The sequence below is a fragment of the Mesobacillus sp. ABV4_180 genome, from assembly GCF_056158485.1.
The window spans coordinates 495685-726370 of the sequence record NZ_JBSWTJ010000001.1 but is presented as its reverse complement, the minus strand read 5'-3'; the positions used below and the strand labels follow the sequence as shown (position 1 = coordinate 726370).

General features: G+C 41.3%; 192 protein-coding genes, 3 pseudogenes and 1 riboswitch (1 of these 196 cut by a window edge). Of the genes and pseudogenes, 38 read left to right on the top strand and 157 right to left on the bottom strand.

Annotated features, from left to right (window positions below; translation table 11 throughout):
• From ACXAEA_RS03560 to ACXAEA_RS03485, 16 genes are all read right to left on the bottom strand, one after another.
• Positions 1-1124: the 5' portion of an O-antigen ligase family protein gene (locus ACXAEA_RS03560; protein WP_475094562.1), read on the bottom strand. The gene continues 379 nt to the left of window position 1, outside the view; only the first 1124 of its 1503 coding nucleotides appear in the window; it begins with the start codon at positions 1122-1124; the stop codon falls past the left edge of the window.
• 82 nt (positions 1125-1206) lie between these two features.
• A complete protein-coding gene (locus tag ACXAEA_RS03555) occupies positions 1207-1917 on the bottom strand; it encodes an acyltransferase (RefSeq protein ID WP_475094561.1) in 711 nt (236 codons plus the stop codon).
• Positions 1918-1935: 18 nt separating this feature from the next.
• Positions 1936-3045, bottom strand: coding sequence for a DegT/DnrJ/EryC1/StrS family aminotransferase (locus ACXAEA_RS03550; RefSeq protein ID WP_475094560.1), 1110 nt, complete (start codon positions 3043-3045; stop codon positions 1936-1938).
• Between the two features lie 17 nt (positions 3046-3062).
• Positions 3063-4196: a glycosyltransferase family 4 protein gene (locus tag ACXAEA_RS03545; RefSeq protein ID WP_475094559.1), complete on the bottom strand. Its 1134-nt coding sequence runs from the start codon at positions 4194-4196 to the stop codon at positions 3063-3065.
• A gap of 23 nt (positions 4197-4219) precedes the next feature.
• Complete coding sequence (locus tag ACXAEA_RS03540; RefSeq protein WP_475094558.1) at positions 4220-5437, bottom strand: glycosyltransferase family 4 protein; 1218 nt, start codon at positions 5435-5437, stop codon at positions 4220-4222.
• 5 nt (positions 5438-5442) lie between these two features.
• Positions 5443-6504 (bottom strand): non-hydrolyzing UDP-N-acetylglucosamine 2-epimerase, encoded by a 1062-nt coding sequence (wecB, locus tag ACXAEA_RS03535; protein WP_475094557.1) that lies wholly within the window; start codon positions 6502-6504, stop codon positions 5443-5445.
• 74 nt (positions 6505-6578) lie between these two features.
• Complete coding sequence (locus ACXAEA_RS03530) at positions 6579-7871, bottom strand: nucleotide sugar dehydrogenase (protein WP_475098050.1); 1293 nt, start codon at positions 7869-7871, stop codon at positions 6579-6581.
• 64 nt (positions 7872-7935) lie between these two features.
• Positions 7936-8952: a Gfo/Idh/MocA family protein gene (locus ACXAEA_RS03525; protein WP_475094556.1), complete on the bottom strand. Its 1017-nt coding sequence runs from the start codon at positions 8950-8952 to the stop codon at positions 7936-7938.
• 56 nt (positions 8953-9008) lie between these two features.
• A complete protein-coding gene (locus tag ACXAEA_RS03520; protein ID WP_475094555.1) occupies positions 9009-10349 on the bottom strand; it encodes a flippase in 1341 nt (446 codons plus the stop codon).
• Entirely contained in the window at positions 10346-11587 is a 1242-nt protein-coding gene (locus ACXAEA_RS03515) for a glycosyltransferase (RefSeq protein WP_475094554.1), read from the bottom strand. Before ACXAEA_RS03515 ends, ACXAEA_RS03520 begins: the two co-directional genes overlap by 4 nt.
• 70 nt (positions 11588-11657) lie before the next feature.
• Positions 11658-12716, bottom strand: coding sequence for a glycosyltransferase family 4 protein (locus ACXAEA_RS03510; protein WP_475094553.1), 1059 nt, complete (start codon positions 12714-12716; stop codon positions 11658-11660).
• A gap of 291 nt (positions 12717-13007) precedes the next feature.
• Positions 13008-14519 carry a cell wall-binding repeat-containing protein gene (locus ACXAEA_RS03505; RefSeq protein WP_475094552.1) on the bottom strand — a complete coding sequence of 504 codons (1512 nt, stop codon included), beginning with the start codon at positions 14517-14519 and terminating at the stop codon, positions 13008-13010.
• A 173-nt stretch (positions 14520-14692) separates the two neighbouring features.
• Positions 14693-16897: a N,N-dimethylformamidase beta subunit family domain-containing protein gene (locus ACXAEA_RS03500; RefSeq protein WP_475094551.1), complete on the bottom strand. Its 2205-nt coding sequence runs from the start codon at positions 16895-16897 to the stop codon at positions 14693-14695.
• A 91-nt stretch (positions 16898-16988) separates the two neighbouring features.
• A complete protein-coding gene (locus ACXAEA_RS03495; protein WP_475094550.1) occupies positions 16989-19232 on the bottom strand; it encodes a cell wall-binding repeat-containing protein in 2244 nt (747 codons plus the stop codon).
• 286 nt (positions 19233-19518) lie between these two features.
• A complete protein-coding gene (locus tag ACXAEA_RS03490; RefSeq protein ID WP_475094549.1) occupies positions 19519-21231 on the bottom strand; it encodes a cell wall-binding repeat-containing protein in 1713 nt (570 codons plus the stop codon).
• 117 nt (positions 21232-21348) lie between these two features.
• A complete protein-coding gene (locus tag ACXAEA_RS03485) occupies positions 21349-23028 on the bottom strand; it encodes a cell wall-binding repeat-containing protein (protein WP_475094548.1) in 1680 nt (559 codons plus the stop codon).
• 277 nt (positions 23029-23305) lie between these two features.
• On the opposite strand from ACXAEA_RS03485, the gene tagU reads away from it, so the two are divergent.
• The 10 genes and pseudogenes from tagU to ACXAEA_RS03435 all read left to right on the top strand — a co-directional run.
• Positions 23306-24244 carry a polyisoprenyl-teichoic acid--peptidoglycan teichoic acid transferase TagU gene (gene tagU, locus ACXAEA_RS03480; RefSeq protein ID WP_475094547.1) on the top strand — a complete coding sequence of 313 codons (939 nt, stop codon included), beginning with the start codon at positions 23306-23308 and terminating at the stop codon, positions 24242-24244.
• 487 nt (positions 24245-24731) lie between these two features.
• Complete coding sequence (locus ACXAEA_RS03475; RefSeq protein ID WP_475094546.1) at positions 24732-25442, top strand: hypothetical protein; 711 nt, start codon at positions 24732-24734, stop codon at positions 25440-25442.
• 4 nt (positions 25443-25446) lie between these two features.
• Positions 25447-25779, top strand: coding sequence for a hypothetical protein (locus ACXAEA_RS03470; protein ID WP_475094545.1), 333 nt, complete (start codon positions 25447-25449; stop codon positions 25777-25779).
• Complete coding sequence (locus ACXAEA_RS03465; RefSeq protein WP_475094544.1) at positions 25769-26023, top strand: hypothetical protein; 255 nt, start codon at positions 25769-25771, stop codon at positions 26021-26023. The genes ACXAEA_RS03470 and ACXAEA_RS03465 overlap by 11 nt, the downstream gene beginning before the upstream one ends.
• A 2-nt stretch (positions 26024-26025) precedes the next feature.
• On the top strand, positions 26026-26301 hold the full coding sequence (locus ACXAEA_RS03460) for a hypothetical protein (RefSeq protein WP_475094543.1): 276 nt from the start codon (positions 26026-26028) through the stop codon (positions 26299-26301).
• Positions 26302-26499: an XkdX family protein gene (locus ACXAEA_RS03455; protein WP_475094542.1), complete on the top strand. Its 198-nt coding sequence runs from the start codon at positions 26302-26304 to the stop codon at positions 26497-26499. It abuts the gene before it with no gap.
• A gap of 17 nt (positions 26500-26516) precedes the next feature.
• A complete protein-coding gene (locus ACXAEA_RS03450; RefSeq protein WP_475094541.1) occupies positions 26517-27527 on the top strand; it encodes an acyltransferase in 1011 nt (336 codons plus the stop codon).
• A gap of 28 nt (positions 27528-27555) precedes the next feature.
• Positions 27556-27762, top strand: coding sequence for a hypothetical protein (locus tag ACXAEA_RS03445; protein WP_475094540.1), 207 nt, complete (start codon positions 27556-27558; stop codon positions 27760-27762).
• Between the two features lie 235 nt (positions 27763-27997).
• Positions 27998-28582, top strand: coding sequence for a hypothetical protein (locus ACXAEA_RS03440; protein ID WP_475094539.1), 585 nt, complete (start codon positions 27998-28000; stop codon positions 28580-28582).
• A gap of 91 nt (positions 28583-28673) precedes the next feature.
• Positions 28674-29189, top strand: a pseudogene (locus ACXAEA_RS03435) (VgrG-related protein); the annotation flags it as partial.
• Between the two features lie 513 nt (positions 29190-29702).
• On the opposite strand, the gene ACXAEA_RS03430 reads toward ACXAEA_RS03435, so the two are convergent.
• From ACXAEA_RS03430 to gmd, 8 genes are all read right to left on the bottom strand, one after another.
• Entirely contained in the window at positions 29703-31082 is a 1380-nt protein-coding gene (locus ACXAEA_RS03430) for a sugar phosphate nucleotidyltransferase (protein WP_475094538.1), read from the bottom strand.
• 17 nt (positions 31083-31099) lie between these two features.
• The gene (locus ACXAEA_RS03425; protein ID WP_475094537.1) at positions 31100-32356 is read right to left on the bottom strand and encodes an oligosaccharide flippase family protein; all 1257 of its coding nucleotides are present in this window, start codon (positions 32354-32356) and stop codon (positions 31100-31102) included.
• A 73-nt stretch (positions 32357-32429) separates the two neighbouring features.
• Positions 32430-33536 carry a glycosyltransferase family 4 protein gene (locus ACXAEA_RS03420; RefSeq protein WP_475094536.1) on the bottom strand — a complete coding sequence of 369 codons (1107 nt, stop codon included), beginning with the start codon at positions 33534-33536 and terminating at the stop codon, positions 32430-32432.
• Complete coding sequence (locus ACXAEA_RS03415; protein WP_475094535.1) at positions 33536-36022, bottom strand: glycosyltransferase; 2487 nt, start codon at positions 36020-36022, stop codon at positions 33536-33538. The genes ACXAEA_RS03420 and ACXAEA_RS03415 overlap by 1 nt, the downstream gene beginning before the upstream one ends.
• A 9-nt stretch (positions 36023-36031) precedes the next feature.
• Positions 36032-36784: a WecB/TagA/CpsF family glycosyltransferase gene (locus ACXAEA_RS03410; protein WP_475094534.1), complete on the bottom strand. Its 753-nt coding sequence runs from the start codon at positions 36782-36784 to the stop codon at positions 36032-36034.
• A 23-nt stretch (positions 36785-36807) separates the two neighbouring features.
• Complete coding sequence (locus tag ACXAEA_RS03405; protein ID WP_475094533.1) at positions 36808-37482, bottom strand: sugar transferase; 675 nt, start codon at positions 37480-37482, stop codon at positions 36808-36810.
• A 607-nt stretch (positions 37483-38089) separates the two neighbouring features.
• Complete coding sequence (locus ACXAEA_RS03400) at positions 38090-39028, bottom strand: GDP-mannose 4,6-dehydratase (RefSeq protein ID WP_475094532.1); 939 nt, start codon at positions 39026-39028, stop codon at positions 38090-38092.
• Positions 39029-39042: 14 nt separating this feature from the next.
• Positions 39043-40020 (bottom strand): GDP-mannose 4,6-dehydratase, encoded by a 978-nt coding sequence (gene gmd / locus ACXAEA_RS03395; RefSeq protein WP_475094531.1) that lies wholly within the window; start codon positions 40018-40020, stop codon positions 39043-39045.
• Positions 40021-40398: 378 nt separating this feature from the next.
• Here gmd and galU point away from each other — a divergent pair, with 378 nt between their 5' ends.
• The gene (gene galU, locus ACXAEA_RS03390; RefSeq protein WP_475094530.1) at positions 40399-41274 is read left to right on the top strand and encodes a UTP--glucose-1-phosphate uridylyltransferase GalU; all 876 of its coding nucleotides are present in this window, start codon (positions 40399-40401) and stop codon (positions 41272-41274) included.
• A 105-nt stretch (positions 41275-41379) separates the two neighbouring features.
• The gene (locus ACXAEA_RS03385) at positions 41380-43356 is read left to right on the top strand and encodes a S8 family serine peptidase (RefSeq protein ID WP_475094529.1); all 1977 of its coding nucleotides are present in this window, start codon (positions 41380-41382) and stop codon (positions 43354-43356) included.
• A 36-nt stretch (positions 43357-43392) separates the two neighbouring features.
• On the opposite strand, the gene ACXAEA_RS03380 is transcribed toward ACXAEA_RS03385, so the two are convergent.
• The 4 genes from ACXAEA_RS03380 to galE (ACXAEA_RS03365) all read right to left on the bottom strand — a co-directional run bounded on the left by ACXAEA_RS03380 (position 43393) and on the right by galE (ACXAEA_RS03365) (position 47846).
• Positions 43393-44391 (bottom strand): glycosyltransferase family 2 protein, encoded by a 999-nt coding sequence (locus ACXAEA_RS03380; protein ID WP_475094528.1) that lies wholly within the window; start codon positions 44389-44391, stop codon positions 43393-43395.
• 33 nt (positions 44392-44424) lie between these two features.
• Positions 44425-44790, bottom strand: a complete 366-nt coding sequence (locus ACXAEA_RS03375) for a GtrA family protein (RefSeq protein WP_475094527.1) — start codon at positions 44788-44790, stop codon at positions 44425-44427.
• 51 nt (positions 44791-44841) lie between these two features.
• On the bottom strand, positions 44842-46302 hold the full coding sequence (locus ACXAEA_RS03370) for an ArnT family glycosyltransferase (RefSeq protein ID WP_475094526.1): 1461 nt from the start codon (positions 46300-46302) through the stop codon (positions 44842-44844).
• Between the two features lie 530 nt (positions 46303-46832).
• Positions 46833-47846 (bottom strand): UDP-glucose 4-epimerase GalE, encoded by a 1014-nt coding sequence (galE, locus tag ACXAEA_RS03365; RefSeq protein WP_475094525.1) that lies wholly within the window; start codon positions 47844-47846, stop codon positions 46833-46835.
• A 939-nt stretch (positions 47847-48785) separates the two neighbouring features.
• Here galE (ACXAEA_RS03365) and ACXAEA_RS03360 point away from each other — a divergent pair.
• Complete coding sequence (locus tag ACXAEA_RS03360) at positions 48786-48914, top strand: hypothetical protein (RefSeq protein ID WP_475094524.1); 129 nt, start codon at positions 48786-48788, stop codon at positions 48912-48914.
• Between the two features lie 32 nt (positions 48915-48946).
• Here ACXAEA_RS03360 and ACXAEA_RS03355 read toward each other — a convergent pair whose 3' ends face one another.
• The 4 genes from ACXAEA_RS03355 to ACXAEA_RS03340 form a co-directional block, all read right to left on the bottom strand.
• Positions 48947-49108, bottom strand: coding sequence for a hypothetical protein (locus tag ACXAEA_RS03355; RefSeq protein WP_475094523.1), 162 nt, complete (start codon positions 49106-49108; stop codon positions 48947-48949).
• A 49-nt stretch (positions 49109-49157) separates the two neighbouring features.
• Positions 49158-49248, bottom strand: a riboswitch (cyclic di-GMP riboswitch).
• Positions 49249-49468: 220 nt separating this feature from the next.
• Positions 49469-50644: a toxic anion resistance protein gene (locus tag ACXAEA_RS03350; RefSeq protein ID WP_475094522.1), complete on the bottom strand. Its 1176-nt coding sequence runs from the start codon at positions 50642-50644 to the stop codon at positions 49469-49471.
• Positions 50644-51294 (bottom strand): 5-bromo-4-chloroindolyl phosphate hydrolysis family protein, encoded by a 651-nt coding sequence (locus ACXAEA_RS03345; protein ID WP_475094521.1) that lies wholly within the window; start codon positions 51292-51294, stop codon positions 50644-50646. Before ACXAEA_RS03345 ends, ACXAEA_RS03350 begins: the two co-directional genes overlap by 1 nt.
• Positions 51295-51856: 562 nt before the next feature.
• Positions 51857-57967 carry a DUF4350 domain-containing protein gene (locus ACXAEA_RS03340; protein ID WP_475094520.1) on the bottom strand — a complete coding sequence of 2037 codons (6111 nt, stop codon included), beginning with the start codon at positions 57965-57967 and terminating at the stop codon, positions 51857-51859.
• A 259-nt stretch (positions 57968-58226) separates the two neighbouring features.
• Here ACXAEA_RS03340 and ACXAEA_RS03335 point away from each other — a divergent pair, with 259 nt between their 5' ends.
• Positions 58227-59402, top strand: coding sequence for a DUF6702 family protein (locus ACXAEA_RS03335; protein WP_475094519.1), 1176 nt, complete (start codon positions 58227-58229; stop codon positions 59400-59402).
• A 349-nt stretch (positions 59403-59751) separates the two neighbouring features.
• Entirely contained in the window at positions 59752-60450 is a 699-nt protein-coding gene (locus ACXAEA_RS03330; protein WP_475094518.1) for a C40 family peptidase, read from the top strand.
• Positions 60451-60694: 244 nt separating this feature from the next.
• On the opposite strand, the gene glpK is transcribed toward ACXAEA_RS03330, so the two are convergent.
• The 4 genes from glpK to ACXAEA_RS03310 form a co-directional block, all read right to left on the bottom strand.
• Positions 60695-62185, bottom strand: coding sequence for a glycerol kinase GlpK (glpK, locus tag ACXAEA_RS03325; protein ID WP_475094517.1), 1491 nt, complete (start codon positions 62183-62185; stop codon positions 60695-60697).
• A gap of 703 nt (positions 62186-62888) precedes the next feature.
• A complete protein-coding gene (locus tag ACXAEA_RS03320) occupies positions 62889-63692 on the bottom strand; it encodes a carbohydrate ABC transporter permease (RefSeq protein ID WP_475098049.1) in 804 nt (267 codons plus the stop codon).
• Positions 63693-63771: 79 nt separating this feature from the next.
• Positions 63772-64659, bottom strand: a complete 888-nt coding sequence (locus ACXAEA_RS03315) for a carbohydrate ABC transporter permease (protein ID WP_475094516.1) — start codon at positions 64657-64659, stop codon at positions 63772-63774.
• Between the two features lie 87 nt (positions 64660-64746).
• Positions 64747-66012, bottom strand: coding sequence for a sugar ABC transporter substrate-binding protein (locus tag ACXAEA_RS03310; protein ID WP_475094515.1), 1266 nt, complete (start codon positions 66010-66012; stop codon positions 64747-64749).
• A gap of 465 nt (positions 66013-66477) precedes the next feature.
• Between ACXAEA_RS03310 and bglX the strand changes: the two genes are divergently transcribed.
• The 4 genes from bglX (at position 66478) to ACXAEA_RS03290 (ending at position 74933) form a co-directional block, all read left to right on the top strand.
• Positions 66478-68649, top strand: a complete 2172-nt coding sequence (bglX, locus tag ACXAEA_RS03305; RefSeq protein ID WP_475094514.1) for a beta-glucosidase BglX — start codon at positions 66478-66480, stop codon at positions 68647-68649.
• A 233-nt stretch (positions 68650-68882) separates the two neighbouring features.
• On the top strand, positions 68883-72242 hold the full coding sequence (locus tag ACXAEA_RS03300) for a GH36-type glycosyl hydrolase domain-containing protein (protein ID WP_475094513.1): 3360 nt from the start codon (positions 68883-68885) through the stop codon (positions 72240-72242).
• A gap of 53 nt (positions 72243-72295) precedes the next feature.
• Complete coding sequence (locus ACXAEA_RS03295) at positions 72296-73900, top strand: glycoside hydrolase family 13 protein (RefSeq protein WP_475094512.1); 1605 nt, start codon at positions 72296-72298, stop codon at positions 73898-73900.
• A 67-nt stretch (positions 73901-73967) separates the two neighbouring features.
• Positions 73968-74933 (top strand): LacI family DNA-binding transcriptional regulator, encoded by a 966-nt coding sequence (locus tag ACXAEA_RS03290; protein ID WP_475094511.1) that lies wholly within the window; start codon positions 73968-73970, stop codon positions 74931-74933.
• An 86-nt stretch (positions 74934-75019) separates the two neighbouring features.
• Here ACXAEA_RS03290 and galE (ACXAEA_RS03285) read toward each other — a convergent pair whose 3' ends face one another.
• The 7 genes from galE (ACXAEA_RS03285) to ACXAEA_RS03255 all read right to left on the bottom strand — a co-directional run bounded on the left by galE (ACXAEA_RS03285) (position 75020) and on the right by ACXAEA_RS03255 (position 82128).
• Entirely contained in the window at positions 75020-75988 is a 969-nt protein-coding gene (galE, locus tag ACXAEA_RS03285) for a UDP-glucose 4-epimerase GalE (RefSeq protein WP_475098048.1), read from the bottom strand.
• Between the two features lie 136 nt (positions 75989-76124).
• Positions 76125-77051 (bottom strand): AEC family transporter, encoded by a 927-nt coding sequence (locus tag ACXAEA_RS03280; protein ID WP_475094510.1) that lies wholly within the window; start codon positions 77049-77051, stop codon positions 76125-76127.
• Between the two features lie 72 nt (positions 77052-77123).
• Positions 77124-78464, bottom strand: a complete 1341-nt coding sequence (locus ACXAEA_RS03275) for an MmgE/PrpD family protein (RefSeq protein WP_475094509.1) — start codon at positions 78462-78464, stop codon at positions 77124-77126.
• The gene (locus tag ACXAEA_RS03270) at positions 78461-79120 is read right to left on the bottom strand and encodes a GntR family transcriptional regulator (RefSeq protein WP_475094508.1); all 660 of its coding nucleotides are present in this window, start codon (positions 79118-79120) and stop codon (positions 78461-78463) included. The genes ACXAEA_RS03275 and ACXAEA_RS03270 overlap by 4 nt, the downstream gene beginning before the upstream one ends.
• Before the next feature lie 3 nt (positions 79121-79123).
• Positions 79124-80626: a tripartite tricarboxylate transporter permease gene (locus tag ACXAEA_RS03265; protein ID WP_475094507.1), complete on the bottom strand. Its 1503-nt coding sequence runs from the start codon at positions 80624-80626 to the stop codon at positions 79124-79126.
• A gap of 15 nt (positions 80627-80641) precedes the next feature.
• On the bottom strand, positions 80642-81076 hold the full coding sequence (locus ACXAEA_RS03260) for a tripartite tricarboxylate transporter TctB family protein (protein ID WP_475098047.1): 435 nt from the start codon (positions 81074-81076) through the stop codon (positions 80642-80644).
• 32 nt (positions 81077-81108) lie between these two features.
• Entirely contained in the window at positions 81109-82128 is a 1020-nt protein-coding gene (locus ACXAEA_RS03255; protein WP_475094506.1) for a tripartite tricarboxylate transporter substrate binding protein, read from the bottom strand.
• Positions 82129-82465: 337 nt separating this feature from the next.
• Here ACXAEA_RS03255 and ACXAEA_RS03250 point away from each other — a divergent pair, with 337 nt between their 5' ends.
• Positions 82466-84106 (top strand): bifunctional metallophosphatase/5'-nucleotidase, encoded by a 1641-nt coding sequence (locus ACXAEA_RS03250; RefSeq protein WP_475094505.1) that lies wholly within the window; start codon positions 82466-82468, stop codon positions 84104-84106.
• Between the two features lie 72 nt (positions 84107-84178).
• Here ACXAEA_RS03250 and ACXAEA_RS03245 read toward each other — a convergent pair whose 3' ends face one another.
• Positions 84179-84727 carry a competence protein ComK gene (locus tag ACXAEA_RS03245; RefSeq protein WP_475094504.1) on the bottom strand — a complete coding sequence of 183 codons (549 nt, stop codon included), beginning with the start codon at positions 84725-84727 and terminating at the stop codon, positions 84179-84181.
• 640 nt (positions 84728-85367) lie between these two features.
• Between ACXAEA_RS03245 and ACXAEA_RS03240 the strand changes: the two genes are divergently transcribed.
• Positions 85368-85859, top strand: a complete 492-nt coding sequence (locus tag ACXAEA_RS03240) for a sigma-70 family RNA polymerase sigma factor (RefSeq protein ID WP_475094503.1) — start codon at positions 85368-85370, stop codon at positions 85857-85859.
• Between the two features lie 70 nt (positions 85860-85929).
• On the opposite strand, the gene ACXAEA_RS03235 is transcribed toward ACXAEA_RS03240, so the two are convergent.
• The 31 genes and pseudogenes from ACXAEA_RS03235 to ACXAEA_RS03085 all read right to left on the bottom strand — a co-directional run bounded on the left by ACXAEA_RS03235 (position 85930) and on the right by ACXAEA_RS03085 (position 123852).
• Complete coding sequence (locus tag ACXAEA_RS03235) at positions 85930-86196, bottom strand: IDEAL domain-containing protein (RefSeq protein ID WP_475094502.1); 267 nt, start codon at positions 86194-86196, stop codon at positions 85930-85932.
• 322 nt (positions 86197-86518) lie between these two features.
• Entirely contained in the window at positions 86519-87355 is an 837-nt protein-coding gene (locus tag ACXAEA_RS03230) for an SDR family oxidoreductase (RefSeq protein WP_475094501.1), read from the bottom strand.
• 10 nt (positions 87356-87365) lie between these two features.
• Positions 87366-88427 carry a mannonate dehydratase gene (gene uxuA, locus ACXAEA_RS03225; protein WP_475094500.1) on the bottom strand — a complete coding sequence of 354 codons (1062 nt, stop codon included), beginning with the start codon at positions 88425-88427 and terminating at the stop codon, positions 87366-87368.
• Positions 88424-89059 (bottom strand): bifunctional 2-keto-4-hydroxyglutarate aldolase/2-keto-3-deoxy-6-phosphogluconate aldolase, encoded by a 636-nt coding sequence (locus ACXAEA_RS03220; RefSeq protein ID WP_475094499.1) that lies wholly within the window; start codon positions 89057-89059, stop codon positions 88424-88426. The genes uxuA and ACXAEA_RS03220 overlap by 4 nt, the downstream gene beginning before the upstream one ends.
• An 11-nt stretch (positions 89060-89070) precedes the next feature.
• Positions 89071-90090 carry a zinc-binding alcohol dehydrogenase family protein gene (locus ACXAEA_RS03215; protein WP_475094498.1) on the bottom strand — a complete coding sequence of 340 codons (1020 nt, stop codon included), beginning with the start codon at positions 90088-90090 and terminating at the stop codon, positions 89071-89073.
• 11 nt (positions 90091-90101) lie between these two features.
• On the bottom strand, positions 90102-91373 hold the full coding sequence (locus ACXAEA_RS03210) for a TRAP transporter large permease (RefSeq protein WP_475094497.1): 1272 nt from the start codon (positions 91371-91373) through the stop codon (positions 90102-90104).
• A complete protein-coding gene (locus tag ACXAEA_RS03205; protein WP_475094496.1) occupies positions 91373-91864 on the bottom strand; it encodes a TRAP transporter small permease in 492 nt (163 codons plus the stop codon). Before ACXAEA_RS03205 ends, ACXAEA_RS03210 begins: the two co-directional genes overlap by 1 nt.
• A 66-nt stretch (positions 91865-91930) precedes the next feature.
• Complete coding sequence (locus ACXAEA_RS03200) at positions 91931-92929, bottom strand: TRAP transporter substrate-binding protein (RefSeq protein WP_475094495.1); 999 nt, start codon at positions 92927-92929, stop codon at positions 91931-91933.
• 30 nt (positions 92930-92959) lie between these two features.
• Positions 92960-93970 carry an ureidoglycolate dehydrogenase gene (gene allD / locus ACXAEA_RS03195; protein WP_475094494.1) on the bottom strand — a complete coding sequence of 337 codons (1011 nt, stop codon included), beginning with the start codon at positions 93968-93970 and terminating at the stop codon, positions 92960-92962.
• A gap of 11 nt (positions 93971-93981) precedes the next feature.
• Positions 93982-94527: a 6-phospho-3-hexuloisomerase gene (hxlB, locus tag ACXAEA_RS03190; RefSeq protein ID WP_475094493.1), complete on the bottom strand. Its 546-nt coding sequence runs from the start codon at positions 94525-94527 to the stop codon at positions 93982-93984.
• A gap of 13 nt (positions 94528-94540) precedes the next feature.
• Complete coding sequence (locus tag ACXAEA_RS03185; RefSeq protein WP_475094492.1) at positions 94541-95497, bottom strand: sugar kinase; 957 nt, start codon at positions 95495-95497, stop codon at positions 94541-94543.
• Positions 95487-96521, bottom strand: coding sequence for a LacI family DNA-binding transcriptional regulator (locus tag ACXAEA_RS03180; protein ID WP_475094491.1), 1035 nt, complete (start codon positions 96519-96521; stop codon positions 95487-95489). The genes ACXAEA_RS03185 and ACXAEA_RS03180 overlap by 11 nt, the downstream gene beginning before the upstream one ends.
• A gap of 259 nt (positions 96522-96780) precedes the next feature.
• A complete protein-coding gene (locus tag ACXAEA_RS03175; protein WP_475094490.1) occupies positions 96781-97152 on the bottom strand; it encodes a hypothetical protein in 372 nt (123 codons plus the stop codon).
• A 152-nt stretch (positions 97153-97304) separates the two neighbouring features.
• Complete coding sequence (locus ACXAEA_RS03170) at positions 97305-97991, bottom strand: N-acetylmuramoyl-L-alanine amidase (protein ID WP_475094489.1); 687 nt, start codon at positions 97989-97991, stop codon at positions 97305-97307.
• 290 nt (positions 97992-98281) lie between these two features.
• On the bottom strand, positions 98282-100708 hold the full coding sequence (locus ACXAEA_RS03165; RefSeq protein WP_475094488.1) for a hypothetical protein: 2427 nt from the start codon (positions 100706-100708) through the stop codon (positions 98282-98284).
• Between the two features lie 94 nt (positions 100709-100802).
• Positions 100803-103640 (bottom strand): ATP-binding protein, encoded by a 2838-nt coding sequence (locus ACXAEA_RS03160; RefSeq protein ID WP_475094487.1) that lies wholly within the window; start codon positions 103638-103640, stop codon positions 100803-100805.
• A 58-nt stretch (positions 103641-103698) separates the two neighbouring features.
• Positions 103699-104184: a hypothetical protein gene (locus ACXAEA_RS03155; protein ID WP_475094486.1), complete on the bottom strand. Its 486-nt coding sequence runs from the start codon at positions 104182-104184 to the stop codon at positions 103699-103701.
• 327 nt (positions 104185-104511) lie between these two features.
• Positions 104512-105456 carry a mannose-6-phosphate isomerase, class I gene (gene manA / locus ACXAEA_RS03150; RefSeq protein WP_475094485.1) on the bottom strand — a complete coding sequence of 315 codons (945 nt, stop codon included), beginning with the start codon at positions 105454-105456 and terminating at the stop codon, positions 104512-104514.
• A 90-nt stretch (positions 105457-105546) separates the two neighbouring features.
• Positions 105547-106413, bottom strand: coding sequence for an ROK family protein (locus tag ACXAEA_RS03145; RefSeq protein ID WP_475094484.1), 867 nt, complete (start codon positions 106411-106413; stop codon positions 105547-105549).
• 792 nt (positions 106414-107205) lie between these two features.
• A complete protein-coding gene (locus ACXAEA_RS03140) occupies positions 107206-108063 on the bottom strand; it encodes an aldose epimerase family protein (protein WP_475094483.1) in 858 nt (285 codons plus the stop codon).
• Between the two features lie 241 nt (positions 108064-108304).
• Positions 108305-108958 (bottom strand): fructose-6-phosphate aldolase, encoded by a 654-nt coding sequence (locus tag ACXAEA_RS03135; protein WP_475094482.1) that lies wholly within the window; start codon positions 108956-108958, stop codon positions 108305-108307.
• Between the two features lie 70 nt (positions 108959-109028).
• The gene (locus ACXAEA_RS03130) at positions 109029-109982 is read right to left on the bottom strand and encodes a transketolase family protein (RefSeq protein WP_475094481.1); all 954 of its coding nucleotides are present in this window, start codon (positions 109980-109982) and stop codon (positions 109029-109031) included.
• Positions 109979-110827 (bottom strand): transketolase, encoded by an 849-nt coding sequence (locus ACXAEA_RS03125; RefSeq protein ID WP_475094480.1) that lies wholly within the window; start codon positions 110825-110827, stop codon positions 109979-109981. The genes ACXAEA_RS03130 and ACXAEA_RS03125 overlap by 4 nt, the downstream gene beginning before the upstream one ends.
• An 11-nt stretch (positions 110828-110838) precedes the next feature.
• Positions 110839-112212: a PTS ascorbate transporter subunit IIC gene (locus ACXAEA_RS03120; protein ID WP_475094479.1), complete on the bottom strand. Its 1374-nt coding sequence runs from the start codon at positions 112210-112212 to the stop codon at positions 110839-110841.
• Positions 112213-112249: 37 nt separating this feature from the next.
• Complete coding sequence (locus tag ACXAEA_RS03115; protein WP_475094478.1) at positions 112250-112531, bottom strand: PTS sugar transporter subunit IIB; 282 nt, start codon at positions 112529-112531, stop codon at positions 112250-112252.
• Between the two features lie 26 nt (positions 112532-112557).
• Positions 112558-114609, bottom strand: coding sequence for a BglG family transcription antiterminator (locus ACXAEA_RS03110; protein ID WP_475094477.1), 2052 nt, complete (start codon positions 114607-114609; stop codon positions 112558-112560).
• A gap of 199 nt (positions 114610-114808) precedes the next feature.
• The gene (locus ACXAEA_RS03105; protein ID WP_475094476.1) at positions 114809-116548 is read right to left on the bottom strand and encodes a phospho-sugar mutase; all 1740 of its coding nucleotides are present in this window, start codon (positions 116546-116548) and stop codon (positions 114809-114811) included.
• A gap of 867 nt (positions 116549-117415) precedes the next feature.
• The gene (locus ACXAEA_RS03100; RefSeq protein ID WP_475094475.1) at positions 117416-119995 is read right to left on the bottom strand and encodes an LPXTG cell wall anchor domain-containing protein; all 2580 of its coding nucleotides are present in this window, start codon (positions 119993-119995) and stop codon (positions 117416-117418) included.
• A 319-nt stretch (positions 119996-120314) separates the two neighbouring features.
• A pseudogene (locus ACXAEA_RS03095) lies at positions 120315-120545 on the bottom strand (DUF6241 domain-containing protein).
• Between the two features lie 314 nt (positions 120546-120859).
• On the bottom strand, positions 120860-123298 hold the full coding sequence (locus tag ACXAEA_RS03090; RefSeq protein ID WP_475094474.1) for a hypothetical protein: 2439 nt from the start codon (positions 123296-123298) through the stop codon (positions 120860-120862).
• Positions 123298-123852 (bottom strand): hypothetical protein, encoded by a 555-nt coding sequence (locus ACXAEA_RS03085; RefSeq protein WP_475094473.1) that lies wholly within the window; start codon positions 123850-123852, stop codon positions 123298-123300. The genes ACXAEA_RS03090 and ACXAEA_RS03085 overlap by 1 nt, the downstream gene beginning before the upstream one ends.
• 464 nt (positions 123853-124316) lie before the next feature.
• Here ACXAEA_RS03085 and ACXAEA_RS03080 point away from each other — a divergent pair, with 464 nt between their 5' ends.
• Genes ACXAEA_RS03080 through ACXAEA_RS03065 form a run of 4 tightly spaced genes read left to right on the top strand, consistent with a single transcriptional unit; the run spans position 124317 to position 127102 of the window.
• Entirely contained in the window at positions 124317-125396 is a 1080-nt protein-coding gene (locus ACXAEA_RS03080) for a hypothetical protein (RefSeq protein ID WP_475094472.1), read from the top strand.
• 21 nt (positions 125397-125417) lie between these two features.
• Positions 125418-126167 (top strand): hypothetical protein, encoded by a 750-nt coding sequence (locus ACXAEA_RS03075; RefSeq protein ID WP_475094471.1) that lies wholly within the window; start codon positions 125418-125420, stop codon positions 126165-126167.
• Between the two features lie 13 nt (positions 126168-126180).
• The gene (locus ACXAEA_RS03070) at positions 126181-126846 is read left to right on the top strand and encodes a hypothetical protein (protein WP_475094470.1); all 666 of its coding nucleotides are present in this window, start codon (positions 126181-126183) and stop codon (positions 126844-126846) included.
• Positions 126839-127102 carry a DUF4176 domain-containing protein gene (locus ACXAEA_RS03065; RefSeq protein ID WP_475094469.1) on the top strand — a complete coding sequence of 88 codons (264 nt, stop codon included), beginning with the start codon at positions 126839-126841 and terminating at the stop codon, positions 127100-127102. Before ACXAEA_RS03070 ends, ACXAEA_RS03065 begins: the two co-directional genes overlap by 8 nt.
• Positions 127103-127651: 549 nt before the next feature.
• Here the strand turns inward: ACXAEA_RS03065 and rbsK are convergent.
• The 18 genes and pseudogenes from rbsK to ACXAEA_RS02975 form a co-directional block, all read right to left on the bottom strand.
• Complete coding sequence (gene rbsK / locus ACXAEA_RS03060) at positions 127652-128560, bottom strand: ribokinase (RefSeq protein ID WP_475094468.1); 909 nt, start codon at positions 128558-128560, stop codon at positions 127652-127654.
• Between the two features lie 19 nt (positions 128561-128579).
• A complete protein-coding gene (gene rpiB / locus ACXAEA_RS03055) occupies positions 128580-129050 on the bottom strand; it encodes a ribose 5-phosphate isomerase B (protein ID WP_475094467.1) in 471 nt (156 codons plus the stop codon).
• A gap of 13 nt (positions 129051-129063) precedes the next feature.
• Entirely contained in the window at positions 129064-131367 is a 2304-nt protein-coding gene (locus ACXAEA_RS03050) for a glycoside hydrolase family 31 protein (protein WP_475094466.1), read from the bottom strand.
• Positions 131368-131393: 26 nt separating this feature from the next.
• Complete coding sequence (locus ACXAEA_RS03045) at positions 131394-132236, bottom strand: carbohydrate ABC transporter permease (RefSeq protein WP_475094465.1); 843 nt, start codon at positions 132234-132236, stop codon at positions 131394-131396.
• Between the two features lie 9 nt (positions 132237-132245).
• Positions 132246-132971: pseudogene (locus tag ACXAEA_RS03040) on the bottom strand (carbohydrate ABC transporter permease); the annotation flags it as partial.
• A gap of 258 nt (positions 132972-133229) precedes the next feature.
• Positions 133230-134504, bottom strand: coding sequence for an ABC transporter substrate-binding protein (locus ACXAEA_RS03035; protein WP_475094464.1), 1275 nt, complete (start codon positions 134502-134504; stop codon positions 133230-133232).
• A gap of 98 nt (positions 134505-134602) precedes the next feature.
• Positions 134603-135616 carry a LacI family DNA-binding transcriptional regulator gene (locus tag ACXAEA_RS03030; protein ID WP_475094463.1) on the bottom strand — a complete coding sequence of 338 codons (1014 nt, stop codon included), beginning with the start codon at positions 135614-135616 and terminating at the stop codon, positions 134603-134605.
• Positions 135617-136145: 529 nt separating this feature from the next.
• Entirely contained in the window at positions 136146-137057 is a 912-nt protein-coding gene (locus ACXAEA_RS03025; RefSeq protein WP_475094462.1) for a fumarylacetoacetate hydrolase family protein, read from the bottom strand.
• A 34-nt stretch (positions 137058-137091) separates the two neighbouring features.
• Positions 137092-138558 carry an alpha-ketoglutaric semialdehyde dehydrogenase GucD gene (gucD, locus tag ACXAEA_RS03020; protein WP_475094461.1) on the bottom strand — a complete coding sequence of 489 codons (1467 nt, stop codon included), beginning with the start codon at positions 138556-138558 and terminating at the stop codon, positions 137092-137094.
• A 23-nt stretch (positions 138559-138581) separates the two neighbouring features.
• Positions 138582-139241, bottom strand: a complete 660-nt coding sequence (locus ACXAEA_RS03015; protein ID WP_475094460.1) for an RraA family protein — start codon at positions 139239-139241, stop codon at positions 138582-138584.
• A 10-nt stretch (positions 139242-139251) separates the two neighbouring features.
• Positions 139252-139989 carry a FadR/GntR family transcriptional regulator gene (locus tag ACXAEA_RS03010; RefSeq protein ID WP_475094459.1) on the bottom strand — a complete coding sequence of 246 codons (738 nt, stop codon included), beginning with the start codon at positions 139987-139989 and terminating at the stop codon, positions 139252-139254.
• 28 nt (positions 139990-140017) lie between these two features.
• Positions 140018-141493, bottom strand: coding sequence for a tripartite tricarboxylate transporter permease (locus tag ACXAEA_RS03005; protein WP_475094458.1), 1476 nt, complete (start codon positions 141491-141493; stop codon positions 140018-140020).
• Positions 141494-141501: 8 nt separating this feature from the next.
• The gene (locus ACXAEA_RS03000; protein ID WP_475094457.1) at positions 141502-141954 is read right to left on the bottom strand and encodes a tripartite tricarboxylate transporter TctB family protein; all 453 of its coding nucleotides are present in this window, start codon (positions 141952-141954) and stop codon (positions 141502-141504) included.
• 53 nt (positions 141955-142007) lie between these two features.
• Entirely contained in the window at positions 142008-143021 is a 1014-nt protein-coding gene (locus ACXAEA_RS02995; RefSeq protein WP_475094456.1) for a tripartite tricarboxylate transporter substrate binding protein, read from the bottom strand.
• Between the two features lie 69 nt (positions 143022-143090).
• Positions 143091-143714 (bottom strand): dihydroxyacetone kinase subunit L, encoded by a 624-nt coding sequence (locus ACXAEA_RS02990; protein WP_475094455.1) that lies wholly within the window; start codon positions 143712-143714, stop codon positions 143091-143093.
• Positions 143711-144736, bottom strand: a complete 1026-nt coding sequence (locus ACXAEA_RS02985; protein ID WP_475098046.1) for a dihydroxyacetone kinase subunit DhaK — start codon at positions 144734-144736, stop codon at positions 143711-143713. Before ACXAEA_RS02985 ends, ACXAEA_RS02990 begins: the two co-directional genes overlap by 4 nt.
• A gap of 47 nt (positions 144737-144783) precedes the next feature.
• A complete protein-coding gene (locus tag ACXAEA_RS02980) occupies positions 144784-145671 on the bottom strand; it encodes a dihydrodipicolinate synthase family protein (RefSeq protein ID WP_475094454.1) in 888 nt (295 codons plus the stop codon).
• A gap of 338 nt (positions 145672-146009) precedes the next feature.
• Positions 146010-146261 carry a magnesium chelatase domain-containing protein gene (locus ACXAEA_RS02975; RefSeq protein ID WP_475094453.1) on the bottom strand — a complete coding sequence of 84 codons (252 nt, stop codon included), beginning with the start codon at positions 146259-146261 and terminating at the stop codon, positions 146010-146012.
• Positions 146262-146842: 581 nt separating this feature from the next.
• Here ACXAEA_RS02975 and ACXAEA_RS02970 point away from each other — a divergent pair.
• Together ACXAEA_RS02970 and ACXAEA_RS02965 are read left to right on the top strand one after the other, a co-directional pair.
• On the top strand, positions 146843-147085 hold the full coding sequence (locus ACXAEA_RS02970; protein WP_475094452.1) for a hypothetical protein: 243 nt from the start codon (positions 146843-146845) through the stop codon (positions 147083-147085).
• Positions 147086-147102: 17 nt separating this feature from the next.
• A complete protein-coding gene (locus ACXAEA_RS02965) occupies positions 147103-147450 on the top strand; it encodes an SGNH/GDSL hydrolase family protein (RefSeq protein ID WP_475094451.1) in 348 nt (115 codons plus the stop codon).
• A gap of 205 nt (positions 147451-147655) precedes the next feature.
• On the opposite strand, the gene ACXAEA_RS02960 is transcribed toward ACXAEA_RS02965, so the two are convergent.
• Positions 147656-147811 (bottom strand): YwzD family small protein, encoded by a 156-nt coding sequence (locus tag ACXAEA_RS02960; protein ID WP_475094450.1) that lies wholly within the window; start codon positions 147809-147811, stop codon positions 147656-147658.
• Between the two features lie 210 nt (positions 147812-148021).
• On the opposite strand from ACXAEA_RS02960, the gene ACXAEA_RS02955 reads away from it, so the two are divergent.
• Positions 148022-149020 carry a C40 family peptidase gene (locus ACXAEA_RS02955; RefSeq protein WP_475094449.1) on the top strand — a complete coding sequence of 333 codons (999 nt, stop codon included), beginning with the start codon at positions 148022-148024 and terminating at the stop codon, positions 149018-149020.
• Positions 149021-149114: 94 nt separating this feature from the next.
• Here the strand turns inward: ACXAEA_RS02955 and ACXAEA_RS02950 are convergent, their stop codons facing one another.
• The 3 genes from ACXAEA_RS02950 to ACXAEA_RS02940 all read right to left on the bottom strand — a co-directional run bounded on the left by ACXAEA_RS02950 (position 149115) and on the right by ACXAEA_RS02940 (position 154119).
• The gene (locus ACXAEA_RS02950) at positions 149115-150797 is read right to left on the bottom strand and encodes a cell wall-binding repeat-containing protein (protein WP_475094448.1); all 1683 of its coding nucleotides are present in this window, start codon (positions 150795-150797) and stop codon (positions 149115-149117) included.
• Between the two features lie 180 nt (positions 150798-150977).
• On the bottom strand, positions 150978-151442 hold the full coding sequence (locus ACXAEA_RS02945) for an SRPBCC family protein (protein WP_475094447.1): 465 nt from the start codon (positions 151440-151442) through the stop codon (positions 150978-150980).
• 73 nt (positions 151443-151515) lie between these two features.
• The gene (locus ACXAEA_RS02940; protein ID WP_475094446.1) at positions 151516-154119 is read right to left on the bottom strand and encodes a cell wall-binding repeat-containing protein; all 2604 of its coding nucleotides are present in this window, start codon (positions 154117-154119) and stop codon (positions 151516-151518) included.
• A 174-nt stretch (positions 154120-154293) separates the two neighbouring features.
• Here ACXAEA_RS02940 and ACXAEA_RS02935 point away from each other — a divergent pair, with 174 nt between their 5' ends.
• Both ACXAEA_RS02935 and ACXAEA_RS02930 read left to right on the top strand, forming a co-directional pair.
• Entirely contained in the window at positions 154294-154860 is a 567-nt protein-coding gene (locus ACXAEA_RS02935) for a sigma-70 family RNA polymerase sigma factor (protein ID WP_475094445.1), read from the top strand.
• On the top strand, positions 154805-155860 hold the full coding sequence (locus tag ACXAEA_RS02930) for a DUF4367 domain-containing protein (RefSeq protein WP_475094444.1): 1056 nt from the start codon (positions 154805-154807) through the stop codon (positions 155858-155860). Before ACXAEA_RS02935 ends, ACXAEA_RS02930 begins: the two co-directional genes overlap by 56 nt.
• A gap of 165 nt (positions 155861-156025) precedes the next feature.
• Here ACXAEA_RS02930 and ACXAEA_RS02925 read toward each other — a convergent pair whose 3' ends face one another.
• The 4 genes from ACXAEA_RS02925 to ACXAEA_RS02910 all read right to left on the bottom strand — a co-directional run bounded on the left by ACXAEA_RS02925 (position 156026) and on the right by ACXAEA_RS02910 (position 160096).
• On the bottom strand, positions 156026-156685 hold the full coding sequence (locus ACXAEA_RS02925) for a suppressor of fused domain protein (protein ID WP_475094443.1): 660 nt from the start codon (positions 156683-156685) through the stop codon (positions 156026-156028).
• Positions 156686-156698: 13 nt separating this feature from the next.
• On the bottom strand, positions 156699-158045 hold the full coding sequence (locus ACXAEA_RS02920) for an SMI1/KNR4 family protein (protein WP_475094442.1): 1347 nt from the start codon (positions 158043-158045) through the stop codon (positions 156699-156701).
• Positions 158046-158186: 141 nt separating this feature from the next.
• Positions 158187-159419 (bottom strand): efflux RND transporter periplasmic adaptor subunit, encoded by a 1233-nt coding sequence (locus ACXAEA_RS02915; RefSeq protein WP_475094441.1) that lies wholly within the window; start codon positions 159417-159419, stop codon positions 158187-158189.
• A 14-nt stretch (positions 159420-159433) separates the two neighbouring features.
• Complete coding sequence (locus ACXAEA_RS02910; RefSeq protein WP_475094440.1) at positions 159434-160096, bottom strand: hypothetical protein; 663 nt, start codon at positions 160094-160096, stop codon at positions 159434-159436.
• 310 nt (positions 160097-160406) lie between these two features.
• On the opposite strand from ACXAEA_RS02910, the gene ACXAEA_RS02905 reads away from it, so the two are divergent.
• Together ACXAEA_RS02905 and ACXAEA_RS02900 are read left to right on the top strand one after the other, a co-directional pair.
• Complete coding sequence (locus tag ACXAEA_RS02905) at positions 160407-162035, top strand: SWIM zinc finger family protein (protein ID WP_475094439.1); 1629 nt, start codon at positions 160407-160409, stop codon at positions 162033-162035.
• Positions 162036-162127: 92 nt separating this feature from the next.
• On the top strand, positions 162128-164953 hold the full coding sequence (locus ACXAEA_RS02900; RefSeq protein WP_475094438.1) for a DEAD/DEAH box helicase: 2826 nt from the start codon (positions 162128-162130) through the stop codon (positions 164951-164953).
• 77 nt (positions 164954-165030) lie between these two features.
• Here the strand turns inward: ACXAEA_RS02900 and ACXAEA_RS02895 are convergent, their stop codons facing one another.
• From ACXAEA_RS02895 to ssb, 3 genes are all read right to left on the bottom strand, one after another.
• Positions 165031-166386 (bottom strand): glucoamylase family protein, encoded by a 1356-nt coding sequence (locus ACXAEA_RS02895; RefSeq protein ID WP_475094437.1) that lies wholly within the window; start codon positions 166384-166386, stop codon positions 165031-165033.
• 272 nt (positions 166387-166658) lie between these two features.
• On the bottom strand, positions 166659-166865 hold the full coding sequence (locus tag ACXAEA_RS02890; RefSeq protein ID WP_475094436.1) for a hypothetical protein: 207 nt from the start codon (positions 166863-166865) through the stop codon (positions 166659-166661).
• A complete protein-coding gene (gene ssb, locus ACXAEA_RS02885) occupies positions 166858-167250 on the bottom strand; it encodes a single-stranded DNA-binding protein (RefSeq protein WP_475094435.1) in 393 nt (130 codons plus the stop codon). The genes ACXAEA_RS02890 and ssb overlap by 8 nt, the downstream gene beginning before the upstream one ends.
• 259 nt (positions 167251-167509) lie before the next feature.
• On the opposite strand from ssb, the gene ACXAEA_RS02880 reads away from it, so the two are divergent.
• Complete coding sequence (locus tag ACXAEA_RS02880; RefSeq protein ID WP_475094434.1) at positions 167510-167944, top strand: YwpF family protein; 435 nt, start codon at positions 167510-167512, stop codon at positions 167942-167944.
• A gap of 111 nt (positions 167945-168055) precedes the next feature.
• Here ACXAEA_RS02880 and ACXAEA_RS02875 read toward each other — a convergent pair whose 3' ends face one another.
• From ACXAEA_RS02875 to mreB, 6 genes are all read right to left on the bottom strand, one after another.
• On the bottom strand, positions 168056-168373 hold the full coding sequence (locus ACXAEA_RS02875; protein WP_475094433.1) for a hypothetical protein: 318 nt from the start codon (positions 168371-168373) through the stop codon (positions 168056-168058).
• Positions 168374-168541: 168 nt separating this feature from the next.
• Positions 168542-168964, bottom strand: coding sequence for a 3-hydroxyacyl-ACP dehydratase FabZ (gene fabZ / locus ACXAEA_RS02870; RefSeq protein ID WP_475094432.1), 423 nt, complete (start codon positions 168962-168964; stop codon positions 168542-168544).
• Positions 168965-169058: 94 nt separating this feature from the next.
• Positions 169059-169319: a DNA-directed RNA polymerase subunit beta gene (locus ACXAEA_RS02865; RefSeq protein ID WP_475094431.1), complete on the bottom strand. Its 261-nt coding sequence runs from the start codon at positions 169317-169319 to the stop codon at positions 169059-169061.
• Positions 169320-169338: 19 nt separating this feature from the next.
• Complete coding sequence (locus ACXAEA_RS02860) at positions 169339-170187, bottom strand: flagellar hook-basal body protein (RefSeq protein ID WP_475094430.1); 849 nt, start codon at positions 170185-170187, stop codon at positions 169339-169341.
• A 64-nt stretch (positions 170188-170251) separates the two neighbouring features.
• Entirely contained in the window at positions 170252-171070 is an 819-nt protein-coding gene (locus ACXAEA_RS02855) for a flagellar hook-basal body protein (protein WP_475094429.1), read from the bottom strand.
• A gap of 213 nt (positions 171071-171283) precedes the next feature.
• Complete coding sequence (gene mreB, locus ACXAEA_RS02850) at positions 171284-172288, bottom strand: rod shape-determining protein MreB (protein WP_475094428.1); 1005 nt, start codon at positions 172286-172288, stop codon at positions 171284-171286.
• Positions 172289-172586: 298 nt separating this feature from the next.
• On the opposite strand from mreB, the gene ACXAEA_RS02845 reads away from it, so the two are divergent.
• The gene (locus tag ACXAEA_RS02845; RefSeq protein WP_475094427.1) at positions 172587-172763 is read left to right on the top strand and encodes a hypothetical protein; all 177 of its coding nucleotides are present in this window, start codon (positions 172587-172589) and stop codon (positions 172761-172763) included.
• Between the two features lie 368 nt (positions 172764-173131).
• On the opposite strand, the gene ACXAEA_RS02840 is transcribed toward ACXAEA_RS02845, so the two are convergent.
• The 13 genes from ACXAEA_RS02840 to essC all read right to left on the bottom strand — a co-directional run bounded on the left by ACXAEA_RS02840 (position 173132) and on the right by essC (position 191586).
• Positions 173132-178030, bottom strand: coding sequence for an Ig-like domain-containing protein (locus ACXAEA_RS02840; RefSeq protein ID WP_475094426.1), 4899 nt, complete (start codon positions 178028-178030; stop codon positions 173132-173134).
• 15 nt (positions 178031-178045) lie between these two features.
• Positions 178046-178735, bottom strand: coding sequence for a hypothetical protein (locus ACXAEA_RS02835; RefSeq protein ID WP_475094425.1), 690 nt, complete (start codon positions 178733-178735; stop codon positions 178046-178048).
• A 75-nt stretch (positions 178736-178810) separates the two neighbouring features.
• Positions 178811-180757: a protein kinase domain-containing protein gene (locus ACXAEA_RS02830; protein ID WP_475094424.1), complete on the bottom strand. Its 1947-nt coding sequence runs from the start codon at positions 180755-180757 to the stop codon at positions 178811-178813.
• 104 nt (positions 180758-180861) lie between these two features.
• A complete protein-coding gene (locus ACXAEA_RS02825) occupies positions 180862-181671 on the bottom strand; it encodes a PP2C family protein-serine/threonine phosphatase (protein WP_475094423.1) in 810 nt (269 codons plus the stop codon).
• A gap of 32 nt (positions 181672-181703) precedes the next feature.
• Positions 181704-183137 carry a DUF6382 domain-containing protein gene (locus tag ACXAEA_RS02820; protein WP_475094422.1) on the bottom strand — a complete coding sequence of 478 codons (1434 nt, stop codon included), beginning with the start codon at positions 183135-183137 and terminating at the stop codon, positions 181704-181706.
• Positions 183130-183414 carry a hypothetical protein gene (locus tag ACXAEA_RS02815; protein WP_475094421.1) on the bottom strand — a complete coding sequence of 95 codons (285 nt, stop codon included), beginning with the start codon at positions 183412-183414 and terminating at the stop codon, positions 183130-183132. The genes ACXAEA_RS02820 and ACXAEA_RS02815 overlap by 8 nt, the downstream gene beginning before the upstream one ends.
• A 112-nt stretch (positions 183415-183526) precedes the next feature.
• Positions 183527-183829 (bottom strand): pore-forming ESAT-6 family protein, encoded by a 303-nt coding sequence (locus ACXAEA_RS02810; protein ID WP_475094420.1) that lies wholly within the window; start codon positions 183827-183829, stop codon positions 183527-183529.
• Positions 183830-183859: 30 nt separating this feature from the next.
• Positions 183860-184162 (bottom strand): WXG100 family type VII secretion target, encoded by a 303-nt coding sequence (locus tag ACXAEA_RS02805; RefSeq protein ID WP_475094419.1) that lies wholly within the window; start codon positions 184160-184162, stop codon positions 183860-183862.
• A gap of 46 nt (positions 184163-184208) precedes the next feature.
• The gene (locus ACXAEA_RS02800) at positions 184209-184400 is read right to left on the bottom strand and encodes a hypothetical protein (protein ID WP_475094418.1); all 192 of its coding nucleotides are present in this window, start codon (positions 184398-184400) and stop codon (positions 184209-184211) included.
• A 3-nt stretch (positions 184401-184403) separates the two neighbouring features.
• Positions 184404-185897 (bottom strand): Mbeg1-like protein, encoded by a 1494-nt coding sequence (locus ACXAEA_RS02795; RefSeq protein WP_475094417.1) that lies wholly within the window; start codon positions 185895-185897, stop codon positions 184404-184406.
• Positions 185815-186555: a hypothetical protein gene (locus ACXAEA_RS02790; protein ID WP_475094416.1), complete on the bottom strand. Its 741-nt coding sequence runs from the start codon at positions 186553-186555 to the stop codon at positions 185815-185817. The genes ACXAEA_RS02795 and ACXAEA_RS02790 overlap by 83 nt, the downstream gene beginning before the upstream one ends.
• Positions 186556-186722: 167 nt before the next feature.
• Complete coding sequence (locus tag ACXAEA_RS02785) at positions 186723-186974, bottom strand: methyltransferase (protein WP_475094415.1); 252 nt, start codon at positions 186972-186974, stop codon at positions 186723-186725.
• Positions 186967-191586: a type VII secretion protein EssC gene (gene essC, locus ACXAEA_RS02780; protein WP_475094414.1), complete on the bottom strand. Its 4620-nt coding sequence runs from the start codon at positions 191584-191586 to the stop codon at positions 186967-186969. The genes ACXAEA_RS02785 and essC overlap by 8 nt, the downstream gene beginning before the upstream one ends.
• Before the next feature lie 407 nt (positions 191587-191993).
• Here essC and ACXAEA_RS02775 point away from each other — a divergent pair, with 407 nt between their 5' ends.
• Positions 191994-192332: a hypothetical protein gene (locus tag ACXAEA_RS02775; RefSeq protein WP_475094413.1), complete on the top strand. Its 339-nt coding sequence runs from the start codon at positions 191994-191996 to the stop codon at positions 192330-192332.
• Positions 192333-192564: 232 nt separating this feature from the next.
• Here ACXAEA_RS02775 and spoIIID read toward each other — a convergent pair whose 3' ends face one another.
• Positions 192565-192837, bottom strand: a complete 273-nt coding sequence (gene spoIIID / locus ACXAEA_RS02770; protein ID WP_031307660.1) for a sporulation transcriptional regulator SpoIIID — start codon at positions 192835-192837, stop codon at positions 192565-192567.
• Between the two features lie 395 nt (positions 192838-193232).
• Between spoIIID and ACXAEA_RS02765 the strand changes: the two genes are divergently transcribed.
• Positions 193233-194021: a LysM peptidoglycan-binding domain-containing protein gene (locus tag ACXAEA_RS02765; protein ID WP_475094412.1), complete on the top strand. Its 789-nt coding sequence runs from the start codon at positions 193233-193235 to the stop codon at positions 194019-194021.
• A 79-nt stretch (positions 194022-194100) separates the two neighbouring features.
• Here the strand turns inward: ACXAEA_RS02765 and ACXAEA_RS02760 are convergent, their stop codons facing one another.
• The 7 genes from ACXAEA_RS02760 to ACXAEA_RS02730 all read right to left on the bottom strand — a co-directional run bounded on the left by ACXAEA_RS02760 (position 194101) and on the right by ACXAEA_RS02730 (position 202487).
• The gene (locus ACXAEA_RS02760; protein ID WP_475094411.1) at positions 194101-194766 is read right to left on the bottom strand and encodes a 3'-5' exonuclease; all 666 of its coding nucleotides are present in this window, start codon (positions 194764-194766) and stop codon (positions 194101-194103) included.
• Positions 194767-194894: 128 nt separating this feature from the next.
• Entirely contained in the window at positions 194895-196781 is a 1887-nt protein-coding gene (locus ACXAEA_RS02755) for a DUF294 nucleotidyltransferase-like domain-containing protein (protein WP_475094410.1), read from the bottom strand.
• A complete protein-coding gene (locus ACXAEA_RS02750) occupies positions 196762-198432 on the bottom strand; it encodes a sodium:solute symporter family protein (protein WP_475094409.1) in 1671 nt (556 codons plus the stop codon). The genes ACXAEA_RS02755 and ACXAEA_RS02750 overlap by 20 nt, the downstream gene beginning before the upstream one ends.
• A gap of 41 nt (positions 198433-198473) precedes the next feature.
• Positions 198474-198776, bottom strand: a complete 303-nt coding sequence (locus ACXAEA_RS02745) for a DUF4212 domain-containing protein (RefSeq protein ID WP_475094408.1) — start codon at positions 198774-198776, stop codon at positions 198474-198476.
• 170 nt (positions 198777-198946) lie between these two features.
• On the bottom strand, positions 198947-199129 hold the full coding sequence (locus ACXAEA_RS02740; protein ID WP_475094407.1) for a hypothetical protein: 183 nt from the start codon (positions 199127-199129) through the stop codon (positions 198947-198949).
• 300 nt (positions 199130-199429) lie between these two features.
• Complete coding sequence (locus tag ACXAEA_RS02735) at positions 199430-201430, bottom strand: penicillin-binding transpeptidase domain-containing protein (RefSeq protein WP_475094406.1); 2001 nt, start codon at positions 201428-201430, stop codon at positions 199430-199432.
• A 127-nt stretch (positions 201431-201557) separates the two neighbouring features.
• On the bottom strand, positions 201558-202487 hold the full coding sequence (locus tag ACXAEA_RS02730) for a peptidoglycan DD-metalloendopeptidase family protein (RefSeq protein WP_475094405.1): 930 nt from the start codon (positions 202485-202487) through the stop codon (positions 201558-201560).
• 320 nt (positions 202488-202807) lie between these two features.
• On the opposite strand from ACXAEA_RS02730, the gene ACXAEA_RS02725 reads away from it, so the two are divergent.
• Together ACXAEA_RS02725 and ACXAEA_RS02720 are read left to right on the top strand one after the other, a co-directional pair.
• Complete coding sequence (locus ACXAEA_RS02725; RefSeq protein ID WP_475094404.1) at positions 202808-203245, top strand: VanZ family protein; 438 nt, start codon at positions 202808-202810, stop codon at positions 203243-203245.
• 361 nt (positions 203246-203606) lie between these two features.
• Entirely contained in the window at positions 203607-204539 is a 933-nt protein-coding gene (locus tag ACXAEA_RS02720; protein ID WP_475094403.1) for a nuclease-related domain-containing protein, read from the top strand.
• A gap of 67 nt (positions 204540-204606) precedes the next feature.
• Here the strand turns inward: ACXAEA_RS02720 and spoIID are convergent, their stop codons facing one another.
• The 26 genes from spoIID to ACXAEA_RS02590 all read right to left on the bottom strand — a co-directional run bounded on the left by spoIID (position 204607) and on the right by ACXAEA_RS02590 (position 230487).
• Positions 204607-205635: a stage II sporulation protein D gene (gene spoIID, locus ACXAEA_RS02715; RefSeq protein WP_475094402.1), complete on the bottom strand. Its 1029-nt coding sequence runs from the start codon at positions 205633-205635 to the stop codon at positions 204607-204609.
• A 246-nt stretch (positions 205636-205881) separates the two neighbouring features.
• Positions 205882-207189, bottom strand: coding sequence for a UDP-N-acetylglucosamine 1-carboxyvinyltransferase (gene murA / locus ACXAEA_RS02710; RefSeq protein WP_475094401.1), 1308 nt, complete (start codon positions 207187-207189; stop codon positions 205882-205884).
• Positions 207190-207221: 32 nt separating this feature from the next.
• Positions 207222-207953, bottom strand: coding sequence for a YwmB family TATA-box binding protein (locus tag ACXAEA_RS02705; RefSeq protein ID WP_475094400.1), 732 nt, complete (start codon positions 207951-207953; stop codon positions 207222-207224).
• Between the two features lie 312 nt (positions 207954-208265).
• Entirely contained in the window at positions 208266-208502 is a 237-nt protein-coding gene (locus tag ACXAEA_RS02700; RefSeq protein WP_475094399.1) for a DUF1146 family protein, read from the bottom strand.
• Between the two features lie 384 nt (positions 208503-208886).
• A complete protein-coding gene (gene nuoN / locus ACXAEA_RS02695) occupies positions 208887-210407 on the bottom strand; it encodes an NADH-quinone oxidoreductase subunit NuoN (RefSeq protein WP_475094398.1) in 1521 nt (506 codons plus the stop codon).
• Positions 210408-210413: 6 nt separating this feature from the next.
• Positions 210414-211934, bottom strand: a complete 1521-nt coding sequence (locus ACXAEA_RS02690) for an NADH-quinone oxidoreductase subunit M (protein ID WP_475094397.1) — start codon at positions 211932-211934, stop codon at positions 210414-210416.
• Entirely contained in the window at positions 211934-213796 is a 1863-nt protein-coding gene (nuoL, locus tag ACXAEA_RS02685) for an NADH-quinone oxidoreductase subunit L (protein WP_475094396.1), read from the bottom strand. Before nuoL ends, ACXAEA_RS02690 begins: the two co-directional genes overlap by 1 nt.
• Positions 213797-214037: 241 nt before the next feature.
• Positions 214038-214352 (bottom strand): NADH-quinone oxidoreductase subunit NuoK, encoded by a 315-nt coding sequence (gene nuoK / locus ACXAEA_RS02680; protein ID WP_475094395.1) that lies wholly within the window; start codon positions 214350-214352, stop codon positions 214038-214040.
• Positions 214349-214873: an NADH-quinone oxidoreductase subunit J gene (locus ACXAEA_RS02675; RefSeq protein ID WP_475094394.1), complete on the bottom strand. Its 525-nt coding sequence runs from the start codon at positions 214871-214873 to the stop codon at positions 214349-214351. Before ACXAEA_RS02675 ends, nuoK begins: the two co-directional genes overlap by 4 nt.
• Entirely contained in the window at positions 214870-215289 is a 420-nt protein-coding gene (nuoI, locus tag ACXAEA_RS02670; RefSeq protein WP_251480966.1) for an NADH-quinone oxidoreductase subunit NuoI, read from the bottom strand. Before nuoI ends, ACXAEA_RS02675 begins: the two co-directional genes overlap by 4 nt.
• A 48-nt stretch (positions 215290-215337) precedes the next feature.
• Entirely contained in the window at positions 215338-216351 is a 1014-nt protein-coding gene (gene nuoH, locus ACXAEA_RS02665) for an NADH-quinone oxidoreductase subunit NuoH (RefSeq protein ID WP_475094393.1), read from the bottom strand.
• A complete protein-coding gene (locus tag ACXAEA_RS02660; RefSeq protein WP_475094392.1) occupies positions 216351-217451 on the bottom strand; it encodes an NADH-quinone oxidoreductase subunit D in 1101 nt (366 codons plus the stop codon). The genes nuoH and ACXAEA_RS02660 overlap by 1 nt, the downstream gene beginning before the upstream one ends.
• Positions 217452-217454: 3 nt before the next feature.
• Positions 217455-218852, bottom strand: coding sequence for an NADH-quinone oxidoreductase subunit C (locus tag ACXAEA_RS02655; protein WP_475094391.1), 1398 nt, complete (start codon positions 218850-218852; stop codon positions 217455-217457).
• Positions 218853-218855: 3 nt separating this feature from the next.
• Positions 218856-219368: a NuoB/complex I 20 kDa subunit family protein gene (locus ACXAEA_RS02650; RefSeq protein ID WP_475094390.1), complete on the bottom strand. Its 513-nt coding sequence runs from the start codon at positions 219366-219368 to the stop codon at positions 218856-218858.
• Positions 219359-219736 carry an NADH-quinone oxidoreductase subunit A gene (locus ACXAEA_RS02645; protein WP_475094389.1) on the bottom strand — a complete coding sequence of 126 codons (378 nt, stop codon included), beginning with the start codon at positions 219734-219736 and terminating at the stop codon, positions 219359-219361. Before ACXAEA_RS02645 ends, ACXAEA_RS02650 begins: the two co-directional genes overlap by 10 nt.
• 806 nt (positions 219737-220542) lie before the next feature.
• The gene (locus ACXAEA_RS02640) at positions 220543-220950 is read right to left on the bottom strand and encodes a F0F1 ATP synthase subunit epsilon (RefSeq protein ID WP_475094388.1); all 408 of its coding nucleotides are present in this window, start codon (positions 220948-220950) and stop codon (positions 220543-220545) included.
• A 22-nt stretch (positions 220951-220972) separates the two neighbouring features.
• Positions 220973-222385 (bottom strand): F0F1 ATP synthase subunit beta, encoded by a 1413-nt coding sequence (gene atpD, locus ACXAEA_RS02635; RefSeq protein ID WP_475094387.1) that lies wholly within the window; start codon positions 222383-222385, stop codon positions 220973-220975.
• A gap of 113 nt (positions 222386-222498) precedes the next feature.
• Positions 222499-223359, bottom strand: coding sequence for a F0F1 ATP synthase subunit gamma (locus ACXAEA_RS02630; protein ID WP_475094386.1), 861 nt, complete (start codon positions 223357-223359; stop codon positions 222499-222501).
• A gap of 130 nt (positions 223360-223489) precedes the next feature.
• Positions 223490-224998 (bottom strand): F0F1 ATP synthase subunit alpha, encoded by a 1509-nt coding sequence (gene atpA / locus ACXAEA_RS02625; protein ID WP_475094385.1) that lies wholly within the window; start codon positions 224996-224998, stop codon positions 223490-223492.
• A gap of 24 nt (positions 224999-225022) precedes the next feature.
• A complete protein-coding gene (locus ACXAEA_RS02620; RefSeq protein ID WP_475094384.1) occupies positions 225023-225559 on the bottom strand; it encodes a F0F1 ATP synthase subunit delta in 537 nt (178 codons plus the stop codon).
• Positions 225556-226083, bottom strand: a complete 528-nt coding sequence (gene atpF / locus ACXAEA_RS02615) for a F0F1 ATP synthase subunit B (RefSeq protein WP_475094383.1) — start codon at positions 226081-226083, stop codon at positions 225556-225558. Before atpF ends, ACXAEA_RS02620 begins: the two co-directional genes overlap by 4 nt.
• A gap of 237 nt (positions 226084-226320) precedes the next feature.
• Complete coding sequence (gene atpE, locus ACXAEA_RS02610; protein ID WP_475094382.1) at positions 226321-226536, bottom strand: F0F1 ATP synthase subunit C; 216 nt, start codon at positions 226534-226536, stop codon at positions 226321-226323.
• A gap of 74 nt (positions 226537-226610) precedes the next feature.
• Positions 226611-227321, bottom strand: coding sequence for a F0F1 ATP synthase subunit A (gene atpB, locus ACXAEA_RS02605; protein WP_475094381.1), 711 nt, complete (start codon positions 227319-227321; stop codon positions 226611-226613).
• Positions 227322-227343: 22 nt separating this feature from the next.
• Positions 227344-227715 (bottom strand): ATP synthase subunit I, encoded by a 372-nt coding sequence (locus ACXAEA_RS02600; protein WP_475094380.1) that lies wholly within the window; start codon positions 227713-227715, stop codon positions 227344-227346.
• A 7-nt stretch (positions 227716-227722) separates the two neighbouring features.
• A complete protein-coding gene (locus tag ACXAEA_RS02595; RefSeq protein WP_475094379.1) occupies positions 227723-227944 on the bottom strand; it encodes an AtpZ/AtpI family protein in 222 nt (73 codons plus the stop codon).
• 257 nt (positions 227945-228201) lie between these two features.
• A complete protein-coding gene (locus tag ACXAEA_RS02590) occupies positions 228202-230487 on the bottom strand; it encodes a S8 family serine peptidase (protein ID WP_475094378.1) in 2286 nt (761 codons plus the stop codon).
• Positions 230488-230686: the final 199 nt, after the last annotated feature.

Here is a 230686-nt window from a genome sequence, read left to right as displayed (position 1 = left end):
AAGCCAAAAGAGTCTGCAATGAAAATAAATGCGTTTTTCAAAAGATTGATCCTTATATCGGTCGATGCGACGGCACTGTCTGATGCAGTAAACGCACTGATTATTTGGCTTCCTACCTTCTGAAGAATGCCATTCATTAAATCATTAAGGAATATGTAGGCCCCTGTAAACCCTGTCAATCCCAGTATAACTAAATACCTTTTTTCTTTTAGCTTCGTAAAAAACAAAAACCAGAAAACCAAGCCTAAAGATAAAGAGAGCAAATTAGCTCGTGACTCGCTGACATAGATTTGAAAGATGGCAGAGAGCACCAGAAAACCTGCAGCCAGCCTGATAAATAAAGATTTGATTCTCAGCACACCTGGTTTATACCGATGAAAAACAGCAAAAGCAAAAAAGAAACTCAGTGCCAGATAACTCGCATAATCATTTTCATTCGCGAATACCGCAGTTGGTCTGTGCTGAACATAGGCTCCCATTGTGCTTAGACGAGAAACTGGCAACTGCTGCTTGGTAAGGTAATTCCAATAACCAATAGCAAGCATAAAAGTCATGACAAGCACCCAAGTATAAAGCAAAGCGGTATAATCTTCTCTTTTATTGAAAAGAGATGTAAAAAGGAAAATAAAGAATATGCCCGAAACAAGAAAGAAGATATCCTTTACTCCATCGGATAAAGATTGGACCCATAGTAAAGATAAAACCGCAAAGGCTATCCATGTAAGCATAAAGATCAGGACAGGCCTCACAGGCTCTTTGCCGTAAAGTGATATACTTTTGCTTTTGAACCAGCTTCGCAAAAATATGAATAAAGCAACAGGCAAAAATAAACGATATGGAAATAAGGAAATGGGGCCTACTTTGAGGGATATTAGACCTGGACCAACGAAAGAAGAAATAATAAATGCATAAAGCAACAGGCGATTTAAGCCAAATCTTTTCCATAGTTTCCAGGCAACCGAGATTAGAACTGGAAGAATGAACAGGGATAAAGCAGCTGCACCCAAAATAAACAGTGAACTGGTTAATGATAAGATGGACATTATTCCCCATGCAAGTAGGATTGATATCAAAAAGGCCGCTATTAGTTGCTGCACAAGTTTAAGATTATGTATGTTCTGCATCCTTTTCACCTTTCAACCGCATTTATTTCCTATTACATTGTACAAGAGGCTGGTGTAAAACACCAACCCCCTGAATGAATTGTTATTGATTTCTAAGCAATTGGTTTTCCGGAACTTTCCGGATGACCTTCGCAGGTGTTCCTACGACAAGCTCTTCTTGTTTAACATCCTTTGTAACGATGCTTCCAGCACCGACAGCTCCATCCTCTTCAATGGTAATGCCAGGAAGAGTAGTAGTGTTCGCTCCGATACGGCCGCCGTTTTTAATCGTGATACCCTTGAATTTGTCGTATCTTTCATCAGAGCGAGCCATATAGTTATCATTCGTCGTCACCACGCCTGGAGCTACAAATACATAATCGCCAAGCTCTGAGTAGGCGGTGATATAGCAGTTTGTCTCTAACTTGCACTTTAAGCCAACTTTACAATCGTTTTCAACTGCCACACCGCGGCCAACAATTGTTTTTTCTCCAATTGTCACTCTTTCGCGGATTGTAGCAAGATCGGCAACGAATACATCATCAGCCAATTCAGCGTTTGCGTAAATGATAGAAGACGTACCAATTGTACATCCTGAACCAATGATAGTAGGCGGCAATTGCTTTACATCAGGCAAAATGGAATTCTTAGCCCTGCTTGGCTGTTTGCCAATGACTACATTATCCTGAATCAGGACATAGTCGCCAATTGTAACGCCATCATAAATAATGACATTATGTCCAATAGTGACATTTTCACCGAATGATACATTTTCTCCGATTACTACGTTATTCCCCATTTTTGGAGTATTCATATAAACGCTCCCTATCCCTTATTTTGAATAAAATTCAGCAATCTTGCTTACTACATATTCCTGTTGTTCCAGCTTTAACTCTGGGAACATCGGCAATGACAATGCTTCTGCACATGCCTTTTCTGTTTCTGGAAGATCGCCTTCTTTGTATCCTAATTCTTCAAATACAGGCTGGAGGTGCAATGGCTTTGGATAATAAATCATTGTGCTGACGCCATTTTCATTCAAGAAAGCCTGAAGCTCGTCCCTTCTTTGAACGCGAATAGTATACTGGTGGAATACATGATGGTTATGTTCTTCAATAAACGGAGTGACAATATCTTTTACACTCTCGTTCAATAATTTTGTATAGTTTTCGGCCTTCTCGCGGCGAAGATCACTCCACTCATTCAAATGAGGGAATTTAACATTAAGGATTGCTGCCTGAAGTTCATCAAGACGGCTGTTGTATCCCAGCACATGGTGGTAGTACTTTGGCTTGCTGCCATGTACACGGATGACGCGCATTTTTTCTGCAATTTCATCATCCTTTGTTACGATCATACCAGCATCTCCATATGCTCCAAGGTTTTTAGTCGGGAAGAAGCTGTAGCAAGCTGTTGTTCCCAGTTCTCCAACCTTTTTACCTTTATACAGAGATCCGATTGCCTGGGCAGCATCTTCGATTACAGCAAGATTATGCTTCTCTGCGATTTCTACAATCGCATCCATATCAGCCATTTGCCCATAAAGGTGGACAGGGACGATCGCCTTCGTTTTTTCAGTTATAGCAGCTTCAATTTTCTTTGGATCGATATTGAAGGTTTTAGGATCAATATCAACAAATACAGGAGTGCCGCCTGCTCTTGCGACTGCACCAGCCGTTGCAAAGAAGGTAAAGGATGGTACGATTACCTCATCCCCCTGTGTAACGCCGCAAGCCTGTAAAGAAATATGCAGCGCATCACTGCCGTTGGCTACTCCAATTCCGTGCTTAACTCCGCTATATTCAGCTACATCACTCTCAAGCTTTTTCACATTAGAACCAAGGATGAAATGGGATTTGGACATTACATCATCCAGCGCCTCCATAATTTCGCCTTTAAGTGTTTGATATTGTTCTGTTAAGTCAAGCATTTGTACTTTCATTTTTTTCCCTCTTTCTTTTAATATGAAGCAGCTGCACTGCCTTCAAATTTTTGATATATTCCAACGAGCTTTTTACTTTCTGCTTCCCAATTATAAATGGTTTCAACAGCATGACGGCCATTTCTTCCCATTTGAGCGGCTTCTTCCGGATTTTCTAAAATCCATTTCATTGCCTTGGCTATTTCGTTGACATTCAATGGATCAACGCATATTCCACAATTGTTGTCTTCCACTATTTCCTGCCAGATAGGGAAGTTAGAAGCGATTACTGGGACGCCAGCTGACATGTATTCAAACATTTTAATGGGCAAGGACACGATAAATCGTGGCTCAGGATGCAGCAAGACAAGTCCCATATCAGCTTCAGCTAAAGTCTTTTTTACTCCATCCCTGTCAAGAAACCCTTTAAAATCCGTGTATTTGAAACCTGTCATGTTTCTTACTTCATCCTCTAAAGCCGGTGGTGCAAATGATCCGGCGAGTACAAAGGTACAAGGGATGTCTTCATTAAGCTTTTCAACAGCTTGTACCATTTCCTTTATTCCTCTTAGAACATAGATGCCTCCAATGTAAAGAGCGGTATTTTTAGACTCTTCTACTTTGTCATTATAATCCGCAGACAGTTCATCTAAAAGAGGATAATTGTGAATGGTTATTGTATTTTCATTATAACCTTTGAATCGCTCTGCTATGGTTGGAGTTGCTGTCGAAATCGCATCGAATTTCTTTGAAGCATACTTCTCATAGCTTTTGACCATCATTGAAATCAATCTCCGCAATGGCTTCGGGATCCACTGCTTGGATAAAACCTGTTCGGGGACATCCTCATGTACATCATAAATCACTTTTTTCCCTTTTGCCTTCAGCTTCAATCCGATAGGAATCAATTCTGGATCATGAAAATGATAAACATCCGCATCAATTTCAAGGGCTTTTAAATAAACATGTTTGGTTGTATTACGCATCCTGTCAAGCTGGCCTTTTGCCGCTGACTGGATTCCGCGGATTTTAACTCCAGCCTTCTCAGAATCCTCTACATTGGGGACTACATAATAGACTTCATGGCCAGCCTTTTGCAACGACTGGCATTCTTTTATAAAAATCCGAGTATCATTGGCAGAGTGTACTGATGTTAAGTGGCATACCTTCATTTTTTCACTACCTTAATTAATGATCATCCCTGAATATTTTTTAATAAATCATCGACGATGAATTTCCAGGAATAAGACTCTTCTACAAACTTCCTTCCAGACTGTGAATAGTGCTGATACTCCCGTTCTCCCATCGCTGCACATTCAAGAATTTTACTGGCAATATCATCAGGGTTTTCAGGTTCAGCAACTATACCGCTGTTGTTACTTTCAATTAATTCAGCACTTTCTCCTGCACCGCAGTATAAAACAGGTACACCGCTTGCAAGTGCAGGAAATATCTTCGAAGGTCGAGCTCCTTTAAATAATTCTATATTCCTTAGCGAAACTACCGAAAAATCAGAAATTGAAAAGATATTCGGCATTTCAGTAACCGGGACTGATTCATGAAAAACCAGGTTAGTAAGCTTCAAATCATCTTTTAGCTTTATAAGAGTCTCTTTCTCTGGCCCATCGCCAATGATTAAAAACTTCACATCAGGGTTCTGGCCTTCAACAATTTTTGCAGCCTTCAGAACAGAATCCAGTCCCTGTGCATAACCCACCCTGCCGGCAAATGTAAACACTTTCTTGCCTTCAAATCCTAGTTTTTCTAGCCAATGTCTGTTTGGTTCTCTAGGGGCAAAGGTTTCTGTGTTAACTCCATTCGGAAGAAGGAAAACTTGTTCCCTCCTCTTCCCCTTTTTAACCATATACTCGAGGATTCCTTCAGTAGCCGTGGCAATTTTCCAAGACTTCTTGTAGAGCCAGGTTTCAAGTAATTCAGCCATCTTTATAAATGTCTTATTTTTTAATATACCCAGTTCCACAGCAGACTCAGGCCAGATATCGGCAACATTGAACACGAACTTTGCTCTTTTAAATTTTGAAGCAAAGTAGCCTGTAATCCCTAAAAACAATGGTGGAGATGTACAAATAATCACATCAGTTTTCTGTGATTTAAATACCGAATAAAAAGCGCTGAATGTAAAAGAAAAATAAGAAATCAGCCTTAGCCAAAAGCTTCCTTTTGGACTCGGATAAATCCAGCTTCGATGCACCGGAATCCCATCCAGATGCTCAAATTGATAAAACTTCCCCTTGTATTCATCAGGAATGATTCCGTCAGGATGATGAGGAAATGCTGTCAGCACTTCTACTTCATAGCCACGTTTAATCAGCTCCCTGCTAACCTCATAAAGCCTGATTTGTGGAGCCCCTGTTTCAGGAGGGAAGTTCTCACTTAAGAAAGTAATTCTCATAATGATTAAACCTCTTTGTTGAAATGCTCAACTATTTTAACTGAAGCTTGTCCATCCCCAAAATAGTCATTGTATGCAGGATGAACTTCTTTTTGGATTGCTGTCAATATTTTATCCACATCTGTACCTGTAAGGATATTAGCGTCATCCTGGAGTGTTTCAACCCATTCTGTCTGTTCACGTAAGGTGACACACGGGATTTCAAGGAAATAAGCTTCCTTTTGCATGCCTCCGGAATCAGTAATAATCTTCTTCGCATTACTTTCAAGCGAAAGGATATCAAGATAACCTACAGGATCGATTACCTGTAAATCAGGTACGGAAGCAAGGTCAATTCCCATGCCGCTTAAAATATTTCTTGTACGTGGATGAATCGGCCATATCTTTTTGCCTTCAATTTTTGAAAATGCTTCGATAATATTTTTGATATTTACAGGATCATCAGTATTTTCGGCACGATGGACAGTAATTAAATAATATCCACCTTTTTCAAGACCATTTTCGGCTAAAATTGTTGACTTTTCTTCTGAAAGATTGCGGTTATAAAGAACAGCATCATACATGACATCGCCAACATTAAAGACGTTTCTCGTTACATTTTCGTTTTGCAGATTTTGAACCGCTGTATCTGTTGGACAGAATAGGTATTCAGAAATATGGTCCGTCATGATTCGGTTAATTTCTTCAGGCATCCTTTTGTTAAAGCTTCTTAAGCCAGCTTCAATATGGATAACTGGAATATGCAATTTTGCTGCTGCCATCGCCCCAGCGATTGTAGAGTTGGTGTCACCGTATACAAGCAGGTAGTCTGGCTTTTCATCAAAAATGATATTTTCAATTCCCTCAAGCATAACAGCAGTTTGCTTTCCATGAGTGGATGAACCCACATTCAAATGATAGTCAGGTTTGGGAATGTTCAATTCATCAAAGAAAATATCACTCATATTTTTGTCATAGTGCTGTCCGGTATGGACATATATTTCTGTATGTAATTTTCTAAGCTCTCTTGATACCGGAGCAGCTTTAATAAATTGAGGCCTTGCTCCGATCACGGTCAGAAACTTCATAAAGAATCCCCTTTGTTTTAAGACATATGAAGAAGTAGCATAGAATTTCCTCTATGCTACTTATCCAATTTAGTTTATAGCTTAATGTATTTTTCTGGTTTTTGATAATTTTTCATTGCGTTTCTTGTATCGAACAGGACTTTGCTGTATTTGCCGATCATATCATAATCAAATGATGTATGATCAGTTGTTATCATAACAAGATCCGCTTCTTCAAGGACCTGCTGAGTAAGCTCCACAGTTTCTACAACCAAATCGCAAGAGCGGAATGAAGTCACGTGTGGGTCACATACCATCAGTTCTGCTCCTTCATTTCTTAGTGTTTCAATAATAGGAAGAACTGGAGATTCCCGTACATCATCAATATCCTTCTTGTATGCCACTCCAAGGATTGCAATTTTCGAACCTCTCAATGCCTTACCTTCACCATTAAGTGCATACATTGCCTTATTTACTACAAATTCAGGCATACCATTGTTGATTTCGCCAGCAAGCTCAATCAAACGAGTATGGTAGTTATACTCCCTTGCTTTCCATGTAAGATAGAATGGGTCGATAGGGATGCAGTGTCCGCCAAGACCAGGTCCTGGATAAAAAGCCATAAAGCCGTATGGCTTTGTTGCAGCAGCATCAATGACTTCCCACACATCAATGCCCATTTTGTTGCATAGGATCGCCATTTCATTAGCTAATGCAATGTTAATATGTCTGAATGTATTTTCAAGGATTTTTTCCATTTCAGCGACTGCCGGGCTAGAAACCTGGTGAACATCGCCTTCAAGCACACTTTTATACATTTCTGACGCAATTGCAGTACATGCAGGAGTAATCCCACCGACTACTTTAGGAGTATTCTTTGTATTATAATGCTTGTTGCCTGGATCAACACGTTCAGGTGAGTAAGCAAGGAAGAAATCTTCTCCACACTTCAAGCCGCTGCTTTCAAGAATCGGCTTGAGAACCTCTTCTGTAGTGCCTGGATAAGTAGTACTTTCCAGTACAATCAGCATTCCTTTATGAAGATATTTCGCGATCTCTTTACCAGAGCTTTCTACATATGAAGTATCAGGCTGCTGATAAGTATCAAGAGGAGTTGGAACGCAGATAGCTACAGCGTCAACTTCCTGTATTTTTGAGTAATCAATTGTAGCAAATAGCTTTTTGTCTTGGACAATTTCCTTTAATTCTTCGTCAACAACATCCCCAATGTAGTTGATACCTTGATTAACCATGTCCGCTCTTTTTTGCTGGACATCAAAGCCGATAACCTGGTATCCCGCCTTTGCCTTTTCTACAGCAAGAGGAAGGCCAACATATCCCAAGCCTACTACACCGATTGTAGCCGTTCTATTCGTAATTTTTTCCATAAGTTCCTGGCCGGTTTGGCTTAATTGTACTTGTTCATTCATTTTTAATCCCTCATTCTTCTCATTAATTTATTTTAACAGGTTTATTGGAATTTGCTGATTCATAAAAAGCCAGGACCAGCTCAAGTGCTTTTCTACCATCAAGCCCAGTAACGATTGGCTCTCGGTCCTCTTTGATCGCCTCTACCATATCTTCAATAATGCACAAATGTCCAGGCTTCCCTATAGGATCATTTTTTACAGTTTCTACAATATCATTCACGGCTGCATCTGTCATATCCTGAACATTCCAATGTTCAACAAGACTGGCTGTTTTGCCGCCAACCTTTATAGTCCCCGTTTCGCCGAAAACACTGATCGTTTCTTCAAGGTTAGATGGATAAATCGTAGTGGCTGCCTCTACTATACCCAAAGCGCCATTTTTAAAACGAATGACTCCAGTCGATACATCCTCAGATTCTATGTCACGAAGCCTTGTAGCTTCCATACTGTAGATCTCTTCAACATCACCCATCAGCCAAAGGATCAAATCAAGATTGTGAATGGCCTGGTTCATCAACACACCACCATCAAATTCCTTCGTGCCTCGCCAAGGAGCTTGTTTATAATATTGATCGTTACGATTCCATCTTACGGTTGCATTGGCATGGCTGAGTTTACCAAGCTTTTGTTCATCCATTGCCTTTTTAAGCTCAATCATTACTGGACGGAAACGGTTTGGGTGTACCACTGACAATTTCACATTGTTTTCTTTGCATGCATTAATAATTGCATCTGTATCCTCAAGTGTCATTGCAATTGGCTTTTCAACAACGATATGTTTCTTGGCGTTTGCTGATTCAACAGCAATATTTGCGTGGAAACCACTAGGAGTACAAATATTTATGACATCTACTTCATCATTTTTCAGCAGTTCTGAAAGCTGTGTATAACCTTTTACATTATATTGCTCGATAAATGGTTCCATTTTAGAAGGGTCTGTATCACACACAGCAACAAGGTTTGCACCTTCTGCTTTAGTGACCGCCTCCGCATGCTTATGGGCAATATGGCCACAGCCAACGATCGCGAAATTAACCATGATTATATCTCCTTCACAATTTATTTAGTCGTCAGAGGGTTTTTATCTAAAACCTGTTAACTCCTAATTAACTTTTTGAAAAATTTTTGCCTTAATAACAACTTTTTAACTAAAGAGATGTCTTCTCTTTTAAATAAGAGGAACTTTGTAAATGCTTCTCCTGTAACTTTCTTAAAAAGCACTGCCTTGATTACAAAACTCAGGCTATATGATATAGATGTAGCAATAGCTGCACCTGTTGCCTCGTACATAGGAATTAAAACAATGTTTAAAATGGTGCTGAAAATCACATTAAAAATTGAAACATACATATTGATTTCCGGCTTCCCTCTGGCTGCTATATCGTTAGATAATATCTTTTCCACAGCGAGGAACGAAATCCCCGGTAGAAGAATTTTTAAAAAGAACGGTGTCTCTTTATATTGATTCCCTAAAACCGGAGCCAAGAAATCAATTACGAAAAAAATAACCACTGAAAAAAGAAGCATGAAGATCATCGTGAACCTGCTGACAATCGATGTCAGGTGGTTCCGTTCTTCCTCTGTACCCATGGAAGCAATTCTCGGCAGTAAGACAGAAGATATAGATTGAGTAAATACTGACAGCTTTTCACCAAGGGTCAAGGCTGTAAAATAAAGGCCAACTGCTGTATTGCCAACAAAAAAACCAAGCAAATATATATTAATCCGGTAATTCATAAAGGTTACCAGGTTGCTCATATAAGATTTAAACCCGTAATGAAATGACTTTCTCAAATATGGAACATTTAATTTTAGATTATCCCTGGTCAAATTAAATCTTTTTACACTGAATACAAGAATAAATAGAAGGGTTAATGCATGACCACTTATAAAAGCAATTAAAGCCCCCATCAGTCCAAAATCGAATATAACGATTAAGATCAATACAAGTAAAAGGTTCGTAATCTGAGTTACGACCAAGATGGTATTGAATACTTTAAAATCCTGGATCCCCTGAAAAATAGTCTGAAAAAAAGTGTTCATCAACATAAAAGGAATCGCAATCAGGATAAAGTAAACGTAAGAGTGATCATCAATATCCTTAAATAACAGATCTCCAAAAAAATAAATGGCAATAAAGCCTGCAATGACCCCAATGATGCTAAGGATCACACCAATAATCAAATTATTGAAGAAGCTTTCACCCGGATCAATTTCCTGCCTGCTTACATAATAGACCGTAGAAATGTTTATCCCTAAATTAATGAACATCATCAGGATTGCGGGAAAGTTTGTTATTAACGCATACTCACCCTGTAATTCCGGCCCAAGCATCCGGGCGATTATGATGATAAGAAGCGTTCCAATCACAATGCTTGTAAACTGACGAACAAGAGTAATGAAACTATTCTTTAAAAAACTGTTTGGCTTTGTCATGAATCTATTCCACCATTATCACCTGAAATTTTCGCTGCAAATACAGAGTAATTCTTTTCCGCATTATACTTTTCATTCCATGTCTGGAAAGCAGCCTTTCGGTAGCCTTCCCTTTTATCTAATGGTAGACGAGATTGACTGTCGAGAAGTTTCGTTAGTTCATTAATTTCGAAATCATTAGGGATTAATTCACCATTTGTTTCATTCACCAGCTCACCTGTTCCGCCGACATCTGTCGCGACCGCAGGTATCCCGCAGCTAAATGCTTCCATTATTGATACAGGAATTCCTTCACTAGAGCTGACATTAATGAAAAGGTCTACAGGGTTCTTAAGATAATATGGGACAATTTCATCATTCGCCATATTTCCTGTGAACTCATACGTAATATTTTGAGGAAGTCCTTTTGCAAGACCTTCCAATTCATTTAGCCCTGGGCCCCCTCCAATATGGGTCCAGTGAATTCTCTCCTCGCACCCAGCAAGGCTTTTCACCAGGAGATCAAGCCGCTTAACTGGAACTATATAAGAACAGCTGACGATACGGAATATACCATCAGCAGAAACCTGTGAGGTTCCTTCCGGATTCAAGGTTCCCAGTCGAGCAACTTCAAGCTTTGAGCTTTCTCGGCCTGCTTGTCCTGCTAGATACTCAGCCCCATTCTGGGAAATCAAAAATAGCTTATCCAGGTTATTAATGACCGTATGCTTATAAGGCAGAAATGGAGGACTGTGACGATAATCATAAATGTCCCCCCCATGCCCCCTGGAAATCGCATAAATGTCAGGGTACCTTTCCTTTAGCAGCCCTATTCCCGGCGCAAGGGATAACCAATAGGAGTAGACCACAAATTTTGATGAATTATAGTCCTTAATTATCTTTTCTTGTATGTAATTACGAAGATGGAGCGCATTCGCTGTCCACGACATCAGTTTGCCGAAGCCCTTAATTCCAAACTTCCTTGCCCTGGTGCCTTCCTTAAGAAACCATTTTCGACCTTGTTCATCACGAACTCCGCTCATCTTAAAAGAAAAAGTATTCTTTTTTTGAAAAGACGGAATCAAATGAATTACAGCATTTGCAGGCAATTCTCTTTTTTGGGAATGGTCTGCACTGTTTACCGGGATAATATGTACTTTGAGAAACTTTTCACATAAAAAATCCAATTCGAGTTTTAAAAACTCCTCACCTGGATAAAATGGATATCGATTCGTAATTAAAATCAATTCCTTTTGCATGTCTCATCACTCAAATCACAAGAAGATTTGAAAAACCGTTTGTAAGCTGTGCCACAAACGGTTTTCCGTTTTAATGTTTTCCAGTTACTTTTCGGTACATCTTAATTAATGGTTTGTGACGCTCATTTACCAGCCCAATAAGTTCTGCGATAATCTGGAAAAGCAAGAGCAAACCGAATACAATCAGCAGAGACCCCCATAAGGTGGATGTTTCAAACATAACTGCTGCTGCACTGAAAAGAATACCTAATGCATAAATAACTAAAACTGTATTGCGATGGGAAAGCCCGATCGCCAATATGCGATGGTGCAAATGGCTCTTATCGGGAGCCCCGATTGGTTTCTTATTCACTACCCTGCGAATAATCGCGTAGGTTGTATCAAATATAGGTACACCTAATATTATTATTGGCACAATAAAGCTAAATAATGTAACACTCTTGTATAAGCCGAGCAGCGAAAGTATCCCTATTGAATATCCTAAAAACAACGCCCCGGTATCTCCCATGAATATTTTGGCCGGGTGGAAATTGTAAAAAAGAAACGCAATGGTACTTCCCAATAAAATAAGCGCAAGAGCTAATATAAGCGACTTGCCTGCGGCACCTGCCATAAATGCAACGGTCGCGATCCCGATTGAAGAGATCCCAGCAGCCAGGCCGTCCAGACCATCAATCAAGTTAATTGCATTTGTAATGGCGACAATCCAGAAAATTGTTACAGGAATCGCCCAAATCCCAAGATTAATTTTTGCCAAAAAAGGTATACTTATGAAGTCAATTGTTAATCCTGTACTTACGACAATTCCTGCAGCAACAATTTGACCCATGAGCTTTACCTTTGCTGATAGCTCATATTTATCATCCAAAATACCAAGGATGATAATTAAAACGGCACCTATAGAAATACCTGTGAGCTTTTCGTGATGCAGTCCAGCAGCAAAAAATCCGGCAACCACGCCAAGGAAAATAGCTAGCCCGCCAAGGCGAGGCATTACTTTAGCATGGACTTTTCGATGATTCGGTTTATCAGTCGCACCAATTTTGTGCGCAAATTTTATTACTAATGGTGTGAGTACCATAACGGTTAGGAACGAAACAAAAAAACCGATGATTAACTGTGCAGTCATGTAGACTTCCCCTCTGTAAAAAGGTAAATTCAAACCCTAACTAAGTGTACCATAATCCAACTATTATTCAATTTTTTATCCGTTAATTTTTGGTTACATTTATTTCAGGGCCTGTCATATCCTTGTTATTATTTTTCCTTTTTGGCATGGGACGAAACATTAATACAATCTTTATTTTTATCCTGTATGACGATAATGTCAATTATTTTTATTTTCCATATAAAAACCACTTCTAAAACGTTGTAATAAAAGGAAAACCCTATCGGATATAAAATCCAATAGGGATATTTATTATTGTTTATTGAAATAACTAATAATGCCTCTATACACTGCATCAGCAGCTTTCTGTCTGAAAGTTGGGTCTGCCAATAGGTCTGCATCACCTTTATTGGAAACAAAGGCTACTTCAACTAGAACACTCGGGATTTTCGTGTCTTTAATAACTCTAAAATCTCCATGTTTTACACCGCGATCATAAGTACCAAGAGTAGCTATAAGTTCCTTTTGTATCTCTTCTGCTAACAGCTTGCTGTCAGCAGATTCGTAAGTGCTATTCCACCATGTTTCTGTACCGTGTGGTGAAGATGTCGAATAGGAATTGACATGCATACTAACAAAAATATCAGCACCTGAACTGTTTGCCTGTGCTACCCTTTCGTTTAATGACGGGTAGGTATCCCCAGTCCTCGTCATTAAAACCTTGGACATAGTGCTTGTCAATCGGGATTGAATTCTTTTTGACATATCGAGGACTAAATCTTTTTCGACTATCTTTGTGCCATTGCTTGTAGAACCGCTTGCACCTGGATCTGATCCTCCATGGCCCGCATCAATCATGATAGTTTTCCCTACCACCGAAACTGCTAACGAATTAAATATACCATCCGAAACAGAAGCCGGACCTCCATATACAAAGAAACTTTGGTACCCATTATTGATAATGGCATTCCTCGTTTCGTTTGGAATTGAAGTTGATGTAGTAAGAAGAATCGGCTCATTACGTTTTGCGGCAAAAACCGCACCCGTTAATGCATCCGCGAATGTCATACCAGTTGCGATAGAAGATTGTGAACGTGTACTGAAATATTTATTCGCAATATTGGCAGCTACCTCAAAACGGTTCCTTCCATCTATGCGATTGGGATTAGGAACACTATTATAAACTGTGCTGGAAACACTGCCTTCTCCTCCAACAATGATTGTTTCGCTTACGCCCCATTGGTTAATGATATTTCTTGTGGAATCCGGCAGCGTATTTGTGTTGGTAAGCAATATAGGATAGCCGTTTCTTGCAGCATACGGAGCAATTGCCAGTGCATCCGGAAAATTCAATCCATAGGCAAGAACCACTTTGCTGCTTTGACCAATATGCAATGCAATATTATTAGCAACCTCAAACCGGTTAGCTCCTGCAATTCTTTCAACCTTAATACCCATATTTTGAATGTCATTTAATACATTCTCTGATATGCTTCCTGTACCCCCAACCGCAATTACGGAAGTTGCACCCAATCTAGCAATTTCTGTTTTTGTTGCTGCAGTCAATACTCCTGGCTGAGTTAATAGAATAGGCGCATTATATTTATATGCCAACGGCGCCGCAGCCAAGGCATCTGCATATGCATCATAATTAGCAATGATTACTGTATTTGCCGATGGCCACCCCTGCTTAGAAACATTTACCGCAACCTCAAACCGATCCTGTCCACCCAACCTTGTTGTGTAACCTTCTGCTGACGCCGGTAGTACAGCCATAAAGCAAAAAGCAACAGCGAACAGAAAAGTTACATAAACTTTTTTCATTTTTTTGCCTCCCTAGTTGTTATATCTCTCTTATTTTATCGGAGGGTTTCGACAAATTTCTATATTTTTTCCAAAGAAAATATAAATTGGTTAATTAGAATTATATTTTTATATCTAATACAGCACTATTCTAAACACAAAGACCCGTGGAGATAGCCACGGGCCTTTCAATTCTAGTTTTCAATTTTTAATTTTTCTAGTGCATTGATAGTCATTAATTCTATATTTTGATTATATTTCCCTTTATCCGTGTGCCCATATGGATCCAAAAACCAATTCCAGTAGAAGGTTCCTACTGAAAATACTTTTCTTCCATCCGGGTGGTTATACCAAATAATATCAGACAACCCATCTTTTCCATAAAGAACAACAGGGGATCTTGCTATATATTCTACATTCTCAGTGAAAATTGACCGGTCAACTTCTCCGCCAACTACTCCATCAATCTTGTCACCATTTTTCAATCCTGTTCCATTATAGATCCAGTGGTCTGCGTTTGTTACAACGAGCGGCATCGTTTTTTCTGGTATGCCTCTATACATGGTTCCAAATAGATATTCTTCCGCTCGGTTAACCGGTGAACTTCTGAATTGAGTCGTTACCTGTGATGGATCAATTTTATTATAAGGATCTTCAGCTGCACGATTTTTGTAAGATACCATTGTTCTTCCACCATCTTCAAGACGAACCTGCCAGTATCCAATATTTGCATTAAATAAGGCTAAATCCATGGAGGGCAGGTTTTCAATATTGTCTCTCATTTGCTTGGACCAGTATTCATCATGGCCAGCGATAATTAAATTTTTTGCATTTATATTGGTAAGAACACCATTATGAACATCCGAATCAGTTACAAATGTTAAACTATAGCCCTTTTTCTCGAGCCATCTTATAAGATTATATTCGAAAGTAAAGAACTCTCCCGCACCCCAATAGTTTTTATATGGCCTGTTAAATGATAGCTTAACAGCAGCTTCTTTATTGGTGCTATTATATCCGTAAAGGCTTTTACCGCCCCAGTTATTATAGGCATGGTAAGTGTTTGTAGCTATTAAAACCGTAAAGTCCGCTTTAGGATTTTGTTCTCTTACGGTAAATGGTATAAAACTTGCTTGCTTATTCTTTTGTACGATTTTCGCTAAGTAAAATCCACTTTCCCAATTCGATGGAATTTGATAAGTAAGTGATGGATTCCAACGTGCATTGAGAGTCACAGGATCCGGGGAATTCTTTTGAAGTTGTGCCGGTAATCCAGTTTTAGTACCTTTCAGTACTCCCCCTTTACCCTCATAGTAACCCATTCTGTAAAATTCCAGGTGATATGGCTGGTCACTATTTATATAAAAAGATAAAGACTGCCCGGGCAATACTGAGTGCGCAGAAGTATAACCTTGCAAACCATAACCCGCCCAGTTCTTCATCGTCCAATCGCCAGCTAGGTAAATGATATTGTTATTTACCGAGGCAGTACCCCCTAAAACTAAAACATCAGTTATCATTCTATCAATCAGAGCAGTTTGAGTAGTATCTGCCAATGAATTGGGCCATGTCAATAGGATTGAAGCATTCTCTTTTGCAGCTAACACTGATCCAGTTAAAGCATCGGCAAAAGTCAATCCATTTGCGATATACACTTTAGAAGTAGGATTATATTGCATAAAAATATTCTTCGCTACTTCAAAACGATCCTTTCCACCAACTCTTTTTGGTTGAGGGAGCTGATTATAAACCTTTGCACTTACACTCCCTTCCCCACCACTCACAAGCGTGCTTTGTACTGCGCGACTTTTCAGGGCTTCCTGTGTTTCAGCAGGGAGAACGTCCTTGTTTGTTAACAAAATCGGAAGACCATTTCTTGCTGCATAAGGAGCGATTGCAAGCGCATCCGGGAAGTTCATACCATAAGCAACTATAGCTCCTTTAGAAGGGTCCATTTTTCCAGCAATATTTTTCGCTACTTCAAACCGGTTTTTTCCATCTATTCTCGTTATAGTTTGTACCCCAGTTTGTTTAATCTGCTCAATCAGGCTAGGGTCAAGACTCCCTGGCCCTCCAACTAGAATGACTTCCTGTGGATTCAGCCTTTGTATTTCATTTTTGGTAGCCGTAGTCAACACTTTAGGCTGTGTCAATAAAATCGGTGCATTCTTCTGATATGCAAAAGGAGTTGCTGCTAAAGCATCAGCAAAAGCTAAATAGTTTGTAAGTATGACAGTTTCGGTTTTAGTACCTGCAGGCCAGCCCTTTTGTGAAACCTTCACAGCTACCTCAAATCGGTCTTTACCATCAAGGCGTTCGGCTGCACTTGCAAGATCATTATCCGCAAAGCCAAAGAACCAGAGAGAAACCAACACCAGTAATAATAATTTTTTAGGCAATTCTATTCCTCCGAGTAAAAAGTAATCTATTTTAATATTATTATTAATTTAAAAAAGCAGAACCCTTTTAAAGGCTTCTGCTTTTCTAGGACTAATTTAAAGGTTTTACACCTTTTGAATGAATATAGACTTCATGTCCGTTTGATTCAGAAATAATTTTATACCATAGTGTACTTTCTTCGTAGATATCTCCCTGTTTTTCACCTAAAATCACCACAGGAATATTTGCATTTGGATAAGTATAAACAATTGTAGCGTTCCAGTTTGTATCCCACCGAACCTTAAACGTTTCTGTTGTTGCCATTACCCGATACTTTCCAAACTCCCTACCGCCTAGATATTTATCAATTTTATACATATGGGCTGCAACTCTAGAACCCCAATTTGGATCAGAAGCGTATCTAACATTGATTCCGATTCCTTTGTGTCCAGGAACGCCACCATTATAGCGGTAGTCTGTAGTTTTTGTGTATCCATTGGACATATAAACATTGGCAAATTCTACTACGCTTTCAGCAAACGTATCAAATCCTTCTGCCGAACTTTCTGGATTGGAATCGTAAGCCTTTATGCCATAAAGGTTGCGTTTTGCAGTAGCAATATCACTTACTCCCCATGCACTTTCATGAATAGCTGTAGCGAGGATAAACAATGCATTAATATTGTAATCAGTTTGCGCTTTAAGCATTGCATCAATTAACTCACGTTGTCTTAAAGGACTTTGACGCCCCTCTCTAGTCTCCCAAGCTCTAATTTCAGAGTTATTATTTATATAACCTAACAAATCTTCTGACGTGTAAGATGTCTTAGTTCTTATAGGGAGGTACTGAAAATATTGCCTATATTTTCCTGCGTATTGCCCATTTGATAACGAGAAATTGTATCCATCCCAGCTGAAATAACTTGTTCCTGTGGCCATAAAGCTTGGGGCCTTCCCTACAACCGTGCTCACATTATTTACTTTGTGAATCAAATCTCCATTGCTTACATAGTAATAACTTCGATTCTTTACTGCATTCCACGGAAGCATTCTTACTTGTGATTGATAGACATAACCTTCAAAGTCAGCAACCTGAACTTTTACTCTCTCATTATCACCTGAGATATATTGCATTTCTGTATTAGGCGCAACATATGTAAGGTATCCACCTTCAGCATTGTAAATAGTTACAGTTGATTTACCAAATGAAGGCGATGCATATACCATACCATATCGCATTTTAACTATTTGATTTCCAAATACAGCTACTTCATTATTATAAGCTAATGGAATAGCATCCATAGAATTATAATTTGTGTTATTTACCATCAACGTACCATCATCATTTACAACTGCTTTCCTGTAGCTGATAAGTGAAGTTACGGTCTGGTCTGGAACTGAGGCTGGTCCACCTAATAGTGTCAAATTATACTTTGAATAATTGAAAATCGTATTTTGGATTGAAGGCATTGCCCTATCTGGATGTGATAATAATATTGGCGCGTGATTTTTTGCAGCCAATACAGATCCGGTTAATGCATCTGCAAATGTTAATCCGGTAGCAATAAACGCTTTATTGTTTGAAGTGCCATAATTAAGGGTACTAACAATATTAGCTGCTACTTCGTATCGGTCTTTCCCACCTATACGCACTGGGTTTTTGCCATTGTCCTTCAATTCATTGAAAATATTATCGCCAACACTTGCAGGACCCCCAGAAATAACAGTATTAGTGACAGCAGTATTATAAAGTGCCGGTTTAATAACATCTGGAACTTTATCAGCAGTAGTCAATAAAATTGGGTAGCCATGCTCTGCAGCATAAGGTGCTATAGCTAAAGCGTCAGGGAAATTCATGCCATAAGCAAGAATGGCTTTATTCGCAGCAGGAAACTCATCTGCAATATTTTTAGAAACCTCAAAACGGTCTCTTCCACCAAAACGTTTAATAGGAGTTACTCCTATTCGTTTTAAATCCTCTTCGACTTTGGTGTAAACACTGCCAGTACCACCAACTATAATAGCCTTTGTTGCTTTTAATCTCTTTATCTCTGTTTCGGTTTCTTTCGTAAGATAATCTTTATGGGTTAAAAGAATCGGTGCATTATACTTTATTGCTAAGGGAGTTGCAGTTAAAGCATCTGCAAAAGCACCATAATATGAAATAATGACGGTATCGGCAGTACTCCAACCAGTTTGCGAAACACCGACAGCCACTTCAAAGCGGTTTGCCCCTCCAATTCTATCAATCGTGGTAGCTCCGGAATCTGCTGCTTCTACTCTATTTAAATGCGCCGCATTAAAAAGAGATATAGATAAGACAAAACACACAAAGATGCTTAAAAATTTTCTCACTTTTTGTCCCCCAAATTTTATTCTATTTTCATGTGGCTACTAAACTCTACAACCTTTACAAATTCAGACAATATTATTAAAATACCATCTCCTTTTTTACAAGTATATTTCTAATCTATCAAAATTTTACAGAACCGTAAATGGGTTATAGGTAACTTTATCATTTTTTGTCTATTTATCTAATGAATATATTGAGAGTTTTGAGGCAAGACATAAAAATTACTTTTCCGTCCCAAAACAAAAAGGAATAAACCTTTTTCCACAAGGTTTATTCCTTACCTTTATATTAATAATGAATATTAACATATGGTATCTGCTGCAACTGGTCAAACTGACTTTTTACAGAATGATAGCCACTCCCGTAAAATCCATTCATTGGATTGAAATTTTTATAAACATTTATACCATTTAATAAACTTTGATTATCCTGTGTTTGGATTTTTTTAGTTTTAAAAGGCACTCTTGCTTTAGCAAAGCGATCTGTATATATAGATAAAAAATAGGTTGTCTTTAAGGGATGAATTTCACCTTTCTCTTCCTTCTCCTTTATTATTGCACCAATAAGAGCATGAGGAGCATGCCTGTCATACCATGACATGGTCCTGAATTCAGCTTCAGGAAATTGACTATGGTATTTTTCAATAATCCTGCTTATATTACTCTTATTGAATTCCCCTGAAGAGAGAGTTTCTAAAAATATATTTTCCTTTTTAACACCCAAAGCTTCTGAAGCAAGTTTAAAGTCATTACTTCTTATTTCTCCAAATTCATTTCGATCCAGGTGACCATGTAAAAATGATTCTTTATGAGGATCATGGTATACTCCATGCCACGTACATTTTACTGGACCAAACAGCGGATATATATGACTGGATTGTTCATCGTACAGCCCATTAATTACTTCCCTAGCGGTAGAATCTTCACCTTGGGACAAGAGGAGAACAAACACTTCTCTGTTGTTTTTTATCTGATTTATAATATCTACCCCAAATGTAAGCACTTCATCATCGGCATGTGGCACTAAATAAATTATAGGATTATCTGATTGTTTATGATATTGAATATCCGAGACTGCATCCTCGCTTACTGAGCCCGTTCCTCCTAAAATAGAATAATTTGGAATAGAAAATTCTTTGAAAATATTTAAAGTTAGTTCAGGTGTATAGTCGCTTAGTGTTAAAAGCAAAGAGGCATTTTCCTTTGCAGCAACTACTGATCCAGTCAACGCGTCAGCAAATGTTAAACCAGTCGCTATATATATTTTTTCAGTAGGAGTTTTAAGTGTTTTTACAATATTTGCAGCTACCTCAAAACGATCTTTCCCTCCAACTCTTAAAGGGGCAGGCAGGTTATGTTCAACCTGCGGGGTAACACTTGCCTCTCCACCAATAATAAATGATTGTTTAGTACCTTTTTCACGCAATAAAGTTGCTATAGGACTTGGCAATACTGAGGGTATAGTCAACAAGATAGGCATTTGCTGAGTTGCGGCGTAAGGAGAAATAGCCAGGGCATCAGGAAAATTAAGTCCGTTAGCGATGATAACTTTTTCCCATTGGTTAATCTTTAGAGCTATATTAGCAGAAACTTCAAACCTATTTTTGCCTCCTATTCTTTCAATATTAGTAATTCCCATAGAGTTAAGTTGCTCTATTACTTTATTTGAGATACTGCCTTCCCCACCAATAACGAAAACCTTTTTTGGTGATAAACGGTTAATTTCCTTAACAGTCTCATCTGTTAAACGATCCGGGAGAGCTAACAAGATGGGAGAGTTATTTTTGTATGCGAGCGGACCAGAAGATAAAGCATCAGCAAAAGCAGTATGGTTAACTATAAATACTGAGTCAGATATCGACCACTTTTGTGACAAACTGACTGCAACTTCAAAGCGGTTCTTCCCTCCAAACCTATCCGGTAAAGCATCAGCAAATGATTTCTCTGTATTTCCCAGAAACAAAAACAAAAATGCGCAAAACATTACTACTAACCTTTTCAAAATTTTCCCCCATTTTTTCTTTTTTCTTGGTTGACTGATAAATAATATGAAATGAAGTTCTAAAAAATACTAAATAATGTCTAAGAAAACCGGATTCACAAAATCCAGTTTTCTAAACTAATTTCTATAAAAATCCTCAATAGATTGCGCTAGCTTAATTGCCCTTGCCTGTTGGATATCCTGATTGGCTAATAAAGTAACTTCCTGTTGATTTGACACAAAGCCAAGTTCAATCAAAACAGAAGGCATCTTAGTCCATCTAGCAACAAAGAAATTTTGATCTATAAAACCTCTATTTGAAATTTGCGGGGTGGTAAGAGCTGCTCCAAAAAGCTGTGCTAATTTCTTAGATTCAGAGGCTGCCAAGCTTGGTGAAGTTGTATCGTAAGCAATCGTTTGTCCCATGTAGCTAATAGAACTTTGTACGCCACCATTGGAAACCACGAAGGATTTATTTGGTGTATCTTCCCTAACAAATTCATATCTTTTCCCATAAGAAATAACATATACGTCCTGTGTTTCGATTCCTGGACGATAGCTACTGTAGTGAGTGCTTAATCCTTTGGCGTTCTGATCAACACTTCCGTCATGATGCAGGCTTATGAATAAATCGACTTGAGCATTATTCGCAATATTTGCTCGATCCTCTAATGATAAATACAGGTCTTGATTAGGATTACGAGTATATTGTATGGTTGCTCCACGGTTTGTTAATTCCCTGCTTAATTTCAAAGCAAATTGACTGTTCAAATGCTTTTCGATATAACCAAAGTGACTTGCTCCTGGATCCTGGGCACCACCGTGTCCCGGATCCAGCATAATCTTTTTACCTGCCAAGGGAAGTCTACTGAACATTTGTGACACAATCGAATCAGGTACTGATGCAGGACCACCCAATATCACATAATTACTGATATTCTTTTCTTGTATTAAATTCCTGATGGATTGAGGAACTGATGCAGGGTGAGATAGCAGCAAAGGAGCCTGCTCCGTTGCAGCCAGCACAGAACCAGTTAATGCATCTGCAAAAGTTAATCCTGTAGCTATATATACTTTTTCAGTAGAGATATTAAAGGTTTTTATGATATTAGCAGATACCTCAAATCGATCCTTCCCACCAATACGCGTAGGATTGGGAAGCCCAGATTCTATTGATTGAGAAACACTTCCGGTTCCGCCAATTATGTAAGTTTTATTTTTTCCAGCTAGAGCCTGTACTGTGGGTGTTGTAAGGTCATTTTTATTACTAAGTAGTATCGGGGCCCCAACGCTTCCCGCGTAGGGTGATATAGCTAAGGCATCAGAAAAATTAAGCCCGTAAGCAATAAAGGCAGTATCCGAAGTTATAAATGAAGCGATATTCTTTGAAACCTCAAAGCGGTCTTTTCCACCGATTCTTTCTACCTCTGGAATTTTCAATTCCTGTTCAAGCTGAACTTTAACAGATGAAGAGACACTGCCTTCTCCACCAACAATAATTACTTTTTCAGGTTTTAGAAAATTCAGTTGATCTCTGGTTTTAGGTGTAAGAAACCCTGATTGAGTTAACAGTATTGGAGCCCCTAACTGTTTTGCCAGAGGACCTGCAGTCAATGCATCCGCATAAGCATCGTAATTGGATAAAACAACTGTGTGTGTACCACTCGGCCAGCCAGCTTTAGCAATATTCCCAGCTACATCAAAACGATCTGCACCAGAATACCTGATACCTTCTGCCTCAGAAGACTGTGGTAATAAAAGGGCAGATAACAAAAAAAGAGATGTAAAAACAATAATGTATAACTTGAGTTTGTTCAATAGAATACCTCCGTTAAAATAGTCTGTAATCAATCATCCTATTAACAAATAATTACCATTTATTTATACCATATTACCCACCTATTATTCTAGGTATTTTTTCAATATACAATTCTAGTTTTTGTAAAAAATATTTTTTATACCCATTGTTTATAAAGAGTTAAACGCTTATTATTAATATTTGTAAGAAACTTTCCCTTCGACAAAACGTCTAATATTTCGTCATAAGAAAATACAATAATTTATTAGGTTATTGTTCAAAATAGGAGGCAATAAAATGAGTTCAAGATTGGACAATAAGACAAAAAAGAAAAAACGGAGATGGCTTCGGGTTTTAATTTTTAGTTTTGTGTTTTTATTAACAATAATAGGTGCATATGCATTTTCAGTCTATAATTCCCTGACAGACGCTGTGGATACCATGCATTCACCCATAGAAAGAGAAAGATCTGAGAAACGTACTGAAGAAGTCTCTTTGAAAAAAGCACAGCCATTTTCAGTTCTTTTGTTAGGAGTAGATGAAAGGGAAGGTGACCGTGGTCGTTCCGATTCAATTATTACACTAACAATTAATCCAGAACAAAATTCAGTAAAAATGTTAAGTATACCACGTGATACTAGAACAGAAATAATAGGAAAAGGTACAGAAGACAAAATTAACCATGCGTATGCTTTTGGCGGTGTAGAGATGTCGCTAGCTACAGTGGAACATTTTCTTGATATACCCATTGATTATGTAGTGCAGATTAATATGGAAGGCTTTAAAGATATCGTGGATTCTGTCGGAGGAGTAACAGTTGTAAATGATTTAGATTTTACTTATGAAGGAACACATTTTCCTAAAGGAGAATTGAAGCTTTCTGGAGAGAAAGCCCTTAAGTATTCCAGAATGCGTTATGAAGATCCCCGTGGTGACTTTGGCCGACAACAGCGCCAAAGGCAAATAATACAAGCAGTAATTAATGAAGGTGCAAGTTTAGGTACATTAGCTAATTTTGGTGAAATTTTTGATGCGTTAGGTAATAATGTAAAAACAAATTTGACTTTTGATGAAATGATGACAATTCAAAGCAAATATAAGGCTGCCAGCAAATCAATTGAGCAACTGACATTAAACGGACAGGGTACAAAAATTAATGGTACCTATTATTTACAAGTACCAAACGATGAAAGGTCTAGAATACAAACAACTTTAAAACAACATTTAGAAATGTAAATAAAAGTGAATTAGAAATTGGAACTAATCCTGAATTAGGGTTACAAAAACCAGTGCCCTTTATTCTTTTTTCAATGATCTTTTATGTAATGGAAACAATAGAAAAGAAGGGACTTATGCTGCTAAAGTCCCTTTCTTTTCTATTCTTTTTTTGGAAATGATAAATGGAGCTTTATTGTTAATAAAAATAACAAAAGGAGTTACAGAAATTAGTGTAACTACAGTTAAAACGATAGGATCAATAAATGAAGGTAATTTTACACCAATGAAATATTTTAATTTATCATAGATATAAAATCCTACTGGAATATGTAAAGTAAAATAATAAGAGATTGTTGCCCAACATGTAATCTCCTTTGATTTAGATGAAGCAGGAAACGCTTCGTTCCCTTCTAAGCCGATTAATGACCAGGTGGGTGCTTACGCCACCAACTCTATACAAATCATCGAGAACAATCCTGTATGGCTTTCTAAAGATGGTGTTTATATGCTTGTAGCCTCCAATGTTAGGGACGAAAGGAACGTTGCTCATATCTCGGATAACGTAGACCCTCGCTTATTGAAGGAAATCACCCTAGAACAAGTTACTTCCGCAGATTACGACCGTAAATACTGGCTTTCCATTAACGGGAATGTATATGTCCTGGACTATACACAGAAATCAATGAACAATCCACATGGCGAATGGTGCTACTATACCAATATCTTTGCTTCCTGTTTCTTAGAAATGGGAGGTTATTTGTATTTCGGCAGCACAAAAGAAGGATTGGTTTTCAGATTCAAGAAAGAAACTTCCGATGTAAACTCTTACCTTGATGATGGACAGTCGATTGAAGCTTATTGGAAGTCCAAACCTCTCACATTCGGTTCTGATGAACACTATAAGTACGTGAATAGCTTGTATTTCGCAATGAAGCCAGCGAGCGCAACGAGTTTGAACCTTTATTATATATCAGACAGGAAAGAAATCACCTTATTAGGCGGGAAACCTGTTCAGTTTAACCCCTTTGATTTCGGGAACATAGATTTCGCCAATTTTACGTTCATTTTCTCCACTTTCCCAAAGGAAACAAAAATGAAAATCAAAGCAAAGAAGATTACACACTTCCAATTGCTTATTAAGAACGATAAGGCGCACGAAAGCCTGGCGGTTTTGTCGATGGGTATTTCATATCGCTATCAGTCCAAAGTTAGGTGATAGTATGTTCACGAAAAAAGTAGCGGATCTAGCGGATAAACCAACCTTGAATCCTAATGAATTGAAAGCTCAATTCGATGCAGCTCCAGATGAAGTGAGGCAGTATCTAAACAAGTTGATTGATGCTCTTATGAGAACCACAGCAGGAGATAGCGGAGCAAAAAACATCGGAGCTACATCCATTAATGGTTTAAACGGCAATGATTTGCAGACCATGCTTGAAAGTGTCGCGAGTGGATATGCGAAGAAACAACAGGAAAATTGGATCAGCATGGTGCTTCAAAATGGATGGTGTTTTCCCAGGGAACAACGTGCCGGCTCGATATATGAAGGATGAATTAGGCTTTGTTCATGTAGAAGGTATGATTACAGGCGGCGTTGCCACTACAGGTACCAAAATCGCTCAAATGCCAGTAGGTTATATGCCTTCCGGGAATATTTTCGGGCCAGGTAGTGCGTTCAACGGAACATCCGTTACAGGTGATGCCAGTATTACCATTACAGCTGCAGGAGAAGTGTTGCTTAATGAAAACGCAGCGAGCAATTGGTTAAAGTTTTATGCTCACTATAAGGCGGTGTAAGAATGAAACAGTACTCTAAAGTCGATTCGAACGGGGAATATATAGGGCCTTTCATTGTTGAAGGTGAATTAATACCAGCCGATTGTGTTCCTTTTAAGCCTCCAAATGGATTATTTAGAGCAAAGCTCAATGATTCTCGTACGGAGTTTATTGAAGGGGCTACAAAGGAAGAGATTGAAACCACTCGGAATCAATCGCAGCCACTTTCTGAATTGGAATTGCTAAAAAAACAACAAACGGATTTAGTATTCGAGCTAATGATGAAGGGAGTGATTTAAATGGACTGGTTTTCATACGCTCAAAACGATTGGTCCATTTATCACGACAAAACTCGAATTGCGAAATATGTTCAATACGGGAAACTTACTTCAGATCAGTATGAACAAATCACTGGTGAACCTTATGTGATTTTGTTACTATTTGTCAAAATTCCTCTTGTTGTTATATCGTTTCTGTTGTTTAATCAAGATATATGACAATAAGGAGAAATACAATGGGAAATCGCTATAGCAACTTTGAGCTTTTAAAGATTGTTTCAATTCTAATGGTGTTGGTGCTTCATTATTTCAATGGGGATATGGGCGGTGGATTGTCGAATGTGCCAGAGGGAACGATTAATCATCATGCGATGCTATTTTTAGAGAGTATGAGTATTATTGCGGTGAATTGTTTCGTTTTAGTGAGTGGTTATTTCATGTCAGGAAAGACCTATATTGTTGTCAATAAAGCTACTAATCTGGTAGGAGTTGCTGTTTTCTATGGGATGGCATTTTATACGGCAATTTCGTTAATGCAGCACGGGTTCACTCTTCAAGGGTTGGCATACTCAGCAATTCCATTTTACGGATCAAACTGGTATGTTGGTTCTTACATCGTATTATTCCTATTATCACCTTTCTTGAATACGATGATGAACCATTTAACCAAGAAACAATTCCAGCAATTAGCGGTGGTTAATATCATTTCTTTTTCAGTCTTTCCTACGTTGATGCCAGGTGTATCATACAATGATGGAGGTTATGGGGTACTGAACTTTATCATGCTTTATATTATTGGAGCGTATATCAAAACGCATGTTCAGGATCAGAACAGCAAGTGGTTGTTTTTAGGAGTATACCTGCTATCAACAACAGTCACATTTATGGAATTCAACTTAGCTTATAATACAATTTACAACCTGGTAAGTTCAGTGGCCTTGTTCATGTTCTTCTCGAAACTTAACATACAGTCGACAAAGATAAATTATCTCGCTACTTTTACATTCGCAATTTATATCATCCATACGAATCCCTACTTAAATGGGTTCCTTTACCGAACGGTATTAAAAACCCAATGGTTTTGGAATAGTCCGTGGTTCCTCCCTCACTTGGTGGTTTCGGTAATTGTTGTCTTTTATGGATGTGTAGCGATTGAAACAGCAAGAAGATACATTTTAACCTTTCTTCTCAAAAAAACGCAGAAGAGAGAAAACGTAATCATAGGTCAACCAAGCAAGAGCCTTTAAGGGCTCTTTTTTATTTGGAGGTGAAAGCATGGCACAATTTGACCGTACCTATTACGGTTCTAAGACAGATATTGAACTAGCGAAGCAATCCGGCATACAGGGAAAGTTTTACGATGTATCCTCTTATGGTGATGATTCGAAGTATAAAGACCTTTTACACGCCTATAAGACAGGCGCTAACCCTGTCATCCTTGGTGGTGCCGGAGCTGTTGGCGGTATCAATGATAACCTTTAAAAACAGCTCGTCAATTCAGGAGCAAATATTCAGCGTATTGGCGGTAAAGACCGTTACGAGGTCCAGAACAACTTCCGTAATTACACAGCCGACCTGACGAAACAGAAAAATCTCTACGACATCGAACAGACAAAGAAAAGCTTAGTGGACCAGGGAAAGAATCAGGTTAACCATCTATACGATCAAAAGAAAAACTCACAACTCAGCCAGTTAAAGGCCCAGAGAGATAAAGCGATTGGCGGTATCAACCAGCAGAGCCCCACAATTCCAGCAAGCAAGGAATCAGGCTGATGTAGTCAATCAGCAGAATGTCCAACGCTTAAGAGAATTAATGGCAGCAAACAGGCTTACAGCGACAGGCGAGAACGTATCGGCACAAGTAGCGCAGAACAATCAGCGACAAGCTTCATTGAATCAGTTGAATGTCCAGGAACAGGCTCAGATGAATGAATATGACCAGCGTATTGCAGACATCAACAACCCTGCAGAAGAACAGGCAATGATTGCAGCACTCGAAGCAGAACGTGCTAGAGCCTTGGTTGATGCTCAGAATAGGGCAGAGGATAGAGGAAACCAGCAAAGCCGTGACGCGATTATGGATGATCGTTATGCACAGGAAAAGAACTCTGAAATTGCCTGGAGACAGTACACATTCAACAATATGTCAGCGACAGAAAAAGCTCAGCTTGAATGGCGAAGTTTGCAATATGGCGAGGATGCTGCATGGAAGATGTTCGCGCTTAAGTATCAAGGTGAGTTAGATAAATCTATGGCTGGTGCTGAACTGGAATTCTATAAATCGGGTTTTCTAACACCGTAGGAGGTGGGCAACTAGGCTCATTATCGAAAAAATATGAGTCTGGTTCGTCTGGTCCAGGAACCATTGCCCGGAATAGTTCGATTGGGGCGGTGCTTCCTACGGAACCTATCAGATAGCCACAAACACAGGAACGATGAACAGCTTCATGAGTTACATAAAGGGCGCAGACCCTACAACGTATAAAGCACTTTCCCAATACAAGCCAGGTACATCTCAGTTTGATGGTGTTTGGAAGAGTATTGCATGCCATAGCGCAGAGAAGTTTAACGCGCTACAACATAATTTCATTAAACAATCACACTTTGATCCTGCAGCCAACAAGATTAAATCATCAATTGGGTTTGATGTAACGAAATATTCCCCTGCTGTTCAGAATGTCCTTTGGTCTACAGCGGTTCAGCATGGTTCTGCCGGTGCTGCTAACGTGTTCAAAGGCGTTGGTATTAAGATGGGCATGAGTGAATCAGAGATAATTCAGAGGGTATACAACGAGAGAGCAGCCAATAACGGAAAGAAATACTTCTCGAAATCGTCAGCAAGTATCCGTCAATCAGTCGTGAACCGATTCATGAACGAAATGAAAGATGCACTAAGTATGCTAGGGTAGGCGGTGGAATAATGGCCTTTAACGAAAATGAAAAAAAAAACTTGATTCTTCAGTATTGGTTTGAGAATGTGTCTTTTCTTTTCTATTTTATTTTCTTTTCCTCTCCCTTGACCACTTTTAATATACGGCAATATCCTTGGATCTTTAATCATACACCCACATACGAAAATCAAAAGGAAAGAATTTGTGGTGCCTGAAGTTTACAGAGGACGCAAAGGAGCATTTATAACCATAACCATTCTTTATTAAGGACAAAGTGACAATCAGCTTACGATTTAATCTGTAAACTATGAAGTACCTTATATTGGGGATGGTTATCCAACACTGGTAAGTATAAGCTGAGAATAGAGCGAACTTACTACTATAAACATTAATTAAAAAGTTTATATAAATTTTTATCTATCATCCCCTTAAACCACCAGTTTTTTCACTATTATTAAAGCACTCTGAGGTGAGATACTTTGAAAAAACTACCACAGAGTGCTAAAATCAATTGTTTTTATTAAATATTAATTATTTAAAATTTTTCTCGGCATAGATTTCCAGTATATTTTCCCAATCATGTTCTAATCTAATAATATCATCCTCAATCAGTTCAGATCCTCTTTGTATTTCAATAATTTCAACATCTGTTACGGCTTTAATAGAATGCTTAGTTCCTGCAGGAATTTCAATAGTGTCTCCTGTCTTTATTCTCGTGTGTTTACCATTTAGAAGGAGTTCCCCTTCCCCCATAACTACGGTCCATACCTCACTTCTTTTATCATGAATTTGGTAACTTAAGTTTTTACCTTCCAAGATATGGATTCGCTTAGTGAGAACTTCGGTTTCTTGATCATATTTTGTAAAATCCAATACCTTGTACCAACCCCAACGTCTCTCCTCGTACATTGGTCGTTGTTCAAAGTCAAGAATCATTTCTTTTAATCTAGGGCTAGCTGACTTCTCTGTAACTAAAATTCCATCAGGAGATGCAGCAACTAATAAATCTGATACCCCTAAGATAGCAATAGGTATATCAAGCTCATTAATTAGATGAGTATTAACACTATCCTCACTTATTCTTCCTTTTCCAATAGTATTGGATCCCATCTCTTCTGTTAATGTATTCCAAGTACCAAGGTCCTTCCAATAACCTTCAAACGGTAAAACTGCAATGCTTTTAGCTTTCTCCACAACTTCATAGTCAAAGCTATTCTTTGGCAGTTGATTGTAATAATGCGAAAGTTTCTCATATTCTAAGGGCAAACTCAATTCTTGGATAATATCTATAATAAAACTTAGTTTGAACGAAAAAACACCACAATTCCAAAGTGCATTTTCTTTAATCAAAGAGTTTGCTAAATCCTCCGATGGCTTTTCTTTAAAATGACTAACCTTTAAGAAGTCATTTTCACTTTCTGCATTATGAGGAACAATATATCCATATTTTGTTGATGGATAGGTAGGCTTAACACCCATTAAAACCATATCAGCGTTTGATTCTATTACGACTTTCTCTAATTTTGCTACCGTTTGAAAAAAAGCATCCTCCACATATGGATCTACAGGCAGAACAGTTACAACTTCGTTTAAATCAATTTTTTTCTCAGAATATAAGAAAGTCGCAGCAAGTGCGATGGCAGGAAAGGTATCTCTACGCTCTGGTTCAATAACAATAGGAATATTATTTCCCAGTTGACTCTGTATCATTTCCACTTGAGCTTTGCTGGTTGCAATTACAGCAGTGTTATTTAATTTTGCAGATTCAATCTGTTTATATACTCGTTGAACCATAGAAATATGATTCCCGTCTGAGTCTTCAAGTATTTTCAGAAATTGTTTCGACCGAGAATTATTCGAAAGGGGCCAAAGTCGTTTTCCGGAGCCACCTGAAAGAAGCACTAAATTCATTTTATTTCCCTCCAAAATTATTCATAATCTAAAGATTTATTTTTCGGATCATCTTTTGTTGCTCTAAACATTTTCCAAAGAATGAATCCCTCTATTAGGAAGATACTTAAAGCCATTCCAGTACTATAAAAAGAGTAGGTAGCTGGAATTGATATAGCAATAAACATAATTGATGCAAATCCATAAATCTTTTTCATTTCTTTATATTTTTTCATAGATAATAAAAAGGGATTTAGAATAACATTTACTATGTTTAAAGCTATAATAAAAGCATAAATTTTGAATAACATTACCAATTCAGGGTTGTAGCCACCAGTTAAAATTTTATCAATAAACCCTGCAGAAAAAAACATAATTAAACCAATAGTAGCACCGAATAATAAAGTAATTAGTGGAATAATCTTCTTTATTTCATTATATTTTTCCTTATCCTCATAAATTAATTTACAAATGTATGGATAGAGAACTTGTGAAAAAGGATGAGTTAAACTTACTATAATACTAGTAACCCTTTGAACGACAGAATAGTATCCTGCTGTTGTTTGGCCCAAAATAAATCCTGTAATCAGTACAGCTCCTTGTCCATAAACAGTTTGTGAAAAACTTGAAATTAAAACATTTCCACCTTCTTTTAAATACTGTTTCATTGCAGGTATATCATGGTAAAAAGTAAATCTAATCCCAAACATTTTAAATGCATAATATAGACTAAAAATCATAGCAATTATATAACCTAATGATTGTAAAAAGATAGCTTCAAAATAATCCGCTTCACTTTTAACAAAAATAAAGATACATAACGTGGTTACAACCTTTGATCCCACATTAGCAATAGTAATATACTTCATTTTTTCTAATCCTTGAAATAGCCAAACTGGAAAAATGGAGTTCCCAATCACCATTAAAAAACTTATAAGATATACAATATAGTTTTCTCTTAAACTTGGAACTGCAAATACTATGAATAACATTAAGATAAAACTAAGAATTATTAAATAAACCTTCAAAATAGTTATCAAACTAAATAACCTTGATACCTTAGCTAAGTTATTTTTATTTAGTGTAACATCTCTAGTGGCAATTAAGTTTAAACCATATTCTGCAAAAATAATAAAGTACTGGGTAAATACCGTTGCAAAGGCAACTATACCATAATTACTAGGACCGAGTATCCTTATTAAATATGGGAATGTGATAAGGGAGAGAATATGATTAAAACCTTGATTTAGGAACAAAGAGAATATATTCTCTATAAACTTTTTGTTTTTTTTCATAAAGACACCTGTTAACTAACAAAAAATATTAATATATTCATATTTTATTGTTTTCTTATTTTTCATACAGATCTCACTTAATATATTCATTGAAAATATCCCCAGCCACTTTCTCCCAAGAAAACAATTTAGCTCTTCGCAAGCCCTTCAATTTTAAATCCTCATAAAGTTCATGATTATTAACAACTTTATTCAAAGCCGCAACTAATGAGTCTTGGTCATAAGGGTCAATATATATACCAGCGTCTCCAGCAACTTCTGGTAAAGATGAGGAATTAGATATAATTACTGGTGTTCCACAGGCCATAGCTTCGAGCACTGGAAGCCCAAATCCCTCATATATTGAAGGAAAAACAAAAAAAGTTGCTAGATTATAAAGTGCATGAAGGTCATTATCTTCAAGATATCCTGTTAGTATAATTTCATCTTGTAAGTTATTCTTCTTTATTAATTCAGAAACCTCTAACGATCCCCAAGCGCTTCTTCCTGTTATTACTAATTTATATTCATTAATATTTAGCTTCTTAAATTCAGCAAAGGCTTTAATTAAAAAGATTAAATTCTTGCGAGGTTCCAAACTCCCTACAGCTAGAAAAAATTTATCCGAAAGGTTAAATTTTTCTTTTACATATGATAATCTTCCTGGTTCATCTATCATCTTAAACTCCTTGGATATTGATATTCCAAGATTTTTAATCTTATTTGAAATTTCAGGGAAGACATCAATTATTTCTTCTTTTGAAGAGTCAGATATAGTAATTAATTTATTCGCATTTCGGATTGCTCTCGAAGATAGTGGTTTCATATATAATCTGTTTTTTAAAGAAAGAGTTTCTTTATGTTTCCACATAGTTGCATCAAAAATGGTAAAGATAAATTTTCGTTTTAAAAATAATGACGGCGGAAAAGCAGGGAAGTGAATTAAATCTGGATTTATTTTTTTTGAAATATAAGGAATCCAGATTTGTTCTGTCAATAGTTGCGATTTAAAAGGACTTACAAATATTTTAGACTGTTCTATTTCACCAACTAAATAAGTTGGTATACCGTTTCTAAATAGAAAAAAAACCTCATGATTACCTTTATCCAATTTAATTAAGTTAATCACTAAATTTTTTGTATAATTTTCAATCCCAGTTATTGTTCTGGCTAAACTAGTTGCATCCACTACTATTCTCATTATTCATCCACCTGATTCAGCATTCGTTTTTCTAACGAGCTAATTACCCTTCTTGCATCATATTCTTTAATTAAGTTATTGCTGAAAGACAAAGGTGTAGCAAGAGTAGAAATTACTTTATCAGAAATATTTTTGATGAGTATTTCTTCTTTATCTTCATCTATTAGATAACCGTTATATCCATCAATTATATAATCCTTAATGCTTCCCACATTTGTAGCCACTACTGGGACCTTGCAACTTAACGATTCTATTGCAGACATACAAATCCCCTCAAAAGAAGAACAAACTAAGGATACATCAGCACAATTAATCGTTTCAATTAATTTAGCATCATGGTCTAAGTATTCAATTAAGATTACATCATTTGCTAAATCTAGAGATTCGAATCTTTTGATTAATTCATTTTTATCCTTACCAGATCCTATAATAAGCATTATAGAATCAGGATACTTTAACTTTACTTGTTTGAAAATTTCTGGTAAAAAAAAGATTCTTTTGGGATTATGTTCTAATCTACCGAAGTACAACATAACTTTACTATTTTTATTAATATTGTGCTTATCTTTAACAACATTTTTGGGTAAATCTACGAAGAATGATTGGTCTATTGGTACTGGTGTGTAAAATATTTTCTTTGAAAATTTTTCATATACCTTTTTATAATAAGGAACTCCAAAATCTTCATTATTATTTAAAACGAACACCTTCTGTGCTCTAATTACACTGAGCCTCTCTATAAAGGCATAAATTTTCGCTATCCTCTTCCCCCAGAATATTGTTGCATATCGTCCAGAACCATGTACCGCAAAGAAAACTTTTTTTCTTAGGAAAAAGTAAAAAGGTATTACATATTCCATTCTTTGTGCATAATAATAGGTAATACTTTTAACAAATTTAAAATTAAACAAAATAAACAAAAATAAATTTACCACATAAAAAAATGATAATGGTTTCCTATCAGAATAATTGATGGGGATAAAAATATAATCCTTCCCTTTAACAGCTCTAGTATATTTACGGAATAATTTTATATTTTCACTTTTGTTTTCAGTACCTAGGAGTATAACTGCGTTCTCTGATTTTAATATAAATTGTTTTACATATTCAGATACTCCACCTTGAGAAATATCTTTTAAGTTCCCTGAATGAAGTATGGCGATTCTTTTGGTCACAGAAGCCACCTTACCCTTATTTTCCAATGCTTTTTCTCCATAAAAAAATACTAAACTAGATATAAATGCAAAGTAAGTCCCTGCTATCCCACTAGATAGAACATGCCCACCAAGAGAAGAGTAAAGCATACCTATATAAAAAGAAATTATTAAAACTTTTCCCTCTATAGTGCTTTTAAATAAAACATTGGTATATTTAAATAAATTAATATAAACAAGAAAATACAATCCAAATACAATACTACCATTATAAAAAAGGATAGAGAGGGGATCAAATTCAACAAAAGCCGGATAACCTAACTTTTGGCTTAATAATTCTTGACCTTTAGTAAAAGTAGATCCTATTAATAAAAAGATCGGTTGTTCTACTAATATCTCGAACATAGGTTCAATGGATTTATTTCTACCACTGAGTAAATAAGTTAAAAATGTATTACTGTTGTTAAGAAAGTAAATCTGGTAGTTTATCCAATTCTCGAGTGAGTTCTTAAAAAAAAGAATAAAAGTAGTCAATAAGATTATTACAGAAGAAAAAACAATAATAAGTAACTTACTTTTTACTTTTATAAAGGCTGCAACCTTAGTTGGATTGAAAAATAACATAATAACAATCAAAGAGCTAGCAAATATAAAAAATAAACCGCTTTTAGTACCCAGAAGTAGCGCTGCAAACAATGTTACTAATAGATTACAACTTCGCAAGGTCCTATGATGATTTGTACTTATCAGTTTATAAACTAATATAGGGTAAACCATGGAAATAACTGCAGTGATATCGTTTTGACCAATAAAAAAACCCTTGTTCCCGACCCCCTGACCACTTTGATAAGTGTTATAACCGGTCTGAGTAAGAGCTGAGAAAATAATAACAAGGGATATAAGAGCCACTATAAACTCTAATGAATCTAATAGCATGTCTCTGGTTCTCTTTGATAGAATAGGTATCACATTTATGAAAAGAACAGTTAATAGTAAGGTAAACAAAATTCTAGCATCCCATATAAATTGTGATAGCAAAAACTCATTATAAATCACAAAATAAATCAAAAGGGTAATTAACATAGTTAGAATGGTATAACTTAAGTAAAAAAAAGATTTTTTAGATAGTAAATATACTAATATAAACGCGATAATCATAAATATCGACCTTAAAACCTGACCCGGAGAAATCAAAAAATTATTAGTTAAAATCCCATTTGCTAAATCTATAAAAGGCGTAATAATAATGATTAATACTACAAATAATATAGAAATATCCTTAAAGTCCCTTATTTTCGTGTTTTTTAAGGAAATAAAATCAAGTTTTTTCATTTTTATTACCTACTTTTTACTTTTTAAGATTTCTTTGATTAGTAATAATAGAAATTGGCTATCTTCGATAAGGTATCTTCTCCACAACCTTCTAGGTTCTTGCAAGAGACGGTACAGCCACTCCAATCCTGACTTTTGCATTGAAATGGGAGCTCTTTTCACATTACCTGCAAGAAAGTCTAATGTTGCACCTATACCTATGGATATAGGAACATCTATTTCTAAAAAATTTTTATTAATCCATTTTTCTTGTTTAGGAGCACCAACCCCTACAAATAATATATCTGGTTTGAATTCATTCAACATATTTATTATCATTCTATTTTCATCTGGCTTTTCTTCAAAACCATATGTAGGTGAATAAAATCCAATATCAGATACATTAGGGTATTTTTCTTTGAGGTTCTCTGCCGCTTTTTGTGCAACTCCTGGTGCAGCCCCTAAAAAAAACAATTTGTATTTTTTTTCAGCAAAATGGCTAATTAAAAATGGAATAATATCAGAGCCTGATATTTTCTCTTTTATTGGCTTTCTTAGTAAATGCGAGGCCCAAATAATAGGCATACCGTCTGCTATAACTAAATCTGCCTCATTGTATACTCTTTTAAATTCTTTATCTTTTTGCAACTTCATTATATGATCAACATTACAAGTTACTATATACGAATTTTTTCTATGTTGAATTTTATTGTCTATAAAAGATTTCAAATCATTAAAGTCGTAGTTATCAAAATCAATATCGAATAATTTCACTTTTGTCATTTCATCACCTGTTTAATTAATGATTAATAAGCATCTTTAGAGCCGAATAATACCCTAATAGTCTTTATTATAATTACTAAGTCAAATAGAATAGATCTTTTTTTAATGTATATTAGGTCCAGATTTACCATTTCCTCAAAACCTATAGAACTCCTTCCACTTATTTGCCATAGTCCGGTGCATCCTGGAGTTACAAGGCATCTTTGCTTATGGAAGTCGCTATATTGTTTATACTCACGAAGAAGAGGAGGGCGTGGTCCTACTAAACTCATATCCCCATTGAGGACATTCCATAATTGAGGCAACTCATCTATACTAGTTTTCCTTATGAATTTTCCAACTTTGGTAACTCGCGGATCGTTTTTCATTTTAAACATAGCGCCTGTGGTTTCATTGTGAACTATGAGCGAATCTAATATTTTTTCTGCATCAGATACCATAGATCTGAATTTATACATGTAAAAAGGTTTTCCGTCTTTACCGATCCTTTTTTGCTTAAAGAGGACGGAGCCTTTAGAATCTTCAATTTTTATACTAATAGCGACGATGATTAATAATGGCATCAAAATAGTTAATCCTATCAAACTACCAACTATATCAATGAATCTTTTAACTTTAGAATAAACCCTTTTATCAGTTATATTAACTTTATCAGTTTGATGATAACTATTTTCCACATTCATTAAAGTATCGTCCATTTCTTCTGTAATCCTCCTATTTTACCTTAAGTTCTCTTTTATTAATAAAATTTACAGTAAAATCACTTATAAATATTATCATAGCATTTCATTTATTACATTAAAATATTAAAAACTTTAATATCACTTAAACAATTGTAACATATAGAAACTGGAAATAACATTTCCAAAAATAGGCATGTTGTTTTTCTTTTTATTTTGAAATTACTATTAAACAAGCCTCCATACTTTTTCAAAATAATCGTATAACATAAAAAAGCTAGATTAATATTAGTTTGTCCGGTCAGTTTGTCGACAAAAGGATTGGATTATTTTTCGAAGCATCTTCATCTCTTCATGCGTTTTTTGCTTATTTTATTTTAGAATTTGGTATAGTTCCACGGCAATCTTTGAAGCTCGGTTGATTGGAGTGGAAGGCACTCAGACTCCTAGGGTCTCACCTGGACAGGTGAGACCCTGCAGGAGCTTGCGACGAGGAGACTCACCGCCATCCCCGCGGAAAGCGAAGCGCCTGGAACGGAAATTAATAGACTAATTATTAAAGAAAAAAAGACTGTAGGCAGGCTCGATATTCATCGAGTTTGTCTACAGTCTGGCCAGATTAAAATTAGTTAATCTGGTTTCTCCACCAATCCAGGGTATCCCGTAAGCTTATTTCTATAGAATATTCAACATTCCATCCCACAGCTTTTTTGATTTTAGTATAATCCCCTGCAAATTTTTTAACTTCACTTGCCCGAAATTTATTAGGATCGGTAATAACTTCTACATCTAGTTGCGCCAAGGATATCAACTGATTCAAAAGAGTATTTATTTCTCTAGCGTTACCTGAACTAATGTTATAAATGCCATTATCCACCTTATTTTCAAGTAATAATATATAAGCATTTATCACATCTCTAACGTCAGTAAAGTCTCTATATGTCGATATATCACCAACGTGAATTTTCGGCTCCCGTAACCCTCGTTCTATTTCTATAATTTGTGAAGCAAAGTCACTTATTACAAACCCTTGTTTTTGACCGGGTCCAAAATGATTAAAAGGCCTAGCATGCAAACTATTGATGTTATATTTTTTAGAAAGCTGGATAACCGCCTGACCTGCAGACAACTTACTAATTGCATATGGATTTTGAGGGATACACTCTGTTTCTTCTACTAAAAGCGAATGAGTTTTCGCAGATAAGCCATACTCTTCACTCGACCCCACATAAATGAATTTAATTTCCGGGTTAAACTCCCCGATTTTTTGCAATAAATTCACCGTACCTATTGTGTTTATCTGAAATGTAAGCGCCGGGTTGTCCCAAGAAACAGGAACACTGCTTTGAGCTGCTAGATGTATCACAGCATCCGGTTTGGTTATTTCCAACACCCTTTGAATTTCATCAGTATTGGAAATGTCCAAGTTAATAACATTAACAGGAATAATATAATTCCCTTTATTATTATGAACACATGGAACTACATAATGACCTCTTTCAATTAGCTTATTTACCAAATGGTGCCCAACAAATCCACCTGCTCCAGTCACTAGTACTTTCATATTAATTAACCTACTTATAATTCTTTTTTCACTCTGTTTAAATCAGCATCGACCATCATTGTAATAAGTCGTTGGAGAGAAGTTTTAGCTTCCCACCCGAGTACTTTATTTGCTTTATCAGGATTACCTAAGAGTACATCTACCTCAGCAGGTCGATAGAATTTAGGATCTATAACAACGTATTCTTCGTAATTTAAACCAACGTGTTCAAATGCAATTTTACACATATCTCTAACTGTAGTTGTTTTACCAGTAGCTACAACATAATCATCAGGCTTTTCTTGTTGAAGCATTAACCACATAGCCTCAACGTAATCACCCGCAAAACCCCAATCTCGTTTTGCATCAATATTTCCTAATCTTAATTCTTGTTGAACACCCAATTTTATTCTAGCAACAGCATCAGTTACTTTTCTAGTAACAAATTCAATACCTCTAAGGGGGGATTCATGATTAAACAAAATACCACTTGAAGCATGCATGTTGAAACTTTCTCGATAGTTTACTGTTATCCAATGTCCATATAACTTTGCTACACCATATGGACTTCTTGGATAAAACGGAGTTTTTTCTGATTGCATTTCTTCTTGTATTAATCCAAACATCTCGCTTGTCGATGCTTGATAAAATTTAATTGATGGATTAGTTAAACGAATTGCTTCTAAAATATTTACTACTCCCACTCCCGTAACGTTAGCAGTTAAGATAGGTTGCTCCCACGAAGTCCCTACAAAACTTTGAGCGGCCAAATTATATACCTCGGTGGCTTGGGATATCTGTAAAGCCCTTATTAGTGATGTGACATCAGTCATATCTCCTTCTAATAGCTCTACTTCGTTAGCAATTTCAAGAAAATTTAATCTCCAAATTGTATTTGTACTACGTCTAGCCAACAGCCCGTAAACCTTGTACCCTTTTTTTAATAACAATTGGGCTAAGTATGCACCATCCTGCCCAGTTATTCCAGTAATCAAAGCTGATTTATCTTTCATTTTAAGAACTCCTTTACGTATACATTCATTTAATTTACATTTAATCTTTCTATATTCATTAATTCAATTAAGTATTATAACATCAAAATTTAATTTTTTGTCATTTTTTTAACAAAAAGAAGTTTATATCATTATTAATGAATTTCTAACCTTCAAAAAATATGTAAAAAATAACTCTTAATGTGTATATTAGATGAAGTGTATAATATACAATAGTTTTTCACAAAGAAATATAAATACAACTTTTGATTCTGTTAACTATTAAAATTAATATTTTGACATCATTATACCTTTTCGAGTTATTTCTTTTTTATTAAAAAACTGCTATATTACAGATAAAGGAAAACTTCTTCTGTAAACAACCTAATGGAGGTACCGATGAAAAAAGTAAGAAAAGCAATCATTCCAGCCGCAGGTCTGGGTACTAGATTTCTTCCAGCAACTAAAGCTATGCCTAAAGAAATGCTGCCTATTGTGGATAAGCCAACTATACAATATATTGTGGAAGAAGCTATACAATCAGGGATTGAGGATATAATTATTGTAACTGGTAAAGGGAAAAGGGCAATAGAAGATCATTTTGATAATGCCTTTGAATTAGAAGAGAATTTAATTTTAAAAGAAAAATATGATTTGCTAGAAAAAGTAAAAGAGCCATCAAAAGTAGATATACATTTTATAAGACAGAAAGAACCGAAAGGACTAGGTCACGCTGTATGGTGCGCGAGAAAATTCATTGGAAATGAACCTTTTGCTGTGCTATTAGGAGACGACATAGTAAAAAGTGAAGTTCCATGTATAAAACAATTAATTAATGAATACGAAAAAACTAACTCATCAGTAATTGGAGTTCAAACTGTGCCGGAAAACGAAACACATCGTTATGGAATTATTGACCCTAAGGAAAATAATGAAAGAAGGTATAGTGTAAATACTTTAGTTGAAAAGCCAGCAAAAGGTTTTGCTCCTTCAAACCTAGCCATAATGGGTCGATATATTTTAACTCCAGAAATATTTTCATTCTTAGAAAAGCAGGACATAGGTACGGGTGGGGAAATTCAACTTACTGACGCTATAAAAAGATTAAATTTGGAACAACCCATATTTGCTTACGATTTTGAAGGTAAAAGATTCGATGTTGGAGAAAAAATAGGTTTCATTAAAACCACTATAGAATTTGCACTAGAACACGAAGATCTTCGAAATGATGTTCTTGATTTCTTAAATGAAATTTTGGCAATAAAAAAGCAATAATTCTTGTATTACTGGAAGAGCAATAGGTAATTTGTTCTTCCTTTTTTAATTCACGATTTACAGAAGATAAATTTCTGCACCTATAAATAAAAAGGGAGAACCATTATGTCTTTAATTAATAAAGTATTTGTTTCGGTAATGGTTGTTTTATATTTTTTTTCGTTTTCTCATCACTTTGCATCAGCATCTGAATTAGGCAAAATAAAAAAACTGGTAATGTTTAAAGAGAAGTTGGATATTGAATTGTTAGAGAAAACTAATTCAACCATTTTGGAATATTACCAAAATATACCAGCTGTTAAAATAGAAATTCCTTTCAACCAGTTGGACAAATTTAAATCCAAATCGTCTGTTCTCTCGATAGAAGATGAGCAATTAATTGAAGCTGTTGGACAAGTAGTGGATTGGGGAACGTCAACCGTTCAATCAGCTAGGGCTTGGCAAGCTAATTATACTGGTAAAAATGTAAAAATCGCTATTCTAGATAGCGGAATTGCTCCTCACCCTGATCTCAAGTTAGCTGGAGGAGCATCTTTTGTTACATATACAAACTCATACACAGACGACAACGGCCATGGCACACATGTAGCAGGCATTGTGGCAGCTTTGAACAATGATATTGGAACTGTTGGGGTTGCACCTGATGCTCAGCTATATGCAGTAAAAGTGCTTGACAGCAACGGGAACGGTTATTTAACAGATATGATCGCAGCCATCGACTGGGCCATTACAAATAAAATGGATATCATCAATCTTAGTTTAGGTTCACTGGATCCCTCACCAATCCTTGAATATTCCATTAATAAAGCTTACAATTCGGGTTCCCTTATTGTTGCCGCTGGAGGAAACGAAGGAAACCCTGAAGGAACTGGAGACAATGTTGCTTATCCAGCTAAATACAATTCCGTAATAGCAGTTTCTGCTATAGACCAACAAAAAAATCGCGGTAGCTTTTCGGCTACTGGTAATGCAATTGAATATTCGGCTCCTGGAGTTGCAATTCTTAGCACACATCTTAACAATGGCTTTGCAAAATTAAGCGGTACCTCTATGGCCACCGGTTTTGTCACTGGTAATTTGGCTTTATTAAAAGAAATGTATCCAACTATGTCCAATAATGAACTCAGAGAACAATTGAGGAAAACAGCTATTGATTTAGGAACTCCTGGCAGGGATCCTTGGTTTGGGTTTGGTTTGGTGCAATCTCCACAAAGTGCTGAACGGATAGCAGGCAAAGACCGTTTCGAGGTAGCAGTCAATATATCAAAAAAAGGGTGGCAATCATCCAACACTGTTTTTATTAGTAATAATAATGCTTTTGCAGATGCATTATCCGCCGCTCCATTAGCCTTTAAAAAGGACTCGCCTTTACTATTAACAGGTTCATCCAGCCTACATCCACTTACCCGAGCAGAAATTGTTCGATTAGGTGCTAGAGAGATTATTCTTGTAGGCGGAAGAGGAAGCATTAGTGAAAGTATTGAAGTTGAATTAAGAAATATGGGGATTAACGTAAGAAGAATTGACGGAAAAAACCGATTTGAAGTTTCCAGGAATATAGCTTTTGAACTTGGTAACTTCCAAACTGCTGTTATAGCAAACGGATTAAATTTTCCCGATGCGCTGGCGATTGCGCCATATGCTTCTCGAAATGGTTTTCCAATTTTACTGACTGCGCCTAATTATCTGCCTAATGAAACAATCACTGTTTTACAAAACAAATTACCGTTAAATACGATTGTTGTCGGTGGAGAGGCAAGCGTAAGCAATAATGTTTTCATGCAATTACCTGCCGCAACCAGAATTGGAGGCAAAGATCGATATGAGGTTGCCTCTAATATCTTTAATCAGTATTTTTCAAATACAAATAAGATTTATTATGCAACAGGGTCAACTTTTGCTGATGCATTAACTGGTTCCGCTCTTATCTCAAAAGAGAACACTTCGCTTTTATTGACTCAAAAAGAAAAACTTCCAGAATCCGTCATATCAATTTTGGCAGCCAGGAAGTTTGACAAGCATATAATACTCGGAGGAGTCGGGTCAGTAGGTAATGGGGTTATAACTGTTCTAAGCAAGTAAGAAAAAGAGATAAAATAACTACAAGGGCGCTCAAAGTTAAACCTTTGAGACGCCCTTTCTTATGATCTTTCCTTGTCTTTTAACATCGCTTGGGAGTTCGCCGTTTTCCAAATTAACAGTATCTTTCACAATATAAATAGGTCTATTTTTACTTTCATCATAAATGCGGGCAATGTACTGACCTACAATCCCTAACCCTAGCAATTGGATCCCACTAAAGAAGGTGATCGCTACCATAATGGACGCCCAGCCTGCCTCTACATCATTACCGAACAATTTAACTGTAACCGCATAAACTAGGACGATGAAAGATAGTAATACTGAAAGCAAACCAATAGTCATTACAATACGTAAAGGCTTAGTAGAGAACGCAAATATTCCGTCAGAAGCGAATTTCACCATTTTTTTTAATGGATATTTTGTTTCTCCGGCAAAACGCTCGTCTCTCTCGTACTCAATATAGGTCTGCCTAAACCCAATCCACGACATCATCCCACGGACAAATCGATTTCGTTCGGTCATTAGTTTAAAGACCTCTGCTACCTTCCGATCAATAATCCTAAAATCACCTGTATCTTTTGGAATATCAATATCAGACATATAATTCAAAAAGCGATAAAAATACCTGGCAGTGAGTAATTTAAACCAAGTCTCTCCCTTCCTCTTTTTTCTTTTAGCATAAACAACCTCATAACCTTCCTTCCACTTGGCAATTAAATCCGGAATCACCTCTGGAGGGTCCTGCAAATCAGCATCAATAATTACAATGGCATCTCCCATGGCATAATCAATGCCTGCAGTGACTGCCGTTTGATGTCCAAAGTTCCTGGCAAAATCGACAATCTTAACTTTTGAGTCTTTTGCAGCAATCATTTTTAATATGTTAATTGTATCGTCAGTACTTCCATCGTTTACGAATATAAATTCGTAGTTAATTTCATTGTTATCCATTACTTGCTTTAATCGGTTGTAGCACTCCTGAGCAACTTCCTCCTCATAATACATTGGAACGACAACAGAAATTAGTTCTTTCATTTCAAAACCTCCAGAATACCGGGTATCTGTAACTCAACTACTAAACGTCCAATTTTTATTCAAAAAATAATTAATAAACATGCCAAACCCAGTAGCAATTATTTGGCCAAAATACGGATGGAAATTAAAATAGTCTACAAAAATGAATAGACATGCGGTATTAAATCCGAGAGTTATTAAATTGACTAACAAGAATTTTAGAAATAGCCTCTGATGCTGTGCATCAGATTTAAAAACCCAGTTCTTATTCAATATATAACTATTGATTACACCAAGGCCATAAGCCAGAATGTTTGCAAGTAAATAATTTACTCCAGCATAAACCAAGAGCATAAAGCTCAGAACGGTTATGATTGTATTTAGTATTCCAACTGCCCCAAACCTGAGGAACCTGTCCATGTTTTTAAATTCTCCTAAATTAAGTACTTAATATTTCCTCATCACTCTATACTACTTCTCTACCCTTCTGTAGAAAAAACCAAGCGTACTCATCAGAATGATTAGGGGAGTCAGACTTACAAGGTAACGCGATCTTGCTTCCCATAATATAAAAAATAAAAAGAATCCGATGATAGAGAGCATAGAAAAAGTAAATAACTCATTATCTTTCTTCCAGGCTATCCTGCAGAAACGCAGTAATCCAGCCATTAGAATTAGATGTTCTATTCTCGCAAATGACTGAAGTATGTGGCCAGAATTAAAATCAATCAACTTTTGAATATTTTCTGGATATAGAGGACTTCGCTTTAGTTTGTTCAAGGAATAATATGTCCCATCCGTCCAGGTGTGGCTGATCTTTTCTAGAGTATATTGAAGATTCCCTGTTAACCCCTTCTCTCTTATCCTTTTTTTCAACTCTTCCATATGTATTTGAGCAACCTCATCCCTCGACATTTTCTTCAGAAGCTGATCTGTCTTATTTACATCTTCTGAAGCAAATTTACCGAAACGACTAGGATTTTGCCCCATCCATAGCCAATGAGTGACCGGAAAACTGTAACGCTCAACCACATCATTTTCAAGAATCCCACTTTGATATATACCGAAATTAAAAAGAGACTTAACGATTAAAAGGATTATAAAAGGAATTAAAAAGTAAATCTTTCTCCATTTAACAGAGTAGAGAAAAAGAACTATACTAAAGGCTATTAGAAATATTATTAAGGATCCTTTTAAGAGCATCCCTAACGAAAATAATATCGATGCCGGCAATACCATAGAAATTCTTTTATCAAAATTCCCGTTTTTGTCTATCAAAAGATTTAAGGGCCAAAGTAAAAAAATTAATGAAATGGTATCAGTATAGACAATAGGTGCAAAAAAGATATAAGGAAAGAAAAAAACACTTACTACAAGAGCTATTAAAGCAATATTTTTCCCTGCTATTTTATTTGATATTCGATAAATCAAAAACTGGCTTAGTGTTATAACCAAAACATTCAGCACTTGGTAAACAAAAAGGTCTGCAGAAAAAATTTTACCCACCGCTGCCAAAATGATAACCAATAAAATATTATTTGGATATCTAATAAAATAAGATTCAAGAGATCCATTCTCCATTAACGATTTTGAACTATTAACAACTGATCCAAAATCCCAGGTTGGATTAACGTTTAGATACCCAATTACTACCGCTTGTAAAATGATGCCAACAACAAGTAGTAAAACAACAACTACACGATTGTTTAACTTGTCAAATAGCTTGATTATTTTTTCATTATTAATAACCAGTGACACAGCAATAATAGAAGCAGCCACGAAGGTAATAAAGTTAAACATTGGCGGGGAAGCTTGTTCTGCGGATTGATACCCTCTGCTTCGAAAAAAATTCAGAGCGATAATAATAGAGAGCGTCACGATAAAGATTAAAAAAATCGTCTTTTTTAACCATTGGTTATATGAATGGGCCACACCCAAAAACCTCCTTATATAACTCTGCATAACATTGAATAGAATGAGTCTTTCTTCCATATTTGTACAACACTTTAAGAATACTAGCAGTATTTATTACCATTGTCTAGTAAGGAAAATGTCTCTACAATAAATTACATGACCCACTTAACAACCTTCCCTTTTAAATATTTGAATCCATTAATTTCCTTCTTTCCCCATATTGTGACTCATACACCGTTTAAATGTCCTAAATTGTAGTAATGTCCCTGTTTTTGGTGATGAAAATAATGAAACAAAAAAAGGGGATTGTATAGAGAAAGAGGAATAACTTACATAAATTACGGGTATTATATAAAAAAATCCAAGGAAGTGATGGTATGAAATACGAGGGGAATTTTGCACTAGGGTTATCTTGGGGAGTTTCACTAAGCATACCGCTTTGGATTTCTTTTCTGGGATGGATTAAACTTTTATTCAGTTTTTTATAATACTTAATTTTTAAAGACATTAAAAGCACTCACTTTCCAAAGCGAGTGCTTTTTTATTATCTATTCCTCGTATCCTCGCGGATTTTTTTCCTGCCATCGCCAAGAATCAAGGCACATATCCTCAATCCCTCTTTCAGCGGCCCATCCAAGTTTTTCTTCTGCTTTCATTGGATCAGCATAACAGACCGCAATGTCTCCTGGACGTCTTCCTACTATCTTAAAAGGAATTTTGTTTCCAGATACTTTTTCAAAAGCAGAAACAAGCTGTAAAACGCTATAGCCTGTCCCAGTACCAAGGTTATAAGCGTCTACTCCTTTTGTTTTTACAACATTTTCTAAAGCCTTTAAGTGGCCCACAGCAAGGTCGACTACATGAATATAATCACGGACACCCGTACCATCCACAGTCGAATAATCATTACCGAAAACTTGTAACTCTTTCAATTTCCCAACTGCTACCTGAGTTATATAAGGCATCAAGTTATTTGGAGTTCCATTCGGATCTTCTCCAATTCTGCCGCTTTCATGCGCTCCAATTGGATTGAAATAACGAAGCAGAGCAATACTCCAACTGTTATCTGCAACGTACAGGTCTTTTAGAATTTGCTCAATCATCAGCTTCGTACTGCCATAAGGGTTCGTGGTGCTTAGCGGGAAATCTTCCGAAATCGGCATTTTTTCCGGCATTCCATAAACAGTAGCAGAAGAACTAAATACCAGATTTTTAACATTAAACTCCTGCATAACCTGACAAAGAATCAGTGTACCCGTGATATTGTTGTGGTAGTAATGAAGCGGTATAGAAACAGATTCCCCCACTGCTTTTAAGCCAGCAAAATGAATTACAGACTCAATTTGGTTCTCTTCAAATATTTTTGCAAGTGCCTCCCTATCGAGAAGGTCCACTTCATAAAAGGAGAATTCCTTTCCAGTGATTTCCTTAATTCGTTTTAAGGATTCTGGTTTACTATTTGAAAAATTATCAACAACCACAATCTCTTTACCAGCATTCAATAATTCCACGCATGTATGGCTGCCAATATAGCCAGCTCCACCGGTAACTAAAATAGCCATTTAAAGATCCTCCTATTTATATAAACAGATGTTTTTAATCATTTTTCATTCTTTCCAATCTTAATATTAACAAATTTAGTTATATGCTAAAAGTAGAAAGAAAGCATCCACTAAAAATATATTCCCTATTGATATCAAACCCAACTGGATAAAATCACTAATCATGTATTACTTTATGTCTTCACACATATAAGTTATATAAAGATATTATATAAAACGCCTGTGTCATTCAAATACAGAGGAGCTTTTTATATGCGTAGCAATCAATTTATCAAAGTAATGTTTTTAATTTTGTACTGTTGGTTTTTCTATTTTCCATTAGACTAATGATTTTATCTCCATCTAAAAAGGCAGAATCCTTAGTTAACGACTTTTACTCATTTGAGCAGGATGGAAAATATTCAGATTCGTGGGATTTGTTTCATCCCTTTATGAAAGAAAAGTTCCCAAAGCTAGCGTTCATCCAGGACCGTGCACATGTATTTAATGGTCATTTTGGTTCAGAAACGTTTTCCCATTCAATTGGAGATCCAACAGAAGTTAAGGCTGGAAACCAGCAAACAGAGCAAAACCTTTTCAAAATGCTTACAAATTTATAGTTACACAGGATTATACAGGGAAATACGGTAAGTTCAGTTTCTCTCAACATGTTTATGTAGTGAAATATAAAAAAGAGTTAGTGATTTTATGGGATTATAACCAGTGATGGATCTAAACAGTATTGATATTAAATATAGAGACAACTACTCGACATCTCATTTGGATCAATAATACCTATCACCAAATTTAAACCTTCTTCGCACCTATCATGAACAGTAGCGCCTCTTAGTATTCAAAATAAGGAGGAATAATGTCGTTTCTTATCGAGAACATTTGTTTTAAAACAGTTCTTTATTAAGTTAAAATTAAAGTTGATTCACTCTCAAGGAGGATTAATAGATGCCATTATTGCAGATGAAGGAAATATTCACACCTCTTAAATCATTCGGGATTAAAGTGTTTAAATGCAAAGATGGATTTACCTATATTAAATTTTGGAACAAGCCAAGAAAGAAAATTTTTGGCTAAAAAAACAAAAGAAGCAAACCCATGGCCTGCTCCTATACTTTCGTCATTAGTGAAAGCGCTCTTTGCCCATGGTAACTGGCTTTTTGTTTTAAATGGGATTTAAGCTTATCACATACCGCATCTTGCACCAATGCTTCATTATATTGTTGTAAAAACAAATGGATTTTACATTTCAAATTTACAAATGATTTCAATACACTCATTCCTCCTTCTAATACATAAATCGCAGGAATCTAAGTCGTATTCGGAAACTGGCTGACATGATCACTCAAAAGTGAAGTTAGTCCCTTTAGCTTTGCGTCACCATTTTTCAATGGCTTTGCCCTTATCGTACAATTTATGTGTATGTAACAAAAGTACCGAATTCAACTGCATTTGTTAAGGGACTTTTGACCTATAATAAGCAACTTCTTATGTTGGGAAATATTTAATATTAATACCCATCACTATCATTTATTAAACATTTCCATAAAAAGATAAGCATCCTAAAATTAACTTGTTGGGGCGATCTGCACAAAATAGCCGGGTTCCATCTTCTGGACCCGGCCTATCTTTTACTGATCCTTAATCTCCAACAACTTCAACCTCAACTCATTCTCCATAGAAGCCAAATCCAGTTCGGCTTGGCGACGCTTAGATCTGCCCTCTTCCTGAATCCTTAATGTTTCCTCCAACGTAGTGATCAGGTTTTCCTGCGTCTTCTTCAACGTTTCGATATCGACTAGACCACGTTCATTCTCTTTAGCCGTCTCGATTGTGTTCGTTTTTAGCATTTCCGCATTTTTCAGGAGCAGTTCATTTGTTGTTTTAGAAACTTGTTTCTGTGCTTCCACTGCATGTCGTTGCCTGATCAACGTCAGGGCGATGGCGACCTGGTTCTTCCATAGTGGGATGGCAGTAACGATAGATGATTGGATTTTTTCCACCAGCGCCTGGTTCGTGTTCTGGATCAAACGAATTTGCGGTGCACTCTGGATCGTGATCTCCCGGCTTAGCTTTAAATCATACAAACGTTTATCGAGTCGGTCAGCAAATTGAATCATATCATTGACTTCCTGATACTTCATCTGATCCTGTGACGTTTCAGCTGTCCTCTTCAATTCCGGGATGGTCTTTTCATGGAGCTCTTCAAGCTTCAGCTCCCCTGCTGCAATGTAGATGTTCAGTGCATTGAAATAATCCTTGTTCGTTTCATATAGCTTCTCAAGCATCCCGATATCAGATAGCAGGACATTTTTGCTGCGGTCAAGTTTTACACTGATCCGGTCAATTTGCGCTCCTGTCTTCTGGTACTTTGAGAGGATTTCCTGGACCGAACCTGATAGCTTTCCGAACATACGTGAAAGGAAAGATTGCTTTTCTGCCCTAAGCTCATCCGGATTCATATCATTGAGGTGCTTCATTAAGTCACTGATGATCTCCCCTACTTCACCAATATCTTTTTTCTGGACATGCTCAAGCATTGCATGTGAAAAAGAAAGGAGTTTCCCCTGTGCCTGTGTACCATATTGGATCATGGCCTGGTGGTTCTTAGGGTCGATTTGCTCTGCTAATTGATAGGCTCTCGCCCGGTTTTCCTCAGGAATAACATCAATTAATTTAACTGGTCTGTTCTCTTCCTGCTTTAGAGGCTGCATCTGCAATTCTGGTGTATCGCCGAAAGGATTGGCCAATATATCATCCATAATGTTTCCGGTATTTTTTAAAAGGTCAGGATTTTTTTCTGCCATTATTTTAACCTCCTGTTTTCATCAGGACTTTCATTTAACTTCTTAATTGAATGCTTCGCGACATCAATTTCAAAATTCAGATTGTCGAGATCATCCGCCAGCATGTAATTTAAGTCTTTTTCAACAATTTTAGTAAGCTCTTTTAATGTATATTGTGTCTCATGCAATGAGTGTTCCAGTTCACGGTTTTTGCCTGGCTGTGCAGAGAGGAACGCATACTTCTCGCTTAACTCCAGTATGGAATCAAGATGAGAAAAATAAAACTGCTCTGCCTTGTAAAATCTTCTTGGCTCCCGGTTGCTCAACTTCTGGATGTTTTTCACGAGCCGTAAAAGCTCCATCCTTTGCTTTAGTGAACGGATATGGCGGATGGAAAAAAGCGATTTCTGCAGGCGGCTGATTTTATCATTTGCTTCAGAGAGATTTTTCTTAATGTATTTGTATTCCTTCTTAGTGAGCCTGTGTTTTTCCAGGAAACGCTTCTGCAAATAATGCCCCAGTCCGAAAAACATCAGACCACCTGCGATTACACCATAAAGAGAGGCCATCCAGAACGTTTGATTAAAGCCTGTAAAGGTCAACAGCCATATAAAGGCTGAAAAAGGGACAGCTGCACCTGTTTGAGCACTGAGTGAAAAAAATTTATTCATAATCATCGACTCCTGTTTAGAATCTTCCTATTTATACGGATAGGACACACGGAATGTTTCACCAACTGTAAAAAAATGTTTTCTTATTTATACAATACTTCAAAACAGGCCATTTTTCTACAGACTCTATCAGTAATCTCTTCTAGGTCCAGAGACGTAGAAGAAGGCTAAACTGGAAATATTTAATAAACCAGTATGCTGCTATTCGACAAAAGATGTAGATAGGCTTGTAAGATTACCTGGTAATTTGTAGAAACTTTTGTTGTTTGATTTTTTGAAAAAGGCGGTATATAGGGATTACAGGACACAAAGTAAAAAAAATACAGTTGATAAGGAGTGTTTTAAATGAAAGTAAAAGCAGGAAGCTGGAGCATGTTAAGCCAAGAGGAAAAATTATTGTTGTTGACGGTCATTAGCAACCAGTCTAAAAAGCAGAAGATGAATGAATAGTGGATATGGAGTGAATACAACTGGGATGGACATAAAAAAATGGTTGGCATTAATAAAAGAAAGACTGCTATGAAGAAACAGGATGTTCCCTCATAAGCAGTCTTTTTGATTTTTACCTGCCTTTTAATACAGTAACAGTCGCTTGGGCTTCGGTTGTATTTCCAGCCTGGTCTGTTGCAAGGTATGTGATCGTATAAATTCGGCCATTGCCTTTCCCGTTTCTTTCTGAACGGAGTGCAAAATCCGTATCCAATGTGTTATACAATGCGCCGCTGATATCACTATAGTCTGCGTTTGGTTCGTTAACGGTGATTGATTCTAATACTACTGAATCAATCCCTGAAGTCACATCACCATAGTCTAAATCGGCTTTAATATCAACCAGCTTATGGTTTGGCACAAGAAGGATCGGCTTATCTACTGAAACCGTTAATTCAGGAGCTGTCTGGTCAATCTTAATCTCCTTCACTTTCGCTTCTTCCACGTTTCCTGCACCATCTACACTGCGATATTCAATCGTATATTCTCCGTCAGCTGCTAGTTGAATAGCTTCTGTATACTCTCTCCAATCATCGTTGTTAATACGATATTCAGTTGTTTTTACGTCTGTCATAGAATCCGATGCAGAAAGATCCACGGTTACATTAGATGTATACCAACCGTTTGTACCTGTTGGACTTTCTGGATTTACAACAACAGTTGTTTCTGGAGCAGTCTTATCCAACTTGATCTTAATAGATTTTACCTCTTCAACATTGCCACTATTGTCTGAGCTACGGTATTCGATTGTGAAAATACCATCTTTATTAAACTGAAGAGCTCCAGTGTAATCCTTCCACTCTTCCCCGTTAATTCTGTACTTAGGAGATTTAACACCTGACTCTTCATCTACTGCCGTCAGGGTTACTGTTACATCCGTTGTGTACCAGCCGTTTTCTCCAGTAGGGCTTTCAGGATTTACTGTTGCTGTTGTAACTGGAGCGGTAGTATCTACCTTTGCCAGTTCTTTCGTATCACGTACGCGGATTCTTGTTCCTTGAGCGAATGATCCGGATAATCCAACTGCCTCTAAAGTATCTCCTACTTTCAAGACTGGAACCGGTCCGCTTTGGTTCACGATATAACCGTCTGTAAATACTAATACATCGCCTGAACCGTCGTTAATAACATAAGAGTTGGCATCGAACTGCGAAACGACTTTACCTGTTACTTTTACAAGAAGGCCTTGGTTAGCTTCAGAGGTCGCCTCTCCCGTCGGCACATCCTTTGGCTGTATTGGATCACCTTCTCCAATCTTGATGACATCCTGTTCAAACTTGGCGAACTCGATTTCCTTGTTGTTATCGAATGTGATGATATGTCCATAGATTCGGACCTTATCACCAGGCTTCAGTGAGCCTGCCGGCACTTCCTGGAATGCCATGATTCCGCCTGTTTCATCCTGGACGTAGAATGCGTCGAAGAATACTCCAGCACCCGTAGTTACTGTACCTTCGATGACGGTATGAGAATCTTCAGCAAGCTTTCTGGCATCGCCAATCGATGTAACTGTTGTTCCGCGATGTGCAAGCCAGTTAACAGCATTCAGTGCGAACTCATCGTTTCCTTTCGGTTCATAGGACTCATCCATTTGCTTATCATTGAAAATATTCATGCCGGATACGATGATACGGCCTTTGTCGCCGATTTCCTCTGATGCAATCAACGGAATGGCAGATCCGCCAGTTTCGTCGGAAACAGCATCATAGGTGAAGCCGCCCTTAATATTTCCTTGATACGTCGTTTCATTTCCTTTTGCTAGGATGACCACTTTTCCGCTTTGAGTAAGGGCTGTGTCATTTGGTCCCGATAAGCTTGTGCCGCTGTAATAATCAAGGAACGATACGCGATCCGTGATATAGTTGGAAACCAATTCTGGGAATACACGGACAGCATACGGCGCTACTTTTGGATCATTCCAGAAGTTTCCTGTCTTACTGTCATCAAATACTCCATCGTTGCCCATACGGATATTTGCTCCCATTTGGTCTAACATATCGTTATTAATAGTAGGATTAGTACTGTGATTGCTCTTTCCTGCCATCAATAATGATCCGCCATCTTTAACAAACTTTGCGATTGCTGCATTTTCATCTGCTGTGTATGTGGATCTTGGATGTGTAATCACCAGAACATTTACATTGCTTAATACTGTATCTGTAATTGTCGAAGTGTTCTCGGTAACTTTGTAGCCTTCTTTTTGCAGCATAGTTGTAAAGGCTTTTAAATTATCCTTATAACTTCCGCCATCGCCGCTTGTGTTTTCATTGCCATGCTTTGCATCGATCAAAACGTTGATTCCAAGTGGCTCTTTAATTTTCACTTGCAAGACAAACTGGTCATCTCCAAGATCGAGCCCATCAAGCGAAGATACTACTGCAATAATTTTGTGTTCTCCTTTTAACGGGCTGTTCCAGACAGCTGAAGCTGCAGCTACACCCTTTGAAGGAATGGAAGAGATTTCTTGTGACCCAATCAAGTTGCTTTCCTTTACTTCATCAAAATAAAGATCTACTTTAAGATTCTTTACTTCCTGTGTACCATTATTGCTTACATTTGCTTTTAGAGTAGCAGGGTTGCCTTCAATGATTACGTCACCAATGATATCGATCCCGTTCACCTTTACATCAAGTGCTTCTTCTTTGGACCAGGTTGGCGCGGAATACATACGCTCTCCGTCGGCTTGCGTTACTCTTACGACAAACCATTGCTGGCCGCCAGTCACCGTGTAAGAAGGCTCCCAAGTAAAGTCTTCTGTCATTGGAGAATAGGACTCTACCACTCTGCCGCCATTTGTAATCAATTCTACTTTTTCTACTCGGTCATCTGACTTGTAATCAACTGGCAGGTAGCTATAATCTTCCATTGATCTGCTTTCCGCTACCGCATCACTGCCTGAGATATTGAACTTCAGTGATTTGCTGTCCACAGTTGATCCCATGTAGAAACCATTTGCTTTTACATCAAGTTTGAAGTTAGGGTCTTCTACCATGTACACTCGCATATTGCGCATGGAGTGGAGAAGAGATTCCTGGGAAAGGTCTTCCGCTACGATAACGGTACGAGCCCTTGTCTCTCCCCAAGTTCCTTCATGATTGTCCTCACCATATGTCGGTGCAACATGCCAGCCCAAATCCAATACGGAGAAGAATTTCTTCTCGGCATTTGCATAGCCATAGTGGCCGGATCCATTTCCAACCTCTAGCATCGTAAAGAGTTTATCCATATCTTTGTTATATGGTTTGAAGTTGTTGAACGCATCCTTAGACATATCCGGATGGTTAAACTGACCAACCACATCATCATAAGTCATGACCCATGCATAGTACTTGTTCAAGTCCTGGTACATCTTTCCGTTGATGTTTCGGTCAATGAAGTTCTCTGTACCAAAAATGTTTGAGTGTCCCCAGGTTGTGGAAGTCATCTCAAAAGCAGGGAATACGACGTATTCACCATTCTCTGTGTATTGAGCAGATAAATCCTTTGTTAACTGCCAATCTTCTCCGCCGCTTCGTTCAAACAAACCGTCACGTTCTACCGTGTCCTGACCTAACAAGGTTGGATCGATATCGTGTGAATGGTCAGAGAATGCAAACCAGTCATAATTGTATTTCTGGCCCGCCTTCAGTGCGTCTTCTGGATTGCCGGCACCGTCATGGGAGATATTCGTATGATTGTGTGTCGTTCCACGATAGTGGTTTCCACCTTCAAAGCGTGGGACGACCTCAAAACTCCACTCATACTCAGTGGGATTATTTTTTAAATCCTCAGCGATTACTTTAACGGTATGCATACCAATTGAGAGATCTTCCTCAGGTGTGAATTTCACCTGACTTTGGCTGATTTGAGCATTTTCAAGCTCCTCGCCATCGAACCAAATTGTAATACTCTCTTGGTCAACACCACTAGGATCTTCGATTAAAACAGAAACTTCTGGACGAGGACTTTCAACCTTCGTTCCGCCAACTGGCGCTTCCCCATAAATACGCGGTCCTTCTTCATCTTCAATCAAGCTAACCTTATGAGGCTCTGCACTTGTTCCTGAAGTTTGGACTTTCTCACCAGCTTTTGCTTCAATGTAGTATTCGAAACCGTCTGCCGGGACATTTTCAGCCGACAGGACTGCTGTATAACGTGACTCGTTTCCTGCTGTCATCGGCACAGCAATATATTCCGCAGTTCCGTTCGCGCGATAGTATACAACTACAGATTCTGCTCCGCTTGCATTTGCGACGAACTCAACATTCGTATCTTTATAAACCTCTGTAAGAGGCTTATGGTCAATGCTCAATTGCGCCATGACATCCTTCATATCGCGAGGGAATACTTGATAGCCGCTGACATGAGTTGCATTCGTCGTGTATTGGCCAACGATTCCGGTAACGGCATAATTTTTGCCCGTTACAAAAACCTCATCTGCCTTGATCCCTGTTTTCTCCATCACACGAACTGTCGTGGATTTATTGTTTTCGTCAATCATAGTAACGTTCCAGTTTGAGCCTGATGTAGCGACTGATGCAACCTTGCCTTCTACCTTGACAAGGCTGCCTTCAAGGGGCTCTGCTGCAGTAAAAGTATTCAGGTCAAGAATTGTTACATCCTTCGCTGCAGAAATCGCTTCCCCTTCGCCTATTTTTGTAATAGCAGTTGCTTCTAATTCGGTTAAGCCATTGTATTGAATGAGCTTACCAGTGATTTTAAGTTTATCGCCACGGACAATCTTCAAGCCTGAATCATAGAATCCAAATATATTAATTCCTGCTGTTTCGTCCTGGATGTAGAAATTGTTCTTCTGGGTTCCCATTACGCCATTATCGACAGTGACGACCCCTTCAACTGTGAAAAACTGGTTAAGATTCGCAAGTATACCTTTAGAATCAGTTGCCTTTACTTCATCTAAAGGAGTAACGACATCAGTCGCAGCTTTTTCTATTGAAACTGGGACGCTTTCCAGCATGACCCCTTTGCTGTCGCTTGATTGCTGTGTAACATAAACGGTTGCAGGAGCATTGTTAAAAGTAATTGCATTGAACGCTCCTGTGCCAAGAACCTCAGCTCCATTGCCGTTCAATCTCTCCGTTTTGTTTGCTGATGAATTCGGATAAACGTAAATCATTGATCTAGCAACGCCTGCTCCAGCATTGCCAATTAATGTACCTTTTCCGTTGCTGTCAACGCTGTAGCTTAATTTATCGGCTGCAACACCATTGCTGGCCTGTGCCAGGTTAACCTGGATGGCATCACTTTCCCCTTTGCCACCTTGGGTTGCAGTAACAAATACCGAAGTTAATGCTTTTTCAGTTGTAAAATTTACTTCAAATGATCCATCAGTACCTGCATTGTTACTGCCAAGCACTGTTCCTTTCGCAGATGTTTCATATACCTTGATTACAGATAGTTCAGATACTGCTCCAGCCAATCCAATCACTTTTACTTTGCCATCATGCAGAGTAAACTGAATATTGTTTCCTACTGGCTGAAGACTTGTGTCTGATTCCATTGGTTGTTCCGCTGGGCTTGCGCTATTCTTTGGAACAGGCGTTGCTGCCACGAAATCCAATGCGTTATCATCAGAATCCCATGCATTTCCCAAACCAGGTTCTGGATTAACGTTTGCATATGGACGGCGCTGAACACTCTTAGTTGCGGATGGTGCTGGAGTTGAACCAGTACCTTCAAATCCAACAGTCCCGTTACCGAAACCAACGAAGTCTATTGTATTTGCTGGTGATTGACCATTAAGCAAATCAGTATTGTTGATTAGCGCAACCTTTCCTGCCGATCCTGCAAGATCAAACGTTGAATCTTCGATATCTGGCTGTGGTAGAGGTTTATCAGTTACTGATGTACCAGCTTTCCCTTTTATCAAATAGTAACTAAAAGGCTTTATCGATCCATTTAATGCAATTTTTTGCCAACCCGTACCAGTACTGCTGGCTTTTTGGACAGACCAACCTTCTAAAGATATTACTTTATCAGTTGGATTATATAATTCTACGAAATCATTTGAAAATAATGCACCGCTGTTACCACCTCCTCCATATACCTGGCTGATGACCACATGCCCCGAAATGGAAGCGCTTGCTTTTTGGGTCAAACCAGCTGGTAAGAATGTGGTAATCAGCAATATAACTGCTGTCAACAGGCTAGTCCATCTTTTAAAGCTTCTCTTATTTTTCTTCATTCATCTTCCACCCTTACGATTTTTTAAGCAACTCCCTAGGTCATAATCCCTATAAGATTATCCACAACCTTTCCTTAAAAAGTATGAGTACATCTATAATTCTACAAAATTCCAAATATTAAAGATATAACTGGAAATAAATATTTCCTATGAATTTAAATAAAATTTTCAAACATCTATACACCTATAGGAAAATATGATTAGATTTAATTGTTTGAATAATTCATTGTTTAGTTTTAATAGTTCAGGAGGGCAATTCATGAGGACCATGCACTACAAGAAAAAATTCAGATTAACAATGTATTACATGTTAATTCTCCCTTTAATTTTATTTACCTTCCCATTAATGGCCGCTGCCCATCCATACAGCGCCAGCTTCACAACAATTGAGTTTCAAGAGAATGAAACAAAATTTCAATTTTCAATTGATGCCCTGTCTATCATGGAACTCCAAGAGGATATAGATGTTAACAAGAATAATATTCTAGAGATAAGTGAAGTTGAGGAAGATCAAGATCATCTTGTAGAATTCCTAACACACACTGTCATTCTTGATAAGAACAATGAACAGCAAGAGCCAGAAGTTTTAGATATCAAAATTGAAAAAAAAGAAAATAAAGACTTCCTGACAATTTCATTGAAATACCCTGCTTATCAGCCAGGTGATACAATCACGATTAATGATGGACTATATTTTAATGACAAAGATACTAACTATGTAAATTTATTGACTGCAACCTATACAGGTGGCTCGAGTCAGGCAGCATTACAGGGAGAGAATCGTTCATGGACCATCCTGCTTACGGAAGATCAGCAGGAGCAGCAAACAGGTGAAGAGCAGTCGACTGATTCCACTTCCGAAAAAGATTCTAAGCCTTCAGCTACAACCACTTCTTCTTGGTTGTCCTTTTTCAAGCTTGGCATGTCGCATATATTGACTGGATATGATCATCTGCTCTTTCTTTTTGCCTTGCTTTTGAGAAAACAGACATTCAAGCAGTATGCTTTAATTGTAACCTCCTTTACAATCGCCCACAGTATTACTCTGAGTCTTGCTGTATTGGGAATAATGGATTTGCCGTCTAAATTCGTTGAATCATTCATTGCCTTAAGCATTATCTATGTTGCATTAGAGAATATAATCAAAAAAGAAGTGAACCATAGATGGGGATTGACCTTTGTTTTCGGCTTAATCCATGGTCTTGGTTTTGCAAATATCCTTCAGGAGATGAGCCTGTCTAAATCCAGTCTTGCATCAGCATTGGTAAGCTTTAATATTGGGATTGAAGTCGTCCAACTAATCATTGTACTGCTGCTTTTGCCAATCTTGACTTATGTTCACAGACTGAAGGAGTCACCTAAATTTATTAAATACGGTTCAGTTATCATTATACTATTTGGTGCATTTTGGCTGGTTGAACGACTTTTTTCTTAATAGATGCCACTTAGAAACCTCTGTCTTAATGATAGAGGTTTTTTATAAAAAAAGAATGGGTGCCACTGCCTTTTGAGTGGATACCCAATTTTCAGATGTGAAATCCATCTCGTTACTTAATACACTAGTTGTATATTTCCCCAGTGGATTACACTTAATTTTATTTATTCTAAGGTTTAGATAAGGGACATTCTTGTCAATTCGTTTTTTTGCGAATCTTAGGAAATGTTCGCAAAAAAAGTTTCATAGTGTCGGATTTTGTAATATAAATGTAATTTTTCTGTTATTCGTTTGTAACCCCTTTCTTTATATAATAGGTTTACCAACTAACAAACGGGGGTAAACAACTTTGTTGAAGAGAGTACTAGCAGCATTCTTGTTCTTTACACTAGTAGCCACTGTCGCACCGTCAATAGATCAAACCTCTGCCTCTGGAAACTCATATTATGTAAATCTAAATTCCGGCAAATTAAATGTACGCAAAACGCCTTCTACTTCCGGAGCAGTTGTTACTAAACTAGCAAATGGACAAGCTGTCACTGTGAATTCTCAATCAAAAGGTTGGGCAAAAATCTCTGTAAATGGAAAGACAGGATATGTAAGTTCAAAGTTTATTGCACTTAAAACTATTAAAAATGCATCTGTTATGAAAACAACTGTTAAAAAAGCTTCTGTAGCACCTACAAGTGATTATAAAGCCAAAGCTATTTCAGTTGCCAAGAGCAATCTTGGTGTAAAGTATAAATGGACAGGAAACACACCAAGCGGATTTGACTGCTCAGGTCTAGTAACCTATTCATTCGGAAAAGCTGGAGTGAATTTACCACGCACAGCTGGAGAAATGTACAACGTTGGCACAAAAGTAACTTCCTTACAGCCTGGAGACCTATTATTCTATGCAACTAGCGGCGGTAATAAAGTCACTCACGTAGCTGTTTACCTTGGAAATGGACAAATGATTCATTCTGCAACATCCAAGGGCGTATCAATCGCCAGCATTAACAATTCATATTGGAAACCTAGATTTATTGGGGCTAAAAGAATATAATTTTAAAAAGTGGCTGAAGAGCCACTTTTTTGCATTCATAGAAGGAAACTCATTCATCCAAAATCTCTTAGGTTCACAACAAATATAACACCAAAAAGCTCCCAATCTCTATCGATTAGGAGCTTTTCAGCTACATAAAAGCTTTTGTTGCTAAATGTCTAGTCCATGTCACTCCAAACGACGCCTCCAATTTGGCAGGTTCCACTCTGAGTCTCTATTTCTTTTTATGATACATTTAATTCGTTTATTTAAAAGTTATCGCAGCAGCAACAGCCTTTTTCCACCCACTGTAAAGTTTGTCTCTGAATTCATCCAGCATTTGTGGATAAAACGATTGGTCTTTTGCCCACTGCTCAGCGATTTCATCCTGGCTTTCCCAGAATCCGACCGCCAGTCCGGCAAGGTAGGCAGCTCCCAATGCCGTTGTTTCGTTAATCACCGGACGTTCAACAGGAACACCGAGAATACCACTCTGAAATTTCATCAAGAAATTATTTTTTACCGCACCGCCATCCACACGAAGCGTTTTGAGTTCAATCCCCGAGTCTGCCTCCATCGCTGACAGCACATCCTTCGTCTGATAGGCAAGCGACTCAAGAGTCGCACGAATGAAATGCTCCTTGCTCGTTCCGCGGGTAAGGCCGAATACCGCACCTCTCACCTCGCTGTCCCAATACGGCGTGCCCAGCCCGACAAATGCCGGGACGACATAAACTCCATCCGTGGATTCTACTTTCTCCGCATACCTTTCACTATCCCTGGCATCCTTCAGCATTCTTAAGCCGTCCCGGAGCCATTGGATTGCTGATCCTGCCACAAATATGCTACCCTCGAGAGCGTACTCTACTTTTCCGTTCAGGCCCCAGGCGATCGTAGTCAGAAGTCCGTTCTCAGACTTGACTGCTTTTTCGCCGGTATTCATCAGCATAAAGCAGCCTGTGCCATAGGTGTTCTTCGCCATTCCTTTTTCGAAGCATGCCTGCCCGAACAAAGCAGCCTGCTGGTCGCCTGCAGCTCCGGCAATCGGGATTTCTTTTCCAAAGAAATGGTGCGGTGCCGTATTGGTATAGACCTCAGAGGATGGCCGTACCTCCGGAAGCATGGATGCCGGAACGCCAAGGATTTCAAGGAGCTCCTCATCCCATTTTAATTCATGAATATTGAACATCAGCGTCCTTGAGGCATTGCTGTAGTCCGTAACATGGGCACGGCCGCCGGAAAGCTTCCAGATCAGCCATGTATCGATCGTGCCGAACAATAGCTTACCTTCTTCTGCTTTTCGCTTTGCGCCATCTACATTTTCAAGGATCCACTTTACTTTTGTTCCAGAAAAATACGCGTCAATCAGCAGGCCTGTTTTATCGCGGAAAAGCTCACTATTACCAGCATCTTTAAGCTCATCGCAAATCTGGCTGGTCTGCCTTGATTGCCATACAATCGCATTGTAGACAGGCACTCCTGTTTCCTTATCCCAAACAACCGTCGTTTCACGCTGGTTCGTAATCCCGATACCGGCTATTTGTTCCGGCTTAACATTGGATTCACTTAATACGCTAGCAATAACCGCCAAAATGGAACCCCAGATTTCATTCGCATTATGCTCGACCCAACCCGGCTTCGGAAAATGCTGAGCGAACTCCTTTTGTGCAACATGGATGATCTCGCCATTCTTATCAAAAAGAATTGCCCGCGAACTCGTCGTTCCCTGGTCTAATGAAAGGATGTATTTTTCCATAATGTCCCCCCTGAATTTGATCCATTCGTTTCTAAAAGATATGTACAATCACAGAATACTTAACCTAACTATACCCAATTCAGCCTGGTTTTTTCAAAGTAACTATGTTTTTTCAGATACATACAATATCCATATACTTTTAAACAAGGCTTTAATATAGCTAAGTCTTGATTATTAAACATGTCTATTATCAATATTACCGAAACAGGACTAAGTTCGGACAATTAGGAGCGGCGTCTCCCGATTTTTGTTCAAAGGGGATAGGACTTCAGACATTTTCGCGAGATCTCTCTGGAATTTTGTCTAAAGGGGACAACTATTTCGGACAATTCTTCGCGACCTCTCTGAATTTTTGTCCGAAGGGGACATAACTTCGGATATTTTCGAGCGTCCTCTCTAAATTTTTGTCAAAAGAGGATACGACTTCGGACATTTTGCCGCGACTATTCTTGATCTTTGTCCGAAGATGGCATGAGTTCGGACAGTTTTACATCCTTTGCCCCACACTTTGTCGAAGCAGCATCAAGTTATTAAGATTTTTCATAGTGTAAAATCAACAGCCGAGTTTATCACAGCAACAAACAAAAAACTCATACACACGGAGTTCTTCAACTAATCAAACGTTTGATTAACTTTTTTTCATCAATTTTCGAGTGATGACAACGAAAAAGGACAGCAAGCTCTTAGCTTACTGTCCTTACTTTTATTTCATCCCTGAAATCGTGTATCCATCAATAATGTGTTTCTGGAAGATGATGAAGATGATGACGATTGGGACGACCATGAAGGTGGAGCCGGCCATTTGCAGGGCGAAGTTGCCGCCGTATTGGCCTTTCAATAGGGATAGTCCTACTGATAGTGTGTACAGGCTTTCGTCATTGGCGATGATCAGCGGCCACAGGAAGCTGTTCCAGCCTGCGATGAAGGTCAGGATTCCTTGTACGGCAAGGATTGGCTTTGTCATCGGCAAGACGATCTGCCAGAACACGCGGAATTCGCTGGCGCCGTCGAGTCTAGCTGCTTCGAGCAGTTCGTCAGGGATTGTCATCATGAACTGGCGGAACAGAAAGATTCCGAATGCGCCAACAAGGCCTGGCAAGACAATCCCAGCCATTGTGTTTGTCAGCTGCATCTGGTTCAAAATCAGGTAAACAGGAATCATCGTTACCTGTCCAGGAATCATCATTGTCGCAAGAACCATGAAGAATAATTTATTGCGTCCTTTAAATTCAAACTTGGCAAATGCGTAGCCGGCCATTGCGTTCAAAAGCAAACCAACGAAGGACCAGAGCACAACGATGATTGTATTTTTCAAATAGAGACCGAAGTTCATGTTCACAAATAGATTCTGGAAGTTTTCTAGTGTCCATTGTTCTGGGAACAGTGTCGGCGTCAGCTGCATGACTTCACTTTCCGGCTTGAAGGATGAAAGGATCATCCAAATAAACGGAACGGCTACAAGCAGGCCGCCGATTGTCAGGATGATGCCGACAACCCACTGCTGCATTTTTTCCTGCTTTACACTGCTGCTTAAGGATTCTTTTGGGACTGCACTGGATTTCATTTGTCTTCCACCTCTGCTTTCATCAATAATCCTGTTGTTTGTTTTGGATCTTGAATTGAATCATTGTAATGATGATGATGGCAATGAACAATATGAAAGATCCAGCTGCCGCGTAGCCAAAGTTACTGAATTGGAATCCATTGCGGTAGATGAATAGCGCAACAGAAGTCGTGCTGTCAAGCGGGCCGCCATTGGTCATGACGAACGGCTCTTCGAAGAATTGCAGCCAGCCAATCATCGTCGTAATCGAAACAAAGAAGATCGCATATCGAAGCAATGGGATCGTAATCTTCGTCAGCTGCTTCCAGTTGTTCGCGCCATCAAGCTGTGCTGCTTCATAATACGTTTTCGGAATTCCCTGCAATGCTGCTAAAAAGATAATCATATTGATGCCGATCGCTCTCCAAAGCGCCAATAAAATCAACGAGATTTTTGCCATCACCGGGTCTTGAAGCCACGGTACATCTGGCAGGTTAAGCAGGTTTAATACATGGTTGAACAATCCAAGCTGAGGGTTGTACAGATAGCTCCAGACAACAGCAACCGCAACAACGTTTGTGATGGAAGGCATGTAGAAGACAACCCGGAAAGCCTTGAAAATACGCGCTTTTCCAAAATTGATCAGGAGCGCTATTGCCAATGATAGAACAATAACGAGCGGAACACCTATCACAACATAGAACAAGGTGTTAAAAATTGATTTTACAAAGATCGGGTCACTTACAACTTCCTTATAATTCTCAAGGCCAACGAAACTGATGGATGACCAATCGGCAATCCCGACTAAATCAAGATCCGTAAAGCTGATGATCAGCGCTACGAATATAGGCAGAATAGAAAATAATGATAAAAGAATGATGGCAGGAGCTATAAAAAAGTAAGGAGTCTTGTTTGCCAAAAAGCTTTTCATTGTAAGTCCCTTCTTTCTCAGTCCGTATTTGCTCGGACTAATGTAGTTGGCCGGCAGGCATAGGCCTGCCAGTCAACCTGTTTCAGATTACTTGGAGAGGATTTTTTCAGCCTCTTGATCAAATGCATCCATTTCTTCCTGGATGTCAGCACCGCCGCGGTAGATTTTCTCGAATCGGCTCAAGAAATCCTGGGCGATTTTTTCGAACGGCTTGATTACAGGCATTGGCTGTGCATTTTCCAATTGCTCACCAAATACTTTGTAGTACTGGTTCTCTTGAAGTTGCTTGTCGTTCCATGCCTCTTTGCTTGCTGGCAGGGAGTTCGTCATTTCAAGCCATTTTACCTGTGTTTCTGGTTTGCTCATGTAAGCAAGGAACTTCAACGCTTCTTCCTTGTTCTTTGTGTGCTGGAATACAGACAAGTTAGATCCACCTAAAGTAGATGTGTTTGTTTCTTTTGCAGGCAGGACAGCTGTTGCCCACTTGCCTTCAAGCTCAGGTGCCTGGTCATTGATGATCTTGACCATCCAAGGTCCGCTGATGAACATCGGCAGGATGCCTTCGCCTTTGAATGCCTGGACGATATCCAGTCCAAGGTCAACCGGCGCAGATCCATCCTTGAAGAATCCATTCAAGTATTCAACAGCTTCAACAAACTCAGGCTCGTTGAAAGAAGCTTTGTTTCCTTCAATCAGCTTAGAACCATTTTGGCGCGCAAGCATGAACGATAAGCTTTGCTCATTAGTATCAATGCTGATTCCGTACTTGTCATCGCCGCGCTCTCTTAGCTTCTTAGCAGCGTCACGAAGCTCGTCCCAAGTTTTTGGTGCTTCCTTATAACCAGCTTCTTCTAATAAGTCTGTACGGTAGAAAAGGACGCGAGTATCAACATACCAAGGTACGCCAACCACTTTATCCTCGTATTTTGTTGTTTCAATTGAACCATCATAGAAATTTTCAGCCGCTAATTCCGGATATTTTTCTGTCTGGTCTGATAGATCCATCAATGCGTTTGCAGATGCGAATTCAGGAATCCAAGTTGTTCCCATTTGCACAACATCCGGGCCTTTTTTAGAAGCAACCGCTGTTAACAGCTTATCATGTGCCTGGTCCCAAGGAATCGCCTGGACTTTTACATCGATTTCCGGATTTGCTTTTTCAAATTCATCAGCAATCTTCGGAAGAGTCTTCGCTTCTTCACCCATACCCCATACTGTGATGACTTTCTTGCCGTCTTTTTCAGATCCTGAATCAGAAGAACATCCTGCAAGTGCACCAGATACGACAAGTGTTCCTACCATTGCGGCAGCTGCAAATTTCCTGCTGAATACATTTAACATTTTTCGGCTCATTCGTAAAACCCCCAAAATAATATGATAAGTTCTTGAGTTCTTGCATTTAAAATTCCCGTTAAAGCAAATAATTACTTATAACTTACGAAATTCTACTGTTGTTTACGAAAACCCCCTTGCAGTGAAACGTTTCGAAAACATGCAAAAAAATAAATAAGTGAATCTTGCGAAACGATTCAAGGTTTCCTGGCTCTTTTACCGAAAAGAGGGGTTGCGAACGATTGAAACGTTTCGATAGGGCTATTATATTTCATGGTGAAATCGTTTTCAAGTAAAAAATTGAGACAAATTTTACTTTTTTACGAAAAAGCTTGTCAGGAATGGATTCGCTTTCATTCTTTTATAGAAACGTTTCGATAATTTATTGACTCTGAAAAAGAAAGCGCTTATAATGCAGTTGTATTCTTATTCGAAACGTTTCTATTAAATTTTATTTCTAATATATTTCACGGGAGGTTCACCCCTATGAACGGTCAGAGACTTACTTCTTTATTAAAAGAAATGACGCTTGATGAGAAAATCGCACAATTGCTTCAATTAGCAACTCCCTTTTTCGAAGGATCCAAGGATGAAGGACAAATTACCGGACCACTTGCTTCTATGAATATATCTGATGAAAACGTACGCAACACTGGTTCAGTGCTGGGAGCTTCAGGCGGAGCGAAAGAAGCGATCTCTATCCAGAAAGCTCACATGAAAAAGAACCGATTAGGCATTCCTCTATTATTTATGGCGGATGTCATCCACGGGTATAAAACGATTTTCCCTGTCCCTCTTGCCGTCGGCTGTTCATGGGATTTGGACAAGGCGCAGCAGAGCGCGGAAATCGCAGCGAAAGAAGCTGCAGCTGCAGGCGTCCATGTCACCTTTTCACCAATGGTTGATTTGGTCCGCGACCCTCGCTGGGGACGCGTGATGGAGTCGACAGGTGAAGATCCATTTTTAAATGGAGAATTCGCGAAGGCGTTTGTCCGCGGTTTCCAGGGGCAAGACTTGAAAAATAACACAGAATCCGTTGCAGCCTGCGTGAAGCACTTCGCTGCATACGGTGCTCCAGAAGGCGGCCGTGATTACAATACGGTCAATATGTCGGAACGCCAGCTCAGGGAATCCTACCTGCCTGCCTACAAGGCAGCGCTTGATGAAGGCTGCGAAATGGTCATGACCGCGTTCAACACGGTCGATGGCATCCCGGCCACTGGCAATGTAAAACTAATGCGCGACCTTCTTCGCGAAGAATGGGGCTTCGATGGAGTCCTTATTTCCGACTGGGGCGCGGTAAAAGAAATGATTCCTCACGGTGTCGCAGAGGATGAAGCGGAAGCTGCCTACAAAGCGATCCAGGCCGGAGTCGATATCGAAATGATGACATCCTGCTATGTCGACCATTTGAAAGAACAGGTCGGGAGCGGAAAAGTGGATGAAAAACTAATAGATGAATCAGTCATGCGGATTCTTACATTCAAAGAAAAATTAGGACTTTTTGAAAATCCATTCCGTGGTGCAGACGAAGCCCTCGAAAAGGAACTGGTCATGAGTGCTGAACACCGCCAGGCCTCAAGAGAACTAGCGGTAAAGTCCTCTGTTTTATTGAAAAACAACGGAGTTCTTCCTATTAATAATGAAAAGAAAATTGCTTTGATCGGTCCATTCGCGCAAAGCGGCGATATTCTTGGGCCGTGGTCATTCCTTGGTTCAAAGGAAAAAGCTGTCCAGCTATATGATGGCCTGCTCTCGAAGCTTGACTCCTCCCTTCTTTTAAAGGCAAAAGGCTGTGACATTGAATCTGGTTCTGAGGAGCAATTCGATGAGGCAGTGAGAATTGCGGAAAAAGCAGATGTGATCGTGCTTGCTCTAGGCGAGGATTCCGACATGAGCGGTGAAGCCGGCTGCCGCGCAGACATCCGCCTGCCGAAGGTGCAGCTGGAGCTTGCGGCTAAAATGAAAGAACTAGGCAAGCCGATCGTCACAGTATTATTCAACGGACGTCCGCTTGATCTCCACGGAATCTGGGACGAAGCCGATGCGATCTTGGAGGCATGGTATCCAGGCACAGAAGGCGGAAACGCGGTTGCAGACATCCTGTTAGGGGATGCAAATCCATCCGCGAAGCTGACGATGTCCTTCCCTTACTCCGTTGGACAGGTACCGGTTTACTACAACCATTTCAACACAGGCCGTCCACAGGGAGCGCCTGACGCACAAGAACGATATGTATCACAGTATTTAGATATCCCGAACGAGCCATTGCTGCCATTCGGCTTTGGATTGAGCTACACAAACTTTGAATATAGCGATGTAAAAATCAGTGCTGCGACGATGTCGGCATCCAAGCCATTGACGGTTTCCGTTACTGTCGAGAATACTGGCGAGCTAGCCGGTGAAGAAATTGTCCAGTTATACGTACGCGACGTAGCCGGCGAAGTCGTAAGACCGATGAAGGAGCTGAAAGGCTTCAAGAAAGTCACTTTAGAACCAGGCGAAAAAGTGACAGTTGAATTTGAGATTAACGAAGAGCAATTGCGCTATCACCATGCAGACCTCACTTTCAAGAGCGACCCAGGAAAATTCATCGCTTTTGTGGGGACGAACAGCAGAGATACGGTGGAAATGGCGTTTGAACTTATAAATGAGTAATTTATTCTTGAATTTGAACGATATATAGCCGAATTACTATCAATTGAAGTCAGCTAAAAAGAATAAATGACAATTTATCTCCGGTTGCAGGCAATATATCACCGGTTGAGCGACATTTATCTACGGTTGAAAGCAATTTACCTCCAGTTGGAGCCATTTTATTAACGGTTACTTGAAATTCATTAACGGTTGAAGCTGGTTTTACACTTCAGCCAGCAAAAGTAGTATTACGAATGACAAACCTAAAAGGAAAGAAGTTGACACCGATGACACAGTCAAAGTTCACCATACAGGCAAATGATCTTAGCTTTACGTTTTTGAATAGCGGCGATGTTTATGAGATCGCGAATCAATCGACGATGATCAACCAGTGGCTTTCGAATCCGATCGATGGCTCTATGAATAACTTATTTTTGCGCATCCACAGGGAGAATGGAATTGAGTTCTATCCCCTGCTTGGCTCAAAATCAGCGAGCACTGTCCGCCACTATGACAATCAGGTTTTATGGCAGGGCAATGCTGCCGGCCTTCAATACCAGGTAAATTTTACCCTGGCAAAGGGCGGAGTCTGGTTCTGGGATGTTGAAGTGGAAGGAAGCAATGCGGTGATCGATGTGATCTACGGTCAGGACATGGGCCTTGCTGACAAGGGCGCTGTACGCACGAACGAAGCGTATATGTCACAGTATATCGACCACAATGTTTTCAACGACACAGAAAAAGGCTATGTTGTCTGCTCCCGCCAGAACCAGCCGATGAGCGGCGGCTGCTTCCCATATGTGCAGCAGGGTTCGCTGACGAAGGCAACAGGATATTCAACTGACGGATTCCAATTTTTCGGATTGTCTTATAAAGAAACGGACATCCCTGAAATTTTAACGAAAGAGAATCTTGCGAATGAAGTCTATCAATATGAATTTGCTTATACGGCATTGCAGTCTGAAAAAGTGAACTTGGATGGCAAAGCGCAATTCGTATTCTACGGAATGTTCAAAGAGAACCATCCGGCAGCAGTAACAGAATTGGAATTTGCTGATGAAGTAGCGGCAGCCTGGGAAAGTGTCCAGTCATTTGACGGCGCGAAAGCTGCTGACTTAACGCCAGTACAGCCCTCCCCTTCTTTTGGAAAACCTTTAGAAACGGTTTCGATGACGAAAGAAGAAATTGACGAGCTGTTCCCACACCGCCATCAGGAAGAAACATCCGGCGATGCATTGCTGTCCTTCTTCACGGAGCAGCATGAGCATGTCGTTTTAAAGGAAAAAGAATTGCTTGTTGAGCGTCCGCACGGGCATATCCTGATGACAGGCGGAAACGTCGATAATATCAAAAATGTCCTGACGACTTCTTTATATATGTACGGAATCTTCAACTCTCACATTGTTGTAGGCAACACGTCTTTCAACAAGATGCTGACGAATGCCCGCAACGCGCTGAATGTGATGAAGACTTCCGGCCAGAGGGTTTATGTTGAAATTGAAGACGAATACCGCCTGCTAACGATGCCTTCGATGTTTGAGATGGGCTTCAATTATGGCCGCTGGTTCTACAAGACGGATGATGACATGATTATCGTCACAACTCACACAGCCGTTGATTCTCCACAATTGCAGCTGCAGGTCCGCTCTGCTAATGCAAAGGCGTACCGCTATCTCGTGACGAACCAGGTTTCGATGAACAACAACGAGTATGCCCAGCCATTTAAAATGGAGCAGGACGGAAATGTCCTTACTTTTACAGCAGCAGAAGAATCCGACAGCTCGGATGTCTTCCCTAACCTCAGTTATCGCATGCAAATCAGCAGCGAATTTGAAGTGAAGGATTCCAGCGTGTTTGGCGAGAACATTGACGCAGATGCTGCATCTTTGTCTGTGATCGAGCTGAACGAAGCTACTGAGTGGAATATCGTGATTCAGGGTCTTCTTGATGGAGAAGAAATTCCGTTCGCAACTGGTGAAGCAAAAGAAGAAATCGCCAAATACCGCGAGTTTTTCGCTGAAACAATGAATGGATTCAAGCTTGCGCAAAACGGTGAAGCGACTGAAGAACTCAAGAAAATCAATGCACTTGCATGGTGGTACACGCATAATATGCTCGTCCACTACTCTGTGCCTCATGGTCTTGAGCAGTACGGCGGCGCTGCCTGGGGAACGCGGGATGTCTGCCAGGGACCGACTGAGTATTTCATCGCGACGCAGAAATATGAAAATGTGAAGGACATCATCAAGACGGTCTACTCCCACCAGTACAGTGATGATGGAAACTGGCCGCAGTGGTTCATGTTCGATAATTACTACCGCTTCCAGCAGGAAGAAAGCCACGGCGACATCATCGTCTGGCCGTTGAAGGTCATCGTTGAATATCTGCGCGCAACGAATGATTACACAATTTTAAGCGAACAGCTTCCTTATACAGAAAAAGGCAGCTTTGAATTCACCGCGGAAAAAGAAACCTTGCTTGACCATGTGAAAAAGCAGCTTCAATATATCAAGGATCATTTTTTACATGATACGTATTTATCATCATACGGAGATGGAGACTGGGATGACACGCTCCAGCCGGCGAACGCACAGCTGAAGCAGTATATGGCCAGCAGCTGGACAGTTGCGCTGACCTACCAGGTCGTAAGCCACTTCGCATCGCTTTTACCAAAAGAAGATGCACAGCTTGCAGATGAACTTAGCACAATGGCAGCTGGAATCAAGGAAGATTTCAATAAATACATGCTGTCAACCGAAACAATCCCTGGCTTCGTGTTCATGGATCAAGCGGACAAGCCGGAACTGATGGTCCACCCTACTGATACAAAAACGGGCATCCAATACCGTCTTCTGCCTATGACGCGAAGCATGATAGGCGAACTTTTGACGCCGGAACAGGCGGAATCACATTATCAAATCATCAAAGAGCGCCTGTACCATCCGGATGGCGTGCGCCTGATGGACCGCCCTGCGACTTATAAAGGCGGAGTGAGCACGAACTTCAAGCGTGCCGAGCAGGCAGCGAACTTCGGACGTGAAATCGGCCTGCAATACGTACATGCCCACATCCGTTTCGTTGAGGCAATGGCGAAGCTCGGCAAAGTTGATGAGGTTTGGACTGGACTGCAGACGATCAACCCGATCGGCATCCAGAAGGTCGTTCCGAACGCGGAATTGCGCCAGAGCAATGCCTACTTCAGCAGCTCTGACGGCAAGTTCAACACGCGTTATGAGGCAGCGGAGAATTTTGAAAAGCTCCGCGACGGCTCCGCTCCTGTAAAAGGCGGCTGGCGCATTTACTCAAGCGGCCCTGGAATCTACATGAACCAGCTGATTTCGAACGCACTTGGCATCCGCCGCGAAGGTCAGGATCTCGTGATCGACCCTGTTCTTCCAGAGGAAAAAGACGGGCTTGAGTTCACGTTCAATATCGACGGGAAACCAGTGACAATCGCTTACCATTTTGGAAATAAAGCAGACGTGAAGATCAACGGGCAGGAAGTTGCTGCGGAACGCGTGTCCAACCGTTATCGTGACGGCGGCTACCGTATCAGCGCTGCTGAGCTTGAGAAACTGAATGAAGAGAATAATACGATTGAAGTTTATTTGTAAAAAACGAGCGGCCCACAAGGCCGCTTCATTTTTCATATTTGGGGGTTAGGAATATGGACAGCAAATGGTGGCATAAAAGCGTGGTTTACCAGGTGTACCCTCGCAGCTTCAAGGATTCGAACGGGGATGGCATCGGCGATTTGCAGGGAATCCTCTCGAAGCTCGATTATATCAAGGAACTTGGAGCCGACATGATCTGGCTGTGTCCGGTCTATGCGTCGCCGAATGATGACAATGGCTATGATATCAGCGATTATTATCAAATCCATCCCGAATTTGGCACGATGAAAGATATGGATTTGCTTATTGCCGAGGCTGCAAAGCGCGGGATGGGTATCATGATGGATATCGTCGCGAATCATACGTCCGACGAGCACCCTTGGTTCATCGAGTCAAGGAGCAGCAAGGATAACCCGTATCGCGACTATTATGTCTGGCGTGATGGCGTGGACGACTGTCCTCCGAGTGACCTTCAGTCCATTTTCAGCGGCACCGCTTGGGAGCATGACTCACAAACTGGCCAGTACTATCTGCATATGTTCAGCAAGAAACAGCCTGACCTGAACTGGCACCACCCACCTGTCCGCGAGGCGATTTATGATGTGATGCGCTTCTGGATCAACAAAGGAATCAAAGGCTTCCGATTTGATGTTATTGACTTGATTGCGAAAGAACTGGATCAGGACATCATCGCCAACGGTCCCCTGCTGCATACGTACCTGCAGGAGATGCACCGCGAAGTTCTAGAAGATGCAGACATCGTCACGGTCGGCGAAACCGGCGGAGCAGATTTGGAAAAAGGCATTCTCTTTACGAGTCCTGAACGGAAGGAACTCGATATGGTGTTCTCGTTTGAGCATATTGCTCTCGACGAACAAGCAGGCAAGCAAAAATGGGATTTGAAGCAACTTGAGCTGGCGGATTTGAAGAGTGTGCTGTCAAACTGGCAGACTGGACTTGCGGGCAAAGGCTGGAATAGTCTTTTCTGGAGCAACCACGACCAGCCTCGAATCGTTTCGCGCTGGGGAAATGATCAGGAGTATCGGTACGAAAGTGCGACAATGCTCGCTTCCCTGCTCCATTTGATGAGAGGGACGCCTTATATTTACCAGGGTGAGGAAATCGGGATGACGAATGTTCAGTTTACTGAGTTGGATTCTTATCGCGATATCGAAACCTTCAATATGTATAGAGAGCGGATCGAGCAAGGCTTTGAGCATGAAGACATCATGGAATCGATTTATGTAAAAGGCCGTGATAACGCAAGGACGCCGATGCAGTGGAGCGACGAGTCCCATGCCGGTTTTACCGAAGGAGAACCATGGATTGGGGTTAATCCCAATTACTCGACCATCAACGTTGAGAATGATACAAATAGTGAAAAGTCTGTCTACCAATTTTACAAAAAGCTGATCGAACTGCGTAAGAATAATGAGCTGATTGTTTACGGAGACTACCGCCTGCTTGACAGTGAACCGGAGATTTTCGCTTACGAAAGAACCTATCATAATGAACAATTGCGGGTATTGTGCAATTTTACCGACAGAGAGGTTGATAGTTCGTTAGTATGTGACGGAGAAATCGTCCTCCATAACTATGACTCCCCTGCTGAAAAATTGCGTCCATACGAGGCGATTGTTTATAAACTGAAAAATTAACTATAGATGGAAACGCTCACAATGTATAATAAATAGAGAGCTTACTGATGAGACAGGAGAGAGTATCGTGGCAAGTATTAAAGATATAGCGAAAAAAGCAGGCGTTTCGATATCGACTGTTTCCTATGCTCTTAATGGCAGCCCTAAGGTAACCGAGGAAACAGCGGCGAAAATCCTTGCCATAGCGAAGGAACTGAATTATGTCCCGAACGCCGCTGCCCGCTCATTGAAAAAGCGGGAAACGAAAATCATCGGCGTCTTTCTGACCAATTACGGTGGTGCGTTTTACGGAGAACTGCTGCAGGGCATTCAGGACGCCCTCAATAACAAAGGATACGAGATGATAGTCTGCAGCGGCAAGGAGTCGCATCGGTTTATTCCGGAACGGATGATTGACGGCGCTATCGTCCTCGATTTCTCATTTTCAAGCGAGGAACTGCTCAAGCACGCGAACGCCGGCCATAAAATCGTTGTCATGGATAGAGAATTGGAACATTCTAACATAAATCAAGTGTTATTGCATAATACTTCAGGCGCAACCCTTGCGATCGATCACCTGATCGAGAAAGGCCACCGGAAAATTTATGCGGTCAGCGGCCCAGAAGGTTCTTATGATGCCGTGCAGCGCATTGAAGCCGTGCGCCAGGCTGTGAAAAGATATAACGACATCGACTATCACGAAATACCGGGCGATTTCAACAAGCCTGCCGGCGAAAAAGCTGCTAAACAGATCGTCAAGGAATTCACCGAACCCGTGGCAGTTTTCTGCCTGAACGATGAAATGGCCATCGGGATGTACAACTATCTTGCAAAAACAAAATACGAGATCGGGAAAGACATCCACATCATCGGATTCGACAACATCGAGCTTACCCAATACATCCAGCCAAGACTCGCAACCATCGACTACTCTGAAAGAAAATGGGGTGCTGTCTCAGCTGAACATTTGTTGAAGTTGATCGCAAACGAACCAGCGGAAAACGAACGGATTTATGTGACGCTGATAACTGGGGATTCGGTGCAAAATGTATAAGAACAAGCAAAGGAGCCCGTCACAGACAGGCTCCTTATTTACTTATTTACTTATTTACTTATTTACTTATTTACTTATTTACTTATTTACTTAATTCCTTGATGCCACTTCCACGCACTCGAAATGATCTCTTCCAGATTCCTTTCAGCCTTCCAGCCAATTGCCTGGCGGATTTTTTCAGCAGATGCTACTAATCTTGCCGGGTCCCCTGCGCGTCGTTCAGCAATGACCACATTCGCTTTTCTGCCCGTCACTTTCTCACATGTATCAATGACTTCTTTTACAGAATAGCCCTGACCGTTGCCAAGGTTATATGTCTCCGTATGATTCTTTCCATTCAGCAAAGAATCAAGGGCTGCTATATGAGCGTTCGCAAGGTCTGTGACATGAATGTAATCGCGTATGCATGTGCCGTCTGGCGTATCATAATCATCGCCAAAAATAGAGATTTGCTCACGATGGCCTAATAGATGCTGTAGGATGATTGGAATCAAATGCGTCTCCGGATCGTGCATTTCGCCGATTCTGTCTGACGCACTTGCCCCTGCAGCGTTGAAGTATCGCAATACTACATAGCGGAGGTCATATGCAACCGCAAAATCAGCCAGTATATTCTCTACCATCAGCTTGGACTGGCCATATGGATTGATTGGCTGCGTCCTGCTGTCTTCACTGATGATCTCCACATCTGGAATTCCGTAGGTCGCTGCTGTCGAGGAGAAGATGAAATTCCTCACATTGTTTTTCAGCATTACTTTTAACAATTTAAGAGTAGATGCTAAATTGTTTTCATAGTACTTAATAGGGTCAATCACAGATTCTCCTACGAGACTATTTGCAGCAAAGTGCATAACTGCATTGATTGGGTAATTTCTGAAAACAGCTTCAAGGTCACTTTCACTACCCAAATCCCCTTTAACAAACTCCGCCCGCGGATCAATTGCCTCCTCGCGGCCAGTTGATAAATTATCCAACACGATAACATTGCACCTTTTAACCAATTCCTCAACAAGATGACTGCCGATATATCCTGCACCACCGACTACTAGAATTATATCCTGACCTCCTTTTCAATTCATACTTATATATAAATTTATTAAGGAATCAGGTTTAATGAACCAAAAACTGTTTCAGGGTGACAGACACGGGTTTTAAAAAAACTGCATGCCTAAGTTTTCAGGCTTTTAATTTCTATACAAAGATCAACTTAGATAGATAAATTACAACCGCAACGGTGATACAGCTGGCAAGGGTGGTGATGACGACGACTGATGAGGCGATTTCTGGATAGTTATCATATTCCAATGCCAGTAATGAGGCACTCCTATTTGATGGGAAGGAGCTGGCAATGAATAATGCCTGTGCGATTGTCCCCTCGATGTTCAACAACAGGATGATGCACAAACCAACTGCAGGGGAAAATACCAAACGAAAGATTGATGAGAAGATTACTATCTTTGAAATTGATTTTATATTTATATAGGCAATTTGACTGCCTAGCGTAATCAGGGCGATTGCCACGAAAGCATTAGCTGCATTTTCAATAGGAGTATAAATATAATGTGGTATTTCGATCTCAAAATACCTGAGAAGCAAGGCAAGTATTACGCCATGAAGAATTGGGAGTTTGAGTATTTTTTTAATAACTCCGCTGCCCTCGGTTGATGCAGAAACTGAGTTATAAAACCCCCATGTATACGTCAATACATTCTGTGCGATTGCAACAACTACTTGAATGGAAAGCCCAAGTGGATTATGTACAAATACCAGACTGCTTACCGGAAGTCCATAATTGCCTGAGTTGCTGAGGACAGAGCTATTCTGGAAAGTGGCAGAAAGCTTCCTGTCAAATTTGAAAATCTTGCAGATTACTAGTGAAATCACGATTAGTACTGCATTGAACAATGCTAAGTAAAACAACACGAGCCAAATGATATCGCTCGACATGTCAGATTCATAAATATTCAAAAAGCCGACAACTGGCAGCAATAAATATATGATCAGCTGGCTGAATGTCTGCAGATTAAAGGCGAATTTCCTGTGCATGAGCACGCCAGCAACAACAAGGGTAAACATCGGAACAATCACATTAATCATAACGCTTAAAAGGATAGACATCGTATTCCTTCTTTCTAACCAAAAATAAACAAACAGAAGGAGCCCTTTTATAAAAGACCCCTTCCCCTCTAATTAAACTGTTTGTTTATAAGGGTTTGTCAACTCAAAAAGTGAGCTCAATTCCTCAAATTTATCAATCTTGTACATCACATCAATAAGCTCATTTGCTTGATCATCCCCGAGGATTTGATCAGTCAAATTCTTGAACTTCCTGATAAGATCCTCATCCGTCATTGGATTCTCGATACTTCCAGTAGCATTTTTAACCACATGCTCGATTTTTTCCCCGTTCTTTAAAAACGCTGTTGCATAAACTTCTTCTTCCTTGACGTTTTCGTCCACGCTTGGCTTGATTTTCGCTCTGAAATCTATCACCTTTGGGTCAGTAACCTTGGAATCAGCGTATTGGTTCTCACCTGCATCACCTTCCAGGAATGCAACAGCCCCTGTATGGAAAATGCTGAATTTGCCAGCCAGGCCAGTTGCAGGAGCAGGTTTGCCGGTCAACTCCAATACATATGGGTTCACCACTAGCTCGATGCGGTCAACATCCTCTGCAGACACTTGCTTCCCAAGCGCGATGCAGGCATCAATCGCAGGATGGAGTACAATGCCGCATGCATATGGTTTAAAGCTATTTTTCAAAAGCTCCCATTCCTCTCCCCACTTCACATTCACCTTTGACAAATCATGCTCTGGCGCAAGCACATTCGCAAAGCCTCTCTTCGCTTCTAAAACTTCCGTTGAACTTGTAAAGTTTTTCTTTGCCAATAGGGCGGCCATCAATCCGTTCTGAGCCGCCTTTCCAGGGTGGAATGGCTTTGTCATTGTGCCGAACATTTCTCGCAAGCCGAATGATTGTGTACCAGCGATTCCAAGCGCCCATGTCATTTGTTCTTCATTAAGCTCAAGTAAAATACCAGCCGCGACTGCTGCTCCGAATACTCCTGTAGAACTTGTAATATGATAGCCAAGATGATAGTGGCTTGGATAAACTGCATTTGCAATGCGCAGCTCCACTTCACAGCCTAAAACAAATGAATGAAGTGCCTTTTCACCAGAAAGGTTTAGCTTTTCTGCAAGCCCAAGGACGACAGGAGCTACCGGACCGCTTGGATGGTGGATGGTATCAAGATGGGTGTCATCATAATCAAAAATATGAGATGACATACCATTAATCAAACTTCCTAAAAGTAGATCCACTTTTTCTTTTCTTCCAAAAACAGAAACTTGTTCGGCTGAATTGATGTCTTCTTTTAGCCCAAGCACCATATCAACAGATGGATGGTTCGAAGCCCCAACCGCTACCCCCATCCAGTTCAAAAGACTTCTTTTACCATGAAGCTTTACTTCTTCTGGGATATCAGTAAATTTTGTATTCAAAACGTTCTGTACGAGTAAGTTTGTGATCATTGTAAACCATCCTTTTCCATCATTTTTAAAGCATGTTCCCTTGATTGCCTGACATGGAATCGGGCAACATTTTCAGCATGCTCGCTGTCACCTGATTTAATTGCTTTAATAATCATCTTGTGTTCTTCGATATTTTCCAGCGGACGGCCAGAATAAGATAGTGATGTCGACATCATCAGGCTTATATGTGTTTGCAGCATATGCATGATGTCCTCCAAATACACATTCTTCGATAATCTCGCCATTGCCTGATGAAATTGCGAGTTAATTCTGGATAGTTCTTTTACATTATTCAGTTTCGCTTCCTTTTCGGCGATTTCGATATAATGGTCAAGTTCCATCATTGCTTCTTGATCATCCAGCTGTGCAAGAGTTCTAGCAGATAAACCTTCTAATAGCTCACGAACTTCATATAAGTGATTTACTTTTTCAATTGATAAAGTAATCACCTTTACGCCTTTATGAGGTTCATATTTTACGAGACCATGCTCCTCAAGCTTGCGGATGGCCTCACGGATCGGCGTCCGACTGACGCCAAGTTTTTCTGCCAGTCCGCGTTCAGTTAATGTCTGTCCTGCTTTTATATCACCTGTTCTTATCGCATTGTATAAATAATCGTAAACAGAATTTCCTTTTACACCATTTGCAACTGCCATTATTCATGCTCCTATATTCAAGTTTTCATCATCGCTCTTTTTCTTTTTACTTTGGATGATTGGGACAATCAAGGTAATGATGGATAATACGATTAAAATTAATGATATCGGACGCGAGAAAATAAAGGAGAATTCTCCGCCAGATACAATCATCGCTCTTCTGAAATTAACTTCCATCATAAATCCTAACACCATTGCCAGAACTATTGGAGTCGTCGGGATTTTAATTTTCCTGATTAAATAACCGAAGATCCCGAAAATAACCATAACCCATACAGAGTACATTGAATTGCTGTATGCGTATGCTCCTATGATACAAATACCCGAAACAATTACAGCTAAAATATTCTTAGGTATTTTTGTTACATTCACCCATAGACGAACACCGAGCAACCCTAAAACTAACATTATAGGAACTGAGATTAATAAAGCCGCAAACAGCGAGTAAGGGATTTCCGGATTATCCGAAAATAGTTTAGGACCAGGCTGCAGCCCCTGCATCGTCAAGGCACCAATCAAAATCGCCGCACTTGCAGACCCAGGGATACCCAAGGACAACAAAGGTGCCAGCGCGCCAGGAACAGCAGCATTATTCGCTCCTTCAGAGGCTGCAATTCCTTCAATATTCCCTTTTCCAAACGTATTTTTCTCTTTTGATGAGCGTTTTGCTTCATTATAGCTAATGAGTGACGCAATTGTTGCTCCTGCCCCAGGAATGACCCCGATTACATATCCGAGAATAGGTGCTTTAAGGAACAATGTCTTCTTAATTTTCGAGATATCCGCTTTCGAAACTCCTAAACCAGTAATCTTTTCAACTTTCTTTCTTTTCTCATCTGAGTTTTCAATCATGAATAATACCTCAGATAGAGCAAACAGGCCGACTAAGGCAGGGAGAAATGGTATACCACCAAGTAAACTATTGGTAAATGCAAATCTCGGGACACCAACAATAGGATCAATACCAATTGAGATAATTAACAGTCCAAAGAACATCGCAATAAATCCCTTAGCCATCGACCCTTCACTTAGGCTGCTAATCAAGCTTAATCCGAAGATGGCCAGAGCAAAGTACTCGAGTGGCCCGAATTGAAGCGCGAAGTGAGCCATAGGTACTGCGGTAAAAATTAACAGCACCGAACTGATGAATGCCCCGATTCCTGAGGCAAGGATGGATACGGTCAGCGCTTTTCCCGCTTGGCCATTTGTTGCTAATGGGTAGCCATCGAATGAAGTCGCAGCAGCTGCTGGTGTACCAGGAGCATTCAAAAGAATCGCCGTGATGCCACCTCCATACTCTGCAGCTACATAAAGGGAAACCAGCAATACCAAAGCTGGTACCGGCTCCATCGTGAAGGTAATCGGGACTAGGATCGCGATACCCACACTCGGGGTTAAGCCTGGAAGAGCTCCGACAAAATATCCGATTAGAGAACCGGCGAGGATTGCCAATAATACTTTTAGAGAAAATACCATTTCAAATCCTGACAGTAATGATTCAATCATCTTATCTCCTCCTTTCTATGGCATTGGCACCCCAAGTAGGATATCAAACACAATATAGGCAAATAACACAAAACCTGCACTTATGGGAATAAGCTGAACAATCCGCTTTACTCCAACCGCAAATAAGAACAAGGGAATAAACAGGAAACTTGAGATATAGTAACCCGCAACTTGCATGACAAGAACATACGCGACAAGAAGAATCATCGAAAGCAGCACTTTATTCTGATTCCTGATCAATATTCTCTCAGCTTCATCCTTCTTCCCACTTCTCAATTCCCGTACCAGATAAAGTGCGGATGCAAGGATAATACCAACGGAAGAAAGGATTGGAAAAGCAGAGGGGCCAACATCCATCGCATTTTGCGTGCCTGTCAAGAATAACGAATTTATTAAAAACCATATTCCTATTAATATAAAAAAGATACATCCTATAGCATTTGCCGTCATCGATTTCAATTGGAACACCTCTGCTTTATTTACTACTTAACACCTAATCGCTCATACCACTCTTTTGTTAATTTGGATTGTTTATTGATGTATTCTGTGAAATCTTTATTGCTCATGGACCCCTTGACCATCTGTGCCTTTTTCATATAATCTTTGTAGCCTTCAGTTTCCATCGCTTCTGCAAAAGCGTTGCTCAGTTTTTCCTGGACTTCCTCGCTTACACCGGCTGGAGCAAAAATTCCTCTGAACTGTGCCCAGCTAGTGTCAACATCATATCCAGCTTCCTTATAGGTAGGGACATCTGGAAGATCTTCCAGTCTTTCATCACTCATGACACCCAATACCTTAAGCTCGCCAGATTCGGCATACTGGCTTACCTGACCTGGATTTGAATTCGCTACATCAATGTGGTTCCCAAGGATCGCCGTTACAGCATCCCCAGTGCTTTCATATGCTGCCCAAGTTGCATCAATGCCAGCTTTATCGGCAAAGATATTCCAGGCAACATTATGTCCAGAGCCGATTGCTCCATATCCGCCAACCTTCAGATTTCCTGGGTTTTCCTTCGCGTAAGCCACAAGTTCCTCCAAGGTGTTAAAAGGACTCTTCTTGTTTACAACAATTACATAAGGGTCGACCTGTGCCCTTGAAATCCAGCTGAAATCATCCAGTTTATATTGGTCTTTTAAGGTACCTTCAATTAATCCAATTTGAGATGGCGTCATAGCACCAAGAGTATAGCCATCAGATTTTGCCGACTTCAAACCTGCCATCTGAGTTGCACCACTGCCTCCAGGACGGTTTTCAACAAGGATTTTCTGACCCAGGATTGGTTCAGCGGCCTTCGCCAGCTCCCTGGCCATTAAATCCGTCGGACCACCAGCACTTGTATGTACTAGAATCGTGATTGGTTTTTCAGGGAAATTCTTTGCTTCTTTGCCCGAAGCGTTTCCATTGTTCGCTTTCACTTCACCTGAGCTTTGCGGAGAATTACATGCAGCCAAAAGCATTACAACAATTGAAAATAAAACCAGAAGCCAATTCTTTTTCATTTTGTTATCTCCTCTCCAATTAAATGGTATACCATTTGTTACTTAGTATAAATAAAACGCTTTCAAAATACAATGTTTTTTCTAAAAATTTTAATTTTTGTATACAATGAGAGGGATATCCAACTAGGTAATTAAAATAGCCCAGCCATTTTCGGCTGGACTACCAATAGAAACCATTGGAAAACCACATTCATGTGAAATTTTTAGAATAAAATTAAAATATAGTAAATTCAGTCCAATTCTTTATAAATTTGATAGAATATAAGTGATGTGCTAGTCGGCTGCACTATTAGCAGCTTATCAAGTACAGACTTTACATAATATGAGGAGGTTTTATATGTTTTACCAGAAAAAGCTTTCCCGTAAATTTTTATCACTTTTAAGCGCTGCAGCTCTATTAGCAGGTGTGGCGGCACCTACGGCTTTCGCACACAAGGATGTAAAGCAAGGAAAACACTCTTTCGATTTAACCATTATGCACACGAATGATACCCATGCCCATTTAGATGATATCGCTAAGCGAGTAACTGCTGTTAAGCAAGTACGGGAAGAAAATCCAAATGCACTTCTACTTGATGCAGGTGACGTTTTTTCCGGAACGTTGTATTTCAATGAGTATCAAGGTTTAGCAGACTTAGAATTCATGAACCTATTAGGTTATGATGCTATGACTTTTGGTAACCATGAGTTTGATAAAGGTACAGAAACTTTAGCTAATTTTGTTAACAAGGCGAATTTCCCGTTTGTCAGCGCGAATGTTAATTTTGAAAATGACGCGAATCTCGCAGAGAACGACCATGATAAAATCACGCCTCGACCTTTTGACGGACAAATATACAACGGAGTCGTCAAGGTAATTAATGGGGAAAGAATCGGGATTTTCGGTCTGACTACTGCTGAGACTGTAGACATCTCTAGCCCTGGTGAAGGTGTAGAATTTACTGACTATATCGGGGAAGCAAAGAAAGCTGTAAAAGCATTTGAAAAGATTGGCGTCAATAAAATTATCGCACTTACCCACATCGGACTTAACGATGGCGGTGGAGATAACGATTTGACACTTGCTCAAGAGGTAGATGGCATTGACATCATCGTTGGCGGCCATACTCATGTTCAGTTGGATAAGCCTGTATTAGTGGATGCAGGTGCAGAACCAACGGTTATTGTCCAAGCGAATGAATATGGTAAATTCCTTGGAACCCTTAATGTTCAATTTGATAAAAAAGGAAAAGTTGTTGAGCATGCAGGCGAATTACTTAAAGTCAGCACTTTCGAAGTTGACACTGAAGCTGCAAAAATTTTAGAAGAAAAATATAAACCTGCAGTTGATCAGATGAAAAATACAATCATCGGAAAAACCACAGTTGACTTGATCGGCGGAAACCCACCTGCCCGAACAGGTGAAACAAACTTAGGAAACTTGATTACTGACGGTATGCTTGCAAAAGCGAAGACGATTAATCCGGATACTGTCATTGCCCTTCAAAACGGAGGCGGAATCCGAACATCCGTAAGTGCTGGAGATATATCATTGGCTAAAGTATTAGAGGTAATGCCTTTCGGAAACTCCTTAGGGATTATGAAGCTGACTGGTGCTGAAATTAAAGAAGCATTAGAATACAGCGTAAAGGATGCCCCATCAAAGGCATTCGGCGGTTTCCTTCAAGTCTCAGGATTGAAATTCACTTACGACAGCAGCAAACCTGTTGGACAGAAAGTCCAGACTATTGAAGTGAAAGAAGATGACGTTAATTACGTCACTTTGGACCCTAGCAAGACATATGCCGTCGCAACCAATACCTTCACTGCAAAAGGCGGAGATGGATATGAAGTTTTTGCAAAAGCTTACAATGAAGGCCGTGTCAGCGAGCCAGGCTTTGTTGATTGGGAAATCTTCACGGAATATGTCGGTGCACAAGAAAATAAAACAGTTAATCCAACTACCGAAGGACGAATTGTCAATATTTCGAATCAATAAAAATGGAGAAAGGGAGAAAGCCTCAGTGCTTCTCCCTTTCTTTTACTTTAAAATAGCTATTCTATTTTTCTTTCACTTAATTGTATATCTCTTAGCACCGTCTTCCTCAACCAGGCTAATTCCCTTCTTCTGCTCAATATAGAAGGTAAGGGATCCTTTTGAATTTTTGGTCATCCGCTCTCTAAGATCCTCGGCTTTTTTGCGTTTTTGATTAAAGGATGATTCCTTCATCGTGACGACAACTTTATGTCCGTAGCTTAGTTGAACTTCAGTTCTGCGAACTCCAATAGATTTTGTACCCTTAACATGAGTGAGTGAGAACCAGATACAGTATTCATCAGTGTATGATTTAGTCGGGAACAACCAAATTCCAAGGTTACAGTTAATCTTTATTGGACACATACTGATATTGCCAAGAATTCTTCTTGAGCATTTCCTGCCAGTTTTGAAATCCGATCCCAATTCCAACATCGTTTCATTAATCATTTCTATCGGTCTCATATCTACTAGGAAAGTCTTTTCACCTTCGATTACTCTGGTGCAAAGTTTTCCATATTCATCGAATTCCCCAGTCACCAGCACTGTCTCTTGATTGATTATGTACTCAGTTAGCATCTCCATTCGAACCCTCTCCTTAAGTCTATTGATTAATCTTACAGAAAGGGTATACTAACATAGTTGGTATACCCAACCCACAGTCCCCGGGAGTCCTCCAAGACATTTCCCGGGGGCTTTTTTCATCCTAAAATAATACTCCTCACCTCCACAAACAGAATAACCCTAACAGGTATATTATATAAATTTTCCCTTTTATAAGTAAATCGCCTATACATTGTCTAAAAACAGGATCAATGAAGATGCACCTAACGGAATATTGTTAAAATATCATTTTTTCAGTATAATATAAGACTTATTTTTCAATTCTTCTTTTTTTTCGGTATTTTAATACTTTTCCATCCCCTTTTACTGTATATTCGTATATTTATTATCCAGCCATAGTACTAACCTCTTCTAAAAAATATTTTTAAATGCCTGCCAAACAATATTCACAATTTATAAGAAAAATCATTTTTATAGTCTTTAATCATGAAATTGTCTAATAACTCTCGATAATTCAATTTTGACCGCTAAAAGGTATAAATACCGTGTCTTTTTTCGCTCAAAAATGAATTTTCAAGTTTGGCTTATCCCCTTGCAGATGCGCTAAGTTAAAACTACCCGGGAATACAACATATACGCGCGCGATCTGAAAGGATTGCAAATGGAGAATTTCGAGCAGTTAGCAAAGCAATTTGAGCCAATGATCCACAAGATTATTCGTTCCCTTAATATCTATAAAAATAAAAAAGAATATTTTCATACAGGACTTGTTGGCCTTTGGGAAGCAGCTGAAGCGTTTGACCCTGATAAAGGTGAATTTGCTAACTATGCATATTCCTATATAAAGGGGCAAATCTTAAATGAGTTGAACCGGAATAATAAACAGGAGGAACGAAACGTCTATCCAATGGAAGAATATTGGGAAACTGTTGAAGATCAGTATCCAGGTAACCCGTTAGAAATTGAATTTTTATTAAGCTATTGCCAGTCGTTGACTGAGAAAGAAACAAAATGGGTTATATACACATGTGTTGAATTTTTATCGATAAAGGAAATAGCAGAAAAAGAACATGTCTCTATATCAGCTGTTAAGCAGTGGAGGAGCGGAGCGAAGAAGAAACTGAAGCAGGATTCTATTGAACTTATTGACTAACAAAAAGCCTGAAACCGGATTACTCACTTGGTTTCAGGCTTTTTAAATTGGATTCAGTTGCATTTTCACTCTATAAAGCATCCTTCCAGTTGTTAGAAGTCAATTCCATGAAACGCTCTTTATCTTTTTTCGCTAAGGCTAAATCGATCTCTTCAGCCCTTTTCTTCTCAAGGAATTCCTTCTGGACTTTTTGAATGATTTTATTCGCTCCATCCGTATATCTTGTTGTTTTGCGGGTTAAAATCAGGTTCGTATTGTCAGGGTCATGTATTGCGTCCATATACATATTCAAGTTCAAATCTTGTTTATAGGAATTAGAATTCTTTTCATTTTTCATGGTCATCCCTGCCTTTTTGTGGGTTAATTGTTAGTTACTATTTACCCGATTATCCAAAAAAATAACTTTTCCGAACGATATTCTCTTTGTGGTTTTTAGCATTCTGCTAAAATTGTTGAACTTTCTTCTTCCCTTTAACACAAGTGAGGGAGTGACAATCCTGCAGCAACTCCTCCGATTACGATTAGTTTCATAATTGATCTCTCCCGGACTTTATTTTTAGGATTTCATCCATCGCTGCAGAATTATTTAAATGAATAATTTTAAAAAAATAGAAAACAGCCACAGGAAACGCGTCCTGCGGCTGTCTTTTCAAAATATTTTACACTCCGGAATAAGCCATGAACCCGCCATCTACCGGTACAGTAATACCAGTAACAAAGCCGGAGTATTCCTCATCTGTAAGCCAGAGAAGTGCGCCAAGCAAGTCCTTTGGCTGCCCGAATCGCTTCATCGGCGTGTTCGCGATGATTTTCTTGGACCTATCTGTATGCGTCCCGTCTTCGTTCAGCAACAGATTGCGGTTTTGGGATGTCAGGAAGAATCCTGGGGCAATCGCATTGACACGCAGACCTGTTTCGGCGAAATGCACGGCCATCCACATGGTGAAGTTGTTAATAGCCGACTTAGCTGCACTGTATGCCGGTACTTTCGTCATCGGCGAATACGCGCTCATGGACGATATATTAATGATGACTGGAGCTTCCTTCTTAAGCAGCTCTTTGCCGAATACCTGGCAGGTTAAAAATGTTCCGGTAAAGTTGGTGTCGAATACTTTTGAGAAACCGCGGGCATCCATATCGAAGAAGGATTGATCGGTTGAGTCTTCTTCATAAGTCTCCACTGCTGTGATTGCGTCAGGGTGATTTCCTCCAGCTCCATTGATCAAAATATCAACTCCGCCGAATTCGGTGACCACCAAGTTTTTTGCAGCTTCCAGGGAAGTTTGGTCCAGCACGTCTGCTGCAACCGCAAGCGCTGAACCGCCTGCAGATTTGATTTCTGCAGCAATTGTTTCTCCTTTTTCGACGGTGCGGTTAAGAATCGCGACATTGACACCATGCCTGGACAGCTCACGTGCCATCTCAGAACAAAGTACCCCGCTTCCTCCAGTAATAACTGCTGTTTTACCCTTTAAGTTTTCATGGATTGGAAACATCGTATTCCTCCTATTTTGAAGCCTGGTATGCATCCCATAATCCAAGAAGATACATGATGCCTAGCGCGCGGTCATATAAACCGTATCCTGGTCTGCACACCTCGCCCCACAGGTGACGGCCGTGATCCGGACGGACATACCCTTCATACTGGATATCGGATAGTTCTTTTACTACACCTTTGATATTGACCGACCCATCTGATGTTAAATGAGATGTTTCAATAAAATCGCCATTTTCAAAGATTTTCACATTTCGAATATGGGCAAATGGTGCCTTGTGTGCAAACTCAGCCGCAAGGGCTACCATATCGTTTTTAGGACTGGCGCCAAGTGATCCTGTGCAGAAGGTAATCCCGTTTGCAGGAGAGTCAGAGATTGATAGAAGCTTCTCCAGGCTTTCTCTTCCTGTCATGATCCGAGGCAATCCAAAAATCGTCCATGGTGGATCATCCGGGTGGATGGCCATCTTTATGCCAGCTTCTTCAGCAACCGGCAGAATTTCATTCAGGAAGTACCCAAGGTTTTCCCAAAGGTCATCCTCTGTTACATTTTCATACGCCGCAAACAATTCCTTGATCCGAGCCATTTTTTCAGGCTCCCAGCCTGGCAGCGTTAAATCAGAAGCGGAGGCGACAGTATCAATTAGTTCCTGTGGGTCCTGGTTTTCCACTTTCGCTTTTTCGAAAAATAAAGCAGTAGATCCATCCGGAAGCTCCTTGAACATATCAGTTCTGGTCCAGTCGAAAATCGGCATGAAATTGTAGCAAATGACCTTTACGCCGAACTCACCCAGATTCCTGATCGTTTGCTTGTAATTCTCGATATAGCGGTCACGCTCTTCGTTTCCAAGTTTAATCGCTTCATGGATATTCACACTTTCAACCACATCACCATGGAAGCCATGGGACTGTATGTAATCCATTTCCGCCTTGATTTCTTCTTTTTCCCATATTTCACCGACAGGCTTCTGGTGCAAAGCCCAAACAATGCCTTTCACGCCTGGAATCTGTCTTACATGATCCAGAGTTACGGTATCATTATTGCGTCCATACCAGCGGAACGTTATATTCATGAGACATTTCCTCCTTTTACAGCTTCGATGTATTTGCTGCAGAGCTCCCTGACTCCGTCTTTGCCAGCACTACGATATGCTTTATTCAAATCGCTGCCGATTCCTGCTGCGACTGCCCCTGCGTTAAGCCAATCCTTCACATTCCCCAGATTGACACCGCCTGTCGGCATTACGCGCACCTGCGGCAGAGGCCCATTAACCGCACCAATAAAGGTCGGATCAAAACGGTTTGCCGGAAACAGCTTTACGATGTCACAGCCACTTTCAATGGCCGTAACAATTTCAGTAATGGTCATGCAGCCTGGCAGATAGGCCACTGAGTAACGGTTGCATAACACAGCGATTTCCTTATTAAAATTCGGGCTGACAACGAATTTTGCCCCACTTAAGATTGCGTGTCGCGCTGTTTCAGGATCGAGGACTGTTCCAGCACCCAGAATAGCGTCCATGCCTGCCAGCGCTTCGAATACCTTTGCCACTTCGGGCGTTGTATAGGTTAATTCGATTGCCCGGAAGCCGCCTTCGATTGCTGCCTCAGAAATCTGGATTGCCTCTTCAGCTGTTGAACCACGAACAACGGCCACTACTTTGGATTCCGACAATTGATGTAATGTTTCAATCTTTAAGTTCATCCAATCGCTCCCTATTCAAAAACAATAACTGCTTTTCGGACTTCACCCGGATTCTTTTCAACGAATGAAAAAGCTTCTTTTACCTGATCAAGCGGGAAGTGATGGGTGATAAAACCATTTCCCTTTAATTTTCTATCATTAAGTAATGAGACAACCTTGCCAAACTGATTCGTCTGCAGGCGTGAGCCAACGATTGTTACTTCCTTTTTCGTGATCGGCAGCTGCGGAATCTGTGATGGCCGCTCATCAAATCCAAGCACTACGACTGTGCCTGCAGGTGAAACGACATTGACTCCCAATTCAAAGGTTGATGGCAGACAAACAGCATCAATCACAACGTTTGGACCTTCACCATCCGTCAGTTCCATAATTCTGTCCACCACGGACTCTTCACGCGCATTAATAACTTCATCCGCTCCATTATCCTTAGCGAATGCGAGTCTCTCTTGCTCAAGGTCGGTCATGATGACTTTAGCACCTTGAAGCTTCGCCATTTTTAAAATACAGATTCCAATCGGGCCTGACCCCTGAATCAATACAGTATCCATTTCCTGTACGTCTCCACGCCAAACGGACTGGGCACCGATTGTATATGGCTCAGCTAAAACCACTTCATCCCAATCCAATGAAGGATCCACTACATGCAGCTGTCTTTCCGGCAGCACAAAGTATTCTCTCATTCCGCCATCTTGGTGGACTCCAAAAACGGATAATGATTTACAAACGTTCTGCCGGCCTTTACGGCAAGCGTAGCACTCACCGCAGAAGCGGATCGGCTCCACAACCACATGGTCTCCAGCTTTTACATTTTTGACAGCTGACCCCACTTCGACCACTTCCCCGGCAACTTCATGGCCAGGGATGCGAGGATAAGTAGCAAGCGGGTTCGTCCCATGGTAAATGTGCATATCCGAACCGCAAATGCCTACACGCTTTACTTTTACAAGAACATCTTCCGGATTATTAATTACTGGCTGTTCTAACTCTTGAATCACGAGCTCCATTGCTTTAGGAATTTGGACTGCTTTCATTCTATGACCACCTATTCAAATAAGCTTGGTAGATAAAGTGAAATCTGTGGAACAAACGCTACCAGCATCAATACAGCCAGGCTGACTCCGATGAAAGGTACAAGCTCTTTCGCTGTCTTTCCGATTGATACTTTACCGATTTGCGAAGCAACGAATAGACACACACCTACTGGCGGTGTAACTAGACCAATAACAAGGTTAAGCACCATCATAACTCCGAACTGCACAGGATCCATACCGACTGACGCTGCCACAGGCAATAGAACCGGGAATAAGATGACAAGTGCCGCGATCGTTTCCATGAATGTTCCAACGAATAACAATAATAGATTAATCAGTAAGATTACGACAATTGGATTTTCCGAGATTCCAAGAATCGCATCTGCAACCATCTGTGGAATTTGCTCACTGACCATGATCCAGCCGAACAGGTTGGCAAATCCAACAAGCAGCATGATGGATGCTGTTGATCTCATAGTCGATAGCATGATTCCAGGAATCTTTTTAATCGGCAATTCTTTATAAACAAAGATACCGATAACTAGTGCATACAGCACTGAAACAATGGAAGCTTCTGTTGGAGTAAAGTAGCCTCCCAGTATGCCCCACATAATGATGAATGTCATGAACAGGGCCCAGAAAGCACCCATAAAGCTCTCAAAGATTTCTTTAAGCGATTTTCTTTCGCCTTTCGGATAGTTGCGCTTTACTGAGATAATGTAAGTTGGGATCATCAGACCTAATCCAAGCAATATGCCTGGCACTGCACCGGCTAAAAATAGATCCCCGATAGAAACAGAAGCCAATGTTCCCACAATGATCATTGGCAGCGATGGCGGAATGATTGGACCAACAGTCGATGAAGAGGCAGTTACTGCTGCAGAAAAGCCTGAACCGTAGCCCTCTTTCTTCATCGCAGGAATCAAAATGGCTCCGATGCTGGCTGTGTCCGCAAGTGCTGTTCCGGAAATTCCTGCGAATCCCATGGATGAACCGACGTTCGCAAGACCAAGACCGCCGCGGATATGTCCAAATAGATTATTGGCAAACTGGATAATCCGGTCGGTAATTCCGCCCGCGTTCATCAGGTTACCAGCAAGGATAAACCCTGGAATACAAAGCAGGACAAATGAGTTCAGTCCCGCAAACATCTTTTGGGGAATGATGGTCAGAGGAATATCCGCCATGAATAAATATAGCAAGGAAGACAAACCGAGGCTGAAAGCAACCGGCACGCCTAAAAATATCAATGCAATAAATGAAATGAACAATATGGCAGCCATTAGATTTCGCCTCCATCGATTTCTGACTTAAAGTCTTCTTGGTTTCGAACCAATCTTACAATTTTAATGATTGAATACAGCGCTAATAGTGCTGACATGATTAAAATGGCTGCATGGACTGCCGACATCTTGAATGGCATCGTCGCAGATAATTGCGTGCCAACCAGTGTGAAATCATAGCCAGTCCTGATCATTACGGCAAACAGAACAATCAGCAGAATGTAAATTCCTATTTCATAAAAACGTCTGAAATTATGCGTCATTTTAGCAAAAATCATATCGACATTGATGAAATCTCCTCGCAGCAGTGCAAGTGGAGCGCCAAAGCATACGGCATAAATAAATAAGTATCGCGTCAGTTCTTCTGTCCAAATCGCAGTATAAGGCAGGTAGCGGGACATGATCTGGATTGTCACGACAGCAATGACACCAGCAAAGCTGGCAACGGTCAAAATGGACAATATCATATCGAGCCATTTGCGTATTTTCATGGAATCACCCTTTCTTGAAGGAAAGGCACAGCCAGCTATGATAGCCGGACAGTGCCTTAATTCAAATTACTTAGTCTCAAGAATTTTTTCGTAGAGTTCATATTGTTCTGGCTTCAAGTTTGCTTTAATTGCAGGAATCATCGCTTCACGGAATGCATCCTGATCGACATCGACAAACTTCATGCCTTCTTTTTCAAGATCTTTTTCAATTTGTGCGATTTCTTTGTCATAAAGCTCTTCGCCGTATTTTTGAGCTTCAGCAGCTGCTTCCGTTACTGCTTTCTTCTGGTCGTCATTTAACGCGTCGAACTGCTTGTTTCCAACAAGGATGTAAATCCAGGAATAAACGTGTTCAGTACGGTTTACATAATCCTGAACTTCATATAGTGCACCACTCTTGATTAAGTCAACAGGGTTTTCCTGGCCATCGATTACTCCTTGCTGAAGACCCGTGAATACTTCATTGAAGTCCATTACCTGTGGCTTAGCGCCAGCAGCTTCCCAAACCTTCAGGAACAACGGAACGTTCGGAACACGCATGCTGAAACCTTTTAGATCCTCTGGAGATTTGATTTCTTTGTTAGATGTCAGGTTACGTGGTGCGCGAGTATGGTAGTACAAAGGTGTTAATCCAGCTTTTTCAGTGATTTCACTTTCAATTTCATCACCGATTTCTCCTTCAACAACCGTTTTAACATGATCAAGATCGCGGAATGCGTATGGAACAGCCATCAAAGCCGCTTTTGGAGCCCAGTTTTGAAGTGTCTCACCAGAGATGACCATGTCAGCAGTTCCAGATTGGATAGCGTTGATTGTATCTGTCTCCCCGCCAAGTGAGTTGTTTGGATAAATCGAGATATCAATCCCGCCGTCTGTTTTTTCCTCAACAAGCTCCTCGAACTTCTGAGCTGTTTTATGCCAGATGTGATTTTCATCAGCAAGGTGGCCAAACTTCCATTTGATTACATCCTTGCTGCCGCCAGCTTTTTCGGAATCTCCAGAGCCACATGCTGTTAGTAAAAGTGATGCTGCCAAAACACCTGATAATAATTTTGCTTTCTTCATGAAATATTTCCTCCCTTTGTTCGCAATGATTTATTTTTTTAAAAATTCATACACACTGGAAGCAATTGTAATCCCATTTTGAATGTTTCTTTCTTCATTCAGCTGTTCGATTTCCCCAGGCACGAAGACTTGTGAGAATCCCGGTGCAGGTGGTGACTGGCGAATTTCAACCATCATTTGATCCATGCTTTCAAGGAATGCATCCGCATCTGTAAAAAATGCAGGATTGATCGCGCAGAAGTAATGGCCAAGCTTGCGTTTCTTATCCAAATCACCATACATTTTGGTAATATGCGGACCAAAGGCTGCACCAGCCAGCAATCCCGAGAAGATATCCACAATCATCGACAGTCCATACCCCTTTGGACCGCCAAATGGCTGAAGTGATACTACCTTGGCAGGATCCGTCACCGTTTCTCCATTCTCGTCTACTCCCCAGCCAGGCGGAATATCCTTGCCTTCTTCTTTGTGCTGAAGGATTTTGCCCAGAGCCACATTCGATGTAGCCATGTCCAAAATGAAAGGCTTGCTTGTTTTAGCAGGGATGCCATAAGCGATTGGATTCGTTCCAAGGAACGCTTCCTTTCCGCCAAACGGAACAACAATTTTATCCGTATGGGTCATCGCAATCCCAATCAGCTTTTGTTCAGCAGCTTCCTGCACAAAATAACTAAGTGCGCCACAGTGACTGCTGTTTATGGCAGTTACCATGCCAATGCCATTTTCCTTCGCCATTTCGATTGCCTGTTTCATGGCAACATCCGCAATCACATGGCCAAAGCCGTCATCACCATCGACCACACCTGTAACTGGACCGGTTTTATTGAATTGGATATTCGCATCTGGATTGATGCCACCTGCATTCAAACGGTTCAAGTAATGCTCGGTGCGCAAAACTCCATGTGAATTAACATTTCGAAGGTCCGCATGGACAAGGATTTCAGCAACCTTATCTGCGTGTTCCTTGTTCAATCCCGCCTCGCTAAGTTTTTTTACAACCAGCTCTTTGGCTTCCTCATGCGGAATGGTTACAGTAGACATTCTTTGTCCCCCTATTCCAGATTAGAATGCTTTTTTCGTAATTCTTCGTTCGTCTTTCCTTCTGCCAGGCTGTCAATGATCGCTGCATCCATGATCAGATGCGCAGCCTGATCGAACTGGTTTCCCAGAGGCTGGATCGTTTCTGGTTCATCCTCAAGGCGATACTTAGTTGAGGCCGGAATCCGCATGCCACTCGAGATGAAAGGCAGCTGAAGCGCTTCCACATTTGTCGTAATGAAGAAAACCTTGGCCCCCACACCATGAGCGCTTTCTGATATGTTCAGTGCCTGGGCTGTTTTCCCTGAGCCTGACAGGACTATCAAAATATCATTCTCCTGAATCGCCGGTGTAGTAGTTTCCCCAACAACATAAACCGTTTTGCCGCTATGCATCAGCCTCATGGCAATGGCCCTGGCCACAAATCCTGATCGCCCTTCTCCGGTAAAAAAGAAGCGGCTATTATTCTTTAAAAGGTTAACGAAGGAGTCATACTCTTCTGCATTGACATTCATGCATACTTCCTGCATTTCTTCTAATACAGCTGCAATTGTCTCCATTGCGTCTCTCCCTTTAGCGTTCGATGATCGATTCATTGTTGATAAAGGCGCTTACCTCTTCAAAATAAGGAAGACCTTCGTTATCCCCAGAAACCGTGGTGACAAGTGCGCCTACACCGTTTGCGAACCTGAGCAGCTGTTCAGGCGTGAAGCCTTTTAGCCAGCCATATACATATCCAGCATCAAAGCCATCTCCGGCCCCTACTGTATCAATCGGATTGACTTTGAAACCCGGTGCCTCGGTCCATTTTCCATCCCGGTAAAGTCTTGATCCATTCGCGCCATCCTTTATTACCAGATCCTTGATTCCATATTCATCAGCGAACTTTCCAAGATCCTCTGCAGAATCTTTGCCAATGATCAAACGTATTTCATCCAGGCCAGTGAGCAGGATGTCTATATGAGGGAAAATCTCGTTGTATGCCTTGCGGGCTTCTTCAATCGTCCATAGCTTGAGTCTGATATTTGGATCAAATGAGATTGGTATTCCTTTATCTTTGGCAATATCTATTAATCTCTTAACCACCTTCAGGTTATTAGGATCAATTGCCATGAACACTCCTGTCAGGTGAAGCAGGTCTACGCCTTCGAGCCAAGTTTCTGTTACTGACTCAGGCGTTAAGGTCGTAATTGGTGAATGGTATCGATAATAGAAAGTTTTACCGGAACCGTCCCCATTGATTTCTTTAAAATTAAGAGAGGTAGGATAGCCTTCTACCAACTTAACCTCAGATACATCGACACCTTCTCCGCGGGTAAAATTATAGATTACCCTGCCAAACTCATCATTGCCGAGCCGGCTGATCCACTTGCTCTCCACTCCCAGCCGGGCACATCCAATCGCAAAGTTCAGTTCGGCACCGCCAACTTTCCGGTTAAAGCTCTCCACAAAGCGGAGCGGACCCTGCACAGATGGATTGAACGTGATCATTGCATCTCCGATTGTCAAAACTTTATGTCTATCTGGCATTGTTCTTCTCTCCCAACGCTTGCACAGACTCCCGTTCGATTAATACAGGGTCGTACCTTCTTAAATCATATGAATCTTGCATTTGCGGCTCAGCAATAAGGTTGAACAGCGCCTCTGCTGCATCCTTCCCGATTTGGAAGGTAGGCTGCTTGATTGCCGAAATCGGTGTAGCAGCGATTTCCAGAAAATCCGAATCATCCACAGCGATAACGCTTACATCTTTGCCGATTTGAAGATTCTTTTTCCTTAAAAACTTCAGCAACTCTATCAGCGAAAGATCATTTGTGGCAAAAAACGCTTCCGGCCTTTCTTCCTGCAGCCAAAGCTGTTCAAGCGCTGGCATAATTCCCTTCCGCTCGGCAGTAATGATCCAGTTTTCATTAGGAGTAATACCATTAGCAGTGAGCGTTTTCCTGAAGCCGCTGATACGCTCAACCCTTGGTGAAACTTTTTGAGTTATGGACATCGATACGGCACCGATTTTATTGTGCCCCTTTTTCAACAGCTCCCTGACCGCAATCTCTGCCGCCCTCTCATTGTTCAGCATCAGAGTCGGATAAATAGGCTCTTCCAATTTCCTGTCGACGAATACAACCGGGAAATTCGAGCGTTTCAACTCTTCATACAAGCACTTGTTGTCCGCAGTCGGGAAGATGATCAGACCATCAACCTGTTTTGCAAGGAGCATATTGATATACTCCCGTTCCTTTTCCGGATTGTCATCGGCATTGCAGACGAACATATGGAACTGGCTTAGCTCACACGCATCTTCAATCGCCCGGATAATTTCCGTCGAAAAGGTATGGAGGATATTCGCCACGATCACTCCAATCGTCGATGACTTCTTCTGCTTCAAGCTCTTCGCAACAAAATTCGGAATGTAGCCAAGTTCGCGAATCGCTTCCTGAATGCGCAGTCTAGTAGGCTCCGCCATAAACTCATATCGATTATTTATGTACTGAGAAACCGTGCTTTTCGAAACGCCCGCTTTTACAGCAACATCTTGCATGGTTACTTTTTTCATAGATATCCCTTCTTAAAAAACCTCTAAACCGATTTAGTAAAACGATTTAGTAAACCGGTTTAGTAAGATTATAAATGAAACCCCTTTCAAAATGCAATCAGTATTTTTAAAAAATTTTAAATTATCTTTAATGTAAAAGAAAAGCTAATATTGCTCTTCTTTCACCTGCCTTATTGACATAAAAGCATCCACTGGATGTCCAACTAGAAAGAGATAAAAAAGAAGCAAAGGGTTCTAATTACGACCCCTTGCTTCTATATCAAGCATGTTTATTCCAAGCATAACACATGAAGCGCGCGTCAGAAGTCAGCCATTTCTGGGCATGTGACTGGTCAAACAGCTCCTTGTGTTCAAAGAAAATCTTCTTGGCATAAGGGAGTTTAACATCCCTGACAGCCTCGTTCAACAAATTGAGAATACGTTTATCTTTTTCGCTCAATACGTTGAATTCACTATACTGCTTTTCTCTCGCAATTACCTTAACGAGTTCTTTCGCCTCACTGCCAAGCAATTGAAAATTTAAAGGCTCCGTTATTCTCTTCCACTCTTTTTGAATCATATCCCTGGCCGATCCATACTGCTGTTTGTCCATAAGATTATTAATAACAATGACGACACTCTCTACCTTCACTTATTCATCCCGTCCAATAAAGTAATATGTACTATCCTTATTTTCTTATAGGGCTAAGGGACTAGTCAAGATTTTGTTTATATAATATTCAAAATATTATCGGAGTGTCTCTTCATAAAAGCTAGTTGAAGTAGGACACGCTCCATGCTTTGTCACCTAAAAATCTTCGACCAATCAAAAAAACTTCCAGGGTCTGACTTACGTTCCGGCGCATATTCGTTGTGTCCAATGATATGATTTCGATCCCTCTTAATCTTTTTATTTCGTTCTAGAATGTCATCAAGTAATAAATTTAGAGATTTGTATTGGGCTTCCGTATATCCAATATGCTCTTTGGGAATTTTGCTATAATGATCTATAGACATCATCGACTGCATTTCGGCTTCTGTTCCTATTGCCATCAGTTCGATTCCAATTGAATAATCATTCAAATGGTCTTTGTATTCAGGAAATCCTATGAGTCCCCCCTTACCAGAATGGCGGGCAGCTCGGGATTCTGGTAATAAAAAATATATCTCCCCGTCCCGATCTATCATATAATGAGGGGATACATCGTATTCTATAAAGATACTTCGAATATCTTCATATATATATGGCTTCTCAGGGTTCACTGAGGCATTGCTAATAAAATGAAGAACTACATGGGTTTTTACATTACTTCGAGGAACAAAATTCATCTTCGGAATAAAATCTTCAATCACCGGGATTTGTGTCTCTGTTTGAACCGGTTTTGGCTTTGGTGGTATAACCTTTACCATTACTTCTTCCTCCATTTTCGAGCAGCCACCGGATAAAAATAATCCAAAGAGCAAAACCACCAACACACACCTTTTTCCCATCCTTCTCCTCCACCAACTTGAATTCCATTCAAAAGAATGCATAATTAACATTTCGTGAATACATTGTAAAAAACCTTTTTAACTCGAAGACACTTACTTTACAAATTAAAAGGAAACAACTTGACTACTCCCTATAAAATAGAAAGTAATTCTCCTAGGTAAATTCTAATGCGAATTATCTCTGAATTTACTTATTTGTATCTTTACAGGAATCTGTTAGAAAATTTACGGGGCAGATTTTCTATTAACCACCCTTAACTTAATTCAATAACTTACGCTCTTGAATTTCGCTACCCCAATCGTTGTTTAGCAAATTTGTATAATCTATAACCTAACCGAATAGTAGTAGTTGATTTCTCGTAGTAATCCACACAAATATTTTTTGCTTCTACCGCAATACCTTTGCCAAATGTTTTGCCAATACCTAAAATCCCTTCTTCTTTATAAGCATTTTTATAAGACTGAATTCCGTTTAAAATTTGTTCCTTAAATGTATCACCTTCATAGTGTATACTATGTTTGTCCGATCTTTTTTTCACTGTATCATTTACCATGCGGAACAACTTTATTCCTTCCCCTGCAAAAACATCTAATACGGCATCAAGCGACTTACCGGCTGCTTCTTCTTTTAATTGATCTAGTAATTCGTCTGTAATTTGTTTCCCATCATTAATTGCTTGCTCTTTAAGATCTTCCAATACTTCATTTGAATGATCACTTATTGCTTCTTTCATGCTGTGATTATCAAACAATGCTTTATGTATTCCCTCTGCATCACGTTCTACTATTCCAACTACATTGTCTACTAATTGTTCGTCCGTATAATTAAAAGTTTCTTCGCAAAATTTTATACTGAATTCCCTTGCTTTTTCATGTACAATTTCTTTGAATTCACTTGGATTTTCTGACCATTCCTTAAGGTACTCATTATACTCCTGAACATAATCTTTCATTTCATGAAAATCTTTATCAATTTGTACCACTTGGTCATCCAGAACCTCTGCTGAGTTATCTATTATTTCACCCACAATTTCGTCTAAACTTTCTACTGATTGCTTAATATTTTCAAAGATCTCTTCTGGATTTTCTTTAATTTCACTCCAGGTTTCTTTCATATTGACCAAGTCATTGTATAACTCACTATCTTCTCCCTTTGATAAATCTTTGATGTTATCTTTTACAATTTCATCTTCCAACTTATCCACTTTCTCTTTTAGAAAATCCTTCCCAACTTCTTTTAATTTCTCCTTATCATTTTTATTAACTTTCCCATGCTGGTCCGAAAAATCAACGACTTGATCTACTACCTTTTTTATTGTATTCTCCTTTTTATCATCCCAAATGGCATAGAAGTTCTGTTTTTCAGGATTTGGTTTTGGATCTTCTTTTTTCTTGGTATCGTTTATTAAGAAATCCTCCTTATTACCAGGGGTTCCAAGATTGCCTGATTCTCCTGTTTCTTGTATTACTTTTAGGAGATCCACCGGTTCATTTTCTTTATCTAACCCATTAATAGTATCATCATATTGTTTATTAATTTCTTTTAAACGATCCTGAAACTGTCTTTCTATTTCCTCGTATTTTTCTTCATATTCATGTTCTATAGCTGTAATTTTTAAATCATCTATTTCTGTTTCATGAAATCTGAAACCTTCCAACCTATCTTGGTTATCTAACTCTTCATCTTTGTTCATGTCGGGTGATTCTTTATGATCTGATAGTTCCAACTTTTCACCATCATCAAACTTAAACCCTTCCAGCCTATTTTGCTTATATAATTCTTCTTTGTTCAAGTCGCTTGATTCTTTATCATCTAAATGTTCTACCTTTGTACTATCATTAACCTGGAATCCTTCCAGCCTATCATGCTTATCTAATTTTTCTTTGTTCAAGTCGGGTGATTCTTTATCATCTGATTGCTCTACCTTTGTACTATCATCAAACTGAAATCCTTCCAGCCTATTTTGCTTGTCTAATTCTTCTTCTTTGTTCAGGTCGGGTGATTCTTTATCATCTGATTGCTCTACCTTTGTACTATCATCAAACTGAAATCCTTCCAGCCTATTTTGCTTATCTAATTCTTCTTTGTTCAAGTCGGGTGATTCTTTATCATCTGATTGCTCTACCTTTGTACCATCATCAAACTGAAATCCTTCCAGCCTATTTTGCTTATCTAATTCTTCTTTGTTTAAGTCGAGTGATTCTTTATCATCTGATTGTTCTACCTTTGTAATATCATCAAACTGAAATCCTTCCAGCGTATTTTGCTTATCTAATTCTTCTTTGTTCAAGTCGGGTGATTCTTTATGATCTGATTGCTCTACCTTTATACTATTATTAAACTGGAATCCTTCCAGCCTATCTTGCTTGACTACCTCTTCATCTTTGTTGAGATCCTTTGACTCCAGATGATTATCTAGTTTGAATTTTGTAATATTATCTTCGAATTGGAAATTTTTCAAACCTTCCTGCTCTCGTTTTAGTCCACCATCTCCAACGAATTCTTTGATATCCAAAACATGTTCTTTAGTCAATTCATTTTTAGTAGTTAAGTCGTCTTCCTTCTGCTGCAGTTCAGGTTTTTTTTCGTTTTTAGAAGGTGTGTCAAAACTAAAATCCTTTAGACTTTCATTAGTCTTCTCTTTTTTGGTATCCTTATGTTCATCAAATTCATTCGGGATGAATTTATCATCGTCATTATCTTTCCAATCTAGCAATTTTCTCCCTCCAAACTATGACAATATCACTTGCCTTTTAATTCTACCTACTGTAAAAAGGCACTCAAAACCTCGAGTGCCTTTTACATATTCATTATTTGTTTAATAATAACTTTATAAAATGTGCTCTTCCATCCGTATTATCTTGATGTTTTCTTGATTCCTTTAACAAGTGCATTAAACTGCACCCAAAATAGATTTCTTCTTCCTCATCAAGAAACTTCCCTCTAGGAAGAACATTGTTTCTCACTTCATCTATAAAACTTTGTCTGTTTCTGGTCTGTTTAACCTGATTCATAGACTCATCAAATTTTGCGATTAGTTGGTTGTCCCCTGCAATGAATTCAGCTTCTTCCCTTATGTGAAAAGCACACTTATTACAGCCTACACTAGCGCATTCCTTATAGGGTATTAAGAGATGTTCCCTGGATGTCCAATAAGCACAATCTGCTTTTACTTCCTCATCAGTCAATGATTCCTGAACATCAAATAACTCTTTAAAATCCCGCGTCTGAACAAGCTGTGCTTGAGGTGTATTTTCAGAGTATAGTAGAGCCTCGCCCGGTGTAAGTGATGAAAGATGTCGACTTTCTTCATCTTCCATGTTCATGCTCTTCGTAGCAATCAGCCGATCTCGCTCTTCCACTAACCTGAATGCCAACTTAATCCCTGTATTGCGCACAACTTTGGATGAAACTGCGCTTGGTGACTGGTCAACCACCACCATGCCTTGCCCCAGTGCTCTAACTTCAGCAAGCATATTCGTGAACAGCTCTACAGCGATAGATCGTGATTTAGCTTTATCATCACTTACGTCCACACTTTCTGCCAATATGGTATGTGCTTCCTCCAATAGTAAAACATGCTTTAAGTTCGATCCGGAGTTTCGAGTCACTCTTATATAAGCATTTAAGCGAATCAATAACAAGGAAATAATTAATGCTTTCTCATCTGGATCCATTACCCCATCAAGTTCAATGATGGTAGGCTTAGAAAGAAGATCATCCATAGGAATAGTATTAATTGTATCAAACATTCTGCCTCTGGATCCATTCAGCATGGATTCAAGGCGCACCAGTCCTGCAGTCATAATATCTGCACTTGTTTTTTCCGAGTAACCCGTTTCCATATTTTTGAAGGTATCTACGAAAGAACGAAATGAAGGACACGATAACCCTTCTTCACCTCCGGTACTAGATAACCTCCAGCCATGCGCTCGGTAACAAGCTAATAATGCTTTGTCAAACAGAGCCGGCAGTGGTCCTCCCATAGGAAAAGCTGCAGCAAATGCCGTTTTCAACCCGCCTAAGTGTGATTCCAGCCTTACTCCTTTAGGCACATCAAGTGGATTTAGCCTAAAAGGTGATATATGATCCACTCCAGCTGTAAACACCTGTAATTCAGGAATGACGGTAAGCAAGGAGCGGTATTCTTTTTTACTAGGCTCAATAACAAGGAACGGCACTTCATGATTTTCCCAAAGCTGATAAAGAAAATCCAACGTAAAAGTAGTTTTACCAGACCCAGGCACTCCCACGACAAGGGCATGCTTTTTAATCCCTTCAACTGGGAGTTTCATTTCTATGTTAGTCTGAGCATTCCTTGAAATTGCTTTACCATAAGAAATGGCTTTCACACCTTCTTTTACCATCGGAACATTCCCAAGACTCTTCCCTTTCGCAGCTTTGACTTTCACACCAGGGAATTCGTCATTCATTGCAACCGGCAAACGGAAGAATGTAGATGCTTCTGAGAGAGTGACAATATACCGGAGACGTTTTAGAGTAAATGGCGCGTCCTCTCTTTCCCAAAAATCTACTCCATTTGTCGATTTAATCCACTCCTGATAAGCTGGATCCCATCCCCCGGTTATAAATTTGTCGACTGAGTCAAGGTTATATTCATTTTCAATAGTAACATCAGAAGGCATGATTGGTTCAGAAGATGATTTTAACAAAGTACTTAAAGCACCAGTCAAAGTGTTTACCGTTTGCCCGTTTCCCCAGACTTGAACTTTATAAAGGAATAATGTTTTTCTACTTTCTTGACTGTAAAATTCATAACTCGGCATTGCCTGCTGCGCATTCGTGTCAGCGGGAATTTGTCCATAATATTGGTGGTGAAAGCCATTGGAAACCTTATTTAAAAAGTTCCTTGCCGCTTCAACCCCCTGTATCTCTTCCCACGATAACTGAACTGGTATTAGTGTAAAAGAAACTGAACATTTATTTCCATAACTAAGCATCGTTTCGGCAATGAAATCCAGTTCTCCCATCGAAGATTTTGGGAAAGGATTTACCCAATAATAAAAGTCTCCATTGGTAATATACTGGACGTCAGCAACGCTTTCCTGTTTGAACAATAAAGAAGAGTTAGCATTCTCTGAAAAAGAGCGAATGTGTTCAATTTCCTCCTTATTAACTAATACGATATTATAAAGTTTTTTCGGAAAAGAACTCAAAAAAATATTCCATGAATGCTCAGAATTCTCAATAATTTCTTTAGGATCATCTTCGATAATTCTGCCAATGAAGTAAAATTGAATATTTCCGCCTGCTGTAGTGGAACTATCTGGAACATAAACCCATTTTAACTCAATAGAAAAGTTAGGATAGATTACAATTTGATTCATGCAACGGTTGAACGCCTCTGTAATTCCAGCCAATGCCTTTTCTTGGCTATCATTAATCTGGGCAGCATCTGGTATCTCTGAAATCTTAGCCGCCCAGAGTCCGACCCACTTCTTTTCTACTTTTCCATTAAGTGAAACTTTTTGCTTATCCACAATAATATGCTCGTGGTTTGAATACGTATCTATTTCACATCTTTCAATATATTCCGCAGCAAAATTAGTATTCTTATTTTCATATTCATTTTTAATAGGTAATTGCTTCTCTTGGGGATTTCCATTACTCCCCTCGTATTCTTTCACTTTCTCTCTTACTTTCGTAAGCATATTTTTTATGATACTCATAATCTATACCAAAAGACTACGCAATATTTCCGAAACCACGCTGGTTTCCTTTTAAACCTAAAAGCTCTAATGCTTCCTCAACACTTGCAGTCGTTGTTCCCCAAATATTACCAAGCTCTTGAAGTTCGAAAACATTTAGGTTTGCTGCATGCATGACGCTAGATGCTGTCGCTCCGTCACGAGTGGCAACTGCAACAAATGCTCCTTTTACTTTGTCAAGGAATCCTGGTTCTTTTGTTAAATAAACATCCACACAAAGGTAATCCCCGTAAGCTTCAGCACAGATTCCAATAACATATTTTTTCATCTTTCCACTTACAAGTAAAAACTTTTTCTTACCAGAAAAAATGCCAGCGGATATATTTTTAATTTCTATATTAACTGGAGTTCCAGATTGCTTAATAACACGCTCTACTTCTCCATAAACTTGATCTGCTATTGATCCTTGACCTGCATACTGAAAACCTTTTTTGTCTAAAACTTTTTCGTGGTATAACTTCAAAATTAACTCCCCCATTAGCACTATTATTATATTGTTAAATATTTCTTTTATATGCTAAACTATCCATTTTAAATAATCAATATCTCATATAAAAAAAATTCTAATATAGTAAAAAATAATCAGTAAACATGCAACTGTGTAAACAAAAAACATGACGGTATCTATTTTACTAAAACAACCAACTATAACATGTTGACGGGTAGGTAATTATGCTCATTCAAACTTATAAGGTATCTGTTTCGTATCGCCTCAAAAAAATAAATCCATAAAAGAAAATCTAATAAAAAAGCAGTCGTAATCTCTTCACGACTGCTTTCTCAAAGCATATTACAAATGCGAAACAATCATTTCAGCATTTCCAGCAATTTCATAATCATCAAAGCCAAATGGCAGCAAGAAATGGTCACCTTTTTTGAACTCAAACCTATCATCGCCCTTTAGAAGTGTTCCTGTTCCTTCAATAACACTTACTAACTGAAAGGCAAGGTCTTGACTCAATTTAGTCGTGCCTTTCAATTCCCATTTATGGACGGTAAAGTAGTCGCTTTCCACAAATGTAGTGATTTTCATATCACCTGATGTTTCGATAACAGCCTGGATTTGCGGCTCTACAGCTGGAACAGTCGTTACAGCAATCGACTGCTCGATATGCAGCTCCCGTAAATTGCCTTCATTGTCCTTGCGATCATAGTCATAAACCCTATAAGTCGTATCCGAGTTCTGTTGGGTTTCCAGAATGACAATCCCTGCTCCGATTGCATGGACAGTACCGCTTGGAACAAAGAAGAAGTCGCCTGGCTTAACTGGCACTTTCGTAAGAAGCTCGTCCCATTTTCCTTCCTGGATCATCAATGCGAGCTCTTCTCTTGTTTTAGCTGTATGTCCGTAAATGATTTCTGCTCCTTCTTCGCAATCCATGATATACCAGCATTCTGTCTTCCCTAAATCATCTTCGTGTTTAAGACCATATTCATCATCAGGATGAACCTGCACAGATAAATCCTGGGCTGCATCCAAGATTTTCGTCAACAATGGAAATCGGTCACCTTCAATATTCCCGAACAGCTCGCGCTTGTTTTCCCATAGTTCACCTAATGTTAATCCTTTATTATCCCCATTCTTCACAATGCTCTGGCCATTGCTGTGAGCTGCAAATGCCCAGCACTCGCCTGTTTGATCGGAAGGAAGCTCATAGCCGAACGACTTCAGCTGTTCCCCTCCCCAAATCCGTTCCTTAAAAACAGGTTTAAAAAATAATGGTTGTATTGACATGTTCATAGACCTCCATAGTAACAATTCACATAACTACCATAATAAAAGACATTTTCAGGAAGGGCAATACCATTATTATTAACAATCACCTTATTCTTGTACTCCTAAAACATCCTTAGCAAGTAAAAGAGAACCTACAATTCCAGCGTTATCACCCAGGCCTGGACGGACAATATAATTTGATAGCTCCGGCAAGGCAACATAGTCCTTCAAAAACTCTTGTAAGTATTTATGGATATACGAGAATACCTGTTTTTGATTCATGACACCGCCACCAAGGATAATTTTTTTCGGCGATAGAATCAGGATATACTGCATTAGCGCCTGGGCAATATAATACCCTTCCAAGTCCCAGACTTCTTCACGTTCCGCTAAATCAATCCCTTTTGTATTCCAACGTTCTTCAATAGCAGGGCCAGCAGCAAGTCCTTCCAGGCAATCTGAATGATAAGGACACTTTCCGTAATAGTGATCCTCTGGGTGCCGTCTTACTAGGATATGCCCCATTTCAGGATGTGAAAGTCCTTGAAGCAGTTTCCCCTGTACGACTGCTCCTGCCCCAATTCCTGTCCCCACAGTAATATATAAGCAGCTATCCAATCCTTTCGCAGCCCCAAAGGTAACCTCTCCTAAAGCGGCCGCATTGACATCCGTATTGAATCCAACTGGTACGGACAAAGCATTTTTTATTTCCTGCACAAACGCATAGTCTTTCCAGCCAGATTTCGGGGTGGATGTTATATGACCATATGTTGCACTCTCCACGTTAACGTCAATAGGACCAAATGAACCGATTCCAATTGCAGCAATTTTATATTTTTTAAAAAAGGCAATGACCTGTGGCATTGTTTCAGATGGAAAAGTGGTTGGAATCTGGATTCGTTCCACGATTTTACCCGTATCATCACCTACGGCACAAACGAACTTTGTTCCGCCTGCTTCAATTGCTCCTAGCATAATCATTCCTCCAGGGCTAAAAGATTTAAGATTATTTTAGCATTAATTTGTTCCCATCCTGGTTTACCATTTGACTTTTTCCAAATGAAGTACAGAGTAGGAATCATGATCACATACACAATCGAAAAATACTGAATGAGATAGGTAATAACTCTTAAGAACAAAATACTTTCTTATTGCTAAAAATAGCACTACATCAATAATCCTTCCAACCCCAAGCGGAATCTCACGATTTATGATGTAATCGAGTCTCTTTTCTTGATATTTTAGATCCCTTTCAATCGACTCGTAAATCATCGTGTCCATCGAAGTGCTGATCATATTCATTGATATTTGTGACAGAATTCTAAAGATCACCAATAAGAGCAGTCGAACAACTGGGTTGGAGGATTAATCATAAGGATGAACCTATCCATGAAATCCTGCTGCCTACTACATTGATTGTTAGAGAATCAACCTCTGTTAATAAAGTTAAATCGATATAAAAATTAAGCCGTGGGAGCAAGGATTCCATACCTTGCTTTCGTTTCCTTTAAAAGTATAGTAATTGCGGAATAAAGGTATGGGGTAAATATCGAATAAACATTTATTGGGGCTCCCTATTTTCTTTACAATGAGTTTTTTAAGCTCCACTAACAATTATTATTGCGATTTTTTACTTCCATCAAAAATAAGCCCCTTTAGATTCTTTAAAACTTAAAGGGGGCTTACTCTTATATACTTCTTACAATAGCTTGTGGCAATACGTCTAATTATTCTAAAACCATGCTTGTTTTCACATTTAATAGAAGTTTATTTCACTACCTCAATGCTGAATTCAGTTTTAAGGCTTCCATTTCCATTAATTATTACTAGTTCTTCCTTACGGTTGAGTTCATCAGTTTTCGCCATCCATGGCTCTACACATACAAAGTCACTACCGCTTTCTGTCCATAACATAAGGTACTTAAAGATGTTACCATAACTTAGCTTGATCCATTTTTCATAGCCAAAGGAAATATTATTCCGATTTGAATTTAATAAGACCACAGCTTCTCTCAAGCTAGATAAGTCGATACCACCTTTAAACTCTTTTTCCTGGCTGTCGTTATAGTCAAAGTATTTAGTGGCATCAGTTTCATAAGCAAGGTTCTTTTCGCTTGTTTTAAAATAAGGATGAAACCCTGCATAGATAGGCATGGGGCTGTTGCCCTCGTTGTTATATTCCTGAAGAATCGTAAGCTTACCCTCCTCCAAGACATAAGTAAAAACAACATTAAAGTCAAAGGGATAGGAGAGTTTGGTTTGCTCATTACTTGTCAGCCTTAAAGTGAGAGAAGCACTTTTAGTTGTAACTTTATCAATTACTTCCCAGGAGGCATTACGAGCAAACCCGTGATTAGGCATGGAATATGTTTGGCCCTTCCACTCATACATTCCGTTAGTCAATTGACCTGAAATCGGGAACAGAATTGGAATGCCGCCTCTGACATTTTTCGTTTTGTCATAAAAGGTTTCTTTATTTAAGTAGAGCAGCTCTTCACCTCGAACCACGTATGAAAAGATTATACCGCCTCGTTCTGGCGCTACCCTAACCCTTGAATCTGTTTTAGTGTCGGTAAGCTCGTAAATCTTATAATCTTGGTCTACTAACTCATTAATCTTATACATTAAATAACCTCCTATTTTTTCTGGAAGTGAGATGTTTATTCCCATAATATAACTTACTTGACATAGCAGAACAATTCCAATTTATAATTTTATCCTTATGACAAAAGATTAGAATTCCTATTAAGTTAATAGAAGGGTATCAGGAAACTTTGAGACCCAAAATGGTTGAGGCATTTTCAGGGATAATAAAAATGAAGCATAAGAGATATCTCATGCTTCACAATGAATCCTTTTCCACATCTCATCTGTAAGCTGTCTGCCAATCCTTCTTGAAATTTTCCACATCAGATTCTGTAGAAGGATGATTTAGGAAACTCTCGATAATGTCTCCGCTTGCTGTGAAGGCATGGGCCCCTGCCAAACAGACTTCCTGGACCTGGTGGACATTCTTGAAGCTGGCAGCGAGAATTTTGCATGAAAGATGATGTTGATCCAACATGGTTCTGATTTCTTCAACGACCTTTATCCCATTGCCTGACAGGTTTTCGATCCTATTTACATACGGTGCCACATAATCAGCTCCTGCCTTCGCCGCTACCAGAGCCTGCATGGGTGTATAAATTGTTGTTGCGAGTATTTTAATCTCTCTTTGCTTTAGTTCTTTTATCGCTTTAATCCCTTCAGGGGTCACTGGTATTTTAGCAAAGTAGTTACCTCCTATTTGATCACGATTATAGACCGCTTCCTCTACCATTTCTGCCGCCGTATTTGAGAGGACTTGTACATGAAGCATCCTTTCCTCTCCGATAACCGACCTGATTTCCTGCAGCAAAGGTAGGAATGGCCTTTTTTCTCTTACGATAATTGATGGGTTCGTTGTCACCCCATCAATCGGATAATAATCGATTAGTTTCTTTATTGTATTGATATTAGCTGAATCAATGACCATTTCCATGTTCAACATCCTTTCTATACTTTGAAAAAAAACGGGCAGATCCTATAAACATAAGACCCGCCCAAACCTCTTATAAAAATGCCTTTACTTCCTTCACGATATGGTCAGATGTTAATTGATAATAATCTTTAAGATAGTCAGTCAAACCTACCTGGCCGAACTGTTCGCGAACGCCTATGCGCTTAATTGGAACGGGATAATTTTCACTCAGTGATTCAGCTACAGCACTGCCAAGACCGCCGATTACATTATGATTTTCAAGTGTAATCACTCTTCCTGTTTGTTTAGCTGCTTTCACGAGCAACTCCGCATCTACTGGTTTAATAGAGTACATGTCAATGACCATCGCCTCTATGCCTTGTTTCTTCAGCTCGCCGGCAGCCTTCAGTGCCTCGGCTACCATAATTCCCGAAGCTACCAGGGCAACATCAGAGCCTTCGCGGAGTACTTTCCCTTTTCCTTTCGGGAAGTTTTCTCCTTCAGAATAGAGCTTAACCGCATTCTTCCTGATTGTCCGGATGTAATGCACGCCATATTCTTCATAAGATTGCTTTAAAAGAGCCTTCAACATCGTACTGTCGCTTGCTTCATAAACCGTTGCATTCGGGATGAGTCTCACGAGCCCAAGGTCCTCGAATGCCATATGTGTACCGCCATTGTGCTCCGCTGTCACACCTGCATCTGAACCAAGGATTTTCACATTCAATCTGGCATAGCCAAGTGAGACAAACAACTGATCAAATGCCCGGCGAGTAGCGAACTGGGCGAATGTATGCACAAATGGAATCCGGCCAGTAAGCGAAAGTCCTGCGGCTACACCCATCATATTTGCTTCCATAATTCCGACATTGATGAGCTGGCCAGGAATTTTCGTTTTTATTTTATTCGTGGAAATTGCACTCATCAAGTCAGCTTCAAGGGCAATTACTTTGGGGTTCTTGGTTGCCAACTCTAAAAGGGTCTCCGCATATACCTGCCGCATTTCCTTCTGATCATGTTCCAGAACTAATTCCTGCTGAATCATTTTACCGCCTCCTTTGAAGCGCGTTTTTCCAGGATGGCAATCGCCTCTTCAATCGCGGCCTGATCATCTTCACTTGGACGAATATGGTGATTATCTGCCTTCTCCTCTAGATAAGGAACTCCCTGCCCTTTTACCGTATCGAGAATAATAACAACAGGTTTCTGGCTTTGTTTTTTCCCTGCTAAAATTGCCTGGCGAATCTCTGCTATATTTGATCCATCGACACGAACAGCCTCAAAGCCAAATGCGCGGAACTTTTCAACAAAGTCAAATGGATCACAGATATCAACCGTCAGCCCATCCAGCTGCTTTTTGTTGTCATCGACTAGAACAAAGAAGTTTGATAATTGATGGTGAGCGGCAAATTGGATCGCTTCCCAGCACTGCCCCTCATTCAGCTCCCCATCCCCTACAATTGTGTACGTATAAGAATCACGGCCAGCCAGTTTGTGAGACAAGGCAACCCCTGCAGCAACCGATATTCCTTGGCCGAGGGAACCGGTTGTCATTTCCACACCTGGAGTGAGGTTTCGGTCCGGATGGGAAGGAAGTTTTGTTCCATTCTGGTTCAGTGTATAAAGCCACTCATAATCGATGAACCCTTTTACGGCCAGGGTAGCATATAACGCCGGGCCGCCATGGCCTTTCGATAAAATCAAATAATCTCGATCAGGGTCGTCTTTCATTTCTGGACTTATATTCATAACTTCACCATATAGGACAGCCAGTGCTTCCACAATCGAAAGGCTGCCACCATAGTGGCCAAATCCTAAATGGTTCAATTCCTTTAGTGTCCACAATCTGATTTTGTCTCTTAATTGCTCGAGTTCATCTGAATGTTCCATTTCCCCGCTCCTTATGCAGATACTTTGGTTTGATCTACAGGTTTATTTTTGCGCATGACATTCCATACCACTGCTACAACTAACGACACAATTACCGTTGCGATTACACCTGTTGAACCGAAGGAATTCGCTACATTTCCTAACAGGATTCCTGCTGCACCGAAGTCAGCGTCAGAGAAGGTCGTGTTAGCGAAGCCTAGATCACCAAGTACTGGCATTAAGAATACAGGTAGGAAGGTAATCAATAGACCGTTAAAGAATGAACCGATTGTTGCTCCCTTGATCCCGCCGGTCGCATTTCCGAATACACCTGCGGTAGCACCTGTGAAGAAATGCGGTACAACTCCTGGTAAAATAATGATTCCGCCGACCATGCCCAGGAACGCCATACCTACAATACCGCCAAGGAAGCTGCAGAAGAACCCAATCAGTACTGCGTTTGGTGCATATGGGAATACAATCGGACAGTCAAGTGCAGGCTTGGCATTGGGAACAAGTTTTGTAGAAATCCCTTTGAACGCTGGAACAATTTCAGCTAATACGAGACGGACACCGGCAAGGATGACAAATACGCCAGCGGCAAAGGTTACAGCCTGAATGACTGAGTAAACAAGATAATGTGTACCGCCGCTCAATTCAGCCTCAATATAGGCAGGACCAGTGAACAAAGCAACAATTACATAAAGGATGGTCATCGTTAAAGCGATACTTACTGAACTATCGCGAAGGAAAGCCAATCCTTTCGGAAAGTTGATTTCTTCTGTTGATTTCGAGTTCTTGCCAACGAACTTTCCAATATAACCAGATAAAATATAACCAAGAGTACTGAAATGCCCAAAACCCACATGATCAGTGCCAGTAATCTTCTTCATGAATGGCTGGGCTAGCGCCGGGAAGAAAGCCATGATCAACCCTAAGGCAATTGAACCAATAACGACTAGCATTGCTCCCTCCATCCCTGCCACTGCAAGGATCACGGCAATCATGCAGGCCATGTATAGTGTATGGTGGCCTGTCAGGAAGATGTATTTCAAGCTAGTGAAACGGGCGATCAAGATGTTAGCCAGCATACCGAAAAACATGATAAGTGCAGTATTCGAACCAAACTCGGACAAGGCCATCGCGACAATCGCTTCATTATTCGGCACTACGCCATTTACATTAAAAGCTTCCTCAAACATTTTTCCAAACGGCTCTAATGATCCCACAAGAATTCCGGCACCAGCGGAGATGACGATGAATCCTAAAAACGACTTTGTCGTGCCTTTGATAACTTCACTGGCAGGCTTCTTCTGGATCATCAAACCAATGAAGGAAATGAGCGCTACCAATACTGCAGGCTGGCTTAAGATGTCCATGAACAATCTTAAAATTTCTTTAATCATCTACCATTACCCCCTGATATGTTTTGATTTTATCGACTTACAGCTTTCCCATTTCAGACAGCTTTTGCTGCAGCTTTTCTTTAAGCTCATTTTTATCAATGATGCTGTTAAGAACGACCATATCTTTTAAACCAAATGCCCCATCAGCAATATCTCTTGCCATTACGAATAAATCTGCTGCATCAGGTGTAACTGAGCTTAAGTCTGAGTGTTCGACCGTTATGCCATTAACACCCATTTCTGCAAGTACATCCTGGATATTCATTTCGAGCATAAAGCTGCTGCCTAATCCTGAACCACATACTGCAAGGATCTTCATTTTCATGACCTCCAACATTTATCAAATTATCGAATAGAATACTCAGATACCAAATCAATGATTTCTTGCTTCGTTTTTGCTGCCTTCAATTCCCCCAGCTTTGCAGGATCACTCAACAATTTTGTTAATTGTGCCAGAGCTTTCAGGTGCGTCTGGTTGTCGATTGCTGCCAGGCAGATGAAAATTTTCACACTGTTTTTTTCTTCATTTAAAAGATGTGTCGGCTGGGCCAATTTCAACAAGCTCATGCCCACTTTATTAACACCATTCTCCGGGCGTGAGTGAGGGATTGCTATATCTTCCCCTACAATTACGTAAGGACCGAGAGTTTCGATGTTATGAATCATTGAATCGATGTAATGACTTGTAATTGAACCATTCAATAAAAGAGGCTCAGCAACTTTAGCAATTGCTTCCTTCCAGTTATCGTATCTTTCCTCAAATTGGATGGTATCAATTGTTAATAGATCGTTTAACACAGGCTGCTTCCTCCCAATGATAGTCTCATTGCTACGATAGATTGCATTTTGCAAGGCTTCCCTCAACAATTCCGGCTGCTTGATTTCAGCAAACTGACGAATCACTTTCATAAGCTCATCCGTTGTCGGGAATCTGACCGACTGCTGGTCAATTGTTTGTTTTACGGTTTGGACCAACTCTTTTTTCTCCGCTTCATTCATAATCGGCTTCAAGATAAAGAGCGGTTTCGCGGTTTCCAAAAACACTGTAGAAAATACCAGGTCATAAGCATTCTCTGCCATGTTTTTAAAATCATAGGTTGATAGTGATGAAGTCCAGTGAAACTGAGGAAAAAGTGACTTTAACTGCGTTTCAAGCATGAGGCTGGAGCTTACCCCATTCGGACAAACGATTACTGCCCTGTTCTCAACCTGCCTTCTTTCAGTGCTCCGTTCAAGCAAACCCCCAAAATGCAAGGTCAAAAACCCAATCTCATCTTCAGGAATTTTTAGGTTTAGCATTTCTTCGATCGGCTTCATCACCTCTTTTACTACTGTAAAAAGATAATCATGCTCTTTCTTGATTTCAGGAAGCAGAGAGTTCGTGATTGGGATTTTAAACAACATACGGTAATAAGCTGGTTTTAAATGGTGATACAGTGTTTGAATCGCATTTTCCTTGCACGAAAGCTTAATGGAAGCATAACGTTCAAACCCATTTAGAATTTGCTCTGTGATATTAAGCAGTGTATCGTTTGATGAGGGGGAAATCTGACCCTGGCATATACCTAGCAGCTGGATCGTCAAAAATGCCAGTTCTTCTTTTTCTGCAGGTAAGCATAATTCCTGTTGGACATACTCGGCAGCTTGAAACATCTCTTGGTTTTCTAGGAAATTGAGGGTATCGGAAAAAATACGGACCATTTTGTTCTGAATTTGCCGAATGTGAACCATTTGCAACAAGTAGATAAAGTCAAACATTCTCTCTTCAATGAAAGTTAGAGTGAATTGCTTTTCCAGGTTCTTTAACACTTGCTGATAAACAGGAAAGCGATCCTCTAATTGATGCTGATGAAAAATTGCGCTGAATTTTTCGCGGGCATTTGGCCTGATCGATAGAAGCGAAATGGCCTTTAGCATTAAATGTCTTTTGTCCTCTTCCGCCCCTTTTAGGTGATATCCGCTTTCCCTCGTATAAGCGATCCTGACACGGAAATCCTGACAAAATTGGTTCACCCTCTTCATATCAGCACTGACAGTATTCTTGCTAATATCAAGAAAGTCCTGATAGTGGAAGCTTGAAAGGGGTTCTTGCCTGATAAATGTGTATAAAAGTATAATGATGACACGCTCTTCAGGGTCGGTAGCCAGATAAATACTGTCTAACACCCCCGTCCCATTCTTCTTCCAAATGGCGATTGTCTCTTTCGGGATTATGATTCTGTCTTGCACAATTTTAATAGGTGGTAATCCCTTTTGGGCTAGAGAGTAATTGATTTTCTTCAAATCGTAGTGAAATTGCCTGCTTGTAAATTGTTTTTTTTCCAGAAATAAGTTCAATTGAGCCGGCTGCAAAGACATCAACTGATAAAAAGTATTCAGACTCCTGCTCTCTAACATGTTGTCTTTCCCCCTTACTCGAAGTGTATTAGAAAACGCTTACAATTAACATAATATTCTGTCACAATGTTTGTTAGCAAAATTTTGGGTGATTGGGATTACATGAAATGTTTAAAAGACCACTCAGGAATACAACATAACTCAGACCTCTATTTATACGAAAAAGCCTTTCTTGAACACAAGAAAGGCTTTTTTCACTTTATGCTAAAAATTCGTTTACCTTATTCATTACTGCGCCCTTTAGCGTTTCAAGCTTGGTTTGGCTCTCATCTAATGTATCTGCTTTCACACCAAAGTAAAACTTCGCTTTTGGTTCTGTTCCAGATGGGCGCAGGCAGAACCAAGACCCATCAGCTAGATGATATTTTAATACATTGGATTTTGGTAAATCAATCTCACTATTCAAATTTGCTCTCATATCTAGAGCAACACCTTCGGAATAGTCCTCTATTGAGGCTACCTCTACCCCAGCCACTTCCTTAATTTTTTCTTCTCGGAAACGATCCATGAGCATCGCTATTTTTTCTGCTCCATCTTTACCTTTTAATGTAATGGATTGTAATCCTTCCTGATAAAATCCATACTTCTCAAAGATTTCAAGCAAACCTTCATAAAGTGTTTTGCCTTTTGATTTGTAATACGCTGCCACCTCAGCTGCAAAAATAGCAGATTGAACCGCGTCTTTATCGCGAACAAAGTCGCCGATTAAGTATCCATAGCTTTCTTCGTAACCAAAAAGGAATGTTTGCTCACCTGTTTGTTCAAATTCATTGATTTTCTCACCAATAAATTTGAATCCCGTTAAGGTATCGATGGTTGGAATACCATACTCTTTTGCAATCGCCCGACCAATTTCTGAAGTAACGATTGTCTTAACCACTACTCCATTATCAGCCAGTTGACCCTTTTCTTTCTTTTGAGAAAGTAAGTATTCCAGCATTAAGGCACCAATTTGGTTACCAGTCAAAACAATATACTCTCCTTCCATATTTTTGACTGATATACCAAGACGATCTGCATCTGGGTCTGTTGCCATTAATAGATCAGCATCCAACCGTTTTCCATAGCGGATTGCAATCTCAAACGCGGCATGTTCTTCAGGGTTAGGAGATTCTACAGTTGAAAAGTCAGCATCAGGCTTTTCCTGTTCACTTACAACTGTTACATTCTTAAAACCAAATGCAGCCAAACCATCTCGAACTGGCTTATTGCCCGTCCCATGCAGCGGCGAAAAGACAATTTTCAGCTCCTCAGCCACACTATTTACTATATCCTCGTTCAACTGAAGCGTTTTTAACTTGGAGATATATTCTTGATCAACTTCTTCACCTATATATTCTAACAAGCCTTTTTCCAATAATTCATTCTCTGAAGCAACTTCAATTGTCAATTCATTTTCGACTGCATTTACATATCCAATAATGGTATCAGCTGCTTGTGGGGGGATTTGGCCGCCATCTTCACCGTACACTTTAAACCCATTATATTCAGGTGGATTATGGCTAGCTGTGACTACAACTCCTGCGAAAGCACCTAAATATCTTACTGCAAAAGATAATTCTGGTGTAGGTCGCAGTTCATTGAATAAGTATACTTTAATCCCATATTTACCTACTGTTTTCGCAACCTCTAACGCAAATTCTGGTGATTTATGGCGTGAATCATAGGCAATCACCACGCCACGCATCATTGCTGCTACTCCTTGCTCTTTAAGGTACAGCGCCAGGCCTTCAGCAGCACGGCGAATAGTATAGATATTCATCCGGTTTGTCCCAGGACCGATTTCTCCACGCATGCCCCCTGTACCAAATTCTAAATGTTTATAAAATAAGTCTTCCATTACTTTTTCATTGTTGCTTACTTCTGTTAATTGTTTTGCCAGCTCTTCGTCTAAAGCAGGAAATGAAGTCCATTTAGCCGCAGTTGCTTTCCAATCCATCTTTCTTCCTCCTTATAAATATCAAAGGGATAATAATTATATTTGTAAATCCACTATAATATTATAACTATAATCCCTGAAAATGGTATCCCATTCTTAGATATTTATTAGGTAATTTGTAGTAGCCCTTCAAAATGAAAGTGAACCAATATTCAATTCACTCTGAAGAGCAAGGGAGATTCACTAGGAACGTTTCAAATCAAAACTTAAAAGACCATATAGACCATTTTCGCCAGCATTAAAGATATAACGTTCAACCGTTTCACCTGCATCCCAAACACCTTGGACGGTACCAGTAGTATAGTTACCAAACTCATATTCGTTCATTTTCAATGTGTAAAAAAGGAGGATTTTGGGTTGTATAGAAAATTTGCATTCACATCTTTGTTTACATCATCTGAATCTAACTTGACTTCTTCTGCCAACACCTTAAAGGTAATTGGCCCTGTTAATATGAAAACAGTTTAAACGGAGCAAGCGAGGTTGATCTCAAGGAAGGCCGTTTCCCCAAGTTGACTATTGCACTTCTCATTCAACCGCATCCTACCGTAATACAAAGAGTATCAGATGGCGGAGACGGTTACGAAAATAATAACCTTAGTAACGATGGCTCAAATGATGGATCCACACCAAGTACAGACAAAGATGACGATAAAGTAACTGAGGATAATCCACCGATAAAGGCGGAAAGAAACTGCCTAATACAGGGACGAATATTACTGTTAATAGTTGGTGCCGATTCGCTATTCTTCATTTAGAGAAGAAAATCAGTAATTTAGTCTATAAATAAAATGCCCAGCAGCCATCTGAAGGCCGCTGGGCTTTTCTTTTGGGAGCACAGAGACGTTCCCAGTGCTTCACTACAATTTACGAAACTTTTCTTCTTGAAATAACCATTAATAACGTGGCAGCAATGATGATGATTGCGCCCAAAAGGATTAAATTATAGACGTTTGTTGCGGTGTTTGGCAACGTGTTTCCTTCTGTTTTAATTGTTGTTTTATTTTTGTTCGTTTCTTCTTTTGCATTTTCTGTATCTGCAGGCTCTGTCTGTGAATTGTTTTGAGGACTGGCTGATACTTGATTTTGATCAGTTTTTGCCTTATCCTCTTCTGCTTCGTTTTTTCCTTCCTCAGAATCAGTATTACCGGAATTATCATGGTTTGGCTTATCTTCCGATGCTATCTGTTCCGTTGTTTCAAAAACAGTGTAAATACTAAAATGGCTTGTCTGAGCTGTAATTACTCCATTTTCGTATGTCCCGCCGATGTTCTCCCACTGCTCTGTTTTTTCATTAAAGTAAAACACCTTCAGTTTCGATGGGTCATTTACACCATCGAGGTTTACGTTAAACGTTAATGTAACAGGTTCGTTAAATTCACTGACAACTTTATTTCCCTGTGTAATCGTGAAATCATAAACTTCACTGCGTGAATTTTTAACAGCCGGAAGCTTATCTAAGCGTATGCTAGTATCTTCTTCTTCTGAAAAAATACTAAGCGGGAGATTGACAGTGACCTCTTCATTCTTTACCTGAAGAAGAGCACCTTTATCCTTCAATTCCTTGATTTGCTCTTTTGTTACTAATACATCTACTTTATCCTCTGTTTTTTCGAGGTTCACTGCAAAGGTGCCGCCAGCTTCAACCTTTTTCACATCATCGGTTGTTACTGTTGCTTTCCCTTCCTTAACTATAGGAACAACAACCAATACTTTTGGTTTTTCTGCTTCTTCCTTAGTCTCCACAGCAATTGTATAGGTTGTGATCGTGTCATGAAGAGGTTTAGTTTCGCCATATGCCATTAGAGTAAGAGTGTATTTAGTCCCTGGAAGCAAACCGGTGAAAGTATGAGAGTTACCAGTCACAGTATAAACATCGCCATTTATATCTATCGTCCCTATTTCATGACCCTCAACATCATTCCACGATAAACTGATTGAGTCTGTCGTTACCTTATCAACCCTGAGCATTCCATCTCTTTCATCGGCTGGATTTAAATACCCTACCAGCACTCCCTTTTCTACCAGCTTTTTAACCGTTTTCATAGCAGGAGAATTTTCTGTAAGATCTAAATTTGGCATTTGATATAAGGCAACCGAATACAATCCACCAAACTGTTCGAGCACTGAAATATCTGATACATTAGTAAGCCTTAGGTCAATAATTTGCAGTTCCTTTAAGACCCCAAGTCCTGAAATATCAGATATAGGATTGTTTTTCAACTCTAATGCTACAAGATTTTTTAAGGTTAAAAATGTTCCTAACTCAGAGATTTGATTGTCATCAACACTAATAAATGCCAGTTTATTAAGGCCTGACAAAAAGTCTACATTTTTCAAATTGTTGTTATCCAAACTGAGTCCATTAAGATTGGTTAAGTTCTTAATAAAAGAAAAGTCTTTAATTTTAACATTTCCTATATCTAAGGCAGTTAAGTTTTTTAACAGCCCCACTTTTGTACCGTCAGAAATTGGATTTCCGCTAATGTCCAGATCATTTATTCTTGGCAAGGAAAGCAGCGGCGTAACATCCTGGATCTTGTTATTCCTTAATCCAACTGATTCGAGATTGATTAGCTGTTGAATTCCAGTTAAATCAATAATTCCTTTGCTATCAAAATCAATATAGGTTAAACCTTCTAACTCACTTTGAAAAATGCCTCTTTCGATATTCAGTTGATCTTTAATTGCATTTTCCAGGTTTTTATCCAGAAAAGTCACTGTTTTACCGATTGGAACCGGCAGTGTAGCGGATACAAAAGTATTCTCAGCTAAAGTTTTACCAGTTTCATCAACAGCAACAACTTTTATTGTGTATGTTGTATCAGCTTCCAATTTGCCAACACGATAGTTATCACTTGAACCTTCTACCTGTGCAACTTCTGCATCATTCACATATACCTTATATTTGCTAGCTCCCTGATCACCTTCAGGTCCAAAGTAGTAGAAGTATATATTGATTGACTCGTCATTTTTAGAAGTAAATCCAACTTCTATTCCTGAAGTTGGTTGTTCTACAATAACCTCCTCTTCTACATTTTCAGCAAACCCCACTTCCCGAGTATCTGAAATGACTGATTCTTCCCCAATCCAACCCGTTATTTCATAAATAATATTAACTGTATTTTGCTTAGCTTCTTGTTCAGTTAACTGATCAGTAAACTGGAACTCTTCTTTCTTAAAAAAACCATCTGCCTGTTCTTCAGATACAATTGGCTCAGGATTTTCAATAGTAATAATTTCATCATTTCGCTTAATTTCAAAGCGGTCGAAATCTGTTCTTTTATCAATAAGGGCTTCCCACTGCAAATTAATTTTGCTATCTTCCTGTAATTCTACACTTTTAAAATAAATTTCATTTGACGCCTGCGCTACTTTTATTGGGCTCAACAAAGTTAACATTAGAATGAAAGCTAATGTTAACGGAAGCCATTTTCTTTTATTCATCATACTCCCCCTAGTAAATTATTAAACCAATAACATTATATCAATATATTAGGTAATTTGTACTAAATTTTCTATTTTTTCTACCAAAAGTCCTATTTTCTAAAAATAAAATCACATTTTGTCTATTAATGGAGTTATTTAATCATCTGAGAAAGTAATTTTTATATAAAAGTAAAAGAAATGAGGGAATGTAAAGGCATTTATACTCCTGCCTATGTAAAACAAAGAAGTTTACTGTAATAAAAAAGGAAGCACAATCGCTCTTCATGCCTCCTCCCTTAGAAATTATTCTTAATAAATTCTTCTTCCCCAGCTGAGCTCAATATGCCGTAAGCTCTACCGACTGTGTTGCCCTGACATTTTTAGAATAGTTGTGATCATAATCATCAGTCTGAAAGTTTCCTTTTTCCCATTTTTCCGCGATGTCAATTAGGTCTTCTTTTGAAGAAAAGTTGAATTTCTCCAGGAATTCGAGAACTTATGAAACTGTATGGCCTGACATAGGAATTGCTCCCCTTTTATCTTCAGCTTTGACTTTTTGATGAGTCATCTTGTGCATGATTTCGATAATCTCACTTTCTGTTGTTACATCAGTCAATTCTAGCTCAAAGATTTGTCCGCCTATGTTTTTGATTGCTCTTCATATTCTTCCGGTTCCGTTGCATAAGGTGACTTTTCATCCTTAGGTTCCTCGGGACTGCAGCCGTTGCTTCATAATCAGATTTTCTTCTTGATAATTCTCAACATTGTTTAGGACTTTGTAGGTCTCGTAACATAAAGACACAATCAGTTTTACATCCGATTAATTTCCTATCTTATCACACACACTCGATTTTCAACCTTCATCAACTACTTGTCACAAACTCAGTTTTCAACCTCATCCACGTATTCCCCGGCGATTATAGTAATTTTCCTCATTTCCATGGTGTCGGCTTCGGTATAGGTGAACATATCTGGATAAGCGGTGAAGAGTTCAGCAAAGACCTCATGCTTTTCGACAATGACTCCTTCTGCATTTACCTTAAAAATATCAACGCTTTTTGAACCAGAATAAGTGACAGCAAGCAGTTGACTCTGTTCTTCTATTAATCTGGTTGCCCAAATCCCCTCAGGTTCGGAATGCAATACCTCTTCCGAATAGACATACATGCCGTCTTGAAGTTCTTCAGTAATAACAAGGGAGTATGGTGTATCTGTGGCTGGAGCAGTCTGTTGTTCTAAAAGAGCTCCAAAAGTCCTTCCGTTCAATTGGAACCCAGCGGATCCCAACCTGTAGATGTGTAGTTCAGGCTGCGATGCATCAGCAAGCTCCTCTTCCGAAACTGCATCGTTTGCCACTGCTTCCGACTCGCCAGCCAGCTCGACTTCTGAAACTTCTTCTTCATCTGTCGATCCAGCCGATTCGTCTTGCGATGCAGATAAATCCTGTTGATCGTTTTCAAAGGTTTCCTCGCCCTCACCCAAGCTCTCTTTTACGGTTTCTTCTGTAAAATCGCTCTCGCCATAACTTTCCGCAGCTTCTTCATCATTCCAGTTATCCTCATAAACTTCCCCCTCGGCAGAATCCCCCGCTGTCATACTAGCCGCCGCCTCAAGAATTTCATCTTTATACTGATATCCTCCATAAATCAGCAGCAAGATGGCCGCTAACTTCACTGTATTTTTAGCCAGCTTCCCGCCATTCATTCCCAGCCATCCGCCGACATGCCGGAAGCCAGACTTCAACAAGCCTCCCAACTTCATTCCAGTTTTCACAAGAGGCGAGATGATAACTGCCGCATTCGCAATCTGGACCAATACCCACAAATAGAGGCTCAGCTTGTCCTTTCCAGCAACCTTCGAATACCAGCTATAAAGCTCTTTAGCCAGCGGACGATTCAGCAAGAATTCATCATGATATGTTGCCATTGAATGCTGAAGCTTCAATCGATCTTCGGCAAAAAGGGAAACAACATACCCAAAAGCGATATTCCAATCCACTTCATTCTCCGGGAACCGTTCCTCATCAGGGATGTCCCATTCATTCAATATTCTTCTTACAATTCGATATGTATAATCCAAATAAACCGTGACCGTCGCCAACTCTTTGTTCACCAAAGCGTAATGGACCAGCAGCATGCCCCATTCTGCAGGTAGCTTAGCGCCAAATTCTTTTGCCTCCTCCTTTTTTACCGTAAAAGGAAGCTGTTTGATCATATTCCCGACATATTCGGCCCATCCCGGATTCCCTTCGGACCTCAGCACTTCGGCTATTTTAGAAACGACAAAGTATTTCAGCAAAAAGCTTTCCCGTCCAAGGCTTCTCCCGTTCGTCAGCAGGACCGGACCCATCCCCGGGTTCGTTCTTACATAATGGTAAAATCGATCAGTCATTGCATGAACTTCATACCATTTCTCTTCTGCTATCTTCCGTTTGATCATGTAGATTTGTCTTTCAGCCCACAAGCGTGTATTGACTTCCTCTGCTTCAATATATTTCAGGCTGTATTTCTTCCTTTTCAGATTAAGCGCATGGACTTCCAGGTAATGATTCTCCAGCGCTTCATTCACCTTGAGAAGCGCCCCGCCATATAAACTCATCAGCACATAACGGTATGCGATTTCCATGTTGTCCAGAGAATTATTCAATTCCGCTTCATATTCGTCAAACTGATCTCCTACATCATTCATGGAACGGCCAATCGCGGTCTTCTGGTCAAACAACGCGTTCACGAAGATGCCGGCGCCAATCGAGCCCATCGGCCCAAGCACCGCAAAGCTCATACTTTTAGCAATCAATTTCACAAACAGCTTAATTCCCTTTGCGGATTTTTCACTGCGGATCAGCTCGAAATGATTTTTCACAAGAATTGTATACGATTCCAGTGCTTCGAATGCAGGTTCAGCCTCTATTAAAATTTGAGAATCAAGGTATGTAAATGCCTGTTCAGGCAACGATAGCTTTGAAAAAAGTGAACCGTATGGATTGTCTTTCATTTCTTTTAAAAAATAATTATACTTGCGGCTGATTTCGCTAAAATGAAACGCTCTTTTCAAATCCTCATGCATTTCTTTTGGATTGGCAATTTCGAAAAAAAGCCGCTGAACTTCCTGAACATTGATTTCCTGCCCTGATTTTTCAAGTTCCGTAACTTCTAAAACTAAATCATTCATTTTTTCGAAACGCCTGTTCAATATTTCATAAATGCTAGAGAATTTTTCTTCTGCCTCAAAGGCTGCGAATGCTTCAAGCTCCTGGTATACTTTTTCAGGAAGAATCGATTTCAGCCTTTCGGATGACTGCGTGTACTTTGCAGCAACCATCAAAATAGATCTCCCAGCACACTTGCCGCATCAAAAAGATCCATTGCATCATCCGCCACATCCGTCGCTTCGTACAACTCCGCTGATGACCCGAAAGAATTGCCGGGGATCGAGGTACTGAAATCAAAAGCATTCGCATTCTTTTCTATCAGCATCTCTCTGCCTTCAAGAGAGGCAATCTGCTGATGGAACTGATTTTGCAATTCCAGGCCACCATCGAACGCAGGACGAGTAAATCCAATAACCCCCTCACCATGATCGATGATCTTGCTGCCGAATAGGTCAGGGTACGCCACAGCAGTTTCACCCAGTCCATTATCAATAACCGCCGTACCATGCACCCCATCGCGAATGGAGGCAATTTTCTCACCATCCTGCATCAGGGCTGCCCCCTCCGTACTCACACCAGGCTGGAAGCTGTAAAGCACCTCTCCATTTTGCGTTGTTACATCAATCCCCTGATTCATATTAGGGTTCAACAGCAACTTCCGCTTCATCTCTCCAGGTTGTAAATTAGCAAATAACAACACTTCCAAAAATGTTTGATCATCCATATCATTCACTCCAATAAAATGGGTTTATTTGTTATATCGGAAAACCATATGGAATCTTTAGGAAAAAAGGCTCGTTTTGACTGGTGCTATTTTTAGTGGATATGAAAACGGATCTTTTATCCCCCAAACTCACATTCCCCTACTTAAAAAACAATAGAATAATAATCTTAGTTTGGCACGGAGTCCTCCTTGCTTATTTCTAAGATTCCTATCCAACAACCTGTTTAGTTCACTTCGGATAGAACAAAATTCCTGTTTGTACATTCTCATATAGCCTAATGATCTGGATAGTTCTACACCACGAACATGCTGTTTAGTATTAGTTTTATTTTACTACCTAAAAATAATGTTAAATATTGTTAAAATCGATGATTTGTTATAACATTTTGGTATCGTGTCTACTTCAAAATGGCCAGAAGGGATTAAAATTGAAATGGTAACAGCAAAGGAGGCGATTATCTGGAATGATTAAACTCAATATCGACACAGTAAGGAATGCAGGTACAAGTCTTCAAAGAATATCCTCGAAATTAGATCAACTTGAATCCCAGCTTTTCTCATTAAATAATACGGTCGATTCTCGAATTAAAGCTTGTAAAGGAATTGGCTCTTCTATGTCGTTTTCCAATCGAAAGATTCAGGAATTGGAAACTCACGTGAAAGCACTTAAATTCTTTATAAATCTTGCGACACAAAAATATGAAAATGCAGAGAAACACATTGAGAAACGGGCTCAATCCATTTTAAAAATGAATAATAAAGGAGCTCAAGTATTAGAATTTTGCAAGAATCCTAGTAATGAAAAAACTCCTGATAAGGTCAAATCCACCAATGCTGTTCGCTGGGAACAAGGGCTGGCGGACTTTTTGACTCACAATGAAATTAACTTAATCCGGGATATGTTGGTCGAGTTGCCGTTATCTGGACTTCCTGCTTATTACCACCTGCCAAGATTTATTGTGGATGGTAAGTATCTAAAAGTTTTAAACAGTGAGACTTACCATGGTGGACATGGTTTAGCAAGAAGATATACTATTGAAAACATCAAAAATAACAAATACCCTCATGCCTCGAAGCTTTACAAGATCTCTAAGTGGGTTAAAGGGATTAATGTAGTATCAAAGGTGGCTCCTTGGGTTTCGGGTGGAGCAGAAGCATATAAAGAATTGACTACAGAAAAGAAAATATCCGTAGAAAGAAAGGTTAGTAACGCAGTGATCGCAGGTGGGGCATCAGTTGGTGTTGGAATTGCTGGTGCAAAAATCGGCGCAGCAGTCGGCACCTTTATCGCACCAGGAGTGGGAACTGTTGCAGGTGCTGTCATTGGTGCAGGTGTAGGTGTCCTCTCAGCTTATGTTGGAGATAAACTTCTCAAAGCTGAAGTATGGGGCAGCGGAAAGAAGAAAAAGTCTACATTAGGCGTGGTTCAGGATGTAGTTGGGGATGGTGTAGAAGCTGTCGGTAGTGCTGTAAAGGGTGCGGCTGAATGGGCAGGCAGTCTATTTAAATCTAAACCCAAAACTGGAGAGGTGGCACCAGGTTAGATGAGTAAAGGAGACCTCAGGATGACATATGATTTATCGGCAACTGATATTGGCTTTTTATTCGTGATCATTGAGCAGCCATTTCCTCTTTTCATCGAAGACCCTTTCGTCGACTTTTCCTCTGGAAAAATGGAGAGAGAATGGAAGGATTTTTGCCAATTATCTTATTCAAAAGGATTTTTAAAATTGAATGAAGAAGGAAAACCATATATAGCAGTCGATTTAATGGATCACTTGGCAGGAATTTTCACAGCTGAACAAGTAATTACAATTATAGAAGATGAAGAAATAAGAACCATTATATATAAAGGAGAAGGAACTTCAAAGAATGTTGTCGTAAAAGTAGGCCCCACTCACTATTCAATGTCATTAGTGGATTCTCAGGCCTTTCACAGTGAAGTACAATCCGCGGTTTCCGACAACTACGAGAAAATGAACCAAGTGAATGAATTACAATTGGATGTATCTCTTTCTGATTTTGAAAAATTATTAGAGATTTTTTCTGAACAAGGTACGGATGCTCTTTTCACACACTGTGAAAATATGAATCTACCTCCAAAATCGATTCACACTATCTTAAATGCGGTTCACTCGCAAAACACAACAGTCTTTTTGACTGAGAGCCTTCGTCATAGAGAAACTACAATGACAGTTGTGGCAAATGAGTACGGGAATATCAAAACAGCGACCACAATCCATTCAGATATAGGTGACAAGGTCATTCTGAGAGAGACCAAGTTAGAAAACTTGCCTCTGTTGTTACCTAGTTAGAGAGGGGAATACAATGAAAACGGTTAAAACTCGGTCTGTATATACAAACCACGAAGAGATGCAAAAAAATATCAGATTTGTGACGATAGCGTTCTTCCTGATCAGCCTGTTTATTTCACTAATAAATTTACAGTCCTTCTCAATCCTGCCAAGCTGGTTGAATATAAGTTTTATCATTTTACTAATCTGTTCGATTGCGCTCTTTGGCTATGGATTATCACTATCCAAAAAGTACAAAACCTGGGTTGAGTCAGGTCGCTTTTTATTCTTTTACCTTATAGTAATAAGCATTCAACTGCTCCTAACATCAAATGGGATGTATACGATCGGAGTCAAGGAAGGACAAATTATTGAGGAAGTAAACTACTCTCAGTTAACCTTCCTCCTCTATCTTGCAGGTGCTGTCCTTCTGCTTGTATTGTCTCTATTCATCTCTTCACCAAAATTAAGGAGCATGAATAATCGCAAAGCTTATGTAATAGGGTCTATTTTGGCTGTAGGGATCATAGCTCTAATGTTTGCTGCTTTAATAAGCATAAGAGAGGCAGCCTTCATCCATCCGGATACTGTAAAGTCTTCTTATCAGTTCTTTATGGGATCTGTACTAGCACTTTTTCCAGCTACAGTATTAGGAATGAGTATGATTCGAACAAAAAAGGAGGCTCAAAAAAATGGATAAATACTTGCCAATCGGCTCCATTGTACTGCTAAACGGCGGAACAAAGAGAATCATGATCTACGGAAGGCAGCAAAAGGAAATAAAATCTGATAAAGTATGGGATTATATTGCTTGCCTTTACCCAGAAGGAAATTTAAACGAAGAGTATATGTATCTATTCAATCACGATCAAATCCAAAAAGTCTTCTTCATCGGCTTCCAGGATGAAGAAGAGATAGAGTTTGCGAATGAAACCCTAAGATCAAAGGAAGCATAGGGATGTTCTCCAAATCCATCAAGTTAAGTAACTAAATACCACTTTACTGGTAAAAAGGCGACCTTTCTTTAAAGAAAGGTCGCCTTTTTGTCTGATTGGACCCAAACTGTTTGTTTTTCAACTTTTACTTTATGGATGCACATCAGTTCATTGGTGGAAAGGAACCGTTTCAATGGAAGTCGGTTCTTGCGATTTCAATTAGCCAATTACTTAGCTAGATTAAAAATTTTATATTATACAAAGGATCTTGGAAGCACACGAGAACTGTCCCCGTGTCTTTTAAAAATAGTTCACTTTAGTCTAGCAGTGCTTAAAGATTTTATAAGATATAATGTCATTACTACTGCTAAGCCCATTACTGTCTGAAGCCGTCATCTGGATGAATGGCAAAAAGTGCGCAAAGGTTCGCCGTTTCATATGGTTTTCCGATACTCTAATAATCACTTACAAATAAAAATGCCCATCACGTATTGTGATGGGCAAAATAAATCATCCTCGTAATTCAGAAATATGGCAATCTTACGTTTTAAAATTACTAAATTTGATACTTCACTCTACTTCTTCTCTATATGGCATCGAGTCGCCAGCGCCCTTTTTCTGTACAGATTTAGCAGCTGCTTTGACTGCGAAGATCGCTGCTTCTTTCAAGCTTTTGCCTTCTGACAAGGCAACTACCAGTGCGCCGTTAAAGCAGTCACCGGCACCTGTTGTATCAACAGTTTTTATCTTTATCGATGGAATATGTTCGAAGACATAACCACCAAAATCCTCTGTTGCAATAAAAACCCCGTTTGCACCAAGTGTAATGGCAACTGCTTTTACCCCTTTATTAAGAATCCACTTTGCCGCTTTTTCCGTATCTTCAATCGAATTGACCGGAATCCCCGTCAGGATCTCAGCCTCTGTTTCATTTGGAGTTAAAACATCAACAAGAGGAAGGATTTCTAAAATATCATTTGAGATAGGTGCTGGATTAAGGATAACCCTCACATCATTTTTCGCAGCCAACTCAACCGCTCTTTTAACAGTTTCAAAAGGAATCTCTAATTGAACTAACAGCCAGTTTATACCGGTAAAATCCAGATTACTCTCAATATAGGTTGGAAGTAATTGATTATTGGCTCCTGGATTTACAACAATCTGATTTTCTCCTGATTCATCTACCATAATAATTGCTGTGCCTGTTGCCGCCTCTTCATCGATAAGCAGATGCTGGGTAACGATTCCTTCCTCCACAAACATCTCCACCGCTTCTTTTCCGAAAACATCGTCTCCTACACAGCCAGCGAATGATACTTTGCCGCCTAACCTTTTAGCCGCAATCGCCTGATTAGATCCCTTGCCTCCATGGCCTTTTTGGAAACCGAGACCACGGACAGTCTCACCAGGTTTCGGAAATGTTATGACAGATGTTGATAAATCCATGTTATAACTGCCGAGGATTAATATTTCATTCATACAAACTCAATCCCTTTAATTATTTGCTTTCAGCAAACTTAACTGCACATTCACGTTCCATTTCATGCAGCTTCTGGACTCGGCGGATGAATTGTTCTTCTTCTTTGAACTTAGCATTTAAAAAAGCATCCAATAAATCATATGCGAGTCGGTCACCAACTATTTGCGCCCCGATGCATAGAACATTTACATCATCATGCTCGACACACTGATGCGCTGAATAAACGTCATGGCACACAGATGCTCTGATTCCAGGAATCTTATTTGATGCAATTGCCGCTCCTACACCTGTTCCGCAAACCATGATTCCCCGGTCAGCCGACCCTTCATTGATTGATGCGCCGATTTTTTTCGCAATATCGGGAAAGTCTACTGGATTTGGATCATAACTTCCATGGTCTTTCACTTCATGGCCTCTCATCTCAAGGAATTCAACAATTGGTTTTTTTAAAGGAAAGCCCGCGTGGTCAGATCCAATTGCAATTTTCATAATAAATCTCTCCCTAATAAGTTATTTTTAATTTAATTTCTTTTTCTGCCTTCACCTTGAACTCCACTTTCTCTGACTGCGAAAAGGGTACTTCTTTTCCATTTACGGTTATATTTGAAACCGAGTCAAAGCCGTTAAGCATAAACCGATATGTTGTAACTTTCGAATCATAACCTGTAAATTGAGAGGAAATATCTATGGTAAATTCACTTTCCCCTTTATTAGCAGTTATTAAAGTCTTATTGAATTTCTCGTCGAGGTAATCCTTATCAGTGCCATTGTCTTCGTAATACATGTACTCACCATCGCCAAAATACACATTCAATGTAAGTTCATCAACTTCTTTTTCCCCTACGTAATTCATAACCGGATATTCAGGAATCACTCCTCCTGACTTTACAAAAATCGGCATGGAATCAATTAATGCATTGGCGACAATAAATTGGCCACCCTGATACTGTTCATTGCTCCAATAGTCATACCATACGCCTTCTGGTAGATAAACGGCGCGATAATTTTGACCTGGCATATAAATCGGTGCCACAATCAAATGATCACCAATCATGAATTGGTCAGATATACCGTGTGTATTCTGGTCATTTTCATAATTAAAAAGCATTGGACGAAGCAATGGGTATCCCTTTTCATGCGTCTCGCGATAGGCTGTATACAAATATGGAAGAAGCTTATAACGCAGCTGGATGAACTTGCGCATAATTGCTTCACCTTTTTCACTGTATGCCCAAGGCTCCTGGTCCCTGACTTCCTTCCGTGTATGGTTTCTGAATAGCGGTGTGAATGCGCCAAGCTGGGTCCACCTTATCAGCAGTTCTTCAGAACAGTCACCCGCATAACCTCCGACATCAGCTCCAACGAACGGGATTCCGGACAGCCCTAGATTGATGAACATTGGAATTGAAACAAGCAATGCATCCCAGCTGCTAGTATTGTCGCCAGTCCAAACGGCCGCATACTTCTGGATACCGGCAAATCCTGCCCTACTTAAAATGAACGGACGTGCATGAGGATCAAACTCCTCCCAGCCGGACCATGTTGCCATCGCTTCGTAATTCGCATACAGGTTATGGATCTCAGCATGAGTCTTGTCCCCTTGTTCAGTACGATGGATGACATCGTTCGACATCGTGTGCGGCTCGACCAAAATAGAAGGTTCATTCAGGTCATTCCAAATCCCCTTTAAGCCTAACTCTAAAAATTCCTTGTTCAGACCAGTCCACCAATTCCGCACTTCAGGATTTGTGAAGTCCGGGAAGGCACAGCCGCCCGGCCAGACATCCCCTATAAAATCCTCACCGTTCGGATACTTGCAGAAGAAGTCGTTTTGCTGACCCTGTTCATAAACATCATACCCAGCCTCTCTTTTGACGCCAGGGTCCACAATAGCAATCATTTTATAGCCCTTGTCGCTTAAATTAGAGAACATCTTCTTCGGGTTCGGGAACCGGTCCTGATTAAACGAGAAGATTTTATAATTATCCATGTAGTCGATATCCAGGTGAATGGAATCACATGGGATATTTTTTTCCCTGAAAGTGTTGGCTACCTCATATACCCGTTTTTCGGGATAGTAGGACCATTTTGATTGGTGGTAGCCAAGTGACCATAGTGGCGGCATTGGCGATGTGCCAGTCAGGCCTGAATATAACCCGAGAACTTCTTTAATCGATTCACCATAAATAAAATAATAATTTAGTTCTCCACCATCCGCGCCAATGGAGATATATTCTTCGCTCTCAACACCGAAATCAAAAGAGCTTCGGAATGAATTATCATAAAACAAACCATAAACAGTCTCATTATCTTTACTGATATAAAATGGGATTGACTGATACATTTCATTCGAGATTGTATTAAAATGCTTGGGCTCAGCATAATTCCAGAATTTCACCTTTTTTCCTCGATGATTAATGAAACCCGCATGTTCACCGCACCCAAAGATCTGCTCATTTTCCTTCAGCACTTTATAGCAAGATGCCGGCGTTTCAGATGCAAGATTTTTCTTATGATCTTCATTAATGACCTTTCCTTCCAGGTCTAAAAATGTAATCAATAAATTCTTTTTATGTACTTTTACAATCAAGCCCTCCGTCTCCACCAAATAATCATCATCGGTTTCAGACAGTTTAAACTTAACTTCGCTTCTTTTCATGCCTCGAGTGGCAATCGTATCCTCTGCTGCGATAGCACGGACATTCACAACTGAGTCATTAATAAGCCTTAGAATAATTCCTTTGTTTTGCTCTGTTCCAAAGGAAATATCACTTCCATTAACGGTATACTCCTTAATTTCTAGCACTAGTATTCCACTCCTTAAGATGTCAATTACCCTTTAACCGCACCAGATGTAAGGCCTGAAACCACTCTCTTCTGAAAGAACAGCACAAGGATGATCAAAGGGACCGTTACGATGATCGTGGCTGAAGCAATTTCTCCCCATGGCAGGTCATATTGGCCCTGGAACATTGAGATGCCTACAGGAACGGTACGCATCAATTCCTTTGTGTTGAATGTCAATGCAAACAGGAATTCATTCCAAGCCGTGATGAACACGATAATTGCCGTTGTAAATATTCCTGGAAGCGCCAATGGTAAAATGACCTTAAAATACGTTTGAAAAATGGAGGCACCATCCATTTTCGCTGACTCCTCAAGCTCAAATGGAATCGTTTTAAAGAAGGCTGATAAATTCCAGATTGCTAGCGGCAGGGCAAAGGTAGTATAAGGAATGACCAAAGCCATGTATGTATTCAGCAATCCGACGTTTTTCATCATTAAATATAAAGGGCTAATAATCGCGATTGGCGGAAACATCGATACCGTTAGCACAATCATCAAAATGAAGTTTTTCCCTTTAATATCCAGACGGGCAACAGCATAGGCAGCGAACGAAGCCACCACCAGGCAGATAAAAGTTGTGATTCCCGCAACGAGCACACTGTTGAGGATGTAATTCGCAAAAGGATAATTGATAAAAGTGTTAATGTAGTTTTCAAAGAAAAATTCCTCAGGCCACCAATCAGGAGGCATTTTGTATAATTGAGCTGGTGGTTTTAAAGATGTAATCAACTGCCATATAAAAGGGAACAAAACGATGATCAAAAATGAAGTAACCGCTATCCCAAAACCGATTTTTTTACCGATAATCAAACCTGACTTCTTGCTCATTCCATTCACCTACCTCTTTACTCCGAGTACTTTAATATAGAAAAGGCTTATTAGCATAACAAAAATAAATACCGAAAACGAAAGGGCAGATCCAAGACCAAAGTTAAGATTCGTGAATAATGACTGATAAGCGTAAATCGAAATAGATTCGACGCTGCCCCCTGTCAATACCCACGGCAAGTCAAACACCCTGAATGCATCCAGTGTCCTGAATAACAGCGCAACCAGTATGGTCGGCTTCAGCAAAGGCAATGTAAGCGAGAAAAACTGCTGAATTTTATTTGCGCCATCAATATCTGCAGATTCATAAATATCCTTTGGAATCGTCTGCAATCCCCCTAGTAAAAGTAAGGCCATAAACGGAGTCGTTTTCCAGACATCTGCAAAGATCATCGACCACATCGCGCTTGACTCTGTTCCAAGGAACGTTTGATAAGAATCAATGATTCCCCACTTGAACAAAATATCGTTCAAAATTCCAAGCTGATCATCATAGATGAATTTCCACATCATTGCTGCAACAACGGTCGGAACTGCCCAGGGAATCAGCACAGAGGCGCGGACAAGCCCTCGGCCTCTGAATGGCCTATTAATCAACAAGGCTACAAGAATCCCAAGCAACAGTTCCATTCCAACAGAAATCACTGTAAAATAGGCTGTGTTCCCTACGGAATGCCAGAAGCGATAGTCACTGATTAAAAATTGATAGTTTTCCAGCCCGATGAATCTAGTTTCACTCATGAATTGCAGCTGCATCGAATGCAAGCTTAGCCATACTGTTCTTAAGATGGGATATAGAGATACAATTGCAATGATGATAATAGCCGGGAAGACCAGTAAATAGCCTGTTCTTTGTTCAGTGATTTTTTCTTTGCTCTTCGTCTTTTTGGTAACAGCCTGTTTTTGCTGAACTACATCTGTTGGTATTTGCACCTTTCCCACCTCTTAGTCAGCGGATGGGAGTATGTCTCTCACCATCCGCCAAAATCACCTTTATTTCTTTATTACTTGTTCAATTTCCTTAGCAGCTTTTTCAATTGCTTCCTCTGCTGTTTCTTCTCCATTCAATGCATTATGGACATGGATCTGGATTTTTTCTGAGATTGCTGGGTATTGCGGTGAAACTGGTCTTGGCTTCGCCTGCAAGAATACTGGATAGAAATCTTCGAAGTGAGGGTTTTGCGCCAATACTTGCTCATCCTTGAAAAGCTTTTCTAATGTAGGAATACGTCCGCCATCAACCGCGTTGATTCTTTGACCTTCTTCACTGATCGCAAACTCAATGAATTTCCATGCTGCATCCTGGTTTTTAGAAAACTTGCTGATTGAAAGATTCCAGCCGCCCAGAGACGCTGCACCAGAGTCCCCATTTGGTCCCTTAGGCATCGGGGCGATTCCAACCTTGCCTGAAACCTTGGATTCCGCTTCAGTACTCTTCGCCCAAACATATGGCCAGTTTCTCACGAAAACACTTTTTCCTTCAGTAAACAAGCGTCGGCTATCCTCTGTTTCATAAGTAGTTACACCCTTAGGCGCAACTTTTTCCTTTTGTACAAGATCAACCATGAACTGTAATGCTTCTACAGCTTCCGGGCTGTTCAGGACAACTTTGTCCCCATCCAGGACCTGTCCTCCGTTTGACCATAAAAACTCAAGATAGTTTGTTACTAAGCCTTCAAATTGCTTACCCTGGAATACGAATCCATTTTCAGTTCCGTTCTTGCCGCTTCCGTCCTTAGCCATTTGCAATAACTCATCCCAAGTTTTTGGAGGTGTCTGGACAATATCAGAACGGTAGAAAAGAACACCAGCATCTGTATACCAAGGAGCTGCATAAACCTTATCTTTGTATGTAACACCTTCCATAGGACCTTTCAGGAAACCTTCCTGGCTTTCCTTTGCAAAATACTTATCAAGAGGAACGATCCATTCGGCAGATGCGAATTCTGCTGGCCAGATAATATCTAATGAAACGATATCAATGCTGTCATCCTGAGCTCCGAGGGAAGTTACCAAAGCAGTATGAATCTTGTCACTTCCAGCGGGAAGGATTTGCAAGTTAACCTTAATATCCGGGTTTTTCTTCTCAAATTCTTCTACTAATTTATCTACAGCAGGCGTTGGATCTTTAAAAACCGCCCAAGTAATCGTAGTAGGTTCCCCATCTTTCTTCTCCGCGTCACTATTTGTTTGCTTATTTGAAGCACAGCCTGAAATCAAACCTACTATCAAAAATACGGTTAACAAATTAACTAAAAACTTCTTCAAACGTCTTACCCCCTACTTATTTTTGTTTAATCGTTTAACCAAATTTGTAAAAAAAAAGCAAACTAGTTTTCGCATCCCCTCCTTAAAGTTCTTTTATTTTAATTTTTGCAACCGCATGATTGCCTTAAAATTAAACGTGGATTCAATGTGATTGCCTGCTGGCTGTTAGGGGTCTTTCCACTGACCTTATCAAGGATCAGCCTCGCAGCCTGTATACCCTGTTCATAGGCAGGCTGTTCAACCGCTGTGAGCTTTGGCTCTACGATGGTTGACCATTCAGGATCATCAAAACTTATGATGGCTACTTTCTCTGGAACACATAAATTCACTTCTTTTATATATTGATATACACCTAGTGACATGAAATTGTTTGACACAAAAACAGCTGTAGGCGGCTCATCCTGTTCCATCAGTTCTTTCATTTTCAAATAGCCGCTTTCAACTGTAAAATCGCCTTCCTTAACCCATTGAACGTTTACCTCAATGTCATGTTCTTCCAGAGCCTGTTTATATCCCAGGAACCTCTCTCTGCCTGTATTAACAGATTGAATGCCGGTAATGACACCAATCTTTGTATGGCCGTGATCAATTAAATGCTCAACAGCCTTATAGCTCCCTCCAAAGTTGTCGGTTGTCACAGTATCCAGATTGGTGAAAGCTGGGCTTCGGTTAAGATATACAGCAGGAACGCCGGTATTCTTTAAACTCTTGAAATACGAATTAGTATTTCCTGCTGCCGAAATAATCAGGCCGTCAACTCTCTTGCCAAGCAAAATATTAAGATACTTTTTCTCTTTCTCCACATCGGAATCCGAGTTACCAAGAAGAATGTTATATCCACTTTCAATCAATTCGTCCTCGATTCCCCTTACAACAGAAGCAAAGAAAGGGTTCGAGATATCTGAAATCATTAATCCAATCAACTTAGATTCTTGCACTCTCAAACTTTTAGCGATCATATCAGGATGGTAGTTAAGCGCTTTCAATGAATCTAAAACTTTTTTCTCGACCTCCGGGCTTACCTTCTTAGTCTTATTGATTACATAAGAAACAGTTGCAGTAGAAACCCCGGCTAAGTCCGCTACATCTCTTAAAGTTTTCCTCTTTTTCACATGGGCCTCCAAATAGTTTAATCGATTAACTTGAGCTAATTATAACAAGTGAGGATATATTTAACAATATAAAATTCAAACTTTTTAAAAATCGATAAGTTTCATTACTTTTTTTAGATTTATATTGAAGAATTTATGCAGAATCCAAAGAAGGAATAATGAAGGTAGTTTAATAACAGGAAAATACTCATAGAAGAATCAAGGCTAAAAAGAAGAATACATAGAAAGGAATGATAGTAGAATAAAAGGGGAAATCGTTCATCAATTCAATCATAAACCAATCAACAAAAATAAGCTCTCATTATATCCACACCGACAAAAAACACTAAAACATTGAGATACCAACATCAAATTTACGATATAAAACCCTCAGTAACATCAAAAAGAACAAGCGTAAAGCCACACCGACTTCACGCCCTGACACATTTAATTCAACTCCCAAAGGAGACACGAGAAACGTCCCTATGTCCCGTAGTGGTCTTGATCGTCCATGCGTCTCAAACCCATGCTTCAGAAAAAAAATCGCCATTCACTTAACCCAATTCCTCAACTGACCGATTTTTTCCACTTCAATAACAACCTCATCACCTGGTTTTAACCATACTTTTGGTTCTCTTCCCATTCCAACTCCTGGCGGTGTTCCGGTTGCGATAATATCACCTGGCTCCAGTGTCATAGACACCGATAAGTAAGAAATAATCGAAGGAATATCATGGATTAAGTTTTTTGTATTAGAGTCCTGCATTACTTCTCCATTTAGGAATAATTTTATATCCAGAGTGTGTGGATCATCAATTTCATCCTTTGTTACCAGGACAGGCCCAATTGGGGCAAAGGTATCTGCAGTTTTGCCTCTAGTCCACTGTCCATCTCCAAATTGCATATCTCTTGCACTGACATCGTTCATTATAGTATAACCAGCAACATAATTCATTGCTTCTTTAATGTTAACATTTTTAGCTTTTTCACCAATAACAAATGCAAGTTCAGCTTCATAATCGACTTGATCAGTGTTAGATGGAAGTATAATTGCTTCATTAGTTGAAATAATTGCATTATTATATTTTGAAAAAATGACAGGAGATCTTGGGACTTCCATACCAGCTTCTTTACAGTGATCAAAATAATTTAAACCAACACAAATTAGTTTACTTGGATTTTGAATCGGTGCTTCAACCTTTACTTCATCAAGTTTATGCTCTATTTTACTTACATTATATTGCTCTTTTCTGTTCTTGTAATCCTTTATCAATGCATATGTTTTATCAAGATAGTCTGGCCCTTTTGTTAGTAGATCTTTCATATTGGTCGGTATCAGTTCTTCTTCATTACGCTGCAAAGAATTTGATGAAGTTAAAATTGCATGGATATCAATTATGGTATCGTTTTCAACAATCCCAATCCTTTGTTCACCATCATGCGAGAATGTAACAAGCTTCATAATCCCCCTACTTTCTTATAAGACTATGACTTGATTATCCTTTAACAAAAACTGTCTTAATAGAGGTGAAAAACTCTTTTGCTGCTTCACCTTGTTCTCTAGAACCAGAACTAGAGGATTTCATTCCTCCAAACGGAGCTTGAAGTTCTACTCCCGCACTTTCAGCATTGATTCGTATTAGTCCAGCATCCATATCTTCAATAAATGTCAACATCTTTGAGATGTTCTGTGTAAAAATGGATGCACTTAACCCGTAGGCAGAATCGTTCGCAATTTCCAAAGCATGTTCAAGTTTCTGATATTTCAATAAAGCGAGTACGGGACCAAAAATTTCTTCTTGTGCTACTACCATGTCACTTGTTACATTATCAAAGATAGTTGGTTCAATATAATAACCGTTTTCATACTCAACACCCTTTGGACTTTCGCCTCCATATAATAAAGTTGCACCCTCTGATTTCCCTTGTTCTATATAGCCCTTTATAGTTTTCAACTGATTTTCACTAGCACAAGGACCCATCCAACTTTGATTATCTATACCTGAACCAATTTTTATATTTTTAACTTTTTCTACTAATCTCTTCTTAAATTCTTCATATACAATCTCATGAACAATTACTCGGCTTGTTGCAGTACACTTTTGTCCAGTCGAGCGTAGACCCCCACTAATGGTGGCATCTACAGCATTATCAAGGTCTGCATCCTCTGTTACAATCACAGGGTTTTTCCCACCCATCTCTATTTGAAACTTAGCTCCTCGGGCAACGGCACCTTGCCCAACAAGCTTGCCTGTTGATTCCGATCCAGTGAACGTAATCCCATCAATATCTTTATGATCAATTATCCCCTGACCAATCACTGATCCAGACCCAGTTAGGAAATTAATGACACCGTTTGGAAATCCAGCTTGGGTAAAGCAATCCATTACTTTCGCTGCAGTAACGGCCGCTTCAGTTGCAGGCTTAAATACTACCGTGTTCCCATATATCAGTGCCGGAGCTATTTTCCAAATAGGAATGGCAACCGGGAAGTTCCATGGTGTTATGACACCGACAACTCCTAATGGTGTTCTTGTTGTAAACATTAGAGCCTCACTATCAGTAGAAGGAATCACATCTCCATTTTTTCGCATTCCTTCTCCCGCGAAATACCTAAGAATAGCGATACCTCTTGCAGTCTCACCCTTTGCCTCTTGCAAAGTTTTTCCCATTTCCAATGTCAGGGTTTCAGCTATATCATCCAGATTATTTTCCATGATATTCGCAACTTTAAATAGTAAGTTCCCACGAGCCACAGCACCAAATTTTTTCCAAGTGCTTTTGGCAGCTTTTGCTGCTTGGACTGCATGATTCAAGTCCTTAATAGTAGAGTTTTGCACCTTTCCAACGATCACTCGATAGTCAGCAGGATTGTAACTGCTCACTACAGTTCCAGATATACTCTCAACCCATGTCCCGTTAATAAAATTTAAAAAGTGTTTAACATCTACTTTTGCAGCCATTTCGTCATCCTCCTCTTATAAACCTAAAGTAATCCATATTTATCAAAGGCCTCTGAGACTTTCATTCCATTAAGAATTTCATCTCGAACCAAATTTTCACCTTCAACTTTCTCTAATGCCAGCATAATAACCTTTTCTTCTATAGATTGTGGTATTACCACAACACCATCCATATCGCCGAAAATGAGGTCTCCTGGATTAACAGTGACACCACCACATTCAATTGGAACATCGTAATCTATGACTTCATTTCTCCCCATAGAATCGGTTGGTCTAAACCCTGTACAAAAGACAGGAAAATTTAATTCTATGATCTTTTTTGAATCTCTGGTGAGACCATCAATAATTGCTCCTGTTCCACCAGCAACTTTTGTTGCAGTCGACATTAACTCACCGAAAAAAGCAGAACGCTTTGACCCACTTATACTAGCTACAAATATTTCACCCGGTTGGATACTATCCAATACTTTAATTTGTTTTTGATAAGGCTTTTTTGGTATATCATACACATCAGCAGCTAAGACGGTTTTAGCTCTCCCAAAGACCACCATATTATCAGTTAGTGGTCGAATTGACGGATTCATCGTTTGATTTCGATAAGATAAGGAGTCCAATATATCTGAAAGAACGGCAGAATATAGTTTCCCTTGAAGCTCTGAATCGAAGGATACATGTTTTTTCATTACTACCTCCCTAATCAATACTGTTTGAATCATTAACAGCTTTATTTGAATTTGTGAGTGTGTTTACAGTACCTAAAATATCATCATGAGACTCGATAATATGGTTTACCATTGCCTGATAAGCCATTTTACTATCCCCTTTTTTTATAGCACTGATAATTTTGTTATGCGCATTTGCAACTAACTTTGGATTTGCAGGTGGAGAAAAAGCTTTCTTACGATATTCACGCAAAGAGCTCACTAAACTCTCATACATGAACGTAAGGCCACTATTTCTACAGACTTTTACTAACTGGTAATGAAATTGCTCATCCTTATCTACAATTTGATCAACATTTTTTGTAGCAATACTCTTTATTAAAGAATCATTAATATGGCACAACTCAATTATCTCTTCCTTAGTAATCTTTTCCGCAGCTAAAGAGGCTATATAAGGTTCAATTGCCATACGCATTTCAACTAATTCCTGAATTTTAAACTGATTGGTTTGCACCCATTCAATGAACTTTTCCCGGTTAAATTTTTCTTGATCAATAATATAGGCACCTTTACCTCTTTTAATTTCAATGTATCCTTCTGCTTGTAAGGTAATTAATACTTCCCTGACCGTTTGCCTACTTACACCTAAATTTTCGACCAGCATATTCTCGGTAGGTAATTTATCTCCAACTGATTTTTGAGAAATTAAATCTTTAATAATTCCTAGCGCCTCTTCAACTACTGGAGTGCGCGATAATTTTTTTAACATAATCTTCACCTTTTTTTAGTATTAAAAACTAAGAATTCGCCTTTCTTTTTTGCGAAATTAAAGAAGATATAATCGTTATAATTGCCATTAATAGTAGAATTACTGTAATCGGCTTATCATATAAAAATGAAAAACTCCCCTTATTAAGCATTACTGCTCTTCTTAGATTTTCCTCTGCCATTGGGCCTAGAATGATTCCAAGTATTATTGGAGATACCGGAATTTCTACTTTCATGAAAAAATAACCCATTAATCCAAAGCCCAACATGACATATACATCAAACATCGTGTTATTCATAGCGTAAGCACCAACACCCGATAAAACTAGGATGATAGGCATGAGAATGCGAGTATCTATTTGTAAAACCTTTGCAAAATATTTGATAAACAATAATCCCAATATTAGCATAATTATATTTGCAACTATCATGCCAGCAAAGAGACCATATACGAGTTCGCCTTCTTCCATAAATAGCTTTGGTCCAGGCTGGAGACCATGAATTAGAAAGGCTCCTAACATAACAGCTGCAGCTGCATCTCCAGGTATACCTAGAGTTAAGAGTGGGATCATTGTGCCACCAGTAACACCGTTATTCCCAGCTTCAGGAGCGGCAATCCCCTTTAGAATACCTGTCCCAAATTTCTCAGACTTTTTTGACCACCTTTTTGCTTCATTATAACTTACAAAAGCAGCAATATCGGCACCAGCGCCTGGTATTGCTCCAATAAACGTACCAATAAAGCCTGAACGCAGAGTAGTTCCTAAAATTCCCTTTGTTTCCCTTAAAGTTATAATTTTCGTACTAATACTTTTTTGAATCTTTTCCGTAATCTCCAGTTTTTGATCCATAAATATAAATATTTGAGCAACCCCAAATAATCCAATCAAGGCAGGAATTAAATTGAAGCCACTCATTAATGAAGTAGTGTTAAATGTGAATCTAGGAAATGCTGTAATTGGATCCATTCCAACCATTGCTATAAATAATCCAAGACATGCTGCCAGCAACCCTTTTACTACAGATCGTCCGGAAATACTCGCAATTATACTTAATCCAAATACTGCTAGTGCAAAAAATTCTGAAGCACTAAATTTCAAAGAAAAATTAGCAATTATAGGTGAAAAAGCGATTAACATTATCGTACTTATTGTACCGCCTATAAAAGAAGAGACTGCTGATGTGCTAATTGCCTTTCCAACGTATCCTTTCTGAGCTAATGGGTAACCATCAAAGACAGTTGCTGCAGCAGCTGGAGTACCTGGAATATGCAACAGTATGGCCGCAATAGATCCACCAAAAATTGCACCTATAAATACACTTTCCATTAAGGCGATAGATGCGAGAGGAGTTAACCCAAAGGAAAAAGGCAGTAAAAGAGCTATTGTCATTGTTGCGGTTAAGCCTGGTAAGGAACCTACAAGAATCCCTAAAGCTACACCTATAAATATTACGAATAAATTATAAGAAGAAAAAATGGCTTGTAACCCTTCAAGTAACATCATTTCACCTCCTAAAATAGCACTTCAGGTATCTGAACATTAAAGAATTGATAAAAAACATAAAACACAATACAAGATGTCAATATGGAAACAGCAATAATCTTATACCAGTTTCGAATTCCCAGTATGTATAAATAACACCCGAGAAAAAGAACTGTTGATATCAGGAACCCAATATAACTCATGATAGTGAAGTAGATAATGAAAAGGGCTAAGCCAACACCAACTTTAACTAATCCTCTTTTTTCGAATACATCCTTGTACTTACCTAATATATTCTTATTTAAATATGTTGTTAAGATTAAAACAATAGATAGAATTATTGTGAGAATCGCAATTACCTTTGGAAATGTATCAGCGCCAATATCAAATGTTCCCATACTAACAAAATTCTTAGAAGCATAGATCACAAAGCTTGCTAGTATAATCATTATTAACCCTATGAAATAGTTGATACTTCTCATACAATCACCTATTTTCTAAGTTAGAGGGCGATAAATTACCGCCCCCTATTGAACTAGTTATTTTGTTTTTTAGCTATTTCAATAACAGGTGTTAGAACCTCTATGTCATTCTCAACTAAGCTTGTGAATTCTTCTGCATTTCGGTAGCCTATACCCAAAAACGACTTATTCATAAAATCAACAAACTTTTCAGACTTGGCGGCTTCTGCGATAGCAGTTTCTAATTTTTCCACTACATCATCCGGTGTTTCAGGCGGTACAGCAATACCTCGATAAGTTCCTGAAACAGCATTAATTCCCTTTTCTTTAAAAGTTGGAGTATCCGGGAAACCACTGAATCGTTCCTCAGCCATTACAGCCAAAGTTTTCAGTTGTCCGCTCTCAACATAGGACTTAATTTCTCCAGGATTATAAATCCCAAAGTCAGCTCCGCCTCCTAATAGTTCAGTTATTGCAGGTGCTGCACCTTGATAGGGTACAGTGATAAAGTCTACACCTGCTTCTTCCGAGAACTGTATTCCATAGTAACTAGGAACTGCAGAAGCAGCAAATGTCATTTCTCCAGCATTTTTCTTTAGAGCATCTACTAGATCTTCAACTGTTTTATATTCTGAGTCAGCAGATACTACCAAAACAGCTGGGTCTATATTAAGGTTTCCTACATACTTAAAATCCATTGTTTTAAAAGGAGCAGTGCCAAGCAAAGGTAATGATGTTACTTCTCTTGTTACCATTGTTAACGTGTATCCATCCGCTTTAGCATTCAACCCCTCATTCATACCTACGGCGCCTGAGCCGCCTTCCTTATTGACAACAATTACTTCAACACCAAGAATATCCTTTAACGAATCTGCTAGAGTACGGCCAACAGCATCTGTTCCACCCCCAGCAGCAAAAGGAACGATAATGTCTATCTTACGTTCTGGATAGCCACTAGCTTCAACATTGTCTTCAGGTTTAGTATCATTATCGCTTTTGCCCCCAGAAGTATTAGATGAACAAGCTGTAATAAAAAGGGAAAGAATAAGAACAAACATCGGAATTAACAAATTTAATTTTCTCATCATGATCAAGCCCCCACCCCCGATTTTTAAGCGCTTTCATTTTCTGTGAATAAAATAAGCTTTATATAAAACCTAGTGTTTACTCAATTGATTCGCAATAAATTCATAGGTTTTATAGCAATACCAAGCTCCACCATCAATATGTCCATTTGCTCTCTCACCAAGCCAGCTAGAACGTCCCACCCTGGATTGGAGTTTAGTCGTAGCTTCTGCTTCCCGCTTTGCTACTAATGCTGCCTGCGCAGTAGCCACTTGTATACTCCTCCCATCATTAATTTGACGTTTGAATTCATTTGCCGCTGGTATAAACGAATCCAGTATCGTTTTATCCCCTAAGTCCGCTTCGCCCCTCTTTTTTATTTCGTTTATCATAACTTCCTGAATTTCCGCCCAATCGTTAGGGCTTAAGTTTTCACCTTGCCGACTCTTAAAATTCTTGCCTGCTTCAATCATTGCAGAAGCAATCAATATTCCCATTGTTGATGGTGCTTTTTTCCTAAAAGCTTTCCCACCGCTTTCCAACCAATCTACGAATGAGGAAGCGGTAAGAGCAGAAGCATTAAGTGCCCTAGCCCCATTTACGATTGTAACACCTAAGTCTCCATCCCCTTGAGCAGCATCCAATTGATTGAAGTGATCCATCTCATTCTCTGCCCACTGTTCATACCGTTTGCAAAATTCTAGTAATTTCTTCATTTAGCATCGCTCACTTGTTTGATAAATGGGGAATCCATGTCAGCATTTAAGTATTCTTTCAATTCACTATTTAGCTTAAATAATGTGATTGAAAATCCACCCATTTCAAGCGAGGTGGCATATTCACCAACATAAGATTTGTAAATGCTGATCTTTTTATCAGTTAAGAATTGATAAACTTCCTTATAAACGATATAAAGCTCTTCTAAGGGTGTCGCTCCGGAACCATTTATTAACACAGCAACTTCTGTGTTACTTGAGATGGATAAATCTTCGATTAATTTTGGTAAAATAATTTGGGCAACTTCCTTTGCTGTTTTGATTTCTGTTCGTTGGATTCCAGGCTCCCCATGAATGCCCATACCAATTTCAATCTCATTTGCTCCTAGTTCAAACGTTGGCTTTCCCGAAGCAGGAATGGTACAAGACGATACCGCTACTCCCATAGTGGCAATATTCTCAGCAGTTTCTTCCGTAAGGCGCTTCACCTCTGACAATGAGAGTCTTTTTTCCGCTGCTGATCCTGCTACTTTATATGCGAAGAAAATACCTGCAACACCTCGACGTTTTTTCCAATTTTCTCGAGACGCTGATGCTACATCATCCGAAATCCTTATGGATTCTACCAAGATATTATCATCTTCATCTAGCATTTCTGCAGCCAAATCAAAATTCATTTTATCTCCAAAGTAGTTCCCGTAAAGAAAAAACACCCCTTTTCCTCCGTCAATTTCCTTTACAATGTCATACATCGCATCCGTACTTGGAGAGGTAAAAACATTTCCTACTGAAACACCATCAGCTAAACCTTTACCAACATAGCCTAAAAATAAGGGCAAGTGACCATAACCACCACCGGTAGCAATTGCAACCTTTCCCTTAATCGGGGCATCCTTCCGAACAACCCCATTAAATTCATCTCCAACCAACCGGAGCTTATCGCTGTGTGCCAGGACAACTCCTTCTAATGAGTCTTTAACAAATTGCATAGGATCATTTATTATCTTTTTCACTTCGATCATCTCCACTAAAAGAGTGACTTTATGGTTTAATGATTATCGACTTACTATTAAACTTTTTGGGATAAAATGCTAGCATGCAATAATGCTTCACGGATTTCTTGCTTATCTGAATCTGAAATTGGATGGAAAGGACTGCGCGGTTCGCCGACGTTAAAACCTCTTTGTCTAAGCACTTCTTTTGTATGTGCAGGCATGTTATGTTTATCCATCGATAACCAGGTTGGGAGCATTTGGAAGTGTATTTCCTTAGCTTTTTCATAGTCACCACGTTCATAAGCTTCCCATTGCTCAACACATAACTCTGGTAACACAGTCAATATAGCTGCAATAGATCCTTCAGCACCTAAAGCGTATGTAGGGTATAGTAATTCATCCACTGCGCTATATACAATTATATCTTTGGGTAGGGTAGCAACCATTTTGTTTAATGCATGAATATCTCCACCACTTTGCTTAATGCCTTGAACATTCTTAATAGTACCAAGACGCTTCATACATTCTGGAGTGATTACTGCTGTTGCTACGACGTTATAAATAATAATGGGTAAGTCTACAGAGTCACTAATAGTTTGGAAGAAAGCGAAGTGTGCATCATCATCTGGTCTGAAGTAGTGAACAGGAGTCACCATTAAGTAGTCAGCTCCTGCTTCATATGCGGCTTTAGCGTAGGCAACTGCATCCCGTGTAGTATCTCGAATGATTCCTGCAACAATTGGAACATTTCCCTTAGTTTCTTCCCTACCGATTTCAATAAGACGTCTAGTTTCTTCTACAGAAAGTGCGTGTCCCTCTCCAGTACTTCCACCGATGCTTATACCACCAATTCGATGTGACAGTAAAAACCTAAGGTGCTCCCTAAATAGCTCTTCATTAATTGACTCATCCTCATTAAAAACTGTTACTGCTGGTGGGATAATCCCTTTTAACTTACTCATCTTCATTCCTCCTAAATCTTTTTTATGTTATCCGTTGTCAGACAACAGCTTACAAACATAATATACACTTTCTTAATATTTTATGTCAATATATTCTGTAAATTTTGTATATTTAATTAATTTAGAGAGGTTAGAAACAGACTTCCTAAAATGCTTGAAGATATAACTCTATTCGATAGCAGGTTGCTAAGATGCTACACATTTTTGACAAGAGTCGATGATTAAGAGACATTGAAATGTGTTAGGCACCAAAATCCTGGGGAGCCTGTCGGATGGTGATGCCATCAATCGTTTTGACTTGGATAAGATAGTGATCCCTTTGCCACCAAGGTGACTTTTCACCTGAGCAATGCCTGCTCCGCCGGTGACAGAATGATGATCACCTTCTTCTCCACCAGTGGAAAACCGAGAGTGTGCAGCGCCTCGGTCACCCTCTCTTTTGACTCTTTCACCGAAGCATCGGGCAGCACAACGAAAATAACCAATATAACAGCTGCTATTCCATAAGTTTTTGGATATTCATGCATAAGATTTAAAAGGACAGTAACCATATAAAACATTACTAATATCGGAATGATGAACCAAAACACTTATTTTTCTCCTATGAAGTTAATATATATCAAGCTTTCGTGGAACAAAGAGAACTGTATTGTTTCCCTCAAAACATATTAACTATATCTACTATATATCTTTTCCTGATCACTTATTATCTACTGCATGATTGCCAATTCTCCGAACAATTCTTCCCTACTCAGTTCCACATCCCGGGTGCCCCTACCTTGATAGGAACTTATCATTTCTTTATGTTCCTCAATAGTAAGTTGTTCCAGACACTGCTCGGATTGTTTATGTAAAAGTATAATCATAGAATTTGTCAGGATTTATTTCAGATCGTCAGTATCGACTTCCATCGTGTAGTCTACAAATAAATTGACTCTTTCCTTTACTGAAAGTAATCTATGTTAACTTTCAGATTTACTATATAAATCGTCAGTAATACACCCAAAAAAGCAGTGTGAAGCTATCCTCCCTCCACGCCTCTCATCCTTTGTTTGTACTCCCGAATGCTATACCAGAACCGTCCTTGTGTCTCTCGAGAACTGTCCATTGTCTCCTTCGTACTTCAACATTGTCTATGGATTCCGATAATAAATATGGGGGTGAGGGTAATATGACGGTTAATTCTCAGCTGGAGTCTTTCAGCGGTGATTGTTATTTTAAGATGGCTCATAATAATTCTAGTGTTTATACAGCTTTTACTTACTCGGACGGCATACTTATGTTTGAGAATGATAAGGTTCATCCAATTTCGATTTCTGCCATTTCGGAGGTTATTAGGGAAACTGATAATATCCTTTATTTAAAGGGCACGTTTTATCAGGATAATCAAATCGTTCATCAGGTAGAGATTTAGAACTGGCTGATTTGATTTTGCTTGAACCGTTTATTTTGAAGGATAATGGAAAGGTTGGGAATGATCTTGCTGCCGAGAATTACAGTGAGATTCTGAATGCCATTGTAGCCGCTAAAGAAGATGCTGTTGTCATACTTCAGCCGGCCAATCCTTTATCAAAAGCAATATTTTACCCACAGCAGGTTGAAGCATTAAAAGCATATGCAGTAACCAATGGCCTTCCTTACCTTGATCACTGGAAAGCATGGCCTGAAACTGAAAATGAGCGTAGAGGGCTTTTAGATACCGGCGACCCAAGCTATCCAAATGAGCGAGGGCACCAGTTATGGGCGGAGTATCTCATTGATTTTTTCATCTCAAAATAACACAAAAAATGGTGTGCCCCATAGGACACAATTTTTTACATCATCTTCAAGATGTATCATTTCATCTAAGTATTTTAGGATCAATACTGAGCTTCTCATCCTGAGCTTCTGAATTCGATCCGTAAACTGCTGTGCATGACAAACAAGGGAATTCTTTATAAAAATTAAGAAGCAAATGAGCGTGTATTGACCCATTTGCTTCCGATTATTTCGCCGTTGAATTCTTCAAGTCTATTTTTATTTCATCCAAAATCTTTTTTACCGTGATTTCTTTCTCATTTATGCCTTTTTCATAGGCCTTTTTCAAGATATTAAAAAAGTGTTCCTGGTTGAGTCCCGTATCTTCTAAATGCTGTTCCACCAAAAGAACCTCCCTGAATCTCCGTTATGGTTATTCTATATAACTCTATCAACATTGTAAATATTTTTCCAATTTGTCACAGAACTTTAAAGATATCGTCATACTGCGTAAAAATATGTGTAATTTATTGTCAGATAAGGTATAAATTAAAAGTCTCCTATGATAGAATAATAACAAAATTCTCTATTATTTTTAGGAGCTGAAAATATTTTGAAAAAGAAAGTCGCTGCTTATGCAACTGTAGCCATACTTGCCTCCAATACATTAGCCGCACACGCTTCTGCTATGACTTATACCGTCCAAAAGGGAGATACACTTTTCAAGATTGCTGAAAAATACAATACAAGTATTATTGAATTAAAAAAGGTAAATAATCTGCCCTCTGATTTAATTTATGTTAACCAAACGCTTGAAGTCACAACTATTCCTCAATCCACTACATATTCCAGCCAAGTCTCAGCAGCAGAAAACCGTACATATACTGTCAACAATGGCGATACCCTTATCAAGATTGCCAACAATCATAAAGTATCCGTGGCAGAGCTAGTGGTTTGGAACCGGATCAAGGGTCACTTAATCTACCCTGGGCAAAAGCTGATTGTCGTTAAAGAAGCAACAACGCCAGTTCTTGAACAACCAGCACAAGCAGCTCCTGTCCCAACAGAAGTGCTTTATACCGTAAAAGCTGGTGATACATTAAGCAAGATTGGCAGCATTTATTCCATGTCCGTCCAGCAGTTAAAGTCATTGAACAACCTTACTTCAGACATGATTTATGTTGGACAGACATTAAAAGTTACAGGAAGCAGCCAGCCTGTTACTCAGCCAATCCAAACTGTGCCTTCCGATAGTCCGAATGTTGTCACTCAAGCTATGAATCTCCTGGGTGTTCCCTATCAATGGGCAGGCAATACTCCGAGCGGTTTTGACTGCAGTGGTTTCATCTATTATGCTTTCAACAAGTCCGGAAAACAGATTGGTCGTTATTCGTCCGAAGGGTATTTCAGCCGTGCCTATTACATCGATCAACCACAGCCTGGCGACCTCGTATTTTTTGCCAATACCTATAAACCCGGTATATCTCACATGGGAATTTATATCGGCAATAATGAATTCATCCACGCCAGCTCTTCAGGCGGCGTGATCAAGAGCAGCCTTGACAACCCTTATTACAAAAAGCATTTCGATAGCTTTAAGCGTTTTTATTAAATTAGTAAGCTGCCTTTCTTTATTCCACTTTGCTTAACTTTTTAAACATTAAAAAACAGGGTATCTTCCAGAAGGAAGATACCCTGTTTTAATTTTATCGGATATGACCGTTAAGCTGCTGCTCTGCTGTTGTCGATACAGAGCCTGTTCCGCCAACTATATAGATGTTATCAATCTCTGACTGATCGTTCTGCAGGAAGGTGTCGACCTTCGCTTCCAGCTTAGCAGAAGTCGTCAGCAGGATTGGTCCTCTGTGATAGTTCGCCAGTGGAGCGCCTGACAAGGCATCAGGGAAGATATCACCACGAACAACTGTCAGCGTATCCATACGGATTCCGAAGTTTTCAACTCCGAATTTCGCGACATTAATTGCTACCTCGTATCGGTCCTTACCGCCAATTCTTTCAACATAAGCACCGTTTCGAAGCTGCTTGATTTTTGTAATAACACTATCGTTCACCGTTGCTGGCCCGCCAACGACAATGTAATTCGTAATTTCCGGATGGTTTCGAATGAATGCCTGAACAGGATCTGTAATACTATCATTTTTCACCAGAAGGATCGGCATGCCAGTTGTACCGGCAATCGTTGATGCAGATAGAGCATCTGGGAATACCATTCCGCTTGCGATGATCGCTGTATCGGACTCAAAGGTGTCTGCTACCCGTTCAGCCGTATCAGCAGACACGACAAAACGATCTTTCCCGCCAATCCGTTCGATATCTGTTACTCCAAGATTTTTCAGCTGAGCTTCGACATTTGTCGATACTGAACCCGTTCCGCCCAGGATGATGGCACGTTCAGCTCCAAGGTCGGCAATTTGGTTTTGAATGGCCGCTGGCAGTGAATTCGTTGACGTAAGCAAAACTGGAGCACCTTCAATTGCTGCAAGCGGTCCACCTGACAATGCATCAGGATACATATCTCCACGCGCAATTATGATTGTGCCAGTGTTGTAATACCATTTATTCAGCTGCTTACTCACACCAGCAGAAACTTCATATCGATCCTTTCCGGCAATCCTTGTAACACCAGGAAGAGTAACATAGTGGTCAGAATAAACTGTGTTTCCAGTAGATTCGATTGCGTAAAGGTAGAGACCGTTTAGGCCATTTTCGATGGTTACATTCTGGCTGAATGTCCCAGGATTCTGAATCTGGTCATAGACATTATTGTTGCTTTCAATCCCAAGATATTGAGCATCAGTGCTGCCTTTTACCGTAAAGGTTGTTGATGTTCCCTTGGCAAGGCGCTCTTCATTGCCAGCTGGTGTGGTAACCTGCAAATTAGGCAATGTTGTATCAGGCTGACTGGCAAAATTGCCGTTCAATTCAAATCGATAGTCCGTCAATCCATCTCCAAAGCTAGTTACCGCTAAAGAGTAATTACCGGCAGGAAGATTGTATGTACCATCCGCATCTGGATAAACCATTTCTTCTGTCTCGTAAGTGTATAAAATGTAGTCTATATCAGCAGGGTTATTGTCGATAATCGTAAATTTTCCGCCAGCTGATTGGAAATTATATTCATGGGTGTGATAGTAATCTACTTTGTTTGCATATACCGCTGTTGTTACTGTAGCTAAAGCGGAAAAAGATTGTTTTTGTTCTGGCTGGAAATCGCGGTTTTTCAATGTAGATAGGATTTGCTGTGCATTCATTTCTTTTTGATAGTCCGGTAGTTCCGTTCCTTGGGCAAATGTAGCTGGTGTAAAAACTAGTGACGTAAGAAGAGCTGCTGTTGAGAGAGTTGAGTACAGCTTTGTAATTGGTTTCATTTTTCCGCTCCTTCAATAAATTGGAAGTATATCCAAAATTCATTCTAATCGGATAATTCATAAATGTATTGAGTAATTTTAACTATAAACATATTACTCTATTTGGTAATTTCTAGCTATCTATTTATATCCAAAGAGCTTCTTTTAATTAAGATTTATCAATTCGGGATATGCGACACTTTAAAAAAATCTATCATGTTCCTCTGCAATTTTTTTTAGGGATATTCCACGTTCTCTAATAAACTTACGCATATACCTTTCCAGAAAAATTTTATCAGCCAGTATTCCTAGCAATCCGTAAGGGGATTTATATTCAAATAGATCTGTCATCAAGGTTCCATTTTCTGTTTCGACAAATTGATGCGTATGGGTGAACGCGTGAAAAGCACCTTTCACCATGACATCGACAAATTCATACGGTCTTCTCATTTTGATAACCTTCGCAGTCAACCGCTGTTTCATTTTAAAATGGACTGCTTCCCAGGTAACACAATCTCCCTCCTCCAACAAACCTTTTGTTACTCCATCGACTGCTTTTTCATGTGTTTTCGAGGTGGTCACAATGTGAATATCCACATTCCTGGCCAGATCAAAGCAAATCTCAATTGGAGCATTTATAAATATATGAAGTTTAATTGTCGGCATTGTTTTGACCTCCTAAATTAACATTACCATAAATTCCAAAAGGCCAATTCAAAATTTGAATTGGCCTGCTTACTTACTTGATAAGGTTTTCCGCTACTATTGGGGCTATTGTGCCCTCCCCGCCGTACAGATAAAAATCTCTAGTATTTACAGTTGTTAAAAAGTCGCTTACACCTTCAGGCACCGAATCTTTTTTAATCAACAAAATAGGCATGTTGTTAATGTATGCGAATCTTGAGCCGCTTAAAGCATCTGCAAAGACCGTACCATTTGATAATGCGACCTTCTTTGCATCAGGGTAGAAAGCCTGAGCGATTTTTAAGGAGGTTTCAAAGCGGTCCTTGCCTGCAATTCTATGGACATTCAAGATCCCCATTGCTCTTAGCTCTTCTTCTACTTTTGGGGTAATAACTCCTGTACCGCTGACAATGGTGATTTTTTTAATATTTTTTCTCTGAATATAGCTTTTTACATCTGTATCTAATTTATCTTTTCCTACTTGAAGAATAATTGGCGTCCCAGTTTTTGTAGCGTGCGGAACAACACTCAGCGAGTCTGCAAATGAAAGCCCCCAGGAAATAAAGATTTCTTCAGGATTCGAATTGACTCGATCGGCAACCCTTACCGAAACTTCCTGTCGATTGCGGCCCCCGATCCTTTCTACCGGAAATAGTCTGTTAAACTGTGATTCTACCTTACTGGATACAGAGGCAGTTCCTCCGAGAATCAAAACCTTGCCACTTGGCTTTAAAAGTCTTTTTGCCTGCTCGACTTTTTCTTTAATGACGGTATCATTATCTGACACAAGCAGGAGGGTGCCGTTTAGCGCTTTGTTCAACGGTCCGCCGGATAAGGCATCCGGAAAATTCAGCCCTGATGCCAGGATCACTGTATCTAAAGAATGATCAGAAATCCTGCTGTTAAAGTTTTCTTCGACCTTAAAGCGGTTTGCCCCTCCGATCCTGTGAACCTCTTTTGGTTTTACCCATACTTGTACATGGAAAGCTGCTGTATTATTAGCTTTGTCGATTGCTTCTAATTTCACTGTATAAATACCTGCTTGAAGCCCTGCTGTATTCCAGGTACCAATAATACTATTTGAAATGCTTGTGCCGCCACTTGCTATTTTGGTCCAGGCAGAAGGATTTTCCCCCTGACCATATGAAAGTGTATAGGATTTAAGATTTAAATCGCTTGATGTCCCGTTAATGCTGACAGTACCGTCAAAATAAGCACCATTAGCCGGAGAGATTATACTTACAACTGGACTTGTTGTATCCAGATAATAGGTTTTTGATACAGGCTCTGCTTCATTTCCGTATTCGTCCTTAAACATAACGGATACTGTTTTTTGACCCTGGCCCCCAGACAATGACCAATTATAGGTCATTCCTGGTGTATATGGTTGATACTCGCTCCAGGCTAAGTTTTCATTTTTCATTCTAAAAAATGTATGGCTGGTATCTGTAACAAAAAATCCTAAGTTGATATTTTTAGAGGCAGTGAAAACAGGGTCACCCGTTTTATAAAAATCAAATATCGGTTTCTGCGTATCAGCTACAGTAAACTGTTTAGCTAGATTGCTCCCGAATACGCCTGATTCCTCTTTCGCCATTGACCAGTTACTATTGAAGGTTCCAGTATTGCTGCCGGAAGACAATGTAAAACTAAACGTTTTGCTGGCTCCTGGCTCAATTGCTTCGTTCTCAAGTAATGGAACTTTTATAGGAGATAGCGGAAAATCCTGCTGCGTATTGACTAGATAATATCCATCCTGTGCAGTCCAGGGTTCTACTCCTTCATTTCTGAAAGTAATCCTTGCCGCTGTCTGCGAGTTCGTTTGCAAATTGGTTTGCATTGAGTAGCTTTCAAGTACCGCATCCAGCTGGCGGCGCGGCTTTATTTCAAGCGGTGAGGAAAACTCTGAGTAATTCCCTGTATCGTCCTTCGCGCTTATTTGTACATAATAGGTCAATCTCGGAATAAGATTTGTAAATGTGTAGGATTGGTTTGTTGTATATCCGCTTCCCGCATCATTTTTACCCGGAGAAGTTCCTACATTGATTCTGTACTCCAAAGCAGTCGAATCACTATCTCCTGAAGGCGCCCAGGCTACTGTAAACTGATCAGCCAATGGATTTGTCACCTTTAGATCTGCTGGTATTGACGGAGCCGTCTGATCTTCAATAGAAGTAATTGCAGGTTCAGTGGTGGCAATTTCCCCTTGTTCATTATAGGCAGTCACTTTGAATGGATAGTATCTTTGATCCGCATTGGTCTGGTCTGCATTTTTATAGACGGGACGCGGGTCGTCAGCAAACTCTCCACCTGTTCCGTCCATCCTGATTTTATATTCACCACTTGCTATTTGATCAGAAGTCGGCCATAACTTTTTACCTTCTGAAGTCCAGGAAGTTGCATTTCCTGCATCAATAGCTTCATATTCTCTACCATTAAAAATCAAAACCTTATAGCCCGTTGCTCCTGTCTTGGCTGACCACGACAGACTGATTCTGCCCTTGCCTGTGTTGATGCCATACCCGATTGAATAGGCATTCAGGCTAGTTTCCCAGAAATCAGGGTACATCGCATTAATTTTTTCTGCTGGCGGATTAAACGGCAACAGTGAAAGCACCATGATGAAGGCGGCCATAACCTTTATGTATTTAGTTTTCATCGTTTTCTCCCTTTTATCTAGTTGATTGCAGATAGATTTTACGATATTCCATAAAGAACATAAAATGTAAATAGTACCAGTTAGCGAATAAAAATTTTTAAAAACTAAATCAACTTTTCATATTTGCTTCTCGTCTAAAGTCTGAACTAATCGTTGTACTCTGGAGGTGAAAAAGTGGATAGGCATGAAGTGATCAATGATTTAATGAATCATTACGGTACCAGTGTGCTGCATCTGGCGTATTCGTACGTCCGCAACCGTCAGACAGCCGAGGACTTAACACAAGAAATTTTCTTGAAATGCTTTGAAAAGCTCGATACCTACCGCGGGGATTCCGGACTGCAAACATGGCTGTACCGGGTTGCATCGAATCACTGCAAAGATTACCTGAAAAGCTGGTACTATCGAAAAAACCATGTGACAGACTATATTTCATCATTTTTCAAAAGCAATCAAGCTGGGCCTGAGGAACAATATCTTCGTAATGACGAGAAATATGAATTGCAGGAGGCATTATTCAATCTGCCGGTCAAGTACCGTGAAGTCCTGTTTCTCTTTTATTTTCAGGAATGTTCTCAAAAAGATATCAGTGATATATGCGGTTTGAACATTAACACGGTAAAATCCCGACTTACTCGCGCAAAGGAATTATTAAGGGGAATTTTAGATGAAAGGAGCTTTGAATATGGAGGATCGGTTAACACAGATGAAAAACGAGATGTTAAAGGGCGAACTAGCTGATTTTGAATTTACGTCAAAGATGAAGGATGAAGTTGTCCGGAAAATGAACAAAAAAAGATCCTTTAGCGTTCGCAGAATAGTCCCAGCAGGATTAAGTTTTGTTATGGTCGGAGTATTCCTTGCAGGAATGTATTTTCTCATAGACTCTAATTATACAAGTAATCCGGGACCGTCAAACCCGCCCGGAACCACTGCACCTGGCCAGGATGAAAAGCCTGAATTGATCCAGCCGGCGTACATTCCTGAACCCTATGTTCTTAAACATACACATACAGATGGAGACATTTTCGAGCACGTATATGTGAATCCTAAAGATGAAAATGATACTTTTATGTATGGAATGAGTTCCGTAGAACCGCAGCTTGATGAAGGGCAGTCGCAGGACTTACAGCTTACTGCTGAGAACAAAGGCATCTTAGTCGAAGTCACAGATGATCATTCCTATGTGATTTGGGAAGATGAAGGATTCAACCAGCTTGTAGAGCAAAAAGGCTCTATGAGCAAGATAGATTTATTAAAAATCATTGATTCCATCCTGGTGAAAAAAGGACAGAGCTCATTGCTTGCAGAAGAAATCGAGAAATTAGAAGAAGCCGCAGAACAGCCAGCTAATGAAGAGTTGACTGAAGAAGCAGCGATCGGCCTGCTGGTAAAATATGAAGAAAAAACAAGAAGTGTTAACTCTGATCGGGACAATTTGAAATACAATAATCTTCATACAAAAGAAGATTATTATCAATTATTTTTAGATTTAATGACAAGAGAGACAGCTGTTAACCTATATAAACCTCGACTTGAAGAGAAAGACGGCGCTCTTTATGCAGTTCCCACAGAATTCCCTGTCTTTTATTCAGAAGAGTACCCTTACACATTCAGCAAAGTGAATGATGATCAATACGTACTATCACAAATATTTGCAGATGGTTTATATAGCGGTATGACTGCTACCTTTATTAATATTGATCAAAAGTGGCTGATTTCCGATATTGAAGCCAAATAAGTTCTATGCCTGACCTTTTCCGGGGTCAGGCATCCCTTTTTTATCGAGATAGTTCTTTTTTCATAACGGGTAAAACTTGATTCTGATGCAAGTACAAAAAGAGTAAACGGGTTGCTACAGAAAATACATAATAGAATTAAATGTCCTTAAGGCTTAGCCTTCTGTTTATAGATAAGACGTTCTCCTTCTCATATCCGTAATTAAGTAAGGGTTATCCACCTTCATATTCTCGACAAGAACCTCTGCTTTTGTGCGGTCCTTTTTCAGCACTTCCAGCTCCTGTTGTGTGATCCCAACCAGTTGCAAGAAGTCTACCCTACCGTGAACGGTGTCGATCCCATTTGCCTCTGTATCCTTTATTATTAGCAGACCTGTTATGGCGGAGACTGTGCCTATATGGAGGGACTCCCCGTTCCCTGCCACATATTGCAAATGTTCAAAATATCTTTCCTTGGTGTAGGTATAGCGAGCAAGATTTGACAGCATATCGATTGCCCACATACAATCCTCATTAGAATCTTCCTTTAGTTTTATCGTCATTTCATAGCCCCATCTGCTCCATTCCCCTCCAAGAGCATCCTCATTTATGTAAAGCTCTGTCAGTCCATATGTCACCAAATGCTTGTAGCCATTTGGTGATTGATAAATACTGAAGCCGTCCAGATGCTGATCACCTCCAAGATTCGCCCTGGCATGCAGATGTGTCCCAAAATGGGCAGGTGCCTGTTCAGGATAAAGTTCACCAAAGACCTCATCAATCGCTTCCCATCCAGGTGCCCAATCCTCCTGTTCGACAACTCGTCTTTGATATTGTTTCAGATTCATTATTTCTTCTCCCTTAAATGTAGAAATCATCAATGTTTTGGATTACATATTCCAAAGCATCGGTTCTCCTTTTTAATTTCTGCCTGCTTTTTAATTTAAGCAAAAAGTCTTTGAATCCTATTCTTGGCGGGATTTCTTTTATATTAAAGGGACTTTTATCTTTGATATAAGCTTCCATGGCATGAATTACTGTCACTTCATGTTTTTCTTCTAATTCCGTCCATCTTATTATGTCCTCCCACGCAGGATTGGATTTTACATAAACCCTATCCCACCCTTCTGTCACCGGGAACTTCACTCGATTTTCCATCCAGGTAATGACCTTCCTTGAATGGAAAGGACCCAGATGCGAAAGTGCGTCAAACCCGGATACGTTTCCTTTTGCTTGTTGGTCAAGCTGTTGAAAAACAAGTTCAAGCCCATCATCATCAGGCATGCACCCCGCGGTCAAATAGGCTCTCAATCTAGTATCCAAAAACTCCTGGTGTTCCAGCCATAAGCCTTTGACCCATTTACCCGCATAACTCCCCAACCCTTTGCCGATCATTTTGCATATGACTCTTTTTTCAAGGTATGTATCATGCTGATGTAGTTTTTCTATTAGAAAGTCTAATAACGTTTTTTTATCAAAAGCTTGCAGCGCCTCTATCATTTCTTGATTTAATTTCTTGCGGAACATTATAAAAGCGACTAGCTGGTCAAGATTGTTTTTAATATCGTTTAAATTCGTTTCAGAGAAGGAATCAAACCATTGCTTCCACTTGAGGGCACTTGCACCTTCAGTCTCCAAACCTCTCTCGCTTAAAAATGACTCAAACTGCCATTTTTCGCTGCCGACACATTTCAGCTCTGTAATCTTGTTCAAATAATCGATAAAAGAATCGGCAATATTAGTGACCTTGTCCTCCTCATGCTCCCAGTATATGACTGGTTTTTCCTCCCCCTCAACAGACATATCAAACGCATAGACATCACCATTCCCAGAATGGGAAAATTCGAGCTTGCCCCTGAGGGTTGTTCCATAATCGTTACCGTCTTCCATTAAATCGTCTGCCAGAGAGTCAAGATTCTGAAGAAGATTAATATCCCAATGAATCATCCCAGAAAAAATCTCCCGAAATTCATCCGGTATCATCGTATCGTCAGAAAAAGAATAATAAAACGAGAGTGATTTCCCGAAATCCCGCAAAGCCGCCTTATATGAAGGAGGTAACGCATATCCAATCTTCCTCTCCTTTTCTTCTAACTCCTCAGCAGTAGCCCTTTCACCTATCTCAATCGCATAAACTTTTCCATTATTCCACTCCAGTTTATGAAGTATTTCCTTCCATTTCATTAGCAAGACTTCGTATTCTCTCATAATGCCTCCCTCAAAAACTGTCTGTATACAGCTATTTATATTCCCCTTCTTGATTTCGTTTTTCTTCTTATTCGCTGCTACTGCTTCCTTTTCCTTCGTAAAAGAAAAGACCAAATCGTCATCCGATTTGGCCATTCCGCTTTATTTAAAGAACCCCACCATAATTTGCTTGAAAATGGCCCGCTTCCCTTCTTCACTAAATGTTTTTTTCCTCAGTGTGCCTGGTTTTAGCTTACTGAAGAATGGGCTGTTTTCCTGATGGACTTCGTTTGGCTTGCTGACCACCAGCTCGCCTGGTTTTGCACCTTTTTTCACTTCGGTTTTGCCGCCCAGCTGCAGGCCTTTATTAATTTCCCGCTTTTCGATCTTTCCCTTCTCATTCAATACATAGATGTAGCTGTTTTTCTTGCCCTTTTCAACGGATTTTTCGGGGACAGTTGCAGCATTCACTACCTGATTGGTTACTACAGAAACATCGACATGTGTCCCTTTGATGATTCCTTCTGCCCCTTCCTCAAGAGCTATCGCAAATGGGTAGTGGCTTTCTTTTTTTACTGAAGGGTCTGCTTCTGGAAAGTCAGCGATTTTCGCCAGCGTTCCATTCACCCTTCCATCAAGCATGTCAGATTTCACAAACACCTTCATTCCTTCTTCAACCTTCTTCAGATCTCTTTCGGAAAAAGTACCCTTCACCATCGGTGTATCAGAAATAATCGTGAGTATTGGATTTTTTAACTCATAATTGATATTTTTCACCGTTCCTGCGACCTCACTGCTGCCCTCCAGCTGGTCACTTCCATCGAAAGAGTCAATCATATCATCATATTTATCGATTTCGGCTTCTACACGGCTTTTGTCAAGCTGCTTATCGTAGATTTCTTTTTCAATAGAGACCTGCATAAGGTCGTTCGAAGAACTGTTTCCTGACGTTCCATCCCCAAAGACCGGTGTGCTGTTGTCGGAAGCAGATGCTGAAACAGATTGCAGATAAAGAAGCTGTTGGATTTGCTCATCAAGCAGGGTCGCTTCGGTGACTAGCTGGCTTTTTTCTGCTTCAAGCTCGGCTAAATCCTTGTCAATATTATCTGAAGAATACTCAAATAGTGGCGTGTTAGTGTCCACCTTGTCCCCTTCCTTCACAAGGAAACTCTTAAACTCACCAGAATTGTCATTATAATATACGTGGTGTTCTTCCTCAGGAGTAACAACGCCTGACGCATGCAAGGTTTCCGTCATTGTTTCCTTCCCTGCTGCAGTCCACTTATTGATATAGGAGGAACGCACCGCTTTGCTGTCTTCTTTTAACGCCAAATACAGATTTCCTGAGAAAAATAGAATTCCTGCTGATAACAGAAGTGCTGTCTTCTTTTTCAATTGGTGTCCCTCCTTTATAGAATCTTCTCGAATTGGATGAATGAAAATAAAGCTGCAAAAAGCCATATTACAAGATTAATTGCAAGGACAATCAATAATACGACTCTTGGATTTCGATCAGTCAGCATTTTTAAATACTTATATTCTATGAAAATGGCCCAAACTTTAAAAATTGATAGATAGGCAAGGAAATAAATAATAAAGTCATTGCCGGTTATGTACTGGGCGATGATACCGAGTGAGAACGGAGAAGATACCTGTGTCATCCCTAGCGAAAGTGCAAACGGGATAAGCAGAAACTTTTCCCAAAAATAGATCGGCATGACGAAAAACTGGATTGTCAGAAGCTTTTTCAGCTCAAGGTCCGATAATGTCCAAAAGAACAATGCTGGCAGGAAGATCATGACTGCGCCGAAAAACAGGCCGAGGACTGTTTGTCCAATCATGAACAGGAGTTTTTGTATTTCATACTCTTCTCTGGATATTGATGTCAGCTTCCTTGAAAGGTATTCTGAGCCGATTCCAAAGTAGGCGCTGATTCCAAATATGAGGCCGCTAAGCAGGATAAGCAGTGAAGCTTTTTTCCACACACCTGGAACATTTTCTAAATCTCTGATTTTATATGTATAATCTTTATAATTAAATAGTCCACGAAGCACTTCTACTCGGTTATTCATCTTTTTGCCCCCAGGTTATATGTCTCATGTTTATTTTATATGAATAATTTCCAATATTAAAATAATAACCCACGTATGGTTTGAAATGGAATGTTTTCCCCTGAAAACATATACCCATTTTTTTCAAAAGCTATATCCACCTCTCCTCGAATAGCCGATTTTTGGGTATAATAAAAGAATATGTTTTTTTATAATTATGATTTTAACAAAGCTTGTCTTACGGGCTTGTCGATTTATGGCATATTTCTTATGAAAAAAGAATCAATTTCCGCAAAAAGTCGATTGACGTTGCAAGAACGGGGGAGTTGTCGTGGCTGTCATACCTGATAACCATGCGCCGATTTTTAAAGAAGCTGCTGCAAAACTGAATACGATCATGAAGCCGGAGGTCAAGGAGGACGCGCGCCTTGTCCAGAAGGGGCTGATGCTGTATCGCCAGGGGACAGTCCACCACCTGAAGTATATGGTGAAGTCGATTTGGGCGACGGTTCAGGACGTGACTCCGGTTCGTGTGTACATAAATGTGTCCGACCCTGCCGAGAGCAGCTGCACCTGCCCGGCTGACTCGTTTTGCCGCCATCGTCTGGCTGCGTTTTTCCAGGCTTACAGTGATGTCGCGAGCGTTTCTGACTGGGTCGAAGCCTGGCGCAAACCTGCCAAGGAACAGCTGAATGCGGAAAAATGGGGCCTGCAGCGGGCGAAGGATCTCGTTAAAAAGGATAGCCGTTCGGGGCATGATTATGATAGCTGGGCCACTTCATTCCAGGAAAGCTTTGCAGAGATTATGAAGGGTCAGGGTGAGCCTAAGGCCTATGTTGTGCCTGGATTGTTCAGGTCCTATGTCCGACGCGTAGAGGTTTCCGCACCGCTTGAGGCTGTTTGGAAAAACCTCTATATGATTGCGTCCGCGGTGTTTTCATTCAATTTACTTTCTGAACTGGCACGTGAGCTCGGGCATGATGAAGAGGCGACGATGGACCGGTATTATCGGCCGCTGTTCGAGGATTTGTTCAATGATGCAGAGGAGTACGTCGAGAGGCTTGCCTATGGGACGATGCCGTTTTCATTCGATGGATTTTTAGAGAGGCTGAAGGATGAAGTGGTTGGATTGACGATTCCGGATGCTTCTGTCGGCTATGATCGTATCGATTTGTATCGCCTGCTGTGGGAGAAGCTCTTTAAGAATGCAGGATGGCGTGAGACTGAACGGACGCGTCTTGAAGCGTTTGGCGATGGCAAGCGGGATTTGGTGGAGGAAGTGGCTCTGGTACATCAGCTTGTATTGGCGAAGCAGGACGGGGATGCATTGAAGCGGTTTGCGGCGCTGCCTGTCGGTTCTCTTCCCTATCTATTTTACTGGCTTGATGGCTTTCGGGTGCAGCGCGAGTGGAACCGGATGGGACCGTTCATCGATTATCTTGTCCAGCAGCTGCGAAACTATTTGAAACACTTAGGTGATTATTATACATGTAAAAAGTTTACTCGATATGCACTGAAACTGGTCGGGGCATATACCCGCGAAATTGGCCGCGGCGAGCTGTATGACCGCGCGCTGGCACAGGCGATGCCGTACAGCTTTTACGAGTACGAAGATGCTTTGTTTGAAAAAGGACAGTACGAACAATGGGGCGAACTGCAATCGTACTTTGGCTTTGAATACAACTCAATTTCCAATGACCGTCTGAAACTTTTACAGAAGGAAGCGCCCGAAGTTTTGATTCCTCTATATCATCAGATGATCGGCGACCTTGTCGAAATGAAAAACCGAAGCAGCTATAAGCAGGCTGCACGATTGCTGAAAAAACTGCGGACGGTTTATAAAAAGCTGAAGCGAATACCAGAATGGGAAGCGTTTTTTGAAAAGCTGCTGACGCGGACAAAGCGATTGCGGGCATTTCATGAGGAATGCACTAGGAGCAAACTTATTGAAGTCGAGTGAAACAGAGGGACGGTTCTCGTGTTTTAAGAACTCACCGGGAGTGCTGTTAAAACAGTAGAACCGTCCCCATGTTTCAAAAGGAGGTGCTTTCGATGCTTGAGATTAAACAGATTCGGATTAATTTGATGCCGGTTGCGGGCGGGCGTTATTTTTTGAGTGCTGAGGATTTTGATGGCCGCGACCTTTATAAAGCGAAATGGAAAAAGCTGCTGTTTTTCCGTCATAAGGAGAGTTATTACGGGACGATGCTGGACAGTGACAAATGGGGCGGCGCTGAGGGTGTGACTTTGAGTGCGTGGCAGCTTGTGACGCTGTTTGGCGAGGAGAGTTTCAACAGGCTTGTGGAATGGGAATGGGATGAGCTTGGCGACGTTTGCCTGTCGACGGCTCATGCGATTTATGATGCGATTCTTGCGAAGGAGTGGCATCCTGATTTCCAACAGCTGGATGGAGAGGATTTTCGCTGGAAGCTTCCCGTGAGTGTGCTTGACGAGTTCCATGCGCCATTTTGGGACGAAGAACTCAAGGTGAAAGATGAACCACTCAAAGTGCGTGACTTCGTCGCGGACCTTTTCCACCATGGTCTCGAATCTTACTTCCATGAAAATGAGACCATGAAGTATTTGCTTGGCGATAAGCTTGATGTGCTGCGGAAAAAGCAGCTTTCGGCTTCGCAGCTGGCGGCGTATTTTGATGAGGACCGCTGGCTTGAGTGGATTGGATTGAAGGAGATTCCAGCGCCGTTTTCTATCGGGATGCGCCTTGAGGAGCCGCTGGATGATCTCGGTGATTGGGAACTTGGTTTATTTTTGCGGGGAAAAGACGAGCCAATGATGATTGCAGCCCGTGATTACGAAAGCTACCCTGCTGGCTGGGAAGATTTTAGCGAGAAGGTTGAAGATGAGGAAAAGCGTCTCGCTGCGATTTTTCCGTGGATTGAGGAGGATGGCCGCCTGAAGGCTACCCTAACCGAGGATGAAGCGTGGATGTTCCTGACCGAGGCAAGCGAAACGTTGATTGCTCTCGGCATCGAGATTCTCCTCCCTTCGTGGTGGGAAGCGGTAAAGAATGCGAACCTGAAGGTGAAGGCTCGCTTGAAAGGCCAGTCTGGCTATCGCCGCTCTTTCGTTGGCCTGAATGCAATGCTTGATTACGACTGGCGTTTTTCCATGAATGGTGTGGACCTGAGCGAGGATGAGTTCCAGCGCCTTGTGAATGAAAAGCGCCGGCTTGTGTATTTGAAGGGCCGCTGGATCAAGCTAGACCACGGATTCATTCGGCAGATTCAGGATCTCATGAAGAAAGCGGATAAGGAAGGCTTGCATATTCGCGACCTGCTGCAGCAGGAGCTGTCCGATGAGGAAGAAGATGGCGAGGGTGCAGATGACCCGCGGGCGTTCGCGAAAATCCAGATCGAGCTGAACCGCCACTGGAAGCAGATGATGAAGCAGCTGTCTGAAACGAAGGAAATCCCGGATTCGCCGGTGCCGGCTGGATTGCAGGGCGAGCTTCGTCCGTACCAGAAGCTTGGGATGAACTGGTTACTGTTTCTGCGAAAATACGGTTTCGGTTCCTTGCTTGCGGATGATATGGGCCTTGGGAAAACGATTCAGCTGATTTCGTATTTGCTGTCGGTAAAAGAACAGGAAAACGATGGCCATCCGGCACTAATCATCTGTCCTACTTCCGTGCTCGGCAACTGGCAAAAGGAAGTTGAGCGCTTCGCTCCTGATTTACGCCTCCACCTCCACTACGGCCCGAACCGTTTGAAGGGTACTCTTTTTACTGAAGAAGCGATGACATCGGATATTGTGCTGACTTCTTATGGCTTGACGCACCTGGATTTCGAGGAGCTTGAAGCGGTCGAATGGAGCAGCATCGCGATTGACGAGGCGCAGAATATCAAGAATGCCGATACGAAGCAGTCGCGTGCAGTGCGCAAGCTGAAGGGCAAGCACCATATCGCCCTGACCGGGACGCCGATGGAGAACCGCCTGTCGGAACTGTGGTCGATCTTCGACTTCACGAACCGAGGCTATCTCGGCAGTGCCGGGCAATTCCAGAAGCAGTTCATTTTGCCGATTGAAAAAGAAGATAAAAAGGAAAAAATCACTCAGCTGCAGTCGTTCATCAAGCCATTCTTGCTGAGAAGGACGAAGAAGGATGAAGATGTGGCGCTGAATTTGCCGGATAAGGTGGAGCAGAAGGAATACTGCCCGCTGTCGGCGGAGCAGGCTTCGCTCTATGAGCAGCTCGTCAAGGACACCTTCGCGCAGATCGAAACATTATCGAGCTTTGAGCGGAAAGGCTTGATTTTACAGTTGTTGAGCAGGCTGAAGCAGCTGTGCAACCATCCTGCACTGTATTTGAAAGAGGAAAATCCAAAGCACCTGATCGACCGTTCCGCGAAGATGGAGAAGATGGTCGAACTTGTGCGCGCCGTCCTCGATCAGGAAGAAAGCTGCATTATTTTTACTCAGTATATCGGGATGGGCGAGATGATCCAGGATGCTTTGAAAAAGGAATTCGGCATCGATGTACCGTTCCTTAACGGCAGCCTGCCTAAGGCAAAGCGTGATGACCTGATTGCGAAGTTCCAGAATCGTGAGTTCCCTGTATTCCTGCTGTCACTGAAGGCTGGCGGTACGGGACTTAATCTGACCGCAGCAAACCATGTTGTCCACTATGACCGCTGGTGGAATCCAGCCGTAGAGAACCAGGCAACCGACCGCGCCTACCGGATTGGCCAAAGCCGCTTCGTTCATGTGCACAAGCTGATCAGCACCGGAACACTCGAGGAAAAAATTGACGCGATGCTCGAGAAAAAGCAGTCATTGAACGATCAGATCATCCAGAGCGACAGCTGGATTACCGAGCTGTCGACTGATGAATTGCATGAATTGGTGTTTTTGTCTTAAAAAAGAAACAGAGGGACGGTTCTCATGATCCTTTCGTTTAGCAAAACGAAGGAAACACGAGAACCGTCCCCATGTTTTTATCGAATCAAGAAATCCTCTTCTTCCAGCAGATACTCTGGCTTGCTGATGATTTCATCGTTGTGGAAGTGGTCTCTGATGACTCCATCCAATAGGTAGTTGGCGATGGAGACCATGATCATCCCCTGGTCCAGTGCCAGGTATGCTTCGGCGATTTCGCCAGTTTTTACGTTGACGGAATCATAGAATCCGTAGTCACTGTAAGTGTTTAACGCTTTAAGCGCTTTGATGTTTTTGGCTACTTCCTGAGGAGCGTATTCCAAAGCCAGGAATGAGGCATGCGCGGTTACAGTGCCGTCATCCTTGTAGCCTGATGTCCCTAATGGAGTGGCTGCAAATTCACTGTAGTTCTCAGGTGTTGCTGCTGGAGAAAAGCCCCACGCCGGGTAACCTTTTTCCTTGGCAAAAGCGATTTGCAGATCCACATGATGCTGGTTGTTCAGTCCCAATGCATTTTTTCCAAGTTCTTTTTCCTTGAGGACGATTCCAGGCATCAAGCCTTCAAACATACTGCCGCCCCAGCTTGGTACGAATTTGACACCTTTGTATTCGTAATGCCCCTGGAATAATTCGACACCATGGTATGTCCGCATTTCTCCAGTTGGAATTTGTGCCTGCCAATCCCACTCAGGCGGAAGCGTGCGGTACGTTTTCCACCAGTGCTCGGCAGGAACGTCGCCCTTCCCGATCGCAATATAGCTGCCTAATCGCGGCTCGGTGTAGAACATTCCGTAATGATGTCCGGTATGTTCCCCTTTATCAACATAGTAGCCGCCGCGGAACTGGCCGACTTCCGGATCGTACAGGGTAGAGTAGTCCATCGCCTCTACTAATCTGCTTGTCTGGTCATATAATTCTGGGTAGGCCTGTCCTGCCGTAATCAACCCAGCTGACAGCCAGCCATTGTCCACCTGTGAGATGAATTGGCCCCAGTCCGTCATCAATGAACCATCCGCCGTATAATACCAGTTGTAAAACAGTCCATTCCATTTTTCCATTTTTTCAAGTGTATTGATGGTTTTCTGAAGCTTTGATACCGCTTCTTCCTCCGAGATCAATCCCAATTCCTCGGCAGAAATCGTACTTAACATATACATCGCGATGTTTGTTGGTGAAGTGTGGTTCCCTTCCACTTTCTCTCCATCCTTGAAGCGCACAATATCATTGGTCAGACCCGTATTAGGATCGGTGAAATCTTCAAAATAACGATACGTTTTCTTGGAAATCGATTTTAATTGTTTCTGAAAAAATAATTCCTGGGCACTTTGCCTGGAGGCTGATGCAGGAGTGATCAGTAAAGACAGAATCAGGCAGAACATAGTAACGAACACTGTTGCTTTCTTCAAAAATGACATAAACACCCTCCATTAACTGTTTGATTGATTAATCGAAACGTTTCGATAATAGATTAGCACATGGAAATGAAAGCGTAAACAATCTTACACCCAATAACTAGCTTTTAAGTAAAATTCAGTAAAATGTACCCATCTTATAGTAATTTGGTAGCTATCATCATACAGCTTAAAATATAAAAAAACCGGCTCAACAGCCGGCACAAAATTTTGAGGGTATATTGGAGATTTGTTTTTGATTCTCTCTAAGGAAATGGGTTGATCGTGGGTAATTTTTATACTTTGGTGTATTCTTTTTTACTTGTGGCAGGTCTTGGAGGTTCGGCTATGAAGGAGTAAACTCTGTTGAATTGCTGTTCTTTGGAGGCGATTTCGAGCTGGCGGACGCGTTTGTTAAGTTCGTCGACCTTCTCATTGTTCTTACCGACCATTTTAATCAGGCTAATCAACAGCCCTTCGATGGATTCCGATTCGTTATGCAAATGGAAGCTCCTCTCTTTGCGGCACAGAGGGCACTGTCTGCGGCTGGGCTTCCTTCGTGCTGGCTGGTTTCGAACTCAAAAACCGTACTCCCTCGGCGACAACCTCTGTGACATAGACTCGTTTGCCTTCCTGATTATCGTAGTTTCGGGTCTGAATTCGGCCCGTTACTCCGATGACCGAACCTTTCCGGCAATAGTTGGCTGTATTCTCTGCCGTCTTGCCCCAAAGGATGCAGTGGACAAAGTCGGCTTCGATTTCCCCGCTGGCATTTTTGTAATGCCGGTTCACCGCAAGCGTGATGTGTGACACTGCTTTTCCGTCCGGTGTCCACTTGAGATCCGGATCCTTGGTCAGCCTGCCTACTAGCGTTACTTGATTGATCACCTTTTCAACTCCTTTCTATGTTATACCCCGATAATATTCCTCTTCCATTCCGAAGTAAAATGGCGAAAATAACCCTTTTGTCTGTAAAATTGTCAGCTCCACACTTAATACCGGCTCATAATTCAGTTTTCCAATCTCGGTACCTAGCCAAAATTGAATTTTACTAATTCAGAAAAATTCTTTTCGACAAACAGGCATCTTTTCGTTTTCCATAAAGACTGTGTTATAATTTGGACAAGTATTTTGGGAGGTGGTTGACATGAAGACGTTTAAGTTGATTTCAATGCAGCTTGCTGATGATGATGCTTTATTGGATATCGAAATGGAAGACGGCCTGATTATCAATAAAGAAGATGATAAAGGAACGTGGTTAGTCGAAGTTTTTACCGACCATAAATATATTCCTTATTTTCAGGATGCATGCGATAACGAAAAAGAGATCATCGTCCAAGTCGTCATCACCAAACGCGAGAACGATCCTGCAGCCTTCGCGACGAAAGTATGCTGCGTGAAGAAACTAAAGAAACATGCCAGCATTCTTTTAACCGGAAAGCTGACGAAGCCGAAGAGCGACTATCCGGAAAAGCTGCTGCAGTATTTAATGGATAAAGGCTTTACCGGTGAAGAACTGCTTTCTGAGTTTAAAGAAAAGATTATTTCAAAACCACAGATTTTGCAGCCTAAAAAAGTGTAAATCGACTCCTGCTGATTCAGCGGGGGTTTTTTATTTGATAAGAACGGCTCCTAGCCGGAGTGCCTGTATACATAAAAAAGGCAGGAACTAAATCCCGCCATTTTCCATTCATTATTCATCCTTTTTGTCTTCATCGTTAATATCGATGTTGTCTTCAACAGCATCTTCACCAGGCTCATTGTTGTCCTTCATCATGTCGCCATCTTCGTCTGTATTAGTGTCCGGAGTGTCTGGAGCGTTCTCGTTATCATCGATCATGCCATCCTCATCGACATTGCCGTTTTCATCCGTCATGTCACCATTTTCGTCCGCTGGATTCTCGATATCCACATCGTCATCCGGAGGAGGATCCTGATCATTCGCACAGCCTGCAAGGAACATAGCCGATAGTAAAGAGCCACCGATTAGCATTAATAGCTTTTTCTTCATGAGTAAAAGCCCCTTTCATTAAGTAGGTTTTTTGAGACCTGTTGCACGGGTCTGCTGTTATGTTGCCCACCAATGAAAAAAACTTGCATGGTTTTTAATGATTTTTTGTAAAAATTATCCGCTCTATATAAAAAAGAACCCAAAATGTAAATTGGGTTCTCGTCAAACTTATTTTATCGCAAATGTAATTTCTGCTTCACATGCAAGCTCGCCATCTACTGTGGCTACGGCTTTGCCTTTTCCGATTGGACCGCGGAGTTTGATCATTTCCACTTCAAGACGAAGCTGGTCGCCTGGTTTTACCTGTCTTTTGAAACGGCAGTTGTCGATTCCGGCGAAGAAACCGATTTTGCCGCGGTTTTCTTCCAATTTCAATACAGCTACTGCCCCAACCTGTGCCAAAGCTTCGACGATCAGCACGCCTGGCATAACAGGATAATCAGGAAAATGGCCGTTGAAGAATTCTTCATTAGCCGTCACATTCTTAATGCCGACTGCTCTCTTTCCTTCTTCGATTTCCAGGATTTTATCAACGAGCAAGAATGGATAGCGATGTGGAATGATTTCTTTGATTTGTGTAACATCAAGCATCTTTTTAGTACCTCCTATTAATATTAGGTGCTTATCATCTATTGTACTAAAAAAACCAAATAAAAAGGAAGGGAAACTTCCCTCCCTTCCGAAATTATTCTTTATTAACAAGATCCATTATATGCATCCAGGTTGATTTTTCAAAAACTTCTTTCGCTTCTCCGCCGCCCATTATGGCATAGCCAAACATTGCCCCAAGGACGATGCTGGCAGCTAAAAGGAGCAGTACAATAATAATCCGAAGCCAGATCGGAATAAGGCGAACCCGGATTCTTTTCTTTTTTTCGCGTGTTTTCTTTTCTTTTTTTACTTGTTCACGCGTTGCCGCTTCTGAATTATTCTTGTTTAAAGCCATTGTGATTGTTCTTCCCCTCTTAACGGATTCCGTTCACTAGTCCGAGCATCTGATCAGCAAGCATAATTGTCTTTGCATGAAATTGATAGCTGCGCTGAACATTAATCATATCCGTCATTTCTTTGCTCATATCTACGTTCGATTGCTCCAATGCACCTTGCTGGATTGAAACCTGATTCCTTAATGGGCCGACCATATTTGTCATGACCTCTTCCTCGGTTACCCCCAGTTCATCCAGGTTTTCTGGTAAGCCAAGAAGGTTAGCCCCTTTTTGCTCTAAAAATTGAGGCTTATTTACCAATACTACACTAAGATTTACTTCTTGGCTCGTACCATTGTAAAATTCAGCTGTAAATTGACCAGTTGGACTGATTTTAAAGTTCTTAACATTTCCGTTGATGGTAATCGGCTGATTGTCTTCATCCAGGATTGCATGTCTGTCACTGTTTACCAACATTGATTCATTTTCGGAAACCGGCGATAAATAGAGCGCTCCATTACGTGTCAGACGCAACGAAGAGCTTCCGTCTTCATTTTGAACCATGACGCGGTAAAACTGTCCCTCTGCAGTGAAAGCTGTATCAAGTGAGCGGTCAGTTGTCTTTAAACTGCCTTGTGACAAAGCCAGCTGTACCTGCCCCAGTCGAGCCCCATTCCCTTGACGAATATTAAACGGCGTCATCCGGTTCTGTGGTTCAAGTGCATTATTAGGCTGATTGCGGTATTCCTGGACTAGAAGGTCAGTAAAAGACGCTTCACGGCGCTTATAGCCAGCCGTATCAACATTTGCCAGGTTATGGCCGATCATGTCCATCTGCTTTTGCAGCTGTGAAAGTGTATTCGTCGCAGTAATCATCGTTCTGTTCATATTTTATCCCTCAATGCGAAGCCTAAGCTAGGCACGCCATTTATTAAAATTCATCCAAAATCCTCTATAAACGACCGATTTCATTTGCTGCTTTTTCCATACTTTTATCATAAGCCTGAAGAATCTTCTGATTTGCTTCAAAGGCACGGTAGGCTGTCATTATATCCGTCATCGTTTTACTGACATCTACGTTCGATTGTTCGAGGAATCCCTGTTGCATTCTGAATTGTACACCATTCGCTTCAAAAGCGTTCGGCAGCGGATTTCCATCCTCTGTCCTGAACAGGCCATCGCCTTCTTTAATCAGCCGACGTGGATCATTGGCAAAACCAACACCAAGATTAGCACGTTCTCCATTTTCTCCAGTTAGAACACCTGCTTCATTAATTGTGAACCGGTCGCTGGAGAGCTGGATTTGCTGACCTTCAGAATTAAGTACATAATGACCGCTTCCAGTTGTCAAATAGCCCTGTGCATCGATCGTGAAATTGCCGTTTCTTGCATATCTGACTGAACCGTCAGTATTTCGGACTGTAAAAAAGACAGAGCCATTTTCAGGCATATTGACATCAAGCAGTGCAACATCTGTCTTTCTTCCTGTCTCGCGCAAATCACCCTGAAGGAATTTTGGGATGGCTTCCTGCATGTAAACCCCTGTATTTATCGTTCCTATTTCTTTGTTAAACGGCAAATTCAATCCATCTTCTGTAGGGACCTGCTGTTTCTCCATACGCTGAAGCAGCATATCAGGAAACGCCCTCATCGCAGCTTCATCTGCTTTGAAACCAGGAGTATTTGCATTGGACATATTATTCGTCAGCATTTCCGTCCTCCGTTGCTGAGCTAGCATTCCGGAAGCTACTGTATAAAAACCTTTGAACATGGTTCCACCTCTATTGGAAAAATTCCTATTTATCAGGAAATTTTTACACTACTTTCTATTATAAGAAATATATCGGCAAGAAACATTAAAAATTTGCAGGAAAATGTAGGATTTTGGGTTTTATACCAGAAAAATTGGGTAAATAGCAAAAAAATCTGGAAACCCTGCGGTATTTTTACCGAGAATTCTCCAGATTTTTTTAAAACTTCCATATTAGATGATTCTGCGGCGGCCAGCGATGCGGTCGATATTATCAAGCATGATGCCTGTACCGATTGCAACACAATCCATTGGGTTGTCCGCGATTAAAACAGGTACTTTTAACTCTTCCTGCATCAACTGATCGATGCCGTGAAGCAAGGCGCCGCCGCCCGTCAGGATGACGCCGCGGTCAATGATGTCAGCCGATAATTCAGGTGGAGTCTTCTCCAGTACCGTTTTTGCAGCCTGAACAATGACAGCAACGGATTCCCTTAAGGCTTTTTCGATTTCTTCAGAACGCACTGAAATCGTTCTTGGAAGTCCGGAAACCATGTCGCGTCCGCGGATTTCCATTTCCTCGTTGCGTCCGCCAGGGAACACAGTGCCGATTTGAATCTTGATATTTTCAGCTGTACGCTCACCGATCAACAGCTTGTATTCACGTTTGATGTAGCTTAAGATTTCAGCGTCGAACTTGTCGCCCGCCATTTTTATGGAAGCGGAAGTAACGATATCACCCATAGAAAGTACAGCGACATCTGTTGTACCGCCGCCGATGTCAACAACCATGTTCCCGCTTGGCTGGAAGATATCCATGCCCGCGCCGATTGCCGCAACTTTTGGCTCTTCTTCAAGGTAAACTTTCTTGCCGCCGCTCTTTTCAGCAGCTTCCTTGATTGCTTTTTGCTCAACGCTCGTAATGTTCGTCGGACAGCAAATCAGAATGCGCGGCTTTGAAAGGAAGCCCTTCACATTCAACTTATTGATGAAATGCTTAAGCATCGATTCCGTCACATCGAAATCCGCAATGACTCCGTCTTTCAACGGGCGGATTGCAACGATATTTCCAGGAGTACGCCCAACCATCTTGCGCGCCTCTTCCCCGACAGCCAAAACCTTATTGGTGTTTTTATCAATCGCCACTACAGACGGTTCATTCAATACAATTCCACGGCCTTTAACATGGATCAACACATTGGCTGTACCAAGGTCAATCCCGATATCCCTAGCAAACATACTGTTCTTTTCCTCCTTGATCAATGGCAGGCTGCGGCTGATTAAGCCTCGATTTTCTCAGGTGTATTAGACCCTTATATATGTAAAATAAATCGCGATGTCCGAGAATATACAGACGTTGCCGCAATCTGCGAACCATATTCTACCCTAATTGTTTATTTTATCACATAGAGAAGAAATAAGTAACATATTGCTGAAAAATTTGACACACTTTGATATAATTTGTCACAATTTGTGAATTTACCGAGTTATTCATGTAAAATTGTCATAACAGGAAATTTAGACAGGAGGAATTTTGATGGAATTTTTAGTAGCAGCAGTCGTGGTTCTGCTATTTGCTTCTTTTCTGGTTATTAAAAATGCCCGCGGATCCTCTGACCGTGGCGAAGGTCCGGACATCAACAAACCGAAATCGGCACCCGACAGCATCGGGGATAAAGGGGATGACGATGGAGATGGCGATATTGGGGATTGAGGAAAAAAACGAAGAGTGAATTGTCATCCACTCTTCGTCTTTTTGAGTATCTATGCAAAATAACGGGCTAAAATTACTGTGACCCAAATAAGTTCCTTTTACCGTTTTCATCTCGCACCCTTTTCGGGCAATGCAACGTACTTCCTTTTACCATTTCCACCTCACACTCCCCTTTTCGGGCAATGCAGCGCACTTCCTTTTACCGTTTTCATCTCGAACTCCCCTTTTTGGGGAATGCAACGCACTTCCTTTTACCGTTTTCATCTCGCTCGCCTTTTTCGGGCAATGCATCCTAAACATCTTAAAACCCACAAATTTCAACCCATAAAAAAGAACCCAGGATCTCTCCCGGGTCCTTCACATCCATTTTATTCTTCCTCAACCTTCATCTTTCGTCTGCGTGCCAAAACGGTTGAAGCGGCTGCGATCAGACCGATTGCTCCTGCCAGTGTCCCCCCAAGTAAAGGTTTATTTTCATAAAACTTTACTAGAGCTCCCTTTTCGACTATTTCGAATGAAATAACGGTTGTTTTCTCATTCTCTGCATCGTCATAGGCCGTTACTGCGATTTCATATGGCTTGATTTCAGCGACTGTGGTTTTGATTACTTTGTAGCCATTCTCTTCTACTACTTCGCCATCGAATAACTCACCGTTAATCATGACTGATTTTATTTTGTCATTCGGGTTATCAAGGCGGATGACGATGTCGACTGGATCATAGTATTTTTCTTTATTTTTCACACCTTCATAAACTACCTTCGGCGCGGTTTTGTCGATGATGAATTCGACGCTCAGCTGCTGGATGTTGCCTGCCTTATCCTTTACTTCAAAGAACATGACGTGCTTTCCTTCTTCTTTGATTGGATCTCCTGCTTTATATGGCTTTCCGTCAAGCATCATTGCGATGATGTCGTAAGAACTCATGTCCTCGATTAAAAGCTGAGGCAGCAGGTCGGTATTGAAATAATTATTTGAAATCGGCTCTTTAAACTTAATGACTGGCTTTGTTTTGTCTATTGTGAAGACAATTGTTCTTGCCGAAACATTTTTCGCCAGGTCTGTTACAACTGCTTTTAAAATATAATCCTGTTCGTACTCAAGCTTTGTTCCGTTTTCGAATGGCTTTCCGTTCAATGTTACGGATGTTTTACTGCGATCCAGATGGATATCTGAATACGTCACTTTTGGCGCGATATCCTTGTTAAAGAAACCATCAAGCACTCCGGAGATGTTCAGCATCGGCTTGGTTGTATCCAATGTGAAGCTGATTTCGAGTGTTGATTCATTTCCGGCTTTATCTCGAGCCAGAACTTTGTAAGTGTATGACATTTCTCTTGCTGCGACAGGGATATTTTTACCGAGGTTTCCACCATTATTAAGTGTTGCAGAAACAATCGTATCCTCTGCCTCATCCAGAGCGAACTCTGGAGTAAACACTTCATTGATGTACTCACCATTTTTAATGACGCGATTCTGTCCTTTGAATTTTGGTGTGATGACCGGCTTCGTCTTGTCGATCGTGAATGTCATCGTCTTGCTGAAGCTGTTACCCGCTTTGTCGGTCGCCTCAACCACGATGTTGTAATCACCTTCGCCGCTGAAGTTGTGGCGGAAGGAAGCAAGGTCACCATTTACAGAGAAGCCGCCCGCGCTATATGGTGCGCCATTTCTTGTAACATTGATTTTGTTAATATCCAAATTAAGATCTTTGATTGTGACGTTTACAGGTTTATCAACATTGTAATAGGCATTATTATCGACACCTGTAATCTCGATTGACGGCTTCACCTTATCTACAGTAAAGGTCATCTTTTTCGAAATCGGGCCGTTTCCAGCCTTATCTTCAGCTGTTGCCAGGACTGTGTATAAGCCGTCCTGGTTAAAATTGTAGCCTAGCTTCGACAGTTTACCTGAATTTTCCCATTTGCCGATGTTGAAATCCAGCCCATCTTTAGTAGCAGAGATATCGACGTTGTTTGTATCAAAGTTCAATTCGTCAACTGAGATCATTACATTTTTACCTGTCGGATTGTATGAGTTATTATCAACTCCGACTATATTCACGACAGGATTTGTTTTATCGATGATGAACTCTCTCTTGTCCTGCGCGCCCCTGCCCGCTTTATCCTTTGTGTCAAGGGTGACTAAATAGCTGCCTTCTTCGGAGAATGTGAAAGTCTTTACAGCAGATATTTTTCCCATCATTGACAGTTCACCAATGTTGTAGTCCTTTCCGTTTCTTTGGACTTTTAGATTAGTTTGTGACAAGTCAATGTTACGGTCAGCGATACTAAAATTAACCGGTTTATCTGTCCGATAGTTATGTTCGTTATCAACACCTGAAATGCTAAGTTCCGGGTCAATTTTGTCAATCGTGAATAGCAGTTTTTCCGTTGCACCAATATTTCCTGCAGCGTCCGTTGCATTAACATTTATTTGGTATTCACCATCCTGATTAAAGACGTAGCCTAAATCAGATATCTTATTTACGTTCTTCCATTCGCCGATCGGGAAGTCTACTGAGGCTCCGTCGACCTCAACTTTCCTGGTGACTGTAATTCCAACAGCATTGTTGCTGTAATTACGTTCATCTACTTCAATTTTCACTTCCTTACTGCTGCTATTGTAAGAATTATGTTCTGCTCCAGTGATTCGAATCTTAGGTTCGGTTTTATCCACTGTGAAGCTTCTTTTTTGCTCTGATTTATTTCCAGCTTTATCAGTAGCTACAACTGTAAACTCATAATATCCTTCTATGTTAAATGGATAAGGCTCTTTTGAAATTTCACCTTCATTTTTCCAAGGAAGAATATACTTTTCTTCTGATCCATTCAATTGATAATAAACCTCTACCTTGTTGTGGTCATAATTATGTTCTTCAATTTGAACATTTACATTTCCTTCTTTAACAAAAGAACTTTCTCCAATTCCACTAAATGTAATTCCAGGACTTCTTTTATCGATTGTAAAATGGATTGGTTCTATTGAGTAACTATTTTCTTTTGTATCATAGCCACTAAATTCAATTTTGTAGTCTCCTTCTTCATTAAACGATAAAACCTGTTGCGCTGTCTTTATCCTTCCGCGTCCATCCTTCTTCCAATTATCATATTCGTTTATTGATCCATCTTCTTTTGTAACTTTTAAAACCGGCTTTACTTTTTCAATATCAAGAGTCAAATCCTCAATTGTAAAAATAACTCCGTTCAATCCTGGATAATGCCCATTGCTCTCTACTCCATCCACGATCAAAATCGGATCTTCTTGGTCAATGGTAAACATCACTGGGGGATGAACTGTTTTATTTAATGCCTTATCCATTGATTCGAAATGGATTTCGTAATAGCCATCTTGGTCAAATCTATATCTTTTCAAAGCACCCATTTGCTTACCATTTTCCTCAATAAGCTCAAGGTTTGGCAATTCATCAACTTCAACACCATCACGTAAAATCTTAAGTTTAGTGTTTGAGAAATCAAAATTCTCATCAATCACTTTTAGTTCAATATCTTGAGTTCCTCCATAGGTTTCCTCATTATTGACATTATTGATTTCTAATTTTGGTGGAGTTTGGTCTATTACGAAATTTACAGTATCATTTTTAAAGTTACCTTTTTGGTCCTCTGAACTTAATTCAAACGAATATTTCCCATCTGCCGAAAAAGTTTTTTCGACTTCAGCAAAGTTAAATAATTTCTGGATAAGACTAACTATTTCTTCTTTTTTCTCTCCAGCATTATCTGTTATCACTTTTAACTCTGTCTTCACTGGATTCAAATCCAGTGTCAAATCTTTTACTGATACTAATACTTTTTTATCCTTATTAAAGTATTTATTGTTAGGGTCATTATTCTCTTCATCTTTTATCGATAAAAGTGGCTCTGTATTATCAATGATGAATTCCAGCGTGTCATTTTTGAGATTTCCAGCTTTATCGACTGCTGATAAATCATAAATATACACCCCATCTTCACTCACTGTATCAAAAGCTGTATATGTTGATTGATCTGATACGGTAAATGGGATATTAGTTTGGTTTTCCCCATTCAAAGTCTTTAATGTTTTTGTTATTTTCGAGAGGTTTAGATCTAAAAACTTTTCAAAAACATTCCCTGTTATTTTTTTCTTACCTTCTATTTCTTCGGAACTTAAAGATACTTCAGGATGAGAGGTATCAACTGTAAACATTATAGGGCCTAATGTATAAGGATTACCTTTTGATCGGGAAGTAACTTCTATAGTTATTTCATAATTACCTTCGGAAACAAGAAAATCTACAGATGCTGTTCTTCTATCTGCAATTAAGTCCACAGTATCTGACTCAGAACCTTTTTTAATGGTCATTATTGCTTTTTCAATAGAGACACTACTTTCAACTAAAGCCTGAAGTTCAGTTGATGAAGTGTAACCATTTGAAGCAATTGCCGTGTTGCTTGCTTTTTCTTTTAACGTTAAACCAGGTGCACCTTTAAGTATTGAAAACTTAATTGTTTGTGGAATACCCACATTTCCATGTGCATCAGTTGAAGAGACTGTGAGTTCATAATCCCCATCTTCTTTAAAGAGGTAATCTAAACTAGAAGTTTTTTGCGTATTAGTCCAATCTGGGACATTTGTATATACCTCATCATTTCTTTTAGCTAATACAGTTACTGTATTGGAATTGTGATTTTCTTCCTCTACCTGCACTTTGACGTTTATGTCAGAAGGATATAATAATCCATCTTCCGGACCGGAAATGGATATTACAGGAGCAATCGAATCACGTGTTATGAAGAAATAGTCAGAAGATTCATGTGTGACCCACTCAGTAACATTATTCAGCACCATGACATTTACATCTAACCTTCCCTGATGGTTAAATGGGATTTCCACCTTATATTTTCCTTCGAAACTATCTCCTCCTAAAGGTGTAATGTTTGTTGGTTGTACTTCAGTTTCACCATGTTTAGCAGCAATAGTAAAAGGTATTTTCTGTAAATCCACTGTGCCTGGGGCGGGGATTGAAGGATATTTATTTTTAAATTCAGCACTTAAGTCCACTGTGAAAACAACAATGTTCTCAGAAGATAATTTCCAATCTTCACCAAATTCATCAGCAGTCATATTCCACACATCATCATTAAATATGATATTTCTTACAAAATCCCCCTCAGACCAAACCCTCCCATTAAAAACCAAAACAGATGAAATCAACACTAACATAATAGGGATAATTACAACCCACTTATTCCGGGCTTTTTTCCTTTTCCTCGGTTCAAGCATTTCTCATTCTCCTTTTCAAATGATAGTTTCTGAATGAACAATCATGATATCCACTTGTTTCTTAAAACGTGGTTCCACTTCTGTCAGCAAGGTTGTTTCGTCCATGTCATTCAAAAGCGTTGTTTCATCCGGATCGGCTGTCAGGACAGTTGTTTCATTCCAATCTGATAGAATCGTAGTTTCTGTTGGTGCGTCAGCTAAGAGTGTGGTGTCAGAACGGCCTTGTGAACCGTGTACTGCAGCTGCAACAACTCCCCTTCGACTGCCTGCCATAAATGCGGTCGGTTCAGATGCTTCCTGACTGAGAAGGGCTGTTGGCTCATGGCCATTTGATTTAAGCAGTGCTGTTGGTTCTAGGCCGTCCATGTGAAGCAGCGCTGTTGGTTCAACACCATGCTGGTTAATCAGCCCCGTCTGTCCAACCGAACCGCTGACCATTTTCTCAGTAGGCTCTACAAACTCGCCTGCAGCCACTTCCTTCTCGACATTTTTCCGGACGTGAATTTCCTTTGTTGTTGGCCTGGTGCTTGTATCGGTATTGTTGCTGGTCGTTTTCCAGGCTTTTCTACCTGCACCCGGGAAATTCCAGCCCGTAAGATCCGTAATCACCTGGGCAATATTGAGTTTCACATAGACAAGGATGGCAATCACCAGCGTCACCGCCGCGCCTGCCATACCGCCGTAAAACATGATCTGGTATGCCAATCTTTTCACTGCCTTCCTGAAACATGGGGACGGTTCTTCTGGTTCCGCTGAAACACAAGAACCGTCCCTGCGTTTCTAAAGAATATTTAAGTTCTCCATGCGTCTGGTGAGTTTTTTGTATGCTTCATCGGTTTTTGCGCCTGCTAGTGTGCCTGCTTTTTCGTATATTTTTTTCGCTTCAGCATAGTTGCGCTTTCCTTCTTCTTTTGTTTGCTCGATATCGAGCAGCAGGTTGCCGAGTTTGACGTAGGCGTTAATGCTTTCAGGGAACTTTTTGAGCGTTGTCTGGAAGTGCTCGACTGAACGTGAGAGCTCGCCCATTTCCTGATAGATGACGCCAATTTTAACGTGGACGTCTTCCTGGTCGGCGACATTCAGATCCAGGAGATTGTTATAGTGCTCGATTGCCTGTTCGAAATCGTCGCGGGCACTGGCTTGGTCCTCGGAATTCACGCCACGGCTGTAGAATGCCTGTGCCAGCTTCTGTTCGAACTCCATTTCGTATTTGAATTGAAGCTGTTCGTTTTCAAGTTTCGCCAGTACATCATCTGCTTTTTGGACAATCTCGATTGCCTTGGTGTTCGCTTCAGGGATCTGGCTTTTATAGGAAATATAAATATTTGCGAGTGAATTGTAGTTATCGATTTTTTTGCTGTCGTTCGCCAGGCCATCATTGTACTCATGGAACTCCTGGAGGTCGCCAGCGAATTTGTTGTAATCGATGTTCAGGCTGCTCAGCGTTGTCGCCAGCGCTTTGTAATATTGCGCATCCGGCAGTTCTTTTTCATCGACCTGCTGGAAATATTTCAGCGCATTGTTGTAGTCCCTTTTTACATCGAAATAGGTCATCCCCATCTTGAAAAGGACCTCGTTATTCTCATGGACTGCACCGTATTCATCCTGTATGTATGATTCCAGTTTGGCCAGCCCTTCGTCTGTCTGGTCCCTATTAATATATAAATCAAGTAAATTGATGTATGCCTCCGGGCGCTCATTATCGACGCGGGTCGCGCTCTCGAGTAGCTTGATTGCTTCGGTCTGCTCTCCGTCCATCAGTGCAATGCTCGCCTGATTCACAAGGTTCATATAATCCTGGAACTGCTCGTTCTTCATGCCTTTATAGCCAAGTGCGGAGGTGGTGGAAAACGCCAGAAACAGCACGGCCGGAACGATGAACATTGCCAGCTTTTTGATCAGCATGTTCTTATAGCCCTTCGTCAGCCTGTTGATGTTCTCGAGGTCATAGCTCAGTTCCTCACAGCTCTGATAACGGTTCGCGGGCTCCGCCTGTGTGCATTTTTTGATGATATGCTCAAGGCCCTCCGGCAGCGATGGATCCCACTCGCGGATCGGCCTGATTTCAAACGGCGGCTCGCTCAGGTTCTTCCCGGTAACGAGGTGATAGAGCGTGATTCCCAGACTATAAATATCGGTTTTCGCGTCCGTCTGCCTGCCAGAGATTTGTTCCGGAGCTGCGTACCCCTTCGTCCCGAGATTCGTCGTATCTGATAGATTCTCCGTTTTGAATTCACGCGCGATTCCGAAGTCAATCAGCTTGATTTTACCTTCAGGCGTGAGCATGACGTTATCAGGCTTCATATCGCGGTAGATGATTGGGTACGGCTTGCGGGAGTGCAGGTATCCGAGCACTTCGCTCAGCTGTTTCGCCCACTCAGTTACCTCGGCTGCAGGAATTTTGCCATCACGCTTCAGCCTTTCCTTGAGCGACTCGCCTTCAATATAGTCCATCACCACATAGATGTCGCCCTCGGATTCGATGATGTCATAGATTTTCGGCAGCGAACCGTGGTCAAGCTTCTTCAGCATGTTCGCCTCAACGACCAGGCTGTTGATCAGGAGCTCATTGTTGCTGTTGCCGCGTTTGCGGATATCCTTGACGACAAGCGACTTATTGAGCCTGTTGTCCATCGCCAGATAGACCACGCTCATCCCGCCGCGCCCAATTTCCTTCAATATTTCATATCGATCATCAATGATCGTGCCAATTTGTATCAAGGTCATTCCTCCTGGAACATGGGGACGGTTCTTTTGTTTCATTTCATAGAACAATTTCCCACAACTTGTTTCTCTGTTTCTTTATGCGCTCCGAATCAAGAGAACCGTCCCTATGCTTCTACTTTTGTCAGCAGGACGGATATGTTGTCTGTCTCCTGGCGTGCTTTTGCCAGCTCGACAAGTTCGACGATTTTTTCCTTCATGCTTTTTTCTTCTGTAAAATGGAGCGGGTTCAGGTTTTTGAGCATTTCTTCGTCTGTAATCTCATGGTAAAAGCCGTCGGTGCAGAGCATAAACATCGTGCCTGGTGCTACTTCACCTTTGGTGATGACGACGTCAATGTCCTTCGTTGCTCCAACGCATTGGAGCAGCACATTCCTGCGCGGGTCGATTCTCGCCTGTTCGGCCGTTATGTTGCCGCGCTGCAGCTCGCGTTCAACGAGCGTCTGGTCTTCGGTCAATTTTAAAAGTTTGTTATGAATGCTGTATGCCCTGCTGTCGCCAATCTGCACAATGTAATATTGCTTGTAGAGAATAAGCAAAGCCGTGATCGTCGTCCCGAGCTTAATGTTGGAAACCTCGCCGTATTCAAGGATTTTCGCATTCAGCTCACGGACGCGTTGCTCAAGCTTGAGGGGAATTTCTCCCTCGATGTTGTTGGCCGCAAGCCTGGCGGCATTTTCTTTTCCGAGGGATTCAGCCTCAAGCAACTCCGGGAGCTCATGATCGAACCAGTCTGACAACCCCCTGATCACCGTCGCGCTCGCCAGCTCCCCGTGGGAAAGACCACCCATGCCGTCACAGATGACGAACAAGCCGATTTCTCCTTCGGGCGTCTTCGCCGTTTTCAATAGCAGACCGTCCTGGTTCGTTTTCTTCTTGATTCCAATGTCTGTATGGTATGCCACTTGAAATGCCATCTTTTAGTTCCCCCAATTCATCAGGCATTTTTTTAATATAGCCTGAAGATGAACTCCTCGTTCGCAAGCTTTATTTTGTCTTCGTGTTTGATTTTGACCTTTTCCTTCGGCGACACCTTCACGCCGTTCACGTAGCTGCCGTTGGTTGAGTGATTGTCTTCCAGGAAATATTCGCCGTTCGCTGTGATCACATGCGCGTGAACACGGCCGATCACCTTATTTTCCGAGGCAAAATCTGCTCTCACCGGATCGCGGCCAATTTTGAAAAATTCTTTGGCAATCGTGATTTTTTCGTTCTTGGACACTGCGAGCAAAAATGGTCTGCGCGTTGCGTGCCCGAGCGTCGTTGTGCCTTCATCCTCTTCAACGGATAGCATTCCCAGCACCGTGGTGCCTTCATGATCTGGTTCGATGTTCGAAAGTGCCGGCTGGATGTTAATCGACGTGCCTCCGCCGAGTACAGCGGCTTCTTTTAAAAGCGCGTTATTTTCGCCAAGCTCTGCCCTCGTAATCCGCTTGTAATTGACCTCTTCTTCGATTTCCAGATTGCGGCCTGTTTTTACATCCTTTTTCTGGCTCGTGTATTCGGAGGTCAGCACGCCGTTATCGACGCTCGTTTTGACGGTATGGACCTCGCTGCCCGGACTGTAGAAGTTAGGGTTGATTGCCATGGGTTCGAGTTCCGGCGATTCCGACTCGCTTTCATCCATTGGGATTACCGATGCTTTTGCGGCTGTGGATGCTGTTGGAATGGTTGATGTTGTTTTTGCTATAGATGTTGCTTTTGATATAGCACCTTCATTTGCTGCTTTTGCAGTCACTCCTTCAGTTCCTGCCGCTGAGTTAGCTGCCTCAGTAACCTGTTTTTCCGGCATCTGATAAGGCTTACGCTCGATCATTTCGTCCGCCGCCAGCTCACTCAATTTTTCCAGGAGGTTTTCTGGGGTGACGTTTTCTGTTCCAATTAAATAGTTGTGCAGTTTAATAAAAAATACCGCATCATCTTCTTCATCATAAGGAGCCGAACGCATCAATTCCCAGAGGAATTCTTTAAGTGATCCCTTTTCAAAAATATTATTTTTTACAGGAAGGTAGATAAAAACTAATCTGTTTGAAAAATTATCAATAAAGATGTCACGCTGGCTGAACACAAAATTCTCAATGTCGAGGCCGCATTCTTTAGCATCCGCCAAAGTTTCGGCAATATTGAGGAAGCTGTTGTATAGCTGCTCCTTATTGGCTGGCGTGGAATTCAGCATTTCCAGTGTATTGTCGGAAATCATGTCATAGCGAAGAAAGCAGTTGTCCCCCTCTAAAATCGCATGGCAAGGAAGGATTCCGGGAATTCGACTCGTTCTCAACAGCTCGACTTGGCCGCCATCGATGTCTGCCTTGCTTCCCGCATGAAAATAAAGGAATTTTGAGATTCCGTAGCTTTCTAACTTAAACTCCACATGTTTAATCATCGCTTTTCGACTCCAATTTTGAATTTATGTATGGGTTTGGTCCACCGAACTTCTTCTTTTTGAACAATATGATTTTATCTATCGTGGAAGAATTTTTATCTCCAGTTGGAGAACTCTTAACTCTAGTTGAGATGATTTTTTCTCCGGTTGGAGAACTTTTATCTCCAGTTGAGACGATTTTTTCTCCGGTTGAGACCGTTTTATTCCATGAAGCCGCATTGTTGGGACCCTTTCTACCAACTCGGTCACGGGTACTTTCCGTTGTTACGCTTTCCATCTTCTTTCAACTGCGGATAATCCCCATTGGATGCTTTTCCCACTTTGCAGGGATTCATTTTACAGAAGGGCAAACTGCACACGCGGCTTGCCCCTACCCTCTGTAAAAGAACTTACTTAAAAGAGCTAGCGTTGTTGTTGATCGCTGTTTCTGCCGTGTTGTAGTTTGTGACAGTGTTATCCAAGAATTTGGCGTAGCTGTCGACCACCTGGCGATATTCTTCAAATCGTGGAGCAAGTGAGTTGAAGTTGCCGCGGACGGTGTTGGAAGCATCAGAGTTCCATGTTGACGCTAGTGCGTTCATGTCTTTCTTGATTTCTTCGAGTCTAGTGGATAATTGCTGGTTCAGGTTGCGGATTTGGCCCGCCGTTTTGCTAACCTCGCCAAGCGAGATTTTGATTCCATCTCCTGCCAATGTATTTCACCTCCTGCGTTATGTTAAGGATTAGTTGCTCAATCTCTTAGCCTGGTTAATGACTTCGTTTTGCGTGTCGCGGTATGTCTTCGCGCTCATCTTCAGGAACTCAGAGTACTGTCTCATTAACTGAGTCATCTTCTGGAAGTCGTCCATGAAGCCTTTGATCTGGGACACGTATGCCATGTTGTCAGTACCCTGCCATGCAGCGCCCATTCCTTCAACCTCGCTGAAAAGAGCTTTGTACGTTCTTTCGTAGTCAGCTGCCTGCTGGTCAATCTTGTTTGCAGTCGCATCAAGCTTTGCTGGTTCAACTGTGATTGATCTCGCCATCTTTTTCACCTCCTTTAAAGTGATATTTATATGAACTCTAAAAGAGTCATATTCTTCTTAACTTATAGCTTACATAGCGATACTTTTCTGCTGAACTTCGCAACCCCGATGCCGCTTTTACCGAACCGATCCCTTTGAATTCATGACTGAGGCCGTTCGAGATTTCTTCCAGCTCCATGGCGATGGCATTCGCCTCAGCTGCAATTCTATTAATCTTGCTTCTCACTTTCGCATCCATCTCTTAGCCTCCAATCGAACCGGCTTTCCCGGCCAGGTACCTTTCACTATTCTGTAAAAGCTCAGCAGTACGGTTAAGGTAATTGATGCTTTCCGGAATTCGGAAGTCAAACGATGTGCTGATATCCGCCGCAAGGACGTTATCAAGGCCAGCAACTCCCGCTTCCCAGTACAGATCATCAATCATGTCGTTGAGCTGGGCAATCCGCCTTTGCACCAAACGAAGCCGGTTGGCGTAGTAGAACAGCCTTGGGATGTCGACTTTTATATAGGGCTCGATTGGGAACCCTCCGCCGTTGAGTGAGTCAATGAATTTACTAATCTTAACAGCTGACTTTGTAATCAGGCCGACCAGGAAGGAGTTTACCTTTTGTTCAAGTTCCTTCTTCATTTGTGCCAGCTCAACCACTAGTTTCACAGTTTGTTCCCGGATTAAATGAGCAGCCGCAGCCATTTCCTTTGCCGCATAATGCATGACATTGACTGCCGCATTAGCAACAACATATGCCGTTTTATAGGCTCGCACAGGATTGGAGGTGGATAATTCATAAAATAAATCTTCGAAAATCATATTATTTAAAACGTATCTTTCAAACGATTGACCATTCTCATAAACTTTGAAATTGCCATTTTCATCAAAGCCAGCACTGCTCGTCAGTGAATGAGGATAAAAAGGAGCTTTGATATCATAATCTCCATTTAGACCGACCGTTTTATCGACATACGGAACTTTGCCCAGCTGTGAAACTGGATCATATGCATAAACGATAAAATCATGCCGGTCTCCCATCAACGCCTCTTGTTCCTTCTTTGATAACGACCACCAATATAATGGAGCAGCATTTATTACATATGCCTTCGTGTTATCATCAAGGTTGTTGATGAAGACATAATCCGCCAGATTGCCACCCTTAGAATGGCCAAGCAATAACCTTTCTCCTGAAGCCCCTCCCAGATACTGTTGATAAAACGCATTGGCCTCTTTCTGCTGCTTGATTTCCACTCCAACTGAAGCATCAACGTTGGATTTCCAATCAGTACTTAGATGGCCCATATCCCCCATCGATTCACTGCCTCGGAAAACAGCAGTTGCGTTCCCGCTTTTGTCTTCAAATGCGTAACCAACAAAGCCGGAGTTTGAGCCACCCTTTGTATTGTTGCCTTCATTCGGGTTATGGTTCTGGTATCCCGATAATTTCACATTTTGAAGATTGGAGTTCTTGAAACTGTCACTTGTAAAAAATGCTTCGAGCTGTTTAAAGCTTGCTTCATCTTTATCAGCACTCATTTTTGCATAGTCCCAAATCCGCTCAATACTCTTTCCGCTAAGAGGCTGATTATTAGGCAAATCATAATAGGACAACATCAGCAGGACATTTTTCTCTTCATCGGTTAATTGATCAAGGGACATATCCTCACCCCTCATGCGGTTGATAATATTCTTTAACCTGTTCAGGATTGCTAATTTCCATTGAATCATCAACCATAATCGTTCCATGCACCTTAGCATCCAGATTTGACCAGTCAATATTGTTCACATTGGAGGTCCTTATATAGTCTGAGATATTTTCTGAGCTGTCCACAAAGCCGACGGTCACACCATAATATTTCGCGTTCGAATTCTTGAGCTCGTTCAGCAGTTGATAAACCGGCTCCAAATATTGTTCAACTTCCGGTTCACCCTCCGTTTTTACTGCAATGTTCAAGGTAAGCAACGCACCATTATCATCTTTTTTCAAAAAGTCACTTACAGAAGAATCTTTCTTTTCTGCAGAATATTTCTCTTCTTCTACAAACAACATTGTCTTGAAATCAACATCTTCGTTGAACGCCTGGTTTACCTTATCTTTATACAGTTGATCAAGCTGATTCGACCATCTTGATAAAATGTAGGTGTCATAATATACACCATCTTCATTTCTGCTTTCACCTGCAAGAAAGACAAGCTCTGGCTTTCCTTCTGGGTGAGCCATAACTTTGTCTTTTCCATACATCTCTGGAAAAATAACACTGCCTTCTTTCGTGCTTTCAACTTCAAACTTCTCATTATATTTATCTTCCAAGTGCTCTATTACCTTACTCTCCGAACTCATACACCCCGCCCCTCCCATGATTACGAACAAAATTGACGCAGTCAGCATGATCCATTTTTTCACTTTCTCCACACCTTCCGTTTTTCCCTTAACAAGAAACGATTCTTTTGGAAGCAGGAGAACCGTCCCGCTGCTTCGATATTTTTAAAAACGAGGATCGTCCGGTTTTAAAACCGTCTCCCATGGTCTTACTTTCATATTATTGAAACACAAGAACCGTCCCCCTGTTTCTATATCAACATCAATTTAGCCCCGTTCATCAATCCAATTTCTTCGACGGTCTGGTTGATGTTTAGGATGGTGCCGGTTTTGTGGTCGCAGAGGATGGTGTCGTGTGTTGCTGAGAAGTATCCTTGCGAGAGTTCGGTCATGGTGCCGGCTAATAGGTAGACGACTTCGTGCAGTTTGCTTTCGAGCGGCAGGAAGACGTCGTATGATTTTTCTGAGGCGGGGATGAAGATCTCTACTAGCACCTTATCCATGGTACGCTACCTCCTCTTTCTTGCTTTCGACTGAGGATAACAACTTCACTAGTACTGGTTTTCCTTTTGTCACGACGTAGCCGAATCCTGGCGGGATTTCCTGGTACATATCGTTTGTAACTTTGACTAGCTTCATCACGTACTGGTCGGTGATGCCGTTGCCTGTCCAGATGAAATCGCCTAGCGATACGTGCTGTTTGAACCAGCTTTCAAATGAGATGGAGCTCAGTTTATCGGCACTGTCGGATATGATCAGGTTAACGTTCAGGTCATTGCCTTTTTCAAGAAAGACCTTGAGCTTATCCTGGCCGTCCGGCGACAGGTACATCATCAAATCGGCGAAGGAATCGATGATGCAAGTGATGTTGCCGAACACTGGCGGCTGTTCGCCCGCTTCAATTGCGTCCTTCGTCGTATTATTACGGTTAACAAGCGTGTTAAACAGGTAGACGATGGTGTCTTCAAGTTCCGAAGGCTTGCAAACATACTTGTAATCCTGCGTGCGGCCCGCCGCGAAGTGCTCATTAGGATCGATGATAATCAGCTCCCTGCCTTCTGAGGCGGTGAAGATTTCAGCGACTCCCTGCATGAAGCTTGAACACTGGTCGTTTTGCTGCGCGGTGACTACATTTACATAGGAACCAAGGAAATCAAAATGGGCAGTCTTCAGCGAGTGTTTTTCGATGCCGACCGGCACTCGGTTGCTGTTCATATTTCTTGCTTCATCACGCAGATAGTCCAGGTCCACTTTTTCCGGAAGGATCGGGACGCGCATTGCGGCCGGCTGCGTCCATGATTCACGCAGGTTCTTGCAATAATCGGTGATGAAGGAGTACATATTGTCTATATCGCTTGTGATATGAGCCGTCTGGAATTCATACGCCGTGTCTGTCTTGAATATGCCTCGGCCCTTCGATTTCGATGGATACACTCCGTCCGTATTGCCTAGCACTCCTGAGTACTCACTCTGGTCATTCAGCTGGAGCACATACATCTGCTTGAAGTTCTGCAGCAGCCTGTAGCGGATCGCGCCCGTATTGATCGCAGTGACGATGAAGTAAATGCCATACTTCAATCCCTCGCGCGTCAGGAACGAAACGGCTTCCTCGAGCTCCTCGAACATCTCGGAGAACGCAGCGTAATTATGAATCGCGACCATGATCGATGGCAGACTTTCACCGGACATCTGGTTATATGTGATAAAATCGCCGCCGTAATTCGAAAGCAGCTTCTTCCTCCGTTCAATCTCGCTTGTCAGCATCTTGAAAAGGTTGTGGATTTTCTCGCTTTCGTGCGATAGCATGACATCGCCGACATGTGGTGCTTCACGGAACCAGGTCAGCGTTTCAGAGCCGAAGTCGAGCAGGTAAAAATTGACCTCGTTCGGCGTATGTTCTTCCATCAGCGAGTAAAGCATCGTTGTCAGGAACGTTGTCTTTCCGCTGCCGGCGATTCCGTAAATGACCGCATTGCCTTCCTGAGTAATCGGCATGCGCATGACCATCTGCCTCTGGTTCGCCGGGTCATCGTATTCCCCGATGATCGGGTTAAGCTCGAAGCCTTGCTGGGCGACTCTATATTTCTTTTTCAGTTTATCAACGTAAACGAGCTCCGGAATCGGCTCTAGCCACAGCTGGCGGACCTTGATGTTCTCCTGCTGTGCCATTTTTGCAAGGTATTCCGTGATTTCATCGATTTGCTTCGGCGGATTTTTCACCATCGTTTTGCGCTTATCGATTCGGGCATTTTTAATAACGCGGCCGAGGTCATCGATGACGACTACACTGTCATCCTTATGCTTTTCAACCCTGTCGGACGGATAGTAAGGTGCGCCAGCCCATGCCGACTGCCCAAGCTCGAACAATTCATTGAAGCCGACCTGGAGATAGAATCGTCCGGTCTGCTTCAGTTCAGCGGCATCAGGACGTTTGATGACCTCCATACTGTCCGCTTTTTCCTGCACCTTCAAGCTGATGCGGAATTTACTATTGCTCCAAATCTGATCATCCACGACCCCGGACGGCTTTTGTGTCGCCAGGATCAGATGGACACCAAGGCTTCGGCCGATCCGCGCTGCACTGACGAGCTGATCCATGAACTCAGGCTGCTGTGCCTTCAGCTCGGCAAACTCGTCGGAAATGATGAACAAGTGCTGCAGCGGCTCTTTTACCAGGCCTTCGCGGTATAGCTTCTGATATTTATAGATATCAATATTGCTCTGGTCAACGACCCTGCTCGTTTCACTGAAAATAGCCTGGCGGCGTTTCAGCTCACTCTGGATCGAAATCAATGAGCGGTTAACAGCTGCCCCATCGAGGTTCGTGATCGTACCTGCCAGGTGCGGCAATTCCTCAAATGCATTCGCCATGCCGCCGCCCTTATAGTCAATCAGGATGAACGCAACCTCATCCGGGTGGTAATTCACTGCAAGCGATAAAATGAACGTCATGATGAACTCACTCTTACCTGAACCGGTCATCCCGGCAATCAAGCCGTGCGGACCGTGGTATTTTTCATGAAGGTCGATCATGAAAGGCTCGCCCATCGTGTCAACACCAATCTGCGTTTCAATTGTATGGACCGGATTGTTTTCCTTCCATCTTGTCAGCGCATTGAGGTGCTCAATTTTGCCAACGCCAAACATTTCCAGGAATGTCAGCATATCTGGCAGGGTATAAGCCTTCTCTGAGGTATTCAGCTGGATATTGGCCAATTTTACCGCCAGCTCTTCAGCATTCTCCTCCAGATAGCTGTCCGCGTTGAATCCCACATATTTCCCGGAAATATCATCCTTGTCATAGATTTTCGAGAAACTCTTGTCGAGCTCGATGACATTCGTACATTCCTTCGGCAGGTTTTTCAGCTCATTGTATAAGGCAATGAAACTGAACTTGATATTCTTCTTTTCTTTTAAAATTAGATTGATCATCTCAGCCTTCGCAGCAAGGCTTTTGCTCATCGAGAACACCACGTAATGCTGGCTGATTTCCTCCAGGTCTTCCTCTGCAAGCGCCTGGCGTGAACTTATTTCTTTTTCAAAATAAGAAGAAAGCTCTTTGATCTCATTCGCATCAGTGGCGACAAAGCGGATCGTCTTGCCGTCATCCCAAACATGAGGCAGCCACTTCACGAATTTCCATGTATCATGCTCGTGTTCATCATAAATGAACACCATTTTCAACTCGTCATAGCTATGTAATGCAGTAAGCTGAAAAATCAGCCCCTGGACGAAGCTCTTCACTTCTTCCCTTCTGCCAATGATCCCACTGACTCGTTCTTCAGTCAGGTCGACCGTGACTGGAACATCTTTTAAAATCTGCGGCTTCTCCACTATCTGATAGAGCTCATCCTGAAGGTTGTCATCCTCAAGCATGAAGCGTTTTTCCGGAAATTTGATTTCAGCATTGAGCGGCAGGTCGCCGATTCCAAGGCGCACCTTTAAAAAGTCATTCTGCCCGATTCCGCGTTCCCAAAGGTTACGCTGGCGGCGCTTGATTCTTGTCAGGCAGTTTTCCAGTGTGACATGGTTCTCAAACAGGATTTCGCTCTGGTGCTTGCATTCATCCGCGATCACCTGCTTCATTTCTGTAAGGTATTTTGAATACTTTTCCTGGCGGATGCCTTCTAGCTTGATGCGGCGTTTTTTCTCATATTTTTTTGTTAAAATTGGCCAGAGTACGGTCCCGATCATCATGCTCAGCGACATAACAAGCGTAGGCATCGCCTGCATGATATCCCCATCGTTACGCATCACATTCTGCAGTGTCAGGAGTCCTGTGAACATTGAGGCCATCCCCATCGTGACGGATGGTCCCAATAGCAGCATCAAGGGCGTTTCATCTAGATTTGGCTGCTGTGGCGGCGGATCAATTTTAATTGTTGTATTTTCGATATCCCGCTTGAAGCGCGGCGAACGGTAGAAAAGCTGATCGTTCTCTTCTTCGATATGAATTTCGTCGAGGTTGATTTCTTTTTCAATTACCGGCTTTTCAGCGATAAAAGAGTTGAATGCGTTCCGGTCAAGGAACACTGATTTATGTGGGTTGTTCAGTGAAAGCAGGCGGCCATTGAAAATGATTTTAAGTCCCATGATGAAAATGACATCACCGACAGCAAGCGCCTTTTCCTTGATTCTTTCTCCATTGACATATGTACCGTTCGAACTGTTGAAATCTTTGATGACAACATCGCCATTGCTGCTATATTCAATGACACAGTGTGAACCGGAGACAAGTTTGTTCGAAAAACAGATCTGGCTGTCCTGGGAGCGCCCGACCTTAAGGGTATTGGTAGTAGCGATATGTTTTGTGAATTCGTTCCGGTCAGCCGTCTGCGGCTCGACATAAAGCAGAGCCGATTGGCCATCGTTACGGTGGATTGTATACGTTTTGAATGGTTCTATGAGGGCCTTTGATTGTATTTCGTTTGCAGGATCTTTCAGGAATGCATTCTTATTCGATTTTAAGTACCACTGGCCATCCTCAGCTTCAACAGCCAGCATATCAATTGGATTTTTGTCATTATCCTCTGTATTCAGTATGTATCTTCCAGTGACGCGCTCAGGCAGCACCAGATCGAAGACGCGATTCCGGTCAAAAAGTGTGAGAATCAACTCAATACCTCCCCAGCCTTTTCTTATATTTTCAAGGTATGTATATTGGTAATTTGATATTTTTTACCATTTTAACTCAAAAAGTGTAATTTTACATCTAACCATTGATGCATCTCTAAATATATAAATATCTTACAATATAAGGAACTTTATTCAACTGATTACCCCCTAATTTGGAAAAATAGGGAAATTAGTCCTAATCTTGTTGTGGTTAATTATGGAGAAAATGGGTAGAAAGTTAAAAGGAATAAGTGAAAAGCACAAATCTAGTCCTTTTTACCCTGAACAGAATTAATTGAAACCAAATTTAACCAAAATATTTTTATATTTTTTCCTTGTTTTCAATGGAAATATTTTCAATGACCTTTTATAATCAAAGAATCTAATATTTGAGCAGGTGATCCAGAATGAAGATTAATGTTGGCCAGGCTTATTCACAGGCTAGTAGAATAAGTGATTATGCGCAGGATTTAAACGATATAAAAAGCAGGCTTCAGGACTTCAAAGGGAATCTGAACAGCGGGTGGAAGGCTGAGGAAATGGCCTATATCAACAAGGCAATCGACGGGATCAGCCGGGAAATTTCTGAATTGCAGACACTGCTATTCACCATCGGGCCTGATATCGTAGCAGTTGCTAATGAAATTCGCCGTGAGGAAGAAGCTCGCGAAGCAGCGGAGCGGGCGGCCGCAGAAAAAGCGGCAGCTGAGAGAGAGGCCCGGCTGAAAGAAGCAAGGCTGAAGTAGAAAAGCAGAAACAGAGGGACGGTTCTTGTGTTTTGAAACACAAGAACCGTCCCTCTGTTTTCTCCATGATAAAAAGGCGGCAGCCTCCGCTATGTATAAAAGCAGAATCATACACGCCTTTTGTGGCGATGCCCGGCTTTTCTGGATCTAAGCTGGGCATTTTTTATTTTGATGTCGGCAGTTATACCACAGCTGAATTACGGTCCCTCCAATCTGTTCAATTCTGATTTTTTCACTTTACCGGTTCTTCTTCCCTTTCCTCTTTGCGGTATTTCATTTTTGTGGCTTCGCCGCCTCTGAGGTGGCGGATCGATTTATGATAATCAAGGATTTCTTTTACTTCATTGGCAAGGTCAGGGTTGATTTCAGGCAATCTTTCTGTCAGGTCTTTATGGACTGTACTTTTGGATACGCCAAACTCCTTCGCTATGACGCGAACTGTTTTTCTCGTCTCCACGATATACTTTCCAATCTTGATTGTTCTCTCTTTGATGTAATCGTGCACACCACTCGCCCTCCCTAAATTGGATGTGAGAAGTGTGAAATGAGACTCGCTTTTATCGGCCAATACTGCATTCCGCAAAAAACTCCCCATTGCGGCAGAAGGATGTACCTTCTGGAAATTACTATGATTAATCATGTCCCCGGCTGAATCCTCATATTGTTCAAACGATTCCTCACCTCAAACACTCTCTTTGTCAGGTTTGTAACATTTTATTAGCTTGGTTGAGGATATATGCACGAAAAAAGCAATAGGGACAAGGTATTGTGAAATTTTTTGAAAAATTCAACTATTTTTAGGTGAAAAAATTTCCTGCTTACCCATTTTTATGTCCAAAAAAACCTGTTTTGCTTCGAACTTTTGTAAAGGAGTTTATTTTTACATTGGGGGAGACAACCTTGGTTACATACAGACAAACAAGAAACCAAAGGATCAGAGCACAAAAACGCAAAGCAGCTATGAAGCGGAGAAGAAAGGTCATTGGTGCCGCAGTTGCCGGTTCGGTAGCGACAGGACTGCTGCTTGGCATTGGGCAAAAGAAAGCCGATGCCTGCGGGGCCATTTATACCGTCAAAAAAGGTGACACACTTTACAGCCTTGCGAAAAATTTTGATACAACGGTAGAGATGCTTCAGGAAGCGAACTCGCTGTCCTCTGAAATTATTAAAGTCGGACAGCAGCTTGAAGTACCTGCTCAATCTGAAGCCGGAATCTATATTGTAAAAAAAGGAGACACACTTTTTTCTTTAGCCAAAAAATACGGAGTAACCGTTAAGGATTTAATAAACGAAAATAAATTGGCGAGTGAATCCATTTTTATTGGACAAGCCCTATTTGTTCCCACTCACTTTTATGAAGCTAATGAAGGGATATATGGAGTCAATCCTGGAGATACATTATTTAATATTTCGCAGCGTTTTGGTGTTAGTGTGAAAGAATTGAAGGAAGCCAATAGTTTGAGGGAAGACATGGTGCTGATCGGCCAGCAGCTCGCAATTCCAGGCGAAATTGAGATCATCGAAGCCGAGGTAGTCGGGGCAGCCGATAATTTTACTGTCGAGTTTGAAACTGAGGGAAAGGCAATTCCCTTGAAGGTTTCTTATGGAACAGCGAGTGACTATCAGCAGCTGGCAGGGCAGCAACTTCTCATAGCTTTTAAGAATGGGGCTTTGATTAATATACATTAAATGATGAAGAACCCGTGGCGAAATGCCATGGGTTTTAATTTTAAAAATCTTCATATGCTTCTTTCCGGGACCACTGATCCTAAAACTGCATCGACCGCGCCTGGCTGTCCGTTGCTTTGATCAGCTCGCCCCAGGTTGTGTGCCCCCTGTCTTTAAACTGCTGCAAAAGTTCAGTGAACAGGTACGCTGTGGTCAATGCATCCCCTATTGCACTGTGGCGGTCATAAATACGTGTGCCGAACGCCATTGCATATCGCTCAAGATCGCGCATATCGTAGGACGGGGCAATAAAGCCGATCAAATCGAGGGTATCGATCGTGAATAGTTTCTTCAGCGCCAGCTTTTCCCTTTTCAACTCGCTTTTCAGGACAAGATGATCGAAGCCCACATAGTGCCCGACCAAGCATACAGCCTCATGCGATTCCACATAGTCAAAGAAGTCAGCGATGGCCTCTTGAGCAGCTGGAGCCCCTGCAACCAGTTCATTCGTGATCGATGTCAGCTCGATTATTTCCCGAGAAATTTGTCGCCCTGGATTCACAAATGTCTGGAATCTGTCATTTTCAAACACCCTCAGCCCATTAACCGGAACCGCGCCGATTTCAATGAGCCGATCAGCCGTCGCAACCTGGAAACCAGTCGTCTCCGTGTCGAAAACAACAAACACAAGATCATCGATTGAAGTCGATAAAGGAATCATATCGTACCTAAGCGAGCAGGAAATACTTCTCCGTTGAAAAAACATGCCAGCCTCCTTTTTTTGGCGCCTGCCTCCAGACGATTTTTGTCGAACACTTCCCTTATTGCTACTTCCACCACAACTGAATCTCTACCTTGATAACTTTCCCCACCGATTTTTGCTGAACTGCCCTACTATACTGAAAATCTCGCAAACACCATAGCCTGAAGTTCCCTTAGGGTGCGCAGGCTTAAGATCAACTCTTCTTTTTGCCTGGTGGACATGGTTGAAAATGATAGGACAGAGCTGCCGTCTTTAATTCCCCATCTTTGTCTGATGTAGAGTTCCAGTACGTGATTGAATGCCTCTTTCAGGTCGTGGCTGAATCCTTCTGTGAAGATGCCTTTGTCTTTTAAACTAGCGATTTTCTCCAGAGGTGTTCCAGGGATTCCTCCGTAATAAAGTGACAGAATTTGCAGGCTGTGGTGGAATGGAAATAAGATTTCTTTTTTCATGTCGATGCTTTTCCGGCCAAGCTTGAACAATGCTCGGATTGGCTCATCGAGCGTCGGGATTTCCTGCTCTCTTTCTGCCTGGGCCATCCGGTAGAGGAAGATTTTCGAACGATCGAGCAATTCCGTGATTTTCGCTTCGAATTCTCGATGGATCGTTTCACTTCCTGCCGCGAAACGATAGGAGAAGAAATTCTGTGCCAGCATAATATTTTCGCTTGTCGATTGCAGCATCCATTTCCGGACTCGGTCCTGCCATTTCAGTACCGTTCCCCTCCATTGCTCCTCACTCGACATCATCAAGCCCTTGCAGCGGGCGTAGCCAGCTATCTCAAGCTTACTGGTGATCTCATCACCTAATTTTTCAAAGTAACCATGCTCTTCCGTCTCTCCGTACACAAGGAAATGATCCTGATCTGTCAGCATGAACTGCTCGCCCCGCCCGCTGGAACCCATCAGATAAAATGCGAAAGGGACAGGCGATTCAAATCCTTCTCTGCGAAGTGTATCAACCGATAATTCAATAGCCCGTCCGATCAGTCGGTCATAGAGTTTGGTAACGATATCGAGCAATGCAAGGGCAGGAACCCGATCCCGCAGCAGCGTTTCGGTAATTTCATAGATTGCTGCCTTTATATCAGGCAGGCTGGCTTCATCCGCCTCCTCGATTTTTTTGATGGTTTTCATCAGGCTGTCATTCTTTTTCCGAAGCAAATCGGTCAGTGAGACGATACCTGATATTTGACCGTGATCGACCACTGGCAGATGCTTGATCCCCTTCAGTAAAATTTCCGATAAAGCATCGTAGTAATACGCGAACCTCGAGATTGTCACAGGATTCTCTGTCATTACCAGCCTCGATGGTTCAGCAAAGGACAATCCCTTCGCAACGACCCGTCCGACGATATCCCTTTCGGTGATAATCCCTTTTAACCTGCCGCCTTCCACAACCAGCACCGAACTCGTCTTATGCCCGGCCATTTTCTGCGCCGCTTCCTGGATGCTAGTTTCCGGCGTGACCGATACCACTTTTTCAGACATCAGATCCTGTACCCTCGCTAAAATCATTTCGCCCTCACCAATTCCCTTTGCCATTTTCACCTGCTCGGCAAGCGATCCATATACATCCTTCAGCCGCATGGAAACCTGTGTCAGCAAATAATCGTGAACATCCTGGTCATCCCATCTTTTTGCAAGAACGGAAAAAGGGATCAGCAAAGCTTGGACTTCTTCAACTGCGCGAACCTCAACAGACGGCTGAGATTTCTCCGATTTTATCAACCCAAGGAAATCGGCCAGGCTCGAAAAACCGACGATTTCTCCTTTTTGAATGACCTCGAGCACCTCTTCCTGGCCAGCTGCATTTTTTACGAATACTTCAGCGATTCCCTGTAAAATCAGCAAAAGCCCCTGGCGCGTTGTGTCCGCGTGGAGCATCATTTCTCTTTTTCCATAGGTAAAAGCTTCACATTCCTCGACAAGGGAAAGGGCCGTGCGTTCATCCACCCCCTTGAATAAGGGGTGGAACTGCACAGCCTTCCACGTTTCACTATTGAGCTTTTGTTGCATCGTCATTCATCCAAACTTCACCGTTCTTATACACCATCTGTTCAGGATAGCGAAGGTCGAGTACTTCCTCTTGAATTTTTTGCGATGGAGCCGGAGTCGCAAGGGAAACAACAATATTGGCTAGGATGGCAGCCGTAGCGCCGAATACGCCGGCACCTGTGTCGATGATGCCCAGGATCGTGAAGCCGCCGTATTTTGCAGCAAAAATGTAGGCTAATGTCACTGCAAGACCCACGAGCATCCCTGCGATTACGCCTTGAGCATTCGAACGTTTCCACCATACACCGAGGATCAGTGCCGGGAAGAAAGTTCCACTTGCAAGTGCAAATGCCCAGGCAACGATTTGCGTGATCGCTCCAGGAGGGTCAAGCGCAATAAGGCCGGCGAACAATGTAGCGACTACGATTGAAATACGCGCTACGTTCAAACGAGTTTTTTCAGTCGCATTTGGCTTCATGACACGGTAGTAAATGTCATGGGCAAAAGCGGAAGAAATCGCGATCATCAAACCTCCGGCAGTCGATAGCGCAGCGGCCATAGCGCCTGCCGCTACAAGGCCGATGACGAACACACCAAGGTTTGCGATTTCAGGAGTCGCCATAACGACGATATCGTTGGAGATGATCAGTTCCTTCCATTGCAGGACGCCATCACCATTTCCATCAGCGAGCTGGAGCTTTCCAGTATCAACCCATGTTTTCGTCCAGGCAGGAAGCTCAGTGATTTTGCTGCCGGCAACCTTTGTCATCAGGATGAATCGTGAGAATGCCGCATATGCAGGTGCAGAAAGGTAAAGCAAGCCGATGAATAGAAGTGCCCATGCACCAGACCAGCGCGCAGCCTTCATCGTTGAAACAGTATAGAAGCGGACGATGACGTGCGGAAGTCCCGCCGTACCGGCCATCAATGTAAACATAAGGGCAAGGAACTGCCATTTCGTGCCGTTCGTGAATGGAGCGAAGTATTCAGAAATCCCAAGTTCACGGTCCAGCTCACCCATCTTGCCGACGAGCTCACCATAGGAAAGCCATGGCAGCGGGCTGCTCGTAATCTGAAGGGACATGAAGATGACCGGAATCAAATACGCAATGATCAAAATGATATACTGCGCAACTTGAGTCCATGTAATTCCCTTCATACCGCCAAATGCAGCGTAAAATGCGATCAAAACTACCCCGATCATCGTTCCAAGCTTCGCATCGATTTCGAACAGTCGCCCAATTACCACGCCGGAACCGGAAAGCTGGCCGATTGAATACGTAAAGCTGATGATGATCGTTGTAATCGCCGCGATGACGCGGGCCGTATGGCTGTTAAAACGGTCGCCGATAAATTCAGGAACTGTGTATCGCCCATACTTCCTCAGCTGTGGAGCAAGGAGGAAGGTAAGCAGCAAATAACCGCCCGTCCAGCCCATGATATACGCAAGTCCATCATATCCGAGAAGCATGATCGTACCGGCCATTCCAATGAAGGAAGCCGCACTCATCCAGTCAGCACCAATCGCCATCCCGTTAAAAATAGGCGGTACACCGCGTCCCGCTACATAGAAATCAGAAGTCGCCTTCGCCGTATTGTATAGCGCTATGCCGATATACAAACCAAAAGTGGCTAAAATAATAGATAATGAGACCAAGAATTGTGTATCCAAAGTTCTCCCCCTTTTTCAACGCTCTTTTATATTTCACAAGCTTAGTGGTCCAGGCTTTTTCCTTCACTTAAACGGACATTCTTTTCTTCGTCGATTCCATACTTTTTGTCGATGCCATCGCTAACCTTTGCATTGACGAAAAGCAGGATAATGAAAGTCAGGACCGCTCCCTGTGCTCCCATGAAGTAGTGGAACGGGAATCCCCCGATTGAAAACTCACTCAACGGCTCGGCGATCATCACCGCTCCGAACGAAACGAGGAACCAGATCGCGAAGTAAATGATCATGTTACGGTTTTTTTCTCGAAAATAAGCGTCAGCAACGGACTTATCAATTTTCTTCACAATTACACCCCTTTGTGTTTGCTAATCCCCTTTGAATAATCCTAATGAATGACGGACACAGTCTTTCAAATCATTGGGCGGAAACTCCCCACTCCTTTATTTTGAATTTGAGTTATATGAACTTTGCGCCAGGCAAAGTTGATACCAGGGATTGGACGACGAGTAATAGATTAGCTGAGGCTGAAGATGAATTTTAGCGTTTCGAAAAATGGAGCCGGAACCATGATGATCTGGATGAGGAAGTAGAGAAATATGCTAACGAACGGGATGGCCAGGAATATGACCTTGTTTTTCCTTAAACCAAGGAAAAGGCTCATGCCTGTAATGATCAGCAAGCCAATAAGAATAATCAAATCAATTCCTCCAACTTATTAATTTAACTAAATCTTTAGAAAATTTAATTTAATTATCCATATAATGCCCAAGCAGGTCAAGGTATAACATCCAAAAAATGTAACCGTTTACTATGTCGATATTTTTACGAACGTTAAAAAATTGTCTATACAATTAGGATTGGAAAGGTTTCGGGACGAGAATGTTTGTCGAAAAAAAAATTTGCTGAAACGACATTACTTCCATAGATTTGGCGAGTCTATAACGATTATATAGCTGCATAAAAAAAATCCGGTCTCCATAAAGACCGGATTTGCATTTTATAATCCACTATTGATTCTTAACTCATAAAATTCCTTCACGCGCGTCACAACATCCTTTGACCCGGAGTTCTCGATCATCATCGCGACAATCATATCCGTTGAATTCGGGTTGTAAGCGACGAACCAGCCAAGCTCCTTGCCTTTTTCGCCTTGCTTTTGTTTAATCTCCGCAGTGCCTGTTTTCCCGGCAAGCGGGTAGTTGGCAATCAGGCCGTTGTGTGCCGTTCCCTTTGGATCGGTGATGACCTTTGTCAGCATACCATTTAGGGCAGCAGCATTTTCAGCGCTGATCAAGCCTTCCTTCCAGACCTGGCCCTTCTCTTCATCCAGCTTCAGGATCGGTTTTACCATATTGCCCTTGTTCACCAGTGGCGAATAAGCCGCCGCCAGATGAAGGATATTCATTTCAACCTGTCCCTGGCCGTAGGCAGAATCCGCCAGACTGATTTCACTCTCGATTTTTCCGATTTGTGATGGCTCGATTGGGTACAGGTATTTCGGCTGGTCTTCAAAGCCGAATTTCTTCAGGCCTTCTGTAAAAATGTCATTCCCCATACCAAGCGCCGCCCGTGCGAAGTAAATATTATCCGAATAAATCAGCGCTTTTTCGAGATTGATGCTTCCTTTTACATCTGAATATCTCGTCACCTTGTACTTGCCCCATGAAGCATCTTTTTGCCATTGCTTCTCGGTGATGTCATATGCAGTATCAAGCTGGAGCTTTTCGTTTTCCAGTCCGATTGCTGCTGTGACGGGTTTTAATACAGATCCTGGCGCATACGTCAGCTTGAATCTATTAAGGAATGGCTGGAGCGGATCCTCTTCTAGCATTTTCCGCTTATTTTGAGAGATTCCCAGCGTCATTTCATTCGGGTCGAACCCTGGTGCACTGACGAGTGCCAGAGTTTCACCTGTTGTTGGATTGAACGCTGCAGAAGTACCCGCTTTCCCTTTTAGCTGGTCATATAACTGCTGCTGTGCAATAACGTCGATCGTCAGCTTGACATCCTGCCCGTTCTGTACCGGCTGCTCTGCAAGCGTCTTAACTGTTCCATCTTTTTTTACAATCGAAACCCTGACACCGTTCGTTCCTTTCAATTGCTCCTCAAGAACCTGTTCAAGGCCGCGGCGGCCAAGCATGTCTGTGCTTGTGTAGCCCTTTCCCTCCAATTTTTCAAGGTCATCGGCTGTGATTGGCCCGATGTAGCCGATTAGGTGGGACAACGCTTCGCCATAAGGATATTCCCTTGCCCCGACCATCTGGCTTGTCACTCCATCGAGTGCGAACAACTTCTCATGGAGCGCTTTGTCTGTCTTCGAAACTTTCTTCAGAGGCACGAACAGGTCTGGCTTTACCCAGCCTGCGTTCATCGCCTTATCGATTTGCTCCTCGGTCATATCAAGAAGCTCCGCAAGCTTCTTAATGGAATCCGCTTTTTGCTCGCCCATTTGTCCAGGGACTACGCCGACCTGGACGGCTGTCCCATTAATGGCGAGGCCATTTCCTTCGCGGTCAAGGATGCTGCCGCGTTCCGCCTGGACATTTTTGAAGCTGATTTTATCCCCGGCTCCGAGCTCCGGAAAAATATAAGTCGTATTCCAATCGACATACCAATTGGCTTTGTCGTCACGCTCTTCTTTTACAAGAGTCGCTGTGTGGTCGAATGCGATCGGACCAGCGACGCTTTCCATTTTTGCTGAAAAAGGAAGATCGGCATTCTCTTCATATTCCTTTTCTTCTTCAGGCTGTTTGTAGCTCACCTTCAGCTTGTCAATCTCTAAATCTTTGTAAATTTTATTATAGCGATTGACGAATTCCTCTTTCGTAATGGAATCCTTCGCTTTCTCCGATAAAAACCCGTACATCTCTTCAAACTTCTGTTCGTTCCAAAGCTTTACATACTGCGAAAACCGTTCTTCGGGAGTCGGCTCCTTGCTGCAGCCTGAAATGATTGCCGCAATCAGCATCGACAAGATCATGAATATTGCCCGTTTCATATGTATCCCTCCTTCTGTCTGATTTTACCATAGTTTTGCTTTTTAATTAAGTTTAGGGGTTTTCTTATTATTCCAATAAAAAAACCCGCCTTTATAGCAAGGCAGGTTCTGAAATGTTAGATTTTTATTAAGAGTTGCTTGAAGTGTCTGAGTCAGTTGAAGAATCTTTGTCTTCGCCTGCATCTTTATCTTCATCTTGGCCAGCTTCTTTTTTATCAGAGCTGTCATCGGCAGGCTTGTCTTCTGCTGGAGTTGACCCTTCAGTACCTTCTTCTGATGGAGTCGTTCCTTCAGCATCTTCTTCCGTTGCTTCTTCAGACTTTCCTGCATCTGCATCGGATGAAGCTTTTTCTTCCGTCACTTGAGCTTCCTGCAACTCGCTTAGAGATTTGTTGAAGTACTCATGCGGATTGACAGGGACATTGTCCTTGCGGATCTCAAAGTGTACGTGGTTGCCAGCCTTCTCATTGATCAGGCTTGTTCCGGATTTCGCAATGACTTGTCCTTGCTCAACCTGGTCGCCAACCTTAACTTCGTAGTCTTTCACTGACTGATATTGTGTTACAATACCTTTGTCGTGCTCGATTTCGATGACATTTCCAAGTAAACCATCTTCCATGACTTTAGTGACAGTACCACTTAGTGATGCGATAACATCAAATTCCTTGCCGTCTTTCGAAGCAATGTCTAATCCAGTGTTCGGATGGTACGTATTATCATAGAACACTAGAGCTGCTTCTTGCTCAGCCGCGTCGCTGTCATTATCATAGAATCCCATTTGGATGACAGCATCGTCTTCATTCACCACTGGCATTACGAAGTTCTCCATCGCGCGGTTTACTTCAACTGCTGGCTGTTCATTCATCTTTTTGCCAGGCATGTCAGTCGCTTTGTACTCGGACTGATCAAGGTTGTCGCTTGCGCTGTTTTGATACCACAGGACACCAGTTAGAATGATTGCGGCACTAGCAATATAAACTGTTGGATACACCCACCGCTTCTTGAAAAAGCTGTTCTTGCTTTTGTCTTGAGAAGATCTTTTTTCTTCCTCTCTCATTTTCATCACCTCAGCAATCAGTTTGAACAGATGCGAAAAAATATATACATAGAGTTGAAAAAATTTTTTACTGCTTATTTTTCGACAAAGGTGCAGATTTTATGCAAGAAAGTTTTTTGGGTGGGTTTAGGGCTCTGCTGAAGTTATTACTTGGGAATCTGTGAGGCGTATTTTGATCTGTTCAGGATATGACCTTGAGAGGCATATTCTGCTCTGTTCAGGGTATGACGTTGAGAGGCATTTCTCCTTCTTTTCGAGGCATCGCTTTTACATACCATTCCCGCCCTGTTCGGAATATTACTATAAAGTGAGGGTTTAACGTGAGAAAGTTATTAGTATGGTTTTTAAGAATTCTTCCTTTCGCCTACATGGCGGCAATCTGGATTATGTCCAGCAATCCATCCGATGCATTGGTTGAGCTGCCAAACCAGGGTGTCGACCGGTTTATAAAAGAATCTCTCCACCTCGTTGAATTCGGTATCCTGTATGCGCTCCTTGTCCTGGCTGCGTTGACGACCGGACGCTTCACACCTGTGATGAGCTTTGTATTCATGGGCGTGGCCGTCCTGTACGGCCTGCTAGATGAAATCCATCAAAGCTTCGTTCCATATCGATCCGCAACTGTTATTGATTTTGTAAAAGATGTAATTGGGGTTTTAGCGGCCTCGCACTTCATTCATCATGCTTACTTCAGCGGGAAGTTCGCGAGGTTGCGGAGGGTTTTGCGTGGGATTGAGGAGAGAGTTCGGGGATTTTAGTTTTGATTTATTTTTAAGATCGTTATTAGTTACGATTTTTAAGGGGCTGGCCTTTTGATTGAGGCTGGCTTTTTGTATTTTTAGTGTGGGTATAACTTAAAACGGAGATAAAACGAGCATAACCAGAGAAAAAAACTGCTCAACCGGAGATAAAATTTCTTCAACTGGAGAAATATTCGCTGCAACCGGAGATATAATTAAAAATAATAATTCGGACATAAAAAATTCATAATAATATAGTTATTTCAACAGGTGTTTTCTGTGCAATTAAAGAATCCATATAAAAACTAATAAGGAAGTGACCAATTTGATTGAAAAAGAAAGGACATATCCGATACGACTTCTCATGTATGAGGCGTTAATGGAAAGAATCATCCCAAATCATCCTAAAACCTCATTCATTGAACAAGATTACAAAGCATGGCGTGCTGGTTATAAGGGTGAATTGCAGACGGACTACCGCCTGAGTTTTTTACCCGAAAAAGGTTTCCATATCTTTCGGGATTTACGCCTTGTAGATGAAAAATGGTATTTTCAGATTGATACCCTCATCCTAACTCTTCGCTATATTCTTCTAATTGAAACGAAAGCCTATTCCGGAACCCTTTTCTTCGACAAACATTCCGAACAAATGATTCAAACAAAGGATGATCAAGAAAAATCATACGATAATCCCATTAACCAAGTTCGAATGCAAGCCTGGCATTTGAAAAGGTGGCTGCAGAACCATAAATTCAATATCCCTCCCATTTATTATCTCGTTGCCATAAGTAATCCCTCTACTATTATCAAGGTTAGTGATCGGTCCCTGAATAATTTGATTGTAAAAGGGGATGTATTATTAAGCCGAGTTCTTCAGATCGATGAAACCATTTCAAATCCAAGTTTTACTGATAAAGAAGTAAAAAAGATATCCAGGTCACTACTAAAGAACCATTCTCCTCACCACCCTGATATTCTAAAACAGTATTCCCTAACCCCAGACGACCTTCAAAAAGGTGTTCAATGTCCCTCTTGTTTAACATATGGCATGTTTCGGGAAAAATGGGTTTGGCGTTGCCCAGTGTGTGAGCATAAATCCAAAACGGCTCATCATAAAACTGTAAAAGAATTTTTCCTCCTTATAAGTCCTACTATTAAAAATAAGATGTGCAGAGAGTTTTGCCCCGGTGTATCATCTAAGACTATCACGAACATTTTATTCTCACTGAGTCTCCCCTTCACAGGCTCCAATAAGGGCCGCATCTACCACATGCCACCTGACATCGAAACATTTTTCAAACCCGCGAAATAATAAAATCTCCATCCACCAAACTGAATCGCGCTAAAAAGCCAGGGCGCTTTCTACCCTGGCCACGTCTTTATTTTTGCGCCGTCACTTTCGCCAGCATGGTATCCGCTTCGCTGATCTCAACACCCTTGTAGTAGTGAAGCACAATGTCTTTGTAGGTCTTCCCTTCGGTGGCCATGCCGTTTGCGCCGTATTGGCTCATGCCGACGCCGTGGCCGAAGCCTTCGGTGGTGATGACGACGTTATTGCCTTTTAGCTCCCAGCTGAAGTCGCTTGAGCGCAGGTTCAGTTTTTCGCGAACTTCCTTTCCCGTAAGGACCTTCCCGCCGATGTCGATTTTTGCTACGCGGTTTCCGGCTGTTCTTGAGATGACTTTCCCGATTGTTGCTGAGTTCGGCAGCTTGACACCAAGCTTGGATTCCACCTCAGCGACGGTCAGCACGGTTTGGCTGCGGAACTTCGGAGACTCCAGATCCCACGGACTTTCTACACTTCGCAGGTATGGCAGTGAATTCGACCAGTATTCCTCTGAGTTTTCAGTGAATCCATTTGATGTTGAAAAGAAGGTCGCATCAATCGGGACTCCGTCAAAGGTGAGCACCTGGCCGTCGGTTGCTTTTACTGCCTCGGCGATTTTCTTCATCTTCCATTTGTAATCGACGCCCCATTGTTTTTTCAATTCTTCTTTATTTTTATAGACCTGATGGATTTCGGTATCATTCAGCTGTGCGCCCTCTGGAACGCCTACTGTATTCGGGCTCAGCATTTGTTTTACATAGTAGGTCCTGGCTGACAGTGCCTGCGCCTTCAACGCCTCAAGCTCGAACTCGGCCGGCATCTCGGCGGCAACTACGCCAATTAGGTATTCATCCAGAGGAAGCTTCTCTGTCTTAGACAATGCCGTCCTGTACACAGCAACTTCCACTGCGGAATCTGCAGTCGGGACAGCGGCAGCATCCTTCGCTACGCTTTTCAGCTCTTCCCCAAGCTTTCCGCCCGCCTTTTCTTCCATAAAAGGGAGGACCAGTAAGGATGGGATCAGGAGCGTGACAGCGAAAAGGATTGCAGCTAGTACGATGAATGGTTTGAATTTTAACATAGAAAAAGCCTCCATTATGAAATTATTACGGCCGAAAACCGTCTCATTCCATTCATATGGAGGCGGACAAGCATTTATGACATAAATTGTTGAATAGTAGACGGTTTCAAATCTCATAATAAGTCAGGCAAAACCAAATTACGAAATTGGACATGAATTTTCGGGCTGGATCCAGTCCTTAAAAATCAAAAAACCGCAGAACTATACGTTAAAAGCACAATTCTCCGGTTTTATGAGTAGTATTATTTATGCGTTCATGTCTGAGACTAATTTTTCAGTTACTGGCTGCTCATCTACTTCGCTGATGCGTTCGATGTCTGCGCCTAGTGCTGCAAGCTTATTATGGAAGTTTACGTATCCGCGGTCCAGGTGGTATAACTCCGTTACGCGTGTAATTCCATCAGCTACAAGGCCAGTCAGGATCAGTGATGCCGCGGCACGCAGGTCAGTTGCTGCCACTTCTGCTCCCTGAAGGTTTGAAGGTCCGTTCATGATAACAGAACGTCCATCGATTTTGATGTTAGCGTTCATGCGGCGGAATTCTTCCACGTGCATGAAACGGTTTTCGAAAACAGTTTCTGTGATCATGCTTGTTCCCTGAGCGCGCAATAGCAAGGCCATCATCTGGGACTGCATATCTGTCGGGAAGCCAGGGTGCGGCATTGTCTTGATGTCGACTGCTTTCAATTTTTCAGGACCGATGACGCGAAGGCCTTCTTCTTCTTCAATGATGGTAACGCCCATTTCTTCCATCTTTGCTACCAATGAAGAAAGATGCTCTGGCACTGCGCCTTTTACAAGCACGTCTCCGCCTGTGATTGCGGAGGCAACCATGAATGTTCCCGCTTCGATACGGTCAGGAATGATGTTGTGGTCAGCACCAAATAGTACTTCCACACCTTCAATTTTGATCGTTCCAGTTCCTGCGCCTTTTACCTTTGCTCCCATTTTGTTCAGGAAGTTTGCAAGGTCGACGATTTCTGGTTCTTTTGCGACGTTTTCGATGATCGTTGTGCCTTTTGCAAGGACAGCAGCCATCATAATATTTTCCGTAGCGCCAACGCTAGGGAAATCAAGATATATTTTAGCTCCGTGCAGACCATTGACTGCTTCTGCTTCGATAAAACCGTTGCCTACCTTGACTGTCGCACCCATTGCTTCAAAGCCTTTAAGGTGCTGGTCGATAGGACGGGAACCGATTGCGCAGCCTCCTGGCAATGCTACGCGAGCACGGCCATTCCTGGCAAGCAGGGATCCCATTACTAATACAGAAGCACGCATTTTACGAACATACTCAAAAGGTGCTTCTATTTTTAACTCTCTGGATGCATCTACTGTAATTGTGTTATTTTCAAACTCCACTACGGCGTTTAAAGAACGTAATACTTCGTTGATGGTATATACATCGGAGAGAGTTGGCACATCACGAATTACGCTTTTTCCGTCACTTGCTAATAATGTTGCAGCGATAACAGGCAAGACGGCATTCTTAGCTCCTTCAACCTTTACAGAACCGCTTAGCCTTTGTCCGCCGCGGACGATGATTTTTTCCAAGTGTATTCCCCTCCGCGTCCAATTTCTCTATATTAATATTCAATCGTTATGATGGGTGTGCCAACTACGAGGGTAGTCTTTGCGCCCAATCCTTCAGTTTTCCGTAATCCAAGCTGCATATTCATATCATGTTCATTGCTCAATGAGTTGTCGAATAAAGACGAAACAGCGGATGTGGAAATGAATGACTCCTCTTCCAATCCTTCGACTTCCCTTGCATCAAATGCCTTTAGCAATTTACTTTTATAAACAGGTAAAGCCGATTTTATCTTATCATTGATTTCGCCTTCAATACAAGAGAAAGTTGTGGCATTTCCTCGAAAGATGTCAAATATTCTGCCTGGTAAATTTTTGTTCAAAAAGTCTTCTGTATTATTATTCCAGAACTGACCTCTGACCTCATACATGACATACGTATGTACCTGGCCTTTTGTGTCCGTTGAAACAAATTTAATTTTTTCCTCAAGTCCTGGCGACTTTGATACAGCAGTGATTTCTCCATGGTCAGAATCATTGCTGTCAGTCCATGTCCAACTTGGGAACTTTCCCTTTAACTCTTTTACCAGAGCGTCTGCCTTTTCTTTTTCCAATGTTTCCCTTGCATATATAGACCACCCAGTGATCAAAATATCTTCGTCCTGTAGAATCGAGGCCAGAGTTTTGATCTCATGATCTGCATCAGCTACAGTCGTCTTATTCCCAGCTTGAAGCACAATAAAACCAATAATGCCAAAAATTGATAAAATAAACGAAATTTTCTTCATGTCTCTGTCACTCTCCCCTTACTACCATTCTTACCAGGAGAGTGAATCACATACTTGGGAATTCTCGTCACTTTTTGACATGATTCTATGTACCAACTTGGCCGGGTGTTTATCTTTTTGTGAAAAAATAAACATACTTATTCATAAAAACAAGCACAAAATGAATTTTACTTAAAAATCAGCGTTTTGAAAACATGTATGAAGACCTAATTTTTTACCATTTTAGCTAACACTTAACAAAAGATTGGTGGGAAATGCTAACCATTAGCTTGTTTATCGGACAAGATTTCCTAAAAATTTGTCGGTAAAGCCTTATTGAAAAATCATCGGAAGCTGCTGTGACCATTGGAGGTAATCAAGGAAGAAATTGCTGACTGTGGAACCTAGTGCGATGGATACGAGAATGTATAAAACCCGCGCCTGAAGAACATGGTTAGACCTGAGCAGTTTCTCAAACTGGATTGCCTGAAGCGCCCACCAGGAAAGGCCAATGAAAACTAAATGCATAAGTATGCTGATCAAAGCAAACGGACCAAAACCTGAAATCATTTGCTGTACCTCCTTTTTACATGTTTATTTTATCATAAAGGAGATGTTTATCTGTAATATAGACGTATCAGGTACCGGAAAGTTTCAAAGTTTTATTGGTAAAATGTAATATGTATTTGTCATTCATTAACTTGTGGACGATACTTTTTGCGGGTATGTTTCTTTCTTGGATAACAGTATCCTCTTTATGTGACCGTAATCTTCTGTTTCTCTCGACTTCGGTAACATAATCGCTTTTTATGTGACCGTAATCCAATTTCCCTCTCTACATCGGTCACATAACCCCACAAAAAAACCGGCCCACACTTAGCGCAGGCCAGTTCTATTTTACCCCTTTGTTCTCATGAATAGATTTTCCCCAAAACCTAAATCATTCGTTTAGCATTACTTCATGAAATCGACAAACTGGTTAAAGTTTGTGTGCAGGAAGTCCAATGCCAGATTTGGCATTACTCCGAACAGGATGGTTGCGACTGCAGTCAATACAATGACTGCTGTGATGCCTGCTGGCAGCTGTATTTTTGCGTCATCTGCTGCTGGTCGGAAGAACAGCTGCGTCATGATTCCGAAGTAGTAGAAATAGGATACCACTGTTGTGGCGATCATGATGGATACGAGCACGTAATGTGCCTGATCGACCATCAATGCGCCAATGAAGATGTTAAGCTTGCCGATGAAGCCTGCTGTACCTGGGATTCCTGCGAGTGACAGGATGAAGATTCCCATTGCGACAGCCATCAGCGGTGATCGGCGGTATAGGCCGGCGAATTGGCTGATGTCTTCTGAGCCCGTTTTCATTGTGATCAGCTGAATGATGGCGAATGCGCCAAGATTCATCAATACATAGGCAAGAAGGTAGAACCAGATTGCATCGAAGGTCACGAATGACATCGCTGTAAGAGCGACAAGGATGTAACCTGCATGTGCGATACTTGAGTAAGCGAACAAGCGCTTGATGTTGCGCTGTTTTAGGGCGATGACGTTACCGATGATCATCGTTGCCCCTGCAAGGAATGCGATGTAGTCCTGGAATGCGAACAGAAGCGGCATCTGCTGGCCGTCCTCACCTGTAACAGGAATGTATCCGAACACGGATAACAGGATGCGGAGGATGATCACAAATCCAGCTGTTTTTGAAACGACGCTCAAGAACGCCGTCACTGGAGTTGGAGCTCCCTCATACACATCCGGTGCCCACATATGGAACGGCGCGGATGCAAGCTTGAATGACAGTCCGACAAAAATCATCAGGAATGCCAGTCCAAGAATGTAAATGTGCTGCCCGTCAGTGAGGCCGCCAAATACTGTCGCGATTTCTTTTAAGTTCGTCGTGCCGGCAATTCCGTACACATAGCTCATACCGAACAATGTGATTGCAGTTGAAATACCGCCATTGATGACGTATTTCATTGCTGATTCGTTTGACTTAAGATTTCTTTTTCTCATGCCAGCAAGGATATAAGAAGGAATTGAAAGCAATTCAAGACCAATGAACAAGGTGATCAAGTCGCCGCTTGATGCCATGATCATTGTTCCGAGCAAAGCTGCAAGCAGCAGGTAGAAAAATTCCCCTTTGTATTCCTCGAGTCCATCGTTGTGATTGAAGTCAATTGCGAGCAGCATGACTAGTGCCGCACCGACAAGCAGGATCAGCTTGAAGGCGATCGCGAATGAATCCAGTCTGAAGGTATCGAATAAAATCGATGTGGTTTCATGGCCAACCAGGCTCACGAGTGAAACAAGTGCAAGCACCACACCAACAAAGCCAATCCAGCCAAGGATTTTACGGTCAACATGTTTTGGCATGAATAAATCAAGCACGGATAATAATGTAGCGACAATAAGGATGATGAATTCCGGAGTCATCGTTCCCCATTCAAATGATAGAAGTGTATCTAAATCCATCCTTCATCACCCCCCTATTCCCATCATGATAGTCTCTAATGTTGCCTGAAGCGGTTCACTGAGAACGGCTGGAAATACACCGATCAACACAATCAGTCCAATGAGTACCAGTACAGGTGCCCATTCAAATGAGCGGATATCAGATATGCCGACGAATTCGCGTTCTGCTTTGCCATATGTGATCGCAAGGACTGCACGCAGCAGATATACAGCTGTCATGATGATGCCCAGTGTACCGACTGCTGCCAGGACAGGCATTTCCTCGAAAAGCCCCAGGAATGCCATGAATTCACTGACGAATCCGGACATGCCCGGCAATCCTAATGACGCCATTGCGCCTGCAAGCAGGAATCCTGATGCGACCGGCATCCCCTTTGCCATTCCGCCCAGGTTTGCAAGTGTTGTCGTATGTGTGCGCTCATAAAGCACACCGACAAGGAAGAACAATAATGCTGAAATCAGACCGTGTGATACGACCTGGAAAATAGCTCCCTGAATACCGGCTTCATTTAATGCGCCAAGGCCGATTAAAACGATTCCCATATGGGAAATAGAAGAGTAAGCAAGAACCATTTTGAAATCTGTCTGGATAAAAGCAAGGAACGCTCCGTACAGCAGGTTGACGACCCCCAGTACTGCAAGAATCATCGCCAAGTCCGCAAATTGTCCAGGGAAGATTCCCATCCCGAAGCGAATCAAACCGAATGCACCAATTTTCAACAGGATTCCTGAGTGAATCATGACGATGGATGGCGGCGCTTCAACGTGCACGCGCAGCATCCAGCTGTGCAGCGGGAAGATTGGCAGCTTTACGCCGAAAGCGACAAGCAATGCAATCAATAATCCCATCTTCAATGACTCGGAAATCGGCGCTACTAATGATGCGTTTTCTGTGTTCAAAATGACTCTCAGCATTTCAATGTTTGATGTGCCTGTTCTTGAAAATAACACCATGATGACGATCAGCAGAACTGCTGATCCCAGGCCGTTATAAATCAAGAAGCTGTATGCAGCCTTTTCTTTTTCGTAATAGCCCCATTTTCCAATCAGGAAGAACATTGGGATCAACGTAATTTCAAAGAAAAGGAAGAACAAGATTAAGTTTTCTGATGTGAATACGCCAAGCATCCCGATTTCAAGAAGCAGGAACAGCATGTAGTAGCCTTTCCATTCTTTCTTGATATGGAAGGAAGCAATGGCCGCAAGTGTTGCGATTACAGCAGTCAGCACGACCATCACAAGGCCGAAACCGTCGATGCCGAGTTCATAGTTTACAGTGAACATCCCAGATTGTTCAGCACCTGGTCCGCCAAATTGGATCCAGCGGAATTTTTCCGAAAAACTGGCCAGTTCAGTGCCGCCGCGATACGAAAAGTACGCGATCAGCGCCAGGATCAATGATGGCAAGGTTGCCAAAACTCCGAGCATTTTAATGCCTGATTCATTCGCCTTTGGCATGAATGCCAGCAGCAGGATACCTAGTAAAGGGGAGAATACCAGCAAGGTAAGAAAATAATTGAAATCCATTACAAATACCCCCCTGTTAACGCAAAGATGACCATCAGAACGGCAAGGCCGACAAACGCGATCATTCCATATGTCTGTACCTGGCCGCTCTGGATTTTCGCTCCAGTTTTACCGAGCGTCTGGACTGCAGCGGTCGTCAGCTTCACAAGACCTTCGACAAGGAACATCTCGATAAAGCGCAGGAACAAGCTGACTGCTTTCGCTCCAAACACGACGGTCTGGTTGTAGATTTCGTCGATATAGTACTTATTCTTGACCACTCCATATGCGATTGGTGCTCTGCTTGAGAGCCAGTCGCGGGAAATGGACTTCTTGCTGTACATCATCCATGCAAGCAGGATGCCGAGCAGGGAAACAGCTGTAGCGACAACCATAATCCACCCTGGACCAGCGATATGGCCGTGTCCAAGAGCTTCGTTGCCTTCTACCAGCCAGTCGCCAAGGACTGTACCGAACCACGGTGTGTTCACATAACCGGCAACTACAGCCAGTACAGCGAGGACAACCATTGGCAAGGTCATGACGGATGGCGATTCATGGACATTCTTCATTTCGCTTCGAGCTTCACCGGAGAAGACCATGAAGAACAGGCGGAACATATAGAATGCTGTGAAGAACGCCGCAATCACTGCCAGCCAGAACAGGCCGTAATTGCCATGTGCCCATGCAGCGATCAAAATTTCGTCTTTACTGAAAAAGCCTGAAAACAATGGGACACCACTGATTGCCAGCGTTCCGATCAGGAACAGAGGTCCAGTGAAGGTAAGCTTTTTCCAAAGCCCGCCCATCTTTTCAATATCCTGAGTATGTACAGCATGGATGACACTACCTGCTGCAAGGAACAACAACGCTTTGAAGAAAGCGTGGGTCATCAGGTGGAATACTCCGGCAACATATCCGGCAGATCCCAGTGCAAGCATCATGTAGCCAAGCTGGCTGACCGTCGAGAACGCAAGAACGCGCTTGATGTCAGTCTGGACAAGGCCGATCGTTGCTGCAAAAATCGCAGTGAAGGCACCGATGATCGCAACAGTCAGCATGGCTGTTTCACTCGCATTGAACAGCGGGAACAGTGATGCGACTAAGTAAACACCGGCCGCAACCATTGTCGCTGCGTGGATCAACGCAGAAACTGGCGTCGGACCTTCCATCGCGTCAGGAAGCCATGTGTGAAGCGGGAACTGGCCTGATTTACCAACCGCCCCGATGAAAATCAGAATGGCAGTCAGGGTAATCATCGTTCCAGAAACAGCGCCTTCTTCTACTGCAGAGAAAATCTCATCATATTCGAAGCTGCCAGTTTGCCAGAATAATAAAATCATCCCGATCAATAACCCGACATCCCCGATACGTGTCATGATGAAAGCTTTCTTTGCAGCCGCTTTGGCGCTTTCTTTGTAAAAATAGAATCCAATCAACAGGAATGAACCTACACCGACCAATTCCCAGAAAATATAGGTCTGCAGGAGATTCGGCGAGATTACGAGACCAAGCATTGCAAAAGTAAAAAGTCCTAGATAAGCATAAAATACCGGGAACCGCTCATCACCATGCATATATCCTTTTGAATAGGTATGTACAAGGAAGCTGACAAGAGATACGATCACCAGCATCAATGCGTTTAATTGATTTACTTCAAAGCCCGCAGTAAGTTCTAAATTCCCTATTGTCAGCCATACAGCTTCAGCTTTGTAGGTCGACTCCGAAAAGCGCTCTAGCAGCACAAGGATGGAGTAAACCAGTGAGGCAAGCGTCGCCAGGATACCGACAAACGCACTCGCTTCTTTAAGCCTTTTACCGAACAGCAGAAGGATTAGAAAGGATACAAGCGGGAACAGCGGAATGAGCCAAGCATTCTCCATTAATATCACAATCCCCTTTTTTGAACGCGCGTTGTCTATCATGTATACGCCCGTCAGATTGAGGCCCGCATTATGCGGGGCAGTCCAGCTACTAGATTTTTTCATTATTCAGCGGCAGTTGCCGCCTTTCAAGCACAGTTTTAATTAGGTGGTTAATTTCACTCTGATTCTACCCTTATTTTTACCAGAGGATCAGCTTAACTCTTTACCTGATTCTTTTCATTTTTACCAGAGGATCAGCTTAATTCTTCAGCTGATTCATTTCATCAATTTTGACCGTTCTGCGGTTGCGGTAAAGAGCAATCAGAATCGCAAGGCCTACAGCCGCTTCAGCTGCTGCCACGGAAATGGCGAACAACGCGAAAACCTGGCCAGTGATGGATGGGTTCACCCCATATTTGCTGAAGGTTACCAGATTGATATTAACCGCATTCAGCATCAATTCAATTGAAATCAATACGATGACGGTGTTCTTTTTTGTCAGGGCACCGTACAATCCGATGCAAAAAAGGATCAGTGCAAGTGCCAGATAGGCTGAAACTGGAACAGAACTCATTCCTGATCACCCTCCTTTTCGTCATCCTTGCGCGCCAGGACGATTGCGCCGACCAGCGCGACCAGCAGGATTACGGATGTCAGTTCAAACGGGATGATATAGTGCGAGAACAGTGAGATCCCGATTTGTTCTGTGTTGTTTTCATGAAGCGTGTTAGGCACTGTTTCGAAATTCAAGTCATAGATTCCGAAGTAAACTGCTCCACCAAAGCCAAGGACACCAAGGAACAGGAGAAGCTTTCGCAATACCCCGCCCTTTGGTTCCTCTTCGTCGCCATGGTGGCGGGTAAGCATGATCCCAAACAGCATGATGATTGTAATCGCGCCGGAATAGATCATTACTTGGACAACCGCTACGAATTCGGCGGACAGCAAAACATAGATACCTGCGATACTGACGAACGTAAAGACGAGCGCAACGACCATGTGGATGACCCTGGTGAGGTTCAATAAAAGCACGCCGCCGATTACCGCCACTAAAGCAAGTGACATAAACGCAAAAAATTCGCCTGTTAACGTCATGCTTTATTCACCTTCCGTATATTCTCATCATTTTCGTCAAGCCATTCCAGGTTCTTAAATAAATCATCCCGACTGTATTCAGCAAGCTCAAAGTTGTTCGTCATGATGATCGCTTCAGTCGGGCAAACTTCTGTGCATAGGTCACAGAGGATACAAAGCTCGAAGTTGATATCATACGTATCAATGATCTTGCCTTTTTTCGTTGGATCAGGATGCTTTTTACCAGTCAAATTAATGCACTCTGTCGGACAGATATTGGCACACTGGTTGCAGACGATGCATTTTTCGGGATAAAACTTCTGGATTCCGCGGAACCGGTCAGGAAGCGGAATGGGTTGATTTGGATAATCATAAGTAAGCTTTTCGCGAGTCAATTGTTTAAGGGTATAAGCTAATCCTTTAGTCCATCCTAGCACGTTATTCACCCCTTTAATGCAGGAAGCAGTGCTGCTTCCATTCCTATTTTAGAAAAAGTTATTGAAAAATTCTTTGATCAATGCCGTCAGGAAGATGTTTGCCAATGCAACCGGCAAAAGCACTTTCCATGCGAACTCCATCAATTGGTCAGCGCGGATACGCGGGAACGTAGCACGGAACCAGATGAGGATGTAGACGACAAGGCTGAATTTCAGCGCGAACCACACAGCTCCTGGTATGAAGCCGAGGAATGGCAACGGCAGCCAGCCTCCAAGGAATAATACGGTGATCAAAGCTGACATTGCGAACATATACACATATTCAGCAAGCATGAACATTGCCCAGCGGAAGCCAGAGTACTCCGTATGGAAACCGGCAACAAGCTCGTTTTCCGCTTCGGCAAGGTCGAATGGCACCCTGTTCAATTCAGCAGTAGCTGCAATGAAGAACACGATGAACGCGATTGGCTGCCATAGGATGAACCAGCCGTTCTCCTGCTGTGTTGCAACGATTTCATTCAGGTTAAGGCTGCCTGAAAGCAATATAATGCCCAGCATGCTCATGACAAGAGGGATTTCATAGGAAATCATCTGTGCAGCGGCACGCATACCGCCAAGCAGGGAATACTTATTGTTCGATGCCCAGCCTGCCATCAGCATCCCGACGATTGATAGTCCGGAGATTGCGACGTAATACAGGGCACCGACATTCAAGTCAGCAAATTGCAATTTGTCTGTCATCGGAATCGTCGCCATGACCATGAAGGAAGGTGCGAATGCGATGACTGGTGCAATGATGAATAGCGGTTTATCCGCAGCTTTCGGAATTAAATCTTCTTTTACAAGAAGCTTTAGAACGTCGGCTACCGATTGCAAGAGTCCCCATTTACCGCCGACATGTGATGGACCGTAACGGCCCTGCATAAAACCAAGTACTTTCCTCTCGGCCAAAATCGCCATCGTTACGAATCCGAGGATTACGAGCAATAGGACGACTGCCAGGACAAAGAAAATACTGAAGTTCAATAGGCCTGCGCTTGATTCGAGAAGATCCTGAACCATTAACCGTCTACCTCCCCAAGAACGATATCAACCGCTCCTAAAATAGCAATCAGATTAGAAATGCTTTCACCTTCAAGCAGTTTAGGAAGGATTTGCAGATTGTAGAAGCTCGGTCTTCTGAATTTCAGACGGTATGGTTCTTTCTTGCCGTCGCTGGATATGTAACAGCCGATTTCGCCTCTGGAGCCTTCGATCCGGACAAACGCTTCCCCTTTTGGAGCCTTGATGATCTTTGGAACCTTGGCCATGATCTCTCCCTCTTTCGGGAACTGCTGCACAGCCTGTTCGATGATTTTAAGAGATTCTTCGATTTCGCCCATCCTTACATGATAACGGGCGAGTGCATCGCCTTCGTCGCGTGTGACAACGTCGAAGTCGAAGCGGTCATAGATTGAATACGGCTCATCCTTGCGCAAATCCCATTTAACGCCGGTTGAGCGAAGGTTTGCGCCACTCAATGAATAGTTGATTGCGTCTTCCTTTGTATAAGTACCGATGTTCTTCGTACGGTTAAGGAAGATTTCATTTCCTGATACAAGCTGGTGATAGCCTTTCAGCTGTCCTCTCAGATAAGGGACGAATTCTGCTACCTTCTCAAGCCAGCCTTCAGGAGCGTCCCATTTAACGCCGCCTACACGCATATAGTTAAATGTCAGGCGCGCACCAGACAATTCGTTCAGCAGGTTCAGGATCATCTCGCGGTCACGGAAAGCATAAAGCAATGGGCTTGTCGCACCGAAGTCGAGGATGAATGTTCCCCACCACAGCAAGTGGCTGGCAACCCTGTTCAATTCCATCGCAAGTACCCTTAAGTACTCAGCGCGTTCCGGCACCTGGACGCCCATCATCGTTTCCACTGCGTGGCAGATGACGTAGTTGTTCGTCATTGCTGAAACATAGTCCATCCGGTCTGTATACGGAATGATTTGTGTGTATTGCAGGTTTTCGGCAAGCTTCTCAGTCCCGCGATGCAAATATCCGATGACCGGTTTTGCTTCAACGATAATCTCACCGTCAATTTTAAGAACGAGGCGGAATACACCGTGCGTACTAGGGTGCTGCGGGCCCACGTTCAAGAGCATTTCTTCTGTGCGTATCACGGGCTACACCTCCACATCATACGGTTCATAGTCTTTTCTTAACGGGTGGCCTACCCAGTCTTCACCAAGCATGATGCGATGGAGGTTAGGATGGCCTTCGAATTTGATTCCAAGCAGGTCATATGCCTCACACTCAGGCCAGTTCGCTCCTGCCCACAGGCGAGATACTGATTCAATGACAGGCTCATCCCGGTCAAGCTTGACCTTCAATGCGACGGACTGTCTGTTTTTGTATGAGTACAAGTGAACATACACTTCCATATGTGTCTGGAAATCGGTGCCGTGAATCTCTGATAGATAATCAAATCCAAGCAGTTCGTTGTATTTCAGGAATTCAGCTAGTCGATAGTAGCTTTCTTTCCTGGCGACAAGCGTCGGGACATCCTTTGAAAGAGGGTTAATATACGAATCTTCCAAAATGTCATCGCCTAGGTTGTCTGTGATCACTTTTACGTACTTATCCAAGTATGGCTGATTTGGAGAAGGTTTCTTCTCTTCAGCCGGTTCTTCTGCTCCAGCTGTCGCGCCGGCCGCGGCTTTAGCTTTCATGGCTGCTGCTGCTTTCGCCTTCGCTGCGGCAATCGCTTTCGCTTTCTCATCGTCAGCCGATCCTCCGCCTGCTGCTGCTTTTGCTTTTGCAGCTGCTGCTGCCTTTGCTTTCGCTACCGCTGCGGCTTTCTTCTTCGCTAGATCTTCTTCATCGCCTGATGAATCGTCTGTTCCTTCGCCTGCCTCTGCCTTTGCTTTCAATTTCGCTGCCGCTGCTGCCTTTGCTTTTGCCACCGCTGCGGCTTTCTTCTTCGCTAGATCTTCTTCATCATCGCCTGATGATGCAGTTGATCCTTCGCCCGCCTCGGCTTTAGCTTTCAATTTCGCTGCCGCTGCTGCCTTCGCTTTGGCCACCGCTGCGGCTTTCTTCTTCGCGAGGTCATCGTCGTCTCCTGATGCAGTCTCTGTCGCCGCAGGAGCTTCTGAACCAGTGTTCGCTTCAAGCTGGCCAGTCGCCTTCATTTTTGCCAGTGCGGCTGCTTTCGCCTTTGCTGCCGCTGCAGCTTTCTTTTTGGCCAATTCAGCATCTTGTCCTTCGACGAGAGCTGAAACCTCTTCTTTAGGTTCAGGAGCCACCGGGGCTTCACCAGCCTGCGCATTCGCTTTCATCTTTGCCATTGCTGCAGCTTTGGCTTTTGCTGCTGCCGCTGCTTTCTTCTTTGCGAGGTCTGCATCATCACTCGTTGCAGCTGCCTCGGTTTTTTTTACTTCAGGTTCTGCGACTTCGTCGGCAACCTGTTTCGGGTCGTTTCCTTCCCCAGCTTGTTTGTCGGCCTGGCGCTGCTTTGCCAGCTCCTTCGCTTTTGCCGCTGCTTCTTTCTTTATCTGCTCTAAATCCTTTTCCCCGCTCATCGGTTAGATCACCTTCTTCCCGGTTTTCGCCTCGTAACGGATTTTTTCTTTCAATTTATTAATCCCGTAAATTAAAGCTGCTGGATTCGGCGGGCATCCTGGTATGTAAACATCGACCGGCACGATTTGGTCGACCCCTTTGACAACTGAGTATGATTTTACATATGGACCGCCTGCTGTTGCGCATGATCCCATGGCAATGACCCATTTTGGTTCTGCCAGCTGGTCATACAGCCTGCGGACTGTCGGAGCCATTTTCTTCGTAACCGTACCTGACACGATCATGACATCGGATTGACGCGGAGAATTCCGGTAGAATGTTCCGAAACGGTCCAGGTCATAGTGAGCCGAACTGGATGCCATCATTTCGATCGCGCAGCATGCAAGTCCGAATGTCATCGGCCACATAGAATTGCTTCGCGCCCAGCCTTTAACCTGTTCAAGCGTTGTCACGAATACATTTCTTTGGAGTTCTGCCATTTCTTCTGGTGAAAAATCATCCAATTTTAAATCCATTTTAGCACCTTCTTTTTCCATGCATAGATGAGTCCGATGAGAAGCAATACGACGAAGATCAGCATTTCAATCAACGCAAAGATTCCCAGTTTCTCATAGGCAACAGCCCATGGATACAAGAATACTGTTTCTACATCAAAAATAACGAACATAAGGGCAAACACATAATAACGGACGTTAAACTGTACACGCGCATCGCTGAACGGCACCATTCCGCTCTCGTAGGTGGTATATTTCCGCTCGTCCTTCTTGTATTTCGGCCGCAGAAGTTTTGCAGCAAACAAGGCAACGACTGGAAGCAATACCCCGAGACATAGGAACACAAAGACTATCAAATAGTTATTTTGATATAGATTCAACTGTTCCATGCCCATCCCTCCAATGTTGTAAAATTTTCATACTTATCAAACTTGTAACCGATAACAATTATACCATTGTTACAATAGTGTGTCGACAAGCCTTTGAACAAACTGGCAACCTTCTTCCATAGCATTTTCAATAGATAAATAGGGGCAAGAATGACTTGGTTGGACTGTCAGATTGAGCCGTCCCCTTCCATACTTAGTTGCGTTGAAAGGAATTTATTCTTCTTGTTTTGATTAGAGGATGAAAGCGGTCAAATTTCAGGAAGGTGCAGCCGCCTGAAACAACGCTCAAACTGTTGCTGTAAAATGCATTCAACACACGGAATTGGCAATCGGTTACATTCTATATTAAAAACCAAAGTCGATTCGCTTGTCAGTGACGTTTATCAACATTTTTATATTAGGTGCAGGGTACTTTCATAGCAAAAAAACATCAGATTTTCTAATAGGAGACATTTTGGAGAGATAATAAATGGACATATTTCGAAAAAGTCCTTACTTACTCCTGAAAAATTTGAAATTCTAAGGCGTAATCCACATAATCATTAATTTTTTCGTTTTTCCCTCCATTATCGAGGTTCTCAAAGTGTTTATTGTGGGATTTTTTTTCAGAGGATATTTTTAATAGCGATTTCTTTAATTTTTAGCGAAAATAAAAATATTTTAGCGAATTCTTCTTTTCTATAGCGAAACGGAAGACAGTCCCATATTTACAAGTAATCTGTAAAGGGATTGACCTAAAGTCAAAATTACTAATAATAAAAAACACCCTCCAGCATCGCCGGAGGGTGTTGGTCGTATCATTAAAATTAAATCCTGCGTTCAGCAACTGAAATACGGTTGATCGCACGCTGCAGGGCAAGTTCTGCACGCTTGAAGTCGATGTTCTCCTGCTTTCTTTCATGCAGGCGGCTTTCAGCGCGTTCTTTTGCTCTCAGTGCACGTTCAAGATCGATTTCAGAGGATTGTTCAGCGGATTGAGCAAGGATTGTTACCTTGTCGGGACGGACTTCAAGGAAGCCTCCGCTGACCGCAATGAACTCGGAATTGCTGCCATTTTTTAAACGGACAGCGCCAATTTGTAGCGGTGCAACCATTGGAATGTGACCTGGCAAGATTCCAAGCTCGCCTGTGCTCGCTTTTGTGCTTACCATTTCAACATCTGATTCATACACCGGCCCATCGGGAGTAACAACACTGACTTTAATCGTCTTCATTTTTTACCCTCCTGGTCCGTTATTAGACCTCTACACCCATACGTTTTGCATTCTCGATAACTTCTTCGATTCGGCCAACTAGGCGGAATGCATCTTCTGGAAGGTGGTCATATTTGCCGTCAAGGATTTCAGCGAAACCTTTAACTGTTTCTTTAACTGGCACGTAAGATCCTGGCTGTCCTGTGAACTGCTCGGCTACGTGGAAGTTTTGAGATAGATAGAACTGGACACGGCGAGCGCGGTGAACGATCAGCTTATCTTCATCAGAAAGCTCGTCCATACCAAGGATCGCGATGATGTCCTGAAGTTCTCTGTAACGCTGCAATGTTTGCTGTACGCGGCGAGCAACTGAATAGTGCTCTTCGCCGACGATTTCAGGTGTCAATGCACGTGAAGTCGAAGCAAGTGGATCCACCGCAGGGTAGATACCCATTTCAGAAAGCTTACGCTCAAGGTTCGTTGTTGCATCCAAGTGAGCGAATGTTGTAGCCGGAGCCGGGTCAGTGTAGTCATCGGCTGGTACATAGATCGCTTGGATGGAAGTAACAGAACCTACGTTAGTAGATGTGATCCGTTCCTGTAATTTACCCATTTCTGTAGCAAGAGTCGGCTGGTAACCTACCGCTGATGGCATACGGCCAAGTAGCGCGGAAACCTCAGAACCTGCTTGTGTGAAACGGAAGATGTTATCCATGAAGAAAAGAACATCCTGTCCTTGCTCATCACGGAAATATTCAGCCATTGTCAAACCAGTCAGTGCAACACGCATACGTGCTCCTGGCGGCTCGTTCATCTGTCCGAATACCATCGCTGTTTGCTTGATAACGCCTGAATCCGTCATTTCGTGGTAAAGGTCATTACCTTCACGTGTACGCTCACCAACACCTGCGAATACAGAGATACCGCTGTGCTCTTGAGCGATGTTGTTGATCAATTCCTGGATTAATACAGTTTTACCTACACCGGCACCACCGAACAATCCGATCTTACCACCCTTGATATATGGAGCAAGAAGGTCAACTACCTTAATACCTGTCTCAAGGATTTCAACCTCAGTAGAAAGCTGTTCGAAAGTTGGAGCTTCCCTGTGGATTGAATCGCGGCGTGAATCAGCAGCGATTGGAGCATCAAGGTCGATTGACTCACCCAATACGTTGAATACACGTCCTAGTGTTACATCCCCAACTGGAACGGAGATGGCAGCACCTGTATCTACTACTTCCACTCCACGCTTAAGGCCGTCTGTGGAAGACATCGCGATTGTACGAACTGTGTCATCACCTAAGTGAATCGCTACTTCAAGAGTTAGTTCGACGTTAACATCCGCGTCGTTACTTACAATTTTCAAAGCGTTATAGATCTCTGGAAGATTGCCGCTTTCAAACTTTACGTCAACAACCGGACCCATAACCTGGAGAACGCGTCCTTTGTTCATCTTGTTCCCTCCTATCGTACTTGTTCAAATATATACATCATGATGGGATGCAGCTTCATGCCACATCCCCGTTTGTCATCGAAATATCAAGTGGCGGGAGCCAATGATAAAATCTATTCGAGCGCTGCAGCTCCACCGACGATTTCGGTGATTTCCTGGGTAATGGCAGCCTGACGCGCACGGTTGTAGCTCAAGCTGAGTGAATTGATCAGCTCTTTCGCGTTGTCCGTTGCGTTTCTCATGGCTGTCATACGAGCAGCGTGTTCACTTGCCTTACTGTCAAGCAGTGCACCGTAGATCAAGCTTTCTGCGTATTGAGGCAAGAGAACTTCCAGGATCTCCTCAGCGTTTGGTTCGAATTCATAAGATGTAAGTTTTGTTGAAGTACCAGCAATATCCGTAAGCGGAAGGAGCTTCTTCTCCGTTACATCTTGTGAAATCGCGCTGACATAATGACTGTAGTAAATATATAGTTCATCAAATGTTCCATCTGAGAACATGCCAACAGTGCTGCTGGCGATATCCTTGATCTCAGAGAAGGACGGCTGGTCCGCAATCCCGACGATATCAAGGACAACGTTCATGCCACGGCTTTGGAAAAAGTCACGGCCTACGCGCCCGATCGCGATGATTGCAAACTCATCATTTGATTTATGGCGTTGTTGGATTGTCTGATACAGCTGGCGAAGAACGTTACTGTTGTAAGCTCCTGCTAGTCCGCGATCAGATGTAATCACTAGATATCCCGTCTTCTTGACTGGACGGCTGTTCAGCATTGGATGATTGGAATCCTTGCTGCCCATTGCGATGGAGGCAGTCACTTCCTGGATTTTTTCCATGTAAGGGACGAATGCTTTCGCGTTCATGACTCCACGGTTCCATTTAGCTGCGGATACCATTTCCATTGCCTTGGTAATCTGGCTCGTCTTTTTAGTCGAAGTAATACGGTTTTTTATATCGCGTAAAGATGCCATTTCGGTTCTCACCACCCTTTTTTCAAAGATTGTTAGTCCAAGGTCAAGCAGGACCAGCTAGCTGTTTAGTGTCTGGCTGGCGCTGCTTCACATGTCCAGCTTCTGCGCCGAGGCACATCCGCTTTTCAATTTACTCAGATACTGCAAACGTCTTTTTGAAGTCGTTGATTGCAGCAGCCATATCGTCGTCGGAAGGAAGTTCCTTCGTAGTGCGGATATGGTCTAACACTTCTTTGCGGTTGTGGTCTAACCATGTAAGGAATTCAGCTTCGAAGCGGCGGATATCCTGCAATGGAATCTCATCCAAGAAGCCGCGAGTCAATGCATATAGGATCGCTACTTGTTTTTCAACAGAAAGCGGCTTGTTCAGGTCTTGCTTAAGGACTTCTACCGTACGTGCACCGCGGTTCAGTTTCGCTTGAGTTGCTTTGTCAAGGTCAGAACCGAACTGAGCAAATGCTTCCAATTCACGGTATGAAGCAAGGTCAAGACGAAGTGTACCAGATACCTTCTTCATCGCTTTGATTTGAGCGGATCCACCTACACGGGATACAGAAAGACCTGCGTTGATCGCTGGACGTACGCCAGAGAAGAATAGGTCAGACTGCAAGAAGATCTGTCCGTCTGTGATTGAGATAACGTTCGTTGGAATGTAAGCAGATACGTCGCCTGCTTGTGTTTCAATGAACGGAAGTGCTGTGATTGAACCTGCGCCTTTAGCGTCGCTCAACTTAGCAGCACGCTCTAGTAAGCGTGAGTGCAAGTAGAATACATCCCCTGGGTAAGCTTCGCGGCCTGGAGGACGGCGAAGTAGCAAGGAAAGTTCACGGTATGCAGCCGCTTGTTTAGAAAGATCATCATATACTACAAGCACGTGCTTACCTTCGTACATGAATTCTTCCGCCATCGTTACACCAGCGTAAGGAGCTAGGTATAAGAGTGGAGCAGGCTGTGATGCAGATGCTGTAACAACGATAGAATATTCTAACGCGCCGTGCTTACGGAGAGTTTCAACCGCATTACGTACAGTTGATTCTTTCTGTCCGATTGCAACGTAGATACAGATCATGTCCTGGCCTTTTTGGTTAAGGATTGTATCGATCGCTACAGACGTTTTACCAGTCTGGCGGTCACCGATGATCAACTCACGCTGTCCGCGGCCGATTGGAACAAGAGCGTCGATCGCCTTGATACCAGTCTGCAACGGCTCATGAACTGATTTACGGTCCATTACGCCTGGTGCATTGTATTCGATCGGACGAGTTTTCGTTGTATTGATTGGACCCATGCCGTCAACTGGCTGTCCAAGTGGGTTAACTACGCGGCCGATAAGCTGTTCCCCAACAGGAACCTCCATGATGCGGCCCGTACGGCGTACCTCGTCACCTTCGCGGATGTCCGTGAAAGGTCCAAGGATAATGATACCGACGTTATTTTCTTCAAGGTTTTGTGCCATACCCATAACGCCGTTTGAAAATTCAACAAGTTCTCCAGCCATGACATTGTCGAGGCCATGAGCACGGGCGATACCGTCACCAACACTGATAACTGTACCCACATCACTCACTTGAATTTCCGACTGATAATTTTCGATTTGCGATTTTATCAGCGCACTGATTTCTTCAGCTTTGATGCTCATGAGTTTCACCCCTATCTACGAATCTTAGCCTAGCAATTTACGTTCTAAACGATCTAGCTTGCCTCGCAAGCTGCCGTCAAAAATGCGATTTCCAATGCGAAGCTTTACGCCTCCGAGCAAATTGGAATCCACAATGTTTTCGATTTGAAGTGTCTGCTTGCCAACCTGCGGCGCGAACGCAGCCGAAATAGCTTCAGCTTGTTCTGCAGTAAGCGGCTGGACACTGTAAACTTTCGCTTCAGCAACACCTTTTGCATCATTTGCAAGGGCGATGAACTGCTCAGCGACTTCTGCGATCTGGTCTTCGCGGTGGCGGTCAACCAGGATCATCAGTGTGTTAAGTACATATGTGCTTGCTGTTCCGAATGCTTGTTTTAAAAGCTCTTTCTTCTTTTCATTAGAAAGCTTAGGAGACTTTAAAAAGACAGTCAGTTCAGGTGTGTTCGTTACAACTTCTTTCACTGCGCGAAGCTCTTCCTCAACTTGAGCAAGAACCTGCTTTTCAGAAGCGATCTGGAAAAGTGCCAGGGCATAGCGCTTTGCTACTGTCGAGTTGCTCATCGGGCATTACCCGCCTCTTGAATGTATTCATTGATGAGTTTCGCCTGGTCAGCAGCTGAAATTTCCTTTTCGATTACTTTAGAAGCAATCAATACAGAAAGTGATGCAACTTGTTCGCGGATTGCAGCGACAGCCTGCTCTTTCTGCTGTTCAATTTCAAGCTTTGCAGCTTCTTTGATTCTGTCAGATTCAGTGCGTGCAAGTGCAATGATTTCATCACGCTGTACATCGCCCTGTTTCTTAGCATTTTCAATAAGGCCCTGTGCTTCTGTGCGTGCCTGCTTAAGCATTTCACGCTGTTCTTCCAAAAGTTTATGCGCTTCAGCACGGCTCTTTTCAGCCGCTCCGATTTCGCCAGCGATGTGCTCTTCACGTTCCTTCATGATGCCCATCAATGGACCCCAAGCGAACTTCTTGAGCAATGCTAACAAAACGAGGAACATAATCAGCTGGAATAAGATATCTCCTGTGTTCAAGCCACCGTGTGCTCCTTCAGTAGCTGCTCCCAATACTAAAAAATTCATTGTTAACACCCTCGATTCACTCCCTTCAAGAGTTGTTCCGTGATTTCAAAAGCGTAAGCGCTTAGTTCAGCCATAACAGGCATAAGACGACGCGCTGCGGACGGCCTGTCTGCAAAGAGCAGGCTTGCCCATTTTTATATCAAACGATTGTTTGTGTTCATTTTCAAAAAGAGCTTACATAATAGAATGGCGAAGGTTCGCGCGGAATGATCTTCGCCATTGCTTTGTGTTTATCGATTATTCAGCGCCAATAACCATGAACGCGATAACTACAGCGATGATAGGAATCGCTTCAACCAATGCAACCCCGATGAACATTGTAGTTTGAAGCATACCTTTAGCTTCTGGCTGGCGAGCCATACCTTCTACTGTACGTGATACGATCAAACCGTTACCAATACCTGCACCAAGTGCTGCTAAACCGATTGCGATTGCTGCTGCTAAAAGACCCATTATAAAGTTCCTCCTTTAATGTATGAAAAAATAGTTTTTTAAAAAGTTTTGTCCATTAAATGAACAGGTATATATTAATGGTCATGGCTCACTTTATGAGAGAGATAAACCATCGTTAACATTGTGAAGATGAACGCCTGGATTCCACCGACGAAAACGGAGAATCCTTGCCAAGCAAGCATTGGAATGATTGCGGCCAAATGTCCGCCTACTCCAGTTGCGAGTCCGGCTGCAAGCAGGGAAAGTAGAATTTCACCCGCGTAAATGTTTCCGTAAAGACGGAGACCAAGAGTAAGCGTATTTGCGAACTCTTCAATGATTTTGATCGGGAACATAAACCAGAATGGTTTGAAGAATTCCTTCCCGTATTCAGCAGTCCCCTTCAGCTTGACACCATAGTAGTGGGATAAACCTACAACCATGACTGCAAGAGTCAGAGTGATGACTGGGTCAGCTGTTGGTGATTTCCACCAAAGCACACCGTCATAAGTGACTGAGAATGGAAGTCCTAGCATGTTGGAAACAAAGACGTACATCATCAATGTAATACCAAGCACGTGGAATCTTCCCCCGTCTTTCCAGTCCATCGCACTGTTGATGATTCCTTTTACAAAGTCCATTACCCATTCCATGAAGTTCTGGATCCCTGTCGGTTTCATCGCTAGATTGCGAGTGGAAAGAACTGCGATGATGAAAACGATAGCGGATGCTACAGTGATCATCAGCATATTTGCCAGGTTAAAATTAAGCCCTAAAAAATCAACTATTGGGGCTCCATGTGCCATAAATATTCACCTCTCTTCCCCGCTATTTACGTTTATGAAAAGACTGGACAAAAAAATCTATCATAATGACAATATAGGATGTCATTAATCCCAAAACGGAAAAAATAAGACTTATGCGATCTGGATATTTCATCGCAATGATGACTACAAGCGCACCAGTTGCGAGCCTCGAAACGAATCCAAGTGAACGCACCTTCTTCCCCTGCAAAACCGAGTCCCCAAAACGATCCATTTTCCTTGTGAGCTGCCATAAATTGAACAAACCAAGGCTTGTACCAAAAATCAATCCGGCAAATTCAGATTGATAGCTTGTAAAAGCATACCCTAGTACGTACAGCGACAACAAGGTAAATATGTATTTTCGATAACGTTGGAACATATCCTTAATTTCCATTTACGGCTTAGTCTCCCGAGAAGAAGTGTTGGACGAGGCGGAGCATGGCATATACACCTGCCGCCAATCCGATCAGCAATCCGAATATTAAGAAAAGCGGGTCTGTACCAAGGGTACGGTCGAGCCATCTGCCGGAAAAAATGCCAATTAAAATGGAACCTACCAATTGAGATAGTATAGCGGACATGAGTGCCATCGCTTTATATGGGTGGCGGTTGTTTCGGCGCATAAAAAACGCATCCTCGCTATTGAGAATGGACGAATCAGGGGGTGAAAAATATTTTTCGAAAAAACAAAAATTTTCACTTAAAAAAGCTTGCAAATCAACATTGAAAACCTTATCATTTTATGCCCTTTGTAAGCATACAATAGGCTATTGTCAATGTCAATCCATTGGGGTGAAAAAATTCACAAAGTTTTCACTGTGAATATATGCCATAAAATCTATTCTGAAATTATATTATAAAAACAAGGCCGGAAGGAAAATCACCTTCTTCCAGCCCTGTTTTCTTTCTGATTTTTGCTGATTGTGACCACCGCATCGATGGTACTTTCGCGACCAGCTTTTTTAGCAAAAACCTTGGCTAGATATACTCCATCCTGTGGCAGATCTTCATTCGGTATTTCCTTCGAAATCATCCCGTTTTCCATTTTCCTTCCCCAGTCCAGAAACCCGACAAAGCGGTACTGATCCGGATCGAACAGGGCGATGCCGAACTCATCGGCCCCTCCAGGCAGATAGACTTCATATCGATAAGCATCCCCATTGTCTGCTGGTGCAAAATCGAAGCCCATCACTCGTGGATAATCTGGTTCCTCAAGGACATACAAGTAAGGAATCCTGATCTTAATTTTTCCATCGTTTAAAATCAGGCTGCCATCGTGTATTTTATCCTTTAAATGTTCTGGGCTGACCTTCATCGCCACATCAACTTTTTTCACTTCATTAGGTTCTAGAGTAAAAGTAAAGGGCAGCTCCCATTCGATGCCGTTTTCACTTTTTGGAACGGAGAATGAGTAGCTCTTTGTACTTTTACTTATATTCTTAACTTCAAGCTTCGAACTGTGGCGGTGCATATTATCCGCTAGCTGAAATTTTCCGAATTGCAGCGACCCGGGAATCACCAGACTCTCCGCCTTGATTGCCGCTTCAGTCTGAATTCTGCCCGCCCCCTGTTCGAACGTTCTGTACGTCTTACCATTCAGGTCGGCAATCTGCTGGGCTGTATTCATGATCGCTGCTTTGATTTCATCCGGGCTCCATTCCGGGTGCGCCTGTTTAATGAGGGCTGCGGCACCTGCGACATGTGGAGCAGCCATGCTTGTACCCTGAAGAGAAAGGTATCCTCCGGGAATCGTACTGTTGATCGCCACACCAGGAGCGACGATATCCGGCTTGATGTCCCATGTTACTGTCACCGGACCGCGTGAGCTGAAGTCGGCAAGAATATCTTTTTCTTCTATTAAATCTGTCCGGATCAGCATTGGCCCTCTTTCAAGCTGTTTTTTCAATGCCAATCCTTCCCCTTTGCTGATTGCCGCAATCGGGATTGGCAGGCTTTCCTCGAGGTTGCCGAAGAACGTCCCTTTCGTGTTGTTATAGATAATGACCGCGAGCGCTCCTGCTTCAAGGGCATTCTTCGCTTTTTCGGTAAAAGTCAGTGTTCCCCTCTCGACTAAAACGACCTTGTCCCTAACGTCTTTCATCTCTTTTTTGCTGCCCAATCCAGCGAACACAAGATTTTCACTCTGGGTAAGCTTCCATTTGTCCGAACCCTGCAAAAGCTCAAGCCTGATTTTTTGCTGTTGGCCAGGCGCTGTTATATAAGGAACTTGCATAGGCGGAGTAGAGGCACCGACCGAAATCGCTTTTGAAGCGGTACCCGGCGATCCGACTGTCCAGCGGTTAGGTCCGGAATTTCCAGATGAAGTGACGGCGACTATTCCATTTTCCACCGCTTTATTGAGGGCGAGGCTGATAGGCAGGTCAGGACCGTTCACATCGTTTCCGAGCGAAAGGTTCAGAACATCCACCTTGTCCTTGATCGCTTCATCAATCGCAGCGATTACCTGCTCTGTCGTTCCACTGCCGCCAGGACCAAGCGCTCGGTATGCCACAATTTTTGCATCAGGTGCCATTCCTCGCATTCTCCCATTTGCCGCGATGACTCCAGCCACATGCGTTCCATGCAGCGTACTCCTAAGCCCAAAACCCTTCGTTTCCATCGGGTCGTCATCTCCATCGACCAGGTCATGTCCTCCGGCAAAATTGCGGCGCAGATCAGGATGCTCATAATCAATTCCTGTATCAATCACCCCAATCGTCACTCCCTTGCCAGTCAAACGATTTCCTTTTTTATCGAGGATCCCGCGAACTTTTTCAGACCCAATCAGTTCGAAGTTATCGATGAAGCTGGAACTAGAACGATATCGAGCAGGAGGATGGGCTGAATTTTCAACTTTGTACGTGTTCACTTCTGATACTAGTTCAATATCATTTGAGTTCTCCAGCTGTTTCAGTTCGGTTACTGGCCCCTTGACAGAGTATCCATGGATCGCATGCCTGAAAACCCTGCGAAGTTTTGTGTTTTTTAGATTTTGGAGTTGAAGGCTGATTTCCTGTTCTGTTAATTGTTGTTTAGTCAAGACGATTGCAATTTTTTCGGCATGTGGATCTTCAGATGGAATCGGTGGATGCTGAAGTTTTACAGGCTGGAAGGCAGCGAGGATTGTTATTGAAAGAAAAATGAAGTAAAATTTATACTTTTTCATGAAAATAGCTCCCCCCTTTTGACTTAGCGTTTCATTTAATGGGGATTCGTATTCAGGTTACTTATTTGGTATATGAATTCCGCGAAACTAGAACGTAATTCCGCTATAACAACCCGGAATTCCGCGAAAACATGCCCCAATTCCGCTAACTAGAATTAGTCTAAATCCAAATGAATATAAAAAGCACCTCTTTTAAAGA

Excerpts from the sequence above, each read along its gene's own strand:
- ACXAEA_RS03335 (WP_475094519.1), top strand. The coding sequence starts at position 58,227 with ATGAGGACCATGCACTACAAGAAAAAATTCAGATTAACAATGTATTAC.
- ACXAEA_RS03000 (WP_475094457.1), bottom strand. The coding sequence starts at position 141,954 with ATGAGAAGTATCAACTATTTCATAGGGTTAATAATGATTATACTAGCA.
- ACXAEA_RS02785 (WP_475094415.1), bottom strand. The coding sequence starts at position 186,974 with ATGGATAAGGTGCTAGTAGAGATCTTCATCCCCGCCTCAGAAAAATCA.
- ACXAEA_RS03245 (WP_475094504.1), bottom strand. The coding sequence starts at position 84,727 with ATGGAGATGCTAACTGAGTACATAATCAATCAAGAGACAGTGCTGGTG.
- ACXAEA_RS03310 (WP_475094515.1), bottom strand. The coding sequence starts at position 66,012 with ATGAGCCGAAAAATGTTAAATGTATTCAGCAGGAAATTTGCAGCTGCC.
- ACXAEA_RS02920 (WP_475094442.1), bottom strand. The coding sequence starts at position 158,045 with ATGAGAGAATACGAAGTCTTGCTAATGAAATGGAAGGAAATACTTCAT.
- ACXAEA_RS03470 (WP_475094545.1), top strand. The coding sequence starts at position 25,447 with ATGTTCACGAAAAAAGTAGCGGATCTAGCGGATAAACCAACCTTGAAT.
- ACXAEA_RS02590 (WP_475094378.1), bottom strand. The coding sequence starts at position 230,487 with ATGAAAAAGTATAAATTTTACTTCATTTTTCTTTCAATAACAATCCTC.
- ACXAEA_RS02865 (WP_475094431.1), bottom strand. The coding sequence starts at position 169,319 with ATGGCTTTAAACAAGAATAATTCAGAAGCGGCAACGCGTGAACAAGTA.
- ACXAEA_RS02990 (WP_475094455.1), bottom strand. The coding sequence starts at position 143,714 with ATGAAGAAATTACTAGAATTTTGCAAACGGTATGAACAGTGGGCAGAG.
- ACXAEA_RS03255 (WP_475094506.1), bottom strand. The coding sequence starts at position 82,128 with ATGAAAAAGAATTGGCTTCTGGTTTTATTTTCAATTGTTGTAATGCTT.
- ACXAEA_RS02945 (WP_475094447.1), bottom strand. The coding sequence starts at position 151,442 with ATGCCGACAATTAAACTTCATATATTTATAAATGCTCCAATTGAGATT.
- ACXAEA_RS03250 (WP_475094505.1), top strand. The coding sequence starts at position 82,466 with ATGTTTTACCAGAAAAAGCTTTCCCGTAAATTTTTATCACTTTTAAGC.
- ACXAEA_RS03205 (WP_475094496.1), bottom strand. The coding sequence starts at position 91,864 with ATGAAAATACGCAAATGGCTCGATATGATATTGTCCATTTTGACCGTT.
- ACXAEA_RS02795 (WP_475094417.1), bottom strand. The coding sequence starts at position 185,897 with ATGGAACGATTATGGTTGATGATTCAATGGAAATTAGCAATCCTGAAC.
- ACXAEA_RS02760 (WP_475094411.1), bottom strand. The coding sequence starts at position 194,766 with ATGTTTTTTCAACGGAGAAGTATTTCCTGCTCGCTTAGGTACGATATG.
- ACXAEA_RS03140 (WP_475094483.1), bottom strand. The coding sequence starts at position 108,063 with ATGTATAAGATTAATGAGTTAGTAGACCAAGATTATAAGATTTACGAG.
- allD (WP_475094494.1), bottom strand. The coding sequence starts at position 93,970 with ATGTCTACTGTAACCATTCCGCATGAGGAAGCCAAAGAGCTGGTTGTA.
- ACXAEA_RS03525 (WP_475094556.1), bottom strand. The coding sequence starts at position 8,952 with ATGGTTAATTTCGCGATCGTTGGCTGTGGCCATATTGCCCATAAGCAT.
- ACXAEA_RS02845 (WP_475094427.1), top strand. The coding sequence starts at position 172,587 with ATGGAATTTTTAGTAGCAGCAGTCGTGGTTCTGCTATTTGCTTCTTTT.
- ACXAEA_RS03315 (WP_475094516.1), bottom strand. The coding sequence starts at position 64,659 with ATGAAAAGCTTTTTGGCAAACAAGACTCCTTACTTTTTTATAGCTCCT.
- ACXAEA_RS03240 (WP_475094503.1), top strand. The coding sequence starts at position 85,368 with ATGGAGAATTTCGAGCAGTTAGCAAAGCAATTTGAGCCAATGATCCAC.
- ACXAEA_RS03185 (WP_475094492.1), bottom strand. The coding sequence starts at position 95,497 with ATGCCAGATAGACATAAAGTTTTGACAATCGGAGATGCAATGATCACG.
- ACXAEA_RS03280 (WP_475094510.1), bottom strand. The coding sequence starts at position 77,051 with ATGTCTATCCTTTTAAGCGTTATGATTAATGTGATTGTTCCGATGTTT.
- galE (WP_475094525.1), bottom strand. The coding sequence starts at position 47,846 with ATGGCTATTTTAGTTACCGGTGGAGCTGGCTATATTGGCAGCCATACA.
- ACXAEA_RS03510 (WP_475094553.1), bottom strand. The coding sequence starts at position 12,716 with ATGACTGCACAGTTAATCATCGGTTTTTTTGTTTCGTTCCTAACCGTT.
- ACXAEA_RS03520 (WP_475094555.1), bottom strand. The coding sequence starts at position 10,349 with ATGACAAAGCCAAACAGTTTTTTAAAGAATAGTTTCATTACTCTTGTT.
- ACXAEA_RS03320 (WP_475098049.1), bottom strand. The coding sequence starts at position 63,692 with ATGCAGCAGTGGGTTGTCGGCATCATCCTGACAATCGGCGGCCTGCTT.
- ACXAEA_RS03180 (WP_475094491.1), bottom strand. The coding sequence starts at position 96,521 with ATGAAAAAAGTAACCATGCAAGATGTTGCTGTAAAAGCGGGCGTTTCG.
- ACXAEA_RS03345 (WP_475094521.1), bottom strand. The coding sequence starts at position 51,294 with ATGAATAAATTTTTTTCACTCAGTGCTCAAACAGGTGCAGCTGTCCCT.
- ACXAEA_RS02970 (WP_475094452.1), top strand. The coding sequence starts at position 146,843 with ATGACGGTTAATTCTCAGCTGGAGTCTTTCAGCGGTGATTGTTATTTT.
- uxuA (WP_475094500.1), bottom strand. The coding sequence starts at position 88,427 with ATGAATATAACGTTCCGCTGGTATGGACGCAATAATGATACCGTAACT.
- ACXAEA_RS02705 (WP_475094400.1), bottom strand. The coding sequence starts at position 207,953 with ATGAAGAAAATTTCGTTTATTTTATCAATTTTTGGCATTATTGGTTTT.
- tagU (WP_475094547.1), top strand. The coding sequence starts at position 23,306 with ATGAGTTCAAGATTGGACAATAAGACAAAAAAGAAAAAACGGAGATGG.
- rbsK (WP_475094468.1), bottom strand. The coding sequence starts at position 128,560 with ATGAATGAAATATTAATCCTCGGCAGTTATAACATGGATTTATCAACA.
- ACXAEA_RS03515 (WP_475094554.1), bottom strand. The coding sequence starts at position 11,587 with ATGCAAAAGGAATTGATTTTAATTACGAATCGATATCCATTTTATCCA.
- atpF (WP_475094383.1), bottom strand. The coding sequence starts at position 226,083 with ATGAATTTTTTAGTATTGGGAGCAGCTACTGAAGGAGCACACGGTGGC.
- atpD (WP_475094387.1), bottom strand. The coding sequence starts at position 222,385 with ATGAACAAAGGACGCGTTCTCCAGGTTATGGGTCCGGTTGTTGACGTA.
- gucD (WP_475094461.1), bottom strand. The coding sequence starts at position 138,558 with ATGGCTGCAAAAGTAGATGTTAAACACTTTTTAAATTTTATTAACGGG.
- ACXAEA_RS03085 (WP_475094473.1), bottom strand. The coding sequence starts at position 123,852 with ATGGATGATCAAACATTTTTGGAAGTGTTGTTATTTGCTAATTTACAA.
- ACXAEA_RS03215 (WP_475094498.1), bottom strand. The coding sequence starts at position 90,090 with ATGAAAGCAGTCCAAATTCCTAAAGCAATGGAGCTCGTGATTCAAGAG.
- ACXAEA_RS03410 (WP_475094534.1), bottom strand. The coding sequence starts at position 36,784 with ATGACAAAAGTGAAATTATTCGATATTGATTTTGATAACTACGACTTT.
- ACXAEA_RS03220 (WP_475094499.1), bottom strand. The coding sequence starts at position 89,059 with ATGAACTTAAAGATTGAAACATTACATCAATTGTCGGAATCCAAAGTA.
- ACXAEA_RS03455 (WP_475094542.1), top strand. The coding sequence starts at position 26,302 with ATGGACTGGTTTTCATACGCTCAAAACGATTGGTCCATTTATCACGAC.
- ACXAEA_RS03025 (WP_475094462.1), bottom strand. The coding sequence starts at position 137,057 with ATGAAGCTTGTTACATTCTCGCATGATGGTGAACAAAGGATTGGGATT.
- ACXAEA_RS02655 (WP_475094391.1), bottom strand. The coding sequence starts at position 218,852 with ATGAGCGGGGAAAAGGATTTAGAGCAGATAAAGAAAGAAGCAGCGGCA.
- ACXAEA_RS03145 (WP_475094484.1), bottom strand. The coding sequence starts at position 106,413 with ATGCTAGGAGCAATTGAAGCAGGCGGAACAAAGTTCGTTTGTGCCGTA.
- ACXAEA_RS03400 (WP_475094532.1), bottom strand. The coding sequence starts at position 39,028 with ATGAAAGTACTAGTGACTGGAGCAGGTGGATTTGTTGGGCACCATTTG.
- mreB (WP_475094428.1), bottom strand. The coding sequence starts at position 172,288 with ATGTTTGCTAGGGATATCGGGATTGACCTTGGTACAGCCAATGTGTTG.
- ACXAEA_RS03075 (WP_475094471.1), top strand. The coding sequence starts at position 125,418 with ATGACATATGATTTATCGGCAACTGATATTGGCTTTTTATTCGTGATC.
- ACXAEA_RS02825 (WP_475094423.1), bottom strand. The coding sequence starts at position 181,671 with ATGGCATTTCAAGTGGCATACCATACAGACATTGGAATCAAGAAGAAA.
- ACXAEA_RS03415 (WP_475094535.1), bottom strand. The coding sequence starts at position 36,022 with ATGAAAAAACTTGATTTTATTTCCTTAAAAAACACGAAAATAAGGGAC.
- ACXAEA_RS03405 (WP_475094533.1), bottom strand. The coding sequence starts at position 37,482 with ATGGACGATACTTTAATGAATGTGGAAAATAGTTATCATCAAACTGAT.
- ACXAEA_RS03120 (WP_475094479.1), bottom strand. The coding sequence starts at position 112,212 with ATGATTAAAGAAATTTTAAGATTGTTCATGGACATCTTAAGCCAGCCT.
- gmd (WP_475094531.1), bottom strand. The coding sequence starts at position 40,020 with ATGAAAGATAAATCAGCTTTGATTACTGGAATAACTGGGCAGGATGGT.
- ACXAEA_RS03420 (WP_475094536.1), bottom strand. The coding sequence starts at position 33,536 with ATGAGAATAGTAGTGGATGCAACTAGTTTAGCCAGAACAATAACTGGG.
- ACXAEA_RS02980 (WP_475094454.1), bottom strand. The coding sequence starts at position 145,671 with ATGAGTAAGTTAAAAGGGATTATCCCACCAGCAGTAACAGTTTTTAAT.
- ACXAEA_RS03545 (WP_475094559.1), bottom strand. The coding sequence starts at position 4,196 with ATGAAGGTATGCCACTTAACATCAGTACACTCTGCCAATGATACTCGG.
- ACXAEA_RS03540 (WP_475094558.1), bottom strand. The coding sequence starts at position 5,437 with ATGAGAATTACTTTCTTAAGTGAGAACTTCCCTCCTGAAACAGGGGCT.
- bglX (WP_475094514.1), top strand. The coding sequence starts at position 66,478 with ATGAACGGTCAGAGACTTACTTCTTTATTAAAAGAAATGACGCTTGAT.
- ACXAEA_RS02950 (WP_475094448.1), bottom strand. The coding sequence starts at position 150,797 with ATGAAACCAATTACAAAGCTGTACTCAACTCTCTCAACAGCAGCTCTT.
- wecB (WP_475094557.1), bottom strand. The coding sequence starts at position 6,504 with ATGAAGTTTCTGACCGTGATCGGAGCAAGGCCTCAATTTATTAAAGCT.
- atpE (WP_475094382.1), bottom strand. The coding sequence starts at position 226,536 with ATGGGTCTTTTAGCAGCAGCAATCGCAATCGGTTTAGCAGCACTTGGT.
- ACXAEA_RS03550 (WP_475094560.1), bottom strand. The coding sequence starts at position 3,045 with ATGAAAGTACAAATGCTTGACTTAACAGAACAATATCAAACACTTAAA.
- glpK (WP_475094517.1), bottom strand. The coding sequence starts at position 62,185 with ATGGAAAAATACATCCTTTCATTAGACCAGGGAACGACGAGTTCGCGG.
- ACXAEA_RS03010 (WP_475094459.1), bottom strand. The coding sequence starts at position 139,989 with ATGTTAAAAAAATTATCGCGCACTCCAGTAGTTGAAGAGGCGCTAGGA.
- ACXAEA_RS03465 (WP_475094544.1), top strand. The coding sequence starts at position 25,769 with ATGAAGGATGAATTAGGCTTTGTTCATGTAGAAGGTATGATTACAGGC.
- ACXAEA_RS03380 (WP_475094528.1), bottom strand. The coding sequence starts at position 44,391 with ATGAAAGAACTAATTTCTGTTGTCGTTCCAATGTATTATGAGGAGGAA.
- ACXAEA_RS03230 (WP_475094501.1), bottom strand. The coding sequence starts at position 87,355 with ATGTTTCCAATCCATGAAAACTTAAAGGGTAAAACAGCAGTTATTACT.
- ACXAEA_RS03100 (WP_475094475.1), bottom strand. The coding sequence starts at position 119,995 with ATGAATAAAAGAAAATGGCTTCCGTTAACATTAGCTTTCATTCTAATG.
- ACXAEA_RS03265 (WP_475094507.1), bottom strand. The coding sequence starts at position 80,626 with ATGATTGAATCATTACTGTCAGGATTTGAAATGGTATTTTCTCTAAAA.
- ACXAEA_RS03235 (WP_475094502.1), bottom strand. The coding sequence starts at position 86,196 with ATGAAAAATGAAAAGAATTCTAATTCCTATAAACAAGATTTGAACTTG.
- atpB (WP_475094381.1), bottom strand. The coding sequence starts at position 227,321 with ATGGCACATGGAGCCCCAATAGTTGATTTTTTAGGGCTTAATTTTAAC.
- ACXAEA_RS02720 (WP_475094403.1), top strand. The coding sequence starts at position 203,607 with ATGGAAAGAATCATCCCAAATCATCCTAAAACCTCATTCATTGAACAA.
- ACXAEA_RS02930 (WP_475094444.1), top strand. The coding sequence starts at position 154,805 with ATGGAGGATCGGTTAACACAGATGAAAAACGAGATGTTAAAGGGCGAA.
- nuoK (WP_475094395.1), bottom strand. The coding sequence starts at position 214,352 with ATGAGTTCTGTTCCAGTTTCAGCCTATCTGGCACTTGCACTGATCCTT.
- ACXAEA_RS03275 (WP_475094509.1), bottom strand. The coding sequence starts at position 78,464 with ATGATCACAAACTTACTCGTACAGAACGTTTTGAATACAAAATTTACT.
- nuoN (WP_475094398.1), bottom strand. The coding sequence starts at position 210,407 with ATGGATTTAGATACACTTCTATCATTTGAATGGGGAACGATGACTCCG.
- manA (WP_475094485.1), bottom strand. The coding sequence starts at position 105,456 with ATGTCAATACAACCATTATTTTTTAAACCTGTTTTTAAGGAACGGATT.
- ACXAEA_RS03445 (WP_475094540.1), top strand. The coding sequence starts at position 27,556 with ATGGCACAATTTGACCGTACCTATTACGGTTCTAAGACAGATATTGAA.
- ACXAEA_RS03300 (WP_475094513.1), top strand. The coding sequence starts at position 68,883 with ATGACAAACCTAAAAGGAAAGAAGTTGACACCGATGACACAGTCAAAG.
- ACXAEA_RS03110 (WP_475094477.1), bottom strand. The coding sequence starts at position 114,609 with ATGTTAGAGAGCAGGAGTCTGAATACTTTTTATCAGTTGATGTCTTTG.
- ACXAEA_RS02595 (WP_475094379.1), bottom strand. The coding sequence starts at position 227,944 with ATGCGCCGAAACAACCGCCACCCATATAAAGCGATGGCACTCATGTCC.
- ACXAEA_RS03430 (WP_475094538.1), bottom strand. The coding sequence starts at position 31,082 with ATGAATTTAGTGCTTCTTTCAGGTGGCTCCGGAAAACGACTTTGGCCC.
- nuoH (WP_475094393.1), bottom strand. The coding sequence starts at position 216,351 with ATGGTTCAGGATCTTCTCGAATCAAGCGCAGGCCTATTGAACTTCAGT.
- ACXAEA_RS03065 (WP_475094469.1), top strand. The coding sequence starts at position 126,839 with ATGGATAAATACTTGCCAATCGGCTCCATTGTACTGCTAAACGGCGGA.
- ACXAEA_RS03460 (WP_475094543.1), top strand. The coding sequence starts at position 26,026 with ATGAAACAGTACTCTAAAGTCGATTCGAACGGGGAATATATAGGGCCT.
- ACXAEA_RS02600 (WP_475094380.1), bottom strand. The coding sequence starts at position 227,715 with ATGGAAATTAAGGATATGTTCCAACGTTATCGAAAATACATATTTACC.
- ACXAEA_RS03130 (WP_475094481.1), bottom strand. The coding sequence starts at position 109,982 with ATGATTCAGCAGGAATTAGTTCTGGAACATGATCAGAAGGAAATGCGG.
- ACXAEA_RS02910 (WP_475094440.1), bottom strand. The coding sequence starts at position 160,096 with ATGAATAACCGAGTAGAAGTGCTTCGTGGACTATTTAATTATAAAGAT.
- ACXAEA_RS02995 (WP_475094456.1), bottom strand. The coding sequence starts at position 143,021 with ATGATGAGAAAATTAAATTTGTTAATTCCGATGTTTGTTCTTATTCTT.
- ACXAEA_RS02815 (WP_475094421.1), bottom strand. The coding sequence starts at position 183,414 with ATGGAAAGCGTAACAACGGAAAGTACCCGTGACCGAGTTGGTAGAAAG.
- ACXAEA_RS03555 (WP_475094561.1), bottom strand. The coding sequence starts at position 1,917 with ATGAATACTCCAAAAATGGGGAATAACGTAGTAATCGGAGAAAATGTA.
- ACXAEA_RS03475 (WP_475094546.1), top strand. The coding sequence starts at position 24,732 with ATGCTTGTAGCCTCCAATGTTAGGGACGAAAGGAACGTTGCTCATATC.
- ACXAEA_RS02640 (WP_475094388.1), bottom strand. The coding sequence starts at position 220,950 with ATGAAGACGATTAAAGTCAGTGTTGTTACTCCCGATGGGCCGGTGTAT.
- ACXAEA_RS02650 (WP_475094390.1), bottom strand. The coding sequence starts at position 219,368 with ATGGATTTAAAATTGGATGATTTTTCACCAGAAGAAATGGCAGAACTC.
- hxlB (WP_475094493.1), bottom strand. The coding sequence starts at position 94,527 with ATGGAGACAATTGCAGCTGTATTAGAAGAAATGCAGGAAGTATGCATG.
- ACXAEA_RS03080 (WP_475094472.1), top strand. The coding sequence starts at position 124,317 with ATGATTAAACTCAATATCGACACAGTAAGGAATGCAGGTACAAGTCTT.
- ACXAEA_RS02775 (WP_475094413.1), top strand. The coding sequence starts at position 191,994 with ATGAAGATTAATGTTGGCCAGGCTTATTCACAGGCTAGTAGAATAAGT.
- ACXAEA_RS02645 (WP_475094389.1), bottom strand. The coding sequence starts at position 219,736 with ATGGAACAGTTGAATCTATATCAAAATAACTATTTGATAGTCTTTGTG.
- ACXAEA_RS02735 (WP_475094406.1), bottom strand. The coding sequence starts at position 201,430 with ATGAAACGGGCAATATTCATGATCTTGTCGATGCTGATTGCGGCAATC.
- spoIID (WP_475094402.1), bottom strand. The coding sequence starts at position 205,635 with ATGTTAAAATTCAAACCATTCATCGTACTAGCTGCAATCCTTTTCGCT.
- ACXAEA_RS03295 (WP_475094512.1), top strand. The coding sequence starts at position 72,296 with ATGGACAGCAAATGGTGGCATAAAAGCGTGGTTTACCAGGTGTACCCT.
- ACXAEA_RS02675 (WP_475094394.1), bottom strand. The coding sequence starts at position 214,873 with ATGACGTTAACAGGCGAATTTTTTGCGTTTATGTCACTTGCTTTAGTG.
- ACXAEA_RS03210 (WP_475094497.1), bottom strand. The coding sequence starts at position 91,373 with ATGGCTGCCATATTGTTCATTTCATTTATTGCATTGATATTTTTAGGC.
- ACXAEA_RS03350 (WP_475094522.1), bottom strand. The coding sequence starts at position 50,644 with ATGGCAGAAAAAAATCCTGACCTTTTAAAAAATACCGGAAACATTATG.
- ACXAEA_RS02900 (WP_475094438.1), top strand. The coding sequence starts at position 162,128 with ATGCTTGAGATTAAACAGATTCGGATTAATTTGATGCCGGTTGCGGGC.
- ACXAEA_RS02805 (WP_475094419.1), bottom strand. The coding sequence starts at position 184,162 with ATGGCGAGATCAATCACAGTTGAACCAGCAAAGCTTGATGCGACTGCA.
- ACXAEA_RS03360 (WP_475094524.1), top strand. The coding sequence starts at position 48,786 with ATGCCATTATTGCAGATGAAGGAAATATTCACACCTCTTAAATCATTC.
- ACXAEA_RS02630 (WP_475094386.1), bottom strand. The coding sequence starts at position 223,359 with ATGGCATCTTTACGCGATATAAAAAACCGTATTACTTCGACTAAAAAG.
- ACXAEA_RS02875 (WP_475094433.1), bottom strand. The coding sequence starts at position 168,373 with ATGAAGAAAAAGCTATTAATGCTAATCGGTGGCTCTTTACTATCGGCT.
- ACXAEA_RS02830 (WP_475094424.1), bottom strand. The coding sequence starts at position 180,757 with ATGACCTTGATACAAATTGGCACGATCATTGATGATCGATATGAAATA.
- atpA (WP_475094385.1), bottom strand. The coding sequence starts at position 224,998 with ATGAGCATCAAAGCTGAAGAAATCAGTGCGCTGATAAAATCGCAAATC.
- ACXAEA_RS02895 (WP_475094437.1), bottom strand. The coding sequence starts at position 166,386 with ATGTCATTTTTGAAGAAAGCAACAGTGTTCGTTACTATGTTCTGCCTG.
- ACXAEA_RS03115 (WP_475094478.1), bottom strand. The coding sequence starts at position 112,531 with ATGAAGATCCTTGCAGTATGTGGTTCAGGATTAGGCAGCAGCTTTATG.
- ACXAEA_RS02800 (WP_475094418.1), bottom strand. The coding sequence starts at position 184,400 with ATGGATGCGAAAGTGAGAAGCAAGATTAATAGAATTGCAGCTGAGGCG.
- ACXAEA_RS02730 (WP_475094405.1), bottom strand. The coding sequence starts at position 202,487 with ATGAGAGAGGAAGAAAAAAGATCTTCTCAAGACAAAAGCAAGAACAGC.
- ACXAEA_RS02820 (WP_475094422.1), bottom strand. The coding sequence starts at position 183,137 with ATGATTAAACATGTGGAGTTTAAGTTAGAAAGCTACGGAATCTCAAAA.
- ACXAEA_RS02755 (WP_475094410.1), bottom strand. The coding sequence starts at position 196,781 with ATGCAACAAAAGCTCAATAGTGAAACGTGGAAGGCTGTGCAGTTCCAC.
- ACXAEA_RS02700 (WP_475094399.1), bottom strand. The coding sequence starts at position 208,502 with ATGATTTCAGGTTTTGGTCCGTTTGCTTTGATCAGCATACTTATGCAT.
- galU (WP_475094530.1), top strand. The coding sequence starts at position 40,399 with ATGAAAAAAGTAAGAAAAGCAATCATTCCAGCCGCAGGTCTGGGTACT.
- ACXAEA_RS02620 (WP_475094384.1), bottom strand. The coding sequence starts at position 225,559 with ATGAGCAACTCGACAGTAGCAAAGCGCTATGCCCTGGCACTTTTCCAG.
- ACXAEA_RS03425 (WP_475094537.1), bottom strand. The coding sequence starts at position 32,356 with ATGAAAAAAAACAAAAAGTTTATAGAGAATATATTCTCTTTGTTCCTA.
- ACXAEA_RS02985 (WP_475098046.1), bottom strand. The coding sequence starts at position 144,736 with ATGATCGAAGTGAAAAAGATAATAAATGATCCTATGCAATTTGTTAAA.
- ACXAEA_RS02840 (WP_475094426.1), bottom strand. The coding sequence starts at position 178,030 with ATGCTTGAACCGAGGAAAAGGAAAAAAGCCCGGAATAAGTGGGTTGTA.
- ACXAEA_RS03450 (WP_475094541.1), top strand. The coding sequence starts at position 26,517 with ATGGGAAATCGCTATAGCAACTTTGAGCTTTTAAAGATTGTTTCAATT.
- ACXAEA_RS02925 (WP_475094443.1), bottom strand. The coding sequence starts at position 156,685 with ATGAATCTGAAACAATATCAAAGACGAGTTGTCGAACAGGAGGATTGG.
- ACXAEA_RS03375 (WP_475094527.1), bottom strand. The coding sequence starts at position 44,790 with ATGGACAGGTTCCTCAGGTTTGGGGCAGTTGGAATACTAAATACAATC.
- ACXAEA_RS03200 (WP_475094495.1), bottom strand. The coding sequence starts at position 92,929 with ATGAAGAAAGCAAAATTATTATCAGGTGTTTTGGCAGCATCACTTTTA.
- ACXAEA_RS03070 (WP_475094470.1), top strand. The coding sequence starts at position 126,181 with ATGAAAACGGTTAAAACTCGGTCTGTATATACAAACCACGAAGAGATG.
- rpiB (WP_475094467.1), bottom strand. The coding sequence starts at position 129,050 with ATGAAAATTGCAATTGGATCTGACCACGCGGGCTTTCCTTTAAAAAAA.
- ACXAEA_RS03260 (WP_475098047.1), bottom strand. The coding sequence starts at position 81,076 with ATGACGGCAAATGCTATAGGATGTATCTTTTTTATATTAATAGGAATA.
- ACXAEA_RS03015 (WP_475094460.1), bottom strand. The coding sequence starts at position 139,241 with ATGAAAAAACATGTATCCTTCGATTCAGAGCTTCAAGGGAAACTATAT.
- ACXAEA_RS03170 (WP_475094489.1), bottom strand. The coding sequence starts at position 97,991 with ATGGGAAAAAGGTGTGTGTTGGTGGTTTTGCTCTTTGGATTATTTTTA.
- ACXAEA_RS03270 (WP_475094508.1), bottom strand. The coding sequence starts at position 79,120 with ATGGCAGTTGCAAATGGTGTAAAAGGAAATTCTGTTTACGATTATTTA.
- ACXAEA_RS02880 (WP_475094434.1), top strand. The coding sequence starts at position 167,510 with ATGAAGACGTTTAAGTTGATTTCAATGCAGCTTGCTGATGATGATGCT.
- ACXAEA_RS02690 (WP_475094397.1), bottom strand. The coding sequence starts at position 211,934 with ATGGATTTCAATTATTTTCTTACCTTGCTGGTATTCTCCCCTTTACTA.
- ACXAEA_RS03045 (WP_475094465.1), bottom strand. The coding sequence starts at position 132,236 with ATGAGCAAGAAGTCAGGTTTGATTATCGGTAAAAAAATCGGTTTTGGG.
- ACXAEA_RS03135 (WP_475094482.1), bottom strand. The coding sequence starts at position 108,958 with ATGGAAATGGTCATTGATTCAGCTAATATCAATACAATAAAGAAACTA.
- ACXAEA_RS03530 (WP_475098050.1), bottom strand. The coding sequence starts at position 7,871 with ATGGAAAAAATTACGAATAGAACGGCTACAATCGGTGTAGTAGGCTTG.
- ACXAEA_RS03385 (WP_475094529.1), top strand. The coding sequence starts at position 41,380 with ATGTCTTTAATTAATAAAGTATTTGTTTCGGTAATGGTTGTTTTATAT.
- ACXAEA_RS03505 (WP_475094552.1), bottom strand. The coding sequence starts at position 14,519 with ATGAAAAAAGTTTATGTAACTTTTCTGTTCGCTGTTGCTTTTTGCTTT.
- fabZ (WP_475094432.1), bottom strand. The coding sequence starts at position 168,964 with ATGCTTGATGTTACACAAATCAAAGAAATCATTCCACATCGCTATCCA.
- ACXAEA_RS03125 (WP_475094480.1), bottom strand. The coding sequence starts at position 110,827 with ATGGAACATTCAGATGAACTCGAGCAATTAAGAGACAAAATCAGATTG.
- ACXAEA_RS03005 (WP_475094458.1), bottom strand. The coding sequence starts at position 141,493 with ATGATGTTACTTGAAGGGTTACAAGCCATTTTTTCTTCTTATAATTTA.
- ACXAEA_RS02855 (WP_475094429.1), bottom strand. The coding sequence starts at position 171,070 with ATGTTCAAAGGTTTTTATACAGTAGCTTCCGGAATGCTAGCTCAGCAA.
- ACXAEA_RS03090 (WP_475094474.1), bottom strand. The coding sequence starts at position 123,298 with ATGGTTGCTGCAAAGTACACGCAGTCATCCGAAAGGCTGAAATCGATT.
- ACXAEA_RS02940 (WP_475094446.1), bottom strand. The coding sequence starts at position 154,119 with ATGAAAACTAAATACATAAAGGTTATGGCCGCCTTCATCATGGTGCTT.
- ACXAEA_RS03105 (WP_475094476.1), bottom strand. The coding sequence starts at position 116,548 with ATGGATTGGAAAGCAACTGCGGCTAAATGGACTTCATTTCCTGCTTTA.
- ACXAEA_RS03340 (WP_475094520.1), bottom strand. The coding sequence starts at position 57,967 with ATGAAGAAAAATAAGAGAAGCTTTAAAAGATGGACTAGCCTGTTGACA.
- ACXAEA_RS02860 (WP_475094430.1), bottom strand. The coding sequence starts at position 170,187 with ATGAACAGAACGATGATTACTGCGACGAATACACTTTCACAGCTGCAA.
- nuoL (WP_475094396.1), bottom strand. The coding sequence starts at position 213,796 with ATGGAGAATGCTTGGCTCATTCCGCTGTTCCCGCTTGTATCCTTTCTA.